General features: G+C 62.6%; 204 protein-coding genes, 1 tRNA gene and 2 pseudogenes (2 of these 207 running past the window's edge). 129 read left to right on the forward strand and 78 right to left on the reverse strand.

Annotated features, from left to right (window positions below):
* Nucleotides 1–33, forward strand: the final stretch of a protein-coding gene (locus CLU93_RS13530) for a DUF1993 domain-containing protein (RefSeq protein ID WP_099761870.1). It extends 477 nt beyond the left edge of the window; the window shows 33 of its 510 coding nt (coding positions 478–510); the start codon falls outside the window, past its left edge; its stop codon occupies nucleotides 31–33.
* On the opposite strand, the gene CLU93_RS13535 is transcribed toward CLU93_RS13530, so the two are convergent.
* A complete protein-coding gene (locus CLU93_RS13535; RefSeq protein ID WP_099761871.1) occupies nucleotides 30–578 on the reverse strand; it encodes a glycine zipper 2TM domain-containing protein in 549 nt (182 codons plus the stop codon). The genes CLU93_RS13530 and CLU93_RS13535 overlap by 4 nt on opposite strands.
* Before the next feature lie 161 nt (nucleotides 579–739).
* Here CLU93_RS13535 and CLU93_RS13540 point away from each other — a divergent pair, with 161 nt between their 5' ends.
* From CLU93_RS13540 to CLU93_RS13565, 6 genes are all read left to right on the forward strand, one after another.
* Nucleotides 740–1,852: an NADH:flavin oxidoreductase/NADH oxidase gene (locus CLU93_RS13540; RefSeq protein ID WP_099761872.1), complete on the forward strand. Its 1,113-nt coding sequence runs from the start codon at nucleotides 740–742 to the stop codon at nucleotides 1,850–1,852.
* Nucleotides 1,853–2,005: 153 nt separating this feature from the next.
* Nucleotides 2,006–3,589: an ATP-binding cassette domain-containing protein gene (locus tag CLU93_RS13545; RefSeq protein ID WP_099761873.1), complete on the forward strand. Its 1,584-nt coding sequence runs from the start codon at nucleotides 2,006–2,008 to the stop codon at nucleotides 3,587–3,589.
* A 254-nt stretch (nucleotides 3,590–3,843) separates the two neighbouring features.
* Nucleotides 3,844–4,302, forward strand: coding sequence for a RidA family protein (locus tag CLU93_RS13550; RefSeq protein ID WP_070254760.1), 459 nt, complete (start codon nucleotides 3,844–3,846; stop codon nucleotides 4,300–4,302).
* Between the two features lie 115 nt (nucleotides 4,303–4,417).
* Nucleotides 4,418–5,848, forward strand: coding sequence for an amino acid permease (locus CLU93_RS13555; protein ID WP_099761874.1), 1,431 nt, complete (start codon nucleotides 4,418–4,420; stop codon nucleotides 5,846–5,848).
* A 293-nt stretch (nucleotides 5,849–6,141) separates the two neighbouring features.
* Nucleotides 6,142–7,614 (forward strand): amino acid permease, encoded by a 1,473-nt coding sequence (locus tag CLU93_RS13560; RefSeq protein ID WP_099761875.1) that lies wholly within the window; start codon nucleotides 6,142–6,144, stop codon nucleotides 7,612–7,614.
* A 67-nt stretch (nucleotides 7,615–7,681) separates the two neighbouring features.
* The gene (locus CLU93_RS13565) at nucleotides 7,682–9,643 is read left to right on the forward strand and encodes a S9 family peptidase (protein ID WP_257224956.1); all 1,962 of its coding nucleotides are present in this window, start codon (nucleotides 7,682–7,684) and stop codon (nucleotides 9,641–9,643) included.
* 128 nt (nucleotides 9,644–9,771) lie between these two features.
* Here CLU93_RS13565 and CLU93_RS13570 read toward each other — a convergent pair whose 3' ends face one another.
* Together CLU93_RS13570 and CLU93_RS13575 are read right to left on the reverse strand one after the other, a co-directional pair.
* Nucleotides 9,772–11,925, reverse strand: coding sequence for an FUSC family protein (locus tag CLU93_RS13570; RefSeq protein ID WP_099761876.1), 2,154 nt, complete (start codon nucleotides 11,923–11,925; stop codon nucleotides 9,772–9,774).
* A gap of 90 nt (nucleotides 11,926–12,015) precedes the next feature.
* Nucleotides 12,016–13,704, reverse strand: coding sequence for a M14 family zinc carboxypeptidase (locus CLU93_RS13575; protein WP_099761877.1), 1,689 nt, complete (start codon nucleotides 13,702–13,704; stop codon nucleotides 12,016–12,018).
* A 149-nt stretch (nucleotides 13,705–13,853) separates the two neighbouring features.
* On the opposite strand from CLU93_RS13575, the gene CLU93_RS13580 reads away from it, so the two are divergent.
* Complete coding sequence (locus CLU93_RS13580; protein ID WP_099761878.1) at nucleotides 13,854–14,420, forward strand: hypothetical protein; 567 nt, start codon at nucleotides 13,854–13,856, stop codon at nucleotides 14,418–14,420.
* 68 nt (nucleotides 14,421–14,488) lie between these two features.
* On the opposite strand, the gene CLU93_RS13585 is transcribed toward CLU93_RS13580, so the two are convergent.
* The 6 genes from CLU93_RS13585 to purB all read right to left on the reverse strand — a co-directional run bounded on the left by CLU93_RS13585 (nucleotide 14,489) and on the right by purB (nucleotide 20,680).
* Entirely contained in the window at nucleotides 14,489–16,642 is a 2,154-nt protein-coding gene (locus CLU93_RS13585; RefSeq protein ID WP_099761879.1) for a S46 family peptidase, read from the reverse strand.
* A 305-nt stretch (nucleotides 16,643–16,947) separates the two neighbouring features.
* Nucleotides 16,948–17,217 (reverse strand): GlsB/YeaQ/YmgE family stress response membrane protein, encoded by a 270-nt coding sequence (locus CLU93_RS13590; RefSeq protein ID WP_071075198.1) that lies wholly within the window; start codon nucleotides 17,215–17,217, stop codon nucleotides 16,948–16,950.
* A gap of 164 nt (nucleotides 17,218–17,381) precedes the next feature.
* A complete protein-coding gene (locus CLU93_RS13595; protein ID WP_099761880.1) occupies nucleotides 17,382–17,957 on the reverse strand; it encodes a YceI family protein in 576 nt (191 codons plus the stop codon).
* Nucleotides 17,958–17,993: 36 nt separating this feature from the next.
* Entirely contained in the window at nucleotides 17,994–18,548 is a 555-nt protein-coding gene (locus CLU93_RS13600) for a YceI family protein (protein ID WP_099761881.1), read from the reverse strand.
* 41 nt (nucleotides 18,549–18,589) lie between these two features.
* Nucleotides 18,590–19,114 carry a cytochrome b gene (locus CLU93_RS13605; protein ID WP_070311507.1) on the reverse strand — a complete coding sequence of 175 codons (525 nt, stop codon included), beginning with the start codon at nucleotides 19,112–19,114 and terminating at the stop codon, nucleotides 18,590–18,592.
* A 186-nt stretch (nucleotides 19,115–19,300) separates the two neighbouring features.
* On the reverse strand, nucleotides 19,301–20,680 hold the full coding sequence (gene purB, locus CLU93_RS13610; RefSeq protein ID WP_099761882.1) for an adenylosuccinate lyase: 1,380 nt from the start codon (nucleotides 20,678–20,680) through the stop codon (nucleotides 19,301–19,303).
* A gap of 277 nt (nucleotides 20,681–20,957) precedes the next feature.
* Between purB and CLU93_RS13615 the strand changes: the two genes are divergently transcribed.
* The 5 genes from CLU93_RS13615 (at nucleotide 20,958) to CLU93_RS13635 (ending at nucleotide 28,418) form a co-directional block, all read left to right on the forward strand.
* Nucleotides 20,958–21,572 (forward strand): glutathione S-transferase N-terminal domain-containing protein, encoded by a 615-nt coding sequence (locus CLU93_RS13615; protein ID WP_099761883.1) that lies wholly within the window; start codon nucleotides 20,958–20,960, stop codon nucleotides 21,570–21,572.
* 7 nt (nucleotides 21,573–21,579) lie between these two features.
* Complete coding sequence (locus tag CLU93_RS13620) at nucleotides 21,580–22,608, forward strand: LacI family DNA-binding transcriptional regulator (protein WP_099761884.1); 1,029 nt, start codon at nucleotides 21,580–21,582, stop codon at nucleotides 22,606–22,608.
* A 312-nt stretch (nucleotides 22,609–22,920) separates the two neighbouring features.
* Entirely contained in the window at nucleotides 22,921–25,215 is a 2,295-nt protein-coding gene (locus tag CLU93_RS13625; protein WP_099761885.1) for a TonB-dependent receptor, read from the forward strand.
* A gap of 15 nt (nucleotides 25,216–25,230) precedes the next feature.
* The gene (locus tag CLU93_RS13630; RefSeq protein WP_257224957.1) at nucleotides 25,231–27,093 is read left to right on the forward strand and encodes an alpha-amylase family glycosyl hydrolase; all 1,863 of its coding nucleotides are present in this window, start codon (nucleotides 25,231–25,233) and stop codon (nucleotides 27,091–27,093) included.
* Entirely contained in the window at nucleotides 27,090–28,418 is a 1,329-nt protein-coding gene (locus tag CLU93_RS13635) for an MFS transporter (RefSeq protein ID WP_099761886.1), read from the forward strand. Before CLU93_RS13630 ends, CLU93_RS13635 begins: the two co-directional genes overlap by 4 nt.
* A 55-nt stretch (nucleotides 28,419–28,473) precedes the next feature.
* Here the strand turns inward: CLU93_RS13635 and bfr are convergent, their stop codons facing one another.
* A complete protein-coding gene (gene bfr / locus CLU93_RS13640) occupies nucleotides 28,474–28,950 on the reverse strand; it encodes a bacterioferritin (protein WP_034745609.1) in 477 nt (158 codons plus the stop codon).
* A 398-nt stretch (nucleotides 28,951–29,348) separates the two neighbouring features.
* Here bfr and CLU93_RS13645 point away from each other — a divergent pair, with 398 nt between their 5' ends.
* On the forward strand, nucleotides 29,349–30,029 hold the full coding sequence (locus CLU93_RS13645) for a Fe2+-dependent dioxygenase (protein ID WP_099761887.1): 681 nt from the start codon (nucleotides 29,349–29,351) through the stop codon (nucleotides 30,027–30,029).
* 222 nt (nucleotides 30,030–30,251) lie between these two features.
* Here the strand turns inward: CLU93_RS13645 and CLU93_RS13650 are convergent, their stop codons facing one another.
* Both CLU93_RS13650 and CLU93_RS13655 read right to left on the reverse strand, forming a co-directional pair.
* Nucleotides 30,252–30,953 carry an energy transducer TonB gene (locus CLU93_RS13650; protein ID WP_099764379.1) on the reverse strand — a complete coding sequence of 234 codons (702 nt, stop codon included), beginning with the start codon at nucleotides 30,951–30,953 and terminating at the stop codon, nucleotides 30,252–30,254.
* A gap of 17 nt (nucleotides 30,954–30,970) precedes the next feature.
* Entirely contained in the window at nucleotides 30,971–31,186 is a 216-nt protein-coding gene (locus CLU93_RS13655) for a (2Fe-2S)-binding protein (protein WP_071075208.1), read from the reverse strand.
* A 412-nt stretch (nucleotides 31,187–31,598) separates the two neighbouring features.
* Between CLU93_RS13655 and CLU93_RS13660 the strand changes: the two genes are divergently transcribed.
* The 4 genes from CLU93_RS13660 to CLU93_RS28210 all read left to right on the forward strand — a co-directional run bounded on the left by CLU93_RS13660 (nucleotide 31,599) and on the right by CLU93_RS28210 (nucleotide 34,304).
* Complete coding sequence (locus tag CLU93_RS13660) at nucleotides 31,599–31,883, forward strand: FeoA family protein (RefSeq protein ID WP_071075209.1); 285 nt, start codon at nucleotides 31,599–31,601, stop codon at nucleotides 31,881–31,883.
* Nucleotides 31,884–31,885: 2 nt separating this feature from the next.
* Entirely contained in the window at nucleotides 31,886–33,787 is a 1,902-nt protein-coding gene (gene feoB / locus CLU93_RS13665) for a ferrous iron transporter B (protein WP_099761888.1), read from the forward strand.
* 9 nt (nucleotides 33,788–33,796) lie between these two features.
* Nucleotides 33,797–34,072 (forward strand): hypothetical protein, encoded by a 276-nt coding sequence (locus CLU93_RS13670; protein WP_099761889.1) that lies wholly within the window; start codon nucleotides 33,797–33,799, stop codon nucleotides 34,070–34,072.
* A gap of 70 nt (nucleotides 34,073–34,142) precedes the next feature.
* Nucleotides 34,143–34,304 (forward strand): hypothetical protein, encoded by a 162-nt coding sequence (locus CLU93_RS28210; RefSeq protein ID WP_180287850.1) that lies wholly within the window; start codon nucleotides 34,143–34,145, stop codon nucleotides 34,302–34,304.
* A gap of 51 nt (nucleotides 34,305–34,355) precedes the next feature.
* On the opposite strand, the gene nagZ is transcribed toward CLU93_RS28210, so the two are convergent.
* The 4 genes from nagZ to CLU93_RS13690 form a co-directional block, all read right to left on the reverse strand.
* A complete protein-coding gene (nagZ, locus tag CLU93_RS13675; RefSeq protein ID WP_099761890.1) occupies nucleotides 34,356–35,897 on the reverse strand; it encodes a beta-N-acetylhexosaminidase in 1,542 nt (513 codons plus the stop codon).
* A 181-nt stretch (nucleotides 35,898–36,078) separates the two neighbouring features.
* Nucleotides 36,079–37,689, reverse strand: a complete 1,611-nt coding sequence (locus tag CLU93_RS13680; protein ID WP_099761891.1) for an FMN-binding glutamate synthase family protein — start codon at nucleotides 37,687–37,689, stop codon at nucleotides 36,079–36,081.
* 103 nt (nucleotides 37,690–37,792) lie between these two features.
* Nucleotides 37,793–38,803 (reverse strand): M48 family metallopeptidase, encoded by a 1,011-nt coding sequence (locus CLU93_RS13685; protein ID WP_099761892.1) that lies wholly within the window; start codon nucleotides 38,801–38,803, stop codon nucleotides 37,793–37,795.
* 1 nt (nucleotide 38,804) lies between these two features.
* Complete coding sequence (locus tag CLU93_RS13690) at nucleotides 38,805–39,857, reverse strand: YjgN family protein (protein WP_257224958.1); 1,053 nt, start codon at nucleotides 39,855–39,857, stop codon at nucleotides 38,805–38,807.
* A 164-nt stretch (nucleotides 39,858–40,021) separates the two neighbouring features.
* On the opposite strand from CLU93_RS13690, the gene CLU93_RS13695 reads away from it, so the two are divergent.
* From CLU93_RS13695 to CLU93_RS13710, 4 genes are all read left to right on the forward strand, one after another.
* Nucleotides 40,022–40,693 carry a glutathione S-transferase gene (locus CLU93_RS13695; RefSeq protein WP_099761893.1) on the forward strand — a complete coding sequence of 224 codons (672 nt, stop codon included), beginning with the start codon at nucleotides 40,022–40,024 and terminating at the stop codon, nucleotides 40,691–40,693.
* Between the two features lie 117 nt (nucleotides 40,694–40,810).
* Nucleotides 40,811–41,242: an Sbal_3080 family lipoprotein gene (locus CLU93_RS13700; protein WP_099761894.1), complete on the forward strand. Its 432-nt coding sequence runs from the start codon at nucleotides 40,811–40,813 to the stop codon at nucleotides 41,240–41,242.
* A gap of 61 nt (nucleotides 41,243–41,303) precedes the next feature.
* Nucleotides 41,304–42,077, forward strand: a complete 774-nt coding sequence (locus tag CLU93_RS13705) for a 5'-3' exonuclease (protein ID WP_099761895.1) — start codon at nucleotides 41,304–41,306, stop codon at nucleotides 42,075–42,077.
* 40 nt (nucleotides 42,078–42,117) lie between these two features.
* Entirely contained in the window at nucleotides 42,118–42,528 is a 411-nt protein-coding gene (locus tag CLU93_RS13710; RefSeq protein WP_099764381.1) for a response regulator, read from the forward strand.
* On the opposite strand, the gene mnmA is transcribed toward CLU93_RS13710, so the two are convergent.
* Together mnmA and CLU93_RS13720 are read right to left on the reverse strand one after the other, a co-directional pair.
* Entirely contained in the window at nucleotides 42,525–43,646 is a 1,122-nt protein-coding gene (mnmA, locus tag CLU93_RS13715; protein ID WP_099761896.1) for a tRNA 2-thiouridine(34) synthase MnmA, read from the reverse strand. The genes CLU93_RS13710 and mnmA overlap by 4 nt on opposite strands.
* Nucleotides 43,647–43,687: 41 nt before the next feature.
* Entirely contained in the window at nucleotides 43,688–44,167 is a 480-nt protein-coding gene (locus CLU93_RS13720) for an NUDIX hydrolase (RefSeq protein ID WP_096238110.1), read from the reverse strand.
* A gap of 411 nt (nucleotides 44,168–44,578) precedes the next feature.
* Between CLU93_RS13720 and CLU93_RS13725 the strand changes: the two genes are divergently transcribed.
* From CLU93_RS13725 to CLU93_RS13735, 3 genes are read left to right on the forward strand one after another with little or no spacing between them, the layout of a single operon-like run.
* A complete protein-coding gene (locus CLU93_RS13725) occupies nucleotides 44,579–45,691 on the forward strand; it encodes a Re/Si-specific NAD(P)(+) transhydrogenase subunit alpha (RefSeq protein ID WP_099761897.1) in 1,113 nt (370 codons plus the stop codon).
* Nucleotides 45,692–45,715: 24 nt separating this feature from the next.
* Nucleotides 45,716–46,030: an NAD(P) transhydrogenase subunit alpha gene (locus CLU93_RS13730; protein ID WP_035822749.1), complete on the forward strand. Its 315-nt coding sequence runs from the start codon at nucleotides 45,716–45,718 to the stop codon at nucleotides 46,028–46,030.
* 8 nt (nucleotides 46,031–46,038) lie between these two features.
* The gene (locus tag CLU93_RS13735; RefSeq protein ID WP_099761898.1) at nucleotides 46,039–47,493 is read left to right on the forward strand and encodes an NAD(P)(+) transhydrogenase (Re/Si-specific) subunit beta; all 1,455 of its coding nucleotides are present in this window, start codon (nucleotides 46,039–46,041) and stop codon (nucleotides 47,491–47,493) included.
* Between the two features lie 45 nt (nucleotides 47,494–47,538).
* Here CLU93_RS13735 and CLU93_RS13740 read toward each other — a convergent pair whose 3' ends face one another.
* From CLU93_RS13740 to CLU93_RS13760, 5 genes are all read right to left on the reverse strand, one after another.
* Nucleotides 47,539–48,492: a GGDEF domain-containing protein gene (locus tag CLU93_RS13740; RefSeq protein WP_099761899.1), complete on the reverse strand. Its 954-nt coding sequence runs from the start codon at nucleotides 48,490–48,492 to the stop codon at nucleotides 47,539–47,541.
* 110 nt (nucleotides 48,493–48,602) lie between these two features.
* A complete protein-coding gene (locus CLU93_RS13745; RefSeq protein WP_099761900.1) occupies nucleotides 48,603–49,745 on the reverse strand; it encodes an FAD-dependent monooxygenase in 1,143 nt (380 codons plus the stop codon).
* A 9-nt stretch (nucleotides 49,746–49,754) separates the two neighbouring features.
* Complete coding sequence (locus tag CLU93_RS13750; RefSeq protein ID WP_180287999.1) at nucleotides 49,755–51,077, reverse strand: aminopeptidase P N-terminal domain-containing protein; 1,323 nt, start codon at nucleotides 51,075–51,077, stop codon at nucleotides 49,755–49,757.
* Nucleotides 51,077–51,796 carry an N-acetylmuramate alpha-1-phosphate uridylyltransferase MurU gene (gene murU, locus CLU93_RS13755; protein ID WP_099761902.1) on the reverse strand — a complete coding sequence of 240 codons (720 nt, stop codon included), beginning with the start codon at nucleotides 51,794–51,796 and terminating at the stop codon, nucleotides 51,077–51,079. Before murU ends, CLU93_RS13750 begins: the two co-directional genes overlap by 1 nt.
* Nucleotides 51,797–51,857: 61 nt before the next feature.
* Complete coding sequence (locus CLU93_RS13760; RefSeq protein ID WP_099761903.1) at nucleotides 51,858–52,925, reverse strand: aminoglycoside phosphotransferase family protein; 1,068 nt, start codon at nucleotides 52,923–52,925, stop codon at nucleotides 51,858–51,860.
* A gap of 98 nt (nucleotides 52,926–53,023) precedes the next feature.
* Between CLU93_RS13760 and CLU93_RS13765 the strand changes: the two genes are divergently transcribed.
* The 4 genes from CLU93_RS13765 (at nucleotide 53,024) to rsmA (ending at nucleotide 58,728) form a co-directional block, all read left to right on the forward strand.
* The gene (locus tag CLU93_RS13765) at nucleotides 53,024–55,270 is read left to right on the forward strand and encodes an LPS-assembly protein LptD (RefSeq protein WP_099761904.1); all 2,247 of its coding nucleotides are present in this window, start codon (nucleotides 53,024–53,026) and stop codon (nucleotides 55,268–55,270) included.
* A 103-nt stretch (nucleotides 55,271–55,373) separates the two neighbouring features.
* Entirely contained in the window at nucleotides 55,374–56,774 is a 1,401-nt protein-coding gene (locus CLU93_RS13770; RefSeq protein WP_257224959.1) for a peptidylprolyl isomerase, read from the forward strand.
* A 19-nt stretch (nucleotides 56,775–56,793) separates the two neighbouring features.
* Nucleotides 56,794–57,849: a 4-hydroxythreonine-4-phosphate dehydrogenase PdxA gene (gene pdxA, locus CLU93_RS13775; RefSeq protein ID WP_099761906.1), complete on the forward strand. Its 1,056-nt coding sequence runs from the start codon at nucleotides 56,794–56,796 to the stop codon at nucleotides 57,847–57,849.
* A gap of 99 nt (nucleotides 57,850–57,948) precedes the next feature.
* Nucleotides 57,949–58,728 carry a 16S rRNA (adenine(1518)-N(6)/adenine(1519)-N(6))-dimethyltransferase RsmA gene (rsmA, locus tag CLU93_RS13780; protein WP_096238100.1) on the forward strand — a complete coding sequence of 260 codons (780 nt, stop codon included), beginning with the start codon at nucleotides 57,949–57,951 and terminating at the stop codon, nucleotides 58,726–58,728.
* Between the two features lie 14 nt (nucleotides 58,729–58,742).
* Here rsmA and CLU93_RS13785 read toward each other — a convergent pair whose 3' ends face one another.
* Entirely contained in the window at nucleotides 58,743–59,660 is a 918-nt protein-coding gene (locus CLU93_RS13785; protein ID WP_099761907.1) for a LysR family transcriptional regulator, read from the reverse strand.
* Nucleotides 59,661–59,887: 227 nt separating this feature from the next.
* Between CLU93_RS13785 and CLU93_RS13790 the strand changes: the two genes are divergently transcribed.
* From CLU93_RS13790 to CLU93_RS13820, 7 genes are read left to right on the forward strand one after another with little or no spacing between them, the layout of a single operon-like run.
* Entirely contained in the window at nucleotides 59,888–61,003 is a 1,116-nt protein-coding gene (locus CLU93_RS13790; protein ID WP_257224960.1) for a porin, read from the forward strand.
* Between the two features lie 57 nt (nucleotides 61,004–61,060).
* Nucleotides 61,061–62,083, forward strand: coding sequence for an ABC transporter substrate-binding protein (locus CLU93_RS13795; protein ID WP_257224961.1), 1,023 nt, complete (start codon nucleotides 61,061–61,063; stop codon nucleotides 62,081–62,083).
* A gap of 21 nt (nucleotides 62,084–62,104) precedes the next feature.
* A complete protein-coding gene (locus tag CLU93_RS13800; protein WP_099761910.1) occupies nucleotides 62,105–62,944 on the forward strand; it encodes an ABC transporter permease in 840 nt (279 codons plus the stop codon).
* The gene (locus CLU93_RS13805) at nucleotides 62,941–63,720 is read left to right on the forward strand and encodes an ABC transporter permease (protein WP_035822719.1); all 780 of its coding nucleotides are present in this window, start codon (nucleotides 62,941–62,943) and stop codon (nucleotides 63,718–63,720) included. Before CLU93_RS13800 ends, CLU93_RS13805 begins: the two co-directional genes overlap by 4 nt.
* Before the next feature lie 13 nt (nucleotides 63,721–63,733).
* Nucleotides 63,734–64,765, forward strand: a complete 1,032-nt coding sequence (locus CLU93_RS13810; protein WP_099761911.1) for an ABC transporter ATP-binding protein — start codon at nucleotides 63,734–63,736, stop codon at nucleotides 64,763–64,765.
* 19 nt (nucleotides 64,766–64,784) lie between these two features.
* Nucleotides 64,785–65,729: a nucleoside hydrolase gene (locus CLU93_RS13815; RefSeq protein WP_257224962.1), complete on the forward strand. Its 945-nt coding sequence runs from the start codon at nucleotides 64,785–64,787 to the stop codon at nucleotides 65,727–65,729.
* 25 nt (nucleotides 65,730–65,754) lie between these two features.
* Nucleotides 65,755–66,816 carry an adenosine deaminase family protein gene (locus CLU93_RS13820; protein ID WP_373629845.1) on the forward strand — a complete coding sequence of 354 codons (1,062 nt, stop codon included), beginning with the start codon at nucleotides 65,755–65,757 and terminating at the stop codon, nucleotides 66,814–66,816.
* Here CLU93_RS13820 and CLU93_RS13825 read toward each other — a convergent pair.
* A complete protein-coding gene (locus tag CLU93_RS13825; protein WP_099761913.1) occupies nucleotides 66,813–68,195 on the reverse strand; it encodes a short-chain fatty acyl-CoA regulator family protein in 1,383 nt (460 codons plus the stop codon). The two genes, CLU93_RS13820 and CLU93_RS13825, sit on opposite strands and share 4 nt — an antisense overlap.
* A gap of 157 nt (nucleotides 68,196–68,352) precedes the next feature.
* On the opposite strand from CLU93_RS13825, the gene CLU93_RS13830 reads away from it, so the two are divergent.
* Genes CLU93_RS13830 through mmsB form a run of 5 tightly spaced genes read left to right on the forward strand, consistent with a single transcriptional unit; the run spans nucleotide 68,353 to nucleotide 73,865 of the window.
* The gene (locus tag CLU93_RS13830) at nucleotides 68,353–69,861 is read left to right on the forward strand and encodes a CoA-acylating methylmalonate-semialdehyde dehydrogenase (RefSeq protein WP_099761914.1); all 1,509 of its coding nucleotides are present in this window, start codon (nucleotides 68,353–68,355) and stop codon (nucleotides 69,859–69,861) included.
* A 9-nt stretch (nucleotides 69,862–69,870) separates the two neighbouring features.
* Complete coding sequence (locus CLU93_RS13835; protein ID WP_099761915.1) at nucleotides 69,871–71,031, forward strand: acyl-CoA dehydrogenase family protein; 1,161 nt, start codon at nucleotides 69,871–69,873, stop codon at nucleotides 71,029–71,031.
* The gene (locus tag CLU93_RS13840) at nucleotides 71,028–71,813 is read left to right on the forward strand and encodes an enoyl-CoA hydratase (RefSeq protein ID WP_099761916.1); all 786 of its coding nucleotides are present in this window, start codon (nucleotides 71,028–71,030) and stop codon (nucleotides 71,811–71,813) included. The genes CLU93_RS13835 and CLU93_RS13840 overlap by 4 nt, the downstream gene beginning before the upstream one ends.
* Nucleotides 71,806–72,936 carry an enoyl-CoA hydratase/isomerase family protein gene (locus tag CLU93_RS13845; protein ID WP_099761917.1) on the forward strand — a complete coding sequence of 377 codons (1,131 nt, stop codon included), beginning with the start codon at nucleotides 71,806–71,808 and terminating at the stop codon, nucleotides 72,934–72,936. The genes CLU93_RS13840 and CLU93_RS13845 overlap by 8 nt, the downstream gene beginning before the upstream one ends.
* 23 nt (nucleotides 72,937–72,959) lie before the next feature.
* Nucleotides 72,960–73,865, forward strand: a complete 906-nt coding sequence (mmsB, locus tag CLU93_RS13850) for a 3-hydroxyisobutyrate dehydrogenase (protein WP_099761918.1) — start codon at nucleotides 72,960–72,962, stop codon at nucleotides 73,863–73,865.
* Nucleotides 73,866–74,052: 187 nt separating this feature from the next.
* Here mmsB and CLU93_RS13855 read toward each other — a convergent pair whose 3' ends face one another.
* Together CLU93_RS13855 and CLU93_RS13860 are read right to left on the reverse strand one after the other, a co-directional pair.
* Nucleotides 74,053–74,634: a hypothetical protein gene (locus CLU93_RS13855; RefSeq protein WP_099761919.1), complete on the reverse strand. Its 582-nt coding sequence runs from the start codon at nucleotides 74,632–74,634 to the stop codon at nucleotides 74,053–74,055.
* Nucleotides 74,635–74,669: 35 nt separating this feature from the next.
* Nucleotides 74,670–75,272: a hypothetical protein gene (locus tag CLU93_RS13860; protein ID WP_099761920.1), complete on the reverse strand. Its 603-nt coding sequence runs from the start codon at nucleotides 75,270–75,272 to the stop codon at nucleotides 74,670–74,672.
* 245 nt (nucleotides 75,273–75,517) lie between these two features.
* Between CLU93_RS13860 and CLU93_RS13865 the strand changes: the two genes are divergently transcribed.
* Together CLU93_RS13865 and hrcA are read left to right on the forward strand one after the other, a co-directional pair.
* Nucleotides 75,518–76,243, forward strand: coding sequence for an HAD family hydrolase (locus CLU93_RS13865; protein WP_180287851.1), 726 nt, complete (start codon nucleotides 75,518–75,520; stop codon nucleotides 76,241–76,243).
* Between the two features lie 117 nt (nucleotides 76,244–76,360).
* Nucleotides 76,361–77,377 (forward strand): heat-inducible transcriptional repressor HrcA, encoded by a 1,017-nt coding sequence (gene hrcA, locus CLU93_RS13870; RefSeq protein ID WP_034745713.1) that lies wholly within the window; start codon nucleotides 76,361–76,363, stop codon nucleotides 77,375–77,377.
* 39 nt (nucleotides 77,378–77,416) lie between these two features.
* On the opposite strand, the gene fur is transcribed toward hrcA, so the two are convergent.
* The gene (gene fur, locus CLU93_RS13875) at nucleotides 77,417–77,848 is read right to left on the reverse strand and encodes a ferric iron uptake transcriptional regulator (RefSeq protein WP_099761922.1); all 432 of its coding nucleotides are present in this window, start codon (nucleotides 77,846–77,848) and stop codon (nucleotides 77,417–77,419) included.
* Between the two features lie 216 nt (nucleotides 77,849–78,064).
* Between fur and CLU93_RS13880 the strand changes: the two genes are divergently transcribed.
* From CLU93_RS13880 to CLU93_RS13890, 3 genes are read left to right on the forward strand one after another with little or no spacing between them, the layout of a single operon-like run.
* On the forward strand, nucleotides 78,065–78,673 hold the full coding sequence (locus CLU93_RS13880; RefSeq protein WP_257224963.1) for an outer membrane protein assembly factor BamE: 609 nt from the start codon (nucleotides 78,065–78,067) through the stop codon (nucleotides 78,671–78,673).
* A gap of 19 nt (nucleotides 78,674–78,692) precedes the next feature.
* The gene (gene dapB, locus CLU93_RS13885) at nucleotides 78,693–79,502 is read left to right on the forward strand and encodes a 4-hydroxy-tetrahydrodipicolinate reductase (protein ID WP_092711959.1); all 810 of its coding nucleotides are present in this window, start codon (nucleotides 78,693–78,695) and stop codon (nucleotides 79,500–79,502) included.
* 8 nt (nucleotides 79,503–79,510) lie between these two features.
* Complete coding sequence (locus CLU93_RS13890) at nucleotides 79,511–79,837, forward strand: barstar family protein (RefSeq protein ID WP_099761924.1); 327 nt, start codon at nucleotides 79,511–79,513, stop codon at nucleotides 79,835–79,837.
* 113 nt (nucleotides 79,838–79,950) lie between these two features.
* Here CLU93_RS13890 and CLU93_RS13895 read toward each other — a convergent pair whose 3' ends face one another.
* Complete coding sequence (locus CLU93_RS13895) at nucleotides 79,951–81,198, reverse strand: CaiB/BaiF CoA transferase family protein (RefSeq protein ID WP_099761925.1); 1,248 nt, start codon at nucleotides 81,196–81,198, stop codon at nucleotides 79,951–79,953.
* On the reverse strand, nucleotides 81,198–82,379 hold the full coding sequence (locus CLU93_RS13900) for an acyl-CoA dehydrogenase (RefSeq protein WP_096238083.1): 1,182 nt from the start codon (nucleotides 82,377–82,379) through the stop codon (nucleotides 81,198–81,200). Before CLU93_RS13900 ends, CLU93_RS13895 begins: the two co-directional genes overlap by 1 nt.
* A gap of 160 nt (nucleotides 82,380–82,539) precedes the next feature.
* Here CLU93_RS13900 and CLU93_RS13905 point away from each other — a divergent pair, with 160 nt between their 5' ends.
* Entirely contained in the window at nucleotides 82,540–83,436 is an 897-nt protein-coding gene (locus tag CLU93_RS13905; protein ID WP_180287852.1) for a LysR substrate-binding domain-containing protein, read from the forward strand.
* Here the strand turns inward: CLU93_RS13905 and CLU93_RS13910 are convergent.
* Nucleotides 83,433–83,798, reverse strand: coding sequence for a VOC family protein (locus tag CLU93_RS13910; protein ID WP_099764383.1), 366 nt, complete (start codon nucleotides 83,796–83,798; stop codon nucleotides 83,433–83,435). The two genes, CLU93_RS13905 and CLU93_RS13910, sit on opposite strands and share 4 nt — an antisense overlap.
* 77 nt (nucleotides 83,799–83,875) lie before the next feature.
* A complete protein-coding gene (locus CLU93_RS13915) occupies nucleotides 83,876–84,664 on the reverse strand; it encodes an AraC family transcriptional regulator (protein ID WP_257224964.1) in 789 nt (262 codons plus the stop codon).
* A 132-nt stretch (nucleotides 84,665–84,796) separates the two neighbouring features.
* On the opposite strand from CLU93_RS13915, the gene leuS reads away from it, so the two are divergent.
* The 15 genes and pseudogenes from leuS to CLU93_RS28590 all read left to right on the forward strand — a co-directional run.
* Nucleotides 84,797–87,436, forward strand: a complete 2,640-nt coding sequence (gene leuS / locus CLU93_RS13920) for a leucine--tRNA ligase (RefSeq protein ID WP_099761927.1) — start codon at nucleotides 84,797–84,799, stop codon at nucleotides 87,434–87,436.
* Between the two features lie 2 nt (nucleotides 87,437–87,438).
* A complete protein-coding gene (locus tag CLU93_RS13925; RefSeq protein ID WP_099761928.1) occupies nucleotides 87,439–88,029 on the forward strand; it encodes an LPS-assembly lipoprotein LptE in 591 nt (196 codons plus the stop codon).
* A gap of 10 nt (nucleotides 88,030–88,039) precedes the next feature.
* A complete protein-coding gene (gene holA, locus CLU93_RS13930) occupies nucleotides 88,040–89,056 on the forward strand; it encodes a DNA polymerase III subunit delta (protein WP_099761929.1) in 1,017 nt (338 codons plus the stop codon).
* A 17-nt stretch (nucleotides 89,057–89,073) separates the two neighbouring features.
* Entirely contained in the window at nucleotides 89,074–90,345 is a 1,272-nt protein-coding gene (locus CLU93_RS13935; RefSeq protein WP_099764385.1) for a glutamate-5-semialdehyde dehydrogenase, read from the forward strand.
* Between the two features lie 69 nt (nucleotides 90,346–90,414).
* On the forward strand, nucleotides 90,415–90,852 hold the full coding sequence (locus CLU93_RS13940; RefSeq protein WP_099761930.1) for a CopD family protein: 438 nt from the start codon (nucleotides 90,415–90,417) through the stop codon (nucleotides 90,850–90,852).
* 10 nt (nucleotides 90,853–90,862) lie between these two features.
* Nucleotides 90,863–91,480 carry a 2-hydroxychromene-2-carboxylate isomerase gene (locus tag CLU93_RS13945; protein WP_099761931.1) on the forward strand — a complete coding sequence of 206 codons (618 nt, stop codon included), beginning with the start codon at nucleotides 90,863–90,865 and terminating at the stop codon, nucleotides 91,478–91,480.
* Nucleotides 91,481–91,676: 196 nt separating this feature from the next.
* On the forward strand, nucleotides 91,677–92,882 hold the full coding sequence (locus CLU93_RS13950) for a THUMP domain-containing class I SAM-dependent RNA methyltransferase (RefSeq protein ID WP_373629846.1): 1,206 nt from the start codon (nucleotides 91,677–91,679) through the stop codon (nucleotides 92,880–92,882).
* A 74-nt stretch (nucleotides 92,883–92,956) separates the two neighbouring features.
* Nucleotides 92,957–94,237, forward strand: coding sequence for a multidrug effflux MFS transporter (locus tag CLU93_RS13955; protein WP_218968337.1), 1,281 nt, complete (start codon nucleotides 92,957–92,959; stop codon nucleotides 94,235–94,237).
* Between the two features lie 202 nt (nucleotides 94,238–94,439).
* Complete coding sequence (locus tag CLU93_RS13960) at nucleotides 94,440–96,593, forward strand: HDOD domain-containing protein (RefSeq protein WP_257224965.1); 2,154 nt, start codon at nucleotides 94,440–94,442, stop codon at nucleotides 96,591–96,593.
* 5 nt (nucleotides 96,594–96,598) lie between these two features.
* Entirely contained in the window at nucleotides 96,599–98,803 is a 2,205-nt protein-coding gene (locus CLU93_RS13965; RefSeq protein ID WP_099761935.1) for an EAL domain-containing response regulator, read from the forward strand.
* Nucleotides 98,804–98,806: 3 nt separating this feature from the next.
* On the forward strand, nucleotides 98,807–100,426 hold the full coding sequence (locus CLU93_RS13970) for a tetratricopeptide repeat protein (RefSeq protein ID WP_257224966.1): 1,620 nt from the start codon (nucleotides 98,807–98,809) through the stop codon (nucleotides 100,424–100,426).
* 180 nt (nucleotides 100,427–100,606) lie between these two features.
* Complete coding sequence (locus CLU93_RS13975; RefSeq protein WP_099761936.1) at nucleotides 100,607–101,311, forward strand: DUF4197 domain-containing protein; 705 nt, start codon at nucleotides 100,607–100,609, stop codon at nucleotides 101,309–101,311.
* Between the two features lie 378 nt (nucleotides 101,312–101,689).
* Nucleotides 101,690–104,623, forward strand: coding sequence for a YjbH domain-containing protein (locus CLU93_RS13980; protein WP_099761937.1), 2,934 nt, complete (start codon nucleotides 101,690–101,692; stop codon nucleotides 104,621–104,623).
* A 66-nt stretch (nucleotides 104,624–104,689) separates the two neighbouring features.
* A pseudogene (locus CLU93_RS28585) lies at nucleotides 104,690–104,842 on the forward strand (IS3 family transposase); the annotation flags it as partial.
* A gap of 34 nt (nucleotides 104,843–104,876) precedes the next feature.
* A pseudogene (locus CLU93_RS28590) lies at nucleotides 104,877–105,191 on the forward strand (dTDP-4-dehydrorhamnose 3,5-epimerase family protein); the annotation flags it as partial.
* 34 nt (nucleotides 105,192–105,225) lie between these two features.
* On the opposite strand, the gene CLU93_RS13990 reads toward CLU93_RS28590, so the two are convergent.
* On the reverse strand, nucleotides 105,226–105,588 hold the full coding sequence (locus CLU93_RS13990; protein WP_218968338.1) for a diacylglycerol kinase: 363 nt from the start codon (nucleotides 105,586–105,588) through the stop codon (nucleotides 105,226–105,228).
* An 843-nt stretch (nucleotides 105,589–106,431) separates the two neighbouring features.
* Here CLU93_RS13990 and CLU93_RS14000 point away from each other — a divergent pair.
* Both CLU93_RS14000 and trmB read left to right on the forward strand, forming a co-directional pair.
* A tRNA-Gly gene (locus CLU93_RS14000) sits at nucleotides 106,432–106,505 on the forward strand.
* 92 nt (nucleotides 106,506–106,597) lie between these two features.
* Nucleotides 106,598–107,278, forward strand: coding sequence for a tRNA (guanosine(46)-N7)-methyltransferase TrmB (gene trmB / locus CLU93_RS14005; RefSeq protein WP_099761939.1), 681 nt, complete (start codon nucleotides 106,598–106,600; stop codon nucleotides 107,276–107,278).
* A 312-nt stretch (nucleotides 107,279–107,590) separates the two neighbouring features.
* On the opposite strand, the gene CLU93_RS14010 is transcribed toward trmB, so the two are convergent.
* The 7 genes from CLU93_RS14010 to CLU93_RS14040 all read right to left on the reverse strand — a co-directional run bounded on the left by CLU93_RS14010 (nucleotide 107,591) and on the right by CLU93_RS14040 (nucleotide 115,456).
* The gene (locus CLU93_RS14010) at nucleotides 107,591–108,877 is read right to left on the reverse strand and encodes a Glu/Leu/Phe/Val family dehydrogenase (protein ID WP_071075270.1); all 1,287 of its coding nucleotides are present in this window, start codon (nucleotides 108,875–108,877) and stop codon (nucleotides 107,591–107,593) included.
* A 277-nt stretch (nucleotides 108,878–109,154) separates the two neighbouring features.
* Entirely contained in the window at nucleotides 109,155–110,135 is a 981-nt protein-coding gene (locus tag CLU93_RS14015) for a LysR family transcriptional regulator (RefSeq protein WP_099761940.1), read from the reverse strand.
* A gap of 44 nt (nucleotides 110,136–110,179) precedes the next feature.
* On the reverse strand, nucleotides 110,180–110,665 hold the full coding sequence (locus CLU93_RS14020; protein ID WP_143451740.1) for a hypothetical protein: 486 nt from the start codon (nucleotides 110,663–110,665) through the stop codon (nucleotides 110,180–110,182).
* On the reverse strand, nucleotides 110,662–112,485 hold the full coding sequence (gene recQ, locus CLU93_RS14025) for a DNA helicase RecQ (protein WP_099761942.1): 1,824 nt from the start codon (nucleotides 112,483–112,485) through the stop codon (nucleotides 110,662–110,664). The genes CLU93_RS14020 and recQ overlap by 4 nt, the downstream gene beginning before the upstream one ends.
* 6 nt (nucleotides 112,486–112,491) lie before the next feature.
* Entirely contained in the window at nucleotides 112,492–113,337 is an 846-nt protein-coding gene (locus CLU93_RS14030; RefSeq protein ID WP_099761943.1) for an undecaprenyl-diphosphate phosphatase, read from the reverse strand.
* Nucleotides 113,338–113,504: 167 nt separating this feature from the next.
* On the reverse strand, nucleotides 113,505–114,653 hold the full coding sequence (locus CLU93_RS14035) for an MFS transporter (protein WP_099761944.1): 1,149 nt from the start codon (nucleotides 114,651–114,653) through the stop codon (nucleotides 113,505–113,507).
* Nucleotides 114,654–114,685: 32 nt separating this feature from the next.
* The gene (locus CLU93_RS14040; protein WP_099761945.1) at nucleotides 114,686–115,456 is read right to left on the reverse strand and encodes a DeoR/GlpR family DNA-binding transcription regulator; all 771 of its coding nucleotides are present in this window, start codon (nucleotides 115,454–115,456) and stop codon (nucleotides 114,686–114,688) included.
* 231 nt (nucleotides 115,457–115,687) lie between these two features.
* Here CLU93_RS14040 and CLU93_RS14045 point away from each other — a divergent pair, with 231 nt between their 5' ends.
* Nucleotides 115,688–116,671: a DUF5655 domain-containing protein gene (locus CLU93_RS14045; protein WP_099764387.1), complete on the forward strand. Its 984-nt coding sequence runs from the start codon at nucleotides 115,688–115,690 to the stop codon at nucleotides 116,669–116,671.
* Nucleotides 116,672–116,693: 22 nt separating this feature from the next.
* On the opposite strand, the gene CLU93_RS14050 is transcribed toward CLU93_RS14045, so the two are convergent.
* From CLU93_RS14050 to CLU93_RS14065, 4 genes are all read right to left on the reverse strand, one after another.
* Entirely contained in the window at nucleotides 116,694–116,975 is a 282-nt protein-coding gene (locus CLU93_RS14050) for a YkgJ family cysteine cluster protein (protein WP_099761946.1), read from the reverse strand.
* 69 nt (nucleotides 116,976–117,044) lie between these two features.
* Entirely contained in the window at nucleotides 117,045–117,914 is an 870-nt protein-coding gene (locus tag CLU93_RS14055) for a head GIN domain-containing protein (protein WP_099761947.1), read from the reverse strand.
* A 174-nt stretch (nucleotides 117,915–118,088) separates the two neighbouring features.
* On the reverse strand, nucleotides 118,089–119,336 hold the full coding sequence (locus tag CLU93_RS14060) for a sensor histidine kinase (RefSeq protein WP_099761948.1): 1,248 nt from the start codon (nucleotides 119,334–119,336) through the stop codon (nucleotides 118,089–118,091).
* Entirely contained in the window at nucleotides 119,326–120,678 is a 1,353-nt protein-coding gene (locus CLU93_RS14065) for a sigma-54-dependent transcriptional regulator (RefSeq protein WP_099761949.1), read from the reverse strand. Before CLU93_RS14065 ends, CLU93_RS14060 begins: the two co-directional genes overlap by 11 nt.
* A gap of 257 nt (nucleotides 120,679–120,935) precedes the next feature.
* On the opposite strand from CLU93_RS14065, the gene CLU93_RS14070 reads away from it, so the two are divergent.
* From CLU93_RS14070 to CLU93_RS14100, 7 genes are all read left to right on the forward strand, one after another.
* Entirely contained in the window at nucleotides 120,936–122,231 is a 1,296-nt protein-coding gene (locus tag CLU93_RS14070; protein WP_243420367.1) for an efflux RND transporter periplasmic adaptor subunit, read from the forward strand.
* 31 nt (nucleotides 122,232–122,262) lie between these two features.
* Nucleotides 122,263–122,943, forward strand: a complete 681-nt coding sequence (locus tag CLU93_RS14075; RefSeq protein ID WP_099761950.1) for an ABC transporter ATP-binding protein — start codon at nucleotides 122,263–122,265, stop codon at nucleotides 122,941–122,943.
* Nucleotides 122,940–125,330: an ABC transporter permease gene (locus CLU93_RS14080; RefSeq protein ID WP_099761951.1), complete on the forward strand. Its 2,391-nt coding sequence runs from the start codon at nucleotides 122,940–122,942 to the stop codon at nucleotides 125,328–125,330. Before CLU93_RS14075 ends, CLU93_RS14080 begins: the two co-directional genes overlap by 4 nt.
* 184 nt (nucleotides 125,331–125,514) lie before the next feature.
* Nucleotides 125,515–126,165, forward strand: coding sequence for a TetR/AcrR family transcriptional regulator (locus tag CLU93_RS14085; RefSeq protein ID WP_071075280.1), 651 nt, complete (start codon nucleotides 125,515–125,517; stop codon nucleotides 126,163–126,165).
* A 169-nt stretch (nucleotides 126,166–126,334) separates the two neighbouring features.
* Nucleotides 126,335–126,985, forward strand: coding sequence for a protein-L-isoaspartate O-methyltransferase family protein (locus CLU93_RS14090; RefSeq protein WP_099761952.1), 651 nt, complete (start codon nucleotides 126,335–126,337; stop codon nucleotides 126,983–126,985).
* Between the two features lie 13 nt (nucleotides 126,986–126,998).
* On the forward strand, nucleotides 126,999–127,322 hold the full coding sequence (locus CLU93_RS14095; protein WP_099761953.1) for a rhodanese-like domain-containing protein: 324 nt from the start codon (nucleotides 126,999–127,001) through the stop codon (nucleotides 127,320–127,322).
* 302 nt (nucleotides 127,323–127,624) lie between these two features.
* A complete protein-coding gene (locus tag CLU93_RS14100) occupies nucleotides 127,625–128,965 on the forward strand; it encodes a TolC family outer membrane protein (RefSeq protein WP_099761954.1) in 1,341 nt (446 codons plus the stop codon).
* Nucleotides 128,966–129,036: 71 nt separating this feature from the next.
* On the opposite strand, the gene CLU93_RS14105 is transcribed toward CLU93_RS14100, so the two are convergent.
* Nucleotides 129,037–129,504 carry a DMT family transporter gene (locus CLU93_RS14105; RefSeq protein WP_257224967.1) on the reverse strand — a complete coding sequence of 156 codons (468 nt, stop codon included), beginning with the start codon at nucleotides 129,502–129,504 and terminating at the stop codon, nucleotides 129,037–129,039.
* A 91-nt stretch (nucleotides 129,505–129,595) separates the two neighbouring features.
* On the opposite strand from CLU93_RS14105, the gene CLU93_RS14110 reads away from it, so the two are divergent.
* On the forward strand, nucleotides 129,596–130,501 hold the full coding sequence (locus tag CLU93_RS14110; protein WP_099764389.1) for a LysR substrate-binding domain-containing protein: 906 nt from the start codon (nucleotides 129,596–129,598) through the stop codon (nucleotides 130,499–130,501).
* Nucleotides 130,502–130,505: 4 nt separating this feature from the next.
* Here CLU93_RS14110 and gloA read toward each other — a convergent pair whose 3' ends face one another.
* The 3 genes from gloA to CLU93_RS14125 form a co-directional block, all read right to left on the reverse strand.
* Nucleotides 130,506–130,913, reverse strand: a complete 408-nt coding sequence (gene gloA / locus CLU93_RS14115; protein ID WP_010401713.1) for a lactoylglutathione lyase — start codon at nucleotides 130,911–130,913, stop codon at nucleotides 130,506–130,508.
* 124 nt (nucleotides 130,914–131,037) lie between these two features.
* Nucleotides 131,038–131,460: an OsmC family protein gene (locus tag CLU93_RS14120; RefSeq protein ID WP_099761956.1), complete on the reverse strand. Its 423-nt coding sequence runs from the start codon at nucleotides 131,458–131,460 to the stop codon at nucleotides 131,038–131,040.
* A 128-nt stretch (nucleotides 131,461–131,588) separates the two neighbouring features.
* Nucleotides 131,589–131,855: a hypothetical protein gene (locus CLU93_RS14125; protein WP_099761957.1), complete on the reverse strand. Its 267-nt coding sequence runs from the start codon at nucleotides 131,853–131,855 to the stop codon at nucleotides 131,589–131,591.
* A 256-nt stretch (nucleotides 131,856–132,111) separates the two neighbouring features.
* On the opposite strand from CLU93_RS14125, the gene CLU93_RS14130 reads away from it, so the two are divergent.
* The 7 genes from CLU93_RS14130 to can all read left to right on the forward strand — a co-directional run bounded on the left by CLU93_RS14130 (nucleotide 132,112) and on the right by can (nucleotide 141,102).
* On the forward strand, nucleotides 132,112–133,083 hold the full coding sequence (locus CLU93_RS14130) for an NAD kinase (protein ID WP_243420365.1): 972 nt from the start codon (nucleotides 132,112–132,114) through the stop codon (nucleotides 133,081–133,083).
* Between the two features lie 47 nt (nucleotides 133,084–133,130).
* Complete coding sequence (gene recN / locus CLU93_RS14135; protein ID WP_099761958.1) at nucleotides 133,131–134,798, forward strand: DNA repair protein RecN; 1,668 nt, start codon at nucleotides 133,131–133,133, stop codon at nucleotides 134,796–134,798.
* Nucleotides 134,799–134,990: 192 nt separating this feature from the next.
* Complete coding sequence (hemH, locus tag CLU93_RS14140; protein ID WP_099761959.1) at nucleotides 134,991–136,100, forward strand: ferrochelatase; 1,110 nt, start codon at nucleotides 134,991–134,993, stop codon at nucleotides 136,098–136,100.
* A 345-nt stretch (nucleotides 136,101–136,445) separates the two neighbouring features.
* Nucleotides 136,446–136,967 carry a nucleotide exchange factor GrpE gene (grpE, locus tag CLU93_RS14145; RefSeq protein WP_071075290.1) on the forward strand — a complete coding sequence of 174 codons (522 nt, stop codon included), beginning with the start codon at nucleotides 136,446–136,448 and terminating at the stop codon, nucleotides 136,965–136,967.
* Nucleotides 136,968–137,058: 91 nt separating this feature from the next.
* Nucleotides 137,059–139,002 (forward strand): molecular chaperone DnaK, encoded by a 1,944-nt coding sequence (dnaK, locus tag CLU93_RS14150; RefSeq protein WP_099761960.1) that lies wholly within the window; start codon nucleotides 137,059–137,061, stop codon nucleotides 139,000–139,002.
* 160 nt (nucleotides 139,003–139,162) lie between these two features.
* Entirely contained in the window at nucleotides 139,163–140,296 is a 1,134-nt protein-coding gene (gene dnaJ / locus CLU93_RS14155) for a molecular chaperone DnaJ (RefSeq protein WP_071075292.1), read from the forward strand.
* Between the two features lie 134 nt (nucleotides 140,297–140,430).
* Entirely contained in the window at nucleotides 140,431–141,102 is a 672-nt protein-coding gene (gene can / locus CLU93_RS14160) for a carbonate dehydratase (RefSeq protein ID WP_071075293.1), read from the forward strand.
* A 21-nt stretch (nucleotides 141,103–141,123) separates the two neighbouring features.
* On the opposite strand, the gene CLU93_RS14165 is transcribed toward can, so the two are convergent.
* Nucleotides 141,124–141,609 (reverse strand): tetratricopeptide repeat protein, encoded by a 486-nt coding sequence (locus CLU93_RS14165; protein WP_099761961.1) that lies wholly within the window; start codon nucleotides 141,607–141,609, stop codon nucleotides 141,124–141,126.
* Nucleotides 141,610–141,820: 211 nt separating this feature from the next.
* On the opposite strand from CLU93_RS14165, the gene CLU93_RS14170 reads away from it, so the two are divergent.
* Genes CLU93_RS14170 through CLU93_RS14185 form a run of 4 tightly spaced genes read left to right on the forward strand, consistent with a single transcriptional unit; the run spans nucleotide 141,821 to nucleotide 145,468 of the window.
* The gene (locus tag CLU93_RS14170; RefSeq protein WP_099761962.1) at nucleotides 141,821–142,705 is read left to right on the forward strand and encodes a TauD/TfdA dioxygenase family protein; all 885 of its coding nucleotides are present in this window, start codon (nucleotides 141,821–141,823) and stop codon (nucleotides 142,703–142,705) included.
* Nucleotides 142,706–142,738: 33 nt separating this feature from the next.
* Nucleotides 142,739–143,752, forward strand: a complete 1,014-nt coding sequence (locus tag CLU93_RS14175; protein WP_099761963.1) for an ABC transporter substrate-binding protein — start codon at nucleotides 142,739–142,741, stop codon at nucleotides 143,750–143,752.
* 1 nt (nucleotide 143,753) lies between these two features.
* The gene (locus tag CLU93_RS14180; protein WP_099761964.1) at nucleotides 143,754–144,599 is read left to right on the forward strand and encodes an ABC transporter ATP-binding protein; all 846 of its coding nucleotides are present in this window, start codon (nucleotides 143,754–143,756) and stop codon (nucleotides 144,597–144,599) included.
* Nucleotides 144,596–145,468 (forward strand): ABC transporter permease, encoded by an 873-nt coding sequence (locus CLU93_RS14185; protein WP_099761965.1) that lies wholly within the window; start codon nucleotides 144,596–144,598, stop codon nucleotides 145,466–145,468. Before CLU93_RS14180 ends, CLU93_RS14185 begins: the two co-directional genes overlap by 4 nt.
* Here CLU93_RS14185 and CLU93_RS14190 read toward each other — a convergent pair whose 3' ends face one another.
* A complete protein-coding gene (locus tag CLU93_RS14190; protein ID WP_099761966.1) occupies nucleotides 145,469–146,356 on the reverse strand; it encodes an HTH-type transcriptional regulator ArgP in 888 nt (295 codons plus the stop codon).
* Between the two features lie 144 nt (nucleotides 146,357–146,500).
* On the opposite strand from CLU93_RS14190, the gene CLU93_RS14195 reads away from it, so the two are divergent.
* From CLU93_RS14195 to CLU93_RS14215, 5 genes are all read left to right on the forward strand, one after another.
* Entirely contained in the window at nucleotides 146,501–148,939 is a 2,439-nt protein-coding gene (locus CLU93_RS14195; protein WP_099761967.1) for a penicillin-binding protein 1A, read from the forward strand.
* A 4-nt stretch (nucleotides 148,940–148,943) separates the two neighbouring features.
* The gene (locus CLU93_RS14200; protein WP_099761968.1) at nucleotides 148,944–149,567 is read left to right on the forward strand and encodes a trimeric intracellular cation channel family protein; all 624 of its coding nucleotides are present in this window, start codon (nucleotides 148,944–148,946) and stop codon (nucleotides 149,565–149,567) included.
* Between the two features lie 97 nt (nucleotides 149,568–149,664).
* The gene (locus CLU93_RS14205) at nucleotides 149,665–151,557 is read left to right on the forward strand and encodes a beta-propeller domain-containing protein (RefSeq protein ID WP_099761969.1); all 1,893 of its coding nucleotides are present in this window, start codon (nucleotides 149,665–149,667) and stop codon (nucleotides 151,555–151,557) included.
* Nucleotides 151,558–151,606: 49 nt separating this feature from the next.
* Nucleotides 151,607–152,164 carry a sigma-70 family RNA polymerase sigma factor gene (locus tag CLU93_RS14210; RefSeq protein ID WP_243420364.1) on the forward strand — a complete coding sequence of 186 codons (558 nt, stop codon included), beginning with the start codon at nucleotides 151,607–151,609 and terminating at the stop codon, nucleotides 152,162–152,164.
* Complete coding sequence (locus tag CLU93_RS14215; RefSeq protein WP_099761971.1) at nucleotides 152,161–152,913, forward strand: hypothetical protein; 753 nt, start codon at nucleotides 152,161–152,163, stop codon at nucleotides 152,911–152,913. Before CLU93_RS14210 ends, CLU93_RS14215 begins: the two co-directional genes overlap by 4 nt.
* Nucleotides 152,914–152,919: 6 nt before the next feature.
* Here the strand turns inward: CLU93_RS14215 and CLU93_RS14220 are convergent, their stop codons facing one another.
* Entirely contained in the window at nucleotides 152,920–154,065 is a 1,146-nt protein-coding gene (locus CLU93_RS14220) for an MFS transporter (RefSeq protein WP_099761972.1), read from the reverse strand.
* Between the two features lie 285 nt (nucleotides 154,066–154,350).
* Between CLU93_RS14220 and CLU93_RS14225 the strand changes: the two genes are divergently transcribed.
* From CLU93_RS14225 to CLU93_RS14255, 7 genes are all read left to right on the forward strand, one after another.
* Entirely contained in the window at nucleotides 154,351–155,127 is a 777-nt protein-coding gene (locus tag CLU93_RS14225) for a gamma-glutamyl-gamma-aminobutyrate hydrolase family protein (RefSeq protein WP_099761973.1), read from the forward strand.
* A gap of 61 nt (nucleotides 155,128–155,188) precedes the next feature.
* Entirely contained in the window at nucleotides 155,189–156,559 is a 1,371-nt protein-coding gene (locus CLU93_RS14230; protein ID WP_071075305.1) for a glutamine synthetase family protein, read from the forward strand.
* Between the two features lie 11 nt (nucleotides 156,560–156,570).
* The gene (locus CLU93_RS14235) at nucleotides 156,571–158,031 is read left to right on the forward strand and encodes an aspartate aminotransferase family protein (RefSeq protein ID WP_099761974.1); all 1,461 of its coding nucleotides are present in this window, start codon (nucleotides 156,571–156,573) and stop codon (nucleotides 158,029–158,031) included.
* Between the two features lie 217 nt (nucleotides 158,032–158,248).
* Complete coding sequence (locus tag CLU93_RS14240; RefSeq protein ID WP_099761975.1) at nucleotides 158,249–159,397, forward strand: ABC transporter ATP-binding protein; 1,149 nt, start codon at nucleotides 158,249–158,251, stop codon at nucleotides 159,395–159,397.
* An 8-nt stretch (nucleotides 159,398–159,405) separates the two neighbouring features.
* The gene (locus CLU93_RS14245; RefSeq protein WP_099761976.1) at nucleotides 159,406–160,335 is read left to right on the forward strand and encodes an ABC transporter permease subunit; all 930 of its coding nucleotides are present in this window, start codon (nucleotides 159,406–159,408) and stop codon (nucleotides 160,333–160,335) included.
* Nucleotides 160,332–161,183: an ABC transporter permease gene (locus CLU93_RS14250; protein ID WP_099761977.1), complete on the forward strand. Its 852-nt coding sequence runs from the start codon at nucleotides 160,332–160,334 to the stop codon at nucleotides 161,181–161,183. Before CLU93_RS14245 ends, CLU93_RS14250 begins: the two co-directional genes overlap by 4 nt.
* 30 nt (nucleotides 161,184–161,213) lie before the next feature.
* Entirely contained in the window at nucleotides 161,214–162,701 is a 1,488-nt protein-coding gene (locus CLU93_RS14255) for an aldehyde dehydrogenase (RefSeq protein ID WP_099761978.1), read from the forward strand.
* Nucleotides 162,702–162,819: 118 nt separating this feature from the next.
* Here CLU93_RS14255 and panB read toward each other — a convergent pair whose 3' ends face one another.
* The 6 genes from panB to CLU93_RS14285 all read right to left on the reverse strand — a co-directional run bounded on the left by panB (nucleotide 162,820) and on the right by CLU93_RS14285 (nucleotide 168,281).
* Nucleotides 162,820–163,695, reverse strand: a complete 876-nt coding sequence (panB, locus tag CLU93_RS14260) for a 3-methyl-2-oxobutanoate hydroxymethyltransferase (RefSeq protein ID WP_180287853.1) — start codon at nucleotides 163,693–163,695, stop codon at nucleotides 162,820–162,822.
* A gap of 108 nt (nucleotides 163,696–163,803) precedes the next feature.
* Nucleotides 163,804–164,280, reverse strand: coding sequence for a 2-amino-4-hydroxy-6-hydroxymethyldihydropteridine diphosphokinase (folK, locus tag CLU93_RS14265; protein WP_099761979.1), 477 nt, complete (start codon nucleotides 164,278–164,280; stop codon nucleotides 163,804–163,806).
* Nucleotides 164,280–165,653 (reverse strand): polynucleotide adenylyltransferase PcnB, encoded by a 1,374-nt coding sequence (gene pcnB / locus CLU93_RS14270; protein ID WP_099761980.1) that lies wholly within the window; start codon nucleotides 165,651–165,653, stop codon nucleotides 164,280–164,282. The genes folK and pcnB overlap by 1 nt, the downstream gene beginning before the upstream one ends.
* Entirely contained in the window at nucleotides 165,646–166,317 is a 672-nt protein-coding gene (locus CLU93_RS14275; RefSeq protein WP_099764392.1) for an HAD family hydrolase, read from the reverse strand. The genes pcnB and CLU93_RS14275 overlap by 8 nt, the downstream gene beginning before the upstream one ends.
* Nucleotides 166,317–166,985 carry a DnaA regulatory inactivator Hda gene (gene hda / locus CLU93_RS14280; protein WP_058048421.1) on the reverse strand — a complete coding sequence of 223 codons (669 nt, stop codon included), beginning with the start codon at nucleotides 166,983–166,985 and terminating at the stop codon, nucleotides 166,317–166,319. Before hda ends, CLU93_RS14275 begins: the two co-directional genes overlap by 1 nt.
* 213 nt (nucleotides 166,986–167,198) lie before the next feature.
* Entirely contained in the window at nucleotides 167,199–168,281 is a 1,083-nt protein-coding gene (locus CLU93_RS14285) for an AI-2E family transporter (protein ID WP_099761981.1), read from the reverse strand.
* A gap of 188 nt (nucleotides 168,282–168,469) precedes the next feature.
* On the opposite strand from CLU93_RS14285, the gene purM reads away from it, so the two are divergent.
* Nucleotides 168,470–169,513 (forward strand): phosphoribosylformylglycinamidine cyclo-ligase, encoded by a 1,044-nt coding sequence (gene purM / locus CLU93_RS14290; RefSeq protein ID WP_099761982.1) that lies wholly within the window; start codon nucleotides 168,470–168,472, stop codon nucleotides 169,511–169,513.
* A gap of 64 nt (nucleotides 169,514–169,577) precedes the next feature.
* Here purM and CLU93_RS14295 read toward each other — a convergent pair whose 3' ends face one another.
* Nucleotides 169,578–170,909, reverse strand: coding sequence for an MFS transporter (locus tag CLU93_RS14295; protein WP_099761983.1), 1,332 nt, complete (start codon nucleotides 170,907–170,909; stop codon nucleotides 169,578–169,580).
* 128 nt (nucleotides 170,910–171,037) lie between these two features.
* Nucleotides 171,038–172,654 carry a GMC family oxidoreductase gene (locus CLU93_RS14300; RefSeq protein WP_099761984.1) on the reverse strand — a complete coding sequence of 539 codons (1,617 nt, stop codon included), beginning with the start codon at nucleotides 172,652–172,654 and terminating at the stop codon, nucleotides 171,038–171,040.
* Between the two features lie 151 nt (nucleotides 172,655–172,805).
* On the opposite strand from CLU93_RS14300, the gene CLU93_RS14305 reads away from it, so the two are divergent.
* Nucleotides 172,806–173,666 carry an IclR family transcriptional regulator gene (locus CLU93_RS14305; protein ID WP_257224968.1) on the forward strand — a complete coding sequence of 287 codons (861 nt, stop codon included), beginning with the start codon at nucleotides 172,806–172,808 and terminating at the stop codon, nucleotides 173,664–173,666.
* On the opposite strand, the gene CLU93_RS14310 is transcribed toward CLU93_RS14305, so the two are convergent.
* The 5 genes from CLU93_RS14310 to CLU93_RS14330 form a co-directional block, all read right to left on the reverse strand.
* Complete coding sequence (locus tag CLU93_RS14310; RefSeq protein ID WP_099761986.1) at nucleotides 173,663–174,889, reverse strand: 6-phosphofructokinase; 1,227 nt, start codon at nucleotides 174,887–174,889, stop codon at nucleotides 173,663–173,665. The genes CLU93_RS14305 and CLU93_RS14310 overlap by 4 nt on opposite strands.
* A gap of 118 nt (nucleotides 174,890–175,007) precedes the next feature.
* Nucleotides 175,008–177,056, reverse strand: a complete 2,049-nt coding sequence (locus tag CLU93_RS14315) for a sodium:solute symporter family protein (protein ID WP_099761987.1) — start codon at nucleotides 177,054–177,056, stop codon at nucleotides 175,008–175,010.
* On the reverse strand, nucleotides 177,053–177,367 hold the full coding sequence (locus CLU93_RS14320) for a DUF4212 domain-containing protein (RefSeq protein WP_099761988.1): 315 nt from the start codon (nucleotides 177,365–177,367) through the stop codon (nucleotides 177,053–177,055). Before CLU93_RS14320 ends, CLU93_RS14315 begins: the two co-directional genes overlap by 4 nt.
* Nucleotides 177,360–178,892, reverse strand: coding sequence for a sensor histidine kinase (locus CLU93_RS14325; RefSeq protein WP_373629847.1), 1,533 nt, complete (start codon nucleotides 178,890–178,892; stop codon nucleotides 177,360–177,362). The genes CLU93_RS14320 and CLU93_RS14325 overlap by 8 nt, the downstream gene beginning before the upstream one ends.
* Nucleotides 178,889–179,623, reverse strand: coding sequence for a response regulator (locus CLU93_RS14330; RefSeq protein WP_099761989.1), 735 nt, complete (start codon nucleotides 179,621–179,623; stop codon nucleotides 178,889–178,891). Before CLU93_RS14330 ends, CLU93_RS14325 begins: the two co-directional genes overlap by 4 nt.
* Nucleotides 179,624–179,872: 249 nt before the next feature.
* On the opposite strand from CLU93_RS14330, the gene recA reads away from it, so the two are divergent.
* From recA to CLU93_RS14365, 7 genes are all read left to right on the forward strand, one after another.
* Complete coding sequence (gene recA / locus CLU93_RS14335; RefSeq protein WP_096238005.1) at nucleotides 179,873–180,973, forward strand: recombinase RecA; 1,101 nt, start codon at nucleotides 179,873–179,875, stop codon at nucleotides 180,971–180,973.
* A 203-nt stretch (nucleotides 180,974–181,176) separates the two neighbouring features.
* The gene (recX, locus tag CLU93_RS14340) at nucleotides 181,177–181,632 is read left to right on the forward strand and encodes a recombination regulator RecX (RefSeq protein ID WP_099761990.1); all 456 of its coding nucleotides are present in this window, start codon (nucleotides 181,177–181,179) and stop codon (nucleotides 181,630–181,632) included.
* 95 nt (nucleotides 181,633–181,727) lie between these two features.
* Nucleotides 181,728–183,266, forward strand: a complete 1,539-nt coding sequence (locus CLU93_RS14345; protein ID WP_099761991.1) for a class I SAM-dependent methyltransferase — start codon at nucleotides 181,728–181,730, stop codon at nucleotides 183,264–183,266.
* Between the two features lie 139 nt (nucleotides 183,267–183,405).
* Complete coding sequence (locus CLU93_RS14350) at nucleotides 183,406–184,116, forward strand: DUF2889 domain-containing protein (RefSeq protein WP_373629848.1); 711 nt, start codon at nucleotides 183,406–183,408, stop codon at nucleotides 184,114–184,116.
* 75 nt (nucleotides 184,117–184,191) lie between these two features.
* Nucleotides 184,192–185,361 (forward strand): ADP-forming succinate--CoA ligase subunit beta, encoded by a 1,170-nt coding sequence (gene sucC, locus CLU93_RS14355; protein ID WP_099761992.1) that lies wholly within the window; start codon nucleotides 184,192–184,194, stop codon nucleotides 185,359–185,361.
* Between the two features lie 13 nt (nucleotides 185,362–185,374).
* Entirely contained in the window at nucleotides 185,375–186,256 is an 882-nt protein-coding gene (gene sucD / locus CLU93_RS14360) for a succinate--CoA ligase subunit alpha (RefSeq protein ID WP_071075329.1), read from the forward strand.
* A 213-nt stretch (nucleotides 186,257–186,469) separates the two neighbouring features.
* Complete coding sequence (locus CLU93_RS14365) at nucleotides 186,470–186,934, forward strand: pilin (RefSeq protein WP_099761993.1); 465 nt, start codon at nucleotides 186,470–186,472, stop codon at nucleotides 186,932–186,934.
* Nucleotides 186,935–186,955: 21 nt separating this feature from the next.
* Here the strand turns inward: CLU93_RS14365 and CLU93_RS14370 are convergent, their stop codons facing one another.
* Entirely contained in the window at nucleotides 186,956–187,678 is a 723-nt protein-coding gene (locus CLU93_RS14370; protein ID WP_099761994.1) for a flagellar brake protein, read from the reverse strand.
* Between the two features lie 163 nt (nucleotides 187,679–187,841).
* Here CLU93_RS14370 and CLU93_RS14375 point away from each other — a divergent pair, with 163 nt between their 5' ends.
* Complete coding sequence (locus tag CLU93_RS14375; RefSeq protein ID WP_099761995.1) at nucleotides 187,842–188,222, forward strand: DUF6713 family protein; 381 nt, start codon at nucleotides 187,842–187,844, stop codon at nucleotides 188,220–188,222.
* Here CLU93_RS14375 and moaC read toward each other — a convergent pair whose 3' ends face one another.
* A complete protein-coding gene (moaC, locus tag CLU93_RS14380; protein ID WP_034746095.1) occupies nucleotides 188,223–188,729 on the reverse strand; it encodes a cyclic pyranopterin monophosphate synthase MoaC in 507 nt (168 codons plus the stop codon).
* 164 nt (nucleotides 188,730–188,893) lie between these two features.
* Here moaC and CLU93_RS14385 point away from each other — a divergent pair, with 164 nt between their 5' ends.
* A complete protein-coding gene (locus tag CLU93_RS14385) occupies nucleotides 188,894–190,483 on the forward strand; it encodes a M48 family metalloprotease (RefSeq protein WP_099761996.1) in 1,590 nt (529 codons plus the stop codon).
* 3 nt (nucleotides 190,484–190,486) lie between these two features.
* On the opposite strand, the gene CLU93_RS14390 is transcribed toward CLU93_RS14385, so the two are convergent.
* Genes CLU93_RS14390 through CLU93_RS14405 form a run of 4 tightly spaced genes read right to left on the reverse strand, consistent with a single transcriptional unit; the run spans nucleotide 190,487 to nucleotide 192,773 of the window.
* Nucleotides 190,487–191,077, reverse strand: a complete 591-nt coding sequence (locus CLU93_RS14390; RefSeq protein WP_099761997.1) for a DUF2946 family protein — start codon at nucleotides 191,075–191,077, stop codon at nucleotides 190,487–190,489.
* Nucleotides 191,070–192,095, reverse strand: coding sequence for a YheT family hydrolase (locus CLU93_RS14395; RefSeq protein WP_099761998.1), 1,026 nt, complete (start codon nucleotides 192,093–192,095; stop codon nucleotides 191,070–191,072). Before CLU93_RS14395 ends, CLU93_RS14390 begins: the two co-directional genes overlap by 8 nt.
* Nucleotides 192,095–192,520 (reverse strand): YybH family protein, encoded by a 426-nt coding sequence (locus CLU93_RS14400; RefSeq protein ID WP_099761999.1) that lies wholly within the window; start codon nucleotides 192,518–192,520, stop codon nucleotides 192,095–192,097. The genes CLU93_RS14395 and CLU93_RS14400 overlap by 1 nt, the downstream gene beginning before the upstream one ends.
* A 58-nt stretch (nucleotides 192,521–192,578) precedes the next feature.
* Nucleotides 192,579–192,773 (reverse strand): zinc-finger domain-containing protein, encoded by a 195-nt coding sequence (locus CLU93_RS14405; RefSeq protein ID WP_070220739.1) that lies wholly within the window; start codon nucleotides 192,771–192,773, stop codon nucleotides 192,579–192,581.
* A gap of 259 nt (nucleotides 192,774–193,032) precedes the next feature.
* On the opposite strand from CLU93_RS14405, the gene CLU93_RS14410 reads away from it, so the two are divergent.
* The 11 genes from CLU93_RS14410 to CLU93_RS14460 all read left to right on the forward strand — a co-directional run bounded on the left by CLU93_RS14410 (nucleotide 193,033) and on the right by CLU93_RS14460 (nucleotide 204,274).
* On the forward strand, nucleotides 193,033–193,779 hold the full coding sequence (locus tag CLU93_RS14410) for an AzlC family ABC transporter permease (RefSeq protein WP_099762000.1): 747 nt from the start codon (nucleotides 193,033–193,035) through the stop codon (nucleotides 193,777–193,779).
* Nucleotides 193,772–194,122 (forward strand): AzlD domain-containing protein, encoded by a 351-nt coding sequence (locus CLU93_RS14415; protein WP_096237993.1) that lies wholly within the window; start codon nucleotides 193,772–193,774, stop codon nucleotides 194,120–194,122. The genes CLU93_RS14410 and CLU93_RS14415 overlap by 8 nt, the downstream gene beginning before the upstream one ends.
* 77 nt (nucleotides 194,123–194,199) lie before the next feature.
* Nucleotides 194,200–195,411: a phosphoglycerate kinase gene (locus tag CLU93_RS14420; protein ID WP_099762001.1), complete on the forward strand. Its 1,212-nt coding sequence runs from the start codon at nucleotides 194,200–194,202 to the stop codon at nucleotides 195,409–195,411.
* A 110-nt stretch (nucleotides 195,412–195,521) separates the two neighbouring features.
* Nucleotides 195,522–196,970, forward strand: coding sequence for a pyruvate kinase (pyk, locus tag CLU93_RS14425; protein ID WP_099762002.1), 1,449 nt, complete (start codon nucleotides 195,522–195,524; stop codon nucleotides 196,968–196,970).
* A gap of 78 nt (nucleotides 196,971–197,048) precedes the next feature.
* Complete coding sequence (gene fba, locus CLU93_RS14430) at nucleotides 197,049–198,113, forward strand: class II fructose-bisphosphate aldolase (RefSeq protein ID WP_010401625.1); 1,065 nt, start codon at nucleotides 197,049–197,051, stop codon at nucleotides 198,111–198,113.
* A gap of 108 nt (nucleotides 198,114–198,221) precedes the next feature.
* Complete coding sequence (locus tag CLU93_RS14435; RefSeq protein WP_099762003.1) at nucleotides 198,222–199,115, forward strand: phosphoribosylaminoimidazolesuccinocarboxamide synthase; 894 nt, start codon at nucleotides 198,222–198,224, stop codon at nucleotides 199,113–199,115.
* Nucleotide 199,116: 1 nt separating this feature from the next.
* Nucleotides 199,117–199,623, forward strand: coding sequence for a 5-(carboxyamino)imidazole ribonucleotide mutase (purE, locus tag CLU93_RS14440; RefSeq protein ID WP_099762004.1), 507 nt, complete (start codon nucleotides 199,117–199,119; stop codon nucleotides 199,621–199,623).
* Between the two features lie 15 nt (nucleotides 199,624–199,638).
* Nucleotides 199,639–200,835: a 5-(carboxyamino)imidazole ribonucleotide synthase gene (locus CLU93_RS14445; RefSeq protein ID WP_099762005.1), complete on the forward strand. Its 1,197-nt coding sequence runs from the start codon at nucleotides 199,639–199,641 to the stop codon at nucleotides 200,833–200,835.
* Nucleotides 200,832–201,854: an L-threonylcarbamoyladenylate synthase gene (locus tag CLU93_RS14450; protein WP_099762006.1), complete on the forward strand. Its 1,023-nt coding sequence runs from the start codon at nucleotides 200,832–200,834 to the stop codon at nucleotides 201,852–201,854. Before CLU93_RS14445 ends, CLU93_RS14450 begins: the two co-directional genes overlap by 4 nt.
* A gap of 239 nt (nucleotides 201,855–202,093) precedes the next feature.
* Nucleotides 202,094–203,488: an SGNH/GDSL hydrolase family protein gene (locus CLU93_RS14455; protein ID WP_099762007.1), complete on the forward strand. Its 1,395-nt coding sequence runs from the start codon at nucleotides 202,094–202,096 to the stop codon at nucleotides 203,486–203,488.
* Nucleotides 203,489–203,587: 99 nt separating this feature from the next.
* Nucleotides 203,588–204,274, forward strand: coding sequence for an OmpW/AlkL family protein (locus tag CLU93_RS14460; protein ID WP_180287854.1), 687 nt, complete (start codon nucleotides 203,588–203,590; stop codon nucleotides 204,272–204,274).
* A 38-nt stretch (nucleotides 204,275–204,312) separates the two neighbouring features.
* On the opposite strand, the gene CLU93_RS14465 is transcribed toward CLU93_RS14460, so the two are convergent.
* Entirely contained in the window at nucleotides 204,313–204,819 is a 507-nt protein-coding gene (locus tag CLU93_RS14465) for a flavin reductase family protein (protein ID WP_096237985.1), read from the reverse strand.
* A 177-nt stretch (nucleotides 204,820–204,996) separates the two neighbouring features.
* Here CLU93_RS14465 and msrA point away from each other — a divergent pair, with 177 nt between their 5' ends.
* Nucleotides 204,997–205,530, forward strand: coding sequence for a peptide-methionine (S)-S-oxide reductase MsrA (gene msrA / locus CLU93_RS14470; protein WP_243420362.1), 534 nt, complete (start codon nucleotides 204,997–204,999; stop codon nucleotides 205,528–205,530).
* Nucleotides 205,531–205,557: 27 nt separating this feature from the next.
* Here the strand turns inward: msrA and CLU93_RS14475 are convergent, their stop codons facing one another.
* Both CLU93_RS14475 and pdxH read right to left on the reverse strand, forming a co-directional pair.
* Nucleotides 205,558–206,793 (reverse strand): SAM-dependent methyltransferase, encoded by a 1,236-nt coding sequence (locus CLU93_RS14475; protein ID WP_099764396.1) that lies wholly within the window; start codon nucleotides 206,791–206,793, stop codon nucleotides 205,558–205,560.
* A 127-nt stretch (nucleotides 206,794–206,920) separates the two neighbouring features.
* Nucleotides 206,921–208,129 (reverse strand): pyridoxamine 5'-phosphate oxidase, encoded by a 1,209-nt coding sequence (gene pdxH, locus CLU93_RS14480; RefSeq protein ID WP_099762008.1) that lies wholly within the window; start codon nucleotides 208,127–208,129, stop codon nucleotides 206,921–206,923.
* Nucleotides 208,130–208,241: 112 nt separating this feature from the next.
* On the opposite strand from pdxH, the gene CLU93_RS14485 reads away from it, so the two are divergent.
* From CLU93_RS14485 to CLU93_RS14500, 4 genes are all read left to right on the forward strand, one after another.
* The gene (locus tag CLU93_RS14485) at nucleotides 208,242–209,084 is read left to right on the forward strand and encodes a tRNA threonylcarbamoyladenosine dehydratase (RefSeq protein WP_257224969.1); all 843 of its coding nucleotides are present in this window, start codon (nucleotides 208,242–208,244) and stop codon (nucleotides 209,082–209,084) included.
* Nucleotides 209,085–209,222: 138 nt separating this feature from the next.
* Complete coding sequence (locus CLU93_RS14490; protein WP_096237983.1) at nucleotides 209,223–209,687, forward strand: FKBP-type peptidyl-prolyl cis-trans isomerase; 465 nt, start codon at nucleotides 209,223–209,225, stop codon at nucleotides 209,685–209,687.
* Between the two features lie 84 nt (nucleotides 209,688–209,771).
* Nucleotides 209,772–210,704, forward strand: coding sequence for a cysteine synthase A (cysK, locus tag CLU93_RS14495; RefSeq protein WP_099762010.1), 933 nt, complete (start codon nucleotides 209,772–209,774; stop codon nucleotides 210,702–210,704).
* Between the two features lie 144 nt (nucleotides 210,705–210,848).
* On the forward strand, nucleotides 210,849–211,250 hold the full coding sequence (locus CLU93_RS14500; protein WP_099762011.1) for a ribosomal maturation YjgA family protein: 402 nt from the start codon (nucleotides 210,849–210,851) through the stop codon (nucleotides 211,248–211,250).
* A 36-nt stretch (nucleotides 211,251–211,286) separates the two neighbouring features.
* Here the strand turns inward: CLU93_RS14500 and CLU93_RS14505 are convergent, their stop codons facing one another.
* From CLU93_RS14505 to CLU93_RS14515, 3 genes are all read right to left on the reverse strand, one after another.
* The gene (locus CLU93_RS14505) at nucleotides 211,287–214,100 is read right to left on the reverse strand and encodes a M16 family metallopeptidase (protein WP_099762012.1); all 2,814 of its coding nucleotides are present in this window, start codon (nucleotides 214,098–214,100) and stop codon (nucleotides 211,287–211,289) included.
* An 80-nt stretch (nucleotides 214,101–214,180) separates the two neighbouring features.
* Entirely contained in the window at nucleotides 214,181–214,543 is a 363-nt protein-coding gene (locus tag CLU93_RS14510) for a hypothetical protein (protein WP_180287855.1), read from the reverse strand.
* Nucleotides 214,544–215,272, reverse strand: a complete 729-nt coding sequence (locus CLU93_RS14515) for a hypothetical protein (RefSeq protein ID WP_071075359.1) — start codon at nucleotides 215,270–215,272, stop codon at nucleotides 214,544–214,546. It lies immediately after the preceding gene.
* A 213-nt stretch (nucleotides 215,273–215,485) separates the two neighbouring features.
* Between CLU93_RS14515 and CLU93_RS14520 the strand changes: the two genes are divergently transcribed.
* Nucleotides 215,486–217,258, forward strand: a complete 1,773-nt coding sequence (locus CLU93_RS14520) for a GGDEF domain-containing protein (RefSeq protein WP_243420360.1) — start codon at nucleotides 215,486–215,488, stop codon at nucleotides 217,256–217,258.
* On the opposite strand, the gene CLU93_RS14525 is transcribed toward CLU93_RS14520, so the two are convergent.
* Nucleotides 217,248–217,730, reverse strand: a complete 483-nt coding sequence (locus CLU93_RS14525) for a CinA family protein (RefSeq protein WP_099762014.1) — start codon at nucleotides 217,728–217,730, stop codon at nucleotides 217,248–217,250. The genes CLU93_RS14520 and CLU93_RS14525 overlap by 11 nt on opposite strands.
* Before the next feature lie 223 nt (nucleotides 217,731–217,953).
* Between CLU93_RS14525 and CLU93_RS14530 the strand changes: the two genes are divergently transcribed.
* From CLU93_RS14530 to CLU93_RS14550, 5 genes are all read left to right on the forward strand, one after another.
* Nucleotides 217,954–218,571, forward strand: a complete 618-nt coding sequence (locus CLU93_RS14530) for a YfiR family protein (protein WP_180287856.1) — start codon at nucleotides 217,954–217,956, stop codon at nucleotides 218,569–218,571.
* 2 nt (nucleotides 218,572–218,573) lie between these two features.
* Nucleotides 218,574–220,604: an ATP-binding protein gene (locus CLU93_RS14535; protein WP_099762016.1), complete on the forward strand. Its 2,031-nt coding sequence runs from the start codon at nucleotides 218,574–218,576 to the stop codon at nucleotides 220,602–220,604.
* Nucleotides 220,601–223,177 (forward strand): EAL domain-containing protein, encoded by a 2,577-nt coding sequence (locus CLU93_RS14540; RefSeq protein ID WP_099762017.1) that lies wholly within the window; start codon nucleotides 220,601–220,603, stop codon nucleotides 223,175–223,177. Before CLU93_RS14535 ends, CLU93_RS14540 begins: the two co-directional genes overlap by 4 nt.
* Nucleotides 223,178–223,308: 131 nt before the next feature.
* Nucleotides 223,309–225,075, forward strand: a complete 1,767-nt coding sequence (locus CLU93_RS14545) for an Eco57I restriction-modification methylase domain-containing protein (RefSeq protein WP_257224970.1) — start codon at nucleotides 223,309–223,311, stop codon at nucleotides 225,073–225,075.
* 10 nt (nucleotides 225,076–225,085) lie between these two features.
* Nucleotides 225,086–225,829, forward strand: a complete 744-nt coding sequence (locus CLU93_RS14550) for a PaeR7I family type II restriction endonuclease (protein WP_099762018.1) — start codon at nucleotides 225,086–225,088, stop codon at nucleotides 225,827–225,829.
* 10 nt (nucleotides 225,830–225,839) lie between these two features.
* On the opposite strand, the gene thiL is transcribed toward CLU93_RS14550, so the two are convergent.
* Nucleotides 225,840–226,683, reverse strand: partial view of a thiamine-phosphate kinase gene (thiL, locus tag CLU93_RS14555; RefSeq protein ID WP_099762019.1) — the 3' portion only. 137 nt of this gene lie beyond the right edge of the window; only the last 844 of its 981 coding nucleotides appear in the window; its start codon lies beyond the right edge, outside the window; the stop codon is at nucleotides 225,840–225,842.

Raw genomic sequence — 226,683 nt, forward strand, 5'->3', positions numbered from 1 at the left:
GGCAAGCTCGACTATCTGGGACCTTACGATTAACGTTGCGGTTGCTGCTCAACCTGGTTCTGCACCGCATTGCCCAGCATGCCGCCGCCGATCACGCCGGCCACCGTCGCCAGCGCCTTGCCGCGGCCGCCACCGACCTGATTGCCGATCAAGCCGCCGATAACGGCACCCGTGCCGATGCCCACGTAGTTCGGTTGTGCCGGTGCCGGCGCAGGCACTGGCTGCTGCTGGCGCACCGGTTCGCGGTAGGCCGTGTCGCGGTAGCCATCGTTGTTGTTATTGTAGGCAGGACGCGCCTGTGCCACTGGCGTGTGGTGCACGACGCGCTTGTGCACGACGGGTGCTGGGGCTGGCGCCGGGGCAGCTTGTGCGACGACGGGCGCGGCAACCGGTGCGGCCACAGGCGCTGCCAGGGCCGCCACGTCGGCAGGTGCGGCCGCTGCGGCCGGCACATTCGCCCGCGAATTGGGCAGGATGCCGGCGATGGACGCCGCGCCGACCAGGCACAGGACCGTCACGGAAATGGCGGCGCCGGCCATCAAGGGGTGGATGCGGCTGGCGGTGGTCGTCGTGTTCATGTGTTCTCCTGGGGTGGTATTGCCGGTGTTATTGATGTGTCCAGATTAGCGGCCGCGCCTGCCCAAGGCTAGCCCTTGCGCTGTATCAAACGTAAGCAGGTGTAAGCCCTGCTGTCCAAAGCGCAGTAGAATCGGTGCTTCCCCCTTTCCGAAAGTCCGCCATGAGCCAGCTATTCACGCCGTATGCACTGGGGCCGCTGCAGGTGGCCAACCGCATCGCCATTGCGCCCATGTGCCAGTACTCGGCCGACAATGGCAACGCCACCGACTGGCACATGATCCACCTGGGCCACCTGGCCCTGTCCGGCGCGGGCTTGCTGATGACGGAAGCGACGGCCGTCTCGCCCGAGGGACGCATCTCGGCCGATGACCTGGGCCTGTGGTCGGATGCGAATCAAACGGCGCTGGCCAAGGTGGTGCAGGCGATCCGCCATCATTCTCCGATTCCATTGGTGGTGCAACTGGGCCACGCGGGACGCAAGGCGTCGAGCCGCGCGCCATGGGACGGCGGCGCCTGCGTGCACCTGGCCGACGGCGGCTGGCAAACGGTGGCGCCGTCCGCCATTGCCCACGCACCGGGCGAAACGGTGCCGCTCGCCCTCGACGAGATGGGCTTGTTGCAAATCAAGGGCGCCTTTGTCGCGGCCGCCCAGCGCGTGCATGCGCTCGGTATTGAGGGCATCGAACTGCACGCGGCGCACGGCTATCTGCTGCACCAGTTCCTGTCGCCCCTGTCGAATCACCGCACCGATGCGTATGGCGGCAGCCTGGACAACCGCATGCGCTTTCCGCTGGAAATCTATGAAGCCGTGCGCGCCGCCGTGCCGGCCACGGTGGCCGTGGGCGTGCGCCTTTCCGCCACCGACTGGGTCGAGGGCGGCTGGGAAATCGAGCAAAGCGTGCGCTTTGCGCAGGAACTCAAGCAACTGGGCGCCGATTTCATCCACGTCTCCAGTGGCGGCATTTCGCCACAGCAGCAGATTCCTGTGGGACCGGGTTACCAGGTGGCGTTTGCCGAACGCATCAAGCGCGACAGCGGCTTGCCTACGATTAGCGTGGGCTTGATCACGGAAGCGCAGCAGGCGGAAGATATCATCGCCAATGGCCAGTCCGACATGGTGGCGCTGGCGCGCGCCATCCTGTTCGACCCGCGCTGGCCCTGGCATGCGGCGGCCCAGCTGGGTGCGCAAGTGTCGGCGCCACCGCAGTACTGGCGCTCGCAGCCGCGCGAGTACAAGAACCTGTTCGGCGACACCACCCTGGGCCAGCGCTAAGAGACCTGCTCTGCTACACTGACGCTTCTTCCCCATTTCTCCAGGACGCTTCGACATGCGCCATTGATACTGCCGTGCTGTGCACGGCCTCGCCCTTCCCGCCAGCGCAGCATTGCGCCGCGCGGGTTCGCCAGCCTTGCTCAAGGAGTATCCATGCCTGCATTACTACAACTCGACCGTCTTTCCTTTGTGCTGCCCGATGGACGCACCCTGTTTTCTGATTTGCAATTTGCCTTTGCCCCGCAACGTATCGGCCTCGTCGGCGATAACGGCGTGGGCAAGAGCGTGCTGGCGCGCCTGCTGGCGGGCCAGGCGCAGCCGTCTTCTGGCGCCGTGCGCTGCGACGGCAGCGTGCATTACGTGGCGCAGGAGCTCGATCCGCAACGCTACCCCAGCGTGGCGGCGCTCGCCGGCATGCAGGAGGTGCTGGCCGCGCTGGCACGCATCGCCGCCGGCAGCATCGACGAGGTCGACTACGCCCTGGTGGGCGAGCGCTGGGATGCCCACGCCCGTTTGCGCCAGGCGCTCGATGCGCTCGATTTAGGCCATGTCGATGCCGACACGCCGACGAGTCGCCTCAGCGGTGGCGAACGCCAGCGCATCGCCTTGCAGGGTGCCTGGCTGTCGCAGGCGGACTGGCTGGTGCTCGATGAACCGAGCAACCACCTTGATGCTCAGCAGCGCGCCCGCCTGGTGGCGCAGATGGCGCGCTGGCCCGGCGGCTTGCTGTTGATCAGCCATGACCGCGCCTTGCTGCAGCACGTCGATGCCATCGTCGAGCTGTCGCCGCAGGGCTTGCGCAGCTATGGCGGCAATTACGCCTGGTATGCGCAGCAGCGGGAACTGGAGCAGGCCGGCTACGTTGCCGCCCTGCTAGCGGAAAAGGCCGGTGCCAGACGCGAACAGCGCGAGGCGCAGCAGCAGGCCGAACGCCAGCAGAAAAGGGTGGTGCGTGGTGAACGGGATGGCCGCGAAGGCAATCAAAGCAAGCTGCTGCTCGACGCGCGCAAGGAGAAAAGCCAGGATAGCCAGGGCAAGCTGCGCCTGCGCGCGCAAGAGGCGCAGCAGGCGCGCCAGCAAAGGGTGATGGACGCCAGCGCGCGCTGTGCGCCCGAGGTCGAACGGCTGCTGCTGGCGCCCGAGAGCCTGGTGCCGAATGGCAAATTGCTGCTGGAATTGCGCGATGTGGTCTTGCCGCATGGCCAGGCGCACGCGATCAACCTGGTACTCAGCGGGCCGCGCCGCCTGGCCGTGACGGGCGACAATGGCAGCGGCAAGTCGACCCTGCTGCGCGTGATCGCCGGACAGCTGGCACCGGCCAGCGGCGCGCTGCGCTGCCATGCGCAGGTGGCCTGGCTGGATCAGCACGCGGGCCTGCGGGAAGGCGAGCGGAGCGCCGTGCAGCGCTTGCAAGCACGCAACAGCGTTGTGCCGGAAGGCGAGCTGCGCACGCGGCTGGCGCTGCTGGGCATTGCCGGCGCGCGCGCCACCATGCCCAGCCGTTTGCTCAGCGGCGGCGAGCGCATGAAGGTGGCGCTGGCGGCCGAACTGTATGCGCAGGCGCCGCCGCAACTGCTGTTGCTCGATGAACCCGACAATCATCTGGACCTGGCCAGCCTGCAGGCGCTCGAGCAGATGCTGCTGCAATTTCAGGGGGCGTTACTTGTGGTTTCGCACGACCAGGCATTTCTAAAGGCCATAAACCTTGACCCGGAGGGCTTGACATTGCACAAGTGACAATTTAATGAAAAAAGTCACGCTCGATGCCTGTAGAGCATGCTTCATGAACCAATGCTGAATTTTGTTTGATTGTCGGTATAATCCACTGAATAACCGGGCCTATTTGTGAACTAAAACTGCTCGTTCACCAATATGATGACGTTTAATCTGGCACTGTTGTCGGTCACTACCGCGCTGCCAGGGCGTCCTCCTCCGTGCCCTGCCGTGCATGAATTTTGGTTTCGCTTATATTGTTTTCTTGGAGAAATAGCATGTCGTTTTACGAAAAACTCAAAGCCCTCAACATTGAACTGCCAGTCGTTGCCGCGCCAGCTGCTGCCTACGTGATGCATGCCCGCACGGGCAATACCGTCTTCCTGTCCGGCCACCTGGCCAAGAAGGATGGCAAGGTCTGGGTTGGACAACTAGGCAAGGACGTCACCACGGAAGAAGGCAAGATCGCTGCGCGCGGCATCGCCATCGAACTGATCGCCACCTTGCAAGACGCCTGTGGCGGCGACTTGAACAAGGTCAAACGCATCGTCAAGGTCATGAGCCTGGTCAATTCCACCTCCACCTTCACGGAACAGCACCTGGTGACCAATGGCGCCTCGGAACTGTTCGTCGAAGTCTTCGGCGACAGCGGCAAGCATGCCCGCTCGGCCTTCGGCGTGGCGCAAATCCCGCTGGGTGCTTGCGTCGAGATCGAACTGATCGCCGAACTGGCCTGATCATCTGCACATGCCGGCGCTTGTCGCCGGCGCACCGTTTCCTCCTTTCCAGCAAGAGCGGAACCGCCATTGGAGGCAGGGATCGGTGTATTCAAGAAAAAAACGGAGACACGTAATGAAAACGAGTGAACAAGGCTTGCACCGCGGCCTGGGCGAGCGGCAAATCCGCCTGATGGCGCTGGGCGCCGCGATTGGCGTGGGCCTCTTTTTGGGTTCCGGCAACGCCATCAAGATGGCCGGTCCCGGCATCATGCTGTCGTACATCATCGGTGGCGCGGTCATCTTCATGATCATGCGCGCGCTGGGCGAAATGGCCGTGCACAATCCCGTGGCCGGTTCTTTCAGCCGCTATGCCCAGGATTACCTGGGTCCCCTGCAAGGCTATCTGACGGGCTGGAACTACTGGTTCCTGTGGCTCGTCACCTGTGTGGCGGAAATTACCGCCGTCGCCATCTACATGGGCATCTGGTTCCCCGACGTGCCGCGCTGGATCTGGGCCCTGGCGGCCTTGGGCTCCATGGGCGCGATCAACCTGCTGGCCGTGAAAGCTTACGGCGAGTTTGAATTCTGGTTCGCCCTGATCAAGGTGGTCACCATCATCCTGATGATCATCGGCGGCACGGGCATGATCGTCTTCGGTCTGGGCAACGATGGCGTGGCCATCGGCATCTCGAACCTGTGGACGCATGGCGGTTTCTTCCCGAATGGCGCGCAAGGCGTGCTGATGTCGCTGCAGATGGTGATGTTTGCCTATCTGGGCGTGGAAATGATCGGCCTGACGGCCGGCGAAGCGGCCAACCCGAAGAAATCGATTCCGGACGCTATCAATTCGGTGTTCTGGCGCATCCTGATTTTCTATGTCGGCGCGCTGTTCGTCATCCTGTCGATTTACCCATGGAATGAAATCGGCACCACCGGCAGTCCCTTTGTGATGACGTTCGAACGCCTGGGCATCAAGACGGCCGCCGGCATCATCAACTTCGTCGTGCTGACGGCGGCCTTGTCGTCGTGCAATGGCGGCATCTTCAGCACCGGTCGCATGCTGTACAACCTGGCGCTGCAAGGCCAGGCGCCGAAGGCGTTTGCGGAAACCACGGCCAGCGGCGTGCCGCGCCGCGCCATCCTGGTGTCCGTCTTCGCGCTGTTGCTGGGCGTGCTGCTGAACTACCTGGTGCCGGAAAAAGTGTTTATCTGGGTCACCTCGATTTCTACCTTCGGCGCCGTCTGGACCTGGGGCGTGATCCTGGTCACGCAGATCCAGTTCCGCAAGACCTTGACGCCGCTGGAAATCAAGAACCTGGCCTTCCGCATGCCGTTCGCACCGTACGGTTCCTGGATTTCGCTGGCCTTCCTGGCGCTGGTGATCGGCCTGATGGCGTATTTCCCTGATACGCGCATCGCCCTGATGGTCGGACCAGCCTGGCTGATCCTGCTGACGGTGCTGTACTACGTGCTGGGTCTGGCGCCGAAAGACCGCCGCGACGACGTGCCGCAAGGCTACGAAGCAGGCTGGCCACCGGCCGATGCGCCACACGTCAAGAAGTAAGCCAGCGTAGTTGAGCTGAGTCAAAAGCGCGCCCCTGCTCCTGCAGCGGCGCGCTTTTTCTTTCATACAAGCAATTTCTTCTTCGCCAGCACTCCTGCGACTTTACTGGCGCACGCCTGGCGTTGTTTCCTTGCATCAAAGTTCTGTTTAGCTGAGCCGATGAAAGCCCTATAATCGCTTAGTTTTGAAAATGGACGCGATCTTTCCGGTTTTTTGCCAGGTAGGGCCGGAGCGCCGTTTCAAGTCTTTTTACCCGTCGTACGAAAATACGTATGCCTCATAAAGGAATGCTAGTGAGCCAAACCCTGGTCCAGAAACTTTGCCGCACCAAGCCGATCGATACCACGGTCGACTATGGTGAAGGCCTCAGCAGCAGCGGCTTGAGCCGGTCCATCGGCCTGTTTTCCCTCACCATGATCGGCGTCGGCGCCACCATCGGCACGGGCATTTTCTTTACCATGGTCGAAGCCGTCCCCAAGGCGGGCCCTTCGGTCGTCCTGTCTTTCCTGATCGCCGCCATCACGGCCGGCTTGACGGCCTTGTGCTACGCGGAGCTGTCGTTCCGCATTCCCGCCTCCGGCTCCTCGTATTCGTTTGCCTACGCCACCGTGGGTGAGTTTCTTGCCTTCATCATGGCCGCCTGCTTGCTGCTCGAATACGGGTTGGCGGGCAGTGCCGTGGCCATCGGCTGGTCGTCCTACCTGAACAACTTCCTGGAAAATGCCTTCGGCTGGCACATTCCCGAGATGCTGCGCACGCCGATGATCGTTTCTGGCCCGCATGGCATGGAGTTTCATGCCGGCCACATCAACCTGCCGCCGATCTTTTTGATCTGCATGTGCGGCTTCTTGCTGCTGCGCGGCGCCAAGGAATCGGCCCTGATGAATGCCATCATGGTCATCATCAAGCTGGCGATCCTGGTGTTTTTTGTCGTCATCGCGTTTTCCGGATTCAATGCCGACAACTTTTTCCCCTTCTTTAATACTGACAATAGCAAGGGCTTTGCCGGCATGACGGGCGTCACCGCCGCGGCCGGCACCGTGTTCTTCTCCTTCATCGGCCTCGATACGGTGGCCACCGCAGGCGACGAAGTGAAAAATCCCACGCGCAATGTGCCGCGCGGCATCCTCGGTGCCTTGCTTATCGTCACCGTGTTTTACCTGCTGGTGGCCGTGGCCGCGCTCGGTGCGCAACAGGCAAAATTGTTCGAAGGCCAGGAAGCGGGCCTGGCGGTGATCCTGCAAAACGTCACGGGCAAGACCTGGCCCGCCCTCGTGCTGTCGGCCGGCGCCGTCATTTCCGTCTTCAGCGTGACCCTGGTGACGATTTACGGCCAGACGCGTATCCTGTTTGCCGTCAGCCGCGACGGCCTGATCCCGAAGTCGTTCCAGAAGATCCACCCGCGCACGCTGGTGCCAGTCAGCAATACCATCATCGTCTGCCTGGTGGTGGCCGTGGTGGCCGGCTCCATCGATGCCACTTATTTGTGGGACATGGTCAGCATCGGCACCCTGACCGCCTTCATGGTCGTCTCGGTTGCCGTGCCCGTGCTGCGCCACAAGCAGGGCGCCAACCGCATCGAAGGCTTCAGCGTGCCGTTCGGCCCGTATGTGATTCCCGGCATGAGCATCCTGGCGTGCCTGTACATCATGCGCGATTTGCCGCATACGACGTTTGTCGTGTTCAGCGTGTGGATGGCGGTAACGGTGGCCATTTACTTCCTGTACAGCATGCGGCATTCGCACCTGGGCAAGAAGGCCCGCTAATGCAGCCTGTTCCAGCCAAAACCGCCGCGCTTGCCGGCGGTTTTTTTTATTTCTAACCGGAATTTACATGATGAAAATAACTGATCTGGCCGCCTGCGGCTTGCTGGCTAGCAGCCTTCTGGCGAGCCTGGCGCAGGCCGCCCCTGCAACCGAGCCGGCATTGCGCGATTACCGCGCCGTGGCCCTGTCGGCCAATGGCCAGCACATCGCCGCCATCGAATCGAGCAAGGCGGCGGAACAGCCGCAGCCGCAGCCGCAGCGCCCGCATGCAGTCATCGTCGTGCGCGATGCCGCCAACGGCGCCATCGTGCAGCAATTCGATCCTTGCACCGTGTGTTCGTACGACAAGCCCAGCTGGTCGCCGGACGGCAGGCAGCTGGCCTTCGTCGGCTACGACGCCAAGGCGGGCACGGCGCAGCTGTACCTGGCCACCCTGTCGCAGGCGCCGGTGCGGATGTTAACCAGTATCAAGGGCGTGGCCAACACGGCGCGCTGGTCGCCCGATGGCAAGCAGGTCGCCTTGCTCGCCACGGTGGGCGCGCGCAAGCTGGCCGGCGCCGCGGAGGCAGGCGCGCGCCAGGTGGGTGAAGTGGGCAGCGAAGACGATGCCCAGCGCATCGCCGTGGTGTCTGCCAGCGGCGGTGAGCCGCGTTTGCTGTCACCAGGCGACACCTATGTGTATGAATACAGCTGGACGCCCGATGGCCGCGGCTTCGTCGCCACCAGCGCGCAAGGTAATGGCGACAGCAACTGGTGGGTCGCCAAGCTCAGCCATATCGATGCGGCCACGGGCGCCCTGCGCGTGATCGCTTCACCGGCCATGCAGCTGAACCTGCCATCGGTTTCGCCGGATGGCAAGACGGTGGTCTTCATCGGCGGCCTGATGAGCGATTTCGGCTCCATCGGCGGCGATATCTACACGGTGCCGCTGGCCGGCGGCACGCCGCGCAATCTGACGCAAGATTATCGCGGTACCTTCAATGGCGTCGTCTGGCGCGGTACCGGTTTGCTGGCAACGGCCCTGATCGATTCGCAGCTGGCGCTGGTGCCCCTCGATGCGCAAAGCGGTCCGGCCCAGCCGCTGCTGCTCGGTGAGATCAGCAGCAGCGGCAGCGATGGCCGTCTGTCGTTCAGCGCCGATGGCCGGCAAGCCGCTGCCGTACAGGAAGATTTTACGCACCCTTCTTACCTGGTGGCGGGACCGGTGGGCCAGCTGAAAAAGATCACGCGCGACAATGACGGCTTTGCGCCGCAACTGACGGTGCGGAACGTGGGCTGGAACAACGAGCAATACAAGGTGCAGGGCTGGCTGCTGGGACCGTTGTCGGTGGAGGCTGGCAAGCGCTACCCGATGATCGTCAACGTGCATGGCGGCCCAGGCGCTGCCGCCTCGCCCCGTTATGTGGCAGCGAGCACCGTGATCGAGGAATTGACGCAAAAAGGCTATTTCGTCTTCCTGCCGAATCCACGCGGCAGCTTTGGCCAGGGCCAGGCGTTTACGCGCGCCAATATGGCCGACTTTGGCGGCGGCGACTGGCGCGACATCCTGGCCGGTATCGATGCGGTGGAAAAAGTGGCACCCGTCGACGGCCAGCGCCTGGGCCTGATCGGCCATTCGTATGGCGGCTTCATGACCATGTGGGGCGTCACGCACAGCGACCGCTTCAAGGCGGCCGTGGCGGGCGCGGGCGTATCGAACTGGATCAGTTATTACGGCCAGAACGGCATCAACCAGTGGATGATCCCCTTCTTCGGCGCCTCCGCCTATGACAAGCCCGAGGTCTACCGCCGTGCCTCGCCGATCGAATCGATCAAGGCGGCCAAGACGCCGACCCTGATCTATGTGGGCGAGCGCGACGTGGAAACGCCGGCCGCCCAGTCGCTGGAATTCTGGCACGGCTTGCGCGCCATGGGCGTGCCGTCCAGCCTGTTCATCTACGACGGCGAAGGCCATTCCTTCCGCAAGCCCGAACACCAGCGCGACTTGCAGAAACGCACCATCGGCTGGTTTGAACGGTATTTGAAGTAGTGATCAGTGGCCTGCCGCAGGCAGGCCAGCCTGGATAACGCGGCTGACAAAATGTTCAGGGCTAGGCGCCGTGCCGAAGGCAGTACGAATGTACGACGAGGCGCGGCAACAACGCCATGGACTTTTTGTCAGGCGCGCGGTGAAACGATATGCACGATCGCGGCGCTATGTACCACAATCTTGTCCGCATCTGCCTGCAACAACCGGATGCGTCGCTTGACCAGCGGCCAGCCGGACCAGGCTACGTCGCTGACGGGCGGCGCGGCAGGAGCGGCCAGCGGCGCGCTGATGGCCGCCTTGTCGTCGAGTTGCTCCAGCGCGCGCGACAGGGTCAGGCACACTTGCGTGTGGCTGTGGCCAAGCAGGGCGTTGACGGGCGCGACAGGCAGCTGGCTGGCGTGGCGCCCCAGGATCGAGCGCAGCGCCGCCACGTGGGCCACCAGCAAGTAATTTTGCACGATGAACAGGTTGATGTCTTCCACGGCCCGCTGCTTGCTGGCCGGTTCGTCGAGCATGCGCACCAGTGCCGAGCTGAGGGTGGCCAGGCTGTCCATCAAACGCTTGCGCTCGATGCGGTAGGCGAAATCATCGAAGCATTTCCCCTGCAGCAGCGCGAAGCTGGCCTGCATATAGCCGAGGTTCACGTTGAGCACCTGGCGCACGAGGCGTGGCAGGCTCTGGTATTCCCAGTTGGCCAGCACAAAGCTGAACACGCTGGCCACCGCCGCGCCGATCAGGGTGTCGATCAGGCGTTCGCTGACGAGGTTCGGATTGCTGGGCGCCACCAGGTGCATTTGCAGCAAGATCATCAGGCTGACGGCGATGGCCGTGTAGCGGTAGCGCAGATAAATGAAGGTGGGCGTGGCCACGATGGAGAGAAATAAAATGGCCATCAGCACGATATTGCTGTGCACAAAGCGGATCACGATGGCCGTGACCACGCAGCCGATGATGGTGCCGATGATGCGGTCGGCGCGGCGCTGGCGCGTCATGCTGAACGTGGGGCGCAAAATGATGACGATGGTGAGCACGATCCAGTAGCTGTGCGCCGCGTACGGCAGCCAGTGGCCGATCAGCAAACCTACAGAGATGGCCATCGAGACGCGCAGGGCGAAGCGGAACACGGGCGAATCGAGGCGCAAATTCGACAGCAGGGTTTTCAGCTCGTATTTCTGCTGCGACAAGAACGGCGCCATGTCGGCGCCGCTCCAGAACGGCACGTCGGCATAGACTTTTTGCGTGGCCAGGTGCAGCTCGGCTATCATTTTTAAAATGGCGCGGATCTTGTTGCGCTGCGCGCGCAGGGTCGCCAGCGCTTCCTGCGCAGCGTCGCCTTGTGCGTGCAGACGGGCAATTTCCGCTTCGATATCGGCCCATTCCTTGTCATAGCTGATCTGCGCATACGAGGCGCGCTTGCGCGTGACGGCATACGCCACGGCTTCGATATCGCGCGCCGCCTTGTAGGCGAGGTCATGCAAGGATTGCAGTACCTCGGAGTCGGTCAGGTGCTGGCGCAGCAGCGCGTAATCGGTGTGCGTGGAAAGGATCAGTTCATATAAATCGAGCATGCACACGTGCACCTGCACCACGATGGCATCCTTGCTGTTCTTGTGGCTGCGCAAAATCAGGTCGCGCGACGCTTGCTGGCGGTCGGCCAAAATGCTTTGATGGCGCACCAGCTTGTTGAATTGCTCCGTCAGATTGAAACGCGTATCGTAGAAATCGGCCTTGATGTCGATGTAGGCGGCTAACTCGAACAGGGCTTCGGCCAGCACTTGCTGTTTGATGCGGTGGCGCAAGACCCAGGCGATGGCCATGGCATAGGCCAGATAGATGAGGCCACCGAGCATGAACAGGCCCGCGTGGTGAAACGATTGCTGCCACGTCATCTCGTGCTCCATCGACATGGTCATGATGAACAGGGCGGCCAGCTGCAAGGGCATGGATTTCTTGCCGTACACCACCATCATGCTGGCGAGAAAACTCACCAGCACGAGCACCGTCATCAACAGCCACTGCACGGGCCCGCACAGGCTGATCAGCAAGGTGACGGCGCTGCACAGCAGCACGGAAGCCAGCATTTCGTTGAACTTGTGGCGCAGCGGGCTGGGCATGTCCATCAGGGTCGTGCACAGGGCGCCGATGCATACCGTCATGGCGGTGGCACTGTCGCTGATTTCCTGGACCAGCAAGGCTAAGCCCACCAGGCCGACGGCCACGCGCAAGCCCAGGTAAAAATAATGACTGTAAATAAAGGTGCGCAGGTTCAGTGCGTAGTGCATGGGATTACCTTGTGGGCAGGGCACAGAAAGAGGCGCCGCACCGGGATCTCCGATGCGGCGCCAGGATGTTGCAGTTGCTGCAGCCTTGATTTACATCAGGGCAATGACGGGGTAGCGCCGCCATTCAGGTTCGGCAAAGCGCTGGCAGTGCTCAAAGATGAAATCGAGCACGGCTTCCTGGTTGCTCAGCAGGGCCGGGTTGGCTGCTTTCCACTCGGCAAACTTGGCCGCCAGCGCCGGTTCGTCGCGCAACAGTTCGGATGCCATGTCTTCAAACACGTAATCGGAAAACGCTTCTTTCTTCTCCAGCACGCTGTTGAAGAAGCCCCAGCGGAAGAAACTGTCGTGCGCCTGCGGTTCCAGCGTTTCCACGGCGTAGCGCGCGTTGTCCTGCGCCAGGCTGATGACATAATCGCCCGCCTGCACGGTGAACTGGTCCGTGCGCGCTTCCACTTCCACCATATCGTGGAACATATGGCCTTCGTAGGCGGTGGCGCGCGTACCGACGGATGCGATGTGGTAATAGCGTGCCGTTAGCGTCTGTTCGGCGGTGATGCGGCTCATTTCCACGCCGTTCCAGCGCAGGCGCTCGATGACTTCGCGCCAGGCTTGCGGCACCACATAGGCTTTCGGCGCGGCGATGGTGACGTCCGCATCGAAGCGGTTGTAATACTTGATATCGCGTTCCCACGGCTGCGAGCGGTCGTAGGACAGGCGCTGGTAGTCGCCCAGGAGACTCGGCGTGTATTGCGCCGCGTAACCCTTGAAGGGGAAGGTCGACGGCTGCTCTTCGTTCATGGCCCAGTGGATCGGCCATTCCGCTTGCGTGCGGCCCGCCGCCTTGGCTTGCGCGCGCAATTGGCGGATTGTCTCGCCATGTTCGATGGTAAACGCCATCGTGATGTCGAGCAGGGCGCGCATGGAAGCGTAGCGGTCGGCAAACGGTTTCAACATATGCGTTTCCGGCATGAAACCGATGACGTGATGCAGGGCCGCAAAACCGGTCGAGAAACGCGGCACTTCGAGGAATTCGGCGATGCCGTGGTCCGGGCTATCCTTGACGGGATTCACATACGGGCAGGTGGGCCAGCCGGCGCTTTCCATGGCCGCAAAGATGTGCGGCAGCATGGTGTCTTGCAGGAAGGGGCCGAGGCCATTGCCCAGCTTATCCGTCTGCGTGTGGATCAGGGTCATCGTGTACGGGTAGTCGGCGCCGTTCGACGTATGCGTGTCGACCATCACGTCCGGGTCCCAGCTGGCCAGCAGGCGGTTGAACACTTGCGCGTTCAGGCTGTCGCACTTGATGAAATCGCGGTTCAGGTCCAGGTGGCGGCTATTGCCGCGGAAACCGAATTGCTCCGGGCCATCCTGGTTTACGCGCGAGGTGTTGGCGCGGTTCAGGCTGCCATCGACGTTGTAGATCGGAATGAACAGCAGCACGGTGCTGCCCAGCGCCGCCAGGCGCTCGGGTTGCGTGCAAAGGTCGCGCACGATGGCCATGCAGGCGTCGATGCCTTCCGGTTCGCCCGGGTGGATGCCGTTGTTATTGAAGAAAACGGTGCGCCCTGCGCGCTTGATTTGCTCGCGGTCGAACACGCCGTCCGCGCTGACGACGCCAGCGTGGATGGGCACGCCCGAGTCGGACAGGCCGATCTGTTCGAAATGCAGCACGTGCGGATAGCGTGCGGCGAGATCCTTGTAGAAGGTGATGCATTCCAGCCAGGTCGTGGTCTGGTTGTGGTTACCGAGTTCGTAGGTCGTGCGCAAGTCTGGTGGCATAGCGGTCTGAGTCTGGGAGGGGGAAGGCGCGCTGGGTAAGTGCGCCCGCTAGGGGCCAATTGTAGCACCGGCGCTCCTGCCTTGATGCGCCGCAGGGGCTTGCTGCAGTCCCTGTGCTATGAATACCTTTCACGTGTAAGGGAGGCGGCATGGGCAAGATGGCGATGGCGGCGCTGGTGTCGTGGATTTGCGTGGCGGCACAGGCGGCGCCGTTGCGGTTGCCGGCAAGCAAGGGGCCGGTGGCGCAGGGCGGGGCCGTGACGGCCGCCGCCCGGGGCGCGCTGATACGCTACCGGGGCTGGCTGCTGGCCGTCGATGGGGCAGTCTCGGAAGAACGGCCTGACGTCTTGCTGACGTCGGCCGACGCGGGCCAGGCGCCGCAGTTGCAGATCGGCGCCATGCAGCGCAGCTTGCCCCTGTGGTCAGTCTTTGAGCTCGTCAAGGGAGGCACGCGCTTGCGCATCACCGCGCTGCCGGGACCTGAGGCGCCCGCGCTGCTGCTCGATTTTGGCGAGGCCGATTATCGCATCGTGATTCCCGCCGCTGCCATTGCCTGGCCGGTGTATCGGCTGCTGGCGCAGCGCTTTCCCGGCGCCGACCTGGCCTTGCTGCTGCAGGATGGCCGGCGGGTCATGTTGCCGCTGGGAAGAGGTCGCGCGCCAGTGTTTGGCGCGGAGCAAGCTGTGCCTTACCGTTTCACCAAAGTAAAACGTTAGGCGAAAAAAAGCCACTCCCGCAGGAGTGGCTCAGGCTAAAGCGCCCGTTGCCGGGTTATGGCTTTTTGTTATTCAGCGCCCATTTCTTTCAGCAGGTTGTCGGCGTGGTCGATGTGTTTCATGTTCCACAGCATGTAGCGCAGGTCGACCTGGATCGAACGGGTGTTGGCCTTGTTGTAGTCCCAATCGGAAATGATCGAGTCCAGCGTGCCGTCGAAGGCCAGGCCGATGAATTCACCTTTCGAGTTCAAGGCAGCCGAACCGGAGTTGCCGCCGGTGATATCCAGGGTGGCCAGGTAGTCGACCGGCACGGTTTTCAGCTTCGGATCGACAAATTTGCCGAAGTCCTTGGCTTTGATTGCGGCCAGTTGTTTCGCTGGTGCATTGAACTCGCCTTCGCCCGTGGCTTTGGCGGCGACGCCATTGACGGTGGTGAAAGCGGTCCAGGTGGTGCCATCGGCGCCATGGTCACGGCCGGCAACTTTGCCGAACGTGACGCGCAAGGTGCTGTTGGCGTCAGGGTAGACGGCTTGCCCCTTGCTCTTCATGAAGGCAATTTTTGCTTTCATGTAGTTGGCGTAGGCTTGCTGGATCTTGCCTGCCAGTTCTTCGTCTTCCGCTTCGTTTTTCAGCGAATCCGGATACATGGCGACGGCTGCCTGGATGAAGCTGTCCTTGCTGGCCTGGAATTCGGCTGGCGTGCGTTTCAGCCATGCTGCGCGTTCTTCCTTGTCGGCCAGTTTGCTGCCGGCATACAGTTTGTCCAGGGCGGCGGACAGCTCGGCTGGCGACATGCCGTCCTTGATGCCGATGGCGGCGTCGAAGCTGGCGCGGCGCTGTGCTGCCGGTTGCGCGGCGTACTTGGTCAGGCTGTTCAGTACCAGCGCCTTGTCGACTTTTTCATCGTAGGTGCGCTCGACCGATGTGACGCCCGAGGTCAGGCGCGGCAAATCGCGCGTCTGGTAGCCGGACTTGCGTTCCGTATCGGCCTTGGTGCTTTCGTTGGACAAACGATACAGGCTGCGTGCCGTGTTCAGCAGGCGTGGCTGTGCGTAGCCCAGGAAGAAGTCGCGCTTGGTGTCGGCATCGCGCTCGGCGATCAGCTTTTCCACCTGCTCGATGTCGCCGGCAAATTCCGCCTTGCGTGCTGGCGTGGCGTTGACCCAGGTTTTCAGCGCGTCGTGTTCCGTCGTCTTGCGCGCCAGGAAGTCGCTGCCGGCGTAGGAATCGAGCATGCCTTGGCGGTTCTTGTAGTAATTGTTGACGCCAGCGACCTGACCCGCGTATTTCAGCGCGACATCCTTGTTGTCCTTGGTTTCGCGCGCGATGATGGCCAGGGTTTCGCCCGAGGCTTTCACGAAGGCCGGGTAGTTCCAGTCAAACGTGTACGCCACTTCCGATGGCAGGCGGTGACGGTTGGTGCGGCCAGGGTAGCCCAGGACCATCACGAAATCGCCTTCTTTCAAGCCATCCTTGGCCAGTTTCAGCACGTGTTTTGGCTGGTAAGGCACGTTGTCCTTGCTGAAGTCGGCAGCCTTGCCATCGCGGCTGACATAGGCGCGGTAGAAACCGTAGTCGCCCGTGTGGCGTGGCCACATCCAGTTGTCGGTGTCGCCGCCGAATTTGCCCACGCCCGCTGGAGGCGCGTGTACCAGGCGCACGTCGCGGATTTCCAGTTGCTTGATCAGGTAGAACTCCAGGCCGCCGTAGTAGGCCGACACGGTGCAGCGGAAGCCGGCTTCTTTTTCGCATTCGGCGACCAGTTTTTTCTGGTTTTTCTCGATCGCGTCGATGCGTGCCTTGCCTTGCAGCTTGGCCACGTCGGCGGTGATGATCTTGTCGCTGACATTCGTCACGGCCGAGGTGACGAAGATGCGGCTGCCCGGAGCGGCCGGCAATTCTTCAGCGAAGGTCTTGGCCAGGAAGCCGTTGGCCAGCAAATCGCGTTCCTTGGTCGAATTGACCGCCACGCTGTTGTAGACGCAATGGTGGTTGGTGGCAACCAGGCCTTGCGGCGAGACGAACGAGGCCGAGCAACCGCCCAGGCTGACGATGGCGCCCATCGGGAACTCGGTCAGTTTGGTCAGGGTGGTCGGATCGAGTTTCAGTCCGGCCGCTTTCAGTTCCTTGGCTACTTGTGGCAGCTGTTGGGGCATCCACATGCCTTCGTCGGCGTGTGCGAAATTGCTCAGGATGGCGAGCGCGATTAAAGATTTTTTCATTCGAGTTCTAGTCTTTTTACATGGTGGGAAGTCGGAACCAACGTGTACCCAGTGTTTTTCTCAGCGGGCGACCTAGAGTATCCGTATCGAACTCGCACTAGTCAATCACATTTTCCGGGGTGCATGTTTATGTCGAATTACTTAAATTGCATTATTTGTGCTGGCATGGGGGAGAAAATCGCCTGCCAGCGCGCATTTTTCCGTACGGCGGCTGTGGTATTTTTTCCATACTTGTCTTGGCGGCAAGGAAATGTCCGGGAGCTTGCGCGGCCCGGACATGTGGTGAACGATGGCGTGTCGCCGGTCTAGCGGATTTTGCCGCGGCGCAAAAGATTCACGATGCCCAGCAGAATCACGGCGCCCAGGAACGAGACCAGCAGCGAAGACAGGCTGAAATTGTCGCTGTTGATGGTGCCCGTGCCGAACAGCGGCGCCAGCAGCCAGCCACCGAGAAAGGCGCCGACGATGCCGACGACGATATTGAGGAAGATGCCCTGTTGCGCATCGGTTTTCATGACCATGCTGGCCAGCCAGCCGATGACGCCGCCAATAACGATCCAGATAATGAAATTCATGTAGTCCTCCGCGCGATGGGTGAGTGGTTTTCATGTTAGAAAAACATCATGCCAGGTGATACTGATGCCGCACGATAGAAAAGTCCAGCGGATTTGCGTCGCGCATGCAAAAGCCCGCCTGGCTGCGGGCAGCGAGGCGGGCTTGTCATGCGGCAAGGCCGTGTTTAGTCGGCCTTGATCGCTTCGACCTGGATGGCCAGCTTGACTTCCGGCGAGAATGCCGGCATGCCGTAGTTCAGGCCAAAGTCGCTGCGCTTGAATTCCGCGCTGGCATCGGCGCCGCACACTTCGCGCTTGTAGCGCGGGTGCATGATGCACTTGAATTTGCTCACGTTCAATTTGACGGGCTTGGTCACGCCCAGCAGGGTCAGTTCGCCATCGACTTCCACCAGCTGATCGCCATTGAACTTGAACGACTTGCTCTTGTAGGTGATTGCCGGGAATTTTTCCACATTGAACATGTCCGCTTTTTTCGCGTGCGTGTTCATGGCGTCGAGGCCGAAATCGATCGAATCGGCATCGATGACCAGGTCCAGGCTACCCGTCTTGGCGGCACGGTCCAGGGTCACGGTTCCCTTGGTCTTGTTGAACTTGCCGCGCCAGACGGACATGCCCATGTGATCGGCTTCAAAGCTGGGGAAAGTGTGCGTCGGGTCGAGGTTGTAGGTGTCGGTAGCGGCCATGGCCGAACCCGCGCCGGCGGTTGCCAGCAGGGCGATCATCAAGTGCTTGAATTTCATTGAGTTCCTAGAGTTAAACAACGAGAAATAAAACGATTATTGGGCTGCGACGTGGAATTTTATTGTGACTTCATCCGCGACCATGCTCGTGTCTTTCCACTCGCCTTCGCCGATGTTGTAGGTCAGGCGCTTGATCGGCAGGGCGCCGTCGAACGCATATTTACCGCCGTCGGCTTTCACCGACAGGGGGAAGGTCACGTCGGTGGTCTTGCCTTTGATGCTCAGCTTGCCGCTTACCGTCAGTTTGCCCGCGCCGGCGGCCTTGATGCTGCTTGAGACAAAGGTGGCTTTCGGGAACTGGGCCGAGTTGAACCATTCTTTCTTGGCCACTTCCTTGTTGTACTCGGGGTCGCCGATATCGATGCTGGCCGTCTCGATCTCCACCGACGCCTTCGAAGCGTCCGGCGTGGCCGGGTTGTAATCGATGGCGATAGTGAATTTCTTGAACTTCGCTTCCACGGGCACGTTCATTTGCTTGAACACGGCCGACACGCTGGTCTTGGCGGGATCGACTTTCAGCAGGGTGGCGGCGGTGGCGGCCACGGACAGGCCCAGCAGGGAAGCGAGGACGAGGCGTTGGGTGGTTTTCATCTTATTTTTCCTGGAGTTTCAGTGAGCAAGGGAAGTCGGTGTTACGGCAACATGCGCTTGAGGACGCCGTCGCGGTCGATGAACTGGTGTTTCAGCGCCGCCAGCACATGGGCGGCCACGGCGGCGGCCATTGTCATGTTCAGAACATAATGAATTTCTTTTAAGAGCGGCTTAAGTTCCGGGTTCGGCGCCATGATGACCGGCAACTGGAACAGGCCCAGATAGACCACCGGCACGCCGGCTGCCAGGGTGTACAGGTAGCCGGAGATGGGCACGGCGAAGATCAGGATATACAGCAGCACGTGCATGGCGTCGGCCGCCTTCTTTTGCCAGGCAACCATGCTGGCCGGGTGCGGTGGCGGCACGTTGGCCTTGCGCCACAGCAGGCGGATGGCGGCGATGGCCAGCACGGTCACACCGAGCCACTTGTGCCAGGAGAAATATTTGAGTTTGGTCGGCGTCAGGCCGGGAATGTCCGTCATGACCAGGCCCATGACGAAGGCGCTGATGATCAGCAGGGCGGTCAGCCAGTGCAGGATGATGGCGGTGGTGGTGTAGCGTTGCATCGGAGGCTTTCTTGAATGTAGTACGCATTAGGACTAATTCGGCCTAATATACCAAAGAAAAGCAAATTGCGCAGTGTGCTGCCGATTCTACAAGAAAGATTGCCGGAAAAACCGCGGGGCGGGCAGCATTTGTATGCTGGCCGCCCCGCGGGAGTGGATCTGCCTGATCTGGGGTGCGATGGTCGCCTAGATTGCCTTGGCCAATTGCGCCGCGATACCGATGTAGTTACCCGGCGTCATGGTCAGCAGCACGTCCTTGGCATCCTGCGGAATGGCCAGGCCATTGACGAAGGTTTGCAGCGCTTCTTTCGAGATGCCCTTGCCGCGCGTCAGCTCTTTCAGCTGCTCGTACGGGTTTTCGATGCCATAGCGGCGCATCACGGTTTGTACGGGCTCGGCCAGCACTTCCCAGGTGGCGTCCAGGTCTTGCGCCAGGCGCGCGTGGTTCACTTCCAGCTTGTTCAGGCCGCGCAGGCAGCTGTCATAGGCCAGCAGGGTGTAGCCCAGGCCCACGCCGATATTGCGCAGCACGGTCGAATCGGTCAGGTCGCGCTGCATGCGCGAGACGGGCAGTTTTTCCGACAGGTGTTTCAGGATGGCGTTGGCCAGGCCCAGGTTGCCTTCCGAGTTCTCGAAGTCGATCGGGTTGACCTTGTGCGGCATGGTCGACGAACCGATTTCGCCCGCTTTCAGCTTCTGCTTGAAATATCCCAGCGAGACATACGTCCAGATGTCGCGGTTCAGGTCCAGCAAGATCGTGTTGGCGCGCGCGAAGGCGTCGAACAGCTCGGCCATGTAATCGTGCGGCTCGATCTGGATGGTGTACGGGTTGAAGACCAGGCCCAGGCGCTGTTCGATGACGGCTTGCGAGAATGCCGGCCAGTCAAAGCCGGGGTAGGCGGACAAATGGGCGTTGTAGTTGCCGACTGCGCCATTCATCTTGCCGAGGATTTCCACTTGCTCGATGCGTTTCACGGCGCGCTGCAAGCGGGCCACGACGTTGGCCATTTCCTTGCCCAGGGTGGTCGGGCTGGCCGTCTGGCCATGCGTGCGCGACAGCATCGGCACGTCCGCATTGTCGTGCGCGATCTGCGTCAGCTTGGTCACCAGGCCTTGCAGGGCCGGCAGCATCACGCCATCGCGCGCGGCTTTCAGCATCATGCCGTGCGAGGTGTTGTTGATGTCTTCCGAGGTGCAGGCGAAATGGATGAATTCCGACGCCGCCACCAGTTCCGGCACGTCCGCTACTTGTTCCTTCAGCCAGTACTCGACCGCCTTGACGTCATGGTTGGTGACCGCTTCGATGGCCTTGATGCGGGCCGCGTCGGCTTCCGAAAAGTCGGCTGCCATCTTGTCGAGCAGGGCGGTTGCTTCCGCCGAGAACGGCTTGATTTCAGCGAAACCGGCTTGCGACAGCGCTTGCAGCCAGGAGATTTCCACTTTCACGCGGTGGTGCATGAAACCGGCTTCGGACAGGATCGGGCGCAGCAGATCGGTCTTGCTGGCGTAGCGGCCATCGAGCGGAGACAGGGCCGACAGCGTGGAATACGGAGTAGTAGAAGTCATGAGAGCGGACGCAAGTTAAAGAAACGGTTGGCGTGTGGCGCGCGGGGAGGGCAGGGCTATCGCAATACAGCAACACTGACGGCGCCACAGTAAAGGGCGATTTTACCACCGCTGGCCGCTGGCCAGCCGTCAGTCGGGCTCCAGCGCACCGCAATCTGGCCAAATCCGGCCCCGATGCGGCATGCCTGCCACACTGCGGCGAGCGCCGGGCGCGTGCTGCCAAACGCCGCTGCCGCCGATGCTATACTGCTTGCTGCTCCTTTACCTTAAAGTACCTATGAAACTGATCGGCTCCCTTGCCAGCCCGTATGTCCGCAAAGCCCGTATCGTGCTGGCGGAAAAAAAGCTCGACTATGTCTTTGAGCTGGAAAACGTGTGGGCGCCGGAAACCCGCATCGCCCAGGCCAATCCGCTGGGCAAGGTGCCCTGCCTGGTGATGGAGGATGGCAGCACGCTGATCGATTCGAAAGTCATCGTCGAATACCTCGACACGCTCACGCCTGTGTGCAAGCTGCTGCCGGCCGGCGGCAATGGCCGCGAGCGGGCCGATATCAAGAACTGGGAAGCGCTGGCCGACGGCATCCTCGACGCGGGCGTGCTGGTGCGCCTGGAGCGCACGCAGCGCCCGCCCGAGCAGCAAAGCGCGGCCTGGATCGCGCGCCAGCTCGACAAAATCACCTTGGGCCTGGCCGCGCTGGAAGCGCGCCTGGGCGAGAGCGCGTATTGCGCCGGCAAGAACTACACCCTGGCCGACGTGGCCGTGGGCTGCGCGCTGGGCTGGCTCAGCTTCCGTTTCCCGGAAATCGACTGGCGCGCCGAGCATCCCGCGCTGGCGCGCCTGTTCGACAAACTGTCCGAGCGGCCATCGTTCAAGGACACCGTGCCGCAGTGAGCGCACGATGACCGGTACCGATTCGAAGGCGCAGCAACGCCTGCAGATGGCCGATATCGCGCGCCTGGCCGGCGTGTCCACGTCCACCGTGTCGCGCGCGCTGAGCGGCAGTTCGCTGGTCAATGAAGAGACGCGCACGCGCGTCATCGCGCTGGCCCGTTCGCTCAAGTATTCCATCAATATCGGCGCGCAAAACCTGCGCCTGAAACAGAACCGCACGGTCGGCGTGGTGGTGCCGTATGACGCGGCCACGCGCCAGCACCTGTCCGACCCTTTTTTCCTCAGCATGCTGGGCAGCCTGGCCGATGCGCTGACGGAGCAGGGCTTCGACATGCTCATTTCGCGCGTCGATGCCGAAACGCTCGATGCGGCCGCCCAGTCCTTCGATAGCGGCCGCGTGATCGGCATCATCTTGATCGGCCAGTGGCGCCACCATGAACAACTGAACCAGCTGGCCGCGCGCCAGGTGCCCATCGTCGTGTGGGGCGCGCAATTGCCGCAGCAGCTGTATTGCACCGTTGGCGGCGATAACGTCGCTGGCGGCAGGCTGGCCACGGAACACTTGCTGGCGGCGGGGCGCACGCGCATCGCCTTCTTTGGCGACGCCAAGCTGCCCGAAGTGGCGCAGCGCCACCAGGGCTATGCGCAGGCGCTGGCCGCGCAGGGACTGGCGCCCGACCCGCAACTGTACGTGGCCGGCTCCTTCCTGCCGCAGGGTGGCGCGACGGACGTGCAGGAACTGCTGGATCGCCAGATCCCGTTCGACGCCATCTTTGCCTGCAGCGACTTGCTGGCCATGAGCGCCATCAGCGCCCTGCGCGCGCGCGGCGTGGCCGTGCCGGAACAGGTGGCCGTGGTCGGTTACGACGATATCGAACTGGCCGCGTATTTCCACCCGCCGCTGACCACCGTGCGCCAGCCGATCCGCGCCGCCGGGCGCGCGCTGGTGGCCTCGCTGCTGGCGCTGGTCGACGGCGCGCCTGCGCCATCGCGGCAATTACCAACCGAGCTGATCGTACGCGCCTCGGGCCGCTGAGGCGCGCATCTCCTATCGATTGCAACCGATTGCAATAATTTCAGATTTTTCCGTTAATTTTCATGCTGCATGGCAGCATGAAAAACCCTGTATTCGTTTCAAACCCCGCCTGTTTCCCTCTGTATTGCCCGTGATATTCCCTTAAAAACAACATAAATTCCATGTTGCAGCGCTCGATTGCAATCGATTGCAATAAATTCTTATTCGTTGAATAATGACGTACCGGCTCAGCCAGCGCGCCACGGCATGCAGCGGCCAGGACTCATAACAAGCCGATACCTCGATGTATCGGCATACAACACTGGAGACAAGATGAAGACACGTACTGCTCAACGCGGCTGCATGGCCGCCGCCGTCGCCCTGGCCATGCTGCAACTGGGTGCCGCCCAGGCACAATCGGCCGGCGACACCGCCAGCGCCGCTCCCGCCGATGGCCTGAACCTGGAACGCATCGTGGTCACGGGCACCACCGGCGGCACGTCGAAAATGAAATCGAGCAATTCCGTCAGCAGCATGGAACTCGACACCATCCTGCACAACGCGCCCACCAGCGCCGCCGAAGTCCTGCGTTCGGTACCGGGCTTGCGGGCCGAATCCTCGGGCGGCGAAGGCAATGCCAACATCACCGTGCGTGGCTTGCCCATTTCCGCCGGCGGCGCGCGCTATGTGCAGATCCAGGAAGACGGCTTGCCGGTGCTGCAGTTCGGCGACTTCAACTTCACCACGCCCGACAGCTTCGTGAAAATCGATTCCACGCTGGACCACCTGGAAGTGGTGCGCGGCGGTTCGGCCTCCACCCTGGCCACCAATTCGCCGGGCGGCATCATCAATTTCATCAGCAAGAATGGCAAGGAGCAGGGTGGCAGCGTGGCCATCAGCCGTGGCCTGGGCTACGACCAGACGCGCGTGGACTTCGACTATGGCGCGCCGGTTTCGGAGCGCACGCGCTTCTTCATCGGCGGCTCCTGGCGCACGGGCGAAGGCATCCGCCACAGTGGCGTCAACAGCGAAAAAGGCGGCCAGATCCGCGGCAATGTCACGCATGAATTCGACAGCGGCTTCGTGCGGCTGTCGTTCAAGCACCTCGACGACCAGTCGCCCACGGCCCTGCCGGTGCCGGTCAGCGTGCGCAATGGCCGCATCACGGAAATCGCCGGCATCGACCCGCGCAAGGCGAGTTTCTATTCGCCGTACTGGGTGCCCGACATGGTGCTGAACAAGGATAACCAGCGCGTGGCCACCCGCGTCAACGACGGCTTGCACGTCAAAAGCGATAGCGTGGGATTGGAAGCCTCGTTCAAGCTGGGCCAGGGCTGGAGCGTGAGCGAAAACTTCCGCTACGCCGACAATGCGGGCCGCTTCACGGGCGTGTTCCCGTCGAATAACGGCAGCGACGGCAGCTATGTATTTGCCAGCGGCCCGAATCAGGGCAAGCCCTACACGGGCCGCGCGTTTTCCGCCGTGGTGTTCAATACCTCGATCGACGACGCCAGCAATACCCTGAGCGATACCAAGCTGGCCAAGACGTTTGTTCTCGACAGCGGCAAGCTGACCACCACGGCCGGCCTGTACCTGTCGCAGCAAAAGCTGGGCCTGACCTGGAACTTCAATGAATACCTGATGCAGGCCACGGGCGACCAGCCGGCGCTGCTGCAGACGGCCAGCAGCACGCTAGGCTACATCGGCCCGGCCTTCGGCGCCTGCTGCTCGCGCGCCGTCGACATGGAGTACCGCACGACGTCGCCCTACCTGAACCTGGCCTGGGAAAGCGGCGCGCTGAACCTCGACGGCGGCCTGCGGCGCGACCGCCAGCATGCCAGCGGCACGGCCAATATCGCCACCGGTGCGCAAGCCTACCTGCCATCGACGGTGCAGCAGGTCGATTACACGCTGGGCCACACCTCGTACTCGCTGGGCGCGAACTACAAGCTGCAAGCCAACCTGGCCGTGTTTGCCCGCGTCAGCGAAGGCGTGGCCTTCAATGCGGACCGCATCCTGTTCGGCACGCCGCTCGATGGCAGCGTGCCCGTGGCGATGAATACCGTGCGCCAGCTCGAAGGGGGCGTGAAATGGCGGCGCGGTCCCCTGAGCACTTTTGTGACCGTGTTCCAGGCCAAGACCAAGGAAAGCAATTACGAGGCGACCACCCAGCTGCGCACGGCCAACAGCTATGAAGCCAAGGGTGTGGAACTGGAGGCGGCTTACAGCAACGGCGACTTCCGCATCAATGGCGGCCTGACGTTCACGGATGCCGAAATCACGGGCACGGCGGCGGCCGACGTGGCGCTGATCGGCAACACGCCGCGGCGCCAGGCGCGTGTCGTGTACCAGATCGCGCCCACCTATGAATGGGGACCGGCCACCTTCGGCGCCAGCCTGGTCGGCACGGGCAAGTCGTGGGGCGATGACGCGCACACGATCACCTTGCCCGCCTACCAGGTGCTCAATGCCTTCGTCAATTACCAGCTGACGCCGCAAATGCAGGTGGCGCTGACGGCGAACAATCTGCTCAACAAGATCGGCTATACGGAAGTCGAGGGCGATGGCCATGCGGCCCGCTCGATCACGGGGCGCGCCGTCAAGGTCAGTCTGAAATACGCATTTTAAGCAAGGATAGGATTCATGATGTCGATACGCAGCCCCCTGGCGCGCCTGCTGGCGCCGCTCCCCACGCACTTGCGCGACGATGCGGCGCGCCGCTATGCGCGCCAGGAGGCGGTCTTGCTGGACCGCCTGGGCAGCCTGTATGGCCAGCGGCCGGACTTCCTGCCCTGGCTGGGCGACCTGATGGAAAGCGTGGGGCGGCTGTCCGCGGCGCGCGCGCCCGAACTGCGGCGGCAAGATGCGCAGCGCGAAGCGCAGCCGGACTGGTTTGCCAGCCAGTCCATGCTGGGCTACAGCGCGTATGTGCAGCGCTTCGGCGGCAACTTGCAAGGCGTGGCTGAACGCATTGCCCACCTGCGCGAACTGGGCGTGACGTATCTGCACCTGCTGCCGTTTTTGCGTGCGCGCGCCGGTGAAAGCGATGGCGGTTTTGCCGTCGCCAGCTTCGAGGAAGTCGACCCCGCACTGGGCAGCAATGCCGACTTGCTGGCGCTGACGGCGCAGCTGCGCACGGCCGGCATCAGCCTGTGCTCGGATCTGATCCTCAACCACGTGGCCGACGACCATGCATGGGCGCTGGGCGCCAAGGCGGGCGATCCGCTGCTGCGCGATTTTTTCCACACCTATCCCGACCGTGTGCAGCCGGACCGCTACGAGCGCACCGTGGGCCAGGTTTTCCCGCAGGCGGCGCCTGGCAATTTCACCTTCGTTCCGGAGCTCCAGCGCTGGGTCTGGACCACGTTTTATCCCTACCAGTGGGATTTGAATTACGCCAATCCGGCCGTCTTCGCGGCCATGGCCGGCGCCATGCTGGGCCTGGCCAACAAGGGCATCGAGGTGTTCCGCCTCGATTCGACGGCCTTCCTGTGGAAGCGCGAAGGTAGCGATTGCATGAACCAGCCTGAAGCCCACAGCCTGCTGCAAGCCTTGCGGGCGATTGCCGCCATCGTCGCGCCGGGCGTGCTGCTCAAGGCCGAAGCCATCGTGCCCACGCCCAAGCTGCCCGCCTACTTTGGCAGCGATGCCGCGCCCGAGTGCCATATCGCCTATCACAGCAGCCTGATGGCCGCCGGCTGGGGCGCGCTGGCCGAGGAAAGCACGGACTTGCTGCAGCAGGTGATTGCCGCCACGCCGCCGCTGCCGCCAGCCGCCAGTTGGCTCAGTTACGTGCGCTGCCACGACGACATCGGCTGGAACGTGCTGCTCAATGAAGCGGGCGCGAACGGGCCGGCGCGCCTGGCGCGCATCGCCCGCTTCTTTGCCGGTGCCCCTGGCAGCTATGCGCGCGGCGCCGCCTTCCAGAGCAGCAGCGCCGACAAGGCGCATGGCAGCAACGGCATGGCCGCTTCGCTGGCCGGCCTGGAAAGCGCCACTACGGTGCAGGAGCAGGAATACGCGTTGCGCCGCCTGCTGCTGCTGCATGGCCTGGCCTTGAGCTTTGGCGCCTTGCCGGTGCTGTACATGGGCGATGAACTGGGCATGACCAACGATGACAGCTACACGCAGTACGCCGAGCGGGCGATGGACAGCCGCTGGCTGCAGCGCCCCGCGTTCGACGACAGCCTGCTGGCATGGCGCCACGATGGCGTGAGCGCCAGCGGCCGGCTGTATCCGGCGCTGCGCCAGCTGATCGACGTGCGCAGGCGCTTGCCGGCCCTGGCCGCCGCTGCGCCGCGCAGCGTGCTGCCCGCCGACACGCCGGCCGTGCTGGCGCTGCTGCGTGGCGACGCCTTCCTCAACCTGAGCAATTTCAGCGGCGCCAGCCAGCGTTTCACCTTGCCCGCAGGCGAGTGGCGCAACAGCCTCGATGGCAGCGTGCTGGCCGGCACGGTAGGCTTGCAGCCATGGCATATGCTATGGCTGGAAAGGGAACAGTCATGAGCGACGCCAGCACGCACCGCCCGCATCTGTCGTTCTGGCAGATCGTCAACATGAATGTCGGTTTTTTCGGCATCCAGTTCAGCTTTGGGCTGCAGCAAAGCAGCATGAGCCCCATCTACAAATACCTGGGCGCCGACGAGGCGAGCCTGCCATATTTGTGGCTGGCCGGTCCCATGACGGGGCTGCTCGTGCAACCGCTGATTGGCGCCATGAGCGACCGCACGGTGACGCGCTGGGGCCGCCGCACGCCCTACTTTCTGATCGGCGCCATCCTGTGCAGCCTGGGCCTGCTGGCCATGCCCTTCAGTCCCACCCTGTGGATGGCCGCCAGCCTGCTGTGGATACTCGACGCGGCCAACAATGTGACGATGGAGCCATACCGCGCCTTCGTCAGCGACAAGCTCGACAAGAAGCAGCACTCGCTGGGTTTTCTCACGCAAAGCGCGTTTACGGGGCTGGGGCAAACGCTGGCCTACCTGACGCCATCGCTGCTGGTCATGCTGGGCATGAACAAGGATGCCGTCAATGGCAGCCATATTCCGCACATCGTCATCGCCGCCTTCCTGATCGGCGCCGTGTTCTCGCTGGCCTCGGTGCTGTGGACCCTGAAGACGACGCCGGAAAACCCGCTCACGGCGGCCGAGCTGGCGGCCATCCGCAGCCGCCCGCCGGGCTGGCGCCATACGCTGGCCGATATCGGCGCGGCCCTGCGCGAGATGCCGCCGACGATGAAGCAGCTGGCCCTCGTCAACCTGTTCCAGTGGTACGCCATGTTCTGCTACTGGCAGTACATCGCGCTGTCGCTGGCGGCCACCCTGTTTCACACGACGGACCCCGCATCACAGGGCTTTCGCGACGCGGGCCTGCTGAACGGGCAGGTGGGCGCCTTCTACAATTTCGTCGCCTTTATCGCCGCCTTTGCGCTGGTCCCGTTCACGCGCCGCTTCGGCCCCAAGCGCATGCACAGCCTGTGCCTGTGCGCAGCCGGTGTGGGCATGCTGAGCATCCCGCTGATCCACAGCCCGGTGCTGCTGTTGCTGCCGATGCTGGGCGTGGGCCTGGCCTGGGCCAGCATCATGGGCAATCCCTACATCATGCTGGCCGGCTGCATCCCGCCCGCGCGCACGGGCGTCTACATGGGCATCTTCAACATGTTCATCGTCATCCCGATGATCATCCAGATATTTACTCTGCCGCTGTACTACCGCAGCTGGCTGGGCGGCAATCCGGAAAACGTCATCCGGCTGGCCGGCGCCCTGTTGCTGTGCGCGGCGGTGGCGGTGCTGTTCGTCAAGCTGCGCCCACCGCAGGCCACAAAGACTTGAGGACGGACGTAAAAAAACCGGCAATTGCCGGTTTTTTTACGATGCTGCGAAACGGTTACTCTTCAATCGCCATCTGACTTTGCAGATAATTTTGAATACCAACTTTGGCGATCAGGTCGATCTGCGTTTCGAGCCAGTCGATATGCTCTTCCGTGTCTTCCAGGATCATCAGGAACAGGTCGCGCGACACGTAGTCGCCCGCTTTTTCGCTGATGGCGATGCCTTCCTTGACGGTGGCGTGCGCGGCGCGCTCCAGCTTCAAGTCGCATTCCAGCATTTCCGGCGTGTTCTCGCCGATCAGCAGCTTGTGCAGCGCTTGCAGGTTAGGCAGGCCGTCGAGCATCAGGATGCGGTCGATCAGCTTGTCGGCATGTTTCATTTCGCCGATCGATTCTTCGTATTCTTTCTTGCCCAGCTTTTCCAGGCCCCAGTGCTTGTACATGCGCGCATGCAGGAAGTACTGGTTGATGGCCGACAGTTCGTTGGTGAGCTGTGCGTTGAGCATGCGGATGACTTCTTTATCGCCCTTCATGGGAATTCCTTTGTTCTGTGTCGCGTTCGATGATGAAACCGCAGGCCGCTGGCGTTCACTGCCGGGTGGCGCAGGGCTGCCTGGTGGCGCGCAGGTTGCCGGTTTCGCTATGCCCGCATGATAGCGCAAAATAGGGGCGTTTTTTGCTGCGAAACGGTGTCTTTCCGTCTTTTTAACGTAAATATCGTGCGAATAAAACCCATTCTCAAATGGATTGCCACATTTTCCCGTTTTTTATTTGTTAAGGAAAATGCAGGCCATTCTCATTCGCGTTCATGCTGCTATTTGGCTGCGCTGAAAAGGCGGGAAATGTTGCTCCGTTCTTGCTTTTGTGCCTTCTTGGCCGCTGCCGGCGATGCGATAATCAGGCAGCGATTTTACTGAAAAAGGATAGCAAGATGATGCTGCATATACCCGGCGTGCTGACGCCGGAACAGGTGACGCAGTTTCGCCAGCGCCTGGCGCAAACGGACTGGGTCGATGGGCGCGCCAGCGTCGGGGCGCAAGGGGCGCAGGTCAAGCGCAACCGCCAGTTGGCCGAAGGTTCGCCGCTGGCGCTGGAGCTGGGCGAGATCGTCAGCCGCGCGCTGATGGCCAATCCGCTGTTCTTCGCCGCCGTGCTGCCGCTGCGCATCCTGCCGCCGTTCTTCAACAGCTATGCGGGCGGCGAGCACTATGGCCTGCATATCGACGGCGCTATCCGCACGCCGAAAAACGGCATGCAGTCGATGCGCGCCGACGTCTCCTCGACCGTGTTCCTGAGCGAGCCGGACGAGTACGAAGGCGGCGAGCTGGTGGTGGTCGATGCCTACGGCACGCATGAGGTAAAACTGCCGGCCGGCGACGTGATCGTGTATCCGTCGAGCAGCGTGCATCAGGTGCTGCCCGTCATCAGCGGCGAGCGTATCTGCTCCTTCCTGTGGACGCAAAGCATGGTGCGCGAGGACTGGAAGCGCAGCATGCTGTTTGAGCTCGATCAGAACATCCAGAGCGTGCGCGGCGAGCATGGCGATTCGCCGGCGACGGTGGGCTTGACGGGGCATTATCACAACCTGTTGCGGATGTGGGCGGAGATGTGATCGTGGCGGTGTCGGATTACGCGTGGCCTTTGGCCGCGCTAATCCGACCTACGATACTGCGTGAGGCACCGGCAAAAAAAAGTCTGCCTGGCCCGGGGATGTAGGCTGGCAGACTGAAACAAGCAGTTGCTTGACTGGTACAGAAAACAGGGCGCAAAAAAGCAAGCAGGGCACACGGTGCGGTGCTTGCGGGCTGGCAGCGGCCCAAGGGCCGCCGGAAGGCTAGCTCAGTTGGAAGGTCAGTGGTACTAAAACGTAGACGGGCACGGGCTTGCCGTTTTCGATCATCGGCTTGAACAGCGCGCGTTGCGCGGCCTGGCGGCCCGCTTCATCGAGGTTGTTGTAGCCGGTCGATTTCTGGATCAGGATTTGCTCCGGCAAACCCTTTTCATTGATCAGGATGCGCAACACCACGGTGCCACTTTCGCCCAGGCGGCGCGACAGATTCGGGTAGATCAGTTGCGGTGCCTTGATGTATTCGACGCTGCTGACGGTGCGTGGTGTGGACGGCGCCGGTGGCGTCGGCGATGGTGCCGCTGGCGCAGTCGGCGCGGCGGTGGCCACGGGGGCTGCTTCGGCGCGCGTCGGCTGCGGCGGCGTGATCGTCGGTTCGCTCGGTGCCACGGCGATCAGCGGCAGCGGCGGGATGACGGCGCGCGGCACGGGAGCACTCAGTTCCACGGTTTTCGGCACCGACGGTGCCGGCGGCTTGGGTGGCGCCGGCGGGGCGATGATGCTGATGGTGGTGATGGTCGGCATGGCCGCCGTGACGACGCGGCTCAGCAAGCCGCTCTGGATGGCGTAAAAGCCGGCGAGATGCAGGACGACGATGGCCATCAGCGGCGCGAACTTGTTGCGCTTCTTGTCGAAGTCGGCAAATTGTTGCACGGCCTGCACCGTTACGGGCGGGGGCATCATCGTCATGGCGTTCATCGCTTTCTTTAGTTTGTCAGTACAGCTCGCATCAATACGGTTTCTTGCAGCACTACGGTGGCGCTCAGGTGATCGTTCAGCACCTCCCGCGCGCAGGTATGGCATTTGCCGCAGCAGGTGGCCACGCCCAGGTCGCGGCGCAGTTCGGCCATGCTGGACAGGCCAAGATCGACGGCTTGACGGATTTCACGATCAGATATGTTGTTGCAGACACATACAATCATTGATACACCTTCTGGCTGGAGGATGAACAGACACTAGTGCTCTGAAGCATTGTTGCTAGTGTTTTAATGAGAATCATTATCATTACGTTTCATTGTCGCGCAAAGTGCAGGACAATGCAAGCGATTTTGCTCAAGTGTGCGGCGCCTGGCGGCGGGGCGCGGCGTGTGGATATGGCCTGCGTGCGCATGGCGCAGCCCTTGATAGGGGCCACTCTCCGGGCTAAATAAAAACAATTCGCATTCATGTTTATAATGCTGGTATTGTCTCGGACGGTCGCCGTCTGGACTGATTGAAAGGCCGCTTGTCGGTAATGCGCAACAGTGGCGTTTTACCTCACAAACCTGGGAGCAGTGCAAGGCGCCCCGCGCCGCAGCCTGTATCAGGTGTTCTTAATTTGAACGGAATTTGCTCATGACTCTAGTTCCACCCTTGATGACGCTCGATGCGCTGGCAGTCGGCCAGAGCGGCACGGTGTTGCATATCACGCCCCACACGGCAGGACAGACGGAAGATGGCGTGGACCTCGCCCGCCGCTTGATGGAGCTGGGATTCGTTCCTGGCGAACATATCCGCATGCTCAAGCGCGGTATTCCCGGCGGCGACCCGCTGGCCATCAAGGTCGGCAATGCCACGTTCGCACTGCGCCGCTTCGAAGCGGCGCTGATCACGATTCAACCGCTGCTTCAACCGGAATAAATATGGGTGCTGTCGAAACTATCGTGGAAGCGGGCGCGCACAAGCCGCCGCATCAGCCACAAATCGCCTTGCTGGGCAATCCGAACTGCGGCAAGACCGCCCTGTTCAACCGTTTGACGGGCGCGCGCCAGAAAGTGGCGAACTACGCCGGCGTGACCATCGAGCGCAAGGAAGGCCATTTCACTTCGCCCGCCGGCACGCCCGTGCGCCTGCTCGATCTGCCGGGCGCCTACAGCCTGTCGGCCACCACGCCCGACGAAGCCATCACGCGCGACGTGGTGGGGGGCATGCGCCGCGGCGAGCCGCGCCCGGACGCCATCATCTGCGTGGTCGATGCCACCAATCTGCGCCTGAACTTGCGCCTGGTGCTGGAAGTCAAACGCCTGGGCTTGCCCATGCTGCTGGCGCTGAACATGACGGACGTGGCGCGCAAGCGCGGCATGCTGATCGATACGGCCAGGCTGTCGCAGGAACTGGGCATGCCCGTGGTGGAAACCGTCGCGGTACAGCACGATGGCGAAAAAGCCCTGTTGAACGCCATCGACGCGATGCTGCCCCTGCCTGTCGTGGAAGCGAAACCGCTGGCGGCCATCGATGCCGTCACGGTCGAAGAAACCCAGCGCGAAGTACGCCGCATCCTGGCTGCCGTCAGCAATGACAGCAGCGATACGGGCAACCTGACGGAAAAGATCGACGACGTGGTGCTGCACCCCGTGTTCGGCCCCCTCATCCTGGCCGTGCTGATGTTCCTGATCTTTCAGGCCGTGTTTGCCTGGGCCGCCACGCCGATGGAAATGATTACCGATGGCGTGGGCCACCTGGGTGCCCTGCTGACGGCGAACATGCCCGATGGCCACCTGAAGAGCTTGCTGGTGGAAGGCATCATCGGCGGCGTCGGCAGCGTGCTGGTCTTCCTGCCGCAAATCCTGATCCTGTTCTTCTTTATCCTGAGCCTGGAAGACTGCGGCTACCTGCCGCGCGCGGCCTTTTTGCTGGACCGCCTGATGGGCGGCGTGGGCCTGTCGGGCCGTGCCTTCATCCCGCTGCTGTCGAGCTTTGCCTGCGCCATTCCCGGCGTGATGGCGGCGCGCACCATCCAGAACCCGCGCGACCGCCTGGTCACCATCATGATCGCGCCGCTGATGACGTGCTCGGCGCGCCTGCCCGTGTATGCGCTGATCATCGCCGCCTTCATCCCGCAGCGCGAAGTGTGGGGCTATCTGAGCCTGCAAGGCCTGGTGCTGTTCGTGCTGTACTTTGCCGGCATCATCTCGGCCATGGCCGTGGCCTGGGTCATGAAGCGCGGCATGGGCGTGCGCGGCAACCAGCCGCTGATGCTGGAACTGCCGGCCTACCACTGGCCGCACCTGCGCAACCTGGCCGTCAGCCTGTGGGAGCGCGCGAAGATCTTCCTGACGCGCGTCGGTACCATCATCCTGAGCCTGATGATCATCCTGTGGTTCCTCAGCACCTTCCCCGGCGCGCCGGACAATGCGATCCATCCGCCGATCTACTACAGCCTGGCGGGCATCCTGGGCCGCGGCCTGGAAGTGATCTTCGCGCCCATCGGTTTCAACTGGCAGATCTGCATCGCGCTGGTGCCCGGCATGGCGGCCCGTGAAGTGGCTGTCGGCGCCCTGGGCACCGTGTATGCGCTGTCGCAAACGGGCGACGCGCTGGCCACCACGCTCGAGCCGCTGATCGCCCATTCGTGGTCGATGGCCACCGCGCTGTCCTTGCTGGCCTGGTATGTGTTCGCGCCGCAGTGCCTGTCGACGCTCTCCGTGGTGAAGCGCGAGACGGGCGGCTGGCGCTATCCGCTGCTGATGGCCGGCTACATGTTCGCGCTGGCGTATGGCGCCTCGTTTATCACGTATCGCGTCGCCCTGATACTGGGCGCTTAGGAGAAAAGCATGTGGCAAACCCTCATCGTCGCCCTGATCGTCGCAGCCGCGCTGCTGCATTTTTCGACCAAGTACCTGCCGGCGGGCGTGCGCCGCGCCATCGTGCGTGGCCTGGTGCGCTGCGGCCTCGATGAGGCGAAAATGTCAGCCTTCTTCAAGGTGGCGCCCGGCTGCGGCAGTGGCTGCGGTTCCTGCGGCTCCTGCGACAGTCCGCCGCCGCCATCGGCCACGCCGCCGGTCGACGGCAGCAGCAAGCGCGTGATCCTGATGCAGGTACAGCGCTAGATCTGATATACGTCTAGGCACGGGTGCGCCCGTGGGCTACACTGGGCTTTCCACATGGCAAGGAGTGGCAATGGCGATACTGTTGATCTTCATGTTTTTGTTTGCGATCGCCTCCTGGCTGCTGGCCAGCCGGCGCGGCCGCCACGGGGGACTCTGGTTCGGCATCGGCCTGTTCCTCGGGCCGTTCGCCTTGCTGGCGGTGGCGGTGCTGCCGCCCGTTGCGCCAAGCTGAATGAAAAAAAACCCGCGCATGCGGGTTTTTTTACGTCTGCAGTACTGCGCTTTACGCCTTGCCGGCCAACTTGTCGACGACCGGTACCAGCGCGGCCGGGCGGCAGCCGAAGGCGGCCAGGCGGCCTTGCGCGTGGGGCGCCAGGTCCAGGTCATACGGCAAACGGCCCGCTACCAGCCACAGTTTATTCTGCGGCAGGGCCTCGACCAGGCGGCGCTGGCCCTCGACGAACATGGCGTTATACGTTTGCAGCACGATCTGCTGCGCGCCTTGCGCAAAGGCGATGGCGGCATCAACCTCTTCGTCCAGCGCTTCGGCCGACAAGGCGTATTCGCGCACGTCCAGGCCCGCCGCCAGGAGCGCCGGCAGCATCGAGCTGCGCGCTTCCTTGTTGCGACCGAGCGCCACTTCGTCGATCTCGCTGCGCGAACGCACTTCCACCGTCAGCAGGGTCACGGGCAGGCTGGCGTCGAGCGCGCGGTACGCGCCCTGCACGCGCAAGGCGGCCTTTTGCAGCAGCTGCGACAGGGCCATGGCGGCCGGCTGCATCAGCGCTGGCGGGGCGATGGGGCGCTTGCGCCAGTCGCGCACGGCGCGGTTGCGCTTGAGTTCAGCCACGCGCGCACAAGCCGCGTCGATGCGCGAGACCGCAATGTCACCGCGCTCCACGGCGGCGATGACGGCGTCGATGGCTGCCGTCTGCTGCGCTTCGCGGTGCGAGATGAGGACGATGTCGGCACCTGCCTGCAAGGTGGCGATGGCGCCCTGGGCGATGCCGATGCCGTCGGCAATCGCCGCCATTTCCAGGCAGTCGGTAATGACCACGCCCTGGTATTGCATTTCACCTCGCAGCAGGTCCGTCAGCACGCCTTTCGACAGGGTGGCCGGCACGCTGGTGTCGGCTTCGAAGGCGGGAAAGACCACGTGCGCCGTCATGATGGCGTCGACGCCGCCGGCAATGGCCGCGCGGAACGGCGCCAGTTCCACGGCGCGCAGGCGCTCTTTGTCATGTGGCACCAGGGCCATCGCGTAATGCGTGTCGGTGGCCGTGTCGCCGTGGCCGGGGAAGTGCTTGGCGGTCACGGCCATGCCGCTGGCGTGCTGGCCGCGCATGGCGGCCATGCCGTAGGCGATGACGGTGGCGGCATCCTCGCCATACGCGCGCACGCCGATGACGGGGTTGTTGCGGTTGTTGTTCACATCCAGTACGGGCGCGAGCAGCAGGTTGATGCCGACCTGGCGCATTTCATCGCCGCTGATCTGGTTCATGCGTTCGCAATCTTCAACCGAGCCGGCTGCCTGGAAGGCCATCGCTGCGGGAATTGGCGTGACGCCCTGCTCGATGCGCATCACCATGCCGCCTTCCTGATCGATGGAGATCAGCAGTGGAATGTCGGACACTTCCGCATTGATTTCCTGCAGTTCGCGGCACAGCGCGGACACTTGCGCAGGCGTGTGCACGTTGCGGCGGAACAGGATCACACCGCCCACCTTCTTTTCGCGTATCAAGGTCTTGATATGCTCGTCCGCCTGCAGGGCGTCGAAGCCCACCATGAACAACTGTCCTACTTTTTCGCGCAAACCCTGCTCCATGCTGCAACTCCTCCGGTATTGATTGTGACGACGACATATGTATTCTGGCACCGTGGTGGCGCGTCGTGGCGGTCACCGGAAAAGCTGCCTTAGTTTTGTACTTGTTTTGGTATTGTATTGGATTTGGATATTTGCGCAAGTGGTTATTAATTGGTATTGCTTCACTTGCGCAAACGCCGTATCAATCGAGGCGCTGGAACGATACCGCCTGGGCCTTGGGCCAGTACAGGCCGAACACGGGCGGCAGCTGCGGCAGCTGGCTCGGGTCGAGCAGCTGGCCCGCTTCCAGGAAGGGCAGCAGGGCCGAGGCCAGTTTCACCTGGTTCGGCGAGATGCGCCGCACCAGGTGGTGCGGGCGCAGGTCCTGCGGGTGCGCCAGGCCGGCGGCGGCGATCAGTTCGGCCAGCGCCTTCATGGTGTTCTGGTGGAAGTGCGCCACGCGGGCAATCTTGTCGGACACCACCAGCGCGCGCTGGCGCTGCGGGTCTTGCGTGGCCACGCCCGTGGGGCAGCGGTCCGTGTGGCAGCTTTGCGACTGGATGCAGCCCAGCGCGAACATGAAGCCGCGCGCCGAATTGCACCAGTCGGCGCCCAGCGCCAGCAAGCGGGCGATGTCGAAGGCCGTGATGATCTTGCCCGAGCAGCCGATCTTGATCTTCGCGCGCAGGTTGGCGCCCACCAGGGTGTTATGCACCAGCACCAGCGCTTCCTGCAGCGGCGTGCCCACATGGTCCGTGAATTCCAGCGGTGCCGCGCCCGTGCCGCCTTCGCTGCCGTCGACGACGATGAAGTCGGGCGTGATGCCCGTGGCCAGCATGGCCTTGACGATGGCGAAAAACTCCCACGGATGGCCGATGGCCAGCTTGAAGCCCGTCGGCTTGCCGCCCGACAGGGTGCGCAGGCGGTCGATAAAGTGCAGCATTTCCAGTGGTGTGGAAAAGGCGCTGTGCGCCGCTGGCGAGACGCAATCCTCGCCCACCATCACGCCGCGCGTGGTAGCGATTTCGATGGTGACTTTCGGGCCGGGCAGCACGCCGCCGTGGCCGGGTTTCGCGCCCTGCGACATTTTCAGCTCGATCATTTTGACTTGCTCGGAGCTGGCGTTGGCGATGAAGCGTTCTTCCGAAAACGTGCCGTCCTGGTTGCGGCAGCCGAAATAGCCGGAGCCGATTTCCCACACCAGGTCGCCGCCGTTTTCGCGGTGATAGGGGCTGATGCTGCCTTCGCCCGTGTCGTGCATGAAGCCGCCGCTGCGCGCGCCGCCGTTCAGGGCCAGGATGGCGTTGGCCGACAGGGCGCCAAAGCTCATCGCCGAGATATTGAAGACGCTGGCCGAATACGGCTTTGTGCGCGGGCAGTCCGGGTGGTTGCCGATCTCGATGCGGAAATCGTGGCCCGTCACCTTGGCGGGGGCGATGGAGTGGTTGATCCATTCATAGCCCGCCTGGTACACGTCGAGCTGGGTGCCGAACGGGCGCTTGTCCGTCTGCTCCTTGGCGCGCTGGTAGACGATGCTGCGCTGGCTGCGCGAAAACGGCGTCGCCTCGCTGTCGCTTTCCAGGAAGTACTGGCGGATTTCGGGGCGGATGCTCTCAAAAAAGAAGCGGAAATGCGCGAGGATGGGGTAGTTGCGGCGCAGGGCGCGCTTGGTCTGCAGCAGGTCGCTGATGCCGACCAGGGTCAAGGCACCGGCCAGCAGGGGCAGCCAGTAATGATCGTAGTAAAACAGGGACAGGACAAAGATGGCGGCCGTCGCAATGAAGGTCAGGTAGCGAAATGGTACTAGGTGCATGGGCACTCCGGTGAAGTCAGACTGATAACTGTCGAGTCTACCTTCGATTCGCGGAACGTGCTGGAGGGAAAGAACGCGGCGCCCGGAGGACGCCGCGTGGGGATTAACGCTGTGCCGCGCGGATGCGGGCCACTCTTTCGGCGCTGGCCGGATGGCTCGACAAATACGGCGTGCCCTCGTCCAGCTTGCCCAGGGCGACAAACACTTGCGCCAGGTGTTCCAGCGCGATGCCATTCTGGCGCAGCATGGCGATCGCGTAGTCGTCCGCCTCGCGCTCGACGTCGCGCGAATACTTCAAGTCCAGCAGCAGCGGCGGCAAGGTCGCCACCACGGTCGACACGTCACCGAACAGCAGCGCCGCGCCGGCGCCCACGGCCGAGGTCTGGATCAGGCGGCGCGTCAGGTGGCGCTGCTGCAGATGGCCCAGTTCATGCGCCAGCACGCCCATGATGGCCAGGTCATCGGGCATCAGTTCCACCATTTCATCGGTCAGCACGATGTCGCCGGATGGCAGGGCAAACGCGTTCGGACCGATCTTGCTCTTGCGGAACACGATGCGGTGCTCGGGCGTGCTGTCGCCAGGCGTGGCCAGGCGGGCGAACTGGCTGCGCAAGGCTTGCTGGCGCGCACCGTCGAGTTTGCTCGCTTCAAACACGTGGCTGTCGAGGAAATCGAGCACGCCCTGGCCCAGTTGCCGCTCGACGGACTGGGGAATCGCATACGCGACGCCCTTCGCCACCACGGGCAGCAGGTACTGATAGCTGAGCCATAGGGCCAGCACGGTGGCGACCGTGGCCAGCAGGGCGCCGCGCCAGCTTTGCTGCAGCCGCACCACCCAGCCGTCGCGGTGGCCCGTGTCATGCAGCATGGCGTTGAAGGCCGCCTGGTCGGCGATCTCCAGGTAGGCGCCGTCGGGAAAGCTGACCTTGCGCACGGCGTGGCTGCTGCGTTCGGACACGTGCAGCTCGGCCAGCGGGCAGCTGCGTTCGATGTCGCCGGCCAGCACGGCCTGGCCATCGTGCACGCTGAGCGTGACGTGGTACAGGCGCGAGGTCTGGCCGTCGAAATAGCGTGCGGCCAGCGGCGCATTCGCCGTCGGGCTGTCGTTTTGCATCTTACAGCGACAGGTCGAAGTCCAGCAGGTCGACCATGCCTTCGCCCGTGGCCGATACCTGCTCTCCGGTGGCGGCGACAAAGGCGTCCAGGCTGCCGTGCACCAGCATGGACGTCGCTTCCAGGCGGTACTTCAGCCAGCGCACGTGGGCGAATGGTGAAAAAAGGCCCAGGGTGACGACGATACCGAGCAGGTTGGTCAGCATGATGAAGGTGGTGCGGCCCCAGGTCAGCTGCGACTGGAACTGGTGCTGCTGCAAGCGCGTATGGTTCCAGATCAGGTTCTGGATCATGGTCAGGAACAGCGGCAGCACGATAAACGCCCACGCATACAGGGCGGCCACGGCGCCGAAGATGCTGCCGGCCTTGGTGACATCGTTGGCATCGCTGGCAAACGTGGCGAAGACGCTGGCAAAGACGACAAAGATCAGCACCAGGAAACCGGCCAGCAGCAGGGCGAAGAACAGCAAATAGGTTTTGTAGAAGCTGCCGACGCTGGCGTCGAAGCTGAAGTTGCTGCTGCCGAAGCGACTCTGCGTGTGCTGGAAGCGCTTCAGGCGCTGGTGCAGGAATGGCGTCATCAGGCCAGCCGTGAAGGTGTTCAGGATGGGTAGCCACAGGAAGTATTTGTAGGCTTCTTTGGCGCTGCCGTCAAAGCCGAAGCGGATGCCGCGGTAACTGGTGTTGTACAGCTTGAATTGCAGGCTTTTCCAGACCAGCCATGGCAGCACGGCCATCATCAGTACGAGCATGATCAGGCCGACGATGGGCGAGATCTGGAAGGCGATGTTGTAGCCGCCGATCAAAACCACGGCCGCGATGCGGCCTTTCAGGATGGCCACGGCATTGCCATGGTATTCGAAGCTGCTGCCGGCCAGGTGGGTGCTGGAATAGAAATAGCGGTTGCGGCGTACCTTGGCCCAGGCGGAATAAATGCCCAGGGTGACGATGCTCAGCAGCAGGTTGACGATCCAGATACGGAAGTATTCGCTGCCGGTGGCGCTGAAGGTGATGGCTTCTTGCCTGGGAGTAGTGTTGTTTGTGTCGAAATCCACAGGGGTTTCCTTACTTATTGGAAACAAAACAAGATAAGGCAAGATTGAAAAGTTATCAATTGAAAATGCTGTTTTTAGCAATTTCTTTTGGTGTGCCGCCCCTGCCGCCGCGATTTTCCCGTCCCGGCTATACTGGAACCCACCATCGCCTAACGGGAAACACCATGATCGTCGTCCATCATCTGAACAATTCGCGCTCGCAGCGCGTGCTCTGGCTACTCGAGGAACTGGGCCTGGAATATGAGGTCAAGCGTTACCAGCGCGACCCGAAAACCATGCTGGCGCCCGCTTCGCTGAAAGCCGTCCATCCGCTGGGCAAGTCGCCCGTGATCACCGATGGCGCCCACACCGTCGCCGAATCGGGCGCCATCATCGAGTACCTGATCGAGCGCTACGGCAATGGCCGATTGATACCGGCAGCGGGCACGCCGGAGAAGCTGCGCTGGACTTACTGGCTGCATTTCGCGGAAGGCTCGGCCATGCCGCCGCTGCTGATGAAGCTGGTGTTCGACAAGGTCGAAGCGTCGCCCATGCCGTTTTTCGTCAAGCCGATCGCGCGCGGCATCGCCAGCAAGGTCAAGAACAGCTTCATCCTGCCGAATATCCACAGCCAGCTGGCTTACATGGAAGCGGAACTGGAGAACACCAAATGGTTTGCCGGCAATGAATTCACAGCGGCCGACATCCAGATGAGCTTTCCGCTGGAAGCGGCCGCCATGCGCGGCGGACTCGACGAGCGCCTGCCGAAGCTGACGGCGTTCCTGCAGCGCATCCACGCGCGACCTGCCTACCAGCGGGCGCTGGAAAGAGGCGGGCCTTATGATTTTTCGAAGTGACTAGATGGCGCCTGGAAGATGGTGTGTAAAGAAAGTAATATTACTTTTTCACATTCTTTTGCTATAAAATATTTTCTTTTTGTAACCATCTGACCGCGCTGCGATGCGCTCTTCCCCATGTTCAAAAGAATCACGCTTGTCTCCGCCCTGCTGCTGTTCACGGGATGCGCCATTAAGCAGACAGTCAAGCCGGTAGAGAGCTTTACCAGCAAAGAAGTCTGTATTCTGAATAACCCCGATGTACGCGTCGGTTTTATGGCTGCATACAAGCGCGCGCTGGAAGGCAAGGGCTATGCTGCGCGTCAATTGCCAGCCTCGGCATCGATCATCGAATGCCCGCTGACGTCCACCTACACGGCGAATTGGCGCTGGGATCTGGCGACGTATATGAACTATGCCAATATCAAGGTGTACAACAATGGCAAGGTGGTGGGCGAGGCCGTGTATGACGCGAAGCGCGCCGGCATGAATACGGCCAAGTTTATTGATGCGGATAAGAAAATTGGCGAGTTGGTCAATCAGCTGTTCCCGGGCGGCGCGGGGATCTGAAACTGCTTTCGGTGCGGTCCATACGGTAAAATGCCCGATTCAACCAGTATCCACTTACCGCATGGCCAGACTCCTCGCTATCGACGGCTTGAATATCGTACGCCGCGTCTACGAAGCCAGTCCTGAACCCGATTCCGACCTGAAGGCGGAGATCGCGCTGCGCCACGCGCTGTCGTCGTTCCGCACGCTCATCAACGACCACGAGCCGACGCACATCCTGCCGGCCTTCGACTTTGGCGGCCGGACCTGGCGCCACGCCCTGTATGCCGGCTACCGCGAGGGGCGCCAGCCCATGCCGCAGGTGCTGCGCGACGCCTTGCCCGGCTTTTACGCCACCCTGGCCAGCTTCGGCATGCACGTGGTCAGCATTCCCGAGGTCGAGGCCGACGACGTGATCGGCACGGCCGTCATGCGCTGGCTGCACGAGGGGCGCGGCGCGGCCGTCATCGCCACCACCGACAAGGATTTGCATGGCCTGATCGCGCACGGCGCGCTGGTGTGGGACCATTTCAAGGGCATCTGGCACGACCGCGCCTGGGTCGAGAAAAAGTTCGGCGTGCCGCCGGAACTGCTGCCCGACTTGCTGGCGCTGATGGGCGACGTCACCGACAGCATCCCCGGGGTGTCGAAGATCGGCCTGAAAACGGGGGCGAAACTGTTGCGCGGTTACGGCAATATCGACGCCGTGATGGCCGGCGCGGGGATTTTGCCCGGTGCGCTGGGCGAAAGCCTGCGAAAAGAGCGGGAAATACTGTATCTTTCAAGAAAGTTGGTGGAACTCAAGACCGACGTAGTTTTAGGCGTGACCTGGAACAAGCTCGCGTGGGAAAAGTAGAACGCCAGGCAAGAACAATCAAGCAAGGAAAGCAATCATGATGTTAAAAACAGTCCTGATCGATAGCAGCGCCGTGGCGCGCGGTCTGCTGAACTCGGTCCTGATCGATGGCGGCTACGATGTCTGCGGGCAGACGCATACCAGCGCGCTGGGACTGGCGCTGCTGGTCAAGCACCATCCGCATTTCGTGTGCATCGCGCGCGAGCAGGTAGAAGACGGCAGCAATGTGGTGCAAACCATCCGCGCCCAGTATCCGAAAACGCTCATTTTCATGGTCTCGGGCGGCATCGACGCCGCCTCGCTGCAGGCGGCGCACGCCATGGGCGTATCGGGCTTCATCGTCAAACCCTTCATGGCCGACACGGTCCTGAAAACCGTGCGCAATACGGTCATTGCCATGGTGCGCAAGCAGCAGCAGGCGCTTGCCGCCGCTGCGCAAGGCAATACTTAAACGCCGGCCAGGCCCGTCGCGCTGGCGATAATCCCGCCACCGAGGCACACGTCGCCGTCGTACAGCACGGCCGACTGGCCCGGCGTGACGGCCCATTGTGCCTGGTCAAACGCCAGGCTGAAGTGTTCATTTCCCTCCGGCAGCAGCTGGCAAGCCACGTCGGCCTGGCGGTAGCGCGTCTTGGCGGACAGGGCGCCTGCCTGCGGCGCCACGCCCGCGACCCAGCTGGCCTGGTCCGCCGTCAAGGCCGGCGACAGCAGCCACGGATGGTCATGGCCCTGCACCACCCACAGAGTGTTATTGGCGATATCCTTGCGCGCCACATACCAGGCGTCGCTGCTGCCATCGGCATTCTGGTACGACTTCACGCCGCCGATGCCGATGCCCTTGCGCTGGCCCAGCGTATAAAAACTCAGGCCCACGTGTTCGCCCACGGTCTTGCCGTCGGCCGTTTTCATCGGGCCCGGTTTGTAGGACAGGTAGCGGTTCAAAAATTCGCGGAACGGGCGTTCGCCGATAAAACAGATGCCCGTCGAATCCTTCTTCTGCGCGTTCGGCAGCGCCAGCTGTTCGGCGATCTTGCGCACTTGCGTCTTCGGGATTTCACCGAGTGGAAACAGGGTTTTCGACAATTGCGCCTGGTTCAGCCGGTGCAGGAAGTAGCTTTGGTCCTTGCTGGCGTCGACGGCTTTCAGCAGTTCATAGCGTCCAGCGTCCGCCGGCGCCTGGCGCACGCGCGCGTAGTGGCCGGTGGCGATCAGGTCGGCACCCAGGGTCATGGCGTGGTCGAGGAAGGCCTTGAACTTGATTTCAGCGTTGCACAGCACGTCCGGGTTCGGCGTGCGGCCGGCCTGGTATTCGCGCAAAAAATCGGCGAACACGCGGTCCTTGTATTCGGAGGCGAAATTGACGGCTTCGATATCGACGCCGATGACGTCGGCCACGCTGGCCGCGTCGATCCAGTCCTGGCGCGTGGAGCAGTATTCCGAATCGTCGTCATCTTCCCAGTTTTTCATGAACAGGCCGATGACTTCATAGCCTTGTTCCTTCAGCATCCACGCCGCGACCGAGGAATCGACCCCGCCGGACATGCCGATAACGACTTTCTTCTTGCTCATCTTGCTTTCCAGTTACTTTTAAATGATTGCCATGCGCGGGTCTATGCACTATTAAAGACGGACACATGCGTGTGCAGCAGGGCCAGCGGCGCGCGCCGGCCAGCCAGGTATTCGTCCACGCACTGCAGCACCAGAGGACTGCGGTGGCGCTCCTGGCATGCCGCCAGCTCGTCGCGCGTCATCCACAGGGTGCGGATGATGCCTTCGTCCAGCGGGCGGTCATGCTCGGCGCCGGCCGTGCCGCAAAAGGTGAAGCGCAAATAGGTCACATCTTCGCCCGTGCGCAGTGACTGATAGCGCGACATGTACATGCCGACCAGTGCCGTGGGGATGAAATCGTAGGCCGCTTCTTCCAGCGTCTCGCGGATCACCGCCTGTTCCAGCGACTCGAACGGGTCGAGATGACCGGCCGGCTGGTTGAGCTTGATGCCTTCGCTGGTTTCTTCTTCAATCAGTAAAAACAGGCCGTCGCGCTCGACGATGGCGGCAACGGTGACAGAGGGTTTCCAGATTCTCGGCATGATTCCATCCTTGAAAGAGCCGACATTTTATCTTGTTCTGCGCGCGCGGTTTGAACCCGGCCTTCTGTTGCGCGGACATATTGATAAATGACAACGTTTTAGCAAATAGCGGTGGGAGGTACTTACGTCTTTCCCGGGGCGCGCACTAGCATGGGGGCTTAGTCGGCAAGATGGCAGGAAACGCCCGCTAATATAGGCTTTCCCTGTGGTCAAAACAAGCGCGCACGCAGGCTCGACTGTGGTGAGATTGACACACATTTCCACAATATGGTCGCCGCGCCGCATGGTGAAACGAATCGGGGGATGCGGGTGAAATTAGTGTCGTACAACTAGAAGTTGCTGGTTCACAAACGTTTAACGCGCTGCTTTCCGTGTTAGATTCTAGTCAGTTTATCAATTAGCGGAGGCATCATGAGGATAGGCATACCGGCCGAAACACGGCCTGGTGAAACGCGGGTGGCAGCCACGCCCGAGACAGTCAAGAAGCTGGCAGCCAAGCATCAGGTCATCGTGCAGGCGGGAGCGGGCTTGCAAGCGTCGATTCCCGACGCCGCGTATGCCGCCGCCGGCGCGCAGATCGGCACCGCCCAGGAAGCCTATGCTTGCGCCATCGTGCTCAAGGTACGCGCACCGGACGCTAGCGAACGGGCCCTGATGGCCAGCGGCACGGTGCTGATCGGCATGCTCAACCCGTTTGACGCCGACAATATCGCCGCCATGGCCACGGCCGGCCTGTCCGCCTTCGCGCTGGAAGCCGTGCCGCGCATCACGCGCGCGCAGTCGATGGACGTGCTGTCCTCGCAGGCGAATATCGCCGGCTACAAGGCGGTGCTGGTGGCCGCGAATACCTACCAGCGCTTCATGCCGATGCTGATGACGGCAGCCGGCACCGTCAAGGCAGCCCGCGTGCTGATCATGGGCGTGGGCGTGGCGGGCTTGCAGGCGATCGCCACGGCCAAGCGCCTGGGCGCCGTCATCGAAGCGTCCGACGTGCGCCCGCCCGTTAAGGAACAAGTGGAGTCGCTGGGCGCGAAGTTCCTCGACGTGCCTTTCTTGACCGAGGAAGAACAGGAAATCGCCAAGGGCTCGGGCGGCTATGCGCGCGCCATGCCGGCCGACTGGATGCGCCGCCAGGCCGAACTGGTGCATGAACGGGCGAAACTGGCCGACATCATCATCACCACGGCATTGATTCCCGGCCGCGCCGCGCCCGTGCTGATCTCCGAAGAAACGGTGAAGGCCATGAAGCCCGGCTCCGTCATCGTCGACCTGGCCGTCGAGCAGGGCGGCAACTGCCCCCTGTCAGAACTGGGCAAGACGGTCATCAAGCACGGCGTCTACATCGTGGGCGAGCCGAACCTGGCGACCCTGGTGGCGGCCGACGCCTCGGCCCTGTATGCGCGCAACGTGCTGGACTTCTTGAAGCTCATCATCGACAAGGACGATCAATTGCTGATCGACCGCGAGGATGAAATCATCAAGGCCAGCCTGGTTTGCGCGGGCAATGACATCCTCAGAAAATAACGCGGCGCCGGAGAGAACTACATCATGGAAATCAGTCACACCATCACCAATCTGATCATCTTCGTGCTGGCCATTTATGTCGGCTACCACGTCGTCTGGACTGTCACGCCAGCGCTGCACACGCCGCTGATGGCCGTTACCAATGCCATTTCCGCCATCATCATCGTCGGCGCCATGCTGGCGGCCGGCCTGACGCAAGGCCCGCTGGCGCAGGCGGCCGGCACCCTGGCCGTGGCGCTGGCCGCCGTCAACGTGTTCGGCGGCTTCCTCGTCACGCAGCGCATGCTCGAGATGTTCCGCAAAAAAGAACCGAAGGCCAAGCAAGGAGCAAAAGAATGAGTCACGCCATGAGCTTCGTCACCATGAATCTGGTGACGATGATGTACCTGATCGCCTCGGTGTGCTTCATCCAGGCCTTGAAAGGCCTGTCGTCGCCCTCGACGGCGCGCCGCGGCAATGCCTTCGGCATGAGCGGCATGGCCATTGCCGCCGTCACCACCGTGGCGCTGATCCTGAAACTGAAGGAGCAGCAAACGGGCGGCATGGGCCTGACCCTCGTCATCATCGGCATCGTCACGGGCGGCGCCATCGGCGCCTACCTGGCAAAAACCGTGGAAATGACGAAGATGCCGGAACTGGTGGCGGCCATGCATTCGCTGATCGGCCTGGCGGCCGTGTGCATCGCCGTGGCGGCGGTGTCCGAGCCGTGGGCCTTCAACATCGCCCAGCAAGGCCAGGCGCTGCCCATCGGTAACCGCTTCGAGCTGTTCATCGGCACCTTTGTCGGCGCCATCACGTTCTCCGGTTCGGTGATTGCCTTCGGCAAGCTGTCGGGCAAATACAAGTTCCGCCTGTTCCAGGGCGCGCCCGTCAGCTTCAAGGGCCAGCACATGCTCAACCTGGTGCTGGCGCTGGTGATGGTCGGCCTGGGCCTGGCGTTCTGTTTCGCCGACGCGGTGGAGCCGGCCTGGACGCCGTTCGTCATCATGACCCTGATCGCCTTTGCGCTGGGCGTGCTGATCATCATTCCCATCGGTGGTGCCGATATGCCGGTGGTGGTGTCGATGCTCAACAGTTACTCGGGCTGGGCTGCGGCCGGCATCGGTTTTTCGCTGAATAACTCGATGCTGATCATCGCGGGGTCATTGGTCGGTTCTTCCGGCGCGATCCTGTCGTACATCATGTGCAAGGCCATGAACCGCTCGTTCTTCAACGTCATCCTCGGTGGCTTCGGCGGCGCTGCGCCGGCGGCGGGCGTGGCTGGCGCACAGGAACAACGTCCCGTGAAATCGGGTTCGGCCGACGACGCCGCCTTCATCATGAGCAATGCGGAAACCGTCATCATCGTGCCCGGCTACGGCCTGGCCGTGGCGCGCGCGCAGCACTCGCTGAAGGAACTGGTGGAAAAGCTCACGCACAAGGGCATCACCGTCAAGTATGCGATCCACCCCGTGGCAGGGCGCATGCCGGGCCACATGAACGTGCTGCTGGCCGAGGCGGAAGTCCCGTACGACCAGGTCTTCGAGATGGAAGACATCAACGGCGAATTCGGCCAGACGGACGTGGTGCTGGTGCTGGGCGCGAACGACGTCGTCAACCCGGCGGCGAAAGACCCGACATCGCCGATCGCCGGCATGCCGATCCTGGAAGCCTACAAGGCCAAGAGCATCATCGTCAACAAGCGCTCGATGGCTTCCGGCTATGCGGGCCTGGACAATGAACTGTTCTACCAGCCGAACACGATGATGGTGTTTGGCGACGCCAAGAAGGTGATCGAGGATATGCTGAAAGCGATCGAATAAATGCCGCTTGCGGCGACCTGACGGCCCGCCTTGCGCGGGCCGTTTTTATTGGCCGGCCGCTGCCGCGACGACTTTGTTGCGTCCCTGATGCTTGGCCGCGTACAGGGCCTTGTCGGCATCCGATATGGCGGCGTCCAGGCTGGCGCCTTGCACCAGCGACGCCACGCCGATGCTGATGGTGACGTGCAACGGGCTGCCATCCGGCAGCACGGTGACCGCCGCTGCCACGGCCGCGCGGATGCGTTCAGCTACCTGGTAGGCCTGCTGCAGGCTGGCGTCCGGGAAGAGCAGGCCGAATTCCTCGCCACCGAGGCGCGCCGCCACGTCGGTGATGCGTCCCGTGTCGCGCAGCACCTGCGCCACCGTGCGCAGCACGGCGTCGCCCACGGCATGGCCGTAGCGGTCGTTGATCTTTTTAAAGTGGTCGAGGTCGGCCACGCCCACGCTCAGGGCGGCGCCGCTGCGCGCCGCGCGCGCCATCGCCTGTTCTGCCTGCGCTTCATAGGCGCGCCGGTTGGGCAGCGACGTCAGCGCATCGTACAGCGCCTGCTGTTCCAGCTGCGCCAGCAGGCTGGCGTTTTTTGCCGCCAGTTCGCGCCGTTCGCGCACATCGAGCAAAAAGGCGCCGAAATAGCGCATGCCGTCGACCACGCCCAGGTCCAGCGCCTTCATTTCGATGGGGATCATTTGCGCATCGCGGTGGCGAATGGCGAATTCGCGTATCTTGCCCAGCACGCTGGAGCTGCGTGAGCTGCGGATGTAGTTGAGCACGAGGTTGTCATGCTGCGCGCCGACGGCGTCGGGCAGCAGGCCGTTCAGTGTCTGGCCCAGCAATTCTCCGCTGGCATAGCCCGACAGCGCCCGCATGGCGCCATTGATATAGCGGATGCGGCACTGCTCGTCGATGATGATGACGGCGTCGAGGGCATCTTCCAGCAGACGGAAAAAAAGTACTTCGGGAAGAGCTGCAGGCGGTGCTGCGGGCAAAGCATCTGTCATGGAACGGTCGCCGAAAACCAGGTGACAGCCATTGTCGCATCCGCGGGCGGTTTACTCCATGCCGGATATCTCGCCTGTTTCTTTTTCGCCCGTGCCTTGATCACCGAGGCTCAGCGCCGGCCGTACATCATCAGCTGGGCCAGACTTCTGCGCGCGGGCGGGAAGGCGTCCAGCAAGCCCAGCGCCAGGCCCAGCAAGCCTTGCGTGGGGGCGCTGCCCGTGAAGATGCGCGCCATGGTGTCGGTGACGCGCACGGTCAGCCCCCGGTCAGCCTGGCGCAGGCTGGCGTAGCGTTCCAGTCCGGCCGGGCTGCTGTCCTGCGCCAGCATGCGGGCCAGCACGGCGGCGTCGCGCAAGCCCAGGTTCAAGCCTTGCCCCGCCACCGGGTGCAGGGTTTGCGCCGCATTGCCGATGGCGACCGTGCGCGCCGTGCCGCCCGCCTGCGCGTTCAGGCCCAGCGGATAGGCCAGGCGCGCCGTCGTGTGGCTAAAGCGTCCCAGGCGGCTGCCGAAGGCGGCGCCCAGGCGCGCCAGGAAGGCTGCGTCGTCCAGGGCCAGCAATTGTTCGGCGCGCGTCGGCGGCACGCACCATACCAGCGCATAGCCGTCGTCCTGCGGCAGCAGGGCCAGCGGGCCTTCGTCGGTGAAGCGTTCATACGCGCGGTGGGCGATGGGGCTACTTGTGCGCACATGGGCGATGATGGCGCTTTGGCCATAATCGCGGCTGACGGCGCGCTCCGGCTGCTGGCCGAACAGGCCGCCCTCGGCCTGCACCAGCAGGCTGGCGCGCAAGCTCGATGCGGCGCCCGCCTGGTCGATCTGCACGCTGACGCTGTCGGCATCTTCCTCAGTGCCCGTCACCAGCGCCGGGCGCAAGCTGGCCACGCCCAGGCGCTCGCATACATCGGCCAGCGCGCTGACGACGGCGCCGTAACGCGCCACATAACCGAGCGCCTCGACGCCATGCTCGCTGCGGTCCATCAGGCTGCGCCCGAACTGGCCGCGGCGCGAAACGTGAATCTGATGAATCGGGGTCGCTGCCACGGGCCAGGCGCCCGCTTCCTCGAGAATCTGGCGGCTGCCGTGCGACAGGGCGATGGTGCGCGGGTCGCGCCTGGCTTGTTCGAGCGATTTGGCGTCGAGCAGGACGATGCCGGCGGCGCGGCTGCCGCGCTGCACCAGCAGGGCGGCCAGCGCCATGCCGACGGGGCCGGCGCCGCAGATGGCGAGATCGAAAGTGGACGGTGTATGCATGCGGCGGCGTTAATCCTGTGACATCAGTTGTTCGATTTCAGCGACGCTCTTGGGCGCCGTGCTGAAGACTTCATGGCCTTGTGGCGTGACCAGCACATCGTCTTCGATGCGGATGCCGGTATACCAGAACTGCTCCGGCACGCCCGCGCCGGGGCGCACATAGATGCCCGGTTCCACCGTCAGCACCATGCCCGGTGCCAAAGCGCGCCACGGCTTGCCGGGCGCGCCCGTGTCGCGGTAGGCGCCCACGTCGTGCACGTCCATGCCCAGCCAGTGGCTGGTGCCGTGCATGTAGAAGGGCATATACGCCTTGTCGGCGACGACGTCCTGCGCGCTGCCGCTTTTCTGCAGGTCCAGCAAACCCAGGTCCAGCATGCCCTGCGCCAGCACCTGCACGGCCGCCTCGTGGATGGCGCTGTGCGGCAAGCCGGGGCGAACCATGTCCAGCGCTGCCTGCTGCGCGGCCAGCACCAGTTCATACAGCGCCCGCTGCGGGCCGCTGAAGCGGCCGTTGACAGGATACGTGCGCGTGATGTCGGAGGCGTAGCCATCGAGTTCGCAGCCGGCGTCGATCAGCACCAGTTCGCCGTCCTGTAATACCGCGTTGTTGGCGCTGTAATGCAGGATGCAGGCGTTGTCGCCGCTGGCGACGATGGAGGAATACGCGGGGAACTGCGCGCCGCTGCGGCGAAATTCGTACAGCAGCTCCGCTTCCAGCGCGTATTCATGCATGCCGGGCCGCGTGGCGCGCATGGCGCGCACGTGCGCCGCGCTGGAAATGGCGGCCGCGCGGCGCATCAGCTGCTGTTCCTGCGTGTCTTTCAGCAGGCGCATGGCGTCGAGCATGTCATTGATGTCATGCGCCATGGCGGGCGCCGTGACGCCGCTGCGGGCCTTTTGCCGTACGTTGTGCCGCCAGAGCTTGACCTGTGCATCGAGGCTGCCGCCAAGCGCATAGTAAATGGCAGGGGAGTCGGCCAGCAGGCGCGTCATCTCCACGTCGAGTTCCTCGATGGGGAAGGCGCTGTCAAAACCGAAGCTGGCGCGCGCCGCCTCGGGGCCATGCCGGAAACCGTCCCAGATTTCGCGCTCGGTGTTCTTGGCGCGGCAAAACAGGATGGCGCGCGCGGGCGCCGTGGCGCTGGCGGCCACCAGCGCCACGGCACTGTCGGGTTCCGTGAAACCGCTGAGGTAGTAAAAATAGCTGTCGTGGCGGTACGGATAATCGCAATCGCTGTTGCGCGGCACTTCGGGCGCCGTGGCGAGGATGGCCACGCTACCGGGCAGCATCTGCGTCAGCAGCGCCGCGCGCCGTGCCGCATAATTGGCCATCATGTTGCGCTGGCCTTGGCCGTGACGCCATTGAGCGCGTCGAGTTGCTGTGGCGTGCCCACATTCGTCCACTCGCCAGGATAGACTTCGCCGCCCACGCGGCCCTGGTCCGCGTAGCTGCGCAGCAGGTCGCCCAGCCTGGCGTGGCTGCCCGGCGCGATGCCGTCGAACATCTCGGGACGGTACACGCCGATATTGGCGAAGGTCCACTTGGTGTCGTCGGTATTGTTGATCGCGAACAAGGTCAGGCCGAAGTCGCCCTTGGGATGGAAGTCGGGATTGGGCACCAGGTACGTCCAGGCGATGTCGCGCTGGTCGGCCGGGTACGGCGTGCCCAGCACGTCTTTGTCGGCCAGCACGTCGAGTACTTGCTTGAAGTCAAAGTAGGGGCAATAGATGTCGCCGGAAATGGCGAGAAATGGTTCATCGCCCAGCAAGTGGCGCGCCTGGGCGATGCCGCCCGCCGTTTCCAGCGGCGTGCTTTCCGGCGAATACGCGATGCGCGCGCCATACGCGCTGCCGTCGCCCAGGGTTTCCTCGATCAGGTGGCCCAGGTGGGAATGGTTGATGACGATGTCCGTGATGCCGGCGCGCACCAGGTTCAGCACATGCCAGACGATCAGCGGGCGGCCGCGCACTTTCAGCAGCGGTTTGGGACAGGTATCGGTAAGCGGACGCATCCGTTCACCGCGGCCTGCGGCAAAGATCATGGCTTTCATGGATATTCTTTTCTGATTCGGTAAGTCGGCTGCGCGGTCGGGCCGCGCAGCGGGAAAGTGCCTAGAAGGTATAACCGACTTGCGGTGCCTTGTTTTCGAGGGCGTCCAGTAAACGCACCAGCGGCTTGAGTTCCGTGTAGCGGTTGGCCGTCTTGCGCACGTAGTCGAGTACGGTTGGCAGGTCGCCCATGTACAGATCCTTGCCGTCGCGGTAATTCAGGCGCGCGAACAGGCCGAGGATTTTCAGGTGGCGCTGCAGGGCCGTGAATTCGAAATCGCGGTAGAAGGCGTCGATATCGGGATTGACTGGCAAGCCCAGCTGCTTGGCGCGCTGCCAGTAGCGGATCACCCAGTCGAGCACCAGTTCTTCATCCCACTGGATGTAGGCGTCGCGCAGCAGCGAGGCGATGTCATAGGTGACGGGACCGAAAACGGCGTCCTGGAAATCGAGGATGCCGGGATTCGGAATCGAACCATCGTTGATGTGCATCAAATTGCGCGAATGGTAGTCGCGGTGCATGAATACTTGTTGTTGCGACAATATATTTGCGGCGATGGCTTCGAAAACCTTGTCCAGCTGGGTTTGTTGCACATCCGTCAAGGTGGCGCCCAGATGCTTGCCGATAAACCATTCCGGGAACAGATTCATTTCGCGCAGGATGAAGGCGCGGTCGAACTCGGGCAAGACGTCCGGCTGGCTGGCCAGTTGGATTTTCATCAACGATTCCAGCGCTTCGGCATACAGCACGCTGGCATTGTCGTGGTTCAATGCGTCGAGGTAGGTGGTCGTGCCCAGGTCGGAGAGCAGCAGGAAGCCGTTGTCCAGGTCTTGCGCGATGATCTCGGGCACGGACACGCCGGCACCCTTCAGCAAGCCGGCCACCTTGACAAAGGCGGGCACGTTTTCGCGCTCGGGCGGTGCATCCATGGCAATCAGTGTACTTCCTGGCAATGTTGTATTGCCTGGCAGCATATCGAGACGGTAGTAGCGGCGGAAGCTGGCATCGCTGGAAGCGGGGCGGGCGGAATCGGGCGCGACGAGGTTAAGCGAGGTCAACCAGGCTTTCAACAGGGTCAGGCGAGCGTCGGCGGAGGCCGGCGCGGTGGAGGAATTGGAAGAGAATGACATTAAGCGGCCTGTGGAATCGGGTTGATGATGCGTATTCCCATATAATAAGGGATTCAAATCAAAAAATCGCCTGTCATGGTGCTTGCCCCTTCCAATTCATGAGCTGGTTTTCGGCCTCCCCCCCTTCGCAGCGCTGGGCTTTCGCCATCAGCGCGCTCGTCGCCGCCACGACGGTGCCTGCCCACGCCCAGAAAGCACCACGTCCGGTGCATGTGGAAGATCCCGACGCGCCCACCGTCATGACGGCGAACAGCATGAATGGCCGCCCCGAAAGGGAGATCAATCTCGATAAAAATGTCGTGATTGAACGCGGAAAAACCACAAAAATGACGGCAGATACAGCTTGTTACAAACAAGTTGAAGATCAGTTCGACGCCGAGGGCCATATCAAGATGTGGCGTTTCGGCGATTACTACACGGGCGATGTCCTGAAGCTGAACATGGAGACCGGCAAGGGTTTCCTGCTCAATCCGACGTACCGCTTCGAAGTGGGCGGCGGCCAGGGCAAGGCCGAGCGCGTCGACTTCATCAACCCCGACGAAGCCACTGTCATCGACGGCACGTACAGTACCTGCGAAGGGCCGAATCCGGACTGGTACCTGAAATCGAGCACCTTGAACCTCGATACGGGCCGCGATGTGGGCACCGGCAGCAAGACCATCATTTATTTCAAGGACGTGCCGATCCTGGGCACGCCGGGCATCTCGTTTTCGTTGTCGGGCGCGCGCCGCTCGGGCTGGCTGGCGCCCACGCCGGGCTTTGCCTCGAAGAACGGTTTCGAGCTGCTGATGCCGTATTACGTGAACATCGCGCCGAACCGCGACCTGACCCTGTTCCCGCGCTACATACAGCGGCGCGGCATCCAGCTCGGTGCGACGGGCCGCTACATGGGCGAGACGGATGCAGGCCTGTACCAGGGCGAAACGTCGTTTGAGTTCTTGCCTAACGACAAGCAGACCAAGACCAACCGCTACATGATCAAGTCCAAGCATGAGCAGGCGCTGGCCAAGGGCTGGAGTTACAGCTGGGATCTGCGCGAGGCGTCCGACAATAATTACCCGAACGATTTTTCGAAAACCGTCGCCACCGCCACCGAGCGCCAGTTGCTGCGCGAATTGCGCACCGATTACCGCACCGAGGACTGGAGCCTGACGGCGCGCGTGCAGAATTATCAGGTGCTGCAGGATCCCGATCCCAGCGTGACCGTGCCGCGCCCGTATGACCGCTTGCCGGCGGTGAACTTCCACGCTGGCAAATACGATGTCTGGGGCGGCTTCGACTGGACTTTCGATGCGGAAGCGACGCGCTTCGCCCACCCGACCGAGGTGCAAGGGTCGCGCCTGGTGGCCGTGCCGCAGGTGAGTTTCCCTATTGTGCGCCCTGGCTACTTCGTCACACCCAAGCTGATGCTCAATGCCAGTGCGTATCAGCTTGATAATGACGTCAGGACCAAGGCGCTGCAGTTCACGACGACATCGTTTACGCGCGCCGTGCCCACCTTCTCGGTCGACAGCGGCCTGGTGTTTGAACGCGACACGAATCTGTTTGGCGCCAAGGGCGGCACGCAAACCCTGGAGCCGCGCCTGTTCTACGTCTACACGCCGTACCGCGACCAATCGCAGTTTCCGAAATTCGATACGGCCGACGGCACCTTCAACCTGACGCAGATCTTCACGGAAAACCGTTTTGTCGGCAGCGACCGCATCGGCGACGCCAACCAGGTTACGGCCGCCTTGGTATCGCGTTTCCTGCAGTCCGATGGCACGGAACGCATGCGCCTGACCTTCGGCCAGCGTTTCTACTTTGCCGACCAGCGCGTGCAGCTCAATTCGACCACGCCCGTCAACCAGTCGCGTTCGGATATCCTGCTGGCGGCAACGGGCCGCGTGTCCGAGACTTGGACCGCCGACAGCCTGGTGCAGTACAATCCCAGCGACCGCCAGCTGGTCAGCTACAACTACACCTTGCAATATCAGCCTGGTGCCAAGAAAGTATTGAATTTTGGCAGTCGTTTCCAGCGTGGAGATACCGGTTGGCGCAATGTTGAAGTGTCGACGCAATGGCCGTTGACGGACCGCCTGTATGGCGTGGGCCGCATCAGTTATTCCGTGAAGGATCGCAGCATGCTGGAAAGCCTGGTCGGCCTGGAATACAAGGGCGACTGCTGGGTGTTCCGCATGGGCGCGCAACGTTTCGTGACGACGGCCAAGACTGTCTCGACGCCGATCTTCTTCCAGCTGGAATTGACGGGTTTGTCGAATGGCCTGGGTCTGGGCGCGAATGGATTGGAAACGTTTACAAAAACCATCCCCGGTTACCAGACACTGAGCCAGCCACTCCGTTAAGATAGGCTCCGTTGCCGCCGTCGGTGTTCCCGGCGCTGGCACAAACCGGTTTTTTTATTCACCTGAACTCATGAGCGCTCTACACATTATGCGTAATGCCAGTATGCACCAACTCAAAATTGCAACGGTTTTGTTGTGCGCCATTTCCGGCGCCACGACCAGTAGTGTCTGGGCGCAACAGGCTGCGTCAGCGCCTGCGAGCAAGCCCGCTGCCGCTGCCGCTGCGCCAGCACCGGTCAAGGGCTTCACCCCACCGGCCTCGAGCAGTGGCCAGAGCATCGACTCCATCGCTGTCGTCGTCAATGACGATGTGATCACGCGCAATGAAGTGGCGGCCCGCATCAAGAGCGTCGAGCAGCGCATGAAGGCACAGAATATTCCCGTGCCCGATCCCGCCGACCTGCGCCGCCAATTACTGGAGCGCATGATCGTTGAGCGTGCACAAATGCAGCTGGCCAAGGAAATGGGCGTGCGCGTGGATGACCTGACCCTGGACCGTGCGATTGGCCGTATTGCTGAACAGCAAAAGATGACGGTGCAAGAACTGCGCAACCAGATGGAAAAAGAAGGCACGCCGTTTGCGACTTTCCGCGAAGAAATCCGCGATGAAATCATCATGCAGCGCTTGCGCGAGCATGAAGTCGACGCCAAGATCCAGATTTCCGATTCTGAGGTGGATAACTTCCTGGCAGCGGAAAAAGCGGCGGCCAGCGAACAGGTGGAGCTGAACCTGGCGCAGATTCTCGTGCGCATTCCGGAAAACTCCAGCCCTGAACAGATCGCCGCGCGCCGCGCGCGCGCCGAAGAAGTCAGCCGCCAATTGCGCACGGGCGGCGATTTTGCCAAGATGGCCGCCACCTATTCCGACGCCAGCGATGCGCTGAGCGGCGGCGATATCGGCTGGCGCAATAGCGACCGTTTGCCGCCTTTGTTCACGGAACAGTTGCTGAAGTTGAAGCCAGGCCAGATCACGCCCATCATCAAGAGCAATACCGGTTTCCACATCCTGAAGCTGGTGGATCGCCGCAGCGCGGCCGAAGCACAAGCCGTTGCTGCCGTGCAGCAGACGCATGCGCGCCACATCTTGCTGAAAATTACGCCGACCCTGTCGGCTGCCGAAGCCAAGCGCAAATTGTCGGAATTGAAAGAGCGTCTGGATAACAAGGCCGCCAAGTTCGAAGACCTGGCCCGCTTGTTCTCGAACGACGGTTCGGCCGCCAAGGGAGGCGACCTGGGCTGGCTGTATCCAGGCGACACCGTGCCGGAATTTGAAACGGCGATGAATGCGCTGAAACCGGGCGAAGTGAGCGAGCCGATCGAATCGAGCTTTGGCTTCCACCTGATCGAAGTGCTGGAACGCAAGAGCGACGACGTCTCGAAAGAGAAGCAGCGCAGCGCCGCGCGCAACGCCTTGCGCGAACGCAAGCTGGAAGAAGCGACGGAAAACTGGGCGCGCGAAGTACGTGACCGTGCCTACGTCGAATTCCGCGCGGACGACCAGTAATGCTGTCGACTATTTGCGTATGAGTAACTTGCCTGCATCACGCCGCCCGGCCATCGCCATTACCTGTGGCGAACCGGCCGGTGTCGGCCCGGAAATCTCCATACGCGCGGCCTGGGCCATGCGCAATGAAGTCAACTGCATCCTGCTGGGCGACGCTGCCTTCCTGGCGCTGACGGCCAGCCTGATCGATCCGGAGATCCGCCTGGCGGCGCTGTCGCTGCAAGCCGTGCGCAACAACGGCCTGCCGCATTTCGGCCCCGGCCGCCTGGCTGTGATCGATATCCCGACTGTCAACAATGTCATTCCTGGCGTACTCGACAAGGAAAACGGGCGCTCCGTGCTGGCGACCCTGGACGCGGCCGTGGAAGGTGTCGCCGCCGGCTGGTTTGGCGCCATGGTCACGGCGCCCTTGCAAAAGAGCACGATCAACGACGCCGGCGTGGCGTTTAGCGGTCACACGGAATACCTGGCAGAAAAAACCAACACAGCGCAAGTGGTGATGATGCTGGCCGGCGAACCCGGCCATGGCGAACCGACCCTGCGCGTGGCGCTGGCCACCACGCATTTGCCATTGAAAGATGTGTCCGCTGCCATCACCCTGGACAGCCTGGCCGTCACCCTCGATATCATTCAGACGGACTTGCAACAGAAATTCGGCATCGCCGCGCCGCGCATCCTGGTGACCGGCCTGAACCCGCATGCGGGCGAGGGCGGTTATCTGGGACGCGAGGAAATCGATGTCATCGCCCCGGCGATTGCCGCGGCGCAAGCGCGCGGCATCGATGCGCGCGGACCATACCCGGCCGACACCCTGTTTCAGCACAAATACCTGATGGATGCCGATTGCGTGCTGGCCATGTACCACGACCAGGGCTTGCCCGTGCTGAAATACGCGACCTTCGGGCGCGGCATCAATATCACGCTGGGCTTGCCGCTGATCCGCACCTCGGTCGACCATGGCACGGCGCTGGACCTGGCCGCGCAAGGGCTGGGGCTGGCCGATTGCCACAGCATGGAGCAGGCCCTGCAAACGGCGCTCGACATGCTGCGCGCGAGTACCCCGACCAGAGCATAGAGCGTAGGTCGGGTTAGCCAGCACGGCGTAACCCGACGCTGCCTGCTCAACGATCCCGCCGGCCTGTGCCGGCTTTACCGCATTGATAGAAAACACATTATGAAACACGTTGCCCGCAAACGCTTTGGCCAGAACTTCCTGCACGACCGCTTCGTCCTCAACGACATCACGGCCGCCATCGCGCCGCAGGAGGACGATGCCATGGTCGAGATCGGCCCCGGCCTGGGCGCCATGACGGAGCAGTTGCTGCGCCACCTGAAGCACATGCATGTGGTGGAACTGGACCGCGACCTGATCGTGCGCCTGGAAAAAACGTTTAATCCGGCGAAGCTGACGATCCATTCGGGCGACGCGCTGAAATTCGATTTTGCGCAAATTCCCGTGCCGGCCGGCCAGAAGTTGCGCATCGTGGGCAACTTGCCGTACAACATTTCCAGTCCCCTGCTGTTCCACCTGGCGGACTTCGCACCGCTGGTGAAAGACCAGCATTTCATGCTGCAAAAGGAAGTCGTCGAACGCATGGTGGCTGAACCGGGCAGCAAGGCGTTTGGCCGCCTGTCCGTGATGCTGCAATGGCGCTACGACATGACCTTGATGTTCATCGTGCCGCCGACGGCGTTTGATCCGCCGCCGAAGGTGGAATCGGCCATCGTGCGCATGATCCCCGTGGCCGAGCGCCTGGCGTGCGACCAGGCGACGCTGGAAGCGGTCGTCATGAAGGCCTTCTCGCAGCGCCGCAAGGTGATCCGCAACTGCCTGGCCGGCATGTTTACGGAAGAGCAGATCAAGGCGGCCGGCATCGACCCGACCAAGCGCCCGGAAACCGTAGGCCTGGAGCAGTATGTTGCTTTGGCGAATTTGCTGAAGGCACCCGCCTAAGCCCTTGGTTTAACTTAAAACCATTGGTCGACCTGTTGCAAATCCTGCCGCAACGCTGAAAAACAGTCATCCACATGGTGGTTGCGGCTGATTTCATTGCGCCGCATCAAGGCGATCTTGCGCTTGCACGTAGGCTGGCGCAAGGGCGCCACGTGCAGTTCCTCGTCGTTGAGGAACGTCGTGTACAGGCTGGGCATGATGCCCACGGCGATGCCGGCGCGCACCACGCCGTACAGCGACTCGCTGTGTATCATCTGGTACAGGCTCGACGGGCTCAAGCCATGCTGGCGCAGCGCGCTCGAAGCGAATTCCCAGATGCTGCCCTTGGTAAACACGACGATTTCCTGCCCCGCCAATTGCTCCCAGCGCACTTCCTTGAGCGGCGCCAGCGCATGGCGTCCCGCCGTCACCAGCACCAGCTCGTCTTCGAACAGGCCCACGCTTTCCAGCGAGACGGAGCCGGGCACCTCGATGCCCACGCAAAAGTCCAACTGGCCCGAATGCAGCGCGTGCAGCAAGCCATCGTTGGGCATGTCCGACAGGACGATTTCCACTTCATCGCCATGCCGCTCGCTGTAGCGCGCCACCACCACGGCCGTCATCGCCATGGCCGACGGGATCGCGCCGATGCGGATGCGGTGGCGGCCGCTGCCGATGGCGCGCTGGATATCGGCAAAAGTGTTGCTCGCCGTATTCAATAAATGCGTGGCGTAATCGAGCGCCAGCTTGCCTTCGCGCGTCAGTTCCAGCTGGTGGGTTGTGCGGTTAAACAACTTTTTTCCCAGTTGATTTTCCAGCAGCTTGATCGAGGCGCTGAGGGCCGGCTGGGTCACGCACAATTCCTGTGCAGCCTTGCTGAAGCTGTTTACCCGGGCCAGGGTGGCAAACGCTTGCAAATGTCGTAAGGAAATCTTCTTGCTCAGTTCATGCATGGGCGTTGCTTATTAGAAAAAGTAATGGATTTATAAAAATAAACAAATTTTCTTATCCCGCAATTTACCATATTCTGGACTGGTCTTTACTTGTCTTGAAAGCAATAGTATTCAGGAGAAGCGCCTGGAATGCGGCGTCGGCACGCGCGGCGGTGGGCCAGGCAAGGGACGCATGAATACAATAATTCCAAAAAAACTCAGGGTTTATTCTTTTTAGGGTGGCGGCGATGAACAAATGGATGACGGGAACGATGGTGGTGGGTGGCTTGCTGGCGGCGCAGGGTGCGGCGCAGGCGCAAAGCAGCGTGCAAGTGTATGGCTTGCTGTCGGCCGGTATCGGCTATGTGTCGGATGAGGGTAACGGCAGCCGCACGCATGCGCTGAGCGGCACGAATCAGAATCCCCGCATCGGTTTCCGCGGCCAGGAAGACCTGGGCGACGGCACCAAGGCCATCTTCGTGCTGGAAAACGGTTTTAATGTGATGACGGGCGCGGCGTCGCAGAGCGGCCGTTTGTTCGGCCGCCAGTCGTACGTGGGCCTGTCGAGCAACGACAAGGGCACCCTGACCCTGGGGCGCCAGTATGAAGCCGTCAAGGATCTGCTGGGCCCGGTGGTCATCGCCAGTAACGGCGTGCATATCGGCGACAACGACAATGGCTACAACAACCTGCGCGTGCAAAATGCCGTCAAGTATGTCAGCCCGAACATCAGCAACCTGTCGTTCACGGGCTTGTACGGTTTCAGCGAAAACCCGGCAGACTCCAATCGCAACCGCGTCTACAGCATGGGCGCCGGCTACAAGGTCGATGCCTTCAGCTGGGCCGTTGCCTACACGAAGATGGATCGTCCGAACAGCCCGGACGCGCCGAATGGCGCCATCGGCAACGACTACGGCAGTTCCCTGTTGATCTTCAACAAGAGCGCCGTCAAGGGCGCCGGCGTGGACAACCAGGCCATCGCCGGCACGGGAGGCTTTTATAATGTGGGCAGGACCAAGTTTGGCGCGCTGTACACCAACGTGCGCTACCACTACCTGGATCAAAGCAATCTGACCCTGCAAAACGTGGACCTGAACGTAAACCACAAGCTGACGGAAGCGCTGAACCTGGGCGCGTCGTATTTCTTTACCACCGGTAAATATGACGTGATCAACAAGACGCCGAAATGGCATCAGGTCAACTTCCAGGCCGATTACTTCCTGTCCAAGCGCACCGATGTCGCCATCACCTGGAGCTACCAGAAAGCGGCCGGCGACGCGACGTTCGCCCGCGTGTTCGGCTTCGGCGCCTCGGGCGGCAAGACGCAGAGCGTCCTGATCGTTGGCATGCGACATTATTTCTGAGTCTGATACATCTTTACAGGCGCTGTCCCGCAGCGCCGTCCCCTGAAAGGAAGCATCTTGAAAAAGCACCTCATGTTGGCGTTGAGCCTAGGCTTGCTGGCCAACGCCGCCCACGCGGAAAAACGCGAGCTGGTCATTTCGGCCTATCCGATTGCCCAGCCCTTGTTCATGAAGTATGTGTACGAGCCGTTCAAGGCCAAATGCGGTTGCGACATCAAGGTGGAAACGGGGAATAACGCGGACCGCATCGCCAAGCTGGTGGTGCACGCCAAGAATCCGGTGATCGACCTGGTGCTGCTGTCCGATTCCGGCATGCTGGAAGCGGCGCAAAAGGGCGTCATCCAGCCCATGGATTACGCCAAGCTGAGCAATTACAAAGCCCTGTACGACGTGGCGAAAAACCCCATCGGCGGCAACTACGCCGTCGGCTATACCTTGTACTCGGTCGGCCTGGTGTACCGCAGCGACAAGATCGCCCCGCTGACGTCGTGGAAAGACCTGTGGCGCCCTGAACTGAAAGGCCGCGTGGCCTTCCCCGACGTGAGCACCACGCAGGGCCCGCTGATGCTGCGCATGGCCGATGCGGCCTGGGGCGGCAAGACGGACGACTACGCCACCGGTTTTGCCAAGATCGTCGGCATGAAGGGCAACGTCGTCACGTTCTCGAAAAACAGCGCGCAGTTGGCGGCATTGTTTGCCCAGGATGAAATCTGGGCCGCGCCCGTGGCGCGCTTTACGTGGTCGCAAATGCTCAAGACGGGCTTGCCCCTGAAGTGGAGCATCCCGGCCGAAGGCCAGGCGGCCGGCATGAACGTGATGGGCATCGTGGCCGGTTCGAAGAATGCGGACCTGGCCTACCAGCTGATGGATTTCTGGCTGTCCAAGGAAGTGCAGACGCAGCTGGCGACCAACCTGGTCGACTCGCCCGTCAACAAGGACGTGCGCCTGTCGGTGGCCGCTGCGCAATTCAATACCTATGGCGCCGACCAGATCAATTCGCTGAAATTCGTCAAGCCGGAAACCATCATCAAGCAGCGCAGCAACTGGATGACGCAGTGGAACAAGGCCATGAGCAAATAGTGGTGACGAGGAGAAAACACCATGTTTGCTGATCCAAAAAAGCGCCTGGGACTGCTGCTGGTCCTGCCGGCGCTGATCTTTATCGTCGTCTGCTTCCTGCTGCCCGTGCTGGCCTTGCTGGTCGACGCCTTCCGTGTCGGCGACGGCATGCAGTGGGGCTTTGACCGCTTCATTGAATTCTTTTCGCAGGAATTCAACCGCACCATCTTCTGGCGCACCCTGCGCATCGCCGCGCTGGTGACGCTGGCGGCCATCCTCCTCGGCTACCCGGCCGCGCAAGCCGTGGCGCGCGTGTCGCCGAAGTGGCGCGGCCTGGTGGTGGGCATGATGATTTTGCCGCTGATGGTCTCGCCGATTGCGCGTACCTATGCCTGGATCGTGCTGCTGGGGCGTAACGGCGCCCTCAACGCGGCGCTGGTCAACATGGGTTTCACGGACGAGCCCCTGCGTTTGCTGTTCAGCGAGTTCGCCGTGTTTGTCGGCTTGCTGCAATTGCTGCTGCCCTTGATGCTGATGTCGCTGGCGGGTGCGCTGGAAAACCTGCCGCGCGACGTGGAACCGGCTGCGGCGACTTTGGGCGCGAATCCCTGGCAAGTGTTTTGCAAGGTCACCCTGCCGCTGACGCAGGAAGGCCTGGTGGTCGGCGGCACGCTGGTGTTTACGGGCTGCGTGACGGCTTACGTGACGCCGGCCCTCCTGGGCGGCACCAAGGTGCTGATGCTGGAAACGCTGCTGTACCAGAAGGTCAGCGTGGAGAGCGATTTCGGCGCCGCGAATGTGATCGCCGTCATCCTCGTCTGCATGACCCTGCTGGTCAACGCCGGCCTTAAACGTATTTCCTCGAGCCGGAGCTCCGTATGAAAGAAAGCCTGTTTTCGCGCGCCGTCCTGTGGCTGGTGTTTTTGTTCTTGCTGGGGCCTTTCGCCATCGTCGTGCTGGCCGGTTTTTCCGGTGGTGAAACGCTGGCGTTCCCGCCCGAGTCGTATTCGCTGCGCTGGATTCTGGAAGTATGGTCGGCGCCCGAGTTCCGCCGCGCTTTCCAGACCAGCCTGGAAATCGGCCTGATCGCGACCGTCATCGCGCTGTTGCTGGGCATTCCCGTCGCGTATGCGTTTTCGCGCATGCCGCCACCGGGCATCGGCGCCATCCGCCAGATCCTGACGTCGCCGCTGATCATCCCCGCCATCCTCGTCGGCCTGGGCTTGCTGCATCACCTGGTGCTGACGATCAACGCGCCCGTGTACGTGGGCCTGCTGATCGGTCATATCGCGCTGTTGATTCCCTACTCGGTGCGCGTGGTGTACGCCAGCCTGGTGAATTTGCGCGTGGATATCGAGGATGCCGCCATCACGCTGGGCGCGTCGCGCCTGCGCGCCTTCTTCATGATCGTGCTGCCGAACATCCGCAACGCCGTGATCGCCGCCTTCTTCCTCGCCTTCGTCACCTCGTTCAACCAGGTGCCCGTGTCGCTGTTCCTCACGGGACCGGGCATCAGCACCTTGCCCATCGAGATGCTGGGGCATATGGAAAACAGCTTCGATCCATCGATCGCTGCCCTGTCGACCTTGCTGGTCTTGTTCACCATGGCCTTCGTGATGGTGACCGAGAAGGTGCTGGGCATTTCTAAATACATGTAAGAGGCAACACACGATGAGTTATCTGGAACTGCACAAGCTGAACCTCGGCTACGCCAAGAACACGACGTCCGTGAAAGACCTGGACTTGCACGTCGAGCAGGGCGAACTGATTTCCCTGCTGGGCCCCAGCGGCTGCGGCAAGACCACCACCATGCGCGCGATTGCCGGCCTGATGCCGCTGCAGTCGGGCCGCATCGTGCTCGATGGGCGCGAAATCGGCAAGCTGGCGCCGAACAAGCGCAATATCGGCATGGTGTTCCAGTCGTACGCGCTGTTCCCGCACCTGAATGTGTACGACAACATCGCTTTTGGTTTGCGCCTGCGCAAGGTCGCGCCGGCCCTGCTGAAAACGAAAGTGGAAGCCGTGATCGCCGCCGTGGGACTGACCGGATTTGAAACCCGCTTGCCGGCGCAGATGTCCGGCGGCCAGCAGCAGCGCGTGGCGCTGGCGCGCGCCATCGTCGTCGAGCCGGCCCTGCTGCTGCTCGATGAACCGCTGTCGAACCTGGACGCCAAGCTGCGCGTGCAGATGCGCGCCGAGCTGCGCCGCATCCAGCGCGAACTGGGCATCACCATGCTGTACGTGACGCATGACCAGGAAGAAGCGCTGGCCCTGTCCGACCGTATCGTCGTCATGAACGGCGGGCGCATCGAGCAGCTGGCCACGCCGGAAACCGTCTTCAATACACCGTCGACGCGTTTCGTCGCCAACTTCATGGGCTTTGAAAACCTGTTCGACTACCGCGACGGCGCGCTGCACCACGCGGGCGCCAGCCTGCCGTACACCTCCCTCGTCGCGGCCGGCACCACGGTGCTGGGCTGGCGTCCGGACAAGGTTCGCGTCTGCGCGCCTGACGACGCAGCGGGCCAGTATCCGGGCACCGTGCTGGCGCGGGGCTTCCTGGGCGACACCGTCGAATACCTGCTGCAAACGCCGCTGGGCCAGGTCAAGGGCATTTGCGCGGCCGGTGGCGCCACCTGGCGCGAAGGCACGGCCGTGTCCTTCGTGCTGCCGTCCGACAGCGCCCTGTGGCTGGGCGCGTGATGTCTGAATGGAGTGCAGCATGACACAAGCCTTGAAAAAAATCTGGCTCGACACCGATCCCGGTTTCGACGACTGGCTGACGATGTTGCTGCTTGGCAGCAATCCCGATATCGAGTGGTTGGGCGTGAGCGTGGTGGCGGGCAATGCGCCCGTCGACATCACCTACGACAATGCCTTGCGCATCAAGGCGCATGACGGTTTGACGGTGCCCATTTATCGCGGCTGCGAAGAACCGCTGGCCGGCGTCATTGAAACGGCGCAGCGCATCCTCGGCGACAGCGGCATGCCGACCACGGGCGAGATCCTGCCTCCGGGCGCGGCCAGTGACGCTGCCGGCCACGCCGTCGACGCGCTGATCGCCGCCGTGCGCAAGTATCCTGGCCAGATCACCATCATGGCGATCGCGCCGATGACCAATATCGCAACCGCGCTGGCCAAGGCGCCCGACATCGCCGAGAAAATCGTTGAAATCATTTTGATGGGCGGCTCGACCGACCAGGGCAACCACACGGCGGCGGCCGAATTCAATATCTATGCGGACCCGGAAGCGGCTGCCCAGGTGTTCAAGTCCGGCATTGCGCTACGCATGTTCGGCTTGAACCTGTGCCGCCAACTGCTGGTGACGAATGGGGAAGTGCAGCGTCTGCGCGCCATCGGCACGCCGCGCGCGCAGCGTCTGGCCGGCTACCTGGAAGCGTATGTGCGCATCCGCAGCGCCGACGGTTCCGTGCCCATGCCCATGTACGACCCGGTGGTGGCGCTGTACCTGGAAGCGCCGCAGCTGTTCCAGTTCCAGAGCGCCCACGTGGCCATCGAGTTGACGGGCGAACTGACGCGCGGCATGACGGTGTGCGAATTTCGCGTGCCGCGCCGCGCCCCCATCAACACGCAAGTGGCGATGCTGGCCGATGGCCCGGCCGCCATCGAGCGCCTGATGCGCCGCCTGGCCGCCATTCTCGTCTGACCCACTTCACTACGAAATGAGCTTCATGTCTAATTCCCCCCTGAGCATCGAACAGTTTTTACGCGCCATGCCGAAGGTGGAGCTGCATTGCCACCTGTTTGGCACGGTGCGCCAGGCAACTTTCCGCGCGCTGGCTGCGAAGACGGGCAATGTCGTCACGCCCGAGGAAATCGACGCGTTCTATACGCGCGGCGACAAACCGGTGGGCGTGCTGCGCGTGCTGCGCGCGCTCGACGCGCACCTGATCGTTTCGCCCACCGACCTGTATTGCCTCGCGTATGAATACCTGGAAGACGTGCATGGCCACGGCGTGCGCTACGCGGAGTTCTTCTGGAACCCGACCGGCACGGTGCGCGTGTCGGGCATCCGCTATGACGCGGCGCAAGACGCCATCGTGGCCGCCATCCGCGACGCGCAGCGCGATTTTGGCGTGATCGGCCGTCTGATCCCCAGCATCGACCGCGAAGCCGCTCCCGCGGAAGCCGTGCAGATGGTGGAATGGATGAAGGCGCACCGCGCGCCGGAAGTCATCGGCATCGGCATCGACTACCGCGAAAACGACCGCCCGCCGGAACTCTTCATCGACGCCTACCGCGCCGCGCGCGAGGCAGGCTTCAAATGCACGGCGCACGCGGGCGAATTTGGCATGCCGTGGATGAACGTGGCGACGGCCATCGAGCAATTGCAGGTGGATCGGGTCGACCATGGCTACACGATTGTCGATAACCCGGAACTGGCGCAGCGCTGCGTGCAGCGTGGCCTGGTGTTTACGGTCGTGCCGACCAATTCGTATTATCTGCGCACCTTGGCGCCCGAACGCTGGGCGCTCGATCACCCGATTCGCGCCATGGCCAAGCTGGGTTTGAAACTGCATCCGAACACGGACGACCCGACCCTGCACCACGTGACGCCGACGGGCGCCTGGATGATGATGCGCGAATTCGGGTTCGGCCTCGACGACATGCGCGGCTTCATGATCAATGGCCTCGATGCGGCCTGGATCGATGAGAGTACGCGGCGCGACTGGCGCGTGGAATTTACGCGTGAATTCGACGCGCTGCGCGCCCGCGTGGTTGACGCCTCCTAAGCTGAAACGGGCGGCGGCAGCAGCAAGGACGGAAACGCCCGCTGCGGGCAGCTTTGGCGCTCGCACACCTTGCAGCCCGTGCCGATGGGCGTGGCGCTGGACGGGTCGTGCAAATCGAGCCCCTTCGAATAGATCAGCCGGTGCGCCTGCGAGATGTCGCAGCCCAGCGCCACGGCAAAGGTCTTGCCCGGCGCGCGAAAGCCTGGCGACGCCGTGCTGACCTGGCGCGCGATCCATAAATAGGTGCAGCCGTCGGGCATGCTGGCCACTTGCGTCAGCACCTGGCCCGGATGGCTGAAAGCGTCGTAGACGATCCACAGCGGGCAGGTGCCGCCCACCCGCGAAAAGTGAAAGTCCGTCGCCGACTGGCGTTTTGACACATTCCCCGCGCGGTCGACTCTGACAAAGAAAAACGGCAGTCCCGCCGCCTCGGGGCGCTGCATGGTGCTCAAACGGTGGCACACGGCTTCGAAACCCACGCCGAACTGGTGCGCCAGGCGCTCGATATCGTAGGCGCGCGTTTCCGCCGCCTGCAAAAATCGTTGATACGGCATCAGCAGGGCGCCGGCAAAGTAATTCGAGAATGCCAGGCGCGCGCTCGTTTGCGCGGCCGCGCCGGAGAGTCCCGCCGCCAGCACCAGCGCATCGATCAGCTCGCTGTGTTCGAGCAGGCTGATTTGCGCCGCCATCTGGAAGGCGCGCTGGCCGCCCGTCAAGGTGTCGGGCAGCCACAATATGTGTTGCTGGGCGTCAAAGCGGTGCTTGCGCACCATGCCCGCGTCGCCATCGGATAGTTGCACTTTGACGCCGTGGCGCTCCAGCAAGCGGCTTTGCAGCGCGTCGAGCGCGCGCAGCTGCGGATCGAGTTCGCCGGCCACCAGCTCCGCCGCCCGGTCCAGTTCATCGATATAGTTTTGCCGCCGGTTCAGGTATTCGCGCACTTCCTCGTCCGTGGAGGGCGCCGCCGAGCTGGCGCCGCGGCTGCCGTCGTCGAGGCGCGCGGCCAGCGTGTCAGCCCGTTCCGCCATCACGCGGTAGCGCCGCTGCAGCAGCAAGATCGAGCGCGCCAGTTCCGGCATGTTTTCCACCAGCATTTTGAGCTCGGCCATCGAGGTGGGCGGCGCGTCGGGCAATTCGCCGAACACGTCGCGCACGTCGGCCACCAGGCTGGCGCTGTCGTGTTCGGAGAAAATTTGCGGATCGACCCCCAGTACCGTGCCGATGCGCAACAGAATCGGCACCGTCAGCGGGCGCTGGTTGCGCTCCATCTGGTTCAGGTAGCTGGGCGAGATGCCCAGGGACTTGGCCAGCGCCACCTGCGTCATGCGCCGTTCCTCGCGCAGCCGCTGCAGGCGCACGCCCATGAAAACCTTTGCCATCGCGCTTCCTCTTCCCCGATTTGTGGAATCTGCAAATTTACAATATTTGCAGATTAACAGATTCAGCTTTGCATTATCTCGCATTTTCACGCCTTGTTTGCGGCGGCGATTGTGCGAATAATGCAAACAGACCTATACCCACACCAGGAGACACCGAGTGACCACGCAAACTACTATTCCGACCGTTCCACTGTTGATCAACGGCGAGTGGGTTGAATCCCAGACCACCGTCTGGCGCGACGTCGTCAATCCGGCCACGCAGGAAGTGCTGGCGCGTGTGCCGTTTGCCACGCCCGATGAAGTCAATGCCGCCATCGCCTCGGCCCAGCGCGCCTTCAAAACCTGGCGCAAGACGCCGATCGGCGCGCGCGCGCGCATTTTCCTCAAATTGCAGCAACTGATCCGCGAAAACATGGCCGACCTGGCCGCCACCTTGACGATGGAACAGGGCAAGACCCTGCTCGACGCGGAAGGCGACGTGTTCCGTGGCCTGGAAGTGGTTGAGCATGCCGCCAATATCGGCACCCTGCAGATGGGCGAATACGCGCAAAACGTGGCCGGTGGCGTCGATACCTACAGCGTGATGCAGCCGCTGGGCGTGTGCGCCGGCATTACCCCGTTCAACTTCCCCGCCATGATCCCCCTGTGGATGTTCCCGATGGCGATTGCCTGCGGCAATACCTTCGTGTTGAAGCCATCGGAGCAAGATCCGCTCGTGACGGAAAAACTCGTGCGCCTGGCCTTGCAGGCGGGCATCCCGGCTGGCGTGCTGAACGTGATTCACGGCGGCGAAGACGTGGTTAACGCCCTGTGCGACCACCCGGACATCAAGGCCATCTCGTTCGTGGGCTCGAGCAAGGTGGGCACGCATGTGTACCAGCGCGCCAGCCTGAACGGCAAGCGCGCGCAATGCATGATGGGCGCGAAGAACCACGCCGTCGTCTTGCCTGACGCAAATAAAGAACAGACGCTGAACCAGCTGCTGGGCGCAGGTTTCGGCGCGGCCGGCCAGCGCTGCATGGCCGCGTCTGTCGCCGTGCTGGTGGGCGCGGCGCGCGAGTGGCTGCCGGAACTGTCGGCCAAGGCGCAAACCCTGACGGTGGGCGCGGGCAAGGACAATCCAGACCTGGGTCCCGTGATTTCCTGCGCGGCGAAAGAGCGCGTCTTCAGCCTGGTCGCCAAGGGCATCGAACAGGGCGCCGTCTTGACCCTCGATGGCCGCGACGTGAAGGTCGATGGCTATCCGAACGGTAACTTCGTCGGCCCGACGATTCTGTCCGGCGTGAAACCCGGCATGGTCGTGTATGACCAGGAAATCTTTGGCCCCGTCTTGATCGTCGTCGAAGTCGATACCCTCGATGAAGCGATCGCCCTGGTGAATGCGAATCCGAACGGTAACGGCACGGCGCTGTTCACGCAAAGCGGCGCGGCGGCGCGCTACTTCCAGGAAGAAATCGACGTGGGGCAAGTCGGCATCAACGTGCCCATTCCCGTGCCCGTCCCGCTGTTCAGCTTTACGGGCTCGCGCGGCTCCAAGCTGGGCGACCTGGGTCCGTTCGGCAAGCAGGTCGTGCTGTTCTACACGCAGACGCAGACGATTACCCAGCGCTGGTTCACGGACGCGGCCTCGGTGGGCAAGGTCAACACCACCATCAGCCTCAAGTAAGGAGCTGGCATGGACTTTGAATTGAGCGACGAGCAGCGCGAGTTTCAGCAGGCGGCGCGTGCGTTTGCCGAAGGCGAACTGGCGCCGCACGCGGCGCATTGGGATGCGGAATCGATCTTCCCCGTGGAAACGATTGCCAAGGCAGGCGAGATGGGCTTTTGCGGCCTGTACACGCCGCAGCGCTGGGGCGGCCTGGGCCTGTCCCGCCAGGATGCGGCCATCGTGTTTGAAGAGCTGGCCGGCGGCTGCACCTCGACCACGGCCTACATCACGATCCACAACATGGCCACCTGGATGCTGTCGCGCTGGGGCCAGGAAGCCCTGTGCGACGAGTGGGTACCGGCTTTGGCAGCCGGCCAGAAGCTGGCCAGCTATTGCCTGACGGAACCGCAGTCCGGTTCCGACGCGGCGTCCTTGCGCACCAAAGCCGTCAAGGATGGCGATTTTTATGTGCTCGACGGCACGAAAGCGTTTATCTCGGGCGCGGGCCAGACGGACATGCTGATTGTCATGGCGCGCACGGGCGGCGAAGGCGCGGCCGGTATTTCCGCGTTTGCCGTGCCGGCGAACTTGCCCGGCATCGTGTATGGCAAGAAAGAAGAAAAGATGGGCTGGAACAGCCAGCCCACGCGCATCATCAGCTTCGATCAGGTGAAAGTGCCTGTTGGCAACTTGCTGGGTGCGGAAGGCGAAGGCTTTGCCATCGCCATGAAGGGTATCGATGGCGGGCGCATCAACATTGCCGTGTGCTCGGTGGGCACGGCGCAAGCGGCCCTCACGCGGGCGCAGGCGTACATGAAGGAGCGCACGCAGTTCGGCCGCGAACTGGCGCAGTTCCAGGCCTTGCAATTCAAGCTGGCTGACATGCTGACGGAACTGGTGGCGGCGCGCCAGATGGTGCGCCTGGCGGCCTGGAAACTGGACCAGGAAAGCCCGGACGCCACCGCGTATTGCGCCATGGCCAAGCGTTTCGCCACGGATGCGGGTTTTAATGTCGCCAATGATGCGTTGCAATTGCACGGCGGCTACGGCTACATCCGCGAGTACCCGCTCGAGCGCCACGTGCGCGATACGCGCGTGCATCAAATCCTGGAAGGAACGAATGAAATCATGCGCCTGATCGTCGCGCGAGCGATTTTGAAAGACGGCGCCACGGAGACCTTACGATGACTAAAGTGTATACCAATCTGTTGCTGGAACGCCGTGGCCACACGGCCCTGGTGACCCTCGACAACCCGCCCGCCCACACGTGGACCCTGGCCAGCCTGAATGCGCTGACGCAGCTGGTGGCCGACCTGAATGCCGATCCGGACGTGTATGCGCTGGTGATCACGGGCGGCGGCGCCAAGTTCTTCTCGGCGGGTGCCGACTTGAAAGTATTTGCCGACGGTAACAAGGACACGGCATTCGCCATGGCCGCCGCGTTTGGCGAGGCGTTCGAGGCGCTGTCCGCGTTTCGCGGCGTCAGCATCGCCGCCATCAATGGCTATGCCATGGGCGGCGGGCTCGAATGCGCGCTCGCTTGCGACATCCGCATCGCCGAAGAACACGCACAGATGGCCTTGCCGGAAGCGTCCGTCGGCCTGCTGCCGTGCGCGGGCGGCACACAGCACTTGCCGTGGCTGGTGGGCGAAGGCTGGGCCAAGCGCATGATTTTGTGCGGCGAGCGCGTCGATGCGGCCAAGGCCCTGGCCATCGGCCTGGTCGAGGAAGTCGTGCCTACCGGCAAGGCTGCCGCCACGGCGCTGGCGCTGGCCGCCAAGGTGGCACGCCAGAGCCCCAGCAGCGTGACGGCGTGCAAGACCCTGATCCAGGGCGCGCGCAGCCATCCGCTGGTCAATTCCCTGCCCGACGAACGCACCCTGTTCCTGGGCTTGTTCGATACGCAAGACCAGAAAGAGGGCGTGCAAGCGTTCCTGGAAAAACGTCCGGCGGAGTGGAAGAATGGCTGAAAGTACCCTGATTGAGACCGTCAAGATAGAAGTACGCGACTGTCCCGGCGGCATGAAGCTGGGCGTCATCACCCTCGATGCACCGAAGTCCCTGCACGCGCTGACGCTGGAGATGATCCGCGCCATCGATGGCGCCCTCGTGCGCTGGGCGGACGATGCACAGATCGCCTGCGTGGTGCTGCAGTCGTCGACCGACAAGGCTTTTTGCGCGGGCGGCGATGTGCGCAGCCTGCGTTCGGCCGTGGTCGAGCAGCCCGGCGTCGTGCCGAATCCGCAGGCGCTGGCCTTCTTTGCCGAGGAATACCGGCTCGACCACCGCATCCATACGTATGCAAAGCCGCTGCTGGTGTGGGGCGGCGGCATCGTCATGGGCGGCGGTCTGGGCCTGATGGCCGGTGCCAGCCACCGCGTGGTGACGGAAAGTACGCGCATCGCCATGCCGGAAATCACCATCGGCCTGTTTCCCGACGTGGGCGGCAGCTGGTTCCTGGGCCGCATGCCGGGGCGCAGCGGCCTGTTCCTGGGCTTGACGGGCGCACCGATGAACGCGGCCGACGCGCTGTTTGCGGGCCTCGGTGATTATTTCCTGCGCCAGGAAGAGCGCGCCATGGTGCTCGACGCGCTGGCGCTGGCGCAATGGCAAGTGGATGCGCCCGCGAACCATCAGCAGCTGAGCCGTTTGCTGCGCGGCTTTTCGGCGCCGGTATCCATGCTGCCTGTCTCGGAAGTGCGCGCCAACTTCGACGCCATTGCCGCGCTGACGCAAGCGCCCACCTTGCCCGAAGTGGTGGCCGCCATTGCCGCGTATGAGGGCGACTCGGCCTGGCTGCAAAAGGCGGCCCATACACTGGGCAAGGGCACGCCCACTTCGGCCGCCCTGGTGTGGGCCATGCGCGAACGCACTCTTCACATGAGTCTGGCGCAAGTGTTCCAGCTGGAACTGATCGTTGCCGTGCAATGCTGTGCCCACGCAGACTTCAGCGAAGGCGTGCGCGCCTTGTTGATCGACAAGGACAACGCGCCGCAATGGCAGCCGGCCAGCCTGGCCGACGTCGGCGATGCGTATCTTAATGAATACTTCACGGCGCCGTGGGATAGCCATCCTTTGCGCGACCTGCAGTAAAAGAATAACAGGAGATTTTTACCATGCAACATATCGCTTTTATCGGCTTGGGCAACATGGGCGCGCCGATGGCCCGCAACCTGGTGGCCGCCGGCTTCCATGTGTCCGTGTTCGACCTGGCGCCAGCGGCAGTGGCGTCGCTGGTCGAAGCAGGCGCCACGGCGGCCGCATCCGCCAGCGCAGCCGTGCAGACGGCCGACGCCGTCATCACCATGCTGCCAGCCAACAAGCACGTGCAGGAACTGTACTTGGGCGCCGGCGGCGTGCTCGACTCGGCCAAGCCCGGTGCCCTGTTCATCGATTGCAGCACCATCGCGGCCGACGTGGCACGTCAGGTAGCGCAGGCGGCCAGTGAGCGGGGCTTTGCCATGCTCGATGCGCCCGTCTCGGGCGGCACGGCGGGCGCGGCGGCCGGCACCCTGACCTTCATCGTCGGTGGCAGCGTGGCGGCCTTGCAGCAGGCGCGTCCCTTGCTGGAAAAGATGGGCAAGAACATCTTCCATGCGGGCGAGGCGGGCGCTGGCCAGGTGGCGAAGATTTGCAACAACATGCTGCTGGGTATTCTGATGGCCGGTACGGCCGAGGCGCTGAACCTGGGCGTGGCGCATGGCCTCGATCCGAAAGTGTTGTCCGACATCATGGCCAAGAGTTCTGGCCGCAACTGGACCCTGGAAGTGTACAACCCGTGGCCCGGTGTCATGGACGGCACGCCCGCGTCGCGCAATTACACGGGCGGCTTCGGCACGGCGCTGATGCTGAAAGACCTGGGCCTGGCGCAGCAGTCGGCATTGTCGGCAAACGCGCCCACGCCCTTGGGCGGCCTGGTGCGCCAGCTGTACCAGATGCATGCGCAAGCCGGTTATGCGCAGCAGGATTTCTCCAGCATCGTGCACATGCTGCAGCCTGGTTTGCAAACGCCTGCCGCCTGAGAAATTTTGGGCAAAAAAAAAGCCCGCTGGTAAAAGCGGGCTAAATCCAATTCTTGGAAGAGTTGGAGGAGACAGATGCATTATGCTGCATCGCCACATATAACTCCAATTTATCTTTGTAATATCAATTATATATTTACGTGATATCTCTTCCGGGTAGCCGCATGGCGGCTACCGTTCCCGCACCTCAGGCCGGATTACAGGCGATCTGTACGGTGGTGACGTTGGCGCTGCCCATGGTGCCAGCGCCTGTGCCTGGCTGTACGACGCACAGCAGCCCCTTCGGCTGGGTGGAGACGCCGACGCCATAGGTAGTACCATCGGCGACAGCGCCGACCATGGTAAAGGTCTTGGCATCCTTGGCCACCGTGGTTGTTACATTACCGTTAATCAGCACCAAGCCGTCTACCGTCAGGCCGGAAATCGTGCCGCTCACGCTATACGTATTTTGTGAACAAGAAACAGCGGCGCTGATGTTGACGTAATGGCCAGCCGAACCGGAGCCATTACTGATGCCGCAAGTCATATGGGCCGGTTGTTGCTTGAAGGTGATGTTGTAGTCGGTGCCATAGTCGATGCGCTTTTTAAAGGTAAACGAGGTCTGGCCGGCTGCAATCGGCAGCTCTTCTCCGCCATTGGCCAGGATCAGGCCATTGTTGTTCAAGTTGCTGACGGTGCCGCTGACATCATACGAGGCCTTGCCGCCGCAAGCGGCCAGTCCCAGGGTCAGCAGCAGCGCGGCGAGTGGGCGCAGGCAGGATAACTTCATGTATTTCTCCAAAATTAGGTGACGGATCGCAAGGATTACTGCGGCGTGCAGTCGAGTGTGGCCGCGGTCGTGGGGGCAGAGCCCATCGTGCCGACCGTATCGCTGCCGTCGGCACTGGTGGAACCCTGGAAGCGGCACGTCAGGCCCGTTGGCTGTGGAGGCAGTATGGAAATACTGTATGGGGCGCCGTCAGCGACCTTTTCGAATGTGTAGGAGTCGGCGCCAGCCAGGGGGCTGATGCCGTTGGGGCCCATCACCAGGTGCAAGCCGCCGGCGGTCAGGCCCGTGATCGTGCCGGTCAGCGGGTAGGTATTGGTCACGCAGCTCACCACGGCCGTGCTTGCGGAATAGCTCGTTGCCTTGCCGCTACCATTGGTAATCGTGCACACGGCGCCCTTTGGCTGCTGCGCGATGCTGATGTCGTAGCGGTCATCGGTCTTGACCAGCTTGGTGAATACAAACTGGGACTGGCCTGCAGGAACGGACAAACGTTCGCCATCATTCAGCAGAATCAGGCCATCTTTTGCCAGATTGGAGACTTGGCCACTCAGATACAGGTTGCCGCCGCTGCCGCCGCAAGCTGCCAGTGTGACGGCGCAAGCCGCCGCCAGCATCGAGCGCAGGTACAATTTTTTCATACATTCTCCAAAACGAATCAGGTTGGGTAGCGCAACGCGGACGCTGGCGCCGCATTGGAATGGCGCCTATTTTAGTCTATCTGGCAAGCCGAATGATCTTGCCTTGTATCACCCTGTAACAATTTTTCGCCGGGAAGCGCTGGCCCGGCCCCATTTCACGGAGGCGCAGCCAAGCCGGCGGCGGCGATCGGTGCGACAATAGCTACACTCTGCGCAGCGTGACGCAGCATCCCATTGTGAGTCCCATGTCTCTTGCCCCTGTCAAACCCGCCGTGCCGCCCAAGGCCATCCTGTTCGATCTCGACGATACCTTGTGGCCCATCGCGCCCGTGATTGCCGCTGCCGAAACCCTGCTGCACGACTGGCTGGCCACGCATGCGCCCCGGGTGGCGCAGCAGTTTTCCATCGATGTGCTGCGCCAGCACCGCCTGGCCATGCTCAATGCGCAACCGCATTTCCATGGCAATTTGATCGAGTTGCGCCGCGCCGGCCTGCTGTCGGCCTTCGAAGCTGCCGGCGAGGATCCCGCCCTGGTCGATGGGGCCATCGTGCACTTTTTGGCCGCGCGCAACCGCGTCCAGCCGTATGACGACGTTTTGCCTGGCCTGGCCTGGATGCGCCAGCGCATGCTGCTCGGCTCCATCTCGAATGGCAATGCAGACCTTGAAATTATCGGTTTGGCGCAGCATTTCAAGGTATCGATCGCCGCCAGCGATTTTGGTGTGGCCAAGCCCGACGCCAGCATCTTCCTGGCCGCCTGCGCGGCGCTGGACGTGGCGCCGCATGAAGCCGTGTATGTGGGCGACGACCTGTATTTCGACGTGACGGGAGCGCAGGGGGCGGGCATGCGTGCCGTCTGGATGAACCGCAAGGGCAGCGATGCCCACCTGGCCGCCGGCGTGCAGCCTGACGCCATCTGCGGCAACTTTGACGAGTTGCTGCTGTGGCTGCAGGGGCAACTGGAAGATTGATCGCCGCAGGGCGGGCGAACGTGCATAATAGGTGCTGTTACTGCACGTTCGGCCACTGTTGTTGCCGCTTGATCAACAATGTGTTTGTTTAAAGAATATTTGCTTACCTGAGACACCATGCAACTCGATACACGTGCCCAAACACTGCTGAAAGCCCTGGTCGAGCGATATATCGCCGACGGCCTGCCGGTCGGTTCGCGCGCCTTGTCGAAAATTTCCGGCCTGGACCTGTCGCCGGCCACCATCCGCAACATCATGGCCGATCTGGAAGAGCTCGGTTATGTGTCCAGTCCGCACACCTCGGCCGGACGCATCCCCACGCCGCGCGGCTACCGCATTTTTGTCGACACCTTGCTGACCGTCCGGCATCTGGATGAGCACCTGGTGGAGTCGCGCATGCGCCTGCAGACGCCGCAGCCGCAAAAAACCATCGCCAACGCGGCGCAGATGCTGTCGTCGCTGTCGCAGTTTGCCGGTGTCGTGCTCAGTCCGCGCCGCGAATCCGTGTTCCAGCAAATCGAATTCCTGCGCCTGTCCGAAAAGCGCATCCTGCTCGTCATCGTTGCCCCCGGCGGCGACGTGCAGAACCGTTTATTGCTGACGGAGGCTGATTACACGCCGGCGCAACTGGTGCAATCGGCCAACTATATCAACCAGAATTATGGCGGCCTGTCATTCGACGCCGTGCGCGTACGCCTGCAGGGCGAACTGCGCCAGTTGCGCGACGACATGGGCAGCCTGATGCAGGCGGCCGTGGAAGCGGGCAGCGAAGCGATGGCCGACCATAGCGACGACATGGTGATTTCCGGCGAACGCAACTTGCTCAGCGTGAGCGATCTGTCATCGAATATGCATTCGCTGCGCCAGATGTTCGACATGTTCGAGCAAAAAACGGGCTTGATGCAGTTGCTCGACGTGTCGAGCAAGGCGACGGGAGTACAGATTTTCATCGGCGGCGAATCGAACCTGGTGCCGATGGATGAGATGAGCGTGGTGACGGCGCCGTATGAAGTCAACGGCAAGATCGTGGGAACGTTGGGGGTGATCGGACCGACGCGCATGGCCTACGAGCGCGTCATTCCGATCGTCGACATCACGGCTAAATTACTGTCGAGCGCACTCAGCCATCATTAATCGTACTGCCAGCCGCCCCGTGGGAGCGGCAAGCGTGGGTCAGGCGGTTTTATGCGGGCAAGCCGTCTTGATGCAGTTACCGTAGATGGCCAAAGCGTGTTCGGCGATCTTGAAGCCGCGCTCTTCAGCCACTTTTTGCTGGCGGATTTCGATCTCTTCGTCGAAGAATTCTTCGACCCGGCCACAGTCGAGGCACACCAGATGGTCGTGGTGGGAACCTTCGTTGAGTTCGAAAATCGCCTTGCCGGTTTCAAAATGGTTGCGGTTCAGCAAGCCTGCCTGTTCAAACTGGGTCAGGACACGGTAGACAGTTGCCAAACCGACATCCATATTGTCGGCCAGCAGAATTTTATAGACGTCTTCTGCTGTCAGGTGGCGTACCGGGCTACTCTGGAAGATATCGAGTATCTTCAGGCGTGGCAAGGTGGCTTTCAGGCCGCTTGCCTTGAGATCACTAGGATTGTTACTCATGTTTGTTGCTCGTATGTGGGTCAGGTGCTTTATCATATAGCGTTTTGTCGGGGAGTGCCAAAATATGCATTTTTTGGCAGGCCGGTCACTCCTGGCGTTTTGTTCATCCAATTGAGGTCATTTATGCGCGTAACACCGGCTGTATTGCCATCTCTCTGGCACCGTATTTCATTTCGAGCACCAGTCGTGGCAGGCATGGTCTGTGTCGCGCTGGCCATGTCCGGCTGCGCCAGCCGTGGCATCCTTGGCGAAAAGCCGGCAGCCAGCCAAAAAGAAGGCAAGGAAGTGGTTCCTGAACAGGGCGCACAAACGACTACCATTACGCCGTTGCAAAAATTCATGTGGTTTTTCTCGCCGTATCGTCCTGATATTCAACAAGGCAACTTTGTCTCCGAAGAGATGCTGGCCCAGTTGAAAGTGGGCATGACGCGCGATCAGGTACGTTTCGTCCTCGGCACCTCGTTGCTGACCGACATTTTCCATGCCGACCGTTGGGATTATCCATTCCGCCTGGCCCGGGGCAGTGGCGAAACCACGAGCAGCCGCGTGGTTGTGTTCTTTGATAAAGAAGGCAAGGTGGCACGTTTCGAAGGCGGCAACTTGCCGACCGAGAAAGAATACATCGACCGCATCGCCGGTCCGTCGCCGTTCGCCAAGCTCGCCAAGGCCGATGTGCCTGCCACCGCCGTGCCGTCGCCCGTGGCGCCGAGCGCCGTGCCCGTGCCGGCCGATGCCGCTCCTGCCATTCCTGTGAGCAAGCCTGACGTTGCACCTGCAACGGCGCCTGCCGCCGAGCCTGCACCTGCTGCCGAACCCACCAAATAAGTTGTTGTAAGAGAATAAAATGACTGAACTGAAAATCGCCATCGCTGGCGCCAGTGGCCGCATGGGCCATATCCTGATCGAAGCCGTCAGCAACGCCCCCGACGCCGTGCTGGCCGGTGCGCTCGACCGCGCTGGTTCACCGTCCGTCGGCCAGGACGCCGCCGCTTTCCTGGGCAAGCCGGCTGGCGTGCTGATCGAGTCCGACCTGGCCACCGGCCTGGCCGGCGCCGATTACCTGATCGACTTCACGCGTCCCGAAGGCACTTTGCAGCATCTGGCGTATTGCGCCGAGCATGGCATCAAGATGATCATCGGCACCACCGGTTTCGATGACGCGGGCAAGGCGGCCATTGCCGCCGCCGCTGAAAAGACGGCCATCATGTTCGCGCCGAACATGAGCGTGGGCGTGAATGTCACCATGAAGTTGCTGGAACTGGCGGCGAAAAGCCTGTCCGAAGGCTACGACATTGAAATCATCGAAGCGCATCACCGCCACAAGGTCGACGCGCCATCGGGCACCGCCCTGCAAATGGGTGAAGTGGTGGCCGGCGCCCTGGGCCGCGACTTGAAAGAATGCGCCGTGTACGGCCGCGAAGGCGTGACGGGCGAACGCGATCCGTCGACCATCGGCTTTGCCACCATCCGCGGCGGCGATATCGTCGGCGACCATACGGTGCTGTTTGCCGGTATCGGCGAGCGCATCGAGATCAGCCACAAGTCGAGCAGCCGCGTCACCTACGCCCACGGCGCGCTGCGCGCCGCGCGTTTCCTGGCCGACAAGCCGACCGGCCTGTTCGACATGCAGGATGTGCTGTCGCTGAAGAACTGAGGAAGATCATGGCCACTGCCATCCTGAATGGAAAAGACATCACCGACGAAGCGAGCTTTCACGCCCAATGCGTGCCAGCCTTCGGTTTCCCCGCGTTTTACGGCAACAGCATGGATGCCTGGGTCGATTGCCTCAGCTATCTGCGTGACGACGAAAACATGACGCAGTTCCGTTTGAAACCGAACGAAGTGCTGGACATCGTCGTGCAAGACGCGGAGGCAATGAAGGCGCAAGTGCCGGACTTGCTGGAAGAAATCACCTTCTGTATCGCTGGCATCAATGAACGCTATGAAGACTATGGCGAAAAGCCGGCGTTGAAGCTGGTACTCAAGTGAATAGAATCGTAGGTCGGATTAGGCCCTGCGGGCCGTAATCCGACAACATTGTTGGCTGTGCAAGTCGGATTACGCGCAAGCGCTAATCCGACCTACGTCCAGACGACCAACATTTACACCACCTTGCGCTCGCGCAAGCCGTCAATCTCCGCACTGTCCAATCCCAGCCACTGCTGCAGCACCTCCTGCGTATGCTGCCCCAGCAGCGGCGGCGGCAAACGGTATTGCACGGGCGAGGCCGACAGGCGCACGGGATTGGCCACCAGCGCAACAGTCCCCGCCGTCGGATGCGGCATCTCCACTTTCAAGCCACGCGCGACCACTTGCGGGTCGGCAAACACCTGGTCGATGCGGTTGACGGGACCGCACGGCACGGCTTGCGCCTCGAAGGCGCTGATCCACTCGGCCGTCGTGCGCATGACCGTGGTCTGGCGCATCAAGGGAATCAGGATCGCCCGGTGCGCCACGCGCTGCGGATTGGTGGCGAAGCGTTCATCCTGTGCCCATTCGGGGTGGCCGGCGACGGCGCAAAAGCGCGAGAATTGCCCATCGTTGCCGATCGCCAGAATCATGTCGCCATCGGCCGTCGGGAAGTCTTGATACGGCACGATGTTCGGATGCGCATTGCCCATGCGTTGCGGCACTTTGCCGCCGCACAAGTAATTGGCCGCCTGGTTGCCCAGCGCCGCCACTTGCACGTCGAGCAAGGCCAGGTCGATATGCTGGCCCAGGCCCGAGCGCTCGCGTTCGGCCAGCGCCGCCTGCACGGCGATGGTGGCATATAAACCCGTCAGGATGTCCGTCTGCGCCACGCCCACTTTTTGCGGCCCGGCGCCCGGCTGGCCATCGGGCACGCCCGTGATGCTCATCAGGCCGCCCATGCCCTGGATCAGGAAGTCATAGCCGGCGCGCGCCGCGTACGGTCCATCCTGGCCGAAGCCCGTGATCGAGCAGTACACGAGGCGCGGATTGAGTGCCAGCAAGCTGGCCGCATCCAAACCATATTGCTTCAAGCCATCGAGCTTGAAATTTTCCAGCAGCACGTCCGATTCAGCCGCCAGCTGGCGCACCAGCGCCTGGCCTTCAGGGGCGGCCAGGTCGATGCACAAGGAGCGCTTGTTGCGGTTGGCGCACTGGAAATAGGCCGCCTCGGCGGTGTCGCGGCCATCCTCGTCTTTCAGGTACGGCGGACCCCAGGAGCGCGTGTCGTCGCCGCGGCCCGGCTGTTCGACCTTGACCACGTCGGCGCCGAGGTCAGCCAGCATTTGCCCGGCCCACGGGCCGGCCAGCACGCGCGACAGGTCCAGCACGCGCAAACCGGTCAGCGGTGCGGGCCGCAGGGTGGAAGCCAAGGTGTCCATCAGTTGTTGAAGGCGGCGATGCCGGTGATGGCGCGGCCGATGATCAGCGCGTGCACATCGTGCGTGCCTTCATAGGTGTTGACCACTTCCAGGTTGACCAGGTGGCGGATCACGCCGAACTCGTCGGAAATACCGTTGCCGCCCATCATGTCGCGCGCCACGCGGGCGATATCGAGCGCCTTGCCGCAGCTGTTGCGTTTCATGATCGACGTGATTTCCACGGCGGGCGAACCCTCATCCTTCATGCGGCCCAGGCGCAAACAGCCTTGCAAGCCCATGGTGATTTCCGTCAGCATATCGGCCAGTTTCTTTTGGACCAGCTGGTTCGCTGCCAGTGGACGGCCGAATTGCTGGCGGTCCATCGTGTACTGGCGTGCCTTCAGATAGCAGTCTTCCGCCGCGCCCAGCGCGCCCCAGGCGATGCCGTAGCGGGCGCTGTTCAGGCAAGTAAATGGACCCTTCAAGCCGCGCACGTCGGGGAAGGCGTTTTCTTCCGGGCAAAACACTTCATCCATGACGATTTCACCGGTGATGCTGGTGCGCAAGCCGACCTTGCCGTGGATTTCCGGCGCCGACAAGCCTTTCCAGCCTTTTTCCAGCACGAAGCCGCGGATCGCGCCTTCATCATCCTTGGCCCAGACGACGAACACGTCGGCAATCGGGCTGTTGGTGATCCACATCTTCGCGCCGGACAGGCTGTAGCCGCCCGGCACCTTGCGCGCACGCGTGACCATGCTGCCCGGATCGGAGCCGTGGTTCGGTTCCGTCAGGCCGAAGCAGCCGATGAATTCGCCCGTCGCCAGTTTCGGCAGGTATTTCTGTTTCGTTTCTTCGTTGCCGAAGGCATGGATCGGCACCATCACCAGCGACGATTGCACGCTCATCATCGAGCGGTAGCCGGAATCGACACGCTCGACTTCGCGCGCGGCCAGGCCGTAGCAGACGTAGTTCAGGCCGGCGCCGCCGTATTCTTCGGGGATGGTCGTGCCCAGCAAGCCCAGCTCGCCCATTTCGCGGAAGATGGCTGCGTCCGTGCGGCCATGGCGGAACGATTCGAGCACGCGCGGCACCAGGCTGCCCTGGCAATAGTCGCGGGCAGCTTCCAGCACGGCGCGTTCGTCGCCCGTCAGTTGTTCTTCCAGCAGCAGGGGGGAATTCCAGTCGAATACGGTTTTGCTCATCACAGGCCTCGCAGGTGAGCGCCGGTGATCGGCGCAAGATTGAATATGGCTCATGGTAGGTTCTTGCCTGGCCTTGCGCAAACGATTTTTTTGCACCCAGACATGCGTGTTGCGCATATCTTGCGGCATACTAGGGGTCTTTCACCGGCCCGATACCCCCATGTCACGCAAAATCCCGATGCTGCAGGCGCTCAATTGTTTCGAGGCGGCCGCGCGGCACCAGAGCTACACGCACGCGGCGCGCGAACTGTCGCTGACGCAAAGCGCCGTGTCGCGGCAGATTTCATCACTGGAAAGTTTTCTTGGTGTGCAACTATTCCAGCGCACGCGCCATGGCGTGTTGCTGACCAGCGCCGGCGCCGCGTATGCGCGCCAGATCGCGGCCCGCCTCGATGGCCTGGAGCGCGACACGCTCGACACCATGGCGCGCCAGGGCGGCGGCGGGGCATTGCAGCTCGCTTCCGTGCCCACGTTTGCCACGCGCTGGCTGATGCCGCGCCTGGGATCGCTGGCAGGGCGGCACCCCGACATCGTCGTGCATATCGACGCGTATACAAAACCGTTCATGTTTGCCGATACGGAATACGACGGCGCCCTATACGCGGGCACGCCCGAGCAGCTGGCGCGCTGGCCCGGCACGCGCGCCACCTTGCTGATGCATGAAGAGATCGTGCCCGTCGCCAGCCCGCGCCTGCTGGCGGCGCGCAGCGAATGGCAGCCGCAAGACATATTGGAATTGACGCTATTGCAGCAAAGCACGCGTCCGGGCGCCTGGCGCCAGTGGTTTGATGCCATGCAGGTCGATGGCGCACTGGCACACTACGGCGCCCGCTACGAACTGTTTTCCATGCTGGCCATGGCGGCCGTGCAGGGGCAAGGCGTGGTCTTGCTGCCGCGTATGCTGGTCGAAGCGGAACTGGCGCGTGGCGAACTGCGCATCGTTTGCGAGCGCCCACTGCGCGGCCAGCGCGCGTATTACCTGATCACGCCCGAAACGGCGCATGAAAAAACAGCCTTGCAGCAGTTCCGCGTCTGGCTGCAAGGTGAAGCCGCTTAGACGACTTTGCCGGTCTCGAAATGGGGATTGTCGATCAGGCCGATCTGGTTGCCGAACGGGTCGAGCAATTCCACCGTGCGAATGCCGTCGCCCACGTCCGTGATCGGATGGTGCAGTGTGCCGCCCAGCGCAACGATGCGCTCGACTTCCTGCTCGATGCCGTCCACGCCCCAGTACGTCACGCTGCCTTGCGTGCCTGGCTCGCCGCCTGGCAGCAGCCCAAGTTCGAAGCCGCCGATGGCAAAACCCACATAAAACGGCTGGTCGAAATACGGCGCCGCGTTAAATACCTGGCTGTACCAGGCTTTGGCCTGGTCCAGGTCGGGGACGGGATAGGTGACGGTGCGTAAGCCCTTGATCATGTTCTGCTCCTGGTGAATGAAGAATAACGCCATCATGCCACCGGCGCGTGCGGGGCGATTGGAAAAATGGAAGGTGCTCAGGCGCGCCGGCCCGTCAGCCACGCCTCGGGCGAACTGTGGGCGAAATCCTGGAAGTCGTGGATCAGGTGCGACTGGTCGAAATAGCCAAATTGCAAGGCCACTTGCGCCCAGTCCGGCTGCCCCGCCAGGCCTTGCATGCCGGCGCTGGCGGCGCGGAAACGGCAGATGCGGGCAAACAATTTCGGGCTGATGCCGACGTGCTGGCGAAATTGCAGCGCCAGGTGCTGGCGCGACACGCCCAGTTGCGCGGCCAGTCCGTCCACGCGCACCTGGCCGCATGCGCGTTCGATGGCCGCGATGGCATGTGCGGCCGCACCGGCCTGGCGCCGTGGCGGCGCGCTGCGCAGGCGCAGCAGCAGATAATCTTGCAAAACAGAAACTCTTTGTGCATTCGACAAGGGATCGCTCCACAGCGCGTCACCGAGGCGTGCCGCCAGCTCGCGGCCCCACAGTTGCTGCAGTCCCGTGCGGCCATCGCTCAGTTCGCACAAGGGCAGCTGGAAGAAGCGCGCCGCCGCGCCCGGCTTGAAGCGGGCCGCCACCGTCTGCACGAGACCCAGGCTGGCGACGGCAATCGGCGCCGTCATCATGCCCACGGCAAAGCTGGCATCTTGCTGGTCCTGGCACAGGATGTCGATGCAATTGTCGGGCAAGACCTGGTGCGTGACCGGTGTGGCGCCCGTCTGCACGCGGCAGGTCCAGACGCAGTCGAGCCAGGGCCGCAGGGCGGGAATGGGTAGATATTCCTGGTAGACGATCATGGCCGGCTTTGATGCAAAGAACAAGATTGCCCATATATTACACAGCATAATTGTGCGCCGGCCAAAATTTGCCAGGCCGGGCCGCCAGCGCGCCGCGCTATCGGGCGGCGACAACCAGTATAATGCTCGGTTCATATCCACTATTGGCCGCACATCATGCAAGATAAATATAGTCCCGCCGACGTCGAACAAGCCGCCCAATCGCACTGGAAGGCGATCGACGCCTACAAAGCCGTCGAACACGACCCGCGTTTCCCTAAAGGCAAGTATTTTGCCTGCTCGATGCTGCCTTACCCTTCGGGCAAGCTGCACATGGGTCACGTGCGCAACTATACGATCAATGATGTGATGTACCGCTACCTGCGCATGAACGGCTACAACGTGCTCATGCCGATGGGCTGGGATGCGTTCGGCATGCCGGCGGAAAACGCGGCCATGGCCAACAACGTGCCGCCCGCGCAATGGACGTATTCGAACATCGCCCACATGAAGCAGCAGATGGAATCGATGGGCCTGGCCATCGACTGGTCGCGCGAAATGACCGCCTGCAAGCCCGAATACTACAAATGGAACCAGTGGATGTTCCTGAAGATGCTGGAAAAAGGCATCATCTACAAAAAGACCGGCACCGTGAACTGGGACCCGATCGACCAGACCGTGCTGGCCAACGAGCAAGTCGTCGATGGCAAGGGCTGGCGTTCGGGCGCGCTGATCGAAAAGCGCGAAATCCCCATGTACTACGCGCGCATCACCGACTACGCGGAAGAATTGCTGGCGTATGTCGACGACAAGCTGCCGGGCTGGCCCGAGCGTGTGCGCACCATGCAGACCAACTGGATCGGCAAGTCGACGGGCGTGCGCTTCGCCTTCCCGCACCAGATCAAGGATGCCGAAGGCGCCCTGATTGGCGACGGCAAGCTGTATGTCTTCACCACCCGCCCCGACACCGTCATGGGCGTGACCTTCTGCGCCGTGGCCGCCGAGCACCCGCTGGCCCTCCACGCCGCGCAAAGCAATCCCGCACTGGCCGCCTTCAACGCCGAATGTAAACTCGGTTCCGTGATCGAAGCGGACATGGCAACGATGGAGAAGAAGGGCATGCCGACCGGCCTGTTCGTCACCCATCCGTTGACGGGCGCGCAAGTGGAAGTATGGGTCGGCAATTACGTGCTGATGACCTACGGCGATGGCGCCGTGATGGGCGTGCCGGCGCATGACGAACGCGATTTCGGCTTCGCCAAGAAATACAATCTGCCGATCAAGCAAGTGATCGAAGTCAAGGGTCAGGAATTTTCGACGGACGCCTGGCAGGAATCGTATGGCAGCAAGGACGGCGTCTGTGTCGCCTCCGGCAAATACGATGGCCTGCATTTCGCTTCCGCCGTCGATGCGGTGGCCGCCGACCTGGCAGAACTTGGCCTGGGCGAAAAGAAAACCACCTTCCGCCTGCGCGACTGGGGCATTTCGCGCCAGCGCTACTGGGGCACGCCGATCCCGATGATCCATTGCCTTGACTGCGGCGTGGTGCCGGTACCGGAAAAAGATCTGCCGGTGGTGCTGCCGGAAGACTGCGTGCCGGACGGCACGGGCAATCCGCTGAACAAGTACGAAGCCTTCCTGCAGTGCGACTGCCCGCAGTGCGGCAAGCCGGCGCGCCGCGAGACGGACACCATGGATACCTTCGTCGATTCGTCGTGGTATTACATGCGCTATACCTCGCCAGGCTCGAACGACGCCATGGTCGACGCGCGCAACGATTACTGGATGCCGATGGACCAGTACATCGGCGGCATCGAACACGCCGTCATGCACTTGCTGTACGCGCGCTTCTGGACCAAGATCATGCGCGACTTCGGCCTGGTCAAGTTCGACGAGCCGTTCGTCAATCTGCTGACGCAAGGCATGGTGCTCAACGAAACGTACTTCCGCAAGGACGCGGTGGGCAAGACCACCTGGTTCAACCCGGACGACGTGCGCCTGTCGCTCGATGACAAGGGCCGTCCGCAAAGCGCCGTCCTGGTGGCCGATGGCCAGCCGGTGGAAATCGGCGGCACGGAAAAAATGTCGAAGTCGAAGAACAACGGCATCGACCCGCAAGCGCAGATCGAGCAGTACGGCGCCGACACGGCCCGTCTGTTTACCATGTTTGCCTCGCCGCCGGAACAGACGCTGGAATGGTCGGGCAGCGGTGTCGAAGGCGCGAACCGCTTCCTGCGCCGCGTGTGGAACTTCGGCTACGCCCAGTCGGCCACGATCCAAGCCGCACTGGCTGGCGGCGCCGCACCGGCCACGGGCGACGCGCAGAAAAACCTGCGCCGCGAATTGCACAAGCTGCTGCAGCAAGCCGATTACGACTTGAAGCGCATCCAGTACAACACCGTGGTGTCGGCCTGCATGAAGATGCTCAATACGCTGGAATCGGCCAAGCTGGACGATAGCGCGCAGTCGAAGGCCCTGATCGCCGAAGGCTTCTCCATCTTCCTGCGTCTGTTGAACCCTGTCGCGCCGCACATCACCCACGTGCTGTGGCAGGAACTGGGCTACGCCGGCGTGCACGGCGACCTGCTGAACGTCGCCTGGCCGCAAGTTGACCCGGCCGCATTGGAACAGTCCGAGATCGAGATGATGATCCAGGTGAACGGCAAGCTGCGCGGCTCGATCACGGTGTCCAAGGATGCGGACAAGGCCAGCATCGAAGCGGCTGCGCTGGCATGCGAAAGTGTGCAAAAGTACGTCGAAACCACGCCGAAGAAGATCATCGTCGTGCCAGGCAAGTTAATCAGCATCGTGGTGTAATCATGACGACTTCCTCTCAAGTATCGCTGTTGGGCCGCCGTGCCGCGCTGGCGTTGGGGCTGACTGTTCTGCTGTCGGCCTGCGGCTTTCATTTGCGCGGTTCGAACGGCAGTTTCATGCTGCCGTTCGCGACGATGTACATCGGCTTGCCCGATACATCGCCGCTGGCGATTGGCCTGAAGCGCTATATCCGCGCCATCGGCAGCACGGAGGTGGTGGGCACCAAGGATGGCGCCGACGCTGTCCTTGAAGTGCTCAGCGACCCGGAGAGGAATCGTACCAAGACCATTTTGTCGCTGAACAAAAATGGCCGCGTACAAGAGTATCAACTTGGTTATTCGATCAATTTCCGCGTGCTGGACAAGGCCGGCAACCAGTTGCTGGCACCGACGACCATCAGCCTGGTGCGTCCGATTACCTTCGACGAGTCGCAGGTACTGGCCAAGGAAACCGAGGAGGCGGCGCTGTACCGCGACATGCGCAACGACCTGGTGCAGCAGATCATGCGCCGCCTGGCCGCCATCAAGCCGGTGCTGCCGGCCATGTCGGTGGCGCCCGTGACACCGGTCGCGCCGGCAGCCCCGCAGCAGTAACGGGGACGCCATGCAATTGCGGATAGACGCGCTCGACGGGCATGTGGCCAAGCCGCTGGCGCAGCTGTATGTGATCACCAGCGACGAACACTTGCTGGCGCTGGAAGCGGCCGACAAGATCCGCCGCGCGGCGCGCGCGCAAGGGTTTTCCGAACGCGACGTACTGACGGTGGAGCGCAGCTTCAAGTGGGGCGAACTGCTGGCGGCGAACCAGGAGCTGTCGCTGTTCGGCGATAAAAAGCTGATCGAGCTGCGCATCCCCACCGGCAAGCCGGGCAAGGATGGCGGGGCGGCGCTGCAAAGCTATGCGAAAAACCTCAGCCCCGATAACCTGACCCTGATCACCTTGCCCAAGCTGGACTGGGCCACGCAGAAGGCGGCCTGGGTCGCCAGCCTGCAGCAGGCGGCCGTGTATATCGAGATTCCGAATGTGGAACGGGCGCAGTTGCCGGCCTGGATATCGCAGCGCCTGGCCGCGCAGGGCCAGAGCGCGGAGCGCGCCAGCATCGACTTCATCGCCGAACGGGTGGAGGGCAATTTGCTGGCGGCGCACCAGGAGATCCAGAAACTGGGTTTGCTGCACGCGGCGGGCAAGCTGACGTATGAGCAAGTGCAGGACGCGGTGCTGAACGTGGCCCGCTACGATGTCTTCAAGCTGTCCGAAGCCATGCTGGCCGGCGATCCGGCGCGCCTGGTGCGCATGCTCGAAGGCTTGAAAGGCGAGGGCGAGGCGCTGCCGCTGGTGTTATGGGCCGTCTCCGAGGAAATCCGCACGCTGTTAAAATTGAAGGCCGGCATGGCGCAAGGGCGTCCATTGGGCGCGCTGCTGAAGGAATACCGCATCTGGGGTCCGCGCGAGCGGATGATGGAACCGGCCCTGCGGCGCATTTCGCTGCCCGTGCTGGAAGCGGCGCTGCAGCAGGCGGCGCAGGTGGACAAGATGATCAAGGGCTTGCGCGCCAAGGGCTACGCGGGCGATGCCTGGGATGCCATGCTGCAACTGGGCCTGAAGATCGCCAAGGGTTAACTTTTATGGATACGAGCATGGACATCACAGAATATATGCAGGACGTGGGCACGCGCGCGCGCGCCGCTTCGCGCGCCATGGCGCGTGCCGACAGCGCCACGCGCAACCGCGCCTTGACCCTGATCGCCGCCGCCATCGTGCGCGACGCGGACCTGCTGCGCGCGGCCAACCAGCGCGACCTCGATGCGGCTGCTGCCGCCGGCCTGGCCCCGGCCATGCTGGACCGTCTGACCCTGTCCGACGCCGCCATCGCCACCATGGTCGAAGGCTTGACGCAAATCGTCGCGCTGGCCGATCCGATCGGCGAAATCTCGAACATGAAGTTCCGCCCGACGGGCATCCAGGTGGGGCAGATGCGCGTGCCGCTGGGCGTCATCGGCATCATCTATGAAGCGCGTCCGAACGTGACGGTGGACGCGGCCGGCCTGTGCATCAAGAGCGGCAACGCGACGATTCTGCGCGGCGGCTCGGAAGCGATTCATTGCAACCGCGCGCTGGCCAAGCTGGTGGCCGAGGGCTTGCTGGGAGCAGGCCTGCCGGCCGATGCCGTGCAAGTGATCGATACCACCGACCGCGCCGCCGTCGGCGCCCTCATCACCATGCCGCAATTCGTCGACGTCATCGTGCCGCGCGGCGGCAAGGGCCTGATCGCGCGCCTGATGGCCGAGGCCACCGTGCCGATGATCAAGCACCTCGATGGCATCTGCCATGTGTACATCGACGCCAAGGCCGATATCAAAAAGGCGATCGATATCGGCTTCAACGCGAAGTGCCACCGCTACGGCACCTGCAACACCATGGAAACCCTGCTGGTGTCGCGCGCCATTGCCGCTACCGTGCTGCCGCAGCTGGCCGAACTGTACCTGACCAAGCAGGTCGAACTGCGTGCCGATCCGGAAAGCCATGCGATCCTGGCCGCCGCCGCTTATCCGCACCTGGTGCCCGCCACCGAGGAAGACTGGTCCACCGAGTACCTGGCGGCGATTCTGTCGATCAAGGTCGTCGACGGCATCGATGAAGCGATGGACCACATCAACCGGTATTCGTCCAAGCACACGGAGTCCATCATTACGGAAGACTACAGCGATGCGCTGCGCTTCCTGCGCGAAGTCGATTCCGCCTCGGTGATGGTAAACGCGTCGACGCGTTTTGCCGATGGCTTCGAGTATGGCCTGGGCGCCGAGATCGGTATCTCGAACGACAAGCTGCACGCGCGTGGCCCGGTGGGACTGGAAGGCCTGACATCGCTCAAGTACGTGGTCTTTGGCCACGGCGAAGTCCGTAAATAGTCTCTTCGCGGGTTGCCCACAAGGCGGCCCGCGCTCGCATTTTTCTCCACCTCTGACACTGGGAACCCCATGCTCTTTCTCTGGACCAAAGCCTTCCACATCATCTTCGTCATGTCCTGGTTTGCCGGCCTGTTTTATTTGCCGCGTATTTTCGTGAACCTGGCGATGGAGACGGAAACGGTGGCCACCGAGCGACTGTTGCTGATGGCGCGCAAGCTGTACCGCTTCATGTCCCTGCTGGCGCTGCCGGCGATGGTGCTGGGACTGGCGTTGATGTGGATGCTGTACGGTGGGGGCGAAGGCCGCATGAAGATGCCGGGCTGGATGCATGCCAAGCTGACGTTCGTGGTGCTGCTGCTCGGCTACCACCACGCCTGCGGTGCCATCCTGCGCAAGTTTGAAAAAGGTCTTAACAAGCGCAGCCACACCTGGTTCCGCTGGTTTAATGAAGTGCCGGTGGTGATGCTGCTGGTCGTCGTGGTGCTGGTCGTGGTCAAGCCTTTCTAAGGGAATCGAGATGAGTGCAAGCCAGAACAAAGTCGTGCAGTATTTCTTCGCGCCTCACTCGCCATGGACCTACCTGGGTCACGCGCGCCTGATGGCCATCGCCGCCAAGACGGGCGCTCAGATCGACGTGCGTCCCTTCGACCTGGGCAAGGTTTTCAGCGTGTCGGGCGGCCTGCCGCTGGCCAAGCGCGCACCGCAGCGCCAGGCGTATCGCCTGGCCGAACTGGCGCGCTGGTCGGCCTTTTTGCAAGTGCCATTGACCTTGCAGCCAAAGTTCTTCCCCGTCTCGCCGGAAGCGTCGGCCAAGCTGATCATCGCCACGCGCCTGGCGCACGGCGTGGAAGCATCGCTGAACCTGGCGCACGCCATCATGCGCGGCCTGTGGGCCGAAGAGCGCAATATCGGCGATGAAGAGACACTGGTGCAGATCGCCGTCGATGCGGGCTTCGAAGGCCGCCAGTTGCTGAAAACGTCGGAGACGGCCAGCGTGCAAGCCGAATACGATGCCAACACGGAAGCGGCGACTGCCGCCAGCGTCTTCGGCTCGCCGTGGTACATCGTCGATGGCGAAGGTTACTGGGGTCAGGACAGGCTCGATTTTGTCGAGCGGGCGCTGGAGACGTTGTAGGTCGGATTAGCGCTGCGCGCGTAATCCGACAAGCGCAGTCGGCGGCGGTGCATGTCGGCTTACGCCCTGGCGGGCTAATCCGACCTGCGCCGACCTGCGCAAGATATTGGATGTAGGTCGGATTAGCGCTGTGCGCGTAATCCGACAAGTTTTGAAATTTTTAGTTAATTGTTTTTCAACGGATAAAAGGTACACCATGGCTTCATATTTTTGCCCATGCCCGCGCGGCATGGAAGCGGCGCTGGCCGAGGAACTGGGCGAGATTGCCCAGGATAGTTCGACCATGAAGGTCCACAACCAGGTGCCGGGCGGCGTACATTGCTCGGGCGACCTGCTCGATTCCTACCGCATCAACCTGCATTCGCGTATTGCTTCGCGCGTGCTGATGCGCATGGCCCATTCCGGCTACAAGACGGAAAACGATATCTATGACCTGACCCTGGCGCAATCGTGGGAAGACTGGTTCGGCGTGCACCACACGATCCGCGTCGACGTCACGGCCGTGAAGTCGCCGCTGCGCAGCCTGGAATTCACGACATTGAAAATCAAGGATGCGATCTGCGACCGCTTCCGCGACCAGTTCAACGAGCGCCCATCGGTCAACACCAAGGCACCGGACATGCGCATCGTCGGCTTCCTCGACGCGCACACGTTTACCGTGTATCTCGACACCTCGGGCGAAGCCCTGTTCAAGCGCGGCTGGCGCGAAGAGACGGGCGACGCGCCGCTGCGCGAAAACCTGGCCGCCGGCCTGCTGCGCGTGTCGGGCTGGAAGCCGGGCATGGTGCTGTTCGACCCGATGTGCGGTTCCGGCACCATCCTGGCCGAAGCGGCGCAGATGCTGCAGGGGATTCCACCGGGCGCCACGCGCCAGTTCGCCTTTGAAAACTTCCACGACTTCGATCCGGCGCCGTGGAATGCCATGAAAAACGCCATCAAGGTCAATCCGCTGCCAGCCGAACCGACCATTTTCGGCAGCGATATCTCGGGCGACATGGTGGCCATGACGCGCCATAACCTGCGTTGCGCCGGCGTGCGTTTCGACGTGCCCTTGAAACAGATCGAGGCGCAGGAAGTCAAACCGCCAAGCGACGTGCCAGGCATCATGCTGACCAACCCGCCGTACGGCGAGCGTATCGGCGTGCGCGGCGACAGCACCATCCCGGAAGATGAATTGTCGACCTCCTTCTATTCGGCCATGGGCACGACCCTGAAGCAGCGTTTCGCCGGCTGGACGGTGTTCCTCTTCACGGCCGACCTGGGCTTGCCCAAGCTGCTGCGGTTGAAGGAAGCGCGCAAGACGCCATTCTTCAACGGCGCGCTGGAATGCCGTTTGTTCCGCTTCGATATGGTCGCAGGATACAACCGCCGCGAAGAGGCGAAGCCCAAGCCACAGCAGTAAGCGTTCACCGTAATACACCCGCAGTAACCCCGCGCGCGGACCGGAATCGGTCCGCGCGCCACTTTGGAACCGCCATGTTTCCCATCCCTCCGGCGAGTGTGCCGCCCGACCCGGTCACGCCCGTTCCGCCTCCCACCCCGAGCCACATGGCGCCGCTGAGCCGCGGTGCGCTGGCCATGCTGCTGGCGGGCCTGTCAATGCTGGGGCCTTTGTCGATCGACACCTATCTGCCCGCCTTTGGCGCGATCCAGGGTTCGCTGCAGGCGTCGCCGCTGGAAGTGCAGCAGTCGCTGACGTTCTACATGCTGGCCTTTGCCGGCATGGTGCTGTGGCATGGCGCGATCTCGGACACCTTTGGCCGGCGCAACGTGGTGCTGGTATCGCTGCTGATGTTTGCCATCGGCTCGCTCGGCTGCGCTTCGGCGCACACGGTGCATTATTTATGGTTTTTCCGCATCCTGCAGGGCGTCTCGGCTGGCGCCGGCGTGGTGATCAGCCGCGCCATCATCCGCGACCTGTATGCCGATGCGGCGGCGGCGCGTTTGCTGTCGCTGGTGACGATGATCTTTTCCATCGCCCCGGCCGTGGCGCCCATCCTCGGTGGCTGGATCGTCATCTGGTTCGACTGGCGCTCGATTTTCCTGTTCCTTGCCTTTTACACGGTGGTGCTGCTGGCGTTCTGCTACTGGCGCCTGCCTGAAACCCTGCCTTTGGCCAAACGCCAGCCCTTCAATCCCCGTTTCCTGGCATCGAGCTATGGCCAGATCCTGCGCTCGCCCCTGTTCCACATCAAGGCCGGCATCGTCGCCCTCAATTTCGCGGGCCTGTTCCTGTTCATCACGGCCGCGCCGGAAATGCTGCCCAAGCAGCTGGGCCTGGGGCCATCGCAATTCGCCTGGCTGTTCATTCCTTGCGTGAGCGGGATTTTCATGGGTGCCCTGGCGGCCAACCGCATCGCCGGCAAGGTCACGTTCGCGCGCCAGATCGGCATCGGCTTTGCCTTCCTGCTGTGCGCTGCCAGCGTCAATGTCGTGTACCACCTGTTCCTGCCGCCATCACTGCCCTGGTCGGTGCTGCCGCTGTTCTTCTACACCTTCGGCATGTCGCTGGTGGGGCCGGGCGCGACCCTGCTGGCGCTGGACCTGTTCCCGCATATCCGCGGCACTGTCGCCTCGTGCCAGTCGTTCGCCAGCACCTTGCTCGGTGCCGTGGTGGCCGGCGTGATCTCGCCGCTGCTGTCCGGTTCCGTGCTGTGGCTGGCCTCGGGCCAGCTGGCATTTACAGCGCTGGCGCTGGCGCTGTGGCTGATCTCGCGGCGCTTCCGCCACCGTTTGCTGGGTTCCTTCAAGGCATAAGTTTCCACGACAGAACGCTGGGTTTATTTCAACTTAATTTTCTATATTGCAATTAATACAGGATGCTATGATAAGATGACTTTTTCCCCGGCATCCTCTCAGGCAGTTTGTTTTTGGGTTACAGGAGTGGAGGATTGCTCTGGACGTGGCCGCGCTTCGCTGCTGAGCGCTCATCCTTTTCGAACCGGCAATGCCTGATACGATGCAAGAATCTGATCAAGATATTCGCAATCGCCTGCTGATTGCCCGCCTGCCGGCCATGCCGCAGATCCTCATCAAACTGATCGCCCACCTGCAGGCCGACGATGCCGGCATGCCGGAGCTGGCCGCCCTGATCGCCAAGGATGCGGGCATGAGCAGCAAGATCCTCGGCGTGGCCAACAGCTCGGCCTACCATCGCCAGGGCAAGGTCGTCAGCCTGGAACAGTCGCTCGTGTCGCTAGGCACGGACATGATCAAGACCCTGGTCATCAGTGAATCCGTCTTCCAGACCTTCAACAGCTTTCCCCATTCCGGCAGTACGGATTTGCGCGCCTTCTGGAAAAGCTCGCTGTCGGTCGCCGTCATGGCGCGCGCGCTGGCCAAGGCCATGGCCTATCCGCACGTCGAGGAAGCGTATCTGGCAGGCTTGCTGCACAACGTGGGCCGCCTGGCCTTGTTGGCCACGGCGCCGAAGGAATACGCGTTCAATTTCACGGCGCGCGACGATGCCGCCCTGTGCGCGGTGGAGCAGCGCACCTTGCAGATCACGCATGCCGAAGCGGGCGCCTGGCTGATCGAGCGCTGGCAGCTCGATTCCTTCCTGGCCGACAGCGTGCTGTATCACCATGAACCGCTGGCGCGCCTGGAGGCCAGTCATCCCTTGATCCGCATCGTGCGCCTGGCGCACCTGCTGTGCTGCCATGCCGACGATGCGGAATCGATTGCGCAGGCGGCGCAATTCTGCGCGCTGGAGCTGGAGGTACTGGACAAGCTGGCCGGCAGCGTCGCGCGCCAGGTGCAGCAGACGGCTCAGCATCTGGGCATCGACCTGGCCGGCGCGGACGATATCGCCACCCCGCCCGCGTATGCGCCGCCATCCGTCGATCCGGTGCAGCAGCGCCTGTCCGACGAAGTGCGCAACATGGTGCTGGTATCCGAAGTGGGCCAGACCTTTGCCCGGCAGCAGGGCGAGAGCAGCCTGCTCGAAGCCATCACCCGCTCGGCGCGCATCCTGTTCGATTTCGACACCGCCATCATCCTGCTGCAAAACCCCACCGGCCATGCGCTGGTGGGCGTGGCGGCGGGCGAACATCAGCAGCGCCTGGCCGGCTTCTCGATCCCGCTGGCCAAGGGCGGGCCCCTGGCCGCCGCGGCGCTGGAAGGCAAGCAGGCGTTCTTGAAACGCGACATGCCGGCGCTGGGCATCGTCGAGGAGCAGATGTTTCGCATTCTTGGTACCGATAGCCTGGTCTGCGTGCCTTTGGTGGCGGGCCAGCGCAGTCTTGGGGTGCTGATCGGCGGCGTGGCGGCGTGGCAGATTGCCGCTTGCCAGAAGCGCGAGGGTTTCCTGCGCGCGTATGCCAACCAGGCCGCCATGGCGCTGGAAACGGCCGTCAGTGCGCGCGGCCTGGCACGGCGCCAGCTCGATCACGTGGCCGAGGAGTACCGCACCGCCTCGCGCCGCGTCGTGCATGAAGTGAATAACCCGCTATCCATCATCAAGAACTATCTGAGCGTGCTCGATCACAAGCTGGAGAAACAGCAACCGGTCAGCAGCGAGATGGCTATCCTGAACGAAGAGATCGACAGGGTCGGGCAGTTGATCGGCGGCCTGGCCGATCTGCAGCCGGTGGCGTCTAGTGGTGTGACCGATTGCGCGCGCGTGGTCGACGATGTGCTGCGATTGTTCCGCGCCACCGACTTCCTGCCGCCGAAGATCGAGGTGGTCACGCGCATGCAGGACGCGCCATGCGAGGTGGAGGCCGATGCCGGCATGCTCAAGCAAATCCTGCTCAACCTGCTGAAAAACGCCGTCGAAGCCTTGCCCGATGGCGGGTGCATCGAAGTGGCGAACCGTGGCCACGTCAACCGCGACCGTCGCCTGTATCTGGAACTGTGCGTCAGCGACAATGGCGCCGGCCTGGCGCCGGAGGTGCTGGCCAATCTGTTCTCGCCCGTACGCAGCAACAAGGAAGGGGCGCATCATGGCCTGGGCCTGTCCATCGTGCACGATTTGGTCACGCGCCTGCATGGCGTGATCGGCTGCCGCAGCAGCAAGTCCGGCACCTCGTTTGAAATCATGCTGCCCATTCCCTTGCCGGCGAGCGCTGCAGCCGCGCTGCCCGGGCCCGGCAATACCGCCCTGTCTTTGTAACGTCCATGAACTCCTCCGCCATTCCATTTGACCTGGAAAACAGCCCGCGCATCCTGCTGGTCGATGATGAGCCCCGGCTGCTCGCTTCCCTCCACGAATTGCTGAAGGACCGCGGCTACCAGCTGTACACGGCCACCTGCGGCAGCGAGGCGCTGGCGCAGTTGTCGAAACTGCGCTTCGACCTGATCCTGCTCGACTTGCGCCTGCCCGACATGAGCGGCCATGAAATCATGGACCACATCAACCGGCGCGGCATCGAGGGCGACGTGATCGTCATGAGCGGCGACGTCGGCATCGAGGCGGCCATCGGCGCCCTGAAACGTGGCGCCTACGATTATCTGCGCAAGCCTTACAGCCGCGAGGAGCTGCTCAAGACGGTGGAGAACGCGCTGCAAAAGCGCAAGCTGGCGCTGGAAAACGAGCGTATCGCGCTGCAGCTGGAAAACTCGGAAAAGATGTATCGCTACCTGGTCGACAGCTCGCCCGATATCATCTATACCCTGAACCACGAAGGCCGTATCACCTTCATCAATGATCGGGTGCACCAGTTGCTGGGCTTTAGCCGCGAAGAGCTGATCGGCAGCCATTATTCCATCCTCGTGCACGACGAAGACCAGGAGCGGGCGCGCTATGCCTTCAATGAGCGCCGCCTCGACGAGCGCGCCTCGCGCAATGTGGAGCTGCGCCTGAAGTGCCATAGCGGCAGTGGCAGCGACCGTACCTTCAACAACACGCTGATGACGATTCCGCTCAATTCGATCGGCATGCACGGCCTCGATCACGACGCCAGGAAGCAGGAATATTTCGGCACGTATGGCGTGGCGCGCGACATCACCGACCGCAAACGGGCCGAGGAAGTCATCTCCTACCAGGCTTACCACGATATCCTGACGGACCTGCCGAACCGCATGCTGTTCAAGGATCGCCTGGGCCTGGCCGTGATCCAGGCGCGGCGCAAGCTGACGGAACTGGCCGTGATGTTCATCGACCTCGATCGTTTTAAACTGGTCAACGATACCCTGGGCCACGTGAAGGGCGACGAGTTGCTGCAGCAGGTGGCGTTGCGCCTGAAGGATTGTTTGCGCCGCGGCGATACCCTGGCGCGCCAGGGCGGCGATGAATTCACCATCGTGCTGCCGGAACTGCGCGACCGCCAGGATGCGCGCCTGATCGCCGACAAGTTCCTCGAATGCCTGCACCAGCCCTTCGACCTCGATGGCAACCAGGTGCATATTTCGGCCTCCATCGGCATCGCCATCTATCCGGGTGACGGCGAGACCATCGACGAGTTGCTGCGCCACGCCGACATCGCCATGTACCAGGTCAAGGCGCTGGGCAAGAACGGCCACAGTTTTTATCACGAGTCCATGCTCGACGTGTCGCACCAGAAGATCGCGCTCGAGCAGAGCCTGCGCAAGGCACTGGAGCTGAATCAGCTGGAAATGTATTACCAGCCGCAGGTGGACGTGATGACGGGCCGCATCGTCGGCGCCGAAGGGCTGATGCGCTGGAACCACCCGCAGCGGGGCTTGCTGACGGCCGGCGAATTCCTGCCGTTCGCCGAGGAAAACGGCTTGATGCTGCCGATCTCGGACTGGATGCTGGGCGCCCTGTGCCGCGACCTGGTGCAGTGGAACGCGGCCGGCGGCGAAGCCGTGCGCCTGTCGCTGAATCTGTCGCCGCAATACCTGGACCGGGGCGACTTTTTCGAAAAGATGCGCGGCGCGCTGACGCGCTACGGCATCGCGCCGGAAAAGATCGAAGTGGAAATCACTGAAAACATCTGCATCCGCAATCCGCAATATGCGATCGAGCAGTTGAACAAACTGTGCCAGCTGGGCGTGTCGGTCGCCATCGACGATTTCGGCACCGGCTATTCCTCGCTGTCGTATCTGCACCGCTTCCCCATCCACACCATCAAGATCGACCAGTCGTTTGTGAAGGAAATCCACGACGAGCATGGACACTATCCCGTGATCCTGGCCATCATCTCGATTGCGCGCGGCCTGGGCCTGCACCTTATCGCCGAAGGCGTGGAAACGGAAGGCCAGGCGCGCTATCTGCAGGACAAGGGTTGCACCACGATGCAGGGCTATCTGTACCACCGGCCCATTTCGCTGGGCAGCTTCATCGGCGTGCTGCAGGAGCAGAACCGCCTGATCGTCGATGCCGCCCCCGCGCTGTCGCAGACGCTGGCCATCGAGGCCTGAGCCATGCCGCCTGCCGCTCCCCGCTCCGCGCCCGTTCATTCCACGGCCGCGCATTCCACAGCTGCTCATTACACGGCTGCTCATTACACAGCCGATTACCTGCGCCTGAAAGGGCAGGCCGAGAAGGGCAATGCGAATGCCCAGCACAGCCTGGGCTTCATGTATTTCAACGGCCAGGGTATCGAGCAAAGCTATGCGCTGGCGCTGCACTGGTATGGCCTGGCTGCCGCGCAGGGACTCGAGCACGCCCAATACAACCTGGGCGTGATGTGCCAGAAGGGACAGGGCGTGGCGCAGGATTTCGTGCAGGCCGCGCACTGGTACCAGCAGGCGGCCGAGCAGGGTTACGCGGCGGCGCAGTACAACCTGGGCTGGCTGTATGCCAAGGGCCAGGGACTGGCGCAAGATAGCGGGCAAGCCATGCTGTGGTTCAGCCGCGCGGCCGAGCAGGGCGACGCGGGCGCGCAAAACAATCTGGGCATGATGTATGACAATGGCAAGGGCGTGCCGCAGGATTTCGTGCAAGCCATCAATTGGTATCGCAAGGCGGCCGAACAGGGCTATGCGCGCGCCCAGTTCAACCTGGGCCTGCACTACGACAATGGCCAGGGCGTGCGGCAGGACCGCCAGCAGGCGACCGCCTGGATGCGCAAGGCGGCCGAGCAGGGCTATGCGCCGGCCCAGTTCAGCCTGGCGCTGCGCTATGAAAACGGCGACGTGCTGCCGCAGGACAGCGGGCAGGCGATCAGCTGGTACCGGCGCGCGGCCGGGCAGGGCCACGCCAGTTCGCAGTTCAACCTGGGCCTGATCTACGACAATGGCCAGGGCGTGCCCTGCGATAAACAGGCGGCGCTGGCGTGGTACGTGAAGGCGGCAGGGCAGGGCCACGCGGCGGCCCAGCACAACCTGGGCCTGCACCATGAACATGGCGCGCAGGACTATACCCGCGCGCAGGTGTTCTACCGCCAGGCGGCCGGGCAGGGTTTTCCCGCCGCGCAGTATCAGCTGGGACTCCTGCATGAGCATGGACAGGGCATGCCTGCCGATGCGCAGGAAGCCATCTTCTGGTATCGCAAGGCGGCCGACCAGGGACATGTGCGGGCGCAATTCGACCTGGGCCTGCGTTATGAACATGGCCAGGGCGTACCGCAGGACCTTTCGCTGGCGCTGGAGTGGTACCGCCGCGCCGCCGAGCAGGACTACGCGCCGGCGCAATACATGCAGGGTGTCTTGCACGACCGCGACGATGGCCCTGCACCCGACAGCCAGCAGGCCTGCGCCTGTTACTGCCGCGCCGCCGCGCAGGGTCACAGCCTGGCCCAGTTTGCGCTGGGCCTGCGGCACGACAATGGCCAGGATGTGCCGCAGGATTATGCTGCCGCCTGGGACTGGTACGCGCTGGCCGCGCGCCAGGGCCATGCGCGGGCGCAACTGAATCTGGGCTTGATGGCGGCCAGCGGCCAGGGTGGCCCGCTCGATTTGCAGCAGGCGTATATCTGGCTGTCGATGGCCGTGGCGGCCGGCGTGGCCGGTGCGGAAAAATCCTTGCGCCAGACAGCGGCGCGCATGCGCGAGACAGATCTGGTGCGGGTGCGCGAACATCTGGCGGCGATAGCAGGCTGAGCTGCGCCGCCGGCGTTAGCGTGCGCGGATACAACAGCAGGTGCTGTATAGTCCTTTCCCTCCGCCATCTGCGGCCCCCTTGTTTGCCCCGGACACAACAAATTGCTGCAGTATTTGCAGTTTTGATGTGCTAATGTTCCAGCAGAAGGTGGTCTGACTAGTCTTTAGAAAAGGAAAACCATGCGCCTGAACCCTTTCCCTGGCCGTCCGGCCGCCATCCTGTGCGCGCTGGCGCTGCTGTCGTCCGGCGCAGGCGCCGCCAGTCCCCTCGATGCCCTCAGCAACCAGGATGCCAGCAATGGTTTGAAAGCGGCGCTGCAAGCCGGTTCCGCTGCCGCCGTATCGAAACTGGGTGTCGAGAATGGTTTCCTGAACAACGACAAGGTCAAAATCAAGCTGCCCGGCATCCTGGAGCAAGCCCAGCCTTTGCTGAAAATGACGGGCCGCGGCCAGCAACTGGACGATCTGGTGGTGGCGATGAACCGTGCCGCCGAATCGGCCGTGCCCATGGCCAAGCCCTTGCTGCTCGATGCGGTCAAGTCGATGAGCGTGACCGATGCGAAAAATATCCTGTCCGGTGGCGATACCTCCGTGACGGATTTCTTCCGCCAGAAGACCTCGGCGCCGCTGGCCGTCAAATTCCTGCCCATCGTGAAATCCGTGACCGACCGTTCCGGCCTGGCCGGAAAATACAACAGCACCATGAGCCAGATCGGCAAGACGGGACTGGTGCCGCAGCAACAATCGACCGTGGAAGGCTATGTCACGGACCGGGCGCTTGACGGCCTGTATCTGATGATAGGCGAGGAAGAGAAAGCCATCCGCAGTAATCCGCTCGCGTATGGCAGCAAGATTATCGGCAAAGTATTTGGCAGTTTGAAGTGAGTATAGAGGCGTGCTGCGAAGCCGCAGGCGGCGTTTGCGCCGCACTGACAGGTGTCGCGCAAGGGAAACAAGTTAAGCATTTGCTACAAGAAAATAATGTTAAAATTCCGCGACATACATTCCAGGGGCATGCTTAAGCAACGCTCAACTGCCCGGAAGTGCCGAATTTAGTGGCGAACTGATGCGTGGTATTGCGAGATGCCCGTCGGTTGGCCTTTTTTCGTTTTATTCACGTCCCCCAAGCTCATTGATTTTCTGAAGACATCGTCAGGAATTCCAGGTGCAGGATATTTTAGGTAGCCGGATTTGTTAAGCGTACTCAGAAAATCAATTAAATATACCTGGTGTGGCTGCCTGGTGCTTGGCGCGCCTTCGGCGATGGCCGCGACGCCGAATCACGGTGGTCAATCCGGGTATATCAATATGCCCAGCGCCGTGGTGGAAACGGACGGTACCTTCAGCGTCGGCTATAGCTACGACAGCCCGTACGGTCAGTTGTGGGTCACGTCGGATATCCTGCCTTTCCTGCAAATGACGGGACGTTATGTGTCGATCACGGGCATTGCTGGTTTTACCAATGTGCCCGGTGAGTATGGCAGTGGCTATGGCCGCTACAAGGATAAAGTCGTCGACGGAAAATTGCGCCTGTGGACGGAAACAGAGTGGATGCCATCGGTCGCCGTCGGCATGACGGACCTGTTCGGTACCGAGCTGTTCAAGGGGCAATATGTGGTTGCCACTAAGACTTTTGGCGCCCGCAAGAATATCGAAGCGAGCCTGGGCTATGCGCATAAACGCCCAGACGGCGTGTTTGCCGGCGCGCGCTGGACCCCGGCCTCGCTGCCGCGCTGGTCGGTGGTGGCCGAGTACGATGCAACGAATTACGTGCGCGACTTCCGCGCCAGCGAAACGACTGCCGGCAAGCGCCGCAAGGGCGCCTCCGTGGGCCTTGAGTACCGCTGGGGCTGGCTTGCCCTGCAAGCGGCACGCAGCCGCGACCAGTTCAGCCTGAACGCCTATGTCAGCATTCCGTTTGGCGAGCGCGAGTTCGTCCCCAAGGTGTATGAGCCAGCGTATTTCGTCGACGACAAGAATCCACCGCCACTGCCGAGCAAGGAAGAATGGCACCGCGACGCCGTGTACGGCGCCGATCTGGTAAAGGCGCTGGTAAAGCAGGACTACAAGAATATCCGTGTCGAGCAGGAAGGCAATACCCTCAGCCTGAGCCTGACCAACAGCCGTATTTCGACCATGGGCCGCGCCGTTGGCCGTGCCGCGCGCACTGCCGTCGCCTTCACGCCGAAGGGCGTGACGACCCTGCGCATCACGTACACCAAGCTGGACCAGCCGATCGCCACCTACGAATTCTTTGATTTGCCAAAACTGAACGACTATTTGGCAGGCAAGATCGACCGCAAGGCTTTCCTCGACGTCGTGCTGCTGCGCTATCCGGAGAAAAGCGATGTCATCCGGGATGATCAGCAAAGCTGGCTGAAAGAATTCCTCGACACGCCGGCGCCCGTCGTGGCCGCTGCACCGGTACCGGCTGCGGTACCTGCCGCCGCATCGGCTCTGGCCATTGCGCCCACTGCGCCTGTCGTTGCGCCGGCAGCGCCCGCGCCCGCAGCCGTCAAGCCAGCCGATGTCCTCAAGGATGATGGCAAGCTGGCCGTCGGTGTCGGCGTCGATGGCGACGTGGTGCAAATCAAATCGCTGGACCGGGAAGCGAACCGTTTCAAAATCGCTCCCAAGGTGGGCTTCTTCTTCAATGATCCGAGCGGCGCTTTCCGCTATTCGATTTCGGCCGTGGCCAACTATGATCGCCGCCTGGGCGATGGCCTGTACCTGAATAGCGCGGCCAGCCTGCAGTTGCTGGAAACGGTATCGGGCGTCAAGCAGCCATCGAACAGCAACTTGCCGCATGTGCGCACGGATGTGGCGGAATATTTGCGCGGCGGACGTTTCTCGTTGAGCCGCGTCTTGCTGAACAAATATGACAATCCCGCCGAGCGCGTGTATACCCGCCTGTCGGCCGGCTTGTATGAAGACATGTTCCGCGGTGTGGGCGGCCAGGTGCTGTACCTGCCGAAGGACAGCCGCTGGGCGGCCGACGTGGCCGTCGATGCCTTACAGCAGCGTGGCTACAAAGGCTTGCTCGACTCGCTCGACTACAAGACGGTGACGGCAATCGGCTCCCTGCACTACCGCTTGCCGCACGACATTACCGTCACGGCGCGTGCCGGCCGCTTCCTGGCGAAAGACACGGGCGTGCGCGTGGAATTCAAGCGCCGCTTCCAGTCCGGCATCGAAGTGGGCGCCTGGTACACGCATACGAACGGCAACGATATCACCAGTCCTGGCACGCCATCGAAGCCCTATCAGGACCGTGGCATCTTCCTGTCCGTGCCCTTGAACAGTATGTTGCCGATGGATACGCAGTCGACGGCCGGCTTCTCTATTTCCCCGTGGACACGCGACGTGGGGCAGATGGTAGCCTCGCCGGGTGACCTGTACGATATGCTGGAGCGCCCGCGCGCCGATATGCACAGTTACGATGGCCTCGGTAATTTTGCCGAGCGTCCCGACGAGCAGAACCTGCCTGCGGTGAATCCACCAGACCGGCCATTTGTCAGCCCGTGGCCCGCCATGCGCGCGCGCCTGCAGCAATCCGCATCTGCTACGCCGAGCGCCCCTGAATGGCTCAAGGCGACGGCGGTGGTCGGCGGCGTGGTACTGGCATCAGCCCTCAGCGACAAGCCCGTCGACCGTTTCGTCAAGAAACATGAAGATTCCAGGGTGTACCGCAACTGGGACAAGCTGGGCAAGGCCATGCCATACGCGGTAGTGGGAGCGGCGGCCGCCGCCTTCGCCCTGGGCGATGAGCGCATGCAAAATACGGGACTCATTTCCCTGCAATCGGTTGCCGCGGCCACGGGCGTGGCGGTGGCCGGCAAATATGCGTTTGGCCGTGCCCGTCCGGAGGAAGACCTCGGAGCGTGGAGCCGTGTCGGCAGCGGCAGTTCCCGTTCGAACTCATCCTTCCCTTCAGCGCATGCCGCCATCGGCTTTGCCGCCGTGACGCCGTTTGCCAAGGAATACGATGCGCCATGGCTGTACAGTGTGGCTGCCGTGGGTTCCGCCGGCCGCGTATTTGGCCGCAAGCACTGGGTGTCCGACACGGTCGCCGGCGGCATCGTCGGCTACGCCATGGGCAGCTGGCTGTGGCACGCGCAGCGCGACCAGAGCAAATCGGGTTTGTCGATCAACCCTGGCCCGAAAGAAATCAGCGTGACCTGGCGGAGTAAATACTAAGTCCTGTGGTATTGGGGAATCCCTCCGTCCGGCTTAAGCCGGACATAGGTCTACCGGCTCGACATTCATCAACGTTACGCCACCCGGGCAGACGCGAAAGCCGCAATACAGGAATACATCGAAAGCTTTTACAGCCGCCAGCGGCGCCACTCGCGCCTCGGCAATGTTCCGCCCGCGTTGTTCGCTGAAAAATTCAGCAAACAGCCACGGGCGGCTTGAAACAAGAGTGTCCGCTATTGACAGTACACCTCAGACCGCTGGCATCGTGTTCGATGTGGCTATCGACTTGCGCAAGAGTTCGCCAACGTTTGGCTGCTGGGTAGGTGTCGAGTTATCGGCGTCCAACAAACGCCAGTTGTGGATGGTGGAAGGTTTTGCCCGCGGTTTCGTGATGACCAGCAACAGTGCCGAGTTCCTGTACAAGACCACGGACTAATGGGTGCGGGAACTCGAGCGCAGCATCCTGCGGGATGATCCGGCGATCAGGATCGACTGGTCGCTCGAAGCAGAGCTATTGTTATCCTGCAAGGACAAAGCGGGCACCTTACCGGACGACGCCGACGTCTTTGCCGGACCGCGGACGCCAGCATGGCGTGACGTGTTCAGTACGCCAATGTTTCAACTAAGAAAGCGACAAAGACGCCCACGGCGCTCAGGCTGAGGACGAGGACCGCTCCTGCGGCGCAATCCTTGGCAATTTTGATACTGGGATGCAAGGCCGGGTGCAAATGGTCGCTCAGCTGCTCAAGTGCCGTATTGAAGAGTTCCGCCGCGAGGACCATGCCGCAGTTGAGCAGCAGCAGCGCCCACCAGATCATGGCTGGTTTGCTCCAGGCAAGCACCAGCACTACCAGGAAGGTGGCAAGGCATTGCAGCCGAAAGCTCGATTCCAGGTGGATGGCGGTAGCTATGCCTTCCAGCGCGTATTTCATGCGCTTGAAAAAAGGCTGGTTCTTCATGGACATGGCAGTAGGGTCTTGATGTGGGAAGATTCGGTTATCGCGGGCATATGGCAAGACTCATGCTTTTGCAACCGAGCAGGCCAGCTGATAGCAATTATTCTTGAGGAAGCAAAAATAAAAGCCCATTTTCAAATGACATGAAAAAGGGCTTTTATTGTGACGCTGGACATATCGCTAGGACATGTCAGCTATCTGTGCTGCAGGTCCACCACCCTTTGGCTCGACATCAAGCCGAGGGGGCGATCTTGGCTGCCTGGGCAGCCAGGTATTAATGGTGGGTTGGGGTGGTGTGCGTGGTGGTCGAATCCGAGCTTGCTGCACCGGCCACAACGGCAACTGCTGCGCCGATGGCGATCAGGGCGCTGGTGCTCAGGCCGGCAGCAGCGCCAATACCGGCAGCAGCGCCAGCGCCAGCGCCAGCGCCAGCGCCAGCAGCACCAGCAGCGGGTGCTGGAACAGGTGCGCCACCAACTGGTGCCGTCGTTTGAGCCATGGCTTGTGCGGAAGCGAAGCACAGGATTGCCGAAGCGATCAGAATTTTCTTCATGGGATATCCTTTTAGGTTGAACAGCGGGAATGCTAAACTGTCACGCGATTGTAGCAACATTTCTCCCGCTAGTCTGCGCCACACCGTTCAAGGCAACAACATTTTATTGTATTCTCGGCATATTCCAGGCTATTCACCGTATCTCGCTGCCCGAAATGTTGCTCTGAATCAACAAAAACGGCGCCATGCAGATACGGTAGTCGATGTTTTTTGTCAAATATCGCGAGAATTCCTGATGAATTCGAAAGCGATCCACAAGTTTGCCAAGTCCTTGCCATCCCGCGTAAAATGCAGGCTTCGCGGGTGTAGCTCAATGGTAGAGCAGAAGCTTCCCAAGCTTACGACGAGGGTTCGATTCCCTTCACCCGCTCCATTTTTCGCTGGCGCCTGGTTTTATGCGGCGCGGCCACTTATTTCTTCATTCCCATGTCTTCTGATACCCCAGCAAACGGCCCGGCGCGGCCGATGATGTACGATCCGACCGAACACCGCATCCGCAGCTTCGTGACCCGCGCGGGACGGCTGTCTGTCGCGCAGGCGCGCGCGCTTGAGACCCTGGGGCCGCGGTTCCTGGTGCCTTTCGCCAAGGAACCGCTGGACTTCGAACAGGTGTTCGGCCGCAAGGCACCGGTCATCCTGGAAATCGGTTTTGGCATGGGGGCGACGACGGCGCATATCGCCAAGGCCATGCCGGAGAAGGATTTTATCGGCGTCGAAGTGCATACGCCCGGTGTCGGCAGTCTGTTGAAACTGATCGGCGAAGAATCGCTGACGAATCTGCGCCTGTTGCAGCACGATGCCGTGGAAGTGCTGACGCACATGATTCCTGCCAATTCGCTGGCCGGCATCCACGTGTTTTTCCCCGATCCATGGCACAAGGCGCGCCACAACAAGCGCCGCCTGATCCAGTCGCCATTCGTCAAGCAGCTGACCGATCGCCTGGCGCTGGGCGGCTATCTGCATTGCGCCACCGATTGGGAAGATTACGCGGTGCAAATGCTCGATGTGCTGGGCGCGGAGCCGCAGTTGCGCAATAGCGCCGATGCTTATGCGCCGCAGCCGGCGTATCGCCCGCTGACCAAGTTTGAAAACCGTGGCTTGAAGCTGGGCCATGGCGTGTGGGATCTGGTGTTCATCAAGAAATAAATTCTCTTTGGCGGCTTGCCCACCGGTGCTGTTTGCACGAGAACCAGCCTGCCGCAGCGACGCCGCAGGCTTTTTCATGCGCGTGAGGAGATCCTGGCCGATGTCGTGCATGCCGACGCCCAGCGGCTTGATCGGTGAAAATCCGGCTGGTATTCCGAACAACCTGATACAAAAAATCCCGCTCACACGCAAGTGTGGCGGGATTTTTTTGGAGCGCCATTAAACCAATAGCGTCAAAGGTAGCAATGGCGCCTGAAAAATGTCGGGGGCTAGGCACGGCAACAACGCCCCAGGCATTTTCTCAGGCAGCCATTATGGGTAGAGGCCGCGCACTTCGCGCGCTTGCAGGACGCGCGTGCATGCCAGGATGAAGGTGGCGGTACGCATCGACACTTTCTTCTCTTGCGACACTTGCCATACCGCGTCGAACGCTTCGCGCATGATGCGGGTCAGGCGGCTGTTGATTTCCTCTTCGGTCCAGAAGAAGCTCGAGAAGTTCTGTGCCCACTCGAAGTAGCTGACGGTCACGCCGCCGGCGTTGGCCAGCACGTCCGGCACGATCAATACGCCACGGTCGGTCAGGATGTCGTCCGCTGCCGGCAGGGTCGGGCCATTGGCGCCTTCCAGGATGATCTTGGCGCGGATGACTTGTGCGCGTTCAGCCGTGATCTGCTGTTCCAGCGCGGCCGGGATCAGGATGTCGCAATCGATGCCCCAGAAATCTTCGCGCGGCACGAATGCCTCGGCGCCCGGGAAACCTTCGACGCTGCCCACTTCGGCCACGTGTGCCAGCAATTGCGGGATGTTCAAGCCGCCGGCATGCACCACGGTGGTCTTGTGGTCTTGTACCGCGACGATTTTCGAACCGGCTTCCGCGAACATGCGTGCGGCGACGCCGCCCACGTTGCCGAAACCTTGCACGATGACTTTCGCGCCTTCGAGCGACATGCCGACCTTCGCGGCCGCATCGCAACCGACGACGAACACGCCGCGGCCCGTCGCATCGCGGCGACCCAGGCTGCCGCCCAGCGAGATTGGTTTGCCCGTCACCACGCCGGTCGACATGTTACCGCCGATCATGGCGTAGCTGTCCATCATCCACGCCATGACTTGTTCATTCGTGTTGACGTCCGGCGCCGGGATATCCTTGTTCGGTCCGATGATCATGCTGATCTCGCTCGTGTAGCGGCGGGTCAGGCGTTGCAGTTCATTGCGCGACAGGGTCTTCGGATCGACACGGATACCGCCCTTGGCGCCGCCGTATGGCACGTTGACCGCTGCATTCTTGACCGTCATCCAGGCCGACAGCGCCATCACTTCCGACAGGGTCACGTCCTGGTGGAAGCGCACGCCGCCCTTGCCGGGGCCGCGCGACAGATTGTGCTGCACGCGGTAGCCTTCGTAGTGGGCAATGCTGCCGTCATCGCGCTCGATAGGCACGTCGACCGTCAGGATGCGCTTGGGACGCTTCAGCGTTTCCACCCAGCGCGACAGGTTGCCCAGGTACGGCGTAACGCGGTCGATCTGCTCGAGGTAGACGCCCCATGGGCCCAGGTCTTCAGGATTGAGGTAGGAAGGAAGTGCGTGCTTGCTGGTCATGCTTGATAAGCTCCTGGACAAAACGGTGGTGTAATGCCGAAAAATCTACTGCGCGTCGTGCTTTGCGGCCGGCGATGCTCGCTGTACCTTCGTACAGCTGCGCTTCTCGGCCACAAATCACTGCCGCTCGCTACGATTTTTCCTGGCATTCAAAAATGCTGTGGTAGGCGCAATCAATTGAGTTGCGCGCAGCGGAACCGCATCGTAGGCGATAGCCTCATGCCCCGGCCAATGCTTTGTGCGCATCCGGTTATGCATTTATTGCATAGTTAGGAGATCAGGATGGAATTGCGGTGAGGGCTGCGCGCCGGCGTTTTTTTCCGCCGCGCGCGGTGCTTTCCTGCGCCTGCACCAGGTACTGCCACAGGCTTTCGACGATCTGCTTGCCGGGACGCAGGCTTGACGGGCGTTCGCGGTACAAACGGATTTCCAGCTCGATTTCCCAGCCTGGCGCACCGCCGTCGGCGCGCGCCAGGTGCTTGTATTTGACGTCGCGCATGACTGCCGATTCGGGCAGGAAGGCGATGCCGCGCCCTTCCAGCGCCATCATTTTGAGGCCTTCTGCCATGTCCGTTTCGTAGCAGGTTTCCAGGAACAGGGGGGCCTTGGCATCGGCCACCAGCAATTCGACCATGCGTCCCAGGTAGGCATTGCTGGTGTAGGAGAGGAAGGGCAGCGGTTCCTTGGCGCTGCCGGGCAGGACGAAGTCCGGCACCTTGTCCTGGCCGCAGCGCGCATACGCGCGCACGGTTTCGCGGCCCATCACCAGCATATCGTAGCGGCCCGGGTCGAGCTGCACCGGCTGGCGCGGATGGTGGTAGCACAGCAGCAGGTCGCAGCCGCCATCGACCAGCTGCAGCACGGCGTCGTGCACGTTGAGGGCCATCAAACGGCTGTTGATCGGTGCAAAACCGTCTTCCAGCGCCGTCAGCCACTTCGGCATGAAGGTTAGCGACAGGGTATGCGGCACGGCGAAGTCGACGCTCGTTTGCGTGGCCGCCCGCTTGCCGCGCAACAGGGCGCGCACGCCGTTGATCTGCACCAGCATTTCCAGCGCCTGCTCATAAAACACGGCGCCGGCCGGCGTCAGGCGCGTGGGGTAGGAGGTGCGGTCGACCAGGTCGATGCCGAGCCAGTTTTCCAGCGACTGGATGCGCCGCGAGAAGGCTGGCTGGGTGACGTGGCGCAGGGCCGCGGAACGGCTGAAATTATGCGTTTCAGCGAGCGAGATGAAGTCTTCCAGCCATTTGGTTTCCATCGCGGCAGCGTTCCGTTATCAAGGGCAGGGGCAAAGTAAAGTGGTCAGGGCGTATCGGGCGATACCGGCGCCTGGTACAGCGCAGCGGGCAGGCCGAAGAAGGACGGCGGGCCAAGCGTCGTGCCATCGAGCGAGCCGCCCGCGTTCAGTCCCTTGTTGATGGCCGACAGCAAAGAGCTGCGGTCGGCCAGGTTCTGCATCAGCGCGCGCGGGCCGTTGTGAAAGGTGTGCTGGGCGATGTCCAGGGCGACGACAAAGATCGGTTCGCGGCGCAGGGGGAATTCCACCCACTCGCCATCCTCGTCCTGGGCGCAGAAAGTGTCGGGCAAGGTCATGTTTTCGGCGCCGGTAAGGTGCGACGCCAGTACCAGGCCGAAGGCTTCCGGCACCACGTCGGCCAGGCGGCGCACGGTAAGGTCGTCGCCGACCAGGATACGGACTTGCGCTTCCGCCGCGTCGTCGGCATCGGGCTGGGCGCCAAGGATTTTCACGGCCTGATAGATCAGGTCGGACGAGAGTGCTTTCATCACATCATCTCCAGGATCATGGCGACGATTTCGTCGCCGTACGAGGCCAGTTTTTTCTCGCCCACGCCGCTCACGCCGCGCATCTGCTCGAGCGAAGTAGGCTTGGCCTTGGCGATTTCGCGCAGGGTGGCGTCGACGAAGATGACGTAGGCCGGCACGTTGTGCGTGCGCGCCGTCTCCACGCGCCACCAGCGCAGCTTGTCGAAAATCGCCTGTTCGCTGGTCGACAGGTCCGTCTCGACATAGCCTTTCGCCACGCTGGTGCTGCGCTTGCTGGTTTTGACCGGTTTCTGGTACTGGCGCAGCTGCACCTTCTGGCCGCCCTTGAGCACGGGGCGCGAAGCGTCCGTCAGTTTCAGCGAGCTGTATTGTTCATGGTCGACCGAGACGAGGCCCAGCGCGATGGCCTGGCGCAGGATGGCTTTCCATTCCGCTTCGCCCAGGTCCGAGCCGATGCCGAAGACGGACAGCGAATCGTGGTGCCAGGTCTTGATGCGTTCCGATTCCACGCCGCGCAGCACGTCGATCACGTGGCCGCCGGCGAAGCGCTGGTCGACGCGGTAGATGGCCGACAGCAGTTTTTGCACGGGCACGGTGCCGTCGAAGGACACGGGCGGCACTAAACACGTGTCGCAATTGCCGCACGGCGAAGCCGGTTCGCCAAAGTATTCGAGCAATCGCATGCGGCGGCAGCTGAGCGTTTCGCATAGGCCCAGCATGGCGTCGAGTTTGACGCCCAGCACGCGCTTGAAGGTGTCGTCCGCTTCCGATTCGTCGATCATGCGCCGCTGCAGCACCACGTCCTGCAAGCCGTACGCCATCCAGGCGTTGGCGGCCATGCCGTCGCGGCCCGCGCGCCCCGTTTCCTGATAATAGCCCTCGATGCTTTTCGGCAGATCCAGATGCGCCACGAAGCGCACATCGGGCTTGTCGATGCCCATGCCGAAGGCGATGGTGGCGACCATGACGATGTTTTCTTCGCGCAGGAAGCGCGCCTGGTTGGCGCTGCGCTTGGCGTACTCCATGCCGGCGTGATACGGCAGGGCGCGGATGCCGCTCTGGTTCAAAAATTCCGCCGTCTCTTCTACCTTCTTGCGCGACAGGCAGTAGACGATGCCGCAGTCGCCCGTGTGTTCCGTGTTGATGAAGTCGAGCAACTGCTTGCGGCCATTCGCCTTTTCCACGATCTGGTAGCGGATGTTCGGACGGTCGAAGGACGAGACGAACTGGCGCGCATCTTCCAGTTGCAGGCGCATGGCGATTTCGGCGCGCGTCTGCGGGTCGGCCGTGGCGGTCAGCGCGATGCGCGGCACGTCCGGGAACTGCTCGTGCAGCACCGACAGCTTGATGTATTCGGGACGGAAGTCATGGCCCCACTGGGCCACGCAATGCGCCTCGTCGATGGCGAACAGGGAGATCTTCGACGCCTGGAACAGGTCCAGGCAACGCTGCGTCATCAGGCGCTCGGGCGCCACGTAGACGACGTCGATGCCGCCCGTGCGCACCAGGCGCTCGATGCGGCTCGCCTCTTCGTAGGTTTGCGTGGAATTGAGGAAGGCGGCGCGCACGCCGACTTCGGCCAAAGCGTCCACCTGGTCCTGCATCAGCGCGATCAGCGGCGAGACGACGACGCCCACGCCATCGCGCAGCAGCGCGGGAATCTGGTAGCACAGCGACTTGCCGCCGCCCGTGGGCATCAGCACCAGCGCGTCGCCGCCATGGCTGACGTGATCGACGATGTCGGCTTGCTGGCCACGGAAGGCCGGATAGCCGAAAACGGTTTGCAGCAGGTGCAGCGCGCGCTGCTCAAGATCTTGATTCATAGTGCCTTATTCTGCCCAAACAACCCAGCCGTAGTGGGCGCTGGCCAGGACCAGCAAGCCAAACACAATGCGGTACCAGGCAAAAAACGTGAAGTCGTGCGAGCTGATGTAACGCAGCAGCCAGCGCACGCACAGGAAGGCGGAGATGAAGGCGGCCACGGTGCCCAGGCCGAACAGGGGCACGTCGGTGGCCGACAGGATGTCGCGCGCTTTGTACAGAGAATAGGCGGTGGCGGCCAGCAGCGTGGGGATGGCCAGGAAGAACGAGAATTCGGTAGCCGTCTTGCGCGACAGGCCCAGCAGCATGCCGCCGATGATGGTCGAGCCGGAACGGCTGGTGCCGGGAATCAGTGCAAACGCCTGCGCGCAGCCCACTTTCAAGGCGTCGAGCGCGGTCATTTCATCGACCGAGTTGACGCGCACGGTGACGGGATTGATGCGCGCGCGGCGCTCCACCAGCAGGATGATGATGCCGCCGATGATGAAGGCCATGGCGACGGGCACGGGCTTGAACAGCGCATGCTTGATCATCTTGCCAATCGCCAGTCCGATGACGGCCAGCGGGAGGAAGGCGATGGCCACGTTCAGCACGAACTTGCGCGATTTGACCTCGGTGCTGAAGGTGGACAGCACACTGCCGATGCGCTGGCGGTATTCCCAGCACACGGCCAGGATGGCGCCGGCCTGGATGGCGATTTCGAAGACATCCATGACTTCTTTCGATACATCCTTGGTAAAGTCGAGCAGGCTGCCGGCCAGGATCAGATGTCCGGTGGACGAAATCGGCAAGAATTCGGTAAAACCTTCGACCAGCCCCATGATGATGGCTTTTAACGCAAGAATGAGATCCATAGATGTATAAAAGAGTATAAGTACGGGTATAAGTGGCAGGATGGGGTGAGCGCGTGGCGCCAGCAATGCGCGCGGGGTCGAAGCTTACCACGACAGAGGCTTGCTGACCTTATTTGGGCGCTGACGGACGGTGCTTTTTAGTGCCGTCCGCCAGGCAAGAGGGAGGATCAGGATACCTGTTTTGCCGGCGCCACCAGGCGCGCGCTGGCCGCCACCAGCAGCAGGGCGGCGCCCAGCATGGCGAAGGCGATATTCAGGCTGGTGGCGTGCGCCACGAAACCGATGACGGCCGGACCGGCCAGGATGCCGGCATAGCCGATGGTGGTGATGGCCGCCACCGCCAGGCTGGCCGGCATGGCGCGCTGGTTGCCGGCGGCCGTGAACAGGATGGGCACGATGTTCGCCGCGCCCAGGCCGATCAGCACGAAGCCAAGCATGGCCAGGCTGGCGTGCGGCGCCAGCACGGCCAGGAAGAAGCCTGCCGCTGCGCACAGCCCGCCAACAGTAAGCACCCGCTTGCCGCCAAAGCGGCTGACTACCTTGTCGCCCGTAAAGCGGCCCACCGTCATGGCGATGGCGAAGGCGGCGTAGCCGAGGCCGCCCTTGGCTTCCTCCACGCCGCGCGTGGTGGTGAGGAACAGGGCGCTCCAGTCGAGAATCGCGCCTTCGGCCAGGAAGACGATAAAACACAGCAGGCCGATGAAAATGACGGCGCCATGCGGCATGACGAACAGCGGCGTCTTTTCGCCCGAGGCGGACGCCGTCGGCAGCAGATGGCCTTGCGCCGCGCCCAGCACGCCAAACAGCAGCAGCATCACCACCACGCAGGACCAGGCCGGTGTCAGGCCCAGCCACAGCAGCAGGGCCATGCAAGCCGCGCCGGCGAAGCCGCCCACGCTGAACAGCGCATGAAAGCCCGACATCATGGCGCCGCCGTTGGCCTTTTCGATGATCACGGCCTGGATGTTGATGGCCACGTCGAACGTGCCCATGGCCGCGCCGAACACCAGCAGCACCAGGCCCAGTTGCAGCGGCGTGGCGGCCAGCGCCAGGCCGGGCAGGATGGCGATCAACACCAGGCCGGCGCCAACGATGACCTTGCGGCAGCCGAAGCGGCTTGACAGCATGCCCGTAAACGGCATGGCGCACAGCGAGCCGGCGCCCAGGCACAGCAGCAAGATGCCGAGGGTGGCTTCATCGAGGCCCAGGCGCGACTTGGCGTAGGGAACCAGCGGTGCCCAGGCGGCCATGCCGAGGCCGGCGGCAAAAAAGACCAGGCGGGTGGCGCGTTGTTGCAGGGTACCGGTGAGATGCATGGGAGAGCTTTTCAAGAGTCGGGTGGATAACATCAGGCGTGGGCGCGCAGCACTTGCACGCCCAGCCGTTGAAAGGCGGCCACATGGGCCGCGTCGGCATCGGCTTCGAGCACCAGGTGCTGCAGCAAGCCCGTGGCCAGCACGCCGAAGGGGGCGGCCGTGCCCAGCTTGTCGCTGGTGACGGCGACCACGACGGCCTTGCTGGCGCCGGCGATGCTGCGCTTGAATTCGGCCTCGTCATAATTAAAGGCCGTTACGCCTGCGTCCGCATCGGCGCCGCAGGCACCGAGGAAGCACAGGTCGGGATGCATGCGCTCGACCGTGCGTAATGCCTGCGGTCCGAGGCTGGCACCCGCGCGGCGGTCGACCCTGCCGCCAGCCATGATCAGCTCGATTTCCGGGCGTTCCATCAGGGCCATGGCAATCGAGGGGGCGTTGGTGATGACAGTGAGCGCCAACTCTGGCAAGGCGCCGGCGATGGCCAGGTTGGTCGATCCCGCATCAAGGAACAGCACCTGGCCCGCGCGCACGAGGGACACGGCGGCCTGCGCCAGGCGCGCCTTGCGTTCCGGCGCTTCCTGCTTGCGCTGGGTCAGGGTGCCGCCATCGGGCGCCAGCGGCAGGGCGCCGCCATACACGCGCTGGCACAGGCCGGCCGCCGCCATCTCGCGCAGGTCGCGCCGTATCGTATCTTCGGACACGTCGAGCTGGCGCGCCAGGTCCAGCGCCAGCACGCGGCCGTCGGCGTGCAATTGTTGCTGGATCAGCGCATGGCGTTGTTTGAGGAGCAGGGTGGCGGACATGGGTCTATTTCTAAAACGTGCAGGAATGCGCATGAATATACGAAAACGTGCAAAACTCGTCAACGTTTACCTGATGTAGGTATCTTCCTCAGGATTGGCGCGGGCAGGGACTGCCCACGGCAACCCTGTTGCAAATGAATTTGCAAAAAAGATAAATTTACGTTTATGCTCATCGCCGATATCTTGATGCACCTTGGTGTTTGCTTGCCGAGGAATAAGGGAAACAGACGGATGAGTGACATTAAACTTTTCAAGTTGGCCAATGGCCAAGCCCAGGAACTGCAAGGTAGCGCATCGGATCTGGAAAAACCATTACAGACCCTGATCGAGGCAAACCTCGAAACTTTGCTGAGTATTCGTTTCCTGGCGAGCGAGTATTCGACCGGCAAGACGCATGCTGGCCGCATCGATTCCCTTGGATTGGATGAGAATAATTGCCCTGTCATTCTTGAGTACAAACGGTCGGTTGGTGAAAATGTCATCAATCAAGGTTTGTACTACCTGGACTGGTTGATGGACCATCAGGCCGACTTTAAACTGCTGGTCCTCGATAAGCTGGGCAAGCTGGCATCGGAGGCAATCGACTGGAGCGCGCCGCGGGTGATTTGCATTGCCGCCGACTTTACCAAGTTTGATAGCCATGCCGTCCAGCAGATAGGCCGGACGATTGAACTTATCCGCTACCGCCGATTTGCAGAGGATCTGCTTCTGCTTGAGTCCGCAAGCGCTGGCATGGATACAACAACAAAGAAAAGCCCTGCCAAGCGGCAGACGTCGGTGCCAGCCAGGTTGGAAACAATGGCTGCTGGGTCCGCAGATGGGGGCACGAACAGGTCGACAGGACCAGACAAGGCATTTGTGGAAATACTGACAGGTCTGTCGGAGCCCATGCGTCAGTTGCTGACCTCGCTGGAGGATTACACGATGTCGTTGGGGGATGACGTTGAGCGTAAGGAACTGCGCTTGTACTTGGCGTTCAAACGGCTGAAGAACTTTGCCACCGTGGTGATACACAAGAAGAATTGCCTCGCGCTGTACTTGCACGTCGACCCGGCGCCCGTATTGCAGGTCCTGCCAAAAGCGCGCGATGTGACCGCCATCGGGCATTGGGGCACGGGTAACCTGGAGATCAGCATCAGCACACTCGCCGAACTTGATGCGGCAAAGCCGTTCATTTTTGCCGCGTATGCAGGTCAGCGTGGCGTGAAAATGTAGCGGACGGTGATCTGTGCGCGTGTCAGTTGTGGGGTGTCGTTGCCTGTTCCAGTTCGTCCAGCCAGCGGATGGCATGTTCGCGGCTGGTACCGCACATGTCTGCCGATGGTTGCAAGCCGCCGCAAAACGCGGGCCGCTGCGGCTGGCCAAAGATCTTGCAGCGGTTGTCGTCGGCCAGCTGCACGCAGCGCACGCCCGCAGGTTTTCCATCCGGCATGCCGGGAATCGGGCTGGTGATGGACGGTGCGGTGCAGCAGGCGCCGCAGGATGGGCGGCATGCCAGGGAAACGGCGGGGGACGGCATGGCGATGAGTGAAAAGGGATAGGGGCCGACAGTATAGCAAGCCGGCCCGCGTGCTTCGCCAGAGCGCGTTTAGCGCACGATGCTGACGCGCTTGCCCGACAGGGTGCGGCGGGCCGGATCGCCATGCACGGTGATGCGGCCGGAACCGCTGGCGCGGGCATTGACTTCATTCTGGACGGTGACATCGATGTCGCCGGAACCGTTGCTCGCCAGATAGGCAACGTCGCTGCGCAGGGCCGCCAGGTTGATGTCGCCCGAGCCATTCACGTTGGCGTCGAGGCGCTGCACGGTGCCGCTGGCGCTGATGCTGCCCGAGCCGTTAAGGGCCACATTGATGCGTTCGCCGCGCAGGCTGCCCAGCTGGATATTGCCCGAACCGTTCTGCACCGCGTCGGTGTTGCCGCTGGCGAGGGCCGCCGCGTTGATGTTGCCCGAGCCATTGTTGGCCACGTCGAAGCGTCCCACCGTGCCCGACAATTCGCTCTTCATCGAACCGCGCTGCTCCAGGCTGAAATCTTCGCCATTGAAACCGCTGGCCACCAAGCGGCCAGAGCCGGAAATGCGGATCTTCTTCAATTGCGGCGTCGTATAGATGACGTGGATGCCATTGCTGCTGCGAATGTTCGTATCGCTCCAGATGCGCAGGGTATTGCCGCTCACTTCACTATGGATGCGCGGCTGCAGATTGCTGTCCGCCTCGATCACCAGCGATGTTGCCGGGCCGACGCGCACGTCAATCTTCATATCGATGCGCTTCATGCTGTCGATGTCGAGCGTGTTGATGGTGCTGACCTGGCGCACATCGCGGCTCACTTGCTCGTTGCCCTGGATGGCATTGCCGCCCGTGTCGGCATAGCGCACTTCGCCATCGTTGGGGTTGATGACGATGGCGCAACCGCCAAGGGCAACGGCACAGCACAGGGCCAGCAAGGTACGCATGGTGTTTCCTTTATGATAGTTCAGGACAAGAAAAAAGCCGGCTGCCGCGCCGCGGCTGCCGTGCTGTCGATAACAAGATAGCAAAGCGCCTATCTTTACTGAACGCAAATGCGATGAACTGCGTAAAACGCGGCGTGAACTGCTGGCGCGTGTACCTGATGCGGTGCCGTCGGCTTAAAAGCTGAGCAGGAAACATGCGCCGGCAGCGACCGGGCGCGCATGGCGCAAGGTGCCGCCGTTGGCATGGGCCAGGTGGCGCACCAGCGCCAGGCCGATGCCGCGCCCCTGTTTCCTGGTCGAGAAAAACGGCATGAAAATGTGCGCGGCCAGCGTATCGGGCACGCCATGGCCGTTATCGCGCACCTCGATGCGCAGACGCGCGCCCCGGCTCAGGCGGGCGCTGACCGTCACGCGCGGCGCGGCAATATCCTGCGTGGCCTCGGCCGCATTTGTGAGCAGATTGATCAGCGCCTGTTCCAGCTGGCCTGCATCGATCCGCACTTCCAGCGATGCCGGTTCGACGGAAAATGTCGCCGTGCCGCCGCGCGCCTGCCAGGCCGGTACCAGCAGGGCTTCCAGGCGCTGGAACAGGTGTTCGAGGCGCACCGTTTCGGGCTGCGGCGCGGGTACGCTGGACAGGCTGCGGTAGCTGGCCACGAAATCGGCCAGGCTGGCGGCGCGGCGGGCGATGGCGTCGAGCGCTGTCGCCAGGTCGGCATGGATCTCGTGCGGCAGCAGGGGGCGCACGTCCGCCAGCAGGTCGCAGGCCGTGCGCGACAGCGAGGCGACGGGCGTGAGCGAATTCATGATTTCATGCGTCAGCACTTGCACCAGTTCGCGCCAGGCATTGAGCGCCTCGGCTTCCAGTTCGCTTTCCACCGGCATCAGCGCGGCCAGGTGTTGCGGCGCGCCTTGCAAGGTCAGCGCCGCCACGGCCACCAGCGCCCGTTCCACGCCCCGTTCCGTGTCAAAACTGAGCAGGCGGCGCTGGCCGGGAGGCTGCGCCGCCAGCAGTTGCTGCCACCGCTGTGGCTCGCTCGCATGCCCGGGCGCCAGCTGGCGCCGGGCGCTGGCGTTGAGTGGCGTCACCTTGTGTTCCACGGCGCCGCTCTGGATACGGAACAGGGCAATGGGCGCGTGTTCGAGACAGGCTTCGAGCGCCCTCAGCGATTCTTCATCGGGCGTTGGCGACGCTGCCGCCGCCATGGCCGCTGTCATTGTCGACTCCTGGCGCGACACCCGCAGCGCCAGGCGGTTCAGGCAGCGGCACAGCAGCCACGCCGGCGGCATCGCCAGCAGCAGGCACAGCACGCTCAGGCGCGGCGACGCGAGTGCGAAAAAATACCCGGCGGCGCTGGCCAGCGCCAGCATGGCGGCGATGCTGGCGCTTGCCGTCGTCTTGAGGTTGCGCTCAGATGCCATGTTTGTTCAGCTTGCGGTACAGCGCGGCGCGGCTGATGCCCAGGGCCTTGGCTGCATGGCTGATATTGCCGTCGACCTGTTCCAGCGTGCGATGGATGGCGTCGCGTTCCAGCGCGCCGAGCGTCTGGCGTGCGTGGGCAGGTGTCGCGGGCACCGCTGCCGCCTGGGCGTGGCTGTCGAACAGGCCGAAGTCGCTGCGCGTGTAGTGCGCCTCGCCCCCCAGGATCACGGCACGTTCGCAGGCATGGCGCAGCGCGCGCACATTGCCCGGCCAGTCATGCTGTTGCAGGTAATCGAGCGCCTCCGCTGCGGGCGTGCGCGGCGTGCGCTGGTACTGGCTTTCGTAGTGCGCCAGGTAATGCCGCAGCAGCATGGCGATATCATCGCGGCGCGCGCGCAGCGGCGGCACGCGCAGCACGATGGTATTCAGGCGGAACAGCAGGTCGGGCCGGAACACGGCCGGATCGAACAGCCGCGCTTCATCGACATTGGTGGCGCTGAGGATGCGCACGTCGATCGCTTCCGGACGGTCCGCGCCCAGCGGCGTCACTTCGCGCCGTTCCAGCGCCGTCAACAGCTTGGCTTGCGCCGCCAGCGGCAGGTTGCCGATTTCATCGAGAAAGAGCGAGCCGCCGCGCGCCGCCTGGAAGCGCCCCGCGCGTTCCTGTCTGGCATCGGTGAACGCGCCTTTGCGATGGCCGAACAATTCGCTTTCAAAGGTAGCCTCCGGCACGGCGCCCATGTCCACCGCCAGCATGGGACCGGCGGCGCGGCGCGAGGCCTGGTGCAGGGCGCGCGCCACGAGTTCCTTGCCGACGCCGTTTTCACCGAGCACCATCACATTCGCCTCCGTGGGGCCGACGCTGGCGACCATCGCGCGCAGCTCGCGCATGGCCGGAGAGTCGCCCATCAGGTCTGGCGCGGCAGTGGCTGTGGCGGCCGTACCGGCGCGGCGCGCCAGCGCATGTTCGACGGTGGCGGCCAGGCGCGCGTTGTCCCAGGGCTTGGTGATGAAGTCGCCCGCGCCGCGCTGCAGCGCCGCCACCGCCAGCGGCACATCGGCATACGCCGTCATGGCGATCACGCAAGGCGGCCGTGGCAGCGCGCGCAGCAGGTCGAGCAAGGCCAGGCCTTGTGCGCCATCGGTCTGGCCGGGCTGGAAATTGAGGTCGAGCAGCACCACCTCCGGCACCGCCCTGGCCAGCAGTGCGGGCAGTCCTGCAGGGTCGCACAGCGTATCGATTTTGCCGTCGCGATAGCGCCGCCGCAGCAGCAGCTGTGCGGCGCAGGCGACATCGATATCGTCGTCGAGGATCAGGACGTGGGCTGCGGTGTTGGCCATGGAGAGCATAGTGAGCGTCGGTCGGTGGCGCATTCTAGCAGCCGTGCTGGTATCGTGGCGGCCGCTGCGGGCATGCCTGTTTGCCGGCGCTGTGCGCTTGCGAACAGTCGCTGTCCGGAAATGGACACTGCGGGATACCGCGTCGTGCCAGCATGCTTGGCGAACGGCTGCGGGGCGCATGTCCGCGTGGCGTCCGCTGCTGGCACGCTGCTTGCTGATAGATGGCGAATACTTGTGCCAAAGACGTGAAAATAAATATGCGTGCTCCTCCATCTGCCATGCCCCATTTGCCGTCCAGCGGCGCCGCCATGGATACGCGCGTGCCGCGCAGCCGGCGAAAATTTGTCGTTGCCGGCCTGGCGGGCATGCTGTTGCTGGCCGCGCTGGCCGCCGCTGGCTGGTGGGCCATGCCACGCGGCTTGCAGGTGCCTGTCGCCGAATTGCGCATCGGCGCCGTGGCGCGCGGTATTTTCCTCGATGAAGTGGTGGTGCGCGCCAGCGCCGAGCCGCTGCATTCCGTGCTCCTCGATTCGGTCGAGTCGGGCCGCATCGAAGAGGTGCTTGCCAGTGATGGCGCACTGGTGAGCAAGGGCCAGCTGCTGTTCCGTATCTCCAATCCGCAGCGCAACCTGGAACTGCTGGCCCGCAAGGCCGAACATGCGCAGCAGATTTTCAACTTGTCCAATTTGCGCGTGGCGCAGCAGGCCAGCACCAGCGAGCATCAACGCCGCCTGGATGACCTGGCGTTCGCGCTGCAGCAGGGTGGCAAGCAGCATGCGCGCAATGTCAGGCTGGCGGCGCAGGGCTTCATTTCCAGCGTGGCGCTGGAGGAATCGGCCGACACGCTGCTGCAGCAGCAGCGCGCGCTGGCGCAGGAACAGCAGGCGGCGCAGGCGGAGTCGCGGGTGCGCCGCGATGCGGCCAGCCAGCTTGGCGCGTCCATCGCCGGCCTCAGTTCGGGCTTGCTGCTGGTCGGTGCCACGGTCGACGCCCTGGCCGTGCGCGCGCCGTCCGCCGGCCGGCTGACGGACTTCCGGCTGCAGGTGGGCGAGTCTATCGCGACGGGCAAGAATGTGGGCCGCATCGACGACCCTGTGCGCTACAAGCTGTCGGCCAGGGTGGACGAGTTTTACCTGAACCGCATGGCGGCGGGACGGCAGGCCAGCATCGTCCAGGCTGGGCAAAATTACGCGCTGAGCGTGCAGACGATTTATCCGCAGATCAAGGAGGGCCGCTTCACGGTGGAACTGGTGTTCACGCACGGCCAGCCGCCCGTGCTCAATCCTGGGCAAAGCCTCGATGCGCAGATTACCCTGGGCGAGCCGGCCGCCGCGCTGCTGCTGCCGAACGGCGCCTTCATCAACGACAGCGGCGGCGCCTGGGTCTACGTGCTCGATGCATCCGGCGGCCAGGCGCAGCGGCGCGCGGTGCGTATCGGCCGGCGCAACAACAGCCAGCTCGAAGTGCTGCAAGGGCTGCAGGCAGGCGAGCGCGTGATCTTGTCGGCCTACGCTGCCTATGGAAATTCCCCCAGATTGCACATAAGCCGGTAAATTCCCCTCATCCTCCATAAAGGTAGCACCCATGCTCAAACTAGTCGGCGTCAGCAAGATGCATCAGTCAGGCGATATCCAGACCAAGGCCCTGGATCGCATCGACCTCGAGATCGAGGCGGGCGAATATGTGGCCATCACCGGCCCCTCGGGCTGCGGTAAATCGACCCTGCTGGGTCTGCTGGGATTGCTCGATATTCCCAGCCATGGCGAATACTGGTTCGAGGGCCAGAATGTGGCAGGATGGAGCGAGGCAAAGCTCAATGCGCTGCGCCGCGGGCGCATCGGCTTCATCTTCCAGAGCTTCAACCTGATCGAGGAACTGAGCGTGTTCGAGAACGTGGAGCTGGCGCTCGAGTACAACGGCACTCCGGCGCGCGAACGGCGCCAGCGCGTGGCCGCCATGCTCGACAAGCTGGGCGTGGCGCACCGCGCCGGACACCGGCCGTCGCAACTGTCGGGCGGCCAGCAGCAGCGCGTGGCGATCGCGCGCGCGCTGGTGGCCGGGCCGGCCGTCTTGCTGGCCGATGAACCGACGGGCAACCTCGATACGGCGCACGGCAATGAAGTCATGCGCCTGCTGCGCAGCATCAATGCGCAGGGCACGACGGTGGTGATGGTGACGCACTCGCCCGACCATGCGGCGCAGGCGTCGCGCACCCTGCATTTGCTGGACGGGCGCGTCATGGTCGACGCCTTGCAAGCCGCATGAAGGCGGCCGATTTTCGCATCGGCTGGCGCCTGATGGCGCAGCAGCGGGGCGCCTCGGCGGCCGTCATCCTGGGTCTGGCGGTCGGTTTCGCCGCCTGCTTCCTGCTGCTGGGCTTTGTCGGCTACAGCCTGGGCTACGATAGCCAGGTGCCGCAGCGCGAGCGCGTGCTGCTGGTCAAGCAGCGCATCAATCTGTTCATCCGCCCCGAGTGGCAGAACTTTGCCTATTTGTCGCTGCGCGACGTGGCGCGGCGCAGCGGCGCTGTCGGCATGGCGAGCATCGTCAAGGAACTGGATGTGCCGGTGCAGCGCGGCGAGCGCCCGTATGCGCTGAACGTGCAAGCGGTCGATGCGGATTTCGCCAGCCTGTTCGGCGTCACGGCGCTGCAGGGCGATCTGCGTTCGGCGCTGGCGCAGCCCGATGCCGTGGCGCTGACACAGACGGCGGCGCGCAAGCTGTTTGCCGACGCATCCGCGCTGGGCCAGCTGCTGCAGATCGGCGGCGTCACGCTGAAGGTGCGCGCCATCCTGCCTGACCATCAGCGCAACACCAGCGTGCCGTATGAAGTGCTGGTGGGCACGCTCAGCAGTGCCTGGCCGGCGGCGCAGCGCGAGGCCGCTTTTGCCGGCACGGGGCGCGGCGCCATCTACCTGCAGCTGCGCCCAGGCGCAGACCCCGGTGCGCTGGCGGCGCTGCTGCAGCAGGCCATCAACGACTCGCCGCAAGACCGGCACGTGCGCGGCGCCTCCATGGGCCGTGCGCTCGCGGGGCGCAACGTCACCGATATCGCGCTGCTGCCGCTGGCGCAGGCTTACTTCGATGCGGACCTGTACCACAGCCGCGCGGCGGCGCGTCACGGGCAGCGCGCCAGCGTGGTGGGACTGGCCGTGCTGGCGCTGCTGATACTTGCCCTGGCCGTCATCAATTACGTGAATCTGGCCACCGTGCGCACCTTGCGCCGCCAGCGCGAGATCGGCGTGCGCAAGCTGCTCGGCGCCGGTGCGGCGCGCCTGGTGCAGCAGTTCCTGGCCGAGTCGGTGCTGACGGCGTTGCTGGCCGCCGCCGCGGGCTTGCTGCTGGCCTGGCTGGCGCTGCCGCTCTTCGCCGAGCTGGTACAGCGGCCGCTGGACGATATGTTCACCGCCTGGCGCTGTGCCGGCGCCTTGCTGTTTGGCGTGCTCACGGGCTTGTGTGCGGGTGCCTATCCCGCCTGGTGTGCGCTGCGCGTGCGACCCGGTCCCGCGCTGGCGGGCCGCGGCAACAGCGAAACAGCGGCTGGTCTGTGGCTGCGCCGCGTGCTGACGGTATTGCAGTTCGGCGCCGCCATGGCGCTGTGCGCCGCGACCCTGGCGGTCGGCTGGCAATCCTGGTATGGCAGCCACGCCTCGCCGGGCTTCATGCCGGACGGCTTGCTGGTGCTGGATTTGCCGCCCGGGAGCGAAGACAGCCCGCAGGCGCGCGCCTTCGAAGAGGCGCTGGCGCGCCTGCCCGGCATCGGCGGCGTGGCGGGCATCGCGGAAGCGGTCGGGCGCGATGGCAGCAAGGTCGTCGGCAGCGTCAGGACGCGCGCCGGGCGCGACGTGCGCCTGGAATACAAACCCATGACGCCGGGCTGGTTTGCCCTGCACCGCATCGTGCCCTTGCACGGGCGATTGTTCGATGCGGCGCAGGACCGGATCGGCAGCCAGGTAGTGGTGCTCAATGCGGCGGCGGCGCTGGCGCTGGGCTATCCCACGCCGCAGGCCGCCGTGGGGCAGGCGATGCCGGATGGGCAGGTGATTATCGGCATCGCGCCGCCGATCCGTTTCCAGGACATGCGCCAGGCGGCCCAGCCGATGCTGTTCGATTTGCGCCACGGCGGCGCACTGTCCTTGCGCAGCAATGATGATGTGGCAGCGGCGCATGCACGCATCGAGCCGCTGTGGCGGCGCTATTTTCCGCAGCGGATGCTGGAACTGCGCACGGCGCAAAGCCTGTTGGCGCAGATGTATGCCGAGGATCTGCGTCTGGCGCGCATGCTCGGCCTGGCCAGTCTGATCGCCATGTTGCTCGCCGCCTTCGGCATCTACGTGCTGTCGGCCTACAGCGTGCAGCGCCGCAGCCGTGAAATTGTGCTGCGCAAGTTGCATGGCGCAGGCCGCGCCGCCATCGCCCGCCTCGTGGGGCGCGAGTTCATGCTGCTGCTGGCCGCCGGTGCCGTACTGGGCTTGCCGCTGGCGGCCCTGGGTATCGCGCGCTACCTGGCCGGCTTTGTCGAACGCGCGCCGGTGGGCGCCTGGCCACTGGCGGCGGCATTGCTGCTGGCCATGCTGGTGGCGCTACTGGCCACCGTGCGGCACACTTGGTCGGCCATGCGCATGGCGCCGGCGCAAGCCTTGCGCGATTGAGATGCGCTGGCGGCATGGGATCAGTGTCGGACACTCCCTGCCGATGGCCGTCCTGCAACTGCGACGCGTTACAATGGCGAGCGTGCACGTCAGCCAGCAGGATGGGCCTGGCAGCCTGCGCTTGACCTCGGCGGTAGACAGGTCTACTATTAATGACTCAAAAGTAAGTTACTTGGAAAGATACATGCAAGCCCCGATTGATACCAAGCCCCGCTGGGAGCGGCGCAAGGATGCCCGCCCGCAGGAATTGCTCGCCGCCGCCCTCGACCTGTTTGTCGAACGGGGCTTCGCATCGACGCGCCTGGAGGATGTGGCCAAGCGGGCCGGCGTGTCGAAAGGCACCCTGTACCTGTACTTTGAGAATAAACAAGAGTTGTTCAAGGCCGTGGTGCGCGACAATATCGTGCAGTCGATCGGCGAGGCGGAAGACAGCATGGCCGCCTCGGATAGCAGCAGCGCCGAGTTGTTGCGCAAGGTGATGATGCAGTGGTGGGAAGAGTTCGGCGCCACGAAACTGGCCGGCTTGACCAAGCTGATGCTGGCCGAAGCGAACAATTTCCCGGAACTGGCGCAGTTTTACAACGAAGAAGTCGTCACGCGCGGCAATGCGCTGATCGTCAGCTTGCTGGAACGGGGCATGCAGCGGGGCGAATTTCGCCAGGTCGATGCCGTGCTGGTCAGCACCATCCTCAGCGCGCCCGTCACCATGCTGATGATGTGGACGCACTCCTACCTGCCGTGCGAGGTCAAGAATATCGATCCGCTCGCCTACATGGATGCGTTCATCGACATGAGCGTGCGCAGCCTGCAGGTGGAGGCGCCCGGAAAAAGCTGATGCGCCGGGCCTGGCTACAACCGTTCAGTTGCCCCTATCCAAGGTTCGCCCCCCCAAATCTGCAGATCGTCGCAAATTTCCTCCATTCCCCGCCTTTATGGTTAACATGTGCTTTCAGCCAGTTCAACGATAAAATGGCGGATTATTACTTCACTTACCGAGTCCAAAGATGAATATCGAACAAGCCCGCTTCAATATGATCGAACAGCAGATCCGTCCATGGGACGTACTGGATCTCGACGTGCTGGAGCTGTTGAACGTGGTCAAGCGTGAAGATTTCGTGCCGGCCGCCTATAAAAACCTGGCCTTCGTCGATACGGAAATTCCACTGGGCGGCGGCGAATGCATGTTGACGCCGAAGCTGGAAGCGCGCATTTTGCAAGACGTAGCCGTCAAGAAGCATGAAAATGTGCTGGAGATCGGCACCGGTAGCGGCTATATGGCCGCTTTGCTGGCGCACAAGGCCCGCCATGTGACGAGCGTGGAAATCGTTCCCCAATTGAAAACCCTGGCCGAGCAGAACCTGGCCGCCAACGGCGTGACGAACGTCACCGTGGAACTGGGCGACGGCGCCCAGGGCTGGAGCAAGGGTGCACCGTACGACGTGATCGTCGTGTCCGGCTCCCTGGCCGTGTTGCCGGAAGCACTGTTGCAACAAGTGAAAGTCGGCGGCCGTATCCTGGCCATCATCGGCGAAGCGCCGATCATGTCGGCGCACCTGATCACGCGCAGCTCGGACAAGGCTTACGACACGCGCAAGCTGTTTGAAACCAATGTCACGCCGCTGCAAGCGGTGGCACCGTCGCATTTCCAGTTCTGAGGCGACCGATTCGATGGAGCATTTGAGTGCACCGCAGCTGGCCGCCTGGCTGGCTGACCCTTCCCGTCCGCGCCCGTTGTTGCTGGACGTGCGGGAACAGTGGGAGTTCGACCTGTGCCACCTCGAAGGTGCCACCTTGATGCAGATGAACTCGATTCCTGCGCGCATCGATGACCTCGATGAAGATGCCGAGATCGTCTGCATCTGCCATCACGGCATGCGCAGCATGCAAGTGGCTGCCTTCCTGGAGCGCAATGGTTTTGGCAAGATCAGTAATTTGACGGGCGGCGTGCATGCCTGGGCGCTGCAAGTCGACAGCGCGATGCCTACATACTAAGAGCCTATCTCAGTAGATGAATACATCCTCTGATGGCGCTCCTCAGAAGCGGGGACTGCGTTGATCGTCGTTGCGTGGCTCGCCACGCGTCCTCCTCACGCCTTGTCCGCGCTCCTGATGCGCTGCCAGCAGAAGACGCTCCCTACTGGGATAGGCTCTAAGTTATATTGCAGTAGATGCACCCAGGCATGTTTTCCTGCATGCCTGTGGAGGCCTGTACCCCGCTCATCCGGCGGGCGCAAGGCAAGCGGTAGCAGATTTTTGATTCCATCAACTTTTGACGACTCCAACGGAGAAATGCAATGCGGAAACCCCTAATCGCCGTGCTGATGACCAGCGCCTTTGTCTCGATGACATGCTCGCTGCAAGCGCAGGCGGCCGATCTCATCCAAGTGTACCAGCAGGCGCTGGCCAATGACGCGCAGTACGCCAGTGCGCGCGCGGCCCTGTCGGCCGGGATGGAGCGGGTTCCGCAGGGGATGGCAGGCTTGCTGCCGCAAATTTCCGCTTCGGGCAGCAATACGCGCGGCAATCAGGAGCAAATCGTCCAGAACAATGGCGGCAACAAGATCACCTCTCCGTCCGTCAACGTGCGCACGAACAGCTACAACCTGACCCTGGCGCAACCGCTGTTCCGCTGGGACCGTTGGGAAACCTACCAGCAAAGCAAGCTGGCGCAAGCGATTGCTGAAGCGCAATTTGCGCAAGTCCAGCAAGACCTGATCACGCGCGTGGCGCAGGCGTATTTCGACGTGCTCAGCGCGCAAGACAACCTGGGCGCGACCCAGGCGCAAAAGGTCGCCACGACGGAACAGCTGGCATCGGCCAAGCGCAATTTTGAAGTCGGCACGCAAACGATCACCGACACGCACGAAGCGCAAGCGGCCTACGACCTGGTGGTGGCGCAGGAATTTGCCGCCATCAATGACCTGGCCAACAAGCGCAGTGCCTTGCAAACCATCATCGGCGAAGCGCCAACGTCGCTGGCGCCGATGCGCACGGGCGTGGTCATCAGCGCGCCCGAACCGGCTGCCGTCGAGCCGTGGGTGGCGTCCGCCGAAGAGCAGAACTATGGCGTCGTCACGGCGCAGTTCAATGTGGAATCGGCCAAGCGCGACATCGGCCGCAACCGCGCCGGCCACTACCCGACCCTGGACCTGATCGCCAACGCTGGCCATACCTATTCCTCGGGTGGCGGCAATGGCAACGGCAACAACAATAATGCCATCGGCGTGCAGTGGAGCATCCCGATCTTCAGCGGCTTTGCCGTCACCAGCAAGGTGCGCGAATCGATCGCGCTGGAAAACAAGGCCCGCAACGACCTGGAAACGGCACGCCGCACGGCATCGCAGGGCGCGCGCCAGGCTTTCCTCGGCGTCAACAGCGGCCTGGCGCAAGTCAAGGCGCTGGAAGCGGCGGAAGTGTCGAGCAAATCGGCGCTGGAATCGAACCAGCTCGGTTATCAAGTGGGCGTGCGCATCAATATCGACGTCTTGAATGCGCAGAAACAATTGTTCTCGACGCAAAAAGACTTGTCGAAGGCGCGCTACGACACCATCATGAATGGCTTGCGCCTGAAGGCCGCGGCCGGCACCCTGAAGGAAACGGATTTGATGCCCGTCAACGCCTTGCTCGACAAGTAAGCGCGATCTTGCTCTGAATGAAAACCGGCACCGGCAACGGCGCTGGTTTTTTTTTCGTCCCGCGCCCAGCGTCAAGCGGCGCGGCTGTTGGCGACTTGGGTGAGGATCACGCCGGCCACCACCAGGCCCGCGCCGGCCCAGTGCAGCGGAGAAATATGCTTGACGGCAAAGCACAGCAAGCCGTAGCGGTCGATGGCCAGCGCGGCCAGCATTTGTCCGCCGATGACGGCCGCCATGAAAGGGCCGGACCCCATGCGCGGCGCCAGCATCAGCGCGGCCGTAATATAAAACACGCCGGCCGCGCCACCCAGCCACGACCAGCCGGGCCCGCGCACGGCGAGCTGGAAATCGGGCGCCGGCACTCTCCAGACCAGCATCACCAGCGAGGCGAGTACGGCGCTGACGGCCAGCGAGGCGAGGGTGGCCCACAGCGGGTGGCCCAGGTTGCGGCCCAGCGCAGCATTCGCGCCCGCCTGGAAGGGAACGACGGCGCCGGCCAGCATGGCCAGCGGGGCAAATAAGGTAATCCATGCATGCATGGGTGACTCCTGCAGTTGAGTTGATGGCGTCATCGTATTATGCTGTCGTGATTAAATCCAATTCGTATTTTGTCATCCAACTATGCGCGAAATGAATAATCTGCGGTCCGTCGATTTGAATTTGCTGGTGATCCTGGAAGCGCTGCTCAGCGAGCGCCACCTGTCGCGCGCGGCCGAACGCTTGCACATGAGCCAGCCTGCCGTCAGCCATGCGCTGGCGCGCCTGCGCCATCTGCTCGACGATCCACTGTTGCTGCGCGGCAAGGGCGGCTTCCAGCCGACGGCGCGCGCACTGGCATTGGCGCGGCCGCTGGCCGAGGCGCTGCAAAGCGTACGCTCCGTGCTCGGAGGCGCCGTTTTCGAGGCGGCCACGGCGCAGCGCGTGTTTCGTCTGGCCATGTCGGATTACGGCGCGGCCTTGCTCTTGCCGCGCTTGTTGCGCCGCTTGCGCGTGGAAGCGCCCGGCATCGACCTGGCCGTCAGCTATGCCAGCCGTCCTGCCGTGATCGCTGGCGTGCAGGATGGCGAGATCGACCTGGCGCTGGGCGTGTTCCCGCAACTGCCCGAGCAGTTACATCGAGAAACCCTATTCGAGGAAACGTTCGTGTGCGCGCTCGATCCGGCCAGCCTGGCGCCGGGCGAAACATTGAGTCTGGAGACTTATCTGGCGCGCCCGCACGTGCTGGTGGCATCCGGCGAAGGTGGCATGGCGGCCGAAGTGGACGCAGCGCTGGCACAGCTGGGCCAGGCGCGCCGCATCGCCGTGCGCGTGCCGTACTGGACGGTCGCAGCCGATGTCGTGCTGGGGACGGACGTGATTTTGACGGTGGCGCAGCGCGCCTTGCGCGGCAGCGCGGCGCAAGGGCTGGCACAATATTCTGTGCCGTTTGCCATCGCGCCGTTTGCGTTTGAAGCGATACGGCACCGTCGCACGGACGGTGATGCGGGCATCGCCTGGCTGCGCGCGGCCGTTGCAACGGCCGCCGGGCCAGGCTGAGCAATTACAGGCCGCCGCCCTGGCCGTCGAACTTGCGCTCGATCAATTCGATCTTGTAGCCGTCCGGGTCGGTGATGAAGGCGATGACCGTGTTGCCGCCTTTCACGGGGCCCGGTTCGCGCGTGACGTTGCCGCCATTCGCGCGTGCCGCGTCGCAGGCGGCGACGATGTCGTCGGCCGAGATGGCGATGTGGCCATACGCCGTGCCCAGCTCGTAGCTGGTGGTGCCATAGTTATACGTCAGTTCCAGTTCCGCGTGGTCGGGGTTCGAGCCATAGCCGACGAAGGCCAGCGTGTACTGGTATTCGGGATTGTCGCTGGTGCGCAGCAACTTCATGCCCAGGACCTTGGTGTAAAAATCGATGGAGCGCTGCAGGTCGCCGACCCGTAACATGGTGTGCAAAATACGCATCGTAAATCCTTGAGGGTGATAGGGGAATGGCAGGATTTTATGCGCTTTATGGCTTTCTTGCCGAGACCGCCCCGGCCGCCCTGGTGCAGGACAGCCGCAGACGGTGACGTTAGTGCCTGTGGATTTACTCCAGACGGGCGTCCAGCGTGATTTCCGTGGCCAGCAATTTGGACACGGGGCAACCGAGCTTGGCGCGCAGGGCCACATCCTGGAACGCTGCGTCGGTGGCGCCGGGAATGGTCGCCACCAGGGTCAGGTGCACGGCCGTGATGGCATAGCTGCCATCGATTTTTTCCAGGCTGACATCGGCCGTGGTTTTCAGGGCCGTGGCGCGCAAGCCTGCCTCGCCCAGTTGGCCGGACAGGGCCATGGTAAAGCAGGCGGCATGGGCGGCGCCGATCAATTCTTCCGGATTGCTGCCGGGACCGTCTTCGAAGCGCGTATTGAAGCCATATGCCACATTGTCGAGCGCGCCGCTTTCGGTGGAAATAAACCCTTTGCCATCTTTAAGGCCGCCACTCCAGACGGCTGATCCTGTTTTTTTCATGATGTACTCCTTGCGTGGTTCGAACGTCCATCATGCGCGCCCTGCCTTTGCGCTTCCGTTCGTTGCGTCACACAGGGGGCGCATGCGCGGCGTCAACGCACTCATGGCGCGGTGCCTGACAGTTCGACTCAGCGCGCCTTCTTTGGTTCCAGTTGCGCATCGGGGCGGGCTTGCTGCGGCGCGGCTGGCTTGACCTTTTCCACGCCGGGCTGGGCATGGCGGTCCGTGTCGACCAGGCCGCGTTCCAGGTCGCTGGCCGCCTGTTGCATGATTTTGCGCGGGCGCACGTCTTGCGCATCGGGCGATTCGTCACGCTCGTGCGGCAGGCGGTCGACGCCGTCATTTTTGACCTTTTCATCGGTATTGATCTTGCGTTCGCTATGCTGGCTAACCATATGGCCTCCTGACAGTAAAGTGCTACCAGTGTCCTGCCGCGCCAGGCCGTCTGCAAGCGGATTTGTCCGTGCTGGGAGCGCTGGCGCACGCATGGACGATTCTTTTTCTGCGCTACACTGCGTGCAACACCAAGAACGCCCCTTGCAGGCACACGACAGGCACACTATACTGTGCATATATACAGTATCATGCGATGCCGGCGTGCGACGCGACAGCCTGGGGCGGTTTGCCACCGAATTCACTACCGAGATTCTTATGCCCGTCGATACACACGCCGAACAACGTGCCGAACAGCCAGCCGCGACCTTGCCAGCCCCGGGCGAGCGCTTCAACCTGGGCGCCAAGACCATCGCCCTGGTCGTGCGCCAGAATACGGATGGCATTGCCGAGCCCGTCAAAAGCATCGTCGATTTCCTGCAGGTGCTGGGCCACACGGTGGTCTTCGAGGCGGAGACGGCCGTGCATCTGAACCTGGCGTTTCCCGGCGTGCGCGCCATGTCGCCGGCCGAGATCGGCGCCGCCGCCGATTGCGCCATCGTCATGGGCGGCGACGGCACCATGCTGGGCATTGCGCGCCAGCTGGCGCCATTCGACGTCCCCTTGATCGGTATCAATCAGGGGCGCCTGGGTTTCATGACGGACATTCCACTTGAGCGCATGCTGCCCGTGCTGGCGCAAATTCTCGGCGGCCGCTTCAAGGCCGAACGCCGCACCTTGCTCGAAGGCAGCGTGCTGCGCGACGGTGAGTCGATTCACGTGGGCATGGCCGTCAACGATGTCGTCGTCTCGCGCGGCGCCGGCGCCGGCATGGCCGAATTGCGCGTTGAAGTCGACGGCCACTTCATGTACAACCAGCGCTCAGACGGCTTGATCATTTCCACGCCCACGGGCTCGACCGCGTACTCGCTGTCGGCCGGCGGCCCTTTGCTGCATCCGACTCTGGGCGGCATCGTGCTCGTGCCGATTGCCCCGCATGCGCTGTCGAACCGCCCCATCGTCTTGCCCGACTCCAGCCAGATCGTGGTGGAAATCGTGCGCGGGCGCGATATCAGCGTCAATTTCGACATGCAGACCTTTGCCAGCCTGGTGCAGCAAGACCGCATCCTCATCCGCCGTTCGCCGCATACGATTACCTTCCTGCATCCGGAAGGGTGGAGTTACTACAACACCCTGCGTGAAAAACTGCACTGGAATGAGTACCCGTCGGGCGAGGGCAAGCTCAGCTAACATTTTCTCCACGCTAACCCGCGGTGCGCCGCCTAACCACAGAAGCCATGCTCCATACACTGTCCATTCGCGATTTTGTCATTGTCGATACCATTGAACTGGAATTTTCCGCCGGCTTCAGCGTGCTGACGGGTGAGACGGGCGCCGGCAAGTCCATCCTCATCGATGCGCTGACCCTGGCCCTGGGCGGGCGCGGCGATGCCAGCGTGGTGCGCGAAGGCGCGGCCAAGGCCGACATCACGGCCGATTTTTCCGTCAGCGAGGTGGCGCAGGCCTGGCTGGTGGCCAACGAATTCGCCAACGATGATGGCGGCGCCCTGTTGCGCCGGGTGATCGACAATGCGGGCCGTTCGAAGGCGTACATCAACGGCATTCCCGCCACGGCCGCGCAGTTGCGCGAACTGGGCGACATGCTGGTCGATATCCACGGCCAGCACGCGCACCAGTCCTTGCTGAAAAGCGAGGCGCAGCGCGCCTTGCTCGATGGCCAGGCGACGGCGCGCGAAGCGGGCGTGGAGCAGGATGCGCGGCAGGTGGCGGCGCTGCACAAGCGCTGGCGCGCCCTCGTGCGCCAGCGCGAAGAATTCGAAACCAACGCCGCCAACGTGCTGTACGAGCGCGAACGCCTGGAATGGCAAGTGGGCGAACTGGAAAAACTGGCTGCCAAGCCCGGCGAGTGGACCGAGATCACGAACGAGCACAGCCGCCTGTCGCACGCGGCCAGCCTGCTGGAAGGGGCGCAGGAAGCCCTGTCCCTCATTTCCGAGTCGGAAGACCACCCGATCGTGTCGCAACTGTCTGCCCTGAACCAGAAGCTGGGCAAGCTGGTGTCCGTCGATGCGGAATTGCAGCCGATCGTCGACCTGATCGAATCGTCGCGCATCCAGCTGCAGGAATCCGTGTACGCGCTGAACAACTACCTGGACCGCGTGGAACTGGACCCGGAGCGCCTGCACCAGCTCGACGCGCGCATGGAAGCCATGCATAGCACGGCCCGCAAATTTCGCGTCACGCCCGAAGAGCTACCCGAGGAACACGCCAAGCTGTCGGAAAAGCTGCAGCACCTGGCCGACGCTTCCGATATCGACGGCTTGCTGCGCCAGGAAGCGAAGATCGAAGCCGAGTACCGCAGTGTTGCCGAGCGCTTGTCCGACACGCGCCGCGCCGCCGCCCTGGAGCTGGGGCACGCCGTCACGCGCGCCATGCAGGAACTGAGCATGACGGGCGGCAGCTTTGAGATCGCCCTGCACCCGTGCGCACCGGCCGCGCACGGCCTCGAGCAAGTGGAATTCCTCGTCGCCGGCCATGCGGGCACGGCGCCACGCTCCTTGGCCAAGGTGGCGTCCGGCGGCGAACTGGCGCGCATCGCGCTGGCCATTTCCGTCATAACCTCGCACGCTACCACCACGCCGACCCTGATCTTCGACGAAGTCGACAGCGGCATCGGCGGCGCCGTCGCCGAAGTCGTGGGGCGGCTGCTGAAACGCCTGGGGCAGGGACGGCAAGTGCTGTGCGTGACCCATTTGCCGCAAGTGGCGAGCCAGGCGAATCAGCATTTTCAGGTGGCAAAAAGCACCCTGGACAATGGCAAGACGGCGTCGCGCATCGACATGCTCGATGCCAAGGCCCGCGTGGAAGAAGTGGCGCGCATGCTGGGCGGCCTGGAAATCACGGCCACCACGCGCAAGCATGCACGTGAATTACTCGCGATTTAATTCGTGGCTGGCGGGCAGACCGGGGTCAGACCCGCCGGGGCAATGCGTTCCAGTGGAGCGCATTGCGATCACGCAGTGACTGACCCCAGCCTTTGCTTGTGGGTGAATTGCATCAACATCCATCTTTCCCGATGTTGACGCAATGTAACTATAATGGTCAGCTAATCCATCCAACGCCTTCGAAGAGCCTTCATGTCATTTCAAACAGAACCGTCGTACACGCATGGCAGCATTGACCGCAGCGCCGTGGTGCTGGTCAACCTGGGCACGCCCGATGCGCCGACCTCGTCGGCCGTGCGGCGCTACCTGAAGCAATTTTTGTCCGACCCGCGCGTGGTGGAGATTCCCCGCCTGGTCTGGTGGTTCATTTTGAACCTGATCATCTTGCCATTCCGCTCCGGCCAGTCGGCCAAGAAATATGCATCGATCTGGACGCGCGAGGGCTCGCCCCTGAAAGTGCATACGCAAAAGCAGGCGAAATTGCTGGCCGGTGCCCTGGCCGAGCGGGGCCACGACGGCGTGACGGTGGCCATGGCCATGCGTTACGGCTCGCCTTCCCTGCCCGAAGTACTGGCCAGGCTGAAAAGCGAAGGCTGCGAGCGCATCGCCATCCTGCCAGCCTATCCGCAATACTCGGGCACGACGACCGGTTCCATCTACGACGCCGTGTTTGCCCATTACGCCACGGTGCGCAATGTGCCGGAATTGCGCTTTATCAAGCAATATCACGAGCACGACACGTATATCGACGCCCTGCGCGATTCCGTGCTGAATCACTGGGAAGCGCATGGCCGTCCGGAAAAACTGGTGATGAGTTTTCATGGCGTGCCCAAGCGCACCTTGCTGCTGGGCGACCCCTACCACTGCCAATGCCTGAAAACGGCGCGGCTGCTGGCGGAAAAGTTAAAATTAACAAAGGATCAATATGTGGTGACCTTTCAGTCGCGCTTCGGCAAGGCCGAATGGCTGCAGCCATACACGGCACCGACCCTCGTGGCGCTGGCGCAACAGGGCGTCAAGCGTGTCGACCTGCTGTGTCCGGGCTTTACCAGCGATTGCCTGGAAACGCTGGAAGAGATCGCCATGGAAGCGAAGCATGATTTCGAAACGGCCGGCGGCCAGCAGTTTCATTACATCGCTTGCCTGAACGAAACGCCAGCCTGGATCGCGGGCATGGCGGAAATTGCCGAACAACACATGATCGGCTGGCCGACGATGAAGACGGCGCCGCAGCGCGAGGCGGACAAGAAAACGGGCGAGCAGGCGCGCACGGCGGCGCTGGCCCTGGGCGCGGCGAATTAAGGATAGTAAATTTTTTGACAATCAAAAGCCGCGCTTGCGCGGCTTTGTCATGTCTGGCGCGACAAAAGTACTATCCAAATAGCAACGCCGCCAGTGGCGATGGCGGCGGCGCGGCTGGTAGAATGCCCGCTTCACGGTGGGAAGCCTGGGAAATCAAGGGGGGCGCGCACGGATCGCTGGCCGAAATGGGTAGCGTTTTGTAAATAGCTGTAACATGGATCGATGTAAATCTGGTTTTGCCATGCATACCCCTTGAAACAATAGGATATAGCCCCATCTGCCCGTTAGTGTTGTAAAGATAATTAGACTAACTCATTTAAGTCATTGATTGTAGGAGCTTTCTAGATGCAAGATCAGGAAAACCAAGCTGTACCTAATCCGCAAGCGGACGCCGCGGCTCCCGCAGAGCCTACTTTGGAAGAACAGTTGGCGAGTACCGAAGCGCGTCTTGCAGAGATGCATGATGCCTTCATGCGCGCCAAGGCCGATGGCGAAAATATTCGCCGCCGTGCGCAGGAAGATGTTGCTAAAGCGCATAAATTCGCAGTGGAAAGCTTTGCCGAAGCCATGGTGCCGGTGAAAGACAGCCTGGAAACGGCGCTGACGGTGGAAGCACCGACCATCGAATCGCTGAAAGAAGGCGTCGAGATGACCCTGAAGCAACTGAACGCCGCGTTCGAGCGCAACCGCCTGGTGGAAGTGTTGCCGGTGCAGGGTGAAAAGCTCGATCCGATGAAACACCAGGCTGTTGCCGTGGTGCCAGCGGAGCAGGAAGCCAATACCATCGTATCCGTCCTGCAAAAGGGCTATATGATTGCGGACCGCCTGTTGCGTCCAGCCATTGTCACGACCGCGCAAGCAAAATAATCAGAGGGCGGCATCAAGCAAGCCTTGAAACCATGCCGCTTTGCCACATATAAGAACCATCTGAAATCTAGCAAATAAAAGGAAAAAAATCATGGGTAGAATTATCGGTATCGATCTGGGAACCACGAATTCCTGCGTTTCCATCATGGAAAACGGTCAACCAAAGGTAATCGAAAACGCTGAAGGCGCACGCACGACGCCGTCGATTATTGCTTATCAAGAAGATGGCGAAATTCTCGTCGGCGCGCCGGCGAAACGCCAGGCCGTGACCAATCCGAAAAACACGCTGTACGCAGTCAAGCGTTTGATCGGTCGCAAGTTCGACGAAAAAGAAGTACAAAAAGACATCTCGCTGATGCCGTACCAAATCATGAAAGCCGACAACGGCGATGCATGGATCGGCGTACGCGACAAAAAACTGGCGCCGCCACAAATTTCCGCTGAAGTGCTGCGCAAGATGAAGAAAACGGCAGAAGACTACCTCGGTGAAGAAGTCACCGAAGCCGTCATTACCGTGCCTGCTTACTTCAACGACTCGCAGCGTCAAGCGACCAAGGATGCCGGCCGTATCGCTGGTCTGGACGTCAAGCGCATCATCAACGAGCCAACCGCAGCAGCGCTGGCGTTCGGCCTGGACAAGACCGAAAAAGGCGACCGTAAAATCGCCGTGTATGACTTGGGTGGCGGTACGTTCGACGTGTCGATCATCGAAATCGCAGATGTTGATGGCGAGAAACAATTTGAAGTACTGTCGACCAACGGCGACACCTTCCTGGGTGGCGAAGACTTCGACCAGCGCATCATCGATTACATCATCGACGAGTTCAAGAAGATCAACGGCATCGACCTGAAAAAAGATCCGATCGCTCTGCAGCGCATCAAGGCTTCGGCCGAGCGCGCGAAGATCGAATTGTCGTCGTCGCAACAAACCGAGATCAACGAGCCGTACATCGCCATGGCCAATGGCGCACCGGTTCACCTGAACCTGAAGATGACCCGCGCCAAGCTGGAGTCCCTGGTCGAAGAACTGATCATCGCGACGATGGAACCGTGCCGCATCGCCATCAAAGATGCTGGCGTGAAAGTGTCGGACATCGATGACATCATCCTGGTCGGCGGCATGACGCGTATGCCGAAGGTACAGGAAAAAGTGAAGGAATTCTTCGGCAAAGATCCACGCAAAGACGTGAATCCGGACGAAGCCGTGGCCGTGGGCGCAGCGATTCAAGGTTCGGTCCTGTCGGGCGAACGCAAAGACTTGCTGTTGCTGGACGTCACCCCTCTGTCCCTGGGTATCGAAACCCTGGGCGGCGTGATGACCAAGATGATCCACAAAAACACGACGATTCCGACCAAGTTCAGCCAGGTGTTCTCGACGGCCGACGACAATCAGCCTGCGGTGACCATCAAGGTCTTCCAGGGTGAGCGCGAAATCGCCGCCGGCAACAAAGGCCTGGGTGAATTCAATCTGGAAGGCATTCCGCCATCGTCGCGCGGTACGCCGCAGATCGAAGTGACCTTCGACATCGACGCCAACGGCATCTTGCATGTCGGCGCGAAAGACAAGGCCACCGGCAAGGAAAACAAGATCACGATCAAGGCCAATTCCGGCTTGACCGAGGCTGAAATCCAGAAGATGGTGAAAGACGCCGAGTTGAACGCGGAAGAAGACAAGAAGGTCAAAGAATTGGCCGAGTCGCGCAACCAGGCCGATGCTCTGGTACACTCGACCCGGAAATCCTTGACCGAATACGGCGACAAGCTCGATGCGGGCGAGAAAGAGAAGATCGAAGCGGCGATCACCGACCTGGAAGCAAGCATCAAGGCGGGTGACAAGGCTGAGATCGACGCCAAGGTGGCTGCACTGTCGAGCGCATCGCAGAAACTGGGCGAAAAAATGTATGCCGACATGCAAGCGCAGCAAGCTGCCGGCGGCGCGGAAGGTGCACAGCAAGCTGCTGGCGCATCGGACGCAGGCGCCAAGCAAGACGACGTTGTTGACGCTGACTTCAAAGAAGTCAAAGACAGCAAGTAATGTCTTGCGCTCCCATGAACTGGGGGCAGCCGGGCTGAACGCTACATCGCGGGATTAGCCGCGAAGACCGGCCGAGCCGAGTCGTTGCCCAGTGCAGCACTCGACTCGGCTTTTTCGTGTAATTTTTACATCAGTAGATAGACTGCAAGGTGCCGACAACATGGCAAAGCGTGATTTTTACGAGACACTCGGTGTCGCAAAAAATGCTTCGGAAGAAGAGATCAAAAAGTCTTACCGTAAACTGGCGATGAAATACCATCCGGACCGCAATCCGGATAGCAAGGAATCGGAAGAAAAGTTTAAGGAAGTCAAAGAAGCCTACGAAATGCTGACCAATCCGGAAAAGCGCGAAGCGTATGACCGCTATGGTCACGCTGGCGTGGACCCGAACATGGGCGGCGGTGGCGGCTTCGGCGGCGGTGCTGGCGGCTTTGCCGACAGCTTCGGCGATATCTTCGGCGACATCTTTGGCGGTGGCGGTGGTCGCAGCCGCAATGCGGGGCCACAGGTGTACCGTGGCGCCGACTTGCGCTACAACCTGGAAATTACACTGGAGCAAGCTGCGCACGGCTTCGACACGACCATCCGCGTGCCGAGCTGGGACAAGTGCGACACTTGCCACGGCAGCGGCGCCAAGCCGGGCACGTCGCCAACCACCTGCGGTACTTGCGGTGGCCACGGCCAGGTGCGCATGCAGCAAGGTTTCTTCAGCATCCAGCAAACCTGCCCGAAATGCCATGGCAGCGGCAAGGTCATCACCGACCCCTGCACGCCATGCGGCGGCGCCGGTCGCATCAAGCGCAACAAGACCCTGGAAGTCAAAATTCCAGTCGGTATCGACAACGGCATGCGTATCCGTTCGTCCGGCAACGGCGAACCGGGCACGAATGGCGGTCCGTCGGGCGACCTGTATGTGGAAATCCACATCAAGCCGCACGCCGTGTTCCAGCGCGAAGGCGACGACCTGCATTGCGAAATGCCGATCTCGTTCACCAAGGCGGCCCTGGGCGGCGAAATCGAAGTGCCTACCCTGAACGGCAAAGTGTCGTTCACGATTCCTGAGGGCACCCAGTCGGGCAAGACCTTCCGCCTGAAAGGCAAGGGCATCAAGGGCGTGCGCTCCGGTTACGCGGGCGACCTGTTCTGCCACGTGGCGATCGAAACACCGGTGAAGCTGACGGAAAAACAGAAAGACCTGCTGCGCGACTTTGAAAAGTCGACCACCGAGGGCGGTGCCAAGCACAGTCCGCAAAGCAAGACCTGGAAAGACAAGGTCAAGGACTTCTTTGAGTAAGCACACGTAATACCATGCGCCGGGATGCTTCAACATCCCGGCGTTTTTTTCACTACGACTGAGCAATGTGCGCACATCGCCGGCCTATGGGCGCGATCTGCAGCCCTCAGTCGTACTTACACAATGGGAGCGATATGACCGAACCGAAAAATGGCATGGCCCTGGCGGAACTGCTGCAGCGTAACCGCCGCTGGGCCGACTCGATGGTGGCGAAAGACCCGAACTTCTTCAAGAACCTGGAAGCGCAAACGTCGCCCGAATACCTGTGGATCGGCTGCTCCGACAGCCGCGTGCCCGCCAACGAACTGCTGGGCATGGCGCCTGGCGACGTGTTTGTGCACCGCAATATTGCCAACGTGGTCGTGCATTCCGACCTGAATTGCCTGTCCGTGCTGCAATTTGCCGTGGACGTGCTGAAAGTCAAACATGTCATCATCGTCGGCCATTACGGCTGCAAGGGCGTGCATGCGGCCATGACGGGCACGCGCATCGGCCTGGTCGACAACTGGTTGCGTCACGTGCAGGACGTGGGCCAGAAGCACGAACGCTACCTGGGCGACGTGCTGACGAGCCGCCAGCGCGGTGACCGGCTGTGCGAACTGAACGTGGTCGAACAAGTCTTGAACGTGTGCCAGACCACCATCGTGCAAGATGCGTGGGAACGGGGCCAGGAACTCAGCGTCCATGGCTGGGTCTACGGCTTGAAGGATGGCTTGCTGAACGACCTGGAAGTGACGGTAACGGCCGGCCACGAGCTGGCGCCGCGCATGGCGACCCGCCTGGCTCGCTACGAAGCAACGGCGTAAGCCAGCAATGCTGGCGCGGCGCTAAGGTGCCGCGCCCTCCAGGCGGCCCAGATACTCGGCCGCCTCCGGCACACCTTCTTGCGCCGCCTGCCGCAGCCAGGTCTTGGCCTGGGCAATATCCTGCGGCGTGCCTCGGCCTTCGGCCAGCGCCACGCCATAGTGATAGCGCGCCAGCCGCGCATAGGCGGCGTCATCGTTCGTCTGCGCACCACGCCGCATCAGCGCCGTCGCCTGCACCAGGTCCTTCGGCACGCCGATGCCCGTTTCATACAGCTGTGCCAGCCAAATCATCGAATACACATCGTTCCAGCGCCGGATGCAATCTTCAAAGATGGCGACGGCGGCCGCATGGTCGCCCGTCTTGTCGGCCGCATAGCCGTACAAGCACTTGATGCGCTTGTCGCTGTGCACATAGGCTTTGTAGCTGAGATCGCCTTCATCCTGGCTATCCTGGCCGTGGACGGGAACAGCGAACAGAACGGCGAGCAGCAGGGCGTAGGTGCGCATGGTTTTCCTGGTCGATGGTTGAAGATTGGCAGACAAGCAAGTTGCGTGCTAGCTCCCTTTCCGGGCAAAGCCGGTGCCGCTGTGCCATTGCGTGACAGCCGCTGTTGCAGCCTGGCGCAACGCGCCGCGCATATCCATATCAGAAATGCTTCGTTTGCAGGATGGGCGAGCCGGCTTACAGTGGACTTCCCCTGACTCTAGTCGAGTTCCCATGTCGGCCGTCCTGAAACCTAAGTACTCCACCAGCCATTTCCGTATCGAGACGTTCGATGCACCGCTCGGCGCGCAAGTGCTGGGACTGGACCTGGCGCAGCCGCTGTCGCTGGGCGACTTCCAGCGCCTGCACCACGCCCATCTCGACCATCACGTGCTGGTGTTCCGCGAGCAGCACATCACGCCGCAGCAGCAGGTCGATTTCAGCCGCCGCTTCGGCCCGTTGCAAATCCACGTGCTGCGCCAGTTCCAGCTGCCAACGCAGCCGGAAGTGCTGATCATCTCGAACATCGTCGAGGATGGCCAGCCCATCGGCCTGGGCGACGCTGGCCATTTCTGGCATTCCGATCTGTCGTACAAGGAAGTGCCCAGCCTCGGTTCCATGTTGCACGCGCAAGAGTTGCCGGACGAGGGCGGCGATACCGTGTTTGCGAACATGCACCTGGCCTGGGAAAGCTTGCCGGCCGCGCTGCGCCACGCCGTGCGCGGCGCCCGCGCCGAACACAGTTACCTGAGCCAGTATGAGGAATTGCGCCGCCGCAATCCCTGGCGCCCCGCGCTGACACAGGCGCAGATCGATGAAGTCACACCCGTGACGCACCCCGTGGTGCGCGTGCATCCGGAAACGGGGCGCCGCGCCCTGTTTGTCAGCGAACATTTCACCACGCGTATCGTCGGCTTGCCCGAGGATGAAAGCCGCGCCCTGCTCGATGAATTGTTCGTGCACAGCGTGCGCCCCGAACATTTATATGTGCACCGCTGGCAGCCGTACGACCTGGTGTTCTGGGACAACCGCTCGCTGATGCACCTGGCGACGGGCTGCCCGCCCGAGCAGCGCCGCAAGTTGTATCGCACTACCATCGAAGGCGATGCGCCGTACTGATTTTTCCCTGTAAGCCTGACCCAAGGAGTGTCCATGTTGCCGATCTTTAGCTTTTCCCGCCGCCTGCTCGCCACCATTGCCCTGCTGTGCATGGCCATGCCCATGGCCCGGGCCGAAGGCCAGATCCGCATCGCGGGCCAGCATGGCATTACCTTTTTGTTGCTCAATATTGCGCAGGAACAAAAGCTGATCGAAAAGCATGCCAAGCAGCAGGGCGTCGATGTGAAGGTCGAATGGATCACCCTGTCTGGCGGCCCCGCCATCAACGACGCCTTGTTGTCCGGCAATATCGATATCGCGGGGGCCGGACTGGGGCCGCTGTTGACGATCTGGGACCGCACCAAGGGAAGGCAGAACGTGCGCGGCGTGGCTTCGCTCGGCAATTTTCCCTACTATTTGATCAGCAATAATCCGAAGGTGAAAACCCTGGCGGACTTGACGGACAAGGACCGCATCGCCTTGCCGGCCGTGTCCGTCTCGGTGCAGGCGCGCATCTTGCAAATGGCCGTGGCAAAACAGTGGGGCGACAAGGAATTTGCCCGCCTCGACAAGATCACGCAAACCCTGCCGCACCCGGATGCGGCCGCCGCCATCATCGCCGGCGGCACGGAGTTGAGCGGCCACTTCGGCAATTCACCGTTCCAGGAGCAGGAACTGGCGCAAAACCCGAACGCCCACATCCTCCTCAATTCCTACGATGTGCAAGGCGGGCCCAGCTCGTCGACCCTGCTGTATGCGACAGAAAAATACCGCAAGGACAATCCGAAGACGTACCGCGCCTTCATCGCCGCGCTGGCCGAAGCGGCGCAGTATGCGAGCAGCAACCCGCAAGGCGCGGCCGACATCTATATCAAGGTCAACAAGAGCAAGGTGGACCGCAATCTGCTCTTGAAAATCTTTGCCAACCCGCAAGTGCAATTCAAGATCGCGCCGCAAAACACCTATGCCCTGGCGCAATTCCTGCACCGCGTCAGCGCCATCCGCAATCTGCCCGACAGCTGGCGCGATTATTTTTTTGACGACCCTGCCATCACGCAAGGAGGCTGAGATGCACGCACCCGCTTTTCACCTGGTCCGTCCTCCGGTTGCGCTACAACCCTTGCTCAGCGTCAAGAATGTCAGCCTGGAATACCGCACGGAGCAGCGCACCGTGCGCGCCACGCACGACGTCAGTTTCGACGTGTTCCGCGGCGACCGTTTCGTCTTGCTGGGGCCATCGGGCTGCGGCAAGTCGTCCTTGCTGAAAGCCGTGGCCGGTTTCATCGCGCCGCGCACTGGCAGCATCGCCATGCACGGCCAGCCGATTCATCAACCGGGGCCGGACCGTGTCGTCGTGTTCCAGGAATTCGACCAGTTGCCGCCGTGGAAAACGGTGCTGGAAAACGTCATGTTCCCCTTGCTGGCCAGCAAGCGTCTCGACAAGCAGGCGGCGCGCGAGCGTGCCCATCACTGGATCGCCAAGGTGGGCCTGGCCGGCTTCGAGGATGCCCATCCGCATACCTTGTCGGGCGGCATGAAGCAGCGCGTGGCCATCGCGCGCGCCCTGGCCATGCAGCCGGAAGTGCTGCTGATGGACGAGCCGTTTGCCGCGCTCGACGCCTTGACGCGGCGCAAGATGCAGGAAGAGCTGAGCCGATTGTGGGAAGAGTTGCGTTTTACCCTCGTCTTCGTCACGCATTCGATCGAGGAAGCCTTGGTCGTGGGCAACCGCATCCTGCTGCTGTCGCCCCATCCGGGCAGGGTGCGCGCCGAACTCAACAGCCATCAGTTCGGCTTGCACAGCGCGGGCAGCGCGGAATTCCAGGCCGCCAGCAGCCGCATCCACGGCCTGCTATTCGATGAGGAAAACGCTCCCGTCGCGCGGGTAGAGCCTGTTCACCGGGAGGCCGTATGAACGTGTTGCTGGAGCCACCCATTCGCCAGGAGGTCGTGTATGCGGCGCCGCCGCCGGCCGGCGTCACCGTCGAGCAGCCGCTGTCGCGCTGGCAACGGCTGAGCCAGCACGCGCTGTGGCGCAAGGCTTTCATTTTGCTCAGCCTGGCCCTGCTGTGGGAAGGCGCGGCGCGCTGGACAAACAACGATTTACTCTTGCCCAGTTTTCTGCAGACGGCGCAGGCGTTTATCGGCGGCATCGCCAGCGGAGAATTGCTGACGCGCACGGCCGCCTCCCTGGTCGTCTTGCTGCAAGGCTATGCGGTGGGCGTGCTGGCCGCCTTCGTGCTGACCCTGCTGGCCGTGTCCAGCCGCCTCGGGCGCGACCTGCTGGAAACCCTGACGGCCATGTTGAATCCCTTGCCGGCGATTGCCCTGCTGCCGCTGGCCCTGCTGTGGTTCGGCCTGGGCCGCGCCAGTTTAATCTTTGTCATCGTCCATTCCGTGATGTGGCCGCTGGCCTTGAACACCTATGCGGGCTTCCAGGGCGTGCCGGAAACCCTGCGCATGGCGGGCCGCAATTACGGGCTGAACGGCTTGCGCCTGGTGCTGCACATCCTCGTGCCGGGCGCCTTGCCCTCCATCGTCTCGGGCTTGAAAATCGGCTGGGCGTTTGCCTGGCGCACACTGATCGCGGCCGAACTGGTCTTCGGCACCACCTCGGGACAGGGCGGCCTGGGCTGGTACATTTTCCAGAACCGCAACGAGCTGTACACGGACAAGGTGTTCGCCGGCCTGGCGGCCGTCATCGTCATCGGTCTAATCGTGGAAAACCTTGGCTTTCGCAGCCTGGAGCGCGTGACTCTGAAACGCTGGGGCATGCAGCGATAGCTATTTCAAGATTTTACGCGCCGCCGCGATGATTTGCCGCGACAGCTGCTCCATGCGCGGCGACTGCACCTTCCACGTGTGCCAGTACAGGACCACGTCGGCCGGGGTCTTGGGCGTGAGCATTTCCACCAGCGCGCCATCCGTGTTCGCCTTCAGCAGCAGCTCGGGCACCATGCCGTAGCCGAGGCCATAGCGGATGGCGTTGAAGTGCGAGGTGGCGCCCGGCACGTAATGGCAGGGATAAGCCCCTTCGGGCAGCCCCAGCGCCTCTTGCAGGAACGACGATTGCAAGGTGTCCTTGCGCGTGTAGGCGACCACGGGCGCCGTGCGCGCCGCCTTGCGCGTCAGGCCGTGCGCGAACCACTGCTGGCGAAACGCGGGCGTGGCCACCAGCCAGTAGCGCATCACGCCCAGCGGCTCGGCCGTGCAGCCGCGCATGGGCTTGGCTTCCGTGCTGATGCAGCCGATCGCCATGCCCGTCTCCAGCAAGGTGTAGGTATGGTCCTGGTCTTCCACCGTCAGGTCCAGCAGCACGCGCTCGCGTATCAGCACTTCCGACAGGGCGGGGAAAAACCAGGTGCCCATCGAATCGGCGTTCAGCGCCAGCACCAGGGTCAGCGGGGCGTCCTGCTGCACCGCCAGCTCCGCCTGCAGGTCCGCTTCCAGCAGCTTGGCGCGTTTCAGGTACTGCATCAGGCGCTGGCCCATGCGCGTGGCGCGCGCGGGACGGCTGCGCACGATCAGCGCGTTGCCCAGCTGACTTTCCAGTGCCCGCACGCGTTGGGAAATGGCCGGGGAGGTCAAGTGCAGCCGCAGCGCCGCCTGCTCGAAGCTGCCCGTTTCGACGACGGCGCGGAACGCTTCCGTGTGCTTGGGATTCAGATCCATGGTGCGTGCCTAACATAAGAAAAATTTATCAATACTAAATAATACTTACTTTTGATAAGGATAGGTGTGTTGCAGTGCACAATGCCTCTTTGATGGAATGCCACGCGCCTGCGCGCGGCCTCCTGGCAGCAAGGAAATACCACCATGGAAGCACAAGCGAACGAAACACCTACCCGCAAGCCGCAATCTAAACTGGCGCGCAATCTGAAATTCGGCCTGGGATTGACCCTGGGCCTGGGCTTGTCCGTAGCCCTGGCGGGCGGCTGGTGGCTGCGCCAGGCATGGCAGGATTTGCCGGCCGTCGAGCACCTGGCCCAGTACAAGCCCGCGCTGCCGCTGCGCATTTTCTCCAGCGAAGGCGAGCTGCTGGCCGAATACGGCGAAGAGCGCCGCGAATTCCTGCCGCTGAAGGAGATCCCGCTGCGCATGCGCCAGGCCTTGCTGGCCATCGAGGATGCGCGCTTTTATGAACACGGCGCCGTCGACTTTTATGGCTTGACGCGCGCCACCCTGGCCAACATCGTCACGGGCCACCACGTACAGGGCGCCAGCACCATCACCATGCAGGTGGCGCGCGACTTTTTCCTGTCGCGCGAAAAGACCGTGCAGCGCAAGCTGACGGAGATGCTGCTCGCCTACAAGCTGGAACAGCATTACGGCAAGGACAAGCTGCTGGAACTGTATATGAACCAGATTTACCTGGGCGAGCGCTCCTACGGCTTTTCCGCCGCCTCGAACATTTATTTTGACAAACCGCTGGCGGAAGTGAGCATCGCCGAAGCAGCCATGCTGGCCGGCTTGCCGAAGGCACCGTCGGCCTACAACCCCGTCGCCAATCCGCAGCGCGCCACCGTGCGCCAGCATTACATCCTGCAGCGCATGCGCGAACTCGGCTACATCACGCCAGCCGAATACGCCGCCGCCGTGGCGGAAAAACTGGCCCTGAACAAGGACCGCAACAGCTCCGTGCACGCGGCCGCGTATGCGGTCGAGGAAGCGCGTCAATTGATCTTGCAAAGCTATCCCGAAGGCGCCTACAGCATTGGCCTGGACGTGACGACGACCATCCGCATGGCGCCGCAAATCGCGGCCGACAAGTCGCTGCGCGATGGGCTGTTAAACGCACAGGCGCGGCGCGGCTACCGTGGCCCGGAAGCACGCCTGGCTCCCTCCGCAGACAGCGTGGCGCGCCAGCTGGCCGCCTATCCGGACAGCGGAGAATTGCGCGCCGCGCTGGTGCGCAAGGTCGAGACGGGCGGCAAGCGCCAGCTGACGGCGCAGCTGCGCAATGGCGACGACATCGTGCTCACCGCCTCGGATGCGCGCCTGGGCGGCAAGCTGCAGTGGGATGGCAAGCGCGCCATCGTCGCGGGCAGCGTGATCCGCGTGGTGCACGATGCGGCGAAAAAGCGCTGGCTGGTGAGCCAGCTGCCCGAGATGGAAGGCGCGCTCATTTCCGTCGAGGCGCATAGCGGCGAAATCGTCGCCATGGCCGGCGGCTTCGATTTTTACCGCAACCACTACAACCACGCCATGCAGGCTTACCGCCAGCCCGGTTCCAGCTTCAAGCCTTTCGTGTATTCGGCGGCGCTGGAAAAGGGATATTTTCCCGGCACGGCCGTCGATGACACGCAGCGTTTGCTGCTGCCGCAGGAAACGGGCGCGCGGCAGTGGCGTCCGCGCAATTACGGCAACAACTATGAAGGTTTCATCAGCGTGCGGCGTGGCCTCGTGCGCTCGAAAAACCTGGTGGCCGTGAGCCTGATGCAGGCGGCCGGTCCCGGCTACGTGCAGCACTACGCCACGCGCTTCGGCTTCGAGGGCGCGCGCAATCCCGTCTCCCTGCCGCTGGCGCTGGGTGCGGGTGCCGTCACGCCGCTGCAGCTGGCGCAATCGTATGCGGTGTTCGCCAACGGCGGCATGCAGATGCCGCCGAAACTGATCAAGGAAGTGCGCAGCCGCAGCGGCGAAGTGCTGTTCAGCGATGCGGCGCCACGCGCCAAGGGCGCGCCGGCACGCGGCACACAAGTCATCTCCACGCGCAATGCCTACGTCATGGACAGCATGCTGCGCGACGTCGTCAAGAGCGGCACGGGACGCGGCGCGCTGGCGCTGGGGCGCGGCGACGCGGCCGGCAAGACGGGCACGTCGAATAACGCGTATGACGCCTGGTTCGCCGGCTACTCCTCGGGCCTGGTGTCCGTCGTCTGGCTCGGCTACGACCAGCCGAAAAGCCTGGGCAACGCCACCGGGGGGACGTTGGCGCTGCCCGTCTGGCGCGACTACATGCAGGTGGCCGTGCAGGGCCGGCGCGAGCAGGTGCTGGCCGAGCCGCCCGGCCTGGCCCTGCTCGATGGCGATTACGTGTATGCCGAATACCTGGCCGGCGACTGTCTGAAGGATAACTTTGCCTTTATCCACAGCAGTGTCAGCTGCGGCAGCGGTGATGCGGACACGCGCATGGCGCACGGTGACACTGGCGATGGCGGTAATGGCGGCTCCGGCACGGGTACGAATGAAGCGCGCGCCCTGAGCGAAGCGCGCGAACGCGAACAAATTCTCAAATCATTTTCGGAAGAGTAAGAGCATGCTGTTATATACGATTTACCTGGTGGCGATCGTCGCCGAAGCGATGTCCGGTGCCATCATGGGCATGCGGCGCGGCATGGATTTGTTCGGCATCTGCATGATCGGCACCGTCACGGCGCTCGGTGGCGGCACCGTGCGCGACGTGCTGCTGGGGCACTATCCGCTGGGCTGGATCGCGCATCCTGAATACCTGCTGTTTACCATCGGCGCGGCCGTCGTCACGGCCTTTGTCGCGCGCTACCTGCACCATCTGCGCGCCATCTTTTTGCTGGTCGATGGACTGGGCCTGGTGGCGTTTTGCGTGATCGGCTGCGACATCGCCATGTCGGCCAAGATGCATCCGGCCATCGTCGTGCTGGCGGGGATGATCACGGGCGTCTTCGGCGGCCTGCTGCGCGATATCCTGTGCAACCAGATTCCCCTCGTGCTGCAGCGCGAAGTGTATGCCACCGTGGCCCTGTTCACGGGCGCCCTGTATGTCGGCCTGCTGCACTTCAAGGTCGACAGCGCGGTGGCGCAGCTGGCGTCCATCGGTGCGGGCTTTTTGTTCCGCTTCCTGGCGCTGCATTTCGAGTGGCGCCTGCCGAATTTCAACGGCGACCGCATACGGGGTTTTGAATAAGGTAAAACGCTGCGTGACTATTTTCACGCGCGTTTAACCCCTTTTTCTGCGCCGCTGCGTTTCATGTTGGACACCCCAGCCAACCGGAGAAGAAGCGATGTCCTGCGCCCTCAAGATCACATTGATACTGTCCCTGCTGCTGTCGGCAGGCAGCCATGCCGCCGACACGGCGCCAGGGAAAACCCTGGCGCCGTTCGCCAGCGAGCAAGCCTTGAGCAGCTACCTGCAGCAACTGCAGGCGCGCCAGGCGACACTGCAGAAGGAGCAGCAGAAACTGCAGCGCGCCACGGCGCAGTCCATGTCGGCGCTGCCGGCCCCTCCCGCGCCGATGCTGGCCAGGGCTGCGCCAGCAGCATCGGCAGAAGCGGCGGAATCGGTCACCAATGTGCAGACGGCGGGCGTGGACGAAGGCGGCATCGTCAAGCTGCATGGCAAACACCTGGTGATGCTGCGGCGCGGCAAGCTGTTCACCGTGCAGGTGGGGGGCAATGCCTTGCAGCCGGTGTCCTCGCTCGATGCGTACGCGCCGGGCAGCGATCCGTCGGGCAGCTGGTATGACGAGATGCTGATCGACGGCGATACGCTGGTGGTGATCGGCTACAGCTACAGCCGTGGCGGTACGGAGATCGGCCTGTTCGATATCGATGCGAACGGCAAGCTGGCCTATCGCGCCACGTATCATTTGCGCTCCAACGATTATTACTCATCGCGTAATTACGCCAGCCGCCTGATCGGCAGCAAACTGGTGTTCTATTCGCCTCTGTCGCTGAACTTGCGCCGGGGCGACCCGTTCGGCGGCTTTCCCGCGCTGCGCCGCTGGCGCCCCGACGCCGTGCCATCCGACTTCAAGCGCATCGCTCCGGCCACGCGCATCTACCGCACCGATGAAGAGCCGGAACCGGGCTTTGGTCTGACCCTGCACACGGTCACCGTGTGCGACCTGGCGCAGCGCGACATGCGCTGCGAAGCGACCGCCGTGATGGGGCCGCAGGGGCGCGTGTTTTATGTGTCGGGCGAATCCGTTTTCGTGTGGACCACACGGCGCGGCAGCGACTCGGGCGTGTTCCGCATTCCCCTCGATGGTTCGGCGCCCAGCGCCCTGAAGGTGGCGGGCGCGCCCGTCGACCAATTCTCGTTCCTGGAAAGCGCTGACGGCCACCTGAACGTCCTGCTGCGCGCCGAGGGCCAGGGCGACGCCATGTGGGATGGTGCGCGCGGGCGGGGCGGCATGGCCCTGCTGCGCGTGCCATTGGCGTCGTTTTCCGATGGCCGCGACAGCGCGCCCGCCAGCAGCTACCAGGCGCTGCCAGGTGGCGGCGGCTACGGGCTGCAGAACCGCTATGTGGGGCCGTATCTGTTGTACGGCCATCCCGGCAATGGCGGCCGGCGGCAGGCGGACCAGGCCTGGCCACGCCAGCCCCTGTATGCCGTGCGCTGGGCCGATGCGGGCAGCGTGCAAGCCTTGTCCCTGCCGCACGGCGTGGAGCGCATCGAGGCGCTGGGCAATGACGCCGTGGTGATCGGCGCGCAGGGCAAGGATCTGCACTTCAGCAGCATCCGCCTGGGGGCGCAGGCGGCGATTGCCACGCGCTATATCCGCGCCGATGCGGCGCAGGGCGAGTCGCGCAGCCACGGCTTTTTCTACAAGCCGCACACGGCCAGCGAGGGTGTGATCGGCCTGCCCATCCTGGGTGCGGACGAGCGGCCAGGATCAAGCCGGCCGGCCGCCTCCGTCCTGTACCTGCGCAACAGTGGTTTGACATTGACGGAACTCGGTGCGCTGGCCGCGCGTCCGGTCCAATTATCAGCGGCGGACGATGGCTGCCGCGCATCCTGCGTGGACTGGTATGGCAATGCGCGCCCCCTGTTCCTGCAGGGGCGCGTCTTCGCCCTGCTCGGCTATGAAGTGGTGGAAGGGGCGCTCAGGGAGGGACAGATCCGTGAAGTACGCCGCATCAGCTATGCGCCCATTTCGTCCACTGTACGCTGAAGGCGTAGGGAAATTGTCGCTGCCGCGCAGTTCGGCTACACTGCTTCGCATGCCCGACACATTAATCACTGCCACGGATGAAGAGCTGATGCTGCGCTACAGCGCTGGCGACCTGCCGTCGTTTCGCGAATTGTACCGGCGTCATAGCCAGGGCCTGTACCGCTTCGTGGCCTGGCGTGCGCCGCGCCGCGCGTGGGTCGACGAGATCGTGCAGGATGCGTGGGCCAGCCTGCATGCGGCGCGCACGGGCTACCAGCCGCAGGCGGCGTTTCGCACCTATCTGTACCAGATCGCGCGCAACCGCCTGATCGACCTCCTGCGCCAGCGGGAAGGCCAGGAACACGACGACGTGAGCGAACTGGCCGACGAGGGTGCATCGCCGCCGCAATCGCTGGAGCAGAAACAGCAGCATGCGCTGCTGCATGCGGCCATCGCGGCGCTGCCCACCGAGCAAAAAGAGGCGCTGGTGCTGCAGCAGTTCAGCGGCATGAGTATCCAGGATATCGCCGTGGTGACGGGGGCGGAAGCGGAAACCGTCAAGAGCCGGCTGCGCTACGCCATGCAGAAATTGCGCGCGGGCTTGGACAGCGCGGGAGGACAGGCATGAATACGCACGATCAAGATAACGACGATTTGCATGACGAGGAATTGAAGGCGCTGCTGGCCAGCCTGCCGCAGCCCGTGCCTTCCAGCGCGCTCGATGCAGCCATTCTGGCCGACGCGGAAAAAGCCTTGCCGCAACCGGTCGCCGCGAACGACAGCGCCGATGGCGTGCTGCGCACCTTGCCCGTCAAGAAGGCGCCCGATTACCTGCAGCGCTGGCGCATTCCGCTGGGATTGGCGGCGGCCGTGCTGCTGACGGTCAACCTGATCGGCGTCGACTGGTTCGGCTCGAAGCCGGCGCAATTTCCCGTGGTCGGGGAACCGGTCACGCAGGAGGTGATGCAGGCAGCCGCACCGGTCATTGCACCGGCGGCTGTACCTGCAACTGAGTTTGCGCCACTACCGGCAGCACCCGTGTCCGTACCCGCGCCAGCGCCACCGGCCCCGCCACCGCCTCCGGCAATGCGGGAGGCGATGGAGCAGCAAGCGGCCATGCAAGCCGAAGCCAGCCTGCAGCGCCAGGCACCGGTGCAGCGCGCGCTGCCCATGCCCGCTCCCGTCGCGGCAAAGTCGGCGCCGCTGCCGCTGCCGCCGCCGGCAAAGCTTGACGCTTCCGTGTGGCTGGTGAAGATCGACGCGCTGCTCAAGGCAGGTGAGGGCACGCTGGCGCAGGAGGAGTGGGCCGCGTTCCGGCAGGCCTATCCCGACTATCCGGTGGACGAGGAGCTGCGACAGCGGCTGGAGAGTAAGTAAAAAACGCTAGACGATCCCCTTCCTGCGTTCCCACACGGCGCTGCCGACGAAAATGGCGCAGCACACCCACATCACGGCCGGCAGGGCGTTCACGCCGACCGATTGCATCAGCACGCCGGTCAGCAGGGGGCCGCCGCCGCTGGTCACGCCCCAGGTGGCGTTGACGATGGCGCTGGCGCTGGTCAGCGACAGTCCCGTAAAGCGCTCGCCGCAGGCCACCAGCGCCAGCATGTAGATGCCGCCCGCCGCCGCGCCCAGCAACAGCAGCAAGGTCCACCACAGCCACGGCGTGCCGACGGCAAATGGCAGCAGCGGCAGCAGCAGGCACACGGCCACGCCGCAGGCTGCGTGCACTTTGGCGCGGCCGAAGCGGTCGGCCATCCATCCCAGCGCGAATTGCAAGCCCGTGTCGCCCACCAGCACCACGGTGGCCGACAGCAGGGCCAGGTCCGTGCTGATGCCGTGCTCCATCGCATACAGGGGCAGGAGGCTCAAGGCCAGGGTGTCGAACAGGGCAAAGAAGGCGGCGCCCAGCACGATCATCGGCATGCGCGGCAGAATCAAGGTCCACTTCACGCCGTGTTCTTCCGGTTCGCGTGCTGGACCACTGTTCGAGATCAGCATCAGCCCCGGCACGGCCAGCAAAAACAGCAGGCCGCAGGCGGCGAAGCTCCAGCTGATCTTGTCGTTGAACAGCGCCACGAGGGCCGGGCCGATCAGCTGGAAGAAGGTAAAACTGGTGGTGTACATGGCCACCACTCTTCCGCGCGAATTGTCGGGCGCCAGGCGGTTCACCCACGCCTCGCCGATGGTAAACAGCACGCCCATGGCGCCGCCGAACAGGAAGCGCAGCACGCTCCACGCCAGCAGGTGGTCGGTGAACTGCATGGCGATCGTCGCCAGCGACGCCACCCACACGGCGCCCAGCATGGTGGCGCGCGCGCCGAAGCGCCCCACCCAGCGCGAGACGAACGGCGAGGCGGCCAGGATGCCGAGCGCGCTGACGGCCGTGATCATGCCGATGATGTCCGTGCCCACGCCGCGCTGGTGCAGCGTCAAGGCCGTCAACGGCATGGTCGCGCCCAGGCCCAGGCCGACCACGCCGATGCTGACCACGAGGGCAAAGAAGTCGCGCCATGGCATGTGCTTCATGATTGCCCCCGCAGGGTGAAAAAGGAGTGTCGTAAGGCTGGAAAGCGGTATGGGTGCATGGGAAAGTAAGGGAACTTGGCCGGTGGCGCTGGTGTTTGGCGCCGGACGGGCATATGATGATTTTAATAAAGGCAAGATTGCAAGGCCGTAGTGTAGGCGATGTGTGCCGCCGCTGGCCACGCCCATCAGTGTGGTCGCCTCCACCGGCTCTGCTGTACAGTGTAGCGAGCGGCAGCGCTGTCATGGCGCTGTCATTGGATCGTCACGCCAGCGAGGTAGCACTCTATGCGCCGTCCCATCGTTCTCGTCCCCGCCTGCCAGCGCCAGCTTGGCAGTCACGTTTGGCACATGGCGCAGGACAAATACCTGCACGCCGTGCTGCACGGCGCCGGCTGCATGCCGCTGCTGTTGCCCGCGCTGGGCCTGGACGCCGACCTGGAAGCGGCGCTGCGGATCGCCGATGGCGTCATGCTGACCGGTTCCGCCTCGAACGTCGACGCTCGCCTGTATGGCGAAGCAATTCTCCACCCCGACCTGCCGCAAGACCCCGCGCGCGACGCCACTACCTTGCCCCTGATCCGCGCCGCGCTGGCGCGCCAGCTGCCCTTGCTCGCCATCTGCCGCGGCTTCCAGGAAGTCAATGTGGCCCTGGGCGGCAGCCTGCACCAGGCCGTGCACGCCGTGCCGGGCATGATGGAGCATCGCGAGAATGTGCTCGATCCCCTGGCGCGCCAGTACGCGCCCGCGCACCGCATCAAGTTGATGCCGGACGGCTTGCTGTCACGGCTGCTGGGCGGCGAGAGCGAAATGATGGTCAATTCCCTGCATGGCCAGGGCATCGCCCGGCTGGCCGATGGCTTGCTGGTGGACGCCCTGGCCGACGACGGCCTGGTGGAAGCCTATACGGTGGCCAGCGCCGCCGGTTTTACGCTGGCCGTGCAATGGCACCCGGAATGGCAGGTGGAAGACAATCCGCAGTCGATGCGCCTGTTCGGCGCCTTTGGCCAGGCGTGCCGCGATTACCAGGAACAGCAGCACAGAAAGAATGACAGGACAGGATGACAGCACGGGTGCGCCGCACCAGCAGCATGCGGCGCCTGATCAAGACCAGCGAGAGGGAAACATGGCAATACGCGAAAATTTCACCTATACGGATATGGATTTGTGGCTCAATGAAAAGCGCGTCACGGAAATCGAATGCCTGGTGCCCGACTTGACGGGCGTGGCGCGCGGGAAGATCCTGCCGCGCGGGAAATTCACCCAGGAGCGCGGCATGCGCATCCCGGAAGCGGTGCTGGGCATGACCGTGACGGGCAATTACCCGGTCGACGATGGCGGCTATGACCGCGCCATTTCCAGCACCGACCGCGACATGATCTTGAAGGCCGATCCCACCACCATCACCATGGTGCCGTGGGCTACCGATCCCACCGCGCAAGTCATCCACGACTGCTATTTTTCGGATGGCGCGCTGGTCGATTTTGCTCCAAGATCCGTGCTGCGGCGCGTGCTGAAACTGTATGCGGACAAGGGCTGGAAGCCCGTGGTGGCGCCGGAGCTGGAGTTCTACCTGACGGCGAAAAACACGGACCCCGACTTGCCGCTGAAGCCGCCCATCGGCCGCAGCGGCCGGGCCGAGACCAGCCGCCAGGTGTACAGCATCGACGCCGTCAACGAGTTCGACCCGCTGTTCGAAGATATCTACGATTATTGCGAACTGATGAATCTTGACGTCGACACTTTGATCCACGAAATCGGCGCCGGGCAGATGGAAATCAACTTCCTGCACGGTGACCCGCTGGGCCTGGCCGACAAGGTCTTCTTCTTCAAGCGCACCCTGCGTGAAGCGGCTTTGAAGCACGATATGTACGCCACCTTCATGGCCAAGCCCATGGCCGGCGAACCAGGGTCCGCCATGCATGTGCACCAGAGCGTCGTCGACGCGAAGACGGGCTTGAATATCTTCAGCAACGACGACGGTTCGGCCGCGCCCATCTTCAAGCATTACATCGCGGGGCTGCAGCGCTACATGCCGTCGGCCATGGCCATCGTCGCGCCCTACGTGAATTCCTACCGCCGCATCGTGCGCCATACGGCCGCACCGATCAATATTCAATGGGGGCTGGACAACCGCACCGTGGGTTTCCGCGTGCCCGAGTCGGGCGTGCAGGACCGCCGCGTGGAAAACCGCATCATCGGCGCCGATGCGAATCCCTACCTGGCGCTGGCCGTGACGCTGGCCTGCGGCTATCTGGGCATGACGGAGCAGCTGGAAGCGACGCCGATGATGGTGGGCAGCGCCTACGACATGAAGTTTGAACTGCCGCAAGGCTTGCCCGAAGCCCTGCAACTGCTGCGCGCGGAAGACAAGCTGCGCACGGTGCTGGGCGAGCGCTTCATCGACGTGTATGCGGCCATCAAGGACCTGGAGCACCAGGAATTCATGACGGTCATCAGTCCGTGGGAGCGCGAACACCTGTTATTACACGTTTAAAAGGAACACGCATGAGCACAACCAACAATCCGCTGGCGCCGAGCGCCGCTTTGGTCTCCTCCGTGGCGCAAAGGAATGCGGCGCCGCAGGTATATGACACGGCCGCCATTCAGAAAATGGATACGGCCCATTACCTGCACCCGTTCACCGATTTCCAGGACCTGGCAAGCAAGGGCGCCAGGGTGATCGTGCGCGGCGATGGCGTCTACCTGTGGGATAGCCAGGGCAAGAAAATCGTCGACGGCATGTCGGGCCTGTGGTGCGTGAATGTGGGCTATGGCCGCAGCTCGATCTCGCAAGCCGTCTACCAGCAGATGGAAACGCTGCCCTTCTATAACAGCTTCTTTGGCACGACCAACGTGCCGGCAGCGCAGCTGGCCGCCAAGCTGGCGCAAATATCGCCGCCGCAGTTCCAGCACGTGTTTTTCACCAGCTCCGGCTCGGAAGGCAACGACACGAATTTGCGCATGGTGCGCCGCTACTGGGATATCCTCGGCTACAAGGAACGCCACACCATCATCAGCCGCCACAATGCGTATCACGGCAGCACGGTGGCGGGAGCGTCCCTGGGCGGCATGGATGGCATGCATGCGCAGGGTGGCTTGCCGATACCCGGTATCGCGCATATCGGCCAGCCCAATTACCTGGAAGCGGGGCATGGCTTGACACCGGAAGCCTTCGGCTTGAAGGCGGCCGGCTGGCTGGAAGACAAAATCCTCGAGATCGGCGCCGACAAGGTGGCCGCCTTCATCGGCGAACCGGTGCAGGGCGCCGGTGGCGTCATCATCCCTCCAGGTACCTACTGGCCCGAGATCCAGCGCATCTGCGACAAGTACGGCATTTTGCTGATCGCCGATGAAGTCATCTGCGGCTTCGGCCGCCTGGGGCGCTGGTTCGGCTCCGAGCTGTTCGGCATCAAGCCCGACCTGATCACCTTTGCCAAGGGCGTCACTTCGGGCTATGTGCCGCTGGGCGGGGTGCTGGTGGGCGACAGGGTGGCCAAGGTGCTGATCGAGCAGGGCGGCGAATTCACGCATGGTTTCACGTATTCGGGTCATCCCGTGGCTTGCGCGGCGGCGCTGGAAAACATCCGCATCATCGAGGAAGAGCAGCTGGTGGCGAAGGTGGCCGACGATACGGGACCGTACCTGCATCAGTGCTTCGCCAGCCTGGGCGAACATCCGCTGGTCGGCTACGCGGACAGCTGCGGCCTGGTCGCGGGACTGAACCTGGTGCGCAAGAAGGGCGCCACCGTGCACGAGAACGAGTTGTTCGACGAGGACCAGGGCGTGGGCATGCTCTGCCGTGGCCACATGTTCGACAATGGCGTCATCATGCGCGCCGTGGGCGAGCGCATGATCGTCGCCCCACCGCTGGTCATGACGCGCGCGCAGATCGATGAAATGGTGGCGCTGATACGGCTGTGCCTGGACAAGACGTATGACGAGGTGAAAGCGAAGGGCTGGGTGTAGGTTCTGGCTGAACCCAAACGCAAGGGCCGGGGTCGTACCCTCAGGGTACGACCCCGGGGTTTGCTCTTGGGTTGGTGTCAGTTTTTCACCCAAATAGACGCTAACTCAAGTTTTTTTGGACCAGAATCGCGGCAGTTCCGCTAAACTTCCATCTTGGCCGCTCCTTCAGCGGCCAGTTTTTCATTTTGACACCCTTTTATCCAGAAGCTACCCACACATGACGATAGCAACACCTGCCGCGTCGGCCAGCGACGCCCCAGCGCCTTTCTTGCTGATTGATCAGCTGGTCAAGGAATTCGATGGCGTGCGCGCCGTCAATGATATTTCCGTGACGATCAACCAGGGCGAGATCTTCGCCCTGCTCGGCAGTTCAGGTTGCGGCAAGTCGACCCTGCTGCGCATGCTGGCTGGCTTCGAGACGCCGACCTCGGGCAGGATCGCCTTGGCGGGCAACAGCATCGTCGATGTGCCACCGCACCAGCGTCCCATCAACATGATGTTCCAGTCGTATGCGCTGTTCCCCCATCTGTCCGTGTGGGACAACATCGCCTTCGGCCTGCGCCGCGACGGCTTGCCGAAAGCGGAAGTGGCGGCGCGGGTCGAGCAGATGCTGGCGCTGGTGCAGCTGGGCCAATACGCGAAGCGCAAGCCGCACCAGCTGTCGGGCGGGCAGCAGCAGCGCGTGGCGCTGGCGCGCAGCCTGGCCAAGCGGCCGCAGTTGCTGCTGCTCGACGAGCCGCTGGGCGCGCTGGATAAAAAACTGCGCGAACGCACGCAGATGGAACTGGTCAACATCATCGAGCAGGTGGGCGTCACCTGCGTGATGGTCACGCATGACCAGGATGAAGCGATGAGCATGGCCACGCGCATCGCCGTCATGAGCGAAGGGCGCATCCTGCAGGTGGGCGCACCGGGGGAAATCTACGAAACGCCGAACTGCCGTTTCGTCGCCGACTTCATCGGCAGCGTGAACCTGTTCGACGGCCGTATCACGGAAGATGAACCCGATCACGTGGTGATCGCCACGCCCGATGGCGAGCACTATGTTTCGCATGGCATCACGGGTAACCTGGGCATGGATGTCTCGGTGGCCGTGCGCCCCGAAAAGATCGGCATCCAGATCGCGCCACCGACATTGGAAGAGCGCGCGTCGCCGGCCGAACACGGCTATAACTGCGCCCAGGGCGTGATCGTCGCCATGGCGTATTTTGGCAATGAAACCAGCTACCATGTGCGCCTCGACAGCGGCACGCTGGTGAAAGTCTCGCGTACCAACGCGGCCCGCCACGACGCCGCGCGCCTCGAACGTGAACAGCGCGTGTGGGTCTGGTGGGATGGCGCCGACATCGTCGTGCTGACCAGCTGAGGCCCGTGATGACTTCCCTCCTGCAATCGCTGCGCAGCCTGGTCACGCTGCGTTGGCTCACCGGGCGCAACGCCGTCATCGCCGTGCCGTCGCTGTTCCTCGCGGCCGCCTTCTTGGTACCGTTCCTGATCGTGCTGCGTATCAGCCTGTCCGACATGGACACGGCGGGCAGCCCGTTCGGCGGCTTGCTGTCGTACGTCGACGGCATCGTCGTGCTGAAGGTCAAAATCGCCAACTACCTGTTCATCGCCGCCGATGAACTGTATCTGCTCACCTACCTCAGTTCCATCAAGTACGCGGCGATTACCACGGCCATCTGTCTGTTCATCGGCTACCCGTTCGCCTACTTCATGGCGCGCGCCAAACCGTCGATCCGTCCCGTGCTGATGCTGCTGGTGATGCTGCCGTTCTGGACCTCCTTCCTGCTGCGCGTGTATGCGTGGAAGGGCATCCTGGCCAACCACGGCTTGCTCAACGACCTCTTGATCGCCCTGGGCGTAGTCAGCGAACCGCTGCACATGATGAATACTTCATTCTCGCTGGTGGTCGGCATGGTGTACGCCTACCTGCCGTTCATGATCCTGCCCCTGTATGCGAATCTGGTCAAAATGGACGTGCGCTACCTGGAAGCGGCGGCCGACCTGGGCGCCACGCCGTTGCAGGCGTTCTGGCGCATCACCGTGCCCCTGTCGAAATCGGGCATCATCGCCGGCGCCATGCTGGTGTTCATCCCGTCCGTGGGCGAATACGTGATTCCCGAACTGCTGGGCGGACCGGAAACACTGATGATCGGCCGCGTGCTGTGGGATGAATATTTCACGAATAATGACTGGGCCATGGCTTCGTCGGTGACGGTGCTGGTGGTCTTGCTGATCCTCGTGCCGATGGCCATTTTTAACAAATACAAGACGGACCAGGACGCGGAGGAGCGCACATGAACGGACGTAATTTCCTGCAGCGCTGGTTCGGGCGCGGCTGGCTTTCGCTCGGCTATCTGTTCCTCTACCTGCCCATCATCGTGCTGATCGTCTTCTCGTTCAACAGCTCGCGCCAGGACATGGTGTGGAGCGGCTTTTCGCTACGCTGGTACAGCGAGTTGATGAGCGATACGCAGATCATCTCGGGTTTCGGTTTGTCATTGAAAATCGCCTTCATGTCGGCCACTTCGTCCGTCATCCTCGGCACGTTTGCCGCCTTCGCGCTGACCAATTACCAGCGCTTCCGCGGCCGCACCCTGTTTTCATCCATGGTCAGCGCGCCTTTGGTGATGCCGGAAGTGATCATCGGCCTCTCCCTGCTGCTGATGCTGGTGTCCATGCAAAAGGTCTTTGGTTTTCCCGAGCGGGGCGTGCTGACGATGTGGTTCGGTCACACCCTGCTGGGCATGGCGTATGCGGCCGTGGTGGTGCAGTCGCGCCTGCAGGAGATGAGTAAATCGTTGGCCGAAGCGGCGATGGACCTGGGCTGCCGCGCGCACCAGGTATTCTTCCTCGTGACCCTGCCGAACATCACGCAGGCGCTGGCGTCGGCCTGGCTGCTGACGTTCACCCTGTCGCTCGACGACGTGGTGCTGTCGGCCTTTTTGTCCGGACCCGGTTCGACGACCATGCCGCTGGTGATCTTCTCGCGCGCGCGCCTGGGGCTCGATCCGCGCGTCAATGCCATCGCCGCGCTGACGATTCTGGTGGTGACGCTCGCCGTCATCGTGTATGCCGTGCTGCTGGCGCGCGCCGACCGGCAGCGGCGCAAGCAACTGTCTGCGGCCTATTTGGCAGACCAGGAGTAAGCTGCTCTTACACTGACACAGGAGATGACCATGACGGAAAACACCAGCTGGCATGCACGGGCCGCAGCGCTCACGATCGATGGACGCGCCTTCATCAACGGCGAGCGGGTCGCGGCCAGGTCCGGCCAGGCTTTCGACAATCTGTCGCCCATCGATGGGCGCTTGCTGGGACCGGTGGCCCGCTGCGACACTGCCGACGTGGACGCGGCCGTGCTGGCCGCGCGCGCCGCCTTCGAGGACCGCCGCTGGGCCGGCAAGTCGCCCGCGCAGCGCAAGCGGATATTGATCAAGTTCGCCGACCTGGTGCAGCAGAACGGCCCCGAACTGGCCTTGCTGGAAACGCTGGACATGGGCAAACCGATCAAGTACAGCCAGAGCGTGGACGTGGGCGCGACGGCCAATTGCCTGCGCTGGTATGGCGAGGCGATCGACAAGGTCTACGATGAAATCGCCCCGACCCCTGCCAACAGCCTGGCCCTGATCACGCGCGAACCGGTGGGTGTCGTCGCCGCCATCGTGCCGTGGAATTACCCGATGATCATGGCTGCCTGGAAGATCGCGCCGGCCCTTGCGGCCGGCAACAGCGTGATATTGAAACCGTCTGAAAAATCGCCATTGACGGCGCTGCGCCTGGCCGACATCGCGCTCGAAGCGGGCGTGCCGGCCGGTGTTTTTAATGTGCTGCCAGGTTACGGTAATGAGGCCGGCGCCGCGCTGGCGCTGCACATGGATGTCGATTGCATCGGCTTTACGGGTTCCACGCGCACAGGCAAGTTGATCGTGCAGATGGCGGGCCAGTCGAATTTGAAACGGGCGTGGACGGAACTGGGCGGCAAGTCCGCCAACATCGTCTGCGCCGATTGCCCGGACCTCGACAAGGCCGTGGCGGCCGCCGTCGGTTCCATCTTCTTCAACCAGGGCGAAAGCTGCAATGCGCCCTCGCGCCTGTTCGTCGAAGAATCGATCAAGGAAGAATTTATCGCCAAGGCGCTGGCCATGCTGCCCCGCTTCCAGCCCGGCGATCCGCTCGATGACGCCACCGTCATGGGCGCGATCGTCGACGCCACGCAGATGAACACGGTGATGGGCTATATCGCGGCCGGCAAGAAGGAAGGCGCGCAGCTGCTCGGTGGCGGCGAGGCCGTGCGCCTTGATACGGGTGGCTATTACGTGCAGCCGACCATCTTCGGCGTGGAGGCCGGCATGACGATCGCGCGCGAAGAGATCTTCGGCCCCGTGTTGTCCGTGCTGGGCTTTACGGATATCGCCGAAGCGGTGAAGCAGGCCAACGCCACGCCATACGGCTTGCAGGCGGCCGTATGGACCTCGGACATCACCAAGGCCATCCAGACGGCGCGTGCCCTGCGCGCGGGCACCGTGCACGTCAACCAGTACGACGGCGACGACATCACCGTGCCGTTCGGCGGCTACAAGCAGTCGGGCAACGGGCGTGACAAGTCGCTGCATGCGCTGGACAAGTACACGGAATTGAAGACGACTTGGATACAGGTGGGGTAGGGGTTTGCGCCTGGGGTATTGTCGGATTACGGCCTGCGGCCTAATCCGACCTACGGCGTTGATGGTTGCGTAGGTCGGCTTAGCGCGCAGCGCGTAAGCCGACATAAAACAAACTACATCAGAAGCAGTGTTCCAGCGCCGGGAAACTGCCATCCTTGACGGCGTTCACATAGCCGGTGACGGCCTCGTCGATGCTGGCCGCGCCTTCCATGAAGTTGCGCACGAAGCGCGCTTTGCGGCCTGGGAACACGCCCAGCATGTCGTGCATGACGAGCACCTGGCCCGAGCAGTCGGGACCTGCGCCGATGCCGATGGTGGGGATGGTCAGCATGTCGGTCACTTCCTTGCCCAGCTGCGACGGCATGGCTTCCATCAGCACGATGGCGGCGCCCGCGTTTTGCAGCGCCAGCGCGTCGTTCTTCAGCTCTGTGGCGCTTTCCGTGCTCTTGCCCTGGACCTTGTAGCCGCCCAGCTGGTGCACCGATTGCGGCGTCAAGCCGATGTGGGCGCAGATGGGGATGCCGCGCTGCGTGAGGAAACGGACGGTCTCGGCCAGCCAGGCGCCGCCTTCGATCTTGATCATGTGCGCGCCAGCCTGCATCAGGATGACGGCGTTGGCATACGCTGTTTCGGGCGTGCCGTACGCGCCGAACGGCAGGTCGGCCATGATCATGGCCGACTTGGCGCCGCGCGCCACGGCAGCCGTGTGATAGGCCAGTTCGGCCACGGTGACGGGCAGGGTGGAGTTGTGGCCGTTGCAGACCATGCCGAGCGAATCGCCGATCAGCAGGATCTCCACGCCGCAGCGGTCCATCAGCGACGCGAAGCTGGCGTCATAGCAGGTCAGCATGGTGATCTTTTCGCGGGCGGCGCGCAGCGTGGCCAGGGTATGGATGGTCACGGCCTTGTTGGCGACAGGCTTGGATGGCGCCGGCGCCGGTGTGGCGGCCTTGTCTTTTGCGGCCAGATCTGTTCCTTGCAAATAAGCGGACATAGGTATTCTCTAGAGTGAAAGGGGGGTGATGCTATTGCGACGCCGCTAGTGTAGTACTTTATATGGCGGCGTGCAGGGGCGGCATTGTAGAGCAATGCCGCGTGGCGCTCAGAGTTGGCTGATGGCCTGCTCAGCGACGCTTGCCAGGTAGTCCTGCGCCGCCCCGAGGCCCGGCACGACGATGGCGGGCGCCAGTTCGAGCAGCGGCACCAGCACGAAGGCGCGCTCGGTGATGCGTGGATGTGGCACCGTCAGGCTGGCGCTGGCGATGCGTTCATCGCCGTACAGCAGCAAGTCCAGGTCCAGCGTGCGTGGGGCGTTGCGGTAAGGCCGCTCGCGCCCGTGCGCCGCTTCGATGGCGTGCAGCGCCAGCAGCAGCTCTTCGGCCGGCAGGGTGGTCGTGATGCGCGCCACAGCGTTGATATAGTCGTCACCGCTGGAAGCTATGGGCGCCGTGCGGTAGCTGGACGAGGCGTCCACGAGGGATGCGCCGGGCAGGTGCGCTAGGCGCGCAATCGCATCCTGCACATTCGCGCGCGCGTCGCCCAGGTTGGCACCGATACCGATGTAAGCAATGACGACCATTACTCGTCGCTGCTGCTGCCGGTGGTCGAGCCACCTGTACTCGTCTTGCTGCGCGTGCTGCGGCGTGGCGGGCGCTTCTTCTTGACGGCGCCCGGCGCTGCATTCGCGCTGACGAGCAGCGCTTCGCGCGTTTCCTCGTCGCCCTCATAAAAGGCGGTCCACCATTCGCCGATTTCCATGTCGATCTCGCCCGAGGCGCAGCGCAGCAGCAGGAAGTCGTAGCCGGCGCGGAAGCGCAGGTGTTCCAGCAGTTTATGCGGCGCCTTGCCGACCCGGCGCTCGAAGCGCGGCTGCATCGACCAGATGTCGCGCATGTCGGAGCCGATCTTGCGCTGCAGGGCAAGTTTTTCCGTCTGCGAATCGAGCACGTCGTCGGCCGCCAGGTGCAGCGCGGGGATGGTCGATTCGCCGGCGGCGCGGTAGGCCGTCCATTTTTCCAGCACCTGGTGCCACAGCAGCGAGGCAAACAGGAAGCCCGGCGAGACGGTCTTGCCGGCGGCGATGCGTTGATCCGTGGCGTCCAGCGCCAGGGTGACGAATTTCGCGCCCAGCGGCTGCTCCAGCACCACGTCGAGCAGCGGCAGCAAGCCATGATGCAAGCCTTCCTTGCGCAACTGCTGCAGGCATGCCAGCGCGTGGCCGCTCATCAGCAGTTTCAGCATTTCATCGAACACGCGCGGCGCGGGCACGTTGTTGATCAGCGGCGCCATGATGGGGATCGGCGCGGCCGTATGCGGCTCGATGGTGAATTTCAGCTTGGCGGCGAAGCGCACCACGCGCAGCATGCGCACGGGGTCTTCGCGGTAGCGCTCTTCTGGCTTGCCGATCATGCGCAAGGTCTGGGCGCGGATATCTTCCACGCCGCCGTGGTAATCGAGTACTTCCTGCGTGGCCGGGTTGTAGTACATGGCGTTGATGGTGAAGTCGCGGCGCAGCGCATCTTCGTGCTGCAAGCCGAAGGTGTTGTCGCGCAGGACGCGGCCATGTTCATCCTTGGGCGCGGAGTCGGCGCCGGCGCCGCGGAAGGTCGTCACTTCCAGCAAATCCTGGCCAAACATCACGTGCACGATCTGGAAGCGCTTGCCGATGATGAAGGCGCGGCGGAACAATCGCTTGACCTGTTCCGGCGTGGCGTTGGTGGCGATGTCGAAGTCTTTGGGTTTGACGCCCAGCAGCAGGTCGCGCACTGCGCCGCCGACGACAAAGGCCTCAAAACCGGCTTCCTGCAGGCTGCTGGTGACGCGGATGGCATTCGACGACACCAGTTTCGGGTCGATTCCGTGTTGCGCGGGACCGAACACGATGGGTGTCGTGGTGTCGCGCGCTGCCTCTTTTTTAACGCCGAGGATCTTGCGGATGAATTTTTTAATCATTGAATAAGTGGAGTGATGGCCAGCCGTGGAGGGATGCGTGTGCGCTCAAAGCGGTGTTGGGATTGGTCGCGACAGGGTGGGTCACGACCGACAGCAAGGGAATGTCGTTGTGCGAATCGCTGTAAAAATAGCTGCGCTCGAACTGCCCCAGTTCCTTGCCCATCTTTTCCAGCCAGGCGTGGGTGTGGGTCAGCTTGCCCGCGCCCAGGGTCGGCGTACCCAGCAGCTTGCCCGTGACGTTGCCTGCAGCGTCATATTCGGGCATGGCTGCCAGCAGGTGCTCGACGCCCAGCGCATCGGCGATGGGTTTGGTGATGAAATGGTTGGTGGCCGTGACGATGGCCAGCAAATCGCCTGCGTCCTGGTGCTGCTTGAGCAGGGCCACGACTTCGGGGCGGATCGCCGGCATGACCACTTCGGCCATGAATTGCCGGTGCAGCGCTTCCAGGCGTTCGCGCGGAAACTGCGCCAGCGTGCCGAGCGAGAATTCCAGGTATTCCACCGGGTCCAGGGTGCCGGCCTGGTACTGCGCGAAGAATTCGTCGTTGCGACGGGTGAATTCGGCGGCGTCCACGGCACCGATGCGTACCAGGAATTCGCCCCACTCGTGATCCGAGTCGATGGGCAGCAGGGTGTGGTCGAGGTCAAACAGGGCCAGATTCATCATTCTTTCGCTTCCGCCTGCAGCAACTCGCGCAACAATGGCAAGGTGATCGGGCGTTGGGTTTCAAGGGAGTAGAGGTCGAGAGAGTCCAGCATCGTCGACAGCGAACGCATGTCGCGCCGGAAATGGGACAGCAGATAGGGTAACACGCCCGGCGACAAGGTCAAGCCGCGGGTGGTGGCCGCCTGGGTCAGGGCGGCGATTTTTTCATCGTCGGTCAAGCCGTGGATCTGATAGATCAGGCCCCAGCCCATGCGCGTGCGCAAGTCTTCGCGCACGGGCAGCACGGCCGGCGGCACGGCGCCGCTGCACACCATGAACGCCTTGTTGGCGCGGATTTCATTGAACAGGGCAAAGGCGTCGATCTGCGCCAGCGGCGAGAGCTTTTCGCAGTCGTCGAGCAGGTACAGGTCGACGTCGGGCGAATACACGAATTCGGACTCGATCGAGAACGGCGAAATGTAGCGCGCGCGCTCGGTGCTGGCCAGGGCCTTGAGCAGATGGCTCTTGCCGGCGGCCAGTTCGCCCCACAGGTAGGCAAAATGTTCGCGCGACGTGCGCGCGGCGAACTGGCGCATCAGCTGCGCCACTTCGGCATTCTGTCCCACCTCGAAGGTATCGAGGCTGTGCGCCTGGTCTGTGCCTAAATCGAGCACCAGTTGTTTCATGGCGTACGCCTTGTCCTGTTTTTCATTACTGCTTGAGCGTCGTCGTCGCTGTTATTGGATTTTTATTAATTTAACATTGTAGTCGTATCGAGTGCCTGACAGAAGCGTAGCGAGCGGCAGCGATTTGTGGCCGAGAAGCGCAACCGTACTTTAGTACGGTGAGCATCGCCGGCCGCAAAGTGCGACGCGCAGTAGCTTATGTCAGTCACCTTGTCACGCATTATAGAAGCTGCTGGACAGGTAGTGGCGTCTTAGATGCTTAAAAGCGACCATCAGGACGGCAGAAGCGGGTAAAGCGAGCAAAACGCCGACGAAACCGAACAGTTGTCCGAAGGCCAATAAAGCGAAGATCACGGCCAGCGGGTTCAGACCGATGCGCTCGCCCACCAGGCGCGGCGTGAGGAAAAAGCCTTCGATCACCTGGCCGCAGCCGTAGATGACGGCCACGGCGATCACGCCGCTCCAGTCGGCAAACTGCAGCAGGGCGGCGATCAGGGCCAGCATCAGCCCCAGGCCGAAGCCCAGGTAGGGGATGAACACCAGCAAGCCCGTGATGATGCCCACAGGCAATGCCACTTCAAAACCGGCGATGGCCAGCGCCACCGAGTAATACGTGGCCAGCACCAGCATGACGAGCAACTGGCCGCGCAGGTATTGCGCCAGCAGGGTGTCGACTTCCTGCGCCATGCCCACCGTGCGGCCGACCCAGCGGCGCGGCACGGCGCCGGCGATGCGTGCCAGCATCGGATGCCAGTCCAGCAACAGGTAGAACAACACGACGGGAATCAGCACCACGGTGGCCAGCCAGCCCAGCACGGCCGTGCCGCCGATGCGCGCCGAGGCCAGCACGGTGCTCCAGATTTCATCGCCACTGGTAGCCATCTGCTGGCCCAGCATGCGCTTGATGCCCGTGCCGTCGAGGCGCACGCGGATGCCCAGGTCGCGCAGTTTTGGCGCCAGGAAATCATTCGCCTTGTTCAGGAACTGCGGGATCTGCGCTTGCAGCAAGGGGATTTCCTTTTGCAATACCGGCACGACGATCAGCACCAGCGCGGTAATGGCGAGGAAAAACAACACCACGACGACCAGCACGGCCAGCGGACGGGGCACGTAAAAACGCTGGTAATGCAGGCGTTGCAAGCGGTCCACGCCCGGATTGAGCACGTAGGCGAGGATGGCGGCGGCCAGGAAGGGCGTCAGGATGGGGCCCAGGCTGACGAGCAGCAGCAGGAATGCCAGCCAGACCGCGATCCAAAATGCTGTTTGCTTCTGCTCGGCGGTGATGGCGAATGGCATGTAGTTTGTGCTGTTGCGTTAAAAAAAGGCAGTTAATTACGAAATGGCGGGGCAGTTTGATAAAATAGCGACTTGATCGACCGAATTCACCCGCTGGCGTCCTGCCGCACGATGTTGAAAAACATACTTGCGCGCGCGTACCGGCGGGTATCCGCCTTCTATTTTACCGCCTCCGCTGCCACCACACCATGAACCAGACTTCTAATGTTTCCCTTTCCTACCGTGACGCTGGCGTCGATATCGACGCAGGCGACGCTTTAGTCGAAGCAATCAAGCCGTTTGCCAAGCGCACCCTGCGCGAAGGCGTGATGGGCGGCCTGGGCGGTTTTGGCGCCATGTTTGAAATCAGCAAGAAGTACAAGGAACCGGTGCTGGTCTCGGGCACCGACGGCGTCGGCACCAAATTGCGCCTGGCGTTCGAACTGAACCGCCATGACACGGTCGGCATCGACCTGGTCGCCATGAGCGTCAACGACATCCTGGTGCAGGGCGCCGAACCGCTGTTCTTCCTCGACTACTTTGCCTGCGGCAAACTGGATGTGGCGATTGCCACCGACGTCATCAAGGGCATCGCCCAGGGTTGCGAACAAGCGGGTTGCGCGCTGATCGGCGGCGAAACGGCGGAAATGCCGAGCATGTACCCGGCCGGCGAATACGATCTGGCAGGTTTTGCCGTCGGGGCCGTGGAAAAATCGAAAATCATCGACGGCACCAAGATCGCCCCGGGCGACGTGGTGCTGGGCCTGGCCTCGTCGGGCGTGCACTCGAACGGTTACTCGCTGGTGCGCAAGATCATCGAAGTGGCGAAACCGGACCTGGAAGGCGACTTCCATGGCCGTAAACTGGCCGACGTGCTGATGCAGCCGACGCGCATCTACGTCAAGCCGCTGCTGGCGCTGATGGATGCCATGGAAGTCAAAGGCATGGTGCACATCACCGGTGGCGGCCTGGTGGAAAACATCCCGCGCGTGCTGCAGCCAGGCCTGGTGGCCGAGCTGGACTCGAAGGCATGGACCATGCCGCCGCTGTTCACGTGGCTGCAACAGCACGGCGGCGTGGCTGACGCCGAAATGCACCGCGTCTTCAACTGCGGCATCGGCATGACCGTCATCGTTTCGCAGGAAAACGCGGACGCCGCCATCGCGCAACTGCAAGCGGCTGGCGAAACTGTCTCGCGCATCGGTACCATTCGTGCGCAGGTGGGCGACGAGCACCAGACGATTGTCATCTAAGTTTCAGCTCGCATGAAAATGGCAGGCGCTCGCAAGAGGCCTGCCTTTTTTTACGCCCGGATGTCTACCGCGCGTGCGCCGGCTTCATGTGGCCATCCGGTTGCGCGCCGCCCTTGCCGATCATGGCCACGCTGACGGCCGAGACGAGGGAGGCGAACAGGATGTAGCCGACGATGTGCCACGGTTCGCCATTGCCCGTTTTCAGCAGGTAGGTGGCGATGATGGGCGTCAGGCCGCTGGCGAAGATGCCGGAGAACTGGTACACGAAGGAGATGCCCGTGTAGCGCACCTTGGCGTCGAACAGGTCGCAGAACAGGGCCGCTTCCGGGCCGTACACGGCCGAATACAGCACGCCCAGAGGGATGATCACGGAACACCACAGCAGCAGCGGATTGTCGGCGTGATGCAGCATGATCCAGAAGGCGGGAATCGACGACACGCCCGTGATCAATGCGCCCCAGAAGAACACCTTGCTGCGCCCGATGCGGTCGGACAGGCGGCCGAAGAAGGGGATGCAAAAGCACATCACGACGGCCGACGCCATCACGCCCATCAGCGCTTCGGTGCGGTCGATCTTGATGGTGTTGGTCAGATAAGTGATGGAAAACACGCCGAAGATATTGAAGAACACGCCGTCGATATAGCGCGCGCCCATGCCTTTCAATACATTGCCCGGATAGCGTTTCAGCAGGTCGAAAAATGGAATCTGCGTCTCCGCGTTCTTCTCTTTCACCGCCTGGAATTCCGGCGTTTCCATCACGTTCAGGCGTATCCACATGCCGATGAAGACCAGGGCCGCCGATAAAATGAAGGCGACGCGCCAGCCCCATGACAAGAATTGCGCATCCGTCAGACTGTACGACAGGATCGCCACTACGCCCGAAGCGAGGCACAGGCCGATGGCCAGGCCGATCTGCGGCAGGCTGGCATAGAAGCCGCGTTCTTTCGGCGGCGCATATTCATACGCCATCAGCACGGCGCCGCCCCATTCGCCACCGAGGCCGATGCCCTGCAGCACGCGCAGGAACAGCAGCAGGCCCGGCGCCCAGTAGCCGATATGGTCGTAGGTCGGCAGCACGCCGATCAGGAAGGTGGAGACACCCATGATCATCAGGGTCATCACCAGCATGCTCTTGCGGCCGATCTTGTCGCCGAAATGGCCGAAGATCACGCCGCCGATGGGGCGCGACAAAAAGCCCACGGCGAAGGTGCCGTAGGCCAGCATGGTCGAGACGAGCGGATCGCCGCCCGGGAAATACAGCTTGCTGAACACGATGCCGGCGACGACGCCGTATAAAAAGAAGTCGTACCACTCGATGGTGGCGCCGATCACGCTGGCCATCACGACTTTCCGTAGCTCTTTGGCTTTTTTCGGATGGTTCGGATTGTTATCCATAATATCTAGTCTCCAATCGATATCGATTATGTGTGTTTTTTTGATGCCTGGCTTGTCGCCGGGTCATTGAGGGGCGGGGCCGTCTGCCCGCCGCTGACATCCTCCTTGCCGGGAATGGAATGGGTGGGTCAGGCCGCCCGCGGCAGGCGCACGGCGTCCGCCAGGATCATGTCGGCGGCTTTTTCGGCGATCATGATGGTGGGCGCATTCGTGTTGCCCGAGACGATTTCCGGCATGATCGACGCGTCGACCACGCGCAGGTTCTGCATGCCGTGCACGCGCAGGCGGTCATCGACGACGGCCATGGCGTCATGCCCCATCTTGCAGGTGCCGCTGGGGTGGTAGATCGACTGGCTGAAGCGGCGCGCAGCGTCCAGCAGCTGCGCATCCGTCTCGAATTGCGGGCCGGGCACGAACTCGGAAATGATGTGCGGCGCCAGCGACGGGGCGGCGGCGATTTTTCGGGCCACGCGCAGGGCGGCGATTGCCGTGCGCTGGTCGCGCGGGTCGGACAGGTAATTCGGATAAATGCCCGGATAGGCGAGGGGATCGGCGGACTTGATCGAGACGTGACCACGGCTGTGCGGGCGCAGCTGGCACACGGACGACGTAAAGGCGGAAAACGGATGCGCGCCTTCGCCCGGCTTGTCGGCGCTCAGCGGCTGCATGTGGAACTGGATGTCGGGCCGCTCCACCTCGGGCGAGGATTTGGTAAACACCGTCACCTGGCTGGCCGCCAACGTCAGTGGCCCCGAGCGGGAAAACACATATTGCATGCCCACCCACAGCTTGCCCCACAGGCTGTTGACTTCATCGTTCAGGGTTTTTAATCGCGTCTTGAAGACCAGGCGGATTTGCAAATGGTCTTGCAGGTTCTGCCCCACGCCGGGCAAGTCGTGCACGAGCGGCACGCCGACTGCACCGAGCAGGGCGCGCGGCCCCACGCCCGAGCATTGCAGGATGTGCGGCGAGCCGATGGCGCCCGCGCATAAAATCACTTCACCCCTGGTGTGCGCCTGGCGCAGCTGGCCATCTTGCCGGTACTCGATGCCGACGGCGCGCTTGCCCTCGAACAGCACGCGCATGATGTGCGCGCGCACTTCCACGCGCAGGTTGCTGCGCTTGCGGGCGGGCCGCAAAAAGGCTTTCGCCGTACTCCAGCGCAAGCCCTTGCTGGCCGTTTGCTGGAAGTAGCCCACGCCCTCCTGCGTGGCGCCGTTGTAATCGGCATTGAAGGGGATGCCGCTTTCCGTGGCGCCGGCAATAAAATGTTCGGCGATGGGGCGGCGCAGGCGCAGGTCCGACACCTTCAAGGGACCGCCCACGCCATGGTAGTCGCTGGCGCCGCGTTCCTGGTCTTCCGATTTTTTAAAATAGGGCAGCACCTCGGCATAGCTCCAGCCTGCGTTGCCCAGTTCGGCCCAGCGGTCGTAGTCTTCTTTCTGGCCGCGTACATACAGCAAGCCGTTGAGTGAACTGGAGCCGCCCAGGACCTTGCCGCGCGGCCATTGCAACTGGCGCCCGGCGATGCCGGCGTCCGCTTCCGTGCGGTAGCACCAGTCCAGCTTGGGATCGTGCATGGTCTTGAAATAGCCGACCGGCACGTGTATCCATGGATTGTTGTCCTTGCCGCCCGCTTCCAGCAGCAATACCTGGTTGTTGCTGTCGTGCGACAGGCGGTTGGCCAGCACGCAGCCGGCCGAACCGGCGCCGACGACGATGTAATCGTAGTGTGTTTGTAACATTGCCCTGGTCTCCTGCGTTGGCGGCATCGCTTGCCTTTGCGGGCGATTTTTGCGATACACTGGTCTTTTATTTGATGTTTTGGAACGTCTGGTTCCATTTATAAAAGACGAGCAGCGCCGGGACAAGCGGAAACAGCCGCATACGCGAGAGGTGAAACAGAACATGCAGGATGCGTTTCAAAAACGGCCAGCCGAGGCCGAAGAAGACAGTTCGGCGGGCGGCGCGGTGGCTGCCAGCGCGGCGGCCAGCCATGGCGACGAGGCGCGCGGCTTGCGCGTGCTGCGCCTGATCGAGCACCTGGCCAGCGCCAGCCAGCCCTTGACCCTGTCGCAGCTGGCGGCGCGCATGCAGGTGCCCAAGGCCAGCATGATGCGCCTGCTCGATACGCTGGAACAGCACGGCTATGTGCTGCGCACGCCCGTGGGACGCGGCTACGTGCCCGGTGCCGCTTCGACCAACCTGGCGCTGGCGACCTTGCGCAACAATGCCCTGATCCGCGTGAGCCGCAGCATCCTGGGCAGCCTGGTGGCGGCCACGGGCGAGACGTGCAACCTGGCCATTCCCGAGGGCAACGCGATCGTGTATGTGGACCGGGTGGAAACGCAGGAACCGCTGCGCCTGCACCTGGTGCTCGGTACGCGCGCGCCCATGCATTGCACGGCGAGCGGAAAATTATTCCTGGCACACATGACCTTGCTGGAGCGGCGCGAGTTGCTGGCCATGCTGACCTTGCAGGCGCGCACGCCGAAAAGCATCACCGACCCCGTGCTGCTTGAGCGCGAGATCGTGCGCATCGCCCGCCTGGGCATCGGCATCGATGACGAGGAATTCGTGCACGGCATGGTGGCCGTGGCCGTACCCATCTGCGCGGCCGACGGGCGCATCGTGGCGGCCGTCGCCTGCCACGCGCCCGTGGCGAGAAAGTCCGTGGAGCAGCTGCTGCAGCACGTGCCGCAGTTGAAGGACGCGGCCGTGAAACTACGGCCGCTGTTGCTGGCAGAAAACAGCTAAGGTTTCAAGACCTTTGCCACCTTGGCTGCACGCAGGCGGAACGCATCGGGCATGCCTGAACCCAGCAGCGGGCGCAGATACAGCCGGAAAGCATCGGTCACGTCCGTGCCGCTGGCGCTGATGAACTCGTCTTCCATGGTGCGCGTCTTGCCTGCCACTTCCGTCAGGGGCAGCAGCTCGTAGTCGACGGAATAAAAGCCCGTGCGCTTGATGGCGACGGAACCGTCGCGGTCGCCCCACATGGCGAACTGCACCGCCTTTTCTCCCACTTCGCGCGCTTCGCGTTGATCGACGTCGGAGACGCAGCCGATGAAGGAGCGTTGCAAATAGCCGAAGGTATCGCCGCGCACGCGCTTGATGCCCAGTTTGGTCTTGATTTCGTCGCACAGCAGGTCGGCCAGCGCGCCCGTGCCCGACAATTGCACATTGCCGTGCGCATCGCGTTCCACCTCATTGCCCACCTGTTGCGCCAGCAGGCTGGCGATCGGTTCGCCCGAGGCATCGTGGATGCCTTCCGAGACGGCGATCACGCAGCGGCCGTATTTCTCATACGTGGCTTTCACGTCGGCGAGAAAATTCTCCAGCACGAAGACTCTTTCCGGCACGTAGATCAGGTGCGGGCCATCGTCGGGGAACTTCTTGCCCAGCGCCGAGGCGGCCGTCAAGAAGCCCGCGTGGCGGCCCATCACCACGCCCACGTAGACGCCGGGCAAGGCCGCATTGTCGAGGTTGGCGCCAGCGAACGCTTGCGCGACGAAGCGCGCGGCCGAGGGAAAGCCGGGCGTGTGGTCGCTGCCGACCAGGTCGTTGTCGATGGTTTTCGGGATGTGGATGCAGCGCAGCGGATAGCCGGCCTTGTGCGCTTCCTCGCTGACGATGCGCACCGTGTCGGACGAATCGTTGCCGCCGATGTAAAAGAAATGCTCGATTTCGTGCGCGCGCAAGACTTCAAAGATTTGCTGGCAGTAGGCAATATCGGGCTTGTCGCGCGTGGAGCCGAGGGCAGAGGACGGCGTGGCGGCCACCAGTTCCAGGTTGTGGCTGGTTTCCTGCGTCAGATCGACGAATTCTTCATTGATAATGCCGCGCACGCCGTGCAGCGCGCCATACACGCGCGTGACATGCTGAAAGCGCCGCGATTCGAGCACCACGCCCACCAGCGACTGGTTGATGACGGCGGTGGGGCCGCCTCCCTGGGCAACAAGAATTTTTCCAGACGGCATGGGATTTCCTCGTAAATGGAGCGGCCCTCCAGCCTACTCCTTTTTTGCCGGGGCGCTGTCTTTTCCGATCGTTCTGTCGAGGAATTTCTCCACGCCACTCCCAGGCCTTGATGCGCTTTTATTCCGGCGCCCGGATATGTTCCACCAGCCCCGTGCTGCGGCGCCCCGGCGCCGGTGTCAGCCAGCTGACCAGGATGGCGGCGGCCAGGCCGGTCGGCACGCCGAAGATGCCGGCGGAAATGGGCGCGATATGCAGCCATTGGCCGTCCGGGGTGCCACCCAGCATGGTGCTGGTGTGCAGCATGTAGTAGAGACAGACGCCAAAGCCCGTGAACATGCCGGCCAGCGCCCCCTGGTAATTGGCGCGTTTCCAGAACACGCCCAGCACCAGCGGCGGGAACAGGGTCGAGGCGGCCAGGGAAAAGGCCACGCCCACCAGCGACAAAATGTCCGCTGGCTTTTGCGAAGCCGCATAGGCGGCGATGAAGGCCACGGCCAGCAGCAGCAATTTGGAAATCGTCACGCGCTTTTGCGTCGAGGCGCTGGGATCGACCACCTTGTAATAGATATCGTGTGACAGGGCATTTGAAATGGCCAGCAGCAAGCCGTCCGCCGTCGACAGGGCGGCGGCCAGGCCGCCGGCCGCCACCAGGCCGGAAATCACGTAGGGCAGGCCGGCGATCTCGGGCGTGGCCAGTACCAGCACGTCGGCATCGATGGAAATTTCCGCCAGTTGCACGATGCCGTCGCGGTTGACGTCGACGATGCTGATCAGGGGACTGAGCTTGTCCACATTGGCCCAGTACGACACCCAGGTGGGCAGGTTCGTGTATTGCGTGCCTACCAGTGCCGAATAAATATCGTACTTGACCAGCACGGCCAGCGCAGGAATCGTGAGATAGATCAACAGGATGAAAAACAGGGCCCAGAAGACGGAGACGCGCGTTTCGTGCACGGAGGGCGTGGTGTAGGATCGCATGAGGATATGCGGCAGGGCGGCCGTGCCCAGCATCATGCAAAACACGAGGGCCAGGAAATTGTTGCGCTTGATGTCCGATTGCTCGCGATCGGCGGCGGGAAACGGCTGCGCGTGCGGAATGATGGGTTCGGCGCGTTTCTGGTTTTGCGCCTGCGCCGCCTGCCACAGCACGCGTGCCTCGTCCGGGCTTTTCGGATAGGCGATCAGGTAGCGCTCCGCGTTGCGGATATCGAACAGCGAGGTATTGCGCTGGCGTAAATGATCGAGCTGGCGCTGGGCCGCCAGCCGGCCTTGCTCCCAGGAACCGGGCAAGCCGGCGATGCGCTCCTGGTAGCTCTGTGCGCGCTGGCGGAAGATGGCCCGCACTTCGTTTTCCTTCGGGTCCGTTTCCAGCACGTGTTCGCGCGCGCTCAGTTGCGGCAGCACCTTGCCGTAGGCGATCTGCGGCACGGGATTGTCCGCATGCTTGACCGACAGCCACATGGCGGGAATCAGAAAGGCGACCAGGATGATGATGTACTGCGCTACCTGCGTCCAGGTGATGGCGCGCATGCCGCCCAGAAAGGAGCAAACGAGGATGCTGGCCAGGCCCAGGAAGATACCGACGGAAAAATCGACGCCCGTGAAGCGCGAGGCGATCAGGCCGACGGCGTAAATCTGCGCCACCACATACGTAAACGAGACGATGATGGTGGCGGCCACGGCCACCACGCGCACGCTGGCGCCCCGTTTGTCGGTGCCGCTGCCGTAGCGGGCGGCGAGGAAGTCGGGAATCGTGTACTGGCTGAACTTGCGCAGGTAGGGCGCGATCAATAGCGCCACCAGGCAGTAGCCACCCGTCCAGCCCATGATGAAGGCCAGACCGTCGAAGCCGTTCAGGTACAGGCCGCCGGCCAGGCTGATGAAGCTGGCGGCCGAAATCCAGTCGGCGGCCGTGGCCATGCCGTTGAACATGGCCGGCACCCTGCGCCCCGCCACATAGTATTCGGTGACGTTCGAGGTGCGGCTGATGACGCCGATGGTGGCGTACAGGGTGATGGTGACCAGCATGAACAGGTAGCCGATCCAGGCGCGCGGCATGCCTTCCTGTTCCAGCACCGACAGGGCCAGCAGGAAGGCGGCGAAACCGGCGGTAAACAGCAAATAGTAGCGGCACAGCCGCGCAAAGAAGCTGCGCTGGCCGCTCATGTTTGCTCCTCGGCATGAAAATCGCGGTCCAGGCGTCGCATGCGCCAGGCATACAAGGCGATGATGGCCAGATACACCAGCGAGGCGCCCTGGGCCGCCATATAGAAGGGCAGCGGCCAGCCGAACAGGTTCAGGTGCAACAGTTCACGCGCATAAAACACGGTCAGGAAGCCCGTCAGCAGCCAGATCAGCAGCAGGATGGCCGTCAGGCGCCGCGTCTTGTGCCAGTGCACGTCGCGGCGCGCCTGCAGCTCGGGGCTGGGCGTGCGCGCCGGCCGCAGCGCCGCCGCGGGAAGGCTGGGCTTATCCATACGTGATGTCATCCTCTTCTGGCGCGTCCGGCAACAGCAGGGCGATGCTCAGGCGCAGCAGGGTGCCCGGCAGCTTCGGCGACTGCGCGCGCGGATTGTTAAAAATATCGACTTCGGCGCCATGCTGCTGGGCAATTTCGCGCACGATGGCCAGGCCCAGGCCGCTGCCATCGACATTGCTGCCGAGAATGCGGTAAAAGCGTTCGAACACGTGCGCCCGCTCGCCCTGCGGTATGCCGGGGCCCGTATCCTCCACTTCCAGGATGGCCAGTTCCAGGGTGCTGCGCACGCGCACCGTGACGCTGCCGCCAGCGGGCGTGTAGCGCAGGGCATTGTCGATCAGATTACTCAGCAGTTCACGCAGCATCATGGGATTGCCGGAAATCATGATCGAATACGCGGGTTGTTCGAAGCCCAGGTCGATATGCTGGGCAAACGACGCTTGCACCCAGTCCTGCACCACGCCGCGCGCCAGTTCGCTCAGCTCGATCGGCTCGAACGCCGTGCCCGCCTGCGGCTGGTTTTCCGCGCGCGCCAGGGCCAGCAGCTGGTTCACCAGGCGCGTGGCCGCTTCCGAACTTTTCGCCAGCTGCAGCAGCGAGCGGTGAATCTCGTCGTGGTCGGTCTGGCGCAGGGCCAGCTCCGATTGCATGCGCATGCCGGCCAGCGGCGTTTTCATCTGGTGCGCGGCATCGGCGATGAAGCGTTTCTGCATGTCGATCGACAGCGATAGCCGCGCCAGCATCTCGTTGAGCGAACCGACCAATGGCGTGATTTCCTCGGGCACCTGGCCCGATTCGATGGGAGAGAGGTCGTCGGGCGGCCGGGCGCGTATGCGCTCCTGCAATTGTGCCAGCGGCGACAGGCCGCGCGCCAGGGCAAACCAGACCAGGGCCAGGATCACGGGCAGGATGATGAACTGCGGCAAGATCACGCCCTTGATGATTTCATTGGCCAACTGGGCGCGCTTTTCCAGCGTCTCTGCCACTTGCACCAGCGTGCGGCGCGGTTCGTCGTCGCTGCCGGACGGCATGTCGAGATAGGTAAACGCCACGCGCACGGGCGTGCCGTGGATGGTGTCGTTGCGAAACAGCACCATGCCGCTGCGGTATTTGTCGGGCTCTTGCGGCGGCGGCAAGTCGCGGTCGCCATCGAGGTATTCGCCGCGCCCGCCCACCACCAGGTAATACAGGGTGTCGACATCGTCGGCGCGCAGGAAGTCGCGGCCGCTGCGATTCTTGTCCGGCACGCGGCGCAGCAGCGCGCCGTCGGCCTGCTTGACTTGCTGCGTCAGCACCGTCACGCTGTCTTCCAGCGCATGGTCGAACGGTTGATTGGCGATACCCTTGGCCACCAAGTAGGTGATGGCGATGCTCATCGGCCACAGCAGCAGCAAGGGCGCCAGCATCCAGTCGAGGATTTCGCCAAACAGCGAATGCTCGATGGTGTCATCCTGCTCCGTGGTGGGCGGCTCGAACCAGTCGTCGTCGTCCACCTCGTCCGCTGGCGCTTCGCGCGCCTTCACTTGCTGGCGGGGCCGCTGGCCGGGCCTGCCGCTTCGCTCGCTTCGGCGTTCAGGCGCGCCGCTTCCGAGTATTTTTCCAGGCAATAGCCGAGGCCGCGCACGGTGGCGATGCGCACCCCGCCCACCTCGATCTTCTTGCGCAGCCGGTGCACATACACCTCGATGGCGTTGTTCGACACTTCTTCACCCCATTCGCACAGGTGGTCGACCAGTTGCTCTTTCGAGACGAGGCGGCCGGTGCGGCCCAGCAGGATTTCCAGCAAGCCCAGTTCGCGCGCCGACAGGTCGAGCATCTGGTCGTTGATGTAGGCGCTGCGCCCCACCTGGTCGTAGCTGAGGGGGCCGTGCTTGATGACGGTGGCGCCGCCACCGGCGCCGCGGCGTGTCAGGGCGCGCACTCTTGCCTCCAGTTCCGACAGGGCGAACGGCTTGGCCATATAATCATCGGCACCGAGGTCGAGGCCATTCACGCGTTGTTCGATGGAATCGGCAGCCGTCAGGATCAGCACCGGCAGCAGCGAGGCGCGCGCGCGCAGGCGGCGCAGCACCTCCAGGCCGGACATCTTCGGCAGGCCCAAATCGAGGATCAGCAGGTCGAATTCCTGGGTGGACAGGGCCGTATCGGCCTCCTGGCCGGTCTTCACGTAGTCGATGGCATAACCGGACTGGCGCAGCGAGCGGGTCAGGCCATCGGCCAGCACGCTGTCATCTTCGGCAAGTAAAATACGCATGGTGCACTTCCTATGCTTGCAACATCAGGACATCTGAAGTGTGTATTGTGTTTCATTTTCCGCAAGGTGGATAGTTTTTGTGAAAAACCAGGGTTGTATTGATCTGTTTCAAAACAAATCCACGTTCCGCTTGCATTGATCACTGTTTTTTTATACAGTACTGTCTGTGTAAAGAATTTAACCCACTGGCGCTATCGCAGGCTGCAGGATTCAACTGGATTCGCAACTGTAGAACGGCTGAAAGAACATATGGACGATAAAAAAGCTGTAGTACCCGCATCGGAAAAAGCCAAGGCGCTCGCCGCCGCACTGGCGCAGATCGAGAAGCAGTTTGGCAAAGGTTCGGTCATGCGCATGGATGCCAGCGCGGTGATCGAAGAAGTGCAAGTCGTGTCGACCGGTTCGCTCGGCCTCGATATCGCGCTGGGCGTAGGCGGCTTGCCGCGCGGCCGCGTGGTGGAAATCTACGGTCCTGAATCGTCGGGTAAAACCACCTTGACCCTGCAAACCATTGCTGAAATGCAAAAACTCGGCGGCACGTGCGCCTTTATCGATGCCGAGCACGCGCTCGACGTCGGTTACGCGCAAAAGCTGGGTGTTAACCTGCACGAATTGCTGATCTCGCAACCGGACACGGGCGAGCAGGCACTGGAAATCTGCGACGCCCTCGTGCGTTCGGGCAGCGTCGACCTGGTCGTCATCGACTCCGTGGCCGCACTGACGCCACGCGCCGAGATCGAAGGCGACATGGGCGACTCGCTGCCAGGCTTGCAAGCGCGTCTGATGTCGCAAGCCCTGCGTAAATTGACCGGTTCCATCAACCGCACCAATACCCTGGTCATCTTCATCAACCAGATCCGCATGAAGATCGGCGTGATGTTCGGCAGCCCTGAAACCACCACCGGCGGCAATGCGCTGAAATTCTACGCCTCCGTGCGCCTCGATATCCGCCGCACCGGCTCGATCAAGTCCGGCGATGAAGTGATTGGCAACGAAACCAAGGTCAAGGTCGTCAAGAACAAGATCGCGCCACCGTTCAAGGAAGCGCACTTCGACATCCTGTACGGCGCCGGCACCTCGCGCGAAGGCGAAATCCTGGACCTGGGCTCGGATGCCAAGATCGTGGAAAAATCCGGTTCGTGGTACAGCTACAACGGCGAACGCATCGGCCAGGGCAAGGACAACGCCCGCGCCTTCCTGCAAGAGCGTCCGGCGCTGGCCCGCGAAATCGAAAACAAGGTCCGCGCGTCGCTGGGCGTGCGCGAACTGCCACCGCTGGCTGCTGAAAAGCCGGAAAAAGCGGATAAAGCCGCCGACAAGGCTGCCAAGGCGGAAGCCAAGGCAGAGTAGGTCGGATTGGCGCGGCAAAGCCGTGCGTAATCCGACAACACCACAGACGTCAACAATGTTGTCGGATTACGGCCCAAGGGGCCTGATCCGACCTACGCATGGCTTGCCGCAAGGTAGGACCCTGATCGCCGTCCCGCGCTGTTGCGCCGGGCGGCGATTGTGTTTGGGTGCTGTGATCGTGGAATGAAAGACAAGGTGGGTGTATGGCTGCAGTACAACTAAGCCTGAAGGGCAGGGCGCTCCGCTTTCTGTCGATGCGCGAGCATAGCCGCATGGAATTGCGGCGCAAGCTGCAGCGCCATGCGCAGGAAGGCGATGATGTGGAAGCCTTGCTCGACAGCCTGGAGCAAGCCAACTGGCTGTCGCAGGAGCGCTTTTCCGAATCGCTGATCCATCGCCGCTCGGCCCGTTTCGGCAATAGCCGCATCATGGCGGAATTGCAAAGCCATGGCATAGGCGGTGAGGCGCTGCAGGAACTCAAGGCGGGCCTGGCCGAAGGCGAGACCGCGCGCGCCTGCGAAGTGTGGCGCCGCAAATTCGGTGAAGTGGCGCAGGATGCCGAACAGCGCAACAAGCAGGTGCGCTTCCTGATGCAACGCGGCTTTTCGCAGCGCGCCGTGCAGGTGGCCTTGAAAGGCCTGGAGCCCGACGATGAGTAATATTTATTAACTTGACAGCAAGGATCAGTTATTCTGCCTAATTGCTGCTGCGCATGTTGCGTCCCAGCTTTTTTACTTGATATACGGGACACCTGATGAGCGCTTGGCATGCCGGCTACACGGCCGAAACCGCATACACTTACGGCTATTACACGGAATTGAACCCCTTGCGCATACAGTTGTTGCTGCTGAGCTGGGGCATACAGCCGCCGAAGGTCAGCACCGCATGCGAACTGGGCTTTGGCCAGGGCATGACCGTCAATATCCATGCCGCAGCGTCCGGCACACGCTGGTATGGCACCGATTTCAATCCGGCCCAGACTGCCTTTGCGCAGGAACTGGCCGAGGTCTCCGGCAATGGCGCCGTGCTGTCGGAACAATCGTTCCAGGATTTTTGCGCCCGCAGCGACCTGCCTGACTTCGATTTCATCGCCCTGCACGGTATCTGGAGCTGGATCTCGCCGGAAAACCAGGCGCATATCAGCGACTTCCTGGCGCGCAAGCTCAAGCCGGGCGGCGTGCTGTACATCAGCTACAACACGCAGGCGGGCTGGGCGGCGATGGCGCCGATCCGCGACCTGATGGAGCAGCACAGCCGCGTGCTGAGTGCGCCGGGGCAGGACTCCCTGACGCGCGTGGGCAGCGCGCTATCCTTCGTCAACCGCATGATGGAGACCAAGCCGCGCTACCTGCTGGCCAATCCCACCATTGCGCTAAGGTTGCAGCAGCTCAGCGAGCAGGATCCGAATTATCTGTCCCACGAATACTTCAATCATTACTGGCAACCGGTATCGTTTTCGGCCATCAAGCCGGTGCTGGCAGGGGGCAAGCTCGAGTTTGCCGGTTCGGCTGCCTACTCCGATCATGTTGCCCCGCTCAATTTCTCGCCCGAACACCTGGCTTTCCTGGCGCAGATTCCGGATGCCACTTTCCGCGAAAACACCGCCGATTTTCTGCTGAACCGGCAGTTTCGCCAGGATTACTGGGTCAAGGGCAGTCGCAAGCTGAGCGCCCATGAACAGGCTGCCGCACTGCGCGCCATACGCATCCTGCTGGTGGCGCCGGTCGAGCAGATCACCATGAAGGTGACGGGCGCCTTGGGCGAGGCCGACCTGGACCCGGCCGTGTATGGCCCCCTGCTGGAACTGCTCGGTGACGGCAAGCCGCATACCATAGCCGAACTGCAACAGCGTTTGCCCGCCGGCCTGGCTGACCTGGGCAGCCTGCTGCAGATGCTGCTGGTGCTGGCGCATAAAGCCTGCATCTCGCCGGTACAGGATGACGCCGTGATCGCATTGGCGCGGCCGGCCACGGCCAGGCTGAACCGGCATCTGCTGGAAAAGGCCCTGGGCCGCACCGACCTGGCCGCATTGGCCAGCCCGGTGACGGGCGGTGGTGTCGGTGTGTTGCATCTGCAACAGTTGTTCCTGCTGGCCAGACTGGAAGGGCATCTGGAGGCCGACGCCTGGGCGGCATTTGCCTGGCAGGCTTTGCGCGCACTGCAGCAAACCATGGTACGCAATGGCACAGTGCTGACGACGGACGAAGACAACCTGGCTGAATTGGACGTGCAGGCGGAAAGCTTCCGCGTCACCGTACTGCCCATCCTGCAGGCGCTGGGCGTGGCCGATTGATGCTGAGGCCGAAACACCTCGCGGCATGACGATGGTAGTGATTTTTATGATATCAATCATTTGTTTCGTGAATGACTTCATGAAAATCACTGTTTTCTATTTATAATTTGAAATGTTTTTAACGATGCAATGAAAAATTATGTTGCGGCGCAACCTGCGCGCAATGTGCTACACTTTTAGGGTTTTTGCGGCGCCGCAGGTGCGGTTGCTGTTCGTAGAAGCTGCGAACGGCGTGCTTTATGCACATGGCTGCTTACTAAATTTTGGCCGCGCAAGCGGCATCGGTCTTATGCCCCTGTCAACTCCCGTATCCCGGCGCGCCCTACGGCACTCCCGCGTTATCGACGTCCAAGCGTATGTGCGCGACGACGGCCTGTGGGATATTGACGCCCGTATCACTGATATCAAAAGCTATGACGCGACCCTGGCCTCTGGCCCCCGTCCCGCCGGCACTCCCCTGCATGACCTCCATTTACGCATTACCGTCGATCGCGAACTGACCATCGTCGAGGCCGAAGCCGCCTCCGATGCCGTGCCCTATCCCGGTTTTTGCGATACCATCGGCCCCGCTTACAGTGCGCTGATCGGTTTGAATTTATTGAAGAATTTCCGCCGCGACTTGAAACAGCGCCTGGCGGGAATCGCTGGCTGTACCCATTTGACGGAACTGGCGCAAGTCTTGCCGACTGCGACGGTTCAGGCATTTGCCGGCGATGTCTGGTCGACCCGTGACGGTGAGAATGCTGATTTGTCGCATGAAAAGCCGTTTCAACTCGACAAGTGTCACGCCTTGCGCACCGATGGCGGGGCAGTTGCACAGTACTACCCGCGCTGGGTAGCCAAAGCGTGACCCCGGCGCTGTATTTCCTGTTTTTTTGCACCACTAACCGTATTTTTACAAATCAGTATCAGAAGGGAAGCCAGCATGAAAATCCATGAGTATCAAGCCAAAGAAATCCTCCGGCAATTCGGAGTGACGGTACCACGCGGCATTCCGTGCATGTCCGTCGACGAGGCAGTCAAGGCCGCGGAAACCCTGGGCGGCCCGGTATGGGTCGTCAAGGCGCAGATCCACGCAGGTGGCCGCGGCAAGGGCGGCGGCGTGAAAGTGGCAAAATCGATCGAACAGGTCAAAGAATACGCTGACCAGATCATGGGCATGCAGCTGATCACGCACCAGACCAGCGCCGAAGGCCAGAAAGTCAACCGCCTGCTGGTGGAAGAAGGCGCCGACATCAAACAAGAACTGTACGTTTCGCTGGTCACCGACCGCGTTACCCAGAAAATCGTCCTGATGGCTTCGTCCGAAGGCGGCATGGACATCGAAGAAGTGGCCGAGAGCCACCCTGAGAAGATCCACCACGTCACCATCGAGCCTAGCGTCGGCCTGACCGATGCCCAGGCAGACGACATCGCCGCCAAAATCGGCGTGCCTGCCGGTTCGATCGCTGACGCCCGCGTCAACCTGCAAGGCCTGTACAAAGCCTACTGGGAAACCGATTGCTCGCTGGCCGAGATCAACCCGCTGATCGTCACCGGCAGCGGCAAAGTCATCGCCCTGGACGCCAAGTTCAACTTTGACCCGAACGCCCTGTTCCGTCACCCGGAAATCATCGCCCTGCGCGATCTGGACGAAGAAGATCCAGCTGAAATCGAAGCGTCGAAATTCGACCTCGCCTACATCTCGCTCGACGGCAACATCGGTTGCCTGGTGAACGGCGCCGGCCTGGCCATGGCCACCATGGACACGATCAAACTGTTCGGCGGCGAGCCAGCCAACTTCCTCGACGTCGGCGGCGGTGCCACGGCAGAAAAAGTGACCGAAGCGTTCAAGATCATGCTGAAAAACCCAGGCCTGAAAGCCATCCTGGTGAACATTTTCGGCGGCATCATGCGTTGCGACGTGATCGCCGAAGGCGTCATCGCCGCGGTGAAAGCCGTTTCGCTGAACGTACCGCTGGTGGTGCGCATGAAGGGCACCAACGAAGATCTGGGCAAAAAGATGCTGGCCGATTCCGGTCTGCCTATCATCGCAGCCGACACCATGGAAGATGCAGCCAAGAGCGTCGTTGCCGCTGCTGCCGGTCAAGCTTAATTAAGGAATCAACATGTCCATTCTGATCAATAAAGATACCAAAGTCGTTACCCAAGGGATCACCGGCAAGACCGGCCAGTTCCACACCCGCGGTTGCCGCGACTACGCGAACGGCAAAGCTGCCTTCGTGGCAGGCGTGAACCCGAAGAAAGCCGGCGAAGACTTCGAAGGCATTCCTATTTTCGCTAGCGTCACCGAAGCGAAACAAGAAACCGGCGCCAACGTTTCCGTGATCTACGTGCCGCCAGCAGGCGCGGCAGCGGCGATCTGGGAAGCTGTCGAAGCTGAAATGGATCTGGCCATTTGCATCACCGAAGGCATTCCTGTACGTGACATGATGGCCTTGAAAGACCGCATGGCCAAGTCGGGCAGCAAAACGCTGCTGCTGGGCCCTAACTGCCCAGGCTTGATCACGCCAGACGAAATCAAGATCGGCATCATGCCAGGTCACATCCATAAAAAGGGCCGCATCGGCGTGGTATCGCGTTCGGGTACCCTGACCTATGAAGCAGTCGGTCAATTGACCGCACTGGGCCTGGGCCAATCGTCGGCAGTCGGCATCGGCGGCGACCCGATCAACGGTCTGAAGCACATCGACATCATGAAGATGTTCAATGATGATCCAGATACCGACGCGGTCATCATGATCGGCGAAATCGGCGGTCCGGACGAAGCCAATGCGGCGTATTGGATCAAAGACAACATGAAAAAACCGGTCGTCGGCTTCATCGCTGGCGTGACCGCTCCTCCAGGCAAGCGCATGGGCCACGCCGGCGCGCTGATCTCGGGCGGTGCCGATACGGCACAAGCCAAGCTGGAAATCATGGAAGCTTGCGGCATCACCGTGACCAAAAACCCGTCGGAAATGGCGCGTCTGCTGAAAGCCATGCTGTAATTTCAGCCTGGTCACCGCAGTACCAAAAAGGAGCTTCGGCTCCTTTTTTTTGTCCGCAAGACAGGCCGCTGCCCGGCCTGGGCCGACGCAACTGGTCCGAAGCTGCCCAAAAGTGTCGCTTTTCTTTCCACGGATGCCGCCGCTGCCCGGGCGCGCCGCTGGCATGGCGCTTGCACCGTACCCGCCGTGAGCAATGCACCATGGGAGGCGACGATGCGCGCGCAGAGCGGATTTACCCTGATAGAACTGATGATCGTGGTGGCCATCGCCGGCATCCTGGCGGCCGTGGCCATTCCCCAGTACGGCGACTATACGATGCGGGCCAAGGTCGGTAACGTGCTGGCGGCGGCCGCACCGCTGAAGACCGCCGTGGCCCTGTGCGTGCAGGAAAACGGAGGCTTGGCGACCGCCTGCAGCACGCCCACCGAGGCCGTGCCCAGTGCCATTCCCCTATTTAGCCCGACGCGCGAAGTGGCCAGCGCCAAGGTCGACAAGGGCGATATCGAGCTGACCCTGGCGGGCGACCTGGGCAGCGGCTTGGGCGGCCAGACGGTGAACATGGCGTTGCAGCTCGGCACCAGCAGCCTGACCTGGTTCAACAGCACCAGCGTGACGAATGCGGCGGCGAAGGAAGCCCTTACCAGGAACAATATTCCCAAGGTGGTGGCGACGCAGTGAGCGGCGCCTGGCGCGCCCGTGTCAGACGATTTTTTGCCGGTCCGCGATCAGCGCTTCATAGGTGAGGTTTTGCAGCAAGGTGTAGTGGGTCGGTTCCAGGTCGATGAATTGCACGCCATACGTATAGATTTCGGCGACCTCGGCCGCCTTGCCATTTGACGGCTTGCCCACGCTGACGTTCTGGATGCGCGCGCGCGTATTGACGCGCATCTGATGCTTGTTCGGCTGCACCAGCAGGGTAAAACTGAGCGCGACGCCCTCGTCGTCCGGCGTGAGCATGCTGGGCGCCTCGATCAGCGCCCCCGAGACGCTGAGGTTGACGATGAACACGGGCACGGCCGCCACGTCGCGGTAGCTCAGCTGCGCCGGAATGTCCACCTTCACGCGCATGGCCGTGCGCAGGCTGGTGCCCTGGATGGCGTCGGGAAAGCTCAGGTGCACATAATTGAGGGGGCGGCCAAAGATGCGCAGCACGCTGCAGGCAAACGAACACACGGTGACGCCGGAAAACACGCGGATGGTCAGCTTGTCGCCCTCGTTGAGCACGATGGACGCACCGTTTTCCATGGGGATCTTGACGATCAGGTACTCGTCTTTCACGTAGCCGATCAGGGTCGAGAAATGCTGGATCGGTTTGATGGTGCGATGCGTGATGAACTGGATGCGTCCCCCCACCTGCAGATTCATCGCCTCGAATTCGAAGTCCTGGAGCTTGCTTTCCGCGGCGGGCTTGTTGCTAGTCATGCGATGCTCATCTCGATATTGTCGAATCGCAGTATGCATGATTTCTTGATGAAAAAGCACTTATATCAATGAAATTCATATTCGCATAGAAAAATCCCCTGTGCGCGTGCCGGCGCGCGGCTCTGGCTTTACAATTGCATTAATATTGACGAATGTAAATCTTATGCCACGCAGCTACTTCTGGACCATGTTGTTCCTGATCCTGCATCAAATCGACGCTGCCTACTGGAAAGAGTGGGAAATGTTTCATGTGCCGGGCGGCGTGCAGGGTTTCCTGGTGTTTAACCTGGCAGCGATTGCCCTGGTATTGGTCGGTTACCGGCACGTGCTGCTGGCCACCCCGCGGGCGGTCCTGTACGCTTGTGTGTGCGCCGTGCTGGGCGTGGGAACGTGTCTGATCCACGCCGGCTTTGCGCTGGCGGGGATGGAACAATTCCACTTGCCCCTGTCCGTGGCCATCATCGTGCTGTGCCTGGCCAGTGCCTTCTGGCTGTTGTGCGACGTGCGCCGCGTCCTGGGCCCGCGGGCGCGCCAGGCAGCATAGTTACACCTCGGCGTGCCAATCGCCCGACTTGCCGCCATGTTTTTCCAGCACGCGCACGTTGGTCATGACCATGCCCCGGTCGACTGCCTTGCACATGTCATAAATCGTCAGCAAACCGATCTGCACGGAAGTGAGCGCTTCCATTTCCACGCCCGTCTTGCCGGTCGTGTCGACTTGGGCGCGGCAGTGCACGCTGTTGGCTGCTTCATCCACTTCGAAGTCAACGGTGACGCGGGTGAGCGCCAGCGGGTGGCACAGCGGAATCAGGTCGCTGGTGCGCTTGGCGCCCATGATGGCGGCGATGCGGGCGATGCCCAGCACGTCGCCCTTTTTCGCATTGCCGGAAATGATCAAGGCAAGGGTGGCGGGCTGCATGCGGATGGTGCCGGCGGCCACGGCGCTGCGGCGCGTGTCTTCCTTGCTGCCCACGTCGACCATATGGGCCTGGCCCGTGGCGTCGAAATGGGTCAGTTCTCCGGCGGGGGCTTGCTTGTCTGCTGTTGTCATGGCGTCAAAATAGGTGAGGAGTGGGGCGCGGCACGCGTGGGAATGGGCGCCGCTAACAAGGTATGATAGCACCCGTGAATTCAAAAACTCCCCTTCCGATCGTCCGTGAAAACACCGCTGCGGCATGGCGGTGCCGCTCCCGCTCCCGCTCCCGGTGCGCATCCATGCTCGCTGCATTGTGGCTGGCCGCGCCGTTTGCGCTGGCGCAAACCTATACGTCTGCACCGGTGGTGGCGGCGGCCAGCACGCCGGCCAAGCCGGCCGGCAGCTGGACGCCGCTGGCCGTGCCGCCAGCGCCGAACTTGCCGAATCTGGGCGATACCTCGCGCGAAGACCTGTCGCCGGCGATGGAGCGCAAGATCGGCGAGGAGATCATGCGTGGCATCCGCGGCGACCGCGACTACCTCGACGATGCCCCGCTGCTGGAATACCTGAATACTTTCGGCAACGCCCTCGTGGCGGCGCGCCCCAGCGTGCGCGGCGAAACGAATTACGACTATTTCTTCTTTGCCGTGCGCGATCCCCAGTTGAACGCGTTTGCCTTGCCCGGCGGCTTCATCGGCGTGCATTCGGCGCTGGTGCTGGCGGCGCAAACGGAGGCGGAACTGGCGTCCGTGCTGTCGCACGAGATCGGCCACGTGGCGCAGCGCCACATCGCGCGCATGCTGGGCCAGCAGCGCCAGGATGCCCTGATGCCGCTGGCGGCCATGCTGCTGGCGGCGCTCGCGTCGCGCGCGGGCGGCGACGTGGCCATGGGCGTGTTTGCTGCCGGCCAGGGCCTGGCCATCCAGCGCCAGCTCAACTTCGGCCGCGACGCCGAACGCGAGGCCGACCGCATCGGTTTCCAGATCATGGGCGAAGCCGGTTTCGACACCACCGGCATGGTGGCCTTCTTTGGCCGCATGCAGGCGGCCAGCCGCTCATACAGCGACCTGATGCCCGCCTATCTGCAGACCCACCCGCTGACGACGGAGCGCATCGCCGACATCCAGGCGCGCATCCGCGAGCAGCCCTACAAGCAGCGTCCGGACAGCCTGAGTTTCCACCTGGCCCGTGCGCGTGCCCGCGTGCTGCAGGATGAAAACGTGCAAGGCCTGTTGAATGCCAAGGCCGTCTTCAAGACGCAGCTGGAACAGCAAAGCCGCTTCCAGGTGGTGGCAGCCCATTACGGCTTGTCCTTTGTCGCCGTCAAGCAGGGCAAGCCGCTTGATGCGCAGAAGGAACTCGACGCCGCCAATGCGGCACTGCACCAGCCGGCCGGGCCGAATGTGTTTACCTCGGGCGGCACGCAGGCGCCGAACTCGCTGCTGGCGGCGATGGGGCTGGAAGTGCTGTTGATGCCGGCGCAGAAGAAGGAAGTGGCGCAGCAAGCGTTGACGGCAGCCGATGCGGCGCGCCAGCAGTTTCCCCTCTCGCGCGGCATTGCCCATCAGTATGCGGAAGCGCTGATGGCTGCCGGCAAGCTGGAACAGGCTACCTTGTATCTGCGTGACCAGGTGCAGCTCTACAAGGAAGAGCCGGAACTGTACGATTTATTGGCGAAAGCCTATGCGGACCAGGGCAAGATGACCTTGCAGCACATGGCGCTGGCCGAATCCTACGTGCTGCAGGGCGCCACCATGGCCGCGCTTGACCAGCTGACCATCGCCCGCAAATCGACGGACGCGACCTTTTATGACCAGGCCGTGATCGATGCGCGCGAGCGCGAACTGCAGGAAAAGCGCCGCGAACAGATCAAGGACCAGAAGGGGTAGCCCTTATTCGGCTTGCGGCAGCGGCTGGAAGCCGAAGGTGGGCGGTACGCTGGCATAGGCCAGCGGCTGCACGGCAATCTCCTTGCCGTCATGCAATAACATCAAGTTGCCCTGCCCCTTTTCCAGCCAGGCCAGCAAGGCCTCGTCGCCGGCCGCCTGTCCGTCGACGCGCAGCGCTGGCAGCACGTGCGCCATGTCGCGGTCGTCGACCTGTGCCACGATATGATCGTTGCGCAAGATCAGCGCGCCGTTGTCGCACAGATACGCCGCCTCGATGGCCGCCAGCGGCGCGCCCGTCTGCAAGACAAAACCGTGCTGCGGATCGCTGCGGGCGATGTACGGCGTCGCTTCCAGGTTCACGTACACGCGCTGCGGGCCATTCTGGAAAAACCAGCAGCCCCGGTCGTCATGGTCGTAATTGCGGTTGATAAATCCCAGCAGCGCTGCATGAGCGATCTTGTCGCCGGGCAGTTGTTGCTGTTGCGCCTGCTGGTCGCGCATGCGCCAGTGGCCGCGCGCGTCCAGGCCCAGCCAGCCGTAGCAGTGGGGCACGTTCGGCCATTTGGCCAGCGCCTGTTTGACGAGTTCATCCATGTGGTGCGTTTTCCATGTGAGTGCGTGCCCCGCCAGCCTGACAGCTTTGCGGGGAAGAGGGCGCCGTGTTGCCGCCTTCAAAAAAATGGATCAGGCGCTGCGGCAGCCAGCGTGTGCTTCCCGGCAACTTGCCAGCGGCAAAGCCGACATGGCCGCCGTGGCGCGGATATTCGAGCGTGACCTGCGGCGCGGCGCTGCGCGGCAGGAAGCGCCCGGGCAGGAAAGGGTCGTTCTGGGCATTGAGCACCAGGGTCGGCACGGTGATGTCCTGCAAGACGTGCTTGGCGCTGGCGCGGTGCCAGTAATCGTCGGCGTCGCGGTAGCCGTGCAGCGGCGCCGTGACGACATTGTCGAAGGCGTGCAAGTCGCGCGCGGCCAGCATGGCATCGCGCGCAAACAGGCCGGGAAATTGTTCCAGCTTGGCCAGGCACTTGGGTTTGAGTGTGTTCAAAAACATGCGCGTGTAGAGCCGGTTGGCGCCGCGTGACAATGCCTTGCCCCCTTGCGCCAGGTCCAGCGGCGCGGACACGGCCGCGGCCGCATCGATGAAATCGGCCTGGTGCTGCGACTGGCCCAGCCAGCACAGCAAGGCGTTGCCGCCCAGCGACACGCCGGCCGCGTAAAACTTGCCCGTGGCACGAGGACGCAGCTGGCGCAGTACCCAGTCGACTTCCTGCGCATCGCCTGAATGGTAGAAGCGCGGCGCCAGGTTGGCTTCGCCCGAGCAGCCGCGAAAATGCGGCACGGCGCCCGACCAGCCGCGCGCCGCCACTTCGCTCATCAGGGCGCGCGCGTAATGGCTGTTCGACGAGCCTTCCAGGCCGTGGAACAGCACCACAAAGGGCTGGCCCGGCTGGCCGTCGACCAGGTCGACGTCGACGAAGTCGCCATCGGGCGCTTGCCAGCGTTCGCGGCGGAAGGCCACGGCCGGCTTGGCGAGGCACACGGCGGGATAAATCGTCTGCGCATGGCCGCCAGGCAGCCACAGCGGGGCGGTATAGGAAAGAAGCAAGGACATCAGTGCAAGATCTGCGTTCCCGTGGCGTCGGCCGGCGCGCCGCCGGGGGCGACGGAGGCGTGGTGCAGCACGATGCGCCAGCCGCGCGGCGTCTTGACGTACACATTTGTCGCCAGCAGATGCGCCGGGCCGCCTTCTTCGGCGGTGATGCCTTCGATCACCGTGTGCACCGAGCTCATCAAATTGTGCGTTTCATGCAGCTGCGCCGGTACGATGTGCAGGCCGCCGGCCGTCAAAATGGTTTCCCACGAGGCGCGGATGGCGGCATGGCCGATCAGGCGTGTGCCGCCCGGGTGGATGCAGACGATTTCTTCATCGTCGGCCCATAGCGCCATCAGCGCTTCGAGGTCGGCGCGGTGCAAGGCATCGTAGAAAGCCGCTTCGACTTCGGCGGCGCTGCCATTGAGTTCTTTCAGACGTTTCATGACGACTCCTGGCTGGTACAAATAAAAACGGCGCGCTGGGGGCGCGCCGCTGGGCAGTTTAGTGATGGCCGGCGCTGGCGCCTTCCTTCAGGGTATACGCCGTGCCGCAGTAGGGGCACTTGGCGATACCGTCTTTGTTGAATTCCAGAAACACGCGCGGATGCGACGACCACAGCGGCATGGCCGGGTTAGGGCAGTGGGCTGGCAAGTCTTTACCGTCGAGTTCGACCGCTGGCTGGGTGGTTTTTGTCATCTTGTCATGCTCCGTGAGGCTGTATGGAAGGAAGTCGGCTGCTGCCAAAAGCACGATTTTAACGGATTCAGGCAGACAGCAAAAATCATGGCTAAAATGGCGGCTCGATCATCTGCGGCTGCGGCGCGGTTTTTTTGCGGAAAGATGGCAGCTGCAGCGCCACACTGACTGGATTTGCCTTGCCGGTATCACCGTTGCCGCCCTTGTCGCCATGCACCATTGTTGTGCAGTTACCACACTCAGCCTGCCGGAGGGGCGCATGAACACCCGCGTTAACGCCGTCCCGGCCGCCAAGGATGACGCCTTGCTGAAAGACGCCTGGCGCGCCGGCCTGAACCTGGGCGCGCCCACCCTGCTGGGCATCGCCGCCTGGGGCATGGTGGTGGGCGTGGCCATGGTGAAAAGCGGTCTGACGGTAGCGCAGGCGGGGGCGATGACCCTGTTCGTGTTTGCCGGCTCGGCCCAGCTCGCCTCCCTGCCGCTACTGGCCGCGCAGGCGCCCGTGTGGGTGATCTTCGCCACGGCGCTCGTCGTCAATTTGCGTTTTGTCATCTTTTCCGTGCTGCTGGCCCCGCATTTTTCCCATCTGCCGTGGCGCCAGCGCTTTGCGCTCGGCTATGTGGCGGGCGACATCACGGTGGGCCTGTTCCTGCAGCGCTACCCCCATGAAACGCCGGACCCGGCCAAGCTGCCCTTCCTCAAGGGACTGATTTACCCCAACTGGCTGGCCTGGCAAATCGGTTCCTTCATCGGCATCGTGCTGGGCGCCGTCGTGCCGGCCGAATGGGGGCTGGGTTTTGCCGGCACCCTGGCGATCCTGTGCGTGACGGTGCCGCTGATCCTCAGCCGCGCCGCCCTGTGCGGCGTGCTGGTGGCGGGCACGGTGGCCGTGCTGGCGTTTGGCTTGCCATACAAGCTGGGCTTGCTGGTGGCCGTCGTGGTGGGCATGGTCAGCGCCATGGCCGTGGAAGAATTGACCGAGAAATGGAACAAACGCCATGTTTGACGGCATCGATTGGGGCAGGGCCGATGTGTGGATCGCCATCGCCGTGCTGGTGGTGGCCACGGCCGCTACGCGCAGCACCTTCTGGCTGGTCGGCCACCACATCACCATTCCGCGCCGCGTGGGCGAGATGCTGCGCTATGCGCCGGCCTGCGCGCTGGCGGCCATCATCGCGCCCGACATGCTGATGGAGGGGCAGCAAGTGTACTTCGAATTGTCGAATTTGAAACTCTTGTCGGGTATTGCCGCCACGCTCTTTTTCGTGATTCGCCGCAATATGCTGCAAACCATCGTGTTTGGCATGCTGGTTTTCACGGGCTTGCGACTGTTGCATGTTTTTCAGTAAAGCAGGACAAATCGGGGATTTGGTCTGGTCATTGCGGTAAAATAGCGCACTTCCTTCCACTCGTCATCTGGATCGCCATGTCAGCTGTTCTCAACTTCATCCGTCTGCAAGATTTGATCGCCCGAAATGCACTGCAAGGCAAGCGCGTGTTTATCCGCGCCGACCTGAATGTCCCGCAAGATGACAGTGGCAAGATCACTGAAGATACGCGCATCCGCGCTTCGGTGCCGGCCATCCGCGCCGCGCTCGACGCTGGCGCCGCCGTCATGGTGACTTCGCACCTGGGCCGTCCGACGGAAGGCGAGTTCAAGCCTGCCGACAGCCTGGCGCCCGTGGCCGCCCGCTTGTCCGAGTTGCTGGGCCAGGAAGTGGCACTGAAACAAAACTGGATCGATGGCGCCGGCCTGGAAAACCTGGCCGCCGGCCAAGTCGTCCTGCTGGAAAACGTGCGCGTCAACAAGGGCGAAAAGAAAAACAGCGATGAACTGGCGCAAAAAATGGCCAAGCTGTGCGATATCTATGTGAACGATGCGTTCGGCACGGCCCACCGCGCCGAAGCGTCCACGCACGGCATCGCCAAGTTCGCCCCTGTCGCCTGCGCCGGCCCGCTGCTGGCCGCCGAACTCGATGCGCTGGGCAAAGCCTTGCACGCGCCAGCCCGTCCATTGCTGGCCATCGTTGCCGGTTCGAAAGTATCGAGCAAGCTGACCATTTTGAAAGCCCTGTCTGACAAGGTCGATAATCTGATCGTTGGCGGCGGCATTGCCAACACCTTCATGAAAGCTGTTGGCTTGAACGTCGGCAAGTCGCTGGTGGAAGCGGAACTCGTCGAAGAAGCCAAGGCCATCATCGAGATCATGGCCAAGCGCGGCGCGCAAGTGCCGATTCCCGTCGATGTCGTGTGTGCCAAGGAGTTTTCGCCTGCGGCCGCCGCTACCGTCAAGGACGTGGCCGACGTGGCGGACGACGACATGATCCTCGATATCGGCCCGAAAACGGCGGCCCTGCTGGCGCAGCAGATCGCCGCTGCCGGCACCATCGTGTGGAACGGCCCGGTCGGCGTGTTTGAATTCGACCAGTTCGGTCACGGCACCAAGACCCTGGCGCTGGCCATTGCCGAATCGAAAGCGTTCTCGATTGCCGGTGGTGGCGACACCCTGGCGGCGATTGCCAAATACGACATTACCGATAAAATCAGCTATATCTCGACGGGCGGCGGCGCTTTCCTGGAATTCCTGGAAGGCAAGACTTTGCCAGCAGTTGAGATACTGATGCAACGCGCAGGCTGATCCAGCCTGACTGTAGTGCCACCAAGCGCAGCCTGATCGCTGCGCTTTTACCTTGCCGGCTGCTGTCTCAAACCGGCCTTGCTCACCTTCGCTCGCGCACAAGGACTCCTATGCCACGTGGTACAAAAATCGTAGCAACAATCGGCCCCGCCTCCACGGACTTCGATATCCTGGTCAAAATGATACGTGCGGGCGTCGATGTGGTGCGCTTGAATTTTTCCCACGGCAAGGCGCAAGACCATATCGACCGCGCCGCGCTGGTACGCCTGGCGGCAGCTGAATGCGGCCGCGAAGTGGCCATCATGGCCGACATGCAAGGTCCGAAAATTCGTGTCGGCAAGTTTGAAAACACGCGCATTCAGCTCGAAGCGGGCGAGCGCTTCATCCTCGACGCCAAGTGGGGCGAAAACGGCGAACTGGGCAACCAGGAGCGGGTCGGCCTCGACTACAAGGCCTTGCCGCGCGACTTGCACAAGGGCGACGTGCTGCTGCTGAACGATGGCCTCATCGTGCTGATCGTCGAGCGCATCCACGGCAGCGAAATCCACACCACCGTCAAGATTGGCGGCGAGTTGTCGAACAACAAGGGCATCAACCGCCAGGGTGGCGGCCTGTCCGCGCCCGCGCTGACGGCCAAGGATATGGAAGACATCAAGACGGCCATGAGTTTCCAGGCCGATTATCTGGCCATTTCCTTCCCGAAATGCGCGACCGACATGGAAATGGCGCGCCAGCTGGCCAATATCGCGGGTGAAGCGTACCACCACAAGCCGATGATGATCGCCAAGATCGAACGGGCCGAAGCCATTCCTGCCTTGCAGGAAATTCTCGACGCCTCCGACGGCATCATGGTGGCGCGCGGCGACCTGGCGGTCGAGGTGGGCAATGCGGCCGTGCCGGCTTTGCAGAAGCGCATGATCAAGATGGCGCGCGCGTCGAACAAGCTGGCCATTACTGCCACGCAGATGATGGAATCGATGATCGTCAACGCCGTGCCCACGCGCGCGGAAGTGTCCGACGTGGCCAATGCCGTGCTCGATGGCACGGATGCCGTCATGACGTCAGCCGAAACGGCCTCGGGCAAGTACCCGATCGAGACGGTGGAAATGATGGCCGCCATCTGCGTCGAAGCGGAACAGTCCGAATACAACAAGCTCGACGCCGATTTCCTCAACGTCACGTTTACCCGCATCGACCAGTCGATCGCGTATGGCGCGCTGTTCACGGCCCACCATTTGCGCGTGAAAGCCATCGTGGCGCTGACGGAATCCGGTTCCACCGCCTTGTGGATGAGCCGCCACAGCATCGACACGCCGATCTACGCGCTCACGCCCAGCGTGACCACTTTGCGCAAAGCCGCGCTGTACCGCAATGTTCGGGCGTATCATCTGATGCAGAACGCCCCCAGCGCGCAAGTGCTGAAGCAGGCGGAAGAGCTGCTGGTGGCGCAGGGCATCGTCAAGAAGGGGGACATGATCGTCGTCACCTGGGGCGAGCCGATGGGGCAGGTGGGCGGTACCAACGCCCTGAAGATTGTCACAGTCGGCGAATTCGATTAAACGTAAAAATTCAGGCGCCAGCGCGGCAGTTAGCCGCGAAGCGCTGCAACGGTTTCTATTGTTATCTGGAGTATTACCATGTCTCTCGTATCCATGCGTCAACTGCTGGACCATGCCGCCGAAAACGGTTATGGCATTCCTGCTTTCAACGTCAATAACCTGGAGCAAGTGCAAGCCATCATGGCTGCCGCCGATGCGCTCAACAGCCCGGTGATCATGCAAGCGTCCGCTGGCGCGCGCAAGTACGCCGGTGAAGCCTTCCTGCGCCACCTGATCGACGCCGCCGTCGAAGCGTATCCGCACATTCCCGTCGTCATGCACCAGGATCACGGCCAGTCGCCGGCCGTCTGCATGGCCGCCATCCGCTCGGGTTTTACTTCCGTGATGATGGACGGTTCGCTGGAAGCGGACGGCAAGTCGGTCGCTTCCTACGAATACAATGTGGAAGTGTCGCGTGAAGTGGTGAAATTCTCGCACGCCATCGGCGTGACGGTGGAAGCGGAACTGGGCGTGCTCGGTTCGCTGGAAACCATGAAGGGCGACAAGGAAGACGGCCACGGCGCCGACGGCACCATGACGCGCGAGCAACTGCTGACGGACGTGGCGCAAGCGGCCGACTTCGTGCAGCGCACCCAGTGCGACGCCCTGGCGATCGCCATCGGCACCTCGCACGGCGCGTATAAATTCACGCGCAAGCCGACGGGCGACATCCTGGCCATCGACCGCATCAAGGAAATCCACGCGCGCATCCCGAACACCCATCTGGTGATGCACGGTTCTTCGTCGGTACCGCAGGAATTGCTGGCCATCATCCGCGAATTCGGCGGCGACATGAAGGAAACCTACGGCGTGCCAGTCGAAGAAATTCAGGAAGGCATCCGTCACGGCGTGCGCAAGATCAACATCGACACCGATATCCGCCTGGCGATGACGGCCGCGATCCGCAAGTACCTGTTTGAAAACCCGTCGAAATTCGACCCGCGCGACTTCCTCAAGCCAGCCCGCACCGCCGCCGAGCAAATCGTGCGTGCGCGCATGCAGGCTTTCGGCTGCGAAGGCCAGGCGTCGAAAATCAAGGTCATCACGATGGAAAAAATGGCCGAGCGCTACAAGGCCGGCGAGCTGTCGCAAATTGTGAAGTAAAATTCTGTCTGGAACGGGCCGGAAGCTGCATCTCCGTGCCCGATTTTCTCGACCGGCGGGCGCCTTCCCTGCCTGCCGGTTTCGTTTCATCCAACTATTCCCCCCGCTATGAACAGCCTCTATCAGACTTCCATCCACTCCCTGCCATTGCTGGGCCACGGCAAGGTCCGCGACAATTACGCCGTCGGCGACGACAAGATCCTGATCGTCACCACGGACCGCCTGTCGGCCTTCGATGTCGTCATGAACGAGCCTATCCCCGGCAAGGGCAAGGTCCTCAACCAGATGAGTGACTTCTGGTTCGAGAAACTGGGCCATATCGTGCCGAATCACCTGACCGGCGTGGCGCCGGAATCGGTGGTGGCGCCCGATGAAGTGGAGCAGGTCAAGGGCCGCGCCGTCGTGGCCAAGCGCTTGAAACCCATCATGGTCGAGGCGGTCGTGCGCGGCTACATCATCGGTTCGGGCTGGAAAGACTATCAAGAGACAGGCAGCATCTGCGGCATCGCGTTGCCAGCCGGCCTGCAACAGGCGGAAAAGCTGCCGCAACCGATTTTTACACCGGCGGCCAAGGCCGAGCTGGGCGAGCATGACGAAAACATCAGCTTTGCTGAAATGGAAGAGCGCATCGGCGCGGAACTGGCTGCCAAGATGCGCGACGTCGCCATCGCCCTGTACAAGGCTGCTGCCGAGTACGCCGCCACGCGTGGCATCATCATCGCCGACACCAAGTTCGAATTCGGCCTGGACGACAATGGCGTCATGCATTTGATGGATGAAGTGCTGACGGCCGACTCGTCGCGCTTCTGGCCTGCCGATTCCTACCAGCCTGGCATCTCGCCACCGTCGTTCGACAAGCAATTCGTGCGCGACTACCTGGAAACACTGACTTGGGGCAAGACCGCACCGGCGCCTGCGCTGCCGGCCGACGTCATCGAAAAAACCCAGGCCAAGTACTTTGAAGCCATCGAACGCCTGACGGGCGAGAAGCTGAAGGCCTGAGATGAGTGAGCACAAGTTGAACCCCAAGCCGCTGGTCGGCGTCATCATGGGCTCGTCCTCGGACTGGGAAGTGATGCAGAACGCGGTTGCCATCCTGAAACAGTTTGGCGTGCCGTACGAAGCGCAAGTCATTTCCGCGCACCGCATGCCCGACGAGATGTATGCGTACGCGAAAAGCGCGCGCGCGCGCGGCTTGCGCGCCATCATCGCCGGCGCCGGCGGCGCCGCCCACCTGCCTGGCATGGTGGCGGCGATGACCATCGTGCCCGTGCTGGGCGTGCCCGTGCCGTCGAAATACTTGCGCGGCGAAGATTCCATGCTGTCGATTTTGCAAATGCCCAAGGGCGTGCCGGTGGCCACCTTCGCCATCGGCGAAGCGGGTGCGGCGAATGCGGCGCTGACGGCGGTGGCGATGCTTGCCGCCAATGACGACGCCCTGGCCGACCAGCTCGAAGCCTTCCGTACCACGCAAACGGCCGCCGCCAAGGCCATGGTCTTGCCTGAATAATGTGTTTGAAAAATAATGAATAGTAAATCGACTTCCCCCTTGCTGCCCGCCGCCAACCCACCGGCGTGGCTGGGCGTGATGGGCGGCGGCCAGCTCGGCCGCATGTTTGCCCAGGCCGCCCAGAGCATGGGCTATCAGGTGGCTGTACTGGAACCGTCGGACGCCTGCCCTGCGGGGCAGGTGGCGCAGCGCCTGGTCAATGCCGGCTACAACGATGCAGCCGGGCTCGACGCCCTGGCGGCGCAATGCCTGGCCGTCACCACGGAATTTGAAAACGTGCCGGCCGACAGCCTGTCGCGCCTGGCCGAACGCGTGTTTGTTGCCCCCAACGCCCACGGCGTGTCGGTGGCGCAAGACCGCATCGCGGAAAAACGTTTCTTCGTCGCTTGCGCCTCGACATCCGGCGTGCTGCCGGCGCCGCATACGGTCATCGCCACGCAGCTGGATATTGATGCCATCGCCGACGACTTGCTGCCTGGCATTTTGAAAACCGTGCGCATGGGCTATGACGGCAAGGGCCAGTTCCGTGTGCGCACGCGCGAAGACGTGCGTGCTGCCTTTGCCGAAATGGGCGAAGTAACTTGCCTGTTGGAAAAGATGCTGCCGCTGGCGTATGAAGTGTCGGTGCTGACGGCGCGCGGCGTGGACGGCGAATCGGTCGTGTATCCGATCGCTGAAAACGTGCACCGCGACGGCGTGCTGTTTACCACCACCGTGCCGGGCCCGAACGTGTCGGATGACTGCGCCGCCAGGGCGCAGCGCGCGGCGCAAGCGATGGTTGCCGAGCTTGGTTATGTCGGCGTGCTGTGCATCGAATTTTTCGTTCTTGACGATGGCAGCCTGGTAGTCAATGAAATGGCGCCGCGTCCGCACAACAGCGGCCACTACACGATGGATGCCTGCGTCACCAGCCAGTTCGCGCAGCAGGTGCGGGCCATGGCGCGCTTGCCGCTGGGCGACGTGCGCCAGCATTCGCCGGCCGTGATGCTCAACATCCTCGGCGACGCCTGGTTTGCCGACGGCAGCGATGCCGCCTGCGAACCGGCCTGGAATCAGGTGCTGGCGCTGCCGGGCGCCTGCCTGCATCTGTATGGCAAGGACGATCCGCGCCGTGGCCGCAAGATGGGCCACCTGACCTTCATCGCGGCCACCTTGCCAGAGGCGCAGCAGCGCCTGCGCGACGCTTGCCTGATCCTGGGAATCGCGCCGTGAGCGTGCCCGCGCAAGACCTGGCAGCGGCGGCGGCCGTGCTGGAAGCGGGCGGCCTCGTCGCTTTCCCGACGGAAACCGTGTATGGCCTGGGCGCCGATGCGGAAAACCCGGCCGCCGTGGCGCGCATCTACGAAGCCAAGGGCCGTCCCTCGGACCACCCCGTGATCGTGCACGTGGCACCCGGTGCCGACCTGGGACACTGGTCCGATGATATTCCCGCCGAGGCGCAGCAATTGGTGGCCGCCTTCTGGCCCGGCCCGCTGACCCTGATCGTCAAGCGCGCCGCGCATATTCCCGACGCCGTTTCCGGCGGCCAGGACACGGTGGGCCTGCGCTGCCCGTCGCATCCGGTGGCTATCGCATTGCTGCGCACCTTCAAGGGTGGCAAGGGCGGCCTGGCGGCGCCGTCGGCGAACAAATTTGGCAACGTCAGCCCCACCACGGCGCAGCATGTGCGCGATGAATTCGCGGCGGAACTGGACAGCGGCTTGCTGGGCCAGGTCCTCGATGGCGGCCAGAGCGAGGTCGGTATCGAGTCGACCATCGTCGACCTGTCGCGCCTGGCCACGCACGGTCCCGTGCTGTTGCGTCCCGGCCATATCAGCAGCGAACAGATCGCCGCCGTGATTGGCCGCGCACCGGCCGTGGCGGACGCGGCCGCGCCGCGCGCCTCGGGCACGCTGGAATCGCACTACGCACCGCACACGCCTGTTGCGATGCAGCACAGCGACGACGTGTGCGCCACCTTGAACCGCCTGCTCAACGACGGGCGCCGCGTGGCCCTGATCCATTACTCGGACTTGCCACCGGCCAGCGCCAGCGTGCGCCTGGCGGCCAACCCGGAAAACTATGCACACGCGCTGTATGCCTCGCTGCGCACGATGGACCAGGTCGGCGCCGAGCTGATACTCGTCGAAGCACCGCCCACCGGCCCCGCGTGGCTGGGCGTGAATGACCGTTTGCGGCGCGCCGCCTTCGGCTCAAGTGGTATCTTGCAGCAGTTTCTATCCGCATCATAAAAAGCCCCGCAAGGGGCTTTTTCTTGATGCAGCGCAATAGCGATGCTTGCCCCGAAACATCTTATATCCTCCATAATTCATGCGATCGCCCGCTCGTGACAGGGCGCCGGTGGTGTTGTTATTTCGTTGATTTTTAAAACATATTTTCTATACAAGCCCGAGGAACGATGGCATATTAGTTGGGTAGCGAATAGCACGCCCGTTCGTTTAGAAACCAGAAAAAAGACCGAGGAGACAAAATGCATCAAACAAAATTCGCGCTGGCCGTGCTGGCTGCGGCTGTCCTGGCAGGTTGCGGCGGCGCCAGTGGCGGTGATCAAACCTTGAAAGTCAAATACACGGCGCAGGTGTCGTTCGGCGACAGCCTGTCCGATGTCGGTTCGTATGCCGTCGGCACGGTGGCGGCGAAAGGTGGCGGCAAGTTCACCATCAATGGCGACAATACCAAGATCAATCCTGAACTGACGGGCAAGAACTGGACCGAGCACCTGGCCGCGCAATTCAGCCTGGCCGCGCCATGCGCCGCCGAGACTGGCCTGGAAGGCAATGCCTTGAAGGGCTTGGCCGTGCCGCGCGTCAAGCATGCTGGTTGCTACGGCTACGCCATGGGCGGCTCGCGCGTGACCAATCCTGTCGGCCCGAACAACAAGTTGACCGGCAGCGAGCTGGGCGCCCTGACCGTGCCCGTGGTGACGCAGATCGCGAACCACCTGGCCGTGTCCGGCGGCAAGTTCAGCGGCACGGAAGCCGTGTTCGTGATGGCGGGCGGTAATGACGTGCTGTATCAGCTGGGCGTATTGCAGGCGGGGGCGGCGGCTGCTGGCAAGGCGGCTGGCGCCACCGCTGGCGCGAAGGCCTTTGCCACCAACCTGATCACCGTCTTGGTGGCCAGCTCGACCAATCCCGTCACGGCGGCGCAAGCCATCGGCGCGGCGGTAGCGACCGCCAGTGCGGCGCCAGGCGCCACATCGACATCGATCGTGCAGGCCGCTATCCCCGTCGCTGCCACTCAGCCGGGTAATTCCGCAGTGGGTAGCCCTGCCGTGTATGGCCCGCTGGTGGCCAAGGCACAAGCCGATGCGACGGTGACGGGCAATGCTGCCGGCGCCAAGGCCGGTGCCGATTACGCTGCGGCCCAGGGTCCGTTGCTGGTTGCCTCGATGAAACAAGCTGGTACCGAACTGGTAGCGCTGGTCAAGGACCAGATCATTGCCAAGGGTGCCAACTATGTCATCGTCAACAACCTGCCGGACGTGGCTGGTACGCCATCGGGCCTGAGCAAGGATGCCAACACCAAGGCGCTCATCAATGCCATGGTCGGCGCCTTCAATGGCGAACTGAGCGGCGGCTTGAACGGCAATGCGAAAGTCTTGCTGGTCGACGTGTTTGCCGTCAGCCATGACCAGGGCGCCAACCCTGGCCCGTATGGCTTGACCAATGTCAGCGAGACGGCATGCGACCTGAGCGCACCAGGCAATATCCTGGGCAGCTCGCTGGTGTGCAATGGCACGAACCTGAAAGCGGGCGACGTCAGCCACTACTCGTATGCCGACGATGTGCACCCTACGCCTTTCAATAACCTGTTGCTGGCCCGTTATGTGGCCAAGGATATGGTCGTGCGGGGCTGGCTGTAAGGGATGGCCGTACCGGCTGTGCCTGGGAGGCGCGGCCGGTACCGGCAGCGACAAGACTCGATAGCGGAACACTCCGCATATACTGAATCAGGAGACAAGATGAAGAATCATTTGAATACCGCCGTGCGCGTACTGGCCGCAGTTGCCGCGATGACCGTGGCGACGGGCGCCTCGGCGCAAAGCGCCGGCACCTGGATGGCCAAGGTTGGCCTCAACAAGATCACGCCGCACGTGGACAGTGGCGACATTTCCGCACCGGCACTGCCGGGCACGAAAGCCGACGTCAAGGCCGATACCAAGCCCATCCTGACCTTTGCCTACATGATCACGGACAATATTTCTGCTGAAATGATCCTGGGCGTGCCGTACAAGCACGACCTGATGGGCGACGGCTCGATCAAGGGCACGGGCAAACTGGGGACGGCCGAAGCCTTGCCGCCAACGGCCTTCGTCCAGTATCGTTTCTTCCAGCCCAATGCGATGATCCGCCCTTACGTGGGCGCTGGCTTGACGTATGCCTATTTCCAGAAAGAAAAAGGCTCGGGTCAGATGACGGCCTTGCTCGATCCGGGTGGAAAACCAGTCACCTACCGCATGGACAACAAGCTGACGGGCAGCCTGGTGGTCGGCAGCACCCTGGCCATCAACGAGCGCTGGTTTGCTGACGTGGCCGTGGTCAAGACCTACCTGAAAACCAAGGCGAAATTCTCGACGGGGCAGACGCAGGACATCAAGCTCGATCCGGTTGCCGTGAGTATCAGCATCGGGTACAACTTTACGCTGTAAAACAAAAAATCCGCCTCGGCGGATTTTTTTTGGCCCGCTCAGGCTGGCGGTGTATTGAACTTTCCATTGTGGAAGATCAAGGGCGGCTGCGCGGCAAATGCGCATTGTTCCACTTCGCCCACGAAAATGACGTGGTCGCCTTCCGGATAGCGGCTGCGGTTATGGCATTCGAACCACGCCGACGCGCCTTTCAGGATGGGCTGGCCCGTGCGCGACAATTCGTATTCGACGTCGTCGAAGGGATTCGGCGTGCGGCGCGCGAAGCGCTGCGCCAGTTCCGCCTGCTCGGCGCCCAGCACATTGATGACGTAATGCGAGTTGCCGCTGAAGATGGGCATGCTGTTCGCCACGGAACCGAGGCTCCACAGCACCAGGGGCGGCGACAGCGAGACGGAATTGAAGGAACTGGCCGTCAAACCGCGGAAACTGCCGTCGGCCAGGCGCGTGGTGATGACCGTCACGCCGGTGGCAAACTGCGACAATGCCTGACGGAAATGTGTCGTATCAAATTCTTGCGCTGGCGCGCGGGGGGAGCGTGTGTTCATGGTTGACCTGTCTATTTGCTGACATTATGCCAAAAATCGGCCGCGCCAGCGCAATCGTGGCTGGCATGCCTCTTATGTGCGGTGCACCACGCGCCGTTTCAAGCGGCACTGCAGGCCATGGCGCTTTGCGCTACAGTAATGAAATGATACGTCGAACAGGCGTTGCGGGAGGACATCATGCATCAACAGATGGAAGTGGCGGTATTCGGCGGCGGCTGTTTCTGGTGCCACGCTGCCGTGTACGCGGAAGTGCGCGGCGTGACGCGCGTCGAGCCCGGCTACACGGGCGGCAGCGTGCCCGACCCCACGTATGAACAGGTGTGCACGGGCGATACGGGCCACGCGGAAGTGGTGCGCCTGGAATTCGATCCCGCCGTCATCGCTTACCACGACTTGCTGGAAATCTTTTTCACGCTGCACGACCCCACCACACCGAACCGGCAGGGCAACGATGTCGGCACGCAATTTCGCTCCGTCATCTATTACCAGTCGGCCGAACAGGAAAGCGTGGCGCGCAAGGTGCTGGCCGAGATGGCCGGCGTGTGGGATGCGCCCATCGTCACGCAACTGGCGCCGGCGCAAGTGTTTTACCCGGCCGAGGACTACCACCAGAATTATGTCGCGCGGCATCCCTTGCAGGGCTATTGCGCGCTGGTCGTCGCGCCCAAGGTGGAGAAATTCCGTGCCATGTATGCGGGGCGTCTGAAGTGAGGCAGTCCCCGGCGCCGCGCGCGCCTGTCAGGGCGTGAGGGCCGGCGCGGGTCTGGCATCGTGCGCATACATGTAGTTGCGCGACCAGGGCAGGGTGGCGGAGCGCCGGCCTGCCTTCACGCAGACGATCTGGTACAGGCTGATCAAATCTTGCTCGAAGGCATAGGCGCAGCCGGCCAGGTAGACGTGCCAGATGCGGAAGCGCCGCTCGCCCGCGAGCGGACGAATTTGCTCGGCATGGGCTTCGAAATTCTCCGTCCACAGGGCGCAGGTGCGCGCATAGTGGCGCCGCAGGTTTTCCACGTCGAGCACTTCCAGTCCCCCTTGCTGCATGGTTTTCAGTACGTTGCCGATGTGCGCCAGTTCGCCGTGCGGAAACACATATTTTTCGATGAATTCGCCGCCGCCATATGGCGTTTCGCCATTCTCCGGGTCGGTAGAGGTGATGCCGTGGTTCATCGCCATGCCGTCCGGCGCCAGCAGCTTGTGGATAATGGAAAAGTAGTCGGGTAAATGTTTCAATCCCACGTGCTCGAACATGCCCACGCTGGTGATGCGGTCGAACTGGCCCGTGACGTCACGGTAGTCTTGCAGGCGGATCTCGATCAGGTGTGAGAGTCCGGCCGCCGCCACGCGCTGGCGCGCCAGCGCATACTGGTTTTCCGACAGGGTCACGCCCACGCAGCGGGCGCCATATTGCTGCGCGGCACGGATGACGAGCGCGCCCCAGCCGCAGCCGATGTCGAGCAGGGTCTGGCCCGGCTGCAACTGGATTTTCTTCAGGATATGGTCGATCTTCTTGACTTGCGCCTGCGCCAGCGTTTCATCGCCATGTTCGAAATAGGCACAGGAATACACGAGAGCGGGGTCGAGAAACTGTTCATAAAACGCGTTCGACACATCGTAGTGGTAGCGGATGGCTTCCGCATCTTTGCGCTTGTCGTGCGTAAAGCTGCGCACGATGCGGGCCAGCTTGCCTTCCGGCTTCAAGGTATTGCGGGCCAGGGCATTGCAGATGGCAATCATGTCCATCGCCGTGCCCTTGACCTCGATATTGCCTTCCACGTAGGCCGAGCCCAGATTGGCCAGCGAGGGGTTCAGCAGATAGCGGGCCGAGGCGACAGTCGGCAGGCGGATCGTGACTCTGGGCGCTTCGCTGGACAGGTCGACATGCTGGCCGTTCCACAATTCGATGCGCAGCGGCAGGGCGGTCTTGCTGCGGATGCCGGCGATCCAGGACTTGAGTTGGTTTTGTACAAACAAAATGGCCTCCAATGCAGCGACCCCAGCTGGGGCCGCAAATTGAGAAACAATGTCATTTAGTAACTTCTACCCTCATAGCCTACACCTATATTGACCAGCTTGCTTTGCGCCGCCTTGACCAGCTTGCTCAGGGTTGCAAGCGTTGCATGCTCCATTGCCCGTCAGCACCGCGCGTAAACACGATGCGGTCGTGGAAGCGCGAACGGCGTCCCTGCCAGAATTCGATGCGCTCCGGCTGCAGACGGTAGCCGCCCCAGTGGGCCGGGCGCGGCGGCTGGGCGTCGCCGAGGGCGGCGGCCACGGCCTCGTAATGGCTTTCCAGCGTGGCCCGGCTTTCGATGGGCGCGCTTTGCTGCGAGGCAATCGCCGACAAGCGGCTTTGCAGGGGGCGCACATTGAAATACTCGTCGCTCTCGGCCGCCGTGGTTTTCACCACCGTGCCTTCGATGCGCACTTGCCGTTCCAGCTCGCGCCAGAAGAACAGCAGGGCGGCGTTGGGATTGTGCTCGAGCTGCTGGCCCTTGTCGCTGTGGTAATTCGTGTACCAGGTAAAGCCCCGCTCGTCGAACTGCTTGATCAGCACGATGCGCGAGCTGGGCTTGCCATCAGGAGTGACGGTGGACAAGTCCATCGCGTTCGGCTCCATCACCTGGGCCTTGACGGCTTCGGCAAACCATTTCTGGAACATGGCGATGGGATCTGCCAGCACATCCGTCTCGCTCAGGCTCGATTGCACGTAATCGGTGCGCATGGCTGCCAGCGCGGCGGCCGCGTCCGGCACTGCAGGCGCTTCCGGCGCATCGGGCGCGATGCCGCGGCGGCGCTGCATGGCCGTGCCCAGCTGCTCCATCTGCTGCGCGCTGAACAGGCGCTTGGCCATCGGCGCCAGCTGACCCTCTTCCTTGGCCATGTGGGCCTGGTAGGCGGCGACATAGTCGCGCACGCCATCGTGCGACAGCTGCGAGTCCGTACCGGCGGCAATGGCATCCAGTTCCGGGCGCAGGGTCAGCCAGGCCTGGTCCATGCGCTGGTGGTCGGCCAGGATTTCCGGCACCAGGGTGGCCAGCAGGGCTGCGTCCTCGCCCGTGGCCGTCACCTGCAGCATGGGCATCAGGTCTTGCTCTTCATCATCATGGTGCAGATGGGCGGCTTTATTGAAATACTGCAACACCGCCTTGGCCGCCTGCTGCGCTTCCGGCGTGTTGCCGTTCTGTCCCAGGTGGCCCAGCAGATTTTGCAGGGTCGTCAGCTGCTTGCGGATCTTGTCGTGGCAATGCTTGAGCACGGCGATGGGCTGGTCAAAGCCGGGAACGGAGTCGAACAGGGGAGAGGTCATGGCGAGTTCTCGTGGTGGGCGGTGTGGGGGCGCGGCGACAATGCGGCTTGTCGCTGTGTCAATTTGGCTATTTTAGAATATCTGCCAGCGCAGTGTCCGTTAAAATGGCGCCATGCATACCTCCACCAATGAACTAATTTCCATGGACTTGACCGAGATCGATTTTGAACGGCGTTTCGGCGGCATTGCCCGCCTGTACGGCGCCCCCGCGTTGCAACGCTTCCGTGCCGCCCATGTGTGTGTGATCGGCGTGGGCGGCGTCGGTTCCTGGATCGTCGAAGCGCTGGCGCGTAGCGCCATCGGCCGCCTGACCCTGATCGACCTCGACAATGTTGCCGAATCGAACATCAATCGCCAGATCCAGGCCATGAGCGACACCATCGGCAAGGCCAAGATCACGGCCCTGGCCGAACGTATCGAGCTGATCAACCCCTTGTGCCAGGTCACGCAGATCGAGGATTTTATTGCCCCCGATAACCTGGAGCAGTTGCTGGGCGGGCGCGATTTCGACTATCTGGTCGACGCCATCGACAATGCCAAGGCCAAGGCGGCCGTGATCGCGTACTGCCGTGCGCGCAACATTCCCATGCTGACCATCGGCAGCGCGGGCGGGCAGACGGACCCGACCCTGATCGCCGTGCGCGATTTGTCGAAAACGGAGCAGGAACCGCTGCTCAAGCGTGTACGCAAACTGTTGCGTACCGAATATGGTTTCCCCCGTGGCGTGAAAAACAAATTCAATGTCGACGCCGTGTTTTCCATGGAACCGCTGAGCACGCCCGAGAGCGCCGAAGCATGCGCCATCGATGGCAGCGCGCCGGCCGGCGTCACGGGCCTGAACTGTGCCGGCTTCGGTTCCAGCGTGGTGGTGACGGCCAGCTTCGGCATGGTGGCGGCCGCTCATGTGTTGAAAAGCTTGCGCCAGCCTGGTGCCTCGGCCTTGCCGGACCTCTAAGTCCATTCCGGCAGCGGGCGTGGAAAGTGTAAGTCTTGTGACAGGGTTTTCAACTTCGGGCAGCGGTTTGCTATTATTGTTGTCCCTGCGCTATCTGGACTGCAGGGATCTTACCGAAACTCACTGAAAGAAACCATCATGACGCGTAGCTCCGTTTTGTTTGCCCTGATCTGCTCCGTCGCCGCGTCGCTGGCGCAGGCACAGGCACCAGCGCCTGTTCCCGCCTCCGCCGTCTCGCTGAGCCCCGGCCCTGTCGCCGATAAACTGATCGTGATCGACAACAAGGTCGGCACCGGCAAGGAAGCGTCCGCCGGCAACAACGTCACCGTGCACTACACGGGCTGGCTGTACCGTCCCCTGGCGAAAGATTCGCGCGGCAAGAAGTTCGACAGCTCCGTGGGCCGTGGCCCGTTTGACTTCCCGCTCGGCAAGGGTATGGTCATCAAGGGCTGGGACCAGGGCGTGGCCGGCATGAAAGTGGGCGGCAAGCGTACCCTGATCATTCCAGGCGAACTGGCCTACGGCCCGCGCGGCGCCGGCAATGGCGACATTCCGCCGAACTCGGCACTGATCTTCGACGTGGAATTGCTGGACGTGAAGTAATTGTTCAGTTTCGGCAGCGCACCGCGTGCGCTGCCGTGAAAAAGCGGTAGACTGGATTCTTCTGTAATTGCTGTGGAGACTCCCATGAACATCGCCAACGACGTCACTGAACTGATCGGCAACACCCCCCTGGTGCGCATCAACCGCATCGCCGCCGGCAGCGTGGCTACCATCCTGGCCAAACTCGAATTCTACAATCCTGCGCACAGCGTCAAGGACCGCATCGGCCTGTCCATGATCGTCGCTGCTGAAGCGGCAGGCAAGATCCATGCCGATACTGTCATCGTCGAGCCTACCAGTGGCAACACGGGCATCGCGCTGGCCATGGTCTGCGCCGCGCGCGGCTACCGTTGCACCCTCGTCATGCCCGATACCATGAGCCGCGAACGGCGCATCCTGCTGCGCGCCTACGGCGCCGAGCTGGTGCTCACGCCGGGCAGCGAAGGCATGCTGGGGGCCATCCGTAAGGCCGAGGAAATGGTGGCGGCCGCGCCGCACTACCTGATGCTGCAGCAATTTAACAATCCTGCCAATCCCGCCATCCACCGCGCCACGACGGCCGAGGAAATCTGGCGCGATACGGATGGACAAGTCGACATCGTCATCGCCGGCGTCGGCACGGGCGGCACGATCACCGGCATCGGCGAAGTGTTGAAGGAACGCAAGCCCGGTCTGCAAGTGATTGCCGTGGAACCGGAAGCGTCGCCGATGCTGTCGAAAGGCACCAAGGGCCCGCACCCGATCCAGGGCATCGGCGCCGGTTTCGTACCGCAGATTTTGAACACGGCCATCTACGATGAAATCATCTGCGTGAAGAACGACGACGCCTTCGCCACGGCGCGCCTGGCCGCCAGCGACGAAGGTTTATTGGTCGGCATCTCGTCGGGCGCCGCCCTGTGGGCCGCCCTGCAAGTGGCGCGCCGCCCGGAAAACGCGGGCAAGACCATCGTCACCATCATCCCGTCGTTTGGCGAGCGCTACCTGAGCACGGCGCTGTATGCGGGCTTGGGCGACTGAGAACCTATCCGTCCGCCGGGGCTGCGCAGGTGGCCCCGCTTGAACTTGTCATAGCGAAATAGGCGCCAGGCAGGCAGGGCAGGCGCAGTACAATATCGGACGGGCCGCAATGGTTCGGCCCGAATTGTGTCTTTGAATGGAAATATGTTCCTGGTAAAACCTGAACGCCGCCGCCTGCTGCAGGTGGGCGCAACCGTGGCTGTCATCGCGCTGGGCCTGGCCTCGCGCGCTTATCCCCAATATCTTCCCGCCGCGCTCGGCAAGTATCCGGGCGACGCCCTGTGGGCCATGATGATCGTCTTTGCGCTGGGCATCATCGCCACGCGCATGCGCACGTGGCAGCTGGCATTGTGGTCTTTGCTGATCTGCTTTGCCGTGGAATTCGGCCAGCTGGTCCAGGCGCCCTGGCTCGTCGAGTTGCGTGCGCATCCGCTGGGGCACCTGGTGCTCGGCTCCACCTTCGGCTGGGCCGACTTGATCGCCTACACGGCCGGTGTGGCGATCGCGGCGCTGGTGGATAAAGCGGCGCTGTTCAAGCGCCGCTAGCAATGGGGTCAGACCCGACGGGTCTGACCCCAGAACTTACTTTACTGCCCCCTCCGCATCGCGCAATTCCACGGGCGCCAGCTTCAGCTTCGACAATTGCGGGGCGATCTTCGCCTTGTCGCCCACGCCGATGACGATCAGCTTTTCCGGCTGCAGGTATTTCTTTGCCACCTGTTGCACCTGCTTGTCCGTCACGCCCGCAAAGCGCTGCGGCAAGGTCGCGTAGTAGTCGAGGCCCAGGCCGTAGATATACACGTTGGCCATGCTGGCGCTGATGCTGGCATTCGTCTCGAACTGGCCCGGCAGCGACAGCACCTGCGAATTGCGCGCATTCGACAATTCCCTGGCCGTTAACGGCTTGGCGATCATGGCGCGGATTTCCTTGAAGGTTTCCGACACGGCCGGACCCGTCACATCGGTGCGCACGCCTGCCGCGATCGAGAATGGGCCTGGCTGGCTGCGGTACTGGAATTGCGAGCGCACGCCATACGTGTAGCCCTTTTCTTCGCGCAGATTATTGCTCAGCCGACTCGTAAACAAGCCGCCCAGCGCCGCATTCATTACTTGCAGCGGCGCATAATCGGGCGTCGTGCGGGCCACGGCGATGGTCGACAGGCGCACGGCCGTCTGCGGCGCGCCCGGCTTGTCGACCAGGATCAGCCTGGCTTTCGTCGTGGCCGGCGCCGCCGTCACGGAAGGCGCCACGGCGCCCGCCTTCCAGCTGCCGAACTTGGCTTCGGCCAGGCTCTTCAATTCCGCGGCGCCGATATCGCCCGAGACGATCAGGGCCGCATTGTTGGGCACGTAATGCTGCTGCCAGAACGCCTGCAGGTCGGCGCGGCTGGTGGCTTTCAGGGCCGCTTCCGTGCCCAGCTGGATAGTGCCGTACGGATGTTGCGGGCCATACAGGGCGGCCGCTTCCACGCGGGCCGCCACGGCCCCCGCGTTTTCGCGCTGCTGCGCCAGTTCGCCGATGCGGCTGGCGCGCTGGCGTTCCACCTCGGCCGAGGGGAATTGCGGGTGCTGCACCACGTCGGCCAGCACGTCGAGCGCTTGCGGGAAGGTGGTTTTCAGCGACGTCAGCTGGGCGAACGAGGCATCCGCACCGGAACCCGTGCCCAGGAAGGCACCCAGTTGCGCCACGTCGTCGGCGATCTGCGGCGCGCTGCGCGTGGCCGTGCCTTCCGGCAGCAGTTGCGCCGTAAAGCTGGACAAGCCCGGCTGCGCCAGCGGATTCGCGCCCGAACCGCTTTTTACCACCAGTTGGCTGGAAATCAGCGGCACGGCCGGGTTGAAATTGTGGATCACGGTCAAGCCATTGCTCAGCGTGAAGGACGTCGCTTGCGGCAGCACAATCTTCGGCGCGGGACCGGCGGCCGGCACCTTGTTACGCCACGGCTCGTCCGCATTGATGGCCGTGCCCGGCGCCGCCTTGACCTTGCCCGGTGCCGGCGTCGCCACTTCCGGACCCAGGTCCGGCGTGCCCGGCACGCCATACACGACCACGCGCGCCTGGTTTTTCAGGTAAGTGTCGACGGCGCGCTGCACGCCGGCCGCCGTCACCTGGCGGTAGCGTTCGATATCCTTAGCCAGGTAGCCGGGGTCGCCCAGGTACTGGTTGTACTGGTTCATCAGGTTGGCGTTGCCGCCCACTTTTTCCACCTGGCTCAGCATGCTCGTCTCGATGCTGTTGCGGGCCCGCTCGAGTTCTTTCTCGCTGGGTCCCTTGGCGCGCAATTGCTCCAGCTCCGCCTGCATGGCTTGCTCGATTTCCTCGGGCTGGTGGCCAGGGCGGGCCGTCACGTCCACGCTGAACACCGAGGTGAGGGCGTTCGAGCTCTGGTTCGCGCCCACGTCCTGCGCGATCTGCTTGTCGTACACCAGCGATTTATACAGGCGGCTGGACTTGCCGCCGGCCAGGATGTGCGCGGCCATCGACAGTTCCGCATCATCCTTGGCGTAGGCGGACGGCGTCAGCCAGGCCATGAAGACGCGCGGCAACTCGACCCGGTCCTGCACCACGATGCGGCGTTCCTGCGTGATGGGTGGCGTCACGACATCGGGTTTCGGCACGGCGGGGCCGCTCTTGAAGCTGCCGAAGTATTTGTTGACCAGTTGCTTGGTTTTCGCCTTGTCGATGTCGCCGGCGATCACCAGGCTGGCGTTGTTGGGACCATAGTATTTGGTAAAGAATTCCTTGATATCGGCCAGCTTCGCGTTCTGGATGTCCGCATGCGAACCGATGACGCTGGCGTAATACGGGTGGGTCTTCGGGAACAGCTGGTGGTACAGGGCTTCCTGCACGATGCCATACGGTGCGTTTTCCACGCTCTGGCGGCGTTCGTTGCGCACCACGTCTTGCTGGTTCGTCAGCGCCGTCTGGTCGAGTACGTCCAGCAGATAGCCCATGCGGTCGGAATGGGCCCACAAGGCCAGTTCCAGCTGGTTCGACGGCACCGTGTCGAAATAATTGGTGCGGTCGAAATCCGTGCTGCCGTTCGAATCGGTGGCGCCCGCGCCTTCCAGCAACTGGTCGGCCATGCCGCGCGGCACGTGCTTGGTGGCGGCAAACATCATGTGTTCGAACAAGTGCGCAAAGCCCGTCAGGCCCGGCGCTTCATTGGCCGGCCCCACGTGATACCAGACGTTGACGGCCGTGACGGGCAATTTATGGTCTTCCACGAGGATCACGTCGAGGCCATTCGGCAGCGTGTATTTTTCGTACGCAACATTTGGCACGCTCGTGGCTGCCGTCGCGACGGCCGCAGCGGCGGCATGGGCGAGGCTCAGGGGGGCGCCGTACAGCGACAGCAACAGGGCGGGTATGGCCAGCAATTTGATCGGTTTCATGCATGCTTCCAGGCTAGGGTGGGGGGAAGACGCTGCGCTTCGCTCGTGGCTGGCGCAGCGCGACAGTGCTACGCTCGGTGCTACAGTTTATACAGCAGGGCCGCGCCGCCCAGCACCAGCAGCGCGCAGGCGACGGAGACGATGGCGGCCGCGCCCAGCAAACGCCATTCGCGCGGCGTAAAGCCGGCGGCTGGCGCCGCCGCATTATCGGCAGGGCTGGCCAGGCTGGCCAAGGACGCGGGCGGCAGCTCAGGCAAGCCGCCCGCCGCGCGCGCTTGCGCCGCCAGCGCCTGCGTGGCGGCGTCCAGCAGAGCCAGCTGGCGCTCGACGGTTTCCGCCAGCACCGCTTCGTTCAGCGCCACCAGGGCGAATATCGGGTCATCGACGTCGATCTTGATGCCCGTCTTGTCGAACACATGGCTGCGCAGTTTGTGCTGGTCCATCTACCACTGCACCTTGTCGAGCTGTTCGAAGATGTCGCGGTAGACGACCTTGATGCGCTGTTTTTCCATGATGTTGAACTTGTCGTTCTGCATCACTTCCTGCATCGTCAGGCGTGCCGTATTCATTTTCTTGACATCCGCGCCGAAGGTGTCGGGATTGCGCTGGCTCAAGGTGATGCTGCCCTTGACGCGCGCGCGGTTGTCGGCATACGACTGCGATTCGATAAACTGCTTGCCGGACGCCGATTGCAGCAGGCCGAAGTGTTCGTTTTGCCACAGCACCAGCGGCACTTTCGTCGCTTGCGCCGTGGCGACAAAACCCGTGGCCGTATCGTGCAAGGTGTCGCCGCCGCCGACGATGGTGTGGATGTACACCTTGCGGCCCGATTCTTCCAGCAGCGAGAAACAATCGTTTTCCAGCAGATAGCCCATCAGCGGCGAAAAGGTATTCGCGCCATTGTCGATCACGCAGTTGCCATCTGTGTCGAGGATGTCGATCATCAGCGCGTCAAAGCGTTTCGGGTCGATGTTGCGCGCATCCGTCATCACGGGCACGTGCTTGACCTGCATCGCCTTGTAGCGCGAGAACGTGGCGTTTTCCTGATCGGTGTCATAGCAGCGCAAGGGCGTGTCGTCCTTGCCGCCTATCCATTGGGCCAGCAGGGTCGATACCAGGGTCTTGCCGATGCCGCCCTTGCCCTGCAGGATGAAATGTACCGTGTTTTGCATTGCGACTACTCCAAGTTGTTGCGTCAGTGACAATCAAAGATTCGTGACAGCGGCGCGGGCGCCAGGCCAGGCCACGACTGGCATTTTTACCACAATCGTTTGCGAATATGCCATGCGGAACAGCGAATCTGGTTATGATGTTAATCAGGATACCATTGATATAGAGCAAGTTTTGTGTGAAAAATCCACCCCCAGAGTGTGAACGAGGACGCAGTGCCGATCTCCAGTCTCGATAAAGCCGACATTGACCGTTTGAATCAGCAAGCCCTGTCTTGCCTGGTCGGCAACCGCCGCCAGGCGCGCCGGCTGGCGCAGATGGCGCTGGCGGCGGCGCAACGACAACAGTATGCGCGCGGCGGCGCGTATGCGGAACTGAATCATTGCTGGCTGGCGTATTACGCTGGCGAGGCTGAACCGTCGTGCGAGCGCCTGCGCGCGTATTTCCAGCACAGCGGCGACCTGGAAGGGGGCATGGAAGTGGCCGCCCTGCAGGGCGCGTATGCGAGCCGGCGCGGCGACTTTGCCGATGCCGAGCAGCATTTCCTGCAAGCGCGCAGCCAGGCCGCGCAGATACCTGACTCGCTGCACAAGTTCATGCTATATGCGCGCCTGGGCGTCGATGCCCTGAACCGTGGCGATACGCAGGACGGCCCGCGCAATTTTTTGCTGGCGCTGGACATCGCCGAACGCTTCGGCAGCCCCGCGCACCGGGTCAACAGCCTGTCGAACCTGGCGTCGTCGCAGCATGACCTGGGCAACGATGAAGATGCGATTCCCCTGCTGGTCGAGGCGCTCGGGATCATCGGCACGCAAAAGCTCAAATACCAGCAAACCATCGTCTCGGCCAACCTGGCCATGTGTTTATTGGCGACGGGCAAGCCGGCCGAGGCGCTGGCGCTGGTGGAGCCGTTTTACGAGTGGCCGGAAGAAGACCTGGCCGTGCGCGCCTTTTTATTCTGCGTTGCCGCGCACGCCGCCATCTTGCTGCAGCAGCCTGCCAGCGCGCTGCAACTGCTGCTGCGCGCCGAAGAATATGCGCGCCGCGGCCAGGACCTGGAAGAGCAGATGCATGCGTGGCTGGTGCGCGGCAAGCTGGACCTGCACGCGGGCCAGACGGCGCAGGCGCTGGCCTCGCTGACGCAGGCGCACAGCCTGCTGAGCTGGACGCGCAACCCGTTTCACCAGCAGCAGATTTTGCGGGGGTTGGCCGAGATCAATGCCCAGCTGGGCGAATGGCAAATCGCCTATGGTTTCCTGCAGCAATACCAGGCCGCCTACGAGGCCAGCAGCAAGTCGGCGCGCGCCTCGCGCAGCCTGATGCGCAACCTGGAAAAGGAAATGCACAGCCTGAAAGCCGAGCGCGACAAGGCGCTGGAGCTGCAGGCGGCGCGCGAGACGGAGAACGTCAAGCTCGAGCACCTGAACCGCGAACTGGCGCACCAGATCCTGCACGTCAATGCGCTGCAGGACAGCCTGAAGGAACAGGCCATGCGCGACCACTTGACGGGCCTGTACAACCGCCGCCATTTTGAAACTTGCCTCAATGCCATTTTGCACGAGGCCGATGCGGATGCGCCGGTGGCCATCGCCATCATCGACCTGGATTTTTTCAAGCGCGTCAACGATACGTATGGCCACAACTTTGGCGATGCAGTGCTGATCCAGTTCGCGCGCCTGGTGGAGAGCCAGCTGCGCGGCAGCGACATGGTGTGCCGCTATGGCGGCGAGGAATTCTGCCTGCTGTTGCGCGAAGCCGACAGCGTCATCGCCGCGCACAAGATCGACGATATCGCCGCGCGCTACCGCCAGTTGCTGATCCGCCAGGCGCCACACAGCTTGACGGGCTGCACCTTTTCGGCCGGCATCGCCGAGTATCCGCGCCACGGCGCCGGCCGCCACGACTTGCTGCTGCGCGCCGACAGCGCCCTGTATGCGGCCAAGCAGGCGGGCCGCGACCGCGCTTGCATCGCCGACGCTACTGGATAAAGCGCAAGAGCCCCTGCAGCGCATGGAGGACGGCCTGCTCGCGCACGGCTTGCCGGTCGCCCGCAAACACCAGCCGCTGCGTCTGCACGCGACCGTCCATGGCCCAGCCGAAGCAGACGGTGCCGACGGGCTTGCCGGGCACGCCGCCCGTGGGGCCGGCGATGCCGGTGGTCGAGACGGCCACCTGGGCCTCGCTGTGCGCCAGCGTTCCCTGTGCCATGGCGGCGGCCACTTCCTCGCTGACGGCGCCGTGTGCGGCGATCAGCTCGGCGGGCACGCCCAGCATGCTGCTTTTGGCCCCGTTGGAATAGGTGACGAAGCCCCGTTCGAACCAGGCGCTCGACCCGCTGATGTCGGTGACAGCCTGGGCCACGCCGCCGCCCGTGCACGATTCGGCCGTGGCCAGCAGCAGGCCCTTCGCCTGCAAGGCCAGGCCGACGGCGGAGGAGAGGGGGGCGAGTGCGTTGCTCATGGAGGACTCCTGCATGCGGTGGTAAGGGTGGCGAGACTGTAGCATGCTCAACGGTAAAAGAAACTTTCCCCGGTACCAGCGAAAATGCGTACACTCTTTTATACATTTGCTACCACTTTGGGCCGGCAGGCGCTGTGTCGCTGCGCCACCCTGGTGTGCATCGCCCGAACCGGCAAGCGGCATGGTGCCGCGCCTTCGTATGCATTCTCTTTACTCGGTAGTCATGGCAATTCTGAACTGGTCCTGGTGGCGTCATCCTGGCCCCCTGCGCCGCCCCGTGCGCGGCGCCGGCCGCCGCTCCCTGCGCTTGGGCTGGCTATTGCTGCTCCTGGGCGTGCTGTGCGCCGATGCGCGATCGCAGGTGCCGGGGGAGCTGGAACGCCAGGTCAAGGCCGGGTATCTGTACAAGTTTGCCGGTTATGTCGAGTGGCCAGACGGCAGTTTTGTCCGGCCCGACTCTCCGCTGGTGATCGGCGTGGCGGGCGCCGATGCGCTGGCCGAGCAGCTCGAACAGAGCGTGGCCGGGCATAGCGTCAACGGCCGCGCCGTGCAGGTGAAAAAAGTGCGCCGCGGCGAAGCGCTGGCCGGCCTGCACGTGCTGTACCTGGGCGCGCTGGAAAAAACGGCGCTGCAGGAGATGCTGGCCGCCAGCCGTGGCCTGGCGTTGTTGACGGTGTCCGATTCGGATGAGGTCTACGCGATGGGCAGCATGATCAATTTTGTGATGGCCGACGACAAGGTGCGCTTCGACGTGGCCTTAAAACCCGTGGCGCAGGCGCATATCCGCATCAGCGCGCGCATGCTGCTGGCGGCCTATCGCGTGCAGACGGGGGGCGCCTGACCATGCTGCGACTGCGTTCCATCCGCCACAAGCTGATGTCGGTGGTCTTACTGACCACCCTGGTGGCGCTCGTCATCTCGCTGGGCACCATCGTCGTCTACGACTTGCGCGCCTATCACCGCAACCTGGTGGCCGATATCAGTACCCAGGCCGAGCTGCTCGGGCACATGAGTTCGGCCGCGCTGGCCTTCGACGACGAACGCCTGGCGCAGGAAAACCTCAACCTGATGCGCATCCGCCCGCGCGTGACGGCCGGCGCCCTGTACAAGGCCGACGGCAGCCTGTTTGCCAGCTATCGCGCGAACGAGCGCGTGGGCGCGCTGCCGGCGAAGGTGGGCAAGGAAGGCGAAAGTATCGCCGGCAGCTCGGTGGAATTGTTCAAGCCCATCGTCGACAATGGCGAGCTGCTGGGCACCGTGTATCTGCGCGCCGATTATGAGCTGTCCGGCCGCACGGCCGATTACCTGGCCATCGCGCTGGGCGTGACGGTGCTGGCGCTGCTGGTGGCCTTGCTGCTGCTGCGCCGCCTCGATTTCGTCATCACGCAGCCCATCCTCGATATCGCCGATGTGGCGCGCGAAGTGATCGAGACGGGCGACTACTCGCGCCGCGCGCGCAAGCTCAGCGACGACGAAGTGGCGCAGCTGGTCGATTCCTTCAACAAGATGCTGGCCGAGATCGAGCTGCGCACGCACGCGCTGGAACGCTCGAACGGCGAACTGGCGCGCGAGGGCGAGCAGCGCACCGAGGCGCAGCAGGAAGTCATGCGCCTGAACCAGGAACTGGAAGTGCGCGTGCACGAGCGCACGATGCAGCTGGAAATGACGAATGGCGAACTGGCCATGGCGATGGAAGAGGCGCGCAGCGCCAACTATGCCAAGTCGGCCTTCCTGTCGTCGATGAGCCATGAATTGCGCACGCCGCTGAACGCCATCCTGGGCTTCGCGCAAATTCTCAGTTCCGACCGCCTGCCGTCGACCCTGGAGCAAAAGAAGGAATTCGCCGGCCATATCCTCAAATCGGGGCGCCATTTGTTGACCTTGATCAATGAAATCCTCGACTTGGCGAAGGTGGAGTCGGGCACGGTCAGCCTGTCGCTGGAACCGGTGGGCCTGGACGCCATCTTGCAGGAATGCCGCGACATGATCGCGCCGCTGGCCAGCCAGCGCGGCATCGGCATGGCCTTCCCCGATGCCTGCCCCCTCAACGTGCTGGCCGACCGCACGCGCCTCAAGCAAATTCTGTTGAACCTGCTGTCGAATGCGCTCAAGTACAACCGCGAGCAGGGGCAGGTGGCCATCGAGTGCGTGCCGCACGCGGGCGGACGCGTGCGCATCAGCGTGCGCGACACGGGCGTGGGTCTCGATGCCGAACAGCTGGCGCTGCTGTTTCAGCCCTTCAACCGGCTGGGGCAGGAGGGCGGCACGGAAGAAGGCAGCGGCATCGGCCTGGTGGTCACCAAGCGCCTGGTGGAATTGATGGATGGCAACATCGGCGTCTCCAGCGCGCCCGGCGAGGGCAGCATTTTCTGGATCGAGCTGCGCGTGGTCGACGCCGTGCCCCTTCCCGCCGCTCCGGCGTTGCCGCGGCCGGACCTGGCCGGCGCGCTGCTCGAGCACAGCGCCCCCGTGACCTTGCTATATGTGGAAGACAATCCCGCCAACCTGACCCTGGTCGAGGAAATCGTGCGCTACTGCCCGCAATTGCAGCTGCTGACGGCCACGGATGGCCGCCTGGGTGTGGAGATGGCGCGCACGCATTTGCCGCAGCTGATCTTGATGGATATCAACCTGCCGCATGTGAACGGCACGGACGCGCTGAAACTGCTGCGCGCCGATCCGCGTACGGCGCACATTCCCGTCATCGCCCTGACGGCCAACGCCATGCCGGGCGACGTCGAGCGCAGCATGGCGCTGGGCTTTTATCGCTATCTGACCAAGCCGATCAACCTCGATGAATTTACCGAGGCGATCAACAGCACCCTGGCCTATGTGGCGCAGCAGCGCCGGCAAAAGGGAGCAGGCACGCCATGATCAGCCAGGCCGATATCTATGCGGCGAAAATTCTCATCGTCGACGACCAGGACGTCAATCTGCGCCTGCTCGAGCACCTGCTGGGCAGCGGCGGCTACTCGGCCATCAGCAGCACCCTCGACGCGCGCGCCGTGGCCGGCCTGCACCAGCGCCACCAGTTTGACCTGATCATTCTCGACCTGGTGATGCCCGGCATGAGCGGCTACGACGTGATGGATGCCTTGCGCCCGCTGGAGCTGGAAGGCTACCTGCCCGTGCTGGTGATCGCCGCCGACCCGGACGCCAAGCTGGCGGCGCTGGAAGCGGGCGCGCGCGACTTCATCAGCAAGCCCTTCGACGCGCTCGAAGTGCTCACGCGTATCCGCAACATGCTCGAAGTGCGGTTGCTGCACCGCGCCGCGCGCCACTACAACACCTTGCTCGAACGCACGGTGGGCCAGCGCACGGCCGAATTGCAGCGCTTTCGCGGCGCCATGGACGCCACCACCGACGCCATCTTCCTCGTTGACGTGCTGGGCATGACCCTGGTCGACGTCAACGATGGCGCGTGCCGCCTGCTCGGCTATGCGCGCGCCGAACTGCTGGCGCTGGCGCCCGGTACCCTGCTGCCGCCACCGCCGGCCCCGCCCCTGGCCGCGCTGCCGGGCGGCGCGGCCCACCTGGCCACGGAAGTGACGGAATGCGAACTGCTGCGGCGCGACCTGAGCCCGGTGCCCGTGGAACTGGGCTGGCACTGGTATGCGCAGGCGCCCGTGGCCGGCGGCCATGCCACGGGTGGCCTGCTGCTGATCGCCGTGGCGCGCGACATCAGCGAGCGGCGCCAGGCGCAGGAGCGCCTGAAGCACCTGGCCCATTACGATGGCTTGACGGGGCTGCCGAACCGCAGCCTGTTCTACCAGACGCTGGCCCAGGCCGTCGAACTGGCGCAAGAGAAAAGCTGGCGCATCGTGGTGCTGTTCATCGCGCTGGACCGCTTCAAAAGCATCAACGACACCCTGGGCGCGGCGCTGGGCGACGAGCTGCTGCGCCAGTTCAGCAACCGCCTGGTCGAATGCGTGCGCCTGCGCGACACGGTGGGGCGCCTGGGCAACGATGAATTCGCGCTCATATTGACCATGAGCCGCAACCAGCAGGAAGCCGTGGCGGTAGCGAACCAGGTGCGCGAAGCCTTGCGCGCGCCGTTCGACTTGCGCGGCCACGCGGCCACCCTGACGGCCAGCATCGGCATCGCCATGTATCCGGACGACGCCACCGACCCGGAAACGCTGATCAAATACGCGAATACGGCCATGGGCGGCGCCAAGCAGGCGGGGCGCGACGGTTACCGCTTTTTCACGGCCGGCATGAACGTGCAGGTGCTGGCGCGCCTGGACCTGGAACTGGCGCTGCGCCATGCGCTCGAACACGAGCAGTTCATCCTCTACTACCAGCCCAAGGTGGACTTGCGCACGGGCCGCATCAGCGGCGTGGAAGCGCTGCTGCGCTGGCGCCGTCCCGGCTACGGCCTGGTGGCGCCGGCCGAATTCGTGCCGGTGCTGGAAGACACGGGCCTGATCGTGCGCGTGGGCGCCTGGGTGATCCAGGCCGCCTGCCGCCAGATCGCCGAGTGGCGCGACAGCGAAGTGGGGCCCGTGCGCGTGGCCGTGAACGTGTCGAGCCGCCAGTTTGCCGAAGGCGACCTGGAAGGCGAAGTGACGCGCGCGCTGGCGCAGTACGGCGTGGCGGCGGAACTGCTGGAGCTGGAGCTGACGGAAACGGCGCTGATGTCGAACGCCGAGCGCACCATCGTCGTGCTGGGGAAATTGAAAAAAATCGGCGTCAAGGTGGCCATCGACGATTTCGGCACCGGCTACTCGAGCCTCGCGTATTTGCAGCGCTTCCCCATCGACAAGCTGAAAATCGACATCGCCTTCGTGCGCAACATCACCAGCAACCCGAACGACGCGGCCATCGCGCTGGCTATCGTCAGCATGGCGCACAGTCTGAAACTGAGCGTGGTGGCCGAGGGCGTGGAGTCGCGCCCGCAGCTCGAATACCTGCGGCGCAACCGCTGCGACGAGATCCAGGGCTTTTATTTCAGCCGCGCCCTGCCGGCGCTGGAACTGGGGCAGATGATCGCCGCCGGCGCGGGCCTGCCGCCTGGCCACGATCCCGCCGCCCAGCCGGCGCAAACCCTGCTCATCGTCGACGACGACGTCAACGTGCTGTCCTCGCTGCACCGTTTGTTCCGCCCCGAGGGCTATCAGATTCTCACGGCCAGCACGCCGGCCGAAGGGTTTGAAATGCTGGCCCTGCACAGGGTCCACGTGATCGTCTGCGACCAGCGCATGCCCAGCATGAGCGGCACGGAATTCTTGAGCAAAGTCAAAGAGCTGTACCCGGAAACCATCCGCATCATCCTGTCCGGCTACACGGGTCTGGAAGCCGTGCTCGACTCGATCAACCGGGGCGCCATCTACCGTTTTTATACGAAGCCGTGGGATGACACCCAGCTGCGCGACAACATCCGCCTGGCCTTCCAGCACTACTGGATGGTGAACCAGCCGGGGCTGGCGCGGGCTGCGGTGCGGTAGGGGTGACATCATCACGAACAATTAAGACCGGGATAGGGGCTTGTTAATTGTAGATGTCTAAGTGGTAATTTTCCTCATTCTTGCATTCCGATAGCGTCCGGGGTGAGCCGTTTGGCTGTTAGAATCGATGTTTGCCTTCTGCTGTTTTCTGGCATGCACTGATCGGTTCGCTTCAATATATGACACTTGTACATCAACGTAAAAATTCCCACCAGCAACTCTCCCTTTCCGGCTTTGGGGCAAGCACAGCGATGTTTCACGGAACAAGTGATGCTCGGAGTATCGACGAACGAGGTGCCATTTTTACGCGGCGGGTCGTGGTCGACTTTATTCTCGACCTTGTCGGCTACACAGCTAATCTTGATCTCTACACGATGTCTCTTCTGGAGCCATCTTTCGGTGATGGGGATTTTCTTCTGCCAGCAATCGAGCGGCTGCTGGCAGCGCGTCATCGTGGTTTGCAGGCTGGCGAGGACATTGGCTCAATTGATCATTGCATCCAGGCGGTCGAGTTGCACGCTGAAAGCTATACTGTTACCAAAAATAAAATTATTGCTTTGCTGGAAAGCTCCAGTTTTCACAAAGATGAAGCGACCCGTATTGCCGGTATATGGCTCGTGCAGGGCGACTATCTTTTGGAAGAGCTTCGTCCGGAGTTTGACTTCATAGTTGGCAATCCCCCTTACGTGCGACAGGAGCTCATTCCCGGACCTTTGCTTGAAGAGTACCGCCGTCGCTTCACAACACTCTACGATAGAGCTGACTTGTATATACCTTTCATCGAACGTTCACTTTACCTGTTAAAGGATAGGGGACAGTTGAGTTTTATCTGCTCTGATCGCTGGATGAAGAACAAGTACGGTGGGCCGCTGAGGGCTATGGTATCGAATGGTTTTCAATTGCGGGCATACGTAGATATGGTGGATGCGGATGCGTTTCATTCGGAAGTGAGCGCATACCCGGCTATCACTGTTATTGCGAGAAATCGCCCTGGTCCTACTCGAATTGCAGAGCGGCCGGAACTGAATGAGAAGTTCTTGCGGAGTCTGGCACTTGCTTTCTGCGATCAAGGCGAAGTGAGTGACCTAGTCAGAGAAATAGTTGGAATTGTCTCGGGTAGTGCTCCATGGATACTTGATTCGTCGGATAAAACGTTACTCATTCGGCGACTTGAGGAGTCTTATCCTGCACTTGAGGAGGTTGGCTGCAAAGTTGGAATCGGTGTTGCTACTGGGGCAGACAAGGTTTTCATCGGGAAATTTGATGAACTGGATGTCGAAGTGGATAGAAAACTGCCTTTGGCTATGGCCAAGGATTTAGCTAGCGGTCATGTTGTTTGGCGCGGCTTTGGTGTGATTAATCCGTTTAACGATGAGGGGGGACTGGTTGATCTCGATAAATATCCAAAACTTCGTCGTTATCTCGACAATCATCGTGAGAAAATCCTTGGCAGGCATGTAGCCAAAAAAAATCCTGGAAGTTGGTACAGAACAATTGACCGCATTACTCCATCTTTGTCGCATCGCCCCAAACTCCTTATTCCGGATATCCGGGGAGATGCTCAAGTGGCATTTGAAGAAGGCCATCTCTACCCCCATCACAATTTGTATTTTATTGTGTCGGATACATGGGATTTGAAAGCGTTGCAAGCAGTACTTTTATCGAATGTGGCACGCTTATTCATAGCTACTTATTCCACAAAAATGCGAGGTGGATATTTGAGGTTTCAAGCGCAATATCTACGCAGGATACGTTTGCCTCGTTGGGAGAATGTACCTGGCCAAACGAGGGAACGTTTGATCAAGGCTGCCACTGAATTGAACTTTGAAGCATGTAACGAAATTACCGCAGATCTTTATTTGTTAACCGAGCAGGAGCGTTCCGCCCTTGCTCACTGAATGAAAAATTATGGCTCTTGATCTCGCAAATTATGAACAAAAAGCAATAGATTCAATCAAGGCATTTTGGGGGAATCGGGAGAAGGCCAGGCAGAAACAGGTCGAGGCGGGTGTCATTGATCAGGGTGAGCGCGCGGGTGTGACTGGCGGCAAGAATCTTGATGGTTTTGTGTCGCTTATCCTGGATTTGGTGAACGCTAACGGACTTTCTCATGCCGAAATCCATCAAGCCTCTTCCCTGGTTACGCTGCCAGGTTACTTTCGTCCAACCAAAAAATGGGATCTCCTGGTCATTCATAAAAAACGCCTTATCGCTGCCATTGAATTAAAGAGCCAGGTCGGGCCTTCATTTGGGAATAATTTCAATAATCGGACTGAGGAGGCAATAGGGACAGCTCACGATATCTGGACAGCCTATCGAGAAAATGCTTTTGGACTGCAACCCAAACCCTTTGTCGGGTGGCTGATGGTTGTCGAGGACGCACCCAAATCGCGCTCGCCAGTGCGGGACAAGTCGCTGCACTTCCCTGTTTTCGCAGAGTTTCAAGGCGCCTCCTATCTGAAACGATATGATGTGTTGTGTCAGCGTCTGGTACAAGAGCAGCTCTACACAGCTGCGTCAGTTATCGCTACGCCAAGGGATGCTATTGATAGTGGAGCGTATGTCGAGCTTTCCCAGTTGACAGGCCTGAAGAATTTCATCACATCTTTTGCTGGATATATTGCAATGGAAGCGGCAAACGACGCGCAGTAACATAAATCTGTCAATCGCTGAAGTGGTCGAACGAACTCACCGCCAGATCGAGCGGCAAGCCGGCCGCATCGACCAGCCGCAAGCCTGATTGGGCCTCGATGCGTCCCACCCGCGTGACAGGCGTGCCGCAGCTGGTCGCCAGCGCGGCGATGGCTTCGCGCGAGGAAGCGCTCGCCGTGAAGCACAGCTCATAATCGTCGCCGCCGGCGGCCGTGTAGCGGCGGCGCAGGCTGGTTTCCTGCCGCGCCAGCACGGGGCCGGCCGGCAGGGCGTCGACGTTCAGGGTGGCGCCCACTTGCGACGCTTTCAAGATGTGCCCGAGGTCCCCCACCAGGCCGTCCGAAATGTCGATGGCCGCATGCGCGAGGCCCGCTTCGGCCAGCGCGCAACCGAGCGCCACGCGTGGTGTGGGCGTGTGCATGCGCACGCCAGCCATCAGCAGGTCGGCTGGCGCCAGTTCCTGTTCCACGCGGTAGCCGGCCAGCGCCAGGCGCGCGTCGCCCAGCGTGCCGCTGACCCAGATGTCGTCGTCCGCCACGGCCGCGCTGCGGCGCAGGGCCTGGCCCGGTGCCAGTTCGCCGAATACGGTGATGCAGATATTCAACGGCCCCTTGGTGGTGTCGCCGCCGATGAGTTCGCAATTAAACGCGTCGGCCAGCGCAAACAAGCCTTCGGCAAAGCCGGCCAGCCAGGCGCGCTCGGCTTGCGGCAGGGCCAGGGCGAGGGTAAAGGCTACGGGACGCGCGCCCATGGCGGCCAGGTCGGACAGGTTCACGGCCAGGCTTTTATGACCGAGCATGCGGGCGTCGGCGCCGGCAAAGAAGTGCCGGTTCTCGACCAGCATGTCCGACGAG

The organism is Janthinobacterium sp. 35, assembly GCF_002754575.1.
In the GTDB taxonomy this organism is placed as follows: domain Bacteria; phylum Pseudomonadota; class Gammaproteobacteria; order Burkholderiales; family Burkholderiaceae_D; genus Janthinobacterium; species Janthinobacterium tructae.

What these genes read in the sequence shown, in the direction of transcription:
- CLU93_RS13630 (WP_257224957.1), top strand. Translation starts at nt 25,231, where the DNA reads ATGATGTCGATACGCAGCCCCCTGGCGCGCCTGCTGGCGCCGCTCCCC.
- CLU93_RS14550 (WP_099762018.1), top strand. Translation starts at nt 225,086, where the DNA reads ATGGCTCTTGATCTCGCAAATTATGAACAAAAAGCAATAGATTCAATC.
- CLU93_RS14125 (WP_099761957.1), bottom strand. Translation starts at nt 131,855, where the DNA reads ATGGTTAGCCAGCATAGCGAACGCAAGATCAATACCGATGAAAAGGTC.
- CLU93_RS14395 (WP_099761998.1), bottom strand. Translation starts at nt 192,095, where the DNA reads ATGTCCTTGCTTCTTTCCTATACCGCCCCGCTGTGGCTGCCTGGCGGC.
- bfr (WP_034745609.1), bottom strand. Translation starts at nt 28,950, where the DNA reads ATGAAGGGCGATAAAGAAGTCATCCGCATGCTCAACGCACAGCTCACC.
- nagZ (WP_099761890.1), bottom strand. Translation starts at nt 35,897, where the DNA reads ATGGAGCAGGGTTTGCGCGAAAAAGTAGGACAGTTGTTCATGGTGGGC.
- CLU93_RS13825 (WP_099761913.1), bottom strand. Translation starts at nt 68,195, where the DNA reads ATGGCAAAGGTTTTCATGGGCGTGCGCCTGCAGCGGCTGCGCGAGGAA.
- dnaK (WP_099761960.1), top strand. Translation starts at nt 137,059, where the DNA reads ATGGGTAGAATTATCGGTATCGATCTGGGAACCACGAATTCCTGCGTT.
- CLU93_RS14245 (WP_099761976.1), top strand. Translation starts at nt 159,406, where the DNA reads ATGACTTCCCTCCTGCAATCGCTGCGCAGCCTGGTCACGCTGCGTTGG.
- CLU93_RS14390 (WP_099761997.1), bottom strand. Translation starts at nt 191,077, where the DNA reads ATGGATGAACTCGTCAAACAGGCGCTGGCCAAATGGCCGAACGTGCCC.
- leuS (WP_099761927.1), top strand. Translation starts at nt 84,797, where the DNA reads ATGCAAGATAAATATAGTCCCGCCGACGTCGAACAAGCCGCCCAATCG.
- CLU93_RS14295 (WP_099761983.1), bottom strand. Translation starts at nt 170,909, where the DNA reads ATGGATAACAATCCGAACCATCCGAAAAAAGCCAAAGAGCTACGGAAA.
- CLU93_RS13910 (WP_099764383.1), bottom strand. Translation starts at nt 83,798, where the DNA reads ATGATCAAGGGCTTACGCACCGTCACCTATCCCGTCCCCGACCTGGAC.
- CLU93_RS14080 (WP_099761951.1), top strand. Translation starts at nt 122,940, where the DNA reads ATGAAGGCGGCCGATTTTCGCATCGGCTGGCGCCTGATGGCGCAGCAG.
- CLU93_RS13760 (WP_099761903.1), bottom strand. Translation starts at nt 52,925, where the DNA reads ATGTCATTCTCTTCCAATTCCTCCACCGCGCCGGCCTCCGCCGACGCT.
- CLU93_RS14315 (WP_099761987.1), bottom strand. Translation starts at nt 177,056, where the DNA reads ATGAGCGGCCAGCGCAGCTTCTTTGCGCGGCTGTGCCGCTACTATTTG.
- cysK (WP_099762010.1), top strand. Translation starts at nt 209,772, where the DNA reads ATGAACATCGCCAACGACGTCACTGAACTGATCGGCAACACCCCCCTG.
- CLU93_RS14485 (WP_257224969.1), top strand. Translation starts at nt 208,242, where the DNA reads ATGCATACCTCCACCAATGAACTAATTTCCATGGACTTGACCGAGATC.
- CLU93_RS13835 (WP_099761915.1), top strand. Translation starts at nt 69,871, where the DNA reads ATGGACTTTGAATTGAGCGACGAGCAGCGCGAGTTTCAGCAGGCGGCG.
- pdxH (WP_099762008.1), bottom strand. Translation starts at nt 208,129, where the DNA reads ATGACCTCTCCCCTGTTCGACTCCGTTCCCGGCTTTGACCAGCCCATC.
- CLU93_RS13620 (WP_099761884.1), top strand. Translation starts at nt 21,580, where the DNA reads ATGACCGGTACCGATTCGAAGGCGCAGCAACGCCTGCAGATGGCCGAT.
- CLU93_RS14385 (WP_099761996.1), top strand. Translation starts at nt 188,894, where the DNA reads ATGCTCGCTGCATTGTGGCTGGCCGCGCCGTTTGCGCTGGCGCAAACC.
- CLU93_RS14030 (WP_099761943.1), bottom strand. Translation starts at nt 113,337, where the DNA reads ATGGATCTCATTCTTGCGTTAAAAGCCATCATCATGGGGCTGGTCGAA.
- sucC (WP_099761992.1), top strand. Translation starts at nt 184,192, where the DNA reads ATGAAAATCCATGAGTATCAAGCCAAAGAAATCCTCCGGCAATTCGGA.
- hda (WP_058048421.1), bottom strand. Translation starts at nt 166,985, where the DNA reads ATGAAACAACTGGTGCTCGATTTAGGCACAGACCAGGCGCACAGCCTC.
- CLU93_RS13900 (WP_096238083.1), bottom strand. Translation starts at nt 82,379, where the DNA reads ATGAGCAAAACCGTATTCGACTGGAATTCCCCCCTGCTGCTGGAAGAA.
- CLU93_RS14375 (WP_099761995.1), top strand. Translation starts at nt 187,842, where the DNA reads ATGCCACGCAGCTACTTCTGGACCATGTTGTTCCTGATCCTGCATCAA.
- CLU93_RS14330 (WP_099761989.1), bottom strand. Translation starts at nt 179,623, where the DNA reads ATGCGTATTTTACTTGCCGAAGATGACAGCGTGCTGGCCGATGGCCTG.
- CLU93_RS13975 (WP_099761936.1), top strand. Translation starts at nt 100,607, where the DNA reads ATGCGCCTGAACCCTTTCCCTGGCCGTCCGGCCGCCATCCTGTGCGCG.
- CLU93_RS14435 (WP_099762003.1), top strand. Translation starts at nt 198,222, where the DNA reads ATGAACAGCCTCTATCAGACTTCCATCCACTCCCTGCCATTGCTGGGC.
- feoB (WP_099761888.1), top strand. Translation starts at nt 31,886, where the DNA reads ATGGGTGCTGTCGAAACTATCGTGGAAGCGGGCGCGCACAAGCCGCCG.
- CLU93_RS14175 (WP_099761963.1), top strand. Translation starts at nt 142,739, where the DNA reads ATGTTGCCGATCTTTAGCTTTTCCCGCCGCCTGCTCGCCACCATTGCC.
- CLU93_RS14190 (WP_099761966.1), bottom strand. Translation starts at nt 146,356, where the DNA reads ATGGATCTGAATCCCAAGCACACGGAAGCGTTCCGCGCCGTCGTCGAA.
- pdxA (WP_099761906.1), top strand. Translation starts at nt 56,794, where the DNA reads ATGAGTAACTTGCCTGCATCACGCCGCCCGGCCATCGCCATTACCTGT.
- CLU93_RS14460 (WP_180287854.1), top strand. Translation starts at nt 203,588, where the DNA reads ATGAAGAATCATTTGAATACCGCCGTGCGCGTACTGGCCGCAGTTGCC.
- CLU93_RS14310 (WP_099761986.1), bottom strand. Translation starts at nt 174,889, where the DNA reads ATGCCGTCTGGAAAAATTCTTGTTGCCCAGGGAGGCGGCCCCACCGCC.
- CLU93_RS14045 (WP_099764387.1), top strand. Translation starts at nt 115,688, where the DNA reads ATGAGTGACATTAAACTTTTCAAGTTGGCCAATGGCCAAGCCCAGGAA.
- CLU93_RS13595 (WP_099761880.1), bottom strand. Translation starts at nt 17,957, where the DNA reads ATGAAATTCAAGCACTTGATGATCGCCCTGCTGGCAACCGCCGGCGCG.
- CLU93_RS14015 (WP_099761940.1), bottom strand. Translation starts at nt 110,135, where the DNA reads ATGGAAACCAAATGGCTGGAAGACTTCATCTCGCTCGCTGAAACGCAT.
- CLU93_RS14400 (WP_099761999.1), bottom strand. Translation starts at nt 192,520, where the DNA reads ATGAAACGTCTGAAAGAACTCAATGGCAGCGCCGCCGAAGTCGAAGCG.
- recA (WP_096238005.1), top strand. Translation starts at nt 179,873, where the DNA reads ATGGACGATAAAAAAGCTGTAGTACCCGCATCGGAAAAAGCCAAGGCG.
- CLU93_RS14185 (WP_099761965.1), top strand. Translation starts at nt 144,596, where the DNA reads ATGAACGTGTTGCTGGAGCCACCCATTCGCCAGGAGGTCGTGTATGCG.
- CLU93_RS13705 (WP_099761895.1), top strand. Translation starts at nt 41,304, where the DNA reads ATGGCCAGACTCCTCGCTATCGACGGCTTGAATATCGTACGCCGCGTC.
- CLU93_RS13605 (WP_070311507.1), bottom strand. Translation starts at nt 19,114, where the DNA reads ATGCAACGCTACACCACCACCGCCATCATCCTGCACTGGCTGACCGCC.
- CLU93_RS13955 (WP_218968337.1), top strand. Translation starts at nt 92,957, where the DNA reads ATGTTTCCCATCCCTCCGGCGAGTGTGCCGCCCGACCCGGTCACGCCC.
- CLU93_RS13800 (WP_099761910.1), top strand. Translation starts at nt 62,105, where the DNA reads ATGTTTGCTGATCCAAAAAAGCGCCTGGGACTGCTGCTGGTCCTGCCG.
- CLU93_RS13785 (WP_099761907.1), bottom strand. Translation starts at nt 59,660, where the DNA reads ATGCATGAACTGAGCAAGAAGATTTCCTTACGACATTTGCAAGCGTTT.
- CLU93_RS14490 (WP_096237983.1), top strand. Translation starts at nt 209,223, where the DNA reads ATGACGCGTAGCTCCGTTTTGTTTGCCCTGATCTGCTCCGTCGCCGCG.
- trmB (WP_099761939.1), top strand. Translation starts at nt 106,598, where the DNA reads ATGATGTACGATCCGACCGAACACCGCATCCGCAGCTTCGTGACCCGC.
- recN (WP_099761958.1), top strand. Translation starts at nt 133,131, where the DNA reads ATGCTCCATACACTGTCCATTCGCGATTTTGTCATTGTCGATACCATT.
- CLU93_RS14060 (WP_099761948.1), bottom strand. Translation starts at nt 119,336, where the DNA reads ATGGCATCTGAGCGCAACCTCAAGACGACGGCAAGCGCCAGCATCGCC.
- purB (WP_099761882.1), bottom strand. Translation starts at nt 20,680, where the DNA reads ATGACTTCTACTACTCCGTATTCCACGCTGTCGGCCCTGTCTCCGCTC.
- CLU93_RS13840 (WP_099761916.1), top strand. Translation starts at nt 71,028, where the DNA reads ATGACTAAAGTGTATACCAATCTGTTGCTGGAACGCCGTGGCCACACG.
- CLU93_RS14535 (WP_099762016.1), top strand. Translation starts at nt 218,574, where the DNA reads ATGCTGCGACTGCGTTCCATCCGCCACAAGCTGATGTCGGTGGTCTTA.
- mnmA (WP_099761896.1), bottom strand. Translation starts at nt 43,646, where the DNA reads ATGAGCAAGAAGAAAGTCGTTATCGGCATGTCCGGCGGGGTCGATTCC.
- CLU93_RS14180 (WP_099761964.1), top strand. Translation starts at nt 143,754, where the DNA reads ATGCACGCACCCGCTTTTCACCTGGTCCGTCCTCCGGTTGCGCTACAA.
- CLU93_RS13880 (WP_257224963.1), top strand. Translation starts at nt 78,065, where the DNA reads ATGTCCGGCTGCGCCAGCCGTGGCATCCTTGGCGAAAAGCCGGCAGCC.
- CLU93_RS13580 (WP_099761878.1), top strand. Translation starts at nt 13,854, where the DNA reads ATGGGCAAGATGGCGATGGCGGCGCTGGTGTCGTGGATTTGCGTGGCG.
- CLU93_RS13770 (WP_257224959.1), top strand. Translation starts at nt 55,374, where the DNA reads ATGCACCAACTCAAAATTGCAACGGTTTTGTTGTGCGCCATTTCCGGC.
- CLU93_RS14110 (WP_099764389.1), top strand. Translation starts at nt 129,596, where the DNA reads ATGAATAATCTGCGGTCCGTCGATTTGAATTTGCTGGTGATCCTGGAA.
- CLU93_RS13990 (WP_218968338.1), bottom strand. Translation starts at nt 105,588, where the DNA reads ATGTCCATGAAGAACCAGCCTTTTTTCAAGCGCATGAAATACGCGCTG.
- CLU93_RS14540 (WP_099762017.1), top strand. Translation starts at nt 220,601, where the DNA reads ATGATCAGCCAGGCCGATATCTATGCGGCGAAAATTCTCATCGTCGAC.
- CLU93_RS13725 (WP_099761897.1), top strand. Translation starts at nt 44,579, where the DNA reads ATGAGGATAGGCATACCGGCCGAAACACGGCCTGGTGAAACGCGGGTG.
- CLU93_RS13670 (WP_099761889.1), top strand. Translation starts at nt 33,797, where the DNA reads ATGTGGCAAACCCTCATCGTCGCCCTGATCGTCGCAGCCGCGCTGCTG.
- CLU93_RS13545 (WP_099761873.1), top strand. Translation starts at nt 2,006, where the DNA reads ATGCCTGCATTACTACAACTCGACCGTCTTTCCTTTGTGCTGCCCGAT.
- CLU93_RS14365 (WP_099761993.1), top strand. Translation starts at nt 186,470, where the DNA reads ATGCGCGCGCAGAGCGGATTTACCCTGATAGAACTGATGATCGTGGTG.
- CLU93_RS14530 (WP_180287856.1), top strand. Translation starts at nt 217,954, where the DNA reads ATGGCAATTCTGAACTGGTCCTGGTGGCGTCATCCTGGCCCCCTGCGC.
- CLU93_RS14500 (WP_099762011.1), top strand. Translation starts at nt 210,849, where the DNA reads ATGTTCCTGGTAAAACCTGAACGCCGCCGCCTGCTGCAGGTGGGCGCA.
- CLU93_RS13645 (WP_099761887.1), top strand. Translation starts at nt 29,349, where the DNA reads ATGATGCTGCATATACCCGGCGTGCTGACGCCGGAACAGGTGACGCAG.
- CLU93_RS13970 (WP_257224966.1), top strand. Translation starts at nt 98,807, where the DNA reads ATGCCGCCTGCCGCTCCCCGCTCCGCGCCCGTTCATTCCACGGCCGCG.
- CLU93_RS14075 (WP_099761950.1), top strand. Translation starts at nt 122,263, where the DNA reads ATGCTCAAACTAGTCGGCGTCAGCAAGATGCATCAGTCAGGCGATATC.
- CLU93_RS14220 (WP_099761972.1), bottom strand. Translation starts at nt 154,065, where the DNA reads ATGAAGCACATGCCATGGCGCGACTTCTTTGCCCTCGTGGTCAGCATC.
- CLU93_RS14350 (WP_373629848.1), top strand. Translation starts at nt 183,406, where the DNA reads ATGTTGCGGCGCAACCTGCGCGCAATGTGCTACACTTTTAGGGTTTTT.
- CLU93_RS14225 (WP_099761973.1), top strand. Translation starts at nt 154,351, where the DNA reads ATGCGCCGTCCCATCGTTCTCGTCCCCGCCTGCCAGCGCCAGCTTGGC.
- CLU93_RS13685 (WP_099761892.1), bottom strand. Translation starts at nt 38,803, where the DNA reads ATGCAAAACGACAGCCCGACGGCGAATGCGCCGCTGGCCGCACGCTAT.
- mmsB (WP_099761918.1), top strand. Translation starts at nt 72,960, where the DNA reads ATGCAACATATCGCTTTTATCGGCTTGGGCAACATGGGCGCGCCGATG.
- CLU93_RS14510 (WP_180287855.1), bottom strand. Translation starts at nt 214,543, where the DNA reads ATGGACCAGCACAAACTGCGCAGCCATGTGTTCGACAAGACGGGCATC.
- pyk (WP_099762002.1), top strand. Translation starts at nt 195,522, where the DNA reads ATGCCACGTGGTACAAAAATCGTAGCAACAATCGGCCCCGCCTCCACG.
- CLU93_RS13710 (WP_099764381.1), top strand. Translation starts at nt 42,118, where the DNA reads ATGTTAAAAACAGTCCTGATCGATAGCAGCGCCGTGGCGCGCGGTCTG.
- murU (WP_099761902.1), bottom strand. Translation starts at nt 51,796, where the DNA reads ATGAAAGCCATGATCTTTGCCGCAGGCCGCGGTGAACGGATGCGTCCG.
- CLU93_RS14420 (WP_099762001.1), top strand. Translation starts at nt 194,200, where the DNA reads ATGTCAGCTGTTCTCAACTTCATCCGTCTGCAAGATTTGATCGCCCGA.
- recX (WP_099761990.1), top strand. Translation starts at nt 181,177, where the DNA reads ATGGCTGCAGTACAACTAAGCCTGAAGGGCAGGGCGCTCCGCTTTCTG.
- CLU93_RS13980 (WP_099761937.1), top strand. Translation starts at nt 101,690, where the DNA reads ATGGCCGCGACGCCGAATCACGGTGGTCAATCCGGGTATATCAATATG.
- can (WP_071075293.1), top strand. Translation starts at nt 140,431, where the DNA reads ATGACCGAACCGAAAAATGGCATGGCCCTGGCGGAACTGCTGCAGCGT.
- CLU93_RS14250 (WP_099761977.1), top strand. Translation starts at nt 160,332, where the DNA reads ATGAACGGACGTAATTTCCTGCAGCGCTGGTTCGGGCGCGGCTGGCTT.
- CLU93_RS14010 (WP_071075270.1), bottom strand. Translation starts at nt 108,877, where the DNA reads ATGACCAGCAAGCACGCACTTCCTTCCTACCTCAATCCTGAAGACCTG.
- CLU93_RS14525 (WP_099762014.1), bottom strand. Translation starts at nt 217,730, where the DNA reads ATGAGCAACGCACTCGCCCCCCTCTCCTCCGCCGTCGGCCTGGCCTTG.
- CLU93_RS13860 (WP_099761920.1), bottom strand. Translation starts at nt 75,272, where the DNA reads ATGAAAAAATTGTACCTGCGCTCGATGCTGGCGGCGGCTTGCGCCGTC.
- CLU93_RS14255 (WP_099761978.1), top strand. Translation starts at nt 161,214, where the DNA reads ATGACGGAAAACACCAGCTGGCATGCACGGGCCGCAGCGCTCACGATC.
- CLU93_RS13655 (WP_071075208.1), bottom strand. Translation starts at nt 31,186, where the DNA reads ATGATTGTATGTGTCTGCAACAACATATCTGATCGTGAAATCCGTCAA.
- CLU93_RS13650 (WP_099764379.1), bottom strand. Translation starts at nt 30,953, where the DNA reads ATGACGATGATGCCCCCGCCCGTAACGGTGCAGGCCGTGCAACAATTT.
- fba (WP_010401625.1), top strand. Translation starts at nt 197,049, where the DNA reads ATGTCTCTCGTATCCATGCGTCAACTGCTGGACCATGCCGCCGAAAAC.
- CLU93_RS14085 (WP_071075280.1), top strand. Translation starts at nt 125,515, where the DNA reads ATGCAAGCCCCGATTGATACCAAGCCCCGCTGGGAGCGGCGCAAGGAT.
- CLU93_RS14120 (WP_099761956.1), bottom strand. Translation starts at nt 131,460, where the DNA reads ATGAAAAAAACAGGATCAGCCGTCTGGAGTGGCGGCCTTAAAGATGGC.
- CLU93_RS13945 (WP_099761931.1), top strand. Translation starts at nt 90,863, where the DNA reads ATGAGTGCAAGCCAGAACAAAGTCGTGCAGTATTTCTTCGCGCCTCAC.
- CLU93_RS14105 (WP_257224967.1), bottom strand. Translation starts at nt 129,504, where the DNA reads ATGCATGCATGGATTACCTTATTTGCCCCGCTGGCCATGCTGGCCGGC.
- CLU93_RS14205 (WP_099761969.1), top strand. Translation starts at nt 149,665, where the DNA reads ATGTCCTGCGCCCTCAAGATCACATTGATACTGTCCCTGCTGCTGTCG.
- CLU93_RS13635 (WP_099761886.1), top strand. Translation starts at nt 27,090, where the DNA reads ATGAGCGACGCCAGCACGCACCGCCCGCATCTGTCGTTCTGGCAGATC.
- CLU93_RS14215 (WP_099761971.1), top strand. Translation starts at nt 152,161, where the DNA reads ATGAATACGCACGATCAAGATAACGACGATTTGCATGACGAGGAATTG.
- CLU93_RS14515 (WP_071075359.1), bottom strand. Translation starts at nt 215,272, where the DNA reads ATGCAAAACACGGTACATTTCATCCTGCAGGGCAAGGGCGGCATCGGC.
- holA (WP_099761929.1), top strand. Translation starts at nt 88,040, where the DNA reads ATGCAATTGCGGATAGACGCGCTCGACGGGCATGTGGCCAAGCCGCTG.
- CLU93_RS13810 (WP_099761911.1), top strand. Translation starts at nt 63,734, where the DNA reads ATGAGTTATCTGGAACTGCACAAGCTGAACCTCGGCTACGCCAAGAAC.
- CLU93_RS14445 (WP_099762005.1), top strand. Translation starts at nt 199,639, where the DNA reads ATGAATAGTAAATCGACTTCCCCCTTGCTGCCCGCCGCCAACCCACCG.
- CLU93_RS14130 (WP_243420365.1), top strand. Translation starts at nt 132,112, where the DNA reads ATGCCCGTCGATACACACGCCGAACAACGTGCCGAACAGCCAGCCGCG.
- CLU93_RS14065 (WP_099761949.1), bottom strand. Translation starts at nt 120,678, where the DNA reads ATGGCCAACACCGCAGCCCACGTCCTGATCCTCGACGACGATATCGAT.
- recQ (WP_099761942.1), bottom strand. Translation starts at nt 112,485, where the DNA reads ATGAATCAAGATCTTGAGCAGCGCGCGCTGCACCTGCTGCAAACCGTT.
- rsmA (WP_096238100.1), top strand. Translation starts at nt 57,949, where the DNA reads ATGAAACACGTTGCCCGCAAACGCTTTGGCCAGAACTTCCTGCACGAC.
- CLU93_RS28210 (WP_180287850.1), top strand. Translation starts at nt 34,143, where the DNA reads ATGGCGATACTGTTGATCTTCATGTTTTTGTTTGCGATCGCCTCCTGG.
- CLU93_RS14275 (WP_099764392.1), bottom strand. Translation starts at nt 166,317, where the DNA reads ATGAATCTGGCCCTGTTTGACCTCGACCACACCCTGCTGCCCATCGAC.
- CLU93_RS13735 (WP_099761898.1), top strand. Translation starts at nt 46,039, where the DNA reads ATGAGCTTCGTCACCATGAATCTGGTGACGATGATGTACCTGATCGCC.
- CLU93_RS14370 (WP_099761994.1), bottom strand. Translation starts at nt 187,678, where the DNA reads ATGACTAGCAACAAGCCCGCCGCGGAAAGCAAGCTCCAGGACTTCGAA.
- CLU93_RS13570 (WP_099761876.1), bottom strand. Translation starts at nt 11,925, where the DNA reads ATGCACTACGCACTGAACCTGCGCACCTTTATTTACAGTCATTATTTT.
- CLU93_RS13540 (WP_099761872.1), top strand. Translation starts at nt 740, where the DNA reads ATGAGCCAGCTATTCACGCCGTATGCACTGGGGCCGCTGCAGGTGGCC.
- CLU93_RS13750 (WP_180287999.1), bottom strand. Translation starts at nt 51,077, where the DNA reads ATGGCCAATTATGCGGCACGGCGCGCGGCGCTGCTGACGCAGATGCTG.
- dapB (WP_092711959.1), top strand. Translation starts at nt 78,693, where the DNA reads ATGACTGAACTGAAAATCGCCATCGCTGGCGCCAGTGGCCGCATGGGC.
- CLU93_RS13575 (WP_099761877.1), bottom strand. Translation starts at nt 13,704, where the DNA reads ATGCCACCAGACTTGCGCACGACCTACGAACTCGGTAACCACAACCAG.
- folK (WP_099761979.1), bottom strand. Translation starts at nt 164,280, where the DNA reads ATGGTCGTCATTGCTTACATCGGTATCGGTGCCAACCTGGGCGACGCG.
- CLU93_RS13765 (WP_099761904.1), top strand. Translation starts at nt 53,024, where the DNA reads ATGAGCTGGTTTTCGGCCTCCCCCCCTTCGCAGCGCTGGGCTTTCGCC.
- CLU93_RS14100 (WP_099761954.1), top strand. Translation starts at nt 127,625, where the DNA reads ATGCGGAAACCCCTAATCGCCGTGCTGATGACCAGCGCCTTTGTCTCG.
- CLU93_RS13565 (WP_257224956.1), top strand. Translation starts at nt 7,682, where the DNA reads ATGATGAAAATAACTGATCTGGCCGCCTGCGGCTTGCTGGCTAGCAGC.
- panB (WP_180287853.1), bottom strand. Translation starts at nt 163,695, where the DNA reads ATGTCCGCTTATTTGCAAGGAACAGATCTGGCCGCAAAAGACAAGGCC.
- CLU93_RS13805 (WP_035822719.1), top strand. Translation starts at nt 62,941, where the DNA reads ATGAAAGAAAGCCTGTTTTCGCGCGCCGTCCTGTGGCTGGTGTTTTTG.
- CLU93_RS14210 (WP_243420364.1), top strand. Translation starts at nt 151,607, where the DNA reads ATGCCCGACACATTAATCACTGCCACGGATGAAGAGCTGATGCTGCGC.
- dnaJ (WP_071075292.1), top strand. Translation starts at nt 139,163, where the DNA reads ATGGCAAAGCGTGATTTTTACGAGACACTCGGTGTCGCAAAAAATGCT.
- CLU93_RS14405 (WP_070220739.1), bottom strand. Translation starts at nt 192,773, where the DNA reads ATGACAAAAACCACCCAGCCAGCGGTCGAACTCGACGGTAAAGACTTG.
- CLU93_RS13680 (WP_099761891.1), bottom strand. Translation starts at nt 37,689, where the DNA reads ATGCACCTAGTACCATTTCGCTACCTGACCTTCATTGCGACGGCCGCC.
- CLU93_RS13855 (WP_099761919.1), bottom strand. Translation starts at nt 74,634, where the DNA reads ATGAAGTTATCCTGCCTGCGCCCACTCGCCGCGCTGCTGCTGACCCTG.
- CLU93_RS14465 (WP_096237985.1), bottom strand. Translation starts at nt 204,819, where the DNA reads ATGAACACACGCTCCCCCCGCGCGCCAGCGCAAGAATTTGATACGACA.
- CLU93_RS14200 (WP_099761968.1), top strand. Translation starts at nt 148,944, where the DNA reads ATGCTGTTATATACGATTTACCTGGTGGCGATCGTCGCCGAAGCGATG.
- CLU93_RS13730 (WP_035822749.1), top strand. Translation starts at nt 45,716, where the DNA reads ATGGAAATCAGTCACACCATCACCAATCTGATCATCTTCGTGCTGGCC.
- msrA (WP_243420362.1), top strand. Translation starts at nt 204,997, where the DNA reads ATGCATCAACAGATGGAAGTGGCGGTATTCGGCGGCGGCTGTTTCTGG.
- CLU93_RS13890 (WP_099761924.1), top strand. Translation starts at nt 79,511, where the DNA reads ATGGCCACTGCCATCCTGAATGGAAAAGACATCACCGACGAAGCGAGC.
- CLU93_RS14170 (WP_099761962.1), top strand. Translation starts at nt 141,821, where the DNA reads ATGTCGGCCGTCCTGAAACCTAAGTACTCCACCAGCCATTTCCGTATC.
- CLU93_RS13550 (WP_070254760.1), top strand. Translation starts at nt 3,844, where the DNA reads ATGTCGTTTTACGAAAAACTCAAAGCCCTCAACATTGAACTGCCAGTC.
- CLU93_RS14285 (WP_099761981.1), bottom strand. Translation starts at nt 168,281, where the DNA reads ATGCCATTCGCCATCACCGCCGAGCAGAAGCAAACAGCATTTTGGATC.
- CLU93_RS14415 (WP_096237993.1), top strand. Translation starts at nt 193,772, where the DNA reads ATGTTTGACGGCATCGATTGGGGCAGGGCCGATGTGTGGATCGCCATC.
- CLU93_RS13935 (WP_099764385.1), top strand. Translation starts at nt 89,074, where the DNA reads ATGGACATCACAGAATATATGCAGGACGTGGGCACGCGCGCGCGCGCC.
- CLU93_RS14090 (WP_099761952.1), top strand. Translation starts at nt 126,335, where the DNA reads ATGAATATCGAACAAGCCCGCTTCAATATGATCGAACAGCAGATCCGT.
- CLU93_RS14230 (WP_071075305.1), top strand. Translation starts at nt 155,189, where the DNA reads ATGGCAATACGCGAAAATTTCACCTATACGGATATGGATTTGTGGCTC.
- purE (WP_099762004.1), top strand. Translation starts at nt 199,117, where the DNA reads ATGAGTGAGCACAAGTTGAACCCCAAGCCGCTGGTCGGCGTCATCATG.
- CLU93_RS13960 (WP_257224965.1), top strand. Translation starts at nt 94,440, where the DNA reads ATGCAAGAATCTGATCAAGATATTCGCAATCGCCTGCTGATTGCCCGC.
- purM (WP_099761982.1), top strand. Translation starts at nt 168,470, where the DNA reads ATGAACCAGACTTCTAATGTTTCCCTTTCCTACCGTGACGCTGGCGTC.
- grpE (WP_071075290.1), top strand. Translation starts at nt 136,446, where the DNA reads ATGCAAGATCAGGAAAACCAAGCTGTACCTAATCCGCAAGCGGACGCC.
- CLU93_RS13940 (WP_099761930.1), top strand. Translation starts at nt 90,415, where the DNA reads ATGCTCTTTCTCTGGACCAAAGCCTTCCACATCATCTTCGTCATGTCC.
- CLU93_RS13625 (WP_099761885.1), top strand. Translation starts at nt 22,921, where the DNA reads ATGAAGACACGTACTGCTCAACGCGGCTGCATGGCCGCCGCCGTCGCC.
- CLU93_RS14055 (WP_099761947.1), bottom strand. Translation starts at nt 117,914, where the DNA reads ATGCGTACCTTGCTGGCCCTGTGCTGTGCCGTTGCCCTTGGCGGTTGC.
- hrcA (WP_034745713.1), top strand. Translation starts at nt 76,361, where the DNA reads ATGCAACTCGATACACGTGCCCAAACACTGCTGAAAGCCCTGGTCGAG.
- CLU93_RS14345 (WP_099761991.1), top strand. Translation starts at nt 181,728, where the DNA reads ATGAGCGCTTGGCATGCCGGCTACACGGCCGAAACCGCATACACTTAC.
- CLU93_RS13965 (WP_099761935.1), top strand. Translation starts at nt 96,599, where the DNA reads ATGAACTCCTCCGCCATTCCATTTGACCTGGAAAACAGCCCGCGCATC.
- gloA (WP_010401713.1), bottom strand. Translation starts at nt 130,913, where the DNA reads ATGCGTATTTTGCACACCATGTTACGGGTCGGCGACCTGCAGCGCTCC.
- CLU93_RS13740 (WP_099761899.1), bottom strand. Translation starts at nt 48,492, where the DNA reads ATGACAGATGCTTTGCCCGCAGCACCGCCTGCAGCTCTTCCCGAAGTA.
- CLU93_RS14095 (WP_099761953.1), top strand. Translation starts at nt 126,999, where the DNA reads ATGGAGCATTTGAGTGCACCGCAGCTGGCCGCCTGGCTGGCTGACCCT.
- CLU93_RS13600 (WP_099761881.1), bottom strand. Translation starts at nt 18,548, where the DNA reads ATGAAAACCACCCAACGCCTCGTCCTCGCTTCCCTGCTGGGCCTGTCC.
- sucD (WP_071075329.1), top strand. Translation starts at nt 185,375, where the DNA reads ATGTCCATTCTGATCAATAAAGATACCAAAGTCGTTACCCAAGGGATC.
- CLU93_RS13865 (WP_180287851.1), top strand. Translation starts at nt 75,518, where the DNA reads ATGTCTCTTGCCCCTGTCAAACCCGCCGTGCCGCCCAAGGCCATCCTG.
- moaC (WP_034746095.1), bottom strand. Translation starts at nt 188,729, where the DNA reads ATGACAACAGCAGACAAGCAAGCCCCCGCCGGAGAACTGACCCATTTC.
- CLU93_RS13820 (WP_373629845.1), top strand. Translation starts at nt 65,755, where the DNA reads ATGTCTAATTCCCCCCTGAGCATCGAACAGTTTTTACGCGCCATGCCG.
- CLU93_RS13590 (WP_071075198.1), bottom strand. Translation starts at nt 17,217, where the DNA reads ATGAATTTCATTATCTGGATCGTTATTGGCGGCGTCATCGGCTGGCTG.
- CLU93_RS13790 (WP_257224960.1), top strand. Translation starts at nt 59,888, where the DNA reads ATGAACAAATGGATGACGGGAACGATGGTGGTGGGTGGCTTGCTGGCG.
- CLU93_RS14035 (WP_099761944.1), bottom strand. Translation starts at nt 114,653, where the DNA reads ATGCATCTCACCGGTACCCTGCAACAACGCGCCACCCGCCTGGTCTTT.
- CLU93_RS13745 (WP_099761900.1), bottom strand. Translation starts at nt 49,745, where the DNA reads ATGCATACACCGTCCACTTTCGATCTCGCCATCTGCGGCGCCGGCCCC.
- CLU93_RS13895 (WP_099761925.1), bottom strand. Translation starts at nt 81,198, where the DNA reads ATGGACACCTTGGCTTCCACCCTGCGGCCCGCACCGCTGACCGGTTTG.
- CLU93_RS13905 (WP_180287852.1), top strand. Translation starts at nt 82,540, where the DNA reads ATGTCACGCAAAATCCCGATGCTGCAGGCGCTCAATTGTTTCGAGGCG.
- CLU93_RS14300 (WP_099761984.1), bottom strand. Translation starts at nt 172,654, where the DNA reads ATGTTACAAACACACTACGATTACATCGTCGTCGGCGCCGGTTCGGCC.
- CLU93_RS13660 (WP_071075209.1), top strand. Translation starts at nt 31,599, where the DNA reads ATGACTCTAGTTCCACCCTTGATGACGCTCGATGCGCTGGCAGTCGGC.
- fur (WP_099761922.1), bottom strand. Translation starts at nt 77,848, where the DNA reads ATGAGTAACAATCCTAGTGATCTCAAGGCAAGCGGCCTGAAAGCCACC.
- CLU93_RS14240 (WP_099761975.1), top strand. Translation starts at nt 158,249, where the DNA reads ATGACGATAGCAACACCTGCCGCGTCGGCCAGCGACGCCCCAGCGCCT.
- CLU93_RS14070 (WP_243420367.1), top strand. Translation starts at nt 120,936, where the DNA reads ATGCGTGCTCCTCCATCTGCCATGCCCCATTTGCCGTCCAGCGGCGCC.
- CLU93_RS14505 (WP_099762012.1), bottom strand. Translation starts at nt 214,100, where the DNA reads ATGAAACCGATCAAATTGCTGGCCATACCCGCCCTGTTGCTGTCGCTG.
- CLU93_RS13585 (WP_099761879.1), bottom strand. Translation starts at nt 16,642, where the DNA reads ATGAAAAAATCTTTAATCGCGCTCGCCATCCTGAGCAATTTCGCACAC.
- CLU93_RS13925 (WP_099761928.1), top strand. Translation starts at nt 87,439, where the DNA reads ATGACGACTTCCTCTCAAGTATCGCTGTTGGGCCGCCGTGCCGCGCTG.
- CLU93_RS13535 (WP_099761871.1), bottom strand. Translation starts at nt 578, where the DNA reads ATGAACACGACGACCACCGCCAGCCGCATCCACCCCTTGATGGCCGGC.
- CLU93_RS14040 (WP_099761945.1), bottom strand. Translation starts at nt 115,456, where the DNA reads ATGTCCGCCACCCTGCTCCTCAAACAACGCCATGCGCTGATCCAGCAA.
- CLU93_RS13695 (WP_099761893.1), top strand. Translation starts at nt 40,022, where the DNA reads ATGATCGTCGTCCATCATCTGAACAATTCGCGCTCGCAGCGCGTGCTC.
- hemH (WP_099761959.1), top strand. Translation starts at nt 134,991, where the DNA reads ATGTCATTTCAAACAGAACCGTCGTACACGCATGGCAGCATTGACCGC.
- CLU93_RS14455 (WP_099762007.1), top strand. Translation starts at nt 202,094, where the DNA reads ATGCATCAAACAAAATTCGCGCTGGCCGTGCTGGCTGCGGCTGTCCTG.
- CLU93_RS14165 (WP_099761961.1), bottom strand. Translation starts at nt 141,609, where the DNA reads ATGCGCACCTACGCCCTGCTGCTCGCCGTTCTGTTCGCTGTTCCCGTC.
- CLU93_RS14050 (WP_099761946.1), bottom strand. Translation starts at nt 116,975, where the DNA reads ATGCCGTCCCCCGCCGTTTCCCTGGCATGCCGCCCATCCTGCGGCGCC.
- CLU93_RS13700 (WP_099761894.1), top strand. Translation starts at nt 40,811, where the DNA reads ATGTTCAAAAGAATCACGCTTGTCTCCGCCCTGCTGCTGTTCACGGGA.
- CLU93_RS13815 (WP_257224962.1), top strand. Translation starts at nt 64,785, where the DNA reads ATGACACAAGCCTTGAAAAAAATCTGGCTCGACACCGATCCCGGTTTC.
- CLU93_RS13720 (WP_096238110.1), bottom strand. Translation starts at nt 44,167, where the DNA reads ATGCCGAGAATCTGGAAACCCTCTGTCACCGTTGCCGCCATCGTCGAG.
- CLU93_RS13845 (WP_099761917.1), top strand. Translation starts at nt 71,806, where the DNA reads ATGGCTGAAAGTACCCTGATTGAGACCGTCAAGATAGAAGTACGCGAC.
- CLU93_RS14320 (WP_099761988.1), bottom strand. Translation starts at nt 177,367, where the DNA reads ATGGATAAGCCCAGCCTTCCCGCGGCGGCGCTGCGGCCGGCGCGCACG.
- CLU93_RS14235 (WP_099761974.1), top strand. Translation starts at nt 156,571, where the DNA reads ATGAGCACAACCAACAATCCGCTGGCGCCGAGCGCCGCTTTGGTCTCC.
- pcnB (WP_099761980.1), bottom strand. Translation starts at nt 165,653, where the DNA reads ATGATTAAAAAATTCATCCGCAAGATCCTCGGCGTTAAAAAAGAGGCA.
- CLU93_RS14410 (WP_099762000.1), top strand. Translation starts at nt 193,033, where the DNA reads ATGAACACCCGCGTTAACGCCGTCCCGGCCGCCAAGGATGACGCCTTG.
- CLU93_RS14195 (WP_099761967.1), top strand. Translation starts at nt 146,501, where the DNA reads ATGGAAGCACAAGCGAACGAAACACCTACCCGCAAGCCGCAATCTAAA.
- CLU93_RS13555 (WP_099761874.1), top strand. Translation starts at nt 4,418, where the DNA reads ATGAAAACGAGTGAACAAGGCTTGCACCGCGGCCTGGGCGAGCGGCAA.
- CLU93_RS13615 (WP_099761883.1), top strand. Translation starts at nt 20,958, where the DNA reads ATGAAACTGATCGGCTCCCTTGCCAGCCCGTATGTCCGCAAAGCCCGT.
- CLU93_RS13950 (WP_373629846.1), top strand. Translation starts at nt 91,677, where the DNA reads ATGGCTTCATATTTTTGCCCATGCCCGCGCGGCATGGAAGCGGCGCTG.